Consider the following 230686-nt stretch of genomic DNA (forward strand, 5'->3'; position numbering starts at 1 on the left):
GCCCACGATAAAGAGTGTCACTTGAACGGCCGGTTTCGCAGGCGTCGGGGCCGCTTAGGGGCGGGAACTGACGCTCACTAACGACAGAATTCGGCCAGAAGCGGACCGTTACTTTCCGATAGGAAAGGGGGCACACGATCCCTCCCTTTTTGTTACAGTCACGTGTCTTTGCTATCTGAAAAATAGATGAATGAGTGAAGACAATGCGGGAGTATTTGTAGCATTGATCGAAATGATTAATTAAGGGGAAAGCGTGCGTCGTCTCTCAATTTTCATTATCTTTCTCACCCTGAATCTCGGCTCAATTGGCAGTGTCCTTGCAGATCCGCTTGACGGCTACATGCAAGCAAGCCAGCAGTTTGATGAATGGATGGAAAAATACAGTGCAATGCCCCGCCTGTCTGACGAACGGGCGGCCACGTTCCTTGCGCCCCTTTCTGATAGTCGCCGCTTTCTTGACGGAAATACGTTTGGCGAGGCACAGATTCCTGTGCTGATGGATCTGTGCGGCCAGGCGAACCGCAAAGCCAAGAATTACCTGCTATTTGATCTGGACAAGGTCGTCGAGGAAAGCATGCCGCTTGATGCCGCACAACAGGCCATTTTCGGGAAGATGCTGCGGAACTCACTGACTTACCAAGACGAATTGGCATTGCTGCAGCCGTTTGAGATTCGATGCATGGCGAAGTTGGTGCCGTTAGTAACGCGGATGCTCGAGCATATGAAGCCGGAGGAAATCACCCCCGTTCGACGCCAAGGCATCGAGATGGTGCGCAAAGGGATGGACTCCTTTTTTCTTGCAACACTGTCCTCTGCAAGCGACCCCTCGCTAAATGATCGCTACCGAACGAATATGCTCATGGCAGCAGCAGAAACCGCTCCCCAGATCGTCACCGCAATGAAGCCGGAAGAACGAGAGAAACTCAAGTTGGCTGCCGAAACGGTAGTCAACACCGCACCGGAAAATCTAAAAGACTACATAGAGAGAATCGCAGACACTTTCGCGCAACCAAATTGCGAAGGATTGTGCCGGTATTGACTGGAACGAGTGCTTCCTAAGTGCAGTGATCGTTCAGGGACGAGGAGCGCGCGTCACGTCAGACGAAAATCGGCCAAGAAGGGACGCTCGACGTCGACACCAAGATCATCGGATGATTAGCGCGTGGGTGACTCATTTCCATTGGTAAGCTGCTGCTCGCACGAACCGCGCTCGGACCTCCTCTGGCAGCCATGAAAACCGATGGTTTAGCCAGCTATCACAAGTGTCGCAGCACTCCGAAATGTCCGTTTTCTGCCAGTTGTCAGAGCGACACGCCTCCATCCAGATCTGCCCGAATAGTGCTCGGCCCTCAGAATCATCTGCGAGTTGCTTTAACACAGCGGAAGCGAATGTCCATGGCTTTTCCCAATCGCGAAACGCAATCGCAGCCTTAATGAGTTCCGATTTGGCCATGATGAGAAAACGAACCATAAATCGTCGACGATATCACGACGGGCGTCTGCACTCAGGGGACTGAAAGACCGTTTTATGTCGAAAACAGCCTTGCATAAATGGCCGAAGTCGGCCAGTCGCGGACACTCGATCGCCGGGGGAACGTCACCGCGAAGCGGACGTTCGCGATAGCTCGCTCCACGTGCTATAAGCGCTCGGGCTCGGCACACGAGCACACGACATCTTCCTTATCCGGCACACGGTTTTCCTAGGCAGTCCACTGGGCGCCGTCACAGCGCAAGAAGCGCCACAGGACGAATGGCACGGCCGTGGTTATTCCATGCCCGGAGGGAGCAACGCCGTTTTGCGCCGCGCGATGCGTAACAACGCGTCCAACTCTGATGAGTGTTGCGCATTCCTGTAGGCGAGGCCGAATCCGATCCAGAATTCCCTTTCCTTGAGCGGCCTGAAAGTCGCACCGGCGCGCCGCACCTTCGTCATCGACTTCGGTATGAAGCCGATGCCTCGTCCGTTCGCCACTTCGGCCAGCAGGAGGTGGTGATCCGCGGGCTCCGTCAGTCTGCGGCTCGGCGCATGCCCGAGCTTCGCGAACACTTCCTCGTAGTGATCGAAGAATCCGGGATTTGTTCGGCGCTGCGGCCAGAACAGGGGTTGGTCATTCAACTGCGCGATCGACAGGACTTTGTGTCGCGCGAGCGGATGCCGTGCGGGAATTACAGCGACCAGCGGCTCTTTGTGCAGCGGTTCAACCACCAGCTCCCCTGTTGTGCTTGGCAGCCCGATCAAGGCGACATCGAGCGCGCCACGCTGCAGGCGCCGGATAAGCTCGACGGAAATGGCGGCAACGAAAACCAGCGCCCCGTCAGGAACCGCTTTCTTGAAGGCAGGCTCGAGGGACGGAAAGACCTCCGGGTCGAAGACCTTGGTATAACCGACCTTGAGCTGCCGGGGCGTTCCCTTTGAATGCCGTCGTGCGGTTTCGACCGCCTTTGCGGCCTGGAGCAGCGTCTTCCTGGCCCCCTTCAGGAATTCGCTGCCCGCTGTCGTAAGTTCCGCGCCCGCCGAATCGCGATTGAGCAATGTCACGCCGAGTTCGCTCTCGAGCTGTTTGATCTGGCGGCTTAGAGGCGGTTGTGACATGTGCAGTCGTTCAGCCGCGGCGCGGAAGGTGCCTTCCTCCGCCACTGCGACGAAGCACTCCAATTGGCGCAGATCGATTCGTATCCTCATGCAGAAAAGGTATCACGAATTTGGTCTTGGCCCATTGCATCTTCCTGCCCGTATGCTCCGTTCCACTGACTTCGAGAAGGAGCAAATCAGACATGGATACGTGCAAGCGCAAGGACTTTCAGCAGAGGGGCATCGCAGCCGAAACGCTGACAGCGGCCGAAGGCAAAACACAGATGAATGGATCTACGGATCAGACAGGCATGACGGCCCTCTTGGGCGCTTCCGCTTCCGGAACCAGTACGGAACGTTATTCTCGGGGTATAGAGGTGCTGAAGCGGATCGGTGGCGCGGGCTACGATATCCCAGTCCACCGTCTGGCGCAGGTTGCCCCGGATTTGGCACGATTCACGGTTGAATTTGCCTACGGAGACATCCTGTCGCGGCCGGGGCTGGATCTGCGCCTTCGCCAGATCGCCACCGTCGCCGCGCTGCTGGCCCATGGCAGCGTGCAGCCGCAACTGAAATATCACATGACCGGCTTCCTCAATGCCGGTGGCGAGCCAGCAGAATTGGTCGAAATGCTGTTCCAGGCGATTGCTATCCTTGGGTTTCCGGTCTCGATCGACGCCGTGGGCATCGTTCGCGAGATCTTTCGGGAGCGCGGTCTAGTTTTCGATCCGATAGCCCCAGCGTCCGACGATGGCACTGCGCGATATCAGCGGGGCCTCGAAGTGCTCGACGCCTTGATGGCCAATCCGGAGGAGTACATGGAAAAACTGGAAAGCACTTCACCCGAACTCGCTCGGTGGTCGGTCGAGTTTGCCTTCGGTGATATCTTCGTTCGCGAAGGACTCCATCCAAAGGCAAGACAGATCGCGATCATCTCGATGCTCGCGGCAGCCGGCAATCGTAGCGATCTGCTCCGCCTTCATATCGAAGCCGGGCTCAAGTCGGGCCTGTCCCGCACCGAGATCACCGAAGCCCTGATGCAACTGGCTGTCTACGCCGGGTTCCCGAGCGCTCTCAATGCCTTTGGAGTTGCGAACGCCGTCTTCACGAAGCCGGAGCAAAAAGAGAAAGAAGGGGCTGGCGGCCGGGTAAGCGCGAATGCAATCGTCTCTGAAACTCGCAATGCTCGCAGCGAACGCGGATTGACGACTCTCGCCAAGACTTCTGCCCAGGCGGGTGAGGCCGTGGTCAACAGCTTTAACGACCTAGCCCCAGATATCGGCCGCGCGATCGTCGAGCACTCCTACGGCGACATCTTCAGCCGTGCCGGGCTCGACGTGAAAACGCGCGAGCTTGCCGCATGCTCGGCGCTCGCCGCTGTGGGAAGCAAAGCGACGGAGACGCCGCTGCGGGTCCATGCGAATGCGGCGCTGACGGCGGGCGCGACGCAGGCGGAAATCGTCGAAACGCTGCTAAACCTTCTTCCCTATCGCGGATATCCCGCAATCGAGGAAAGCATGCGTGTCGTCAGCGAGGAATTCAGAAAGCGCAGCGATTCTGACGTAGGCGCGCTAATTTCCTGAATGTCGGCTTTGCTCCGATTCGACGTCCGGTTCTGGGAGCGGTCTACGTCGGCTTGGGGTCGGAACCGGACGCCAGCGATCGGCCAATTTGAGACGTTCGACGCTGGCATCCATATCATGGACAATGCTCCGCAGTTTTTTGCCCGCATCCCCGACCGTCAAGGTTTCGATAGTTTAGGGGTCAGGAAAAATGCCACAGACGATCTATTGTTGGCACTTCAGGATAGATGTATCGATGCTCGCCGAAGACGAGTGGGAAATTAGCAGTACCGGATGGGCTGGTGCTGCGGACTATTTTCCCAATTCAGTTCCACCGAGCTGAGTGCGCTGCGGCAGTCCCGCGCACCGTGGATTGGAGAGTTGTGCTTCTTGGAATGCAAGCCATATTTTTGGGGGCACTGGTCGGCTAACGGGACGCCTGGTTCAGGACTATGTCGCCACTGCCCGCCCGATCGACAGAATTGGCCCTGTCGGACGGTCGATCGGGGAGCCCTGGGGCGGCTCGAGGGTGATCTCAAACAACTGATTGGGCAGAAGCGGCGGGAGGTTCTCGAGCGACACCTCGACCGGTACGCCCGCCTTTAACAGCCCCAACGAAACTGGACCGGACCATCCATCGGCCTTTGTCCACAGTTGCAGCGTCTTGTTTGCCTCCATCGGCGCTTGTTGTTTCAGTGGGATCAAGCGCAACTTTTTGTCGGTGCCTACCTGCAACAACCAGCCCGGACTCTTATCCTGGGGAGAGGCGAGCACGACGACGAAGCGCGGCGGTGACGGCGGTGTGCCCAGCTTCACCACTAGCGCAATCGAAAGAAACAGGGCGGCGCAGGCGACGGCACCGGACGTGAATCGCCAAAAGCGGATGTCGTCCCAGCAGCGACGCCATACTGAACGCTGTACGCCAGAAAGCGTTCGGTTCAAGCGCTGCCAGAGTTGCGCTGACGGTTCGAGCGGCGCCACGTTATCGGCCAACGGTTGCAAGCGGGCCTCCCATTGGGCGACCTTCGCGGCCAGGATCGGCTCGTGCCGCAGCCTTGACGCCACGGCTTGTCGTTGCTCCCAAGACAGGGTGCCGATGACATATTCGCCAGCGAGGTCGTCGAGCGCGATGAGTTCCTCTGGGGTCATTCCATGCACTCACGAAGGGATTGGAGGCCACGGCGTACCCACGCTTTCACAGTCCCAAGGGGTGACCTAAGACGCTCTGCAATTTCGCTATGCGAGCAGCCATCAAGATACGCGTAAAGAATGCTGGCGCGCCGGGGACCATCCAATCGATCCAGACACCCGGCCAGACGGCCTCGCATCAAGGGGTCGGCGCCCAATGAGAACGACGTCGGGAGCGACGACGTGTCGGCGTGCATATGGGCATCAAGCGTCTCCTCATCCGCATCGACTTCCTTGCTTCGGCGACGGACGGTGTTGAGTGCCTGGTGCCGGACAATGCTGAAGAGCCACCCGCGGCCAGAGCCGCGGGTGGCGTCGAACGTTGCGGCTTGAGTCCAGATACTGACGAACGCATCGTGCAACACGTCTTCGGCCAACTGCCGGTCGCGTACGATGCGTTGCGCAACGCCAAGCAGATAGCCCGCGTCGCGCTCATAGAGTTGCCGCAATGCCTTGGCGTCTTGCCTGCGGCACGCTGCAATCAATGATTCGTAGTCAAACTCATCCGTACTGTCGTGCACAGGCACCCCTCGGAAGCGATAGGCGGCATGTTGGTACATGCCGCCGAGGATCGACTACGCTTTCCGGAACATGCCTTTCGCCTCAGGTCTTGTCAAGATGCCTTCCAGAAAATGTAGTCGGCCTGATACTTGACGGTTTGTTTCGCACCCTTCGACGCCATGCTGCATGGCGAGGTCGGCGCCGTGCCGCCTTGCGTCGCCAGTCGCTGAATGTACGTCACCCCTTGCATCGCACCGGTACCCGTCGCGGGATTTGCCTTGACCAATTGCAGCGGGATGTTGCCGGAGCCTGCGGGCGACACTGCCACCTGTGTCGCCGTCACCTTGGAGCCGTCCATGGACTCCCAGGTCGCGGGCGGACCATAGTATTTCCCGACCACGCTGCCCGACCGGTCGCTCAACGTGGCGTCAGGTCCCACAAAGGTCCATTCGAACTGGCCCGCAGCGTCTTTCTTTTCCCGGCACTCGTAAAGAATTTCCCCTTTACCCGACGTCTGCATGGCGACCCGATGGCCTTCGGGAACCTTCACGGCGTCCGCAACCGGCGCCGACGGGGCATTCATTTGCATACCTCCCGCGCAAGCGCCGAGAACGGCAGGGGCAAGTACGCTGACAAAAACGAAGCGCTTCATGACATGACTCCTGTGTAGGTTGAACGGGCAAGATGTCTCGATTTCGGGAACATCACCCTCTCTACACACGAGATGCCGATTTGGATGCGGTGAATCGAAAATATTTGATTCAGTCTGCTCTGCGGGCAATCGAATGCGGCGGCAGCTTCGATGGACGGCAGTGAGAAGGCGTCATGGCTGGCAGCTGGACAGACGCTCCCCCATGACGGATGGACGATTGATCAGGACTGGTTGAATCTTCTTGAGGCAAAGGACAACTCGGCGCTGCGACTTTGTGGCAGTGGGTTAAACGCAACGTGTAGTCTGAGCCTGAGAAAGAACCTCGAACAAGTCGAGCCGACATTCAGCGGGACTAGCCCAGGATCGCCGCTGGTAGACGTTCGCCAAAGTGCTCCCCAGCCCTCGCCTGCCAAACGACACTCCGGTCGATCTACTTTTTCTTTTCGGGGCGGGGCATGTCGCGACGCCGTCGGCACAGGGAACGAACCCAATGCCCCCTCCGTAAGATGTACTTACTGCAGATGTACTTACTGCGCCGCCCCCGGCGCGGGTGTCGCAGTGCCTGAGATTACCGGACACGACGTCGGTAATGCGCGCCCGAACAACACCGCGAGTCCGCACGCGGAAGTGAACATGCCAAGTCCGTCATGTCCGACGCCGGGCACTTCTACGACCTGCTGCGCGAGACCCTCCGGATGGCGCTTCTTCAGATAGGCGAAATACGCTAGCCCCCGCGCGAGCCGGTACGGGCCCTGCGCCATTCCCGCACATGAGCGGTCAATGAAGTGTGTGTATGGATTCGTGTCGGCCTGCCCGAGCAGGTACACGACATCGCGCGCGACATAATGCGCTTCGAGGTTGCGCACATCCTGCGACGCCACGTAGGGTGGTGCAGACTTCAGGCCGTACTTCCATTGCGTCGCACGCGGGCACGTGCCGTCAGCAATTGCCTGCGCGTTCGGCCGCTCATCGTCGAAATACAAATAGCTCGATGGATTCGCAACCACGTAACGCACCACGATGCCAGCACGCGCGAGTGCATCGCCTTCGCGCCCCGTCACGGCGTAACGCTGCAACAACTGCGCACCGGCCGAGTGTCCCATCATGACGACTGTCGACAACGACGGATACAAGCGACGGTCGGCGAAATGTGCAAGCAACGCGTCGAGTGCCTCGAACGAGCTGATCGGCCCCGGCTTACGTGCAGGCTCCCCGCCCTTCCATCCTTCCTGCGACCACGCTAGCGTCGATGGCGGCAACGAAAACGCCCGTGTATCAGCGGACGTCAGAAACTGCGGCGCAACGACCATCGTGTCCTTACGGGCCTCAGCGGACTTCTCGACAACCTGTAGCCCTGAAGCGTAATAGACATCGGCATTGCGCAATGTACCGTGCATCACGATGAACACACGCGTCACGTCAGGTACCGGCTGATTCAGCGGATGGTCCGCGTAGACAGGCAGCAAAGCGCTGCCGTGCGGTGTGTCGACGGCAATGCGCTGATCGGCAACCGCTTTGACCGGCGCTTCAAAACGGGCCCGCTCGTCTGACGTGGCTGCCTGAACCGAATGGGCGCAGCTCAACACACCGATCAGAACGCTGGCCCCGCTCGCCCTCATGAACGGAACGGAGCGCTTCAATACGCTACGGATCGACGTCGTCAACGACGAACGAAATGGTGCGAAGGCAACAGTAATGGGCGGCATGATGGCAGTGGATAACATCACATGAATACATTCATCGATCGGGCGGGTCACCACGAAACGCCTCTCGTTGATCTTGTAGCGAATGTCCGTCTGCAGAGTATCGCGCACTCGAAGTCGGATCAAAATGACAGATTCGGACAAGCCCCACCCTTTCGGTCGACATCGAAGCATCCGTGCTTGCGATAATCGAGATGGCTCCCCGCCACTCGTTCGACGCATAAAACATGCCGGTCATCTTCTTCAAAAGGCGATCCGCTCTCAGTCGCCTGCTCCGCTTTCTGTATCCGAAAAATCGCCGACGAACCAAGGCCGTACGGGACTTCGACCGCAAGACAGCCTACTACGATCCCAAGCCATTTCGTCGCCGCCGATAGCCCTGATGGCACAAGATTCAATCACTGCACCGTCCGGCTATGTCCTGCAAGCTTCGGCACCATCTGCGCATACACCGCCGGGTTGCCAGCGACGATTTCGCCGAGGCGCAGGAAATCGCCGCCGCCCGCGTAGTCGCCCACACGGCCACCGGCCTCAGTAATCAGCAGACTCCCGGCGGCCATGTCCCATGCGTTCACGCCCTGCTCGAAGAAGCCGTCGAGCCGTCCGGCGGCGACGTTCGCGAGATCCAGCGCGCATGCCCCCGGGCGTCGCAACCCAGCACACGCACCGCTCATCTCGACGAACAGCCGTGTGTAACGCTCTACGTCGTCCGTATCCCTGAACGGGAAGCCGGTGCCGATCAACCCATCGGCCAGTTGGTCTCGCGCCCCCACCCGAATCGGGCGCTCGTTCAGAAACGCCCCGCCGCCACGCGTCGCGGTGAACAGCTCGTTCGCGTTCGGGTCGTAGACCACCGCCTGAACCACCTCGCCCCGATACGCCAGCGCAATCGACACGCAGTAATACGGGAACCCATGGATAAAGTTCGTCGTGCCATCCAGCGGATCGATGATCCACTCGAAGTCGGAACCGCTGACCTCGCGCCCAGACTCTTCCGCCAGAATCGCGTGATCCGGATAGGCTCGCCGAAGCATGTCGATGATCGCCGCCTCCGACGCCCTGTCCACCTCCGTCACGAAATCGTTGTGCTGCTTCTTGCTGACGGTCAGCCTGCTGAGATCGCCCGAGGCGCGATGGATGATCTGGGCCGCGCCCAGCGCAGCATGGATCGCGACATTAAGCATGGGATGCATGGAACGAAATCCTGATGAAGAACGGCGACAACAGCCGCCCAAGGAATAAAACGAAACACAAACGCGTGACGCCGCATCACACCTTCATAGAACGCGGTGCATCGTCGCCATCGGACGCGCCGCGCCGCCAACGCGCGTTGCGCGCCACCAGCTCACGCACCAGCGCCCAATCCGCGTGCTCGCAAAAGTCGAGCATCATCGTGCCGCACGGCCCATCGAACGTGGCGAGCCGCGCGCTCAGCATGTCATTGATGCCGCGTTGATCACGCCTGACACCGCCACACGCCACGCGATACGGATTCGCGCCCATGCCGGTCCCGCTACAAAAGTTGACCACCCAGCGCTCAGCCGCAAATGCATCGCGGCGAGCCAGCAGTGCATCGATCCTCTGCCACTTGAAATCGATGGACGCTTCCACCGGTACACGGTATTCATCCTGAATCGTGAACGACGCACCTGCGTGCTCGATGTCGAACGTCGCGTTATCCGGCCACGCCGTGAGATCGATCCCCATCGGCGCAATCGACATCGGCGCACGCGCAAAGCGCCGCCACAATACAATCGCCCCGCGCACATCCCCCAGTCGAGGAATCGTGTCGGCCAGATACCAGCGGACATGCGCCGCATAGCGCTGGACGTACGACGCAAAGGTCTGCGCGAAGCTCTGCGAGCAGTGCCGGTCGCCACACTCGTCCTTCACCGACATCACGATGCACTCGCCCGGATGGCGCACAAAAAACGCCGCACACGTCGCGATGACGTCGTCGAACATCAGCCCCAACGCAATGCGCTGATGATTGATGTGAAACACATCGTCCTCGTGACGACAGCGAATATCGAGCACCCGCACGCCGTGCGCCAGCTGAACAGCCAGACTTACACGCTGCGTACGGGCGAGCGCGTCGTCCACGGTGTAGGCGCACGTGTCGTGACTGCCAGGCAACGTGAGGCAGTTAAGTGGGATGTCGTCACGCAGATCCGTCATCCAGGCGGTCTTCGCGACACGTGTTACCGTTGCATCTTGTTCGTTCGTCATCTTCTTGCCCTTTTCGTCGTGCACGCTGCGCGAAGCAAGCTTTGCGTCCCCTTACTCGCCACGCCATGCCGAAGAAACAAACGTCCTGGGTCACCGCCGCCGACGTCGCCCGCCACGCGGGCGTGTCGCGCTCCGCCGTCTCGCGCGCGTTCTCGCCGACCGCCAGCATCGCCCCGCAGACCCGGGAACGCGTCATGGAAGCCGCACGCTCGCTCGGCTATCAGGTCAACCTGATCGCCCGCGAAATGATCATGCAGCGCAGCAGCATGGTCGGCGTCGTCACCGCGGGCTTCGAGAACCCATTCCGCGCGAAACTCCTCGCGCAAATCATTGCTGCCCTCGGCCGTCACAAACTCACCCCCATCGTGGTGAACGCGGAAGATCCCGTGCAAATCCAGCAGTCGCTCGACATGCTGCTGAGCTACCGGATCGGCGGCATCATCATGACGTCAGCCTCTCCCCCGCTCGGACTCGCCCGCCAATACCTCGAAGGCGAGATTCCCGTGGTGATGATCAACCGCGCGTCGAACCTGCCCGGCGCAGACGTGGCAGTGAGCGACAACGCCGAAGGCGCCGCACTCGCGGCCCGGCTCCTGATCGACGCCGGCGCGACACGCCTCGCCTTTGTCGGCCCGACCAAACCCAGTTACAACGGTCGCGCCCGCTGCGCCGGCTTCCTTCGTGCGACACAACACATCGCCAAGGAAGACCCGGCACTCGCCCACGCAGTCGAAACCCACAGCACACCTGGCGACACCTACGAATGCGGCGTCGCGGCGGCACACGCCCTGCTCTCGCCACAACACCGACCAGAGCAAGCCCCACGCCCCGATGGCGTGTTCTGCTCGTCCGATTTGCTCGCGCTCGGTTTCATCGACACGGCGCGTCTGCACTTCGGCATGCGCGTGCCGCAGGACATCCGTGTCGTCGGCTTCGACGACATCCCCGCCGCGAACTACGACAACTATCAGCTCACGACCATCGCTCAGGACACGCATGCGCTGTCGGACACCGCCATCGGACTGCTCATCGACCGCATGAACGCTTTCTCGGGTGCCTCGCGAACGCGTATCGTCCCGGTCACGAGCGTCGTGCGCAGAACTTGCGCCTGACGACCCCGACCCTGTCCGTCATTTGAGTCCGCCGGAGAATCCGTGCAGCAAATAGCGTTGCACGTATCCGGCGACGGCTAACGTCGGCAGCGACGCGATCATGCCCACGCTCATCAGATCGCCCCAATCGATGCCGTTCTCCGTGACATAGCCCGCCACTGCGAGCGGCAACGTGAACTTGCTCGGCGACGAGACGAACAGCAGCGCAAGCAGAAACTCGTTCCAGGCGGCGATCAGCACGAAGATCGCCGTCGCAACCAATCCCGGGGCACACAGCGGCAACATGATGTCCACCAGACGACGGAACAGCCCGGCGCCATCGATGCACGCCGCTTCGTCGTAATCGACGGGAATCTCACGCACGAACGACAGCAGCATCCAGATCGACAACGGCAGCGTGTACACCTGATAGGCGAGCATCAGCCCGAGCACCGAGTCGAGCAGATGCAACGTCTTCGCCAGCGAAAACAGCGGCACGGCGACAGTAATCGGCGGCATCAGCTTGACCGCCAGGACAAGCATCAGGAACACCACGTCGAGCCGCCCCGGGAAGCGCAAACGCACGAGTGCGTAGGCCGCCGGAAATGCCAGCGTCAGCGACAGCAGTGTCGTGCCACAGCTCACCAGCAGGGAATTGAGCACCTGACGGCCGATGCCGCTCTCCCATACGGTCAGGAAGTGCTGCAAGGTCGGTGCCTGCGGCCACAACGCGAGCGGATGATCGAGACGCTCCAGCGTCGGCGTGAACGCCGCACCCAGCATCCAGACACACGGCAGCAGCAACATCGCCAGCGCAGCGATGCGCAACGCCCAGAGCAGCGTTTGCTGCCCAGACCGGCGGAACATGGGGGACGACGTGCCTGCACTTATCGCACTCATCGCGCCCCCCGCTTACGAATCGACATCCAGACATTGACCGAGACGAGTATGGATGCGACCAGCAACATCAGCACTGACGCCGCACTCGCGGGCCCCACACTGAAAAAGCGAAATCCGGTGTCGTAGACATAGGTCGACAGTGTCTGCGTCGCGTTGCCGGGACCACCTCCGGTGAGCGCATAGACCTTGTCGAACAGTTTGAACGTGTCGATCGAGCGCAGCAGCATGGCCAGCACGAACTGCGGCACAAGCAGCGGCAGCGTGATGTCGCGCAGACATTGCCACTCGCTCGCGCCGTCGGTGCGCGCCGCTTCGAACAACTCCGGATCGATGGACTGAATACCCGCGAGCACGATCAGGAACGCCATGGGCGTCCATTGCCAGACGTCCACAAGAATCAGCGACCAGATCGCCAGCCCCGGATCGGACAACCATTGCACACCCGGCAAACCGAACTTCGCGAGCAGCGCGTTCAGGAACCCGCCGAAATTCAGCCAGTTGCGCCAGATGGCCGAGCACACCAGCGTGGAGAGCATCATCGGCAGGATCAACAGCGGCATGACGAAGCGCCGCCCGCGAAACGCTCGGGAGAACAGCAACGCCAATGCTGCGCCGAGCACCACCTCGCACACCGACGCCACGACCGTGAAGTGCACCGTGTTGATGAAGCTCGCGGCGAAGTTGTCGTCGGCGAGCACCGCCCGATAGTTCGTCAGCCCGGTGAACGCCCGGTGCCCCGACGCGTAGTCAACCTGGAAGAACGAATCGAACAGCACCTGCAATACCGGATACAACGCCAGCACCGCGATAACAAGGAATGCCGGGCCCACCAGCCAGATCAGGGGCCACCAGCGACGTGCAGCACGCATGGAATCGTCGGGACGTTAGTTGGCAACGGCTGTCAGCACCGGCGCGATCTTCTGGGACGCCTGACGCAGCGCAGCTTCCGGCGTGAGTTGCCCCGTAATTACGAGTTGCAGGGCGTCGCCCAGCAAGCTCTCGATCTGCTCCCAGTTCTTCACGCGCGGACGCGCGCGTCCGGCTTCAAGCGCTTTCAACTGATCCGGATACCAGCGGAATTGCTTCACGAGCGCGGGATCCTCGAACACGCTCTTGCGCGTGGGCGGAATGCCCATCACGGCCAACCGCGTCTGCGTATCGCGCGACGTCAGATACGCCAGGAATTCCTGTGCGAGCGCGCCGTGCTGCGCGTCCTTCGGAATGGCCACCTGCCAGATACCGAGCATCGGTGCCGGCCCCCTGACCTGCCCCGGCGGCGCCTGCAAGGCGACCTCGCCGACCACGCGCGACTGCTTCGGATCGTCCAGCGCAGGCACCCACGCAGGCCACACTTCGATGGCTTGCGCCGCCGCGCCCTTCTGCAAGGCATCGCGCACTTCGGCCGCGCCATAGACCGCAACATCCTTCGGAGCATGCGCCTTGAGCGCGACGAACATCTTCAATGCGGCGAGCGCCTGCGGCGAATCGATGACGGCGCGGCCGTTCGCATCGATCACGTCGCCACCGTACGCCCACAGAATTGGCAGGAACCCCGTGACCACCGGATTGCCCTTGGTGCCGCGAAACACCACGCCGGATACGGTGGCGTCGGTGCCGGTCGTCTGGGCGATCTTCAGCACGTCGTCCCAGTTGCGCGGTGCTTGCAGCTTGTGCTTCGCGAGCAGATCGCGACGATACGCAAACATCTCGACGTTACCGACGACCGGCAACGCGTACAGATTGCCGTTCGGCCCACGGCCGAGCGCCACGGTCGATGCCACCATGTCGGCATCGACCAGCGTCGCAGGCAGCGGCTTGAGCCAGCCATTGGCCATGAATTCGGGCGACCAGGTGTCGTCCATCATCACGAGATCGTAGGCGCCCGTGCCCTCGCGCATCGACAGCTTCAGCTTCTGATAAAGGTTCGCGTTCGGCAACTTCAGCAGCTCGATGTCTGCGGACGGATGCGACTTCTTGAAGCCAGCGACGGCTTCGGCGAGGCCCTTGCCGTAGATATCGTCACGCCCGGCGATCACGAGATCGGCCGCGCTCACGCTCGTCGCCACGACGAACAGGCCAACGGCGGCGGCAACGGCGGCTGACAAAGCGCGCAGACGGATAGACAGTTTCATGCGATCTCTCACTGGGTTGACGATGGCATCGAGCTTTGTTTGCACACGTGTGCAAACTCATCACTGAAAAATGCCACTTGCATGGCATGACCGTCATTCTGGCGAGGGATCGTTAAAGAATTGTGGCAAGCGAGCGGCCCGGCCTCGCTAAAGTTTCCGGCTCACGTGCCGAAGAAAGATTTCATGCCCCGAAAATTTGAGCATTGATGTCGCACCATCAGCGGTTGCGACGAAATGCACGACCCGGGGTGCGCACGGGGAAAGGCAGCGGTATGCCTTGTAAGTCAGATGTCGAGGAGAAAAAACTATATGTTGGTGAAAGTAGTGCTGGGCACACTTGCCGGTGTGGTGATGATGCACGCGGCGCATGCCGAAGACGCAGGGGACTGGATCACGGCAGCGGAAACATCGAAGTTTGTCTGGCAGGGAAAGCGCGGCAGCGGAACGATGACCAATGTCGATGGCAAGAAAAACAACGGCTACAAGTACCTCTATCAAAAGAAGAATAAGACCAACAACACTTACGACTACGGTCAGGCCGTGGTGTTGCTCGAATCGTGCCGCAAAGGTTACGGATTCGTGTACTACAACGGCATGGAAGGCCAGTACGTGAGCAAGGATCAGTTCGTGCGCTTCGGCCCGACGGTCGCAGACAATATCGGCACGTTGGCCTGTCTGAGCTGGGACAACGAGACAGGTCAGATCTCGCTGGCCGAGAAGAAAGACGCGTGGGAGTTCATCGCCTCGGTCAAGGATTCGGGTAACAAGGTTTATCTGAAGAACGATACGGCACGCAAGCGTACGTACAAGGGCAAGCCGTCCGTGTCGATACTGTCGCGCTTCGACAATCTGCGTGAAAACACTTTCGATTACAACGAAGTCATCATTGCCTCGTCGGATTGCGAACGCGGGTACGGAACCCTGTACCAATTGAATTTCGACGGCAGCGTTTCCGACAAGTGGGATATCGCGCTGAATGGCAAGTCGGTCGCATCGGCGATCGGCGATGCAGTTTGTGGCAAGCGATGAGCCATTGATTCGTTAGCGGCGAATAAAAAATGGGCGCTTCATCGCGCCCATTTTCGTTGGATCACACTGCGTCACGCATCCGGACGCGCGCCCTTCACCACCGCCGCCGCATGTCCGGCAGCGTCGCCATGACGACGCCCTGCCATCTCGCTGCTGCCCGGATCACCCGCAGGCAGACGGTGATTTTCGATGTCCTGCACGACCTGAATCGCCGTGGCGTCGATGCCGTCGGTCAGCAGCTTCGGATCGAGGCCGATGCCCAGCACCATCACGGCCATCGCGCCGAGCAGTGCGAACTCGCGACGGCTCACGTCCTTGAGCGACGCCACACGGGCATTGCCCACACGACCGAAGATCACGCGCTTGTACATCCACAGCGTGTAAGCCGCGCTCAGTACCAGCGTGAGCGACGCGAGCGCGCCGATCCAGAAGTTCGCCTTGATCGCAGCCATCAGTACGAGAAACTCGCCGACGAAGCCCGACGTGCCCGGCATGCCGACGTTCGCCATCGAGAAGAGCATGGCGAAGGTCGCAAAGCGCGGCATCGTGGCGGCCACCCCACCATAGGCATCGATGGACGAGCTACCGGTGCGGTCATAGAGCATGCCCGTGCACAGCAGCATGGCGCCCGACACGATGCCGTACGAAATCATCTGCATCACGGCGCCATCGGTCCCCATCTCGGAGAAGAGGAACAGGCCCAGCGTCACCAGCCCCATGTGCGCCACCGCCGAGTACGCCAGCAGCTTGCGCAGATCGGTCTGCACCAGCGCCACAAGGCTCGCGTAGATCACCGCGACCAGCGAGAGCACTACCATGAGCGGGGCGAGGAAATGGCTGGCGTCCGGCAACAGCGGCAAGTTAAAGCGCAGTAGCCCGTATCCGCCCAGCTTCAGCATGCCGAGCATGACGGCCGCACCGGTCGGTCCGTCGAGGTGCACCTCGGGCAGCCACGTGTGGACCGGCCACATCGGCACCTTGACCGAGAATGCCCCGAGAAAGCCGATGAACAGCATCACCTGTATCGCGAGCGGCAGATGCAGTGCCTGCCAGCGTGCAATGCCGAAGCTCTGCGTCTGCATGTACAGATAGAGCATCGAGACCAGCATCATCAGCGAACCGGTCAGCGAAAAGAAGAAGAACTTCACCGCTGCGCGCGTGCTGTTAGCCCGGCCGTAGACACCGATCAGCAAGTACAGCGGCAGCAGCGTGGCTTCGAAGAACACGAAGAAGAGCATGCCGTCCTGCGCCGTGAACACGCCCTGCATCAGACCGGAGAGCACGAGGAAGCTGCCGAAATACGCACTCATGCGCGTGGTCACGGCACGCCACGACGCGAGCACGACGATGATCGTCGTCACACCGGTCAGCGCCACGAGCCACAGCGAGATGCCATCGATGCCCACATGCCACGACGCATCGAACGAGTCTATCCAACGGAAGCGCTCGACGAATTGCAAACTGGAAACACTGGTCCGGAATCCGCGCACGAGCGGCACGAGCGGCGCAGCCGAGATGACGGCGGCGACGAGCGACGCCCAGCGAACGGTATTGGGGAATCGATCCTGGCCGAGCAGCATGACGAGCGCGCCAGCCACAATGGGAAGCCAGATCAGAAGGGACAGGATGGGGAACATTGGGGGGTCCTGGTGTGCCGCAACAAAAAACGAGCGCAAATGCGCTACGTTGACGGCGCCAGGGACGAACCTACCCCGCGCGCATCGCGAGACGCGAAACGCACAAATCAAGGCTGTTCAATGCCTGCGGGAGGGGACGCCGGGCGCAGGGGCGTCAACGAAGGTGGCAAGCATACGCGTCCGAAATAAATTTTGCATCGCAGCAAATTTTACAAATGATTGCGGACGCTTTGTCCGACCGGTCGGTCGGCAATTGTCACGTCGACGAGAACACCGCGCGACAATGAGCCGCAGTCGGGATGCGCACGCGCATGACAAAGTCAATCGATGCGCGCGCCGGTTTCGTCAATAACGCATTGTGAAATTTGAGGACAGTGCGGCGCGTTGCTCAGGCCTTCGGACGTCGCAGATCGAACATCGGACCGATCTCGGCATAATCGCCGAGATAGCCTGCGCGCATGACCGGATGCGCTTTGGCCGTATCGAAGAGACCGTCTTCGCGCAGGAACTCGCGGCGGATGTGCACGCCGACCACCTGCCCCAGCGCAAGCCAGTTGTTCATCGGTTTGCCGTCCAGATCGTGCATGCGCACGATTTGCAGCAGCTTGCATTCGAGCGACGCGGGCGACTCTGCCACGTGCGGCACGTCGACATTGACGCCAGGCGCTTTGGTCAGGCCCGCCAGTTCGAATTCGTCGACCTCATGTGGCACGGGGGCGGACGTCCGGTTCATTTGCTCGACGAGCGACTTGCTCGTCAGATTCCAGACGAACTCGCGCGTGGCTTCGATGTTCGCGAGGGAGTCCTTGTAGCCTTCGCTACAGAAACCGATGATGGCCGGGAACGAGGCGAAGGCGCCGAAGAAGCTGTACGGCGCGAGATTGACGCGGCCTTGCGCGTCACGGCTCGAAATCCAGCCGATCACGCGCGGCGCGACAATCGCCTTGAACGGATCGTGAGACAGGCCGTGGCCTTTGGCCGGGTCGTAGAAGTGAACGTCGTCGGGATGGGACATAGAGGTCAGTCATCAGCTGTGTTGCGGGATTGCGTCGATGCTATCGCACTCTGCGAGGTTGCGTCGGTCGACCGTTAGGCCCATTACCCATTGGCCCCATTAGACCCGTTAGACCCGTTAGACCGCTACACAGACGCGCCACGCCCAAGTCGCGCAATCAGCTCGCCATGCGACGGCCACTGCGCGGCGAGCGCCACCGGGTCGGCCATCTCGAAGTCTTCGAAGGCGAAACCCGGCGCAACGGTGCATCCGACCAGTGCAAAATTTGTCGACGGAGCGGGCTGCGCGGCGAACCAGTGACCAGCAGGCACCACATGCTGCAACTGCTCGCCGTTCTCGACATCGTGCCCGAGACATGTTGTCGTCAGGTGTCCAGAGGGATCGATCTCGTGAATCCAGAGCGTGCCGCCGAGATGAAAGTGCCAGACTTCGTCGCTGCGGATGCGATGAAACGCGGAAAAATCGTTCGCTTCGAGCAAATAGAGAATCGCAGTGGAAAGGCTGCGTGGACCGGAGAAACCGCCCGGCAGCGCGTCGGCGGCGACCATTCCGGTGGCGCGGTACGTCTCGCGATAATGCCCGCCCTCGGGGTGTGGCATCAGCCCCAGCGAGGCGACGAGATCAGCGGCAGACGGCATATCGGACTCCTTGTAGGTCAATCTGGGGGGAAGACAACGGAGGCACGCGCGCATCGATTCATCAGACGAAACAACAATTCCGCCCATCAAAACACGCATCGACATCGCGCAGCTCCGACACCTTAGCCGAAAATGCGCGTCAATCAAGGGTTCCGGACATGGCAGCGGGGGAATCGGCGAGATTTATCGATTTGTGCGACGATTCCCCTGTTGCGTCGCGCAAGGCGACGCGTTTTTCATTGCACGCGCCGCTTTGGCGCCGTCACATCATGCCTGCCACTCTCAAGATTGACTTTGTCTCCGATGTTGCCTGCCCGTGGTGCGCCATCGGTCTTGCTTCATTGAAGACGGCGCTCGCCCGTCTGGGCAACGAGGTCGAAGCCGACCTGCACTTCAGCCCGTTCGAATTGAACCCCGACATGCCGGTCGAGGGCGTGCCGCTTGCCGACTACATGTCGCGCAAGTACGGTCTCTCGCCCGAGCAGATGGCGCAGAACCGGGCGAACATCAGCGCCCGTGCTGCCGCCGAAGGTTTCCCGATGCGCATGGATCTGCGCACGCACGCTTACAACACGTTCGACGCGCATCGACTGCTGCACTGGGCGCAGACGGTTGGCAACGACAAGCAGCTCGCCCTCAAGGAAGCCCTGTTCCGCGCGTACTTCGTCGATGGCAAGCGCACGAGCGATCCCGAAGTGCTCGTCGACGCCGTCCAACAGGCCGGTCTCGACACGACTCGCGCGCGCGAGATTCTGTCGACGAACGAGTATGCCGATCAGGTGCGTGCGCTGGAGCGCCACTATCAGAATCTCGGTATCAGTTCGGTACCGGCGATCATCTTCAACAACCGACATCTCGTGAGCGGCGGTCAGCCACCGGAAGTCTTCGAGCAAGCCATCCGTCAAATTCTGACCGAGGGCTGATCCGTCATGTCGTCGCTGCCTCCGACCGCCGACACATCGGCGGCAAGCGCGCCGCCCGCCCCTGCCGCGGCGCAATTGCACGAACCTCCCGCCGCCGGACGCGGACTCGCCATGACGGCGATTCTGCTCGCTGTCTCGCTCGCCAGTCTCGATACCGCCATTGCCAACACGGCCTTGCCGCAGATGGCGCTCGATCTGAATACGACGCCGTCCGCCTCGGTCTGGATCGTCAACGCCTACCAACTGGCGATGGTCGCAACGCTGCTGCCCTTCGCATCGCTGGGTGAGCGCGTCGGCCACAAACGCGTGTTCATGTGTGGCGTGGCGGTGTTTTTGGCGGCGTCCTTGCTGTGCGCGCTCTCGCCGTCGCTCGGCTTCCTTGCGGGTGCGCGTGTACTGCAAGGCGTAGGGGCTGCGGCGGTGATGAGCGTGAACATTGCGCTGATCCGCTTCCTGTATCCGGCGGCACAGTTGGGACGCGGTGTCGGGCTGAATGCGTTGATCGTCGGCATCTCTTTCGCCATCGGGCCGACGGTCGCGTCGCTCGTGCTGGCATTCGCGAGCTGGCCGTGGCTGTTCCTCATCAACGTGCCGACGGGATTGCTGGCGCTGGCATTCTCGCGTCGCAACCTGCCCGATACGCCGCGCAGCGAGCACAAGCCGGACATGATTGCAGCATTGCTCAACGTGCTGACGTTCTCGCTGCTGATCTTTGCGCTTAGCCAAAGTGCGCAACAGGCCGACTGGCACCTGACGCTGGGCTGCTTCATCGGCGCGCTCGTCTTCGGCTGGGCGCTGATCCGACGCGAACGCGGCCATCGTGCGCCGATGCTGCCGGTCGATCTGATGCGTCTGCCAGCATTCGCGTTGTCGACGCTCACAGCCATCTGCGCATTCGCGACGCAAGGGTTGGGACTGGTCTCACTGCCCTTCTACTTCGAGAACGTGCTGCATCGCAGCCCTATCGAGACGGGCTTCCTGATGACGCCGTGGCCGTTCTTCGTGGCCGCGATTGCGCCGGTGGCCGGACGTCTGTCGGACAAGTATCCGCCGGGTGCATTGGGTGCGATCGGTCTGGCGATGCTGAGTGCAGGCATGGCCTTGCTGGCGATCATGCCCGAGCATGCACAACTGTGGGATATCGGCTGGCGTATGGCCTTGTGCGGGCTGGGCTTCGGCTTCTTCCAGTCGCCGAACCTGAAAGCGTTCATGCATAGCGCACCGCCGGAGCGCAGTGGCGGCGCGAGCGGGATGGTCGGGACGTCGCGCCTGCTGGGTCAGGCGACGGGTGCTGCACTCGTAGCACTCGCGCTAGGCTTGTTCGGCACGCACGGCTCGACGTGGGCGCTGGCATGGGGTGCAGCGTTTTCTGCGGCAGGATGCCTCGCCAGCGGTATGCGACTTGTCGGAAAGCGCGCACACTGACGGGCGTCAGATGCCTGCAAGTGACCTGTCGGCACCTACTCCACCGTCACCGATTTAGCCAGATTCCTCGGCTTGTCCACATCCGTCCCACGCGCCACGGCGGCGTGATATGCGAGCAATTGCATCGGGATGGTGTGGAGAATCGGTGACAGCAAGCCATAGTGTTCGGTGAGACGAATCACCTCGATGTCCGTGCCTGGCGATAATCCGCAATCGCTGTCGGCAAAAACGTAGAGCTTGCCGTTGCGCGCGCTCACTTCGTGCATATTCGATTTCAGCTTCTCCAGCAGACGATCGTTCGGCGCGACCGCGACCACCGGCATCTCGTCGCTGACCAATGCGAGTGGCCCGTGCTTGAGTTCCCCGGCCGGATACGCCTCCGCGTGAATGTACGAGATCTCCTTCATCTTCAGCGCACCTTCCATCGCTACCGGGAAATGCAGGCCGCGCCCGAGAAAGAGAATGTCCTGACGCCGCGTCAGTTGCTCCGCCCACGCGATGATCTGCGGCTCCAGCGCCAACACCTTCGCAATCGCATCCGGCAGGTGACGCAATGCCTTCAGATGCTGCTGTTCGTCCTCGTCCGACAACCGGTTGCGGCTCTGCGCCAGCGTCAGCGCCAGAATGAACAGCGACACCAGTTGCGTCGTGAATGCCTTGGTCGACGCCACACCGATCTCCACGCCCGCCCGCGTGAAGAAGGTCAGCGCACACTCGCGCGCCAGTGCGCTCGTCGCCACGTTGCAGATCGCCAGCGTGTGCAACATCCCGCGTTGCTTGGCGACGTGGACCGCGCCAAGCACGTCCGCCGTCTCCCCGCTCTGTGAGACCGCAACGACCAGCGTCTTCGGATTCGCCACGCTGTCGCGGTAGCGATACTCGCTCGCGATCTCCACATTCACCGGCACCTGCGCGAGACTCTCGATCCAGTACTTCGCCGTGAGCGCCGCGTGGTAGCTACCGCCGCAAGCGAGCAACAACACCGAGTCCACCGCGTTGAACACGCGCCACGCGTTATCGCCAAACAACTCCGGCATGATCGACGTGACGTCCAGCAGCGTATCGGCCACTGCGCGCGGCTGCTCGAAGATCTCCTTCTGCATGTAATAGCGATACGGCCCGAGATCCGCTGCACCGCTGTGCGCCGCCACCCGGTTCACCGCGCGCTCCACGCGTTGCCCCTGAGCATCCACCACCCAGTAGCGGTGCAGTTGCACGTCCGCGACGTCGCCATTCTCCAGATAGACGATCCGGTCGGTCACGTTGGCCAGCGCAATCGCGTCGGACGCGATGAAGTTCTCGCCGTCACCCACACCGAGAATCAAGGGCATGCCGTCACGCGCGCCGACGAGACGATGCGGCTCGTCGCGACAGATCACCGCGATCGCGTAGCTGCCACGCAGTCGGGCTGCCGCCGACTTCACCGCTTCGAACAAGTCGCCGTCGTACAGATGGTCGATCAGATGCGCGATGACCTCGCTATCCGTCTGGCTCGCGAAGACATAGCCTTGCTTCTCTAGCGACGCGCGCAACTCCTCGTGGTTCTCGATGATGCCGTTGTGCGAGAGCGCGATACGCGGCGTCTCGGCATTCGGCGAGAAGTGCGGATGTGCGTTGTCTGTGACCGGCTTGCCGTGCGTTGCCCAACGCGTGTGAGCAATGCCGGTGTAACCCGTCAAGCCAAGACGACCGACCTCCTCCTGGAGATTCGCCACGCGCTCGACACTGCGCGCACGCACCAGATCACGCGCGCGGTACAGCGCGACGCCGCACGAGTCGTACCCGCGATACTCCAAACGCTTCAGACCGTCGACCAGGTTGGGAACAATGTCCCGCTGCGCGACCGCGCCGATGATTCCACACATAACGCTTCTCCGAAATGATTCGTTGCCAGCCAGTGAAGCGATAGTAGAGTTGGCACACTGAAATTAATCATCAATATTATGAAGTTAGTGAAATTTAAATTCACAACGATTGCGATGTGAAATAATATTTCACACTATTAGCATCTGCTCAGAGACCTCATGCCAGGCATCACCCTCGACGATCTGGACTTACGAATCCTCGGCGCGCTACAACGGGACGCATCGATCTCGAACCTCGAACTGTCGCGACGGGTGCACGCCTCCGCCCCAACCTGCTTGCGACGCGTGCGCGCGCTGCGGGAGGCGGGCGTCATCGCCCGTCAGATCGCCATCGTCGACGCCGCGAAGCTCGGCCCGACCCTGACGGCCGTCGTCGAAGTGAGTCTCGACCGACAGACCGCCGAGGATTACGACACCTTCGAGACCTACATCTGCGACGAACCGTCCGTCACGCAGTGCTATCGCGTCTCGCCGGGGCCTGACTTCGTCGTCATTGCCGAAGTCCGCGATATGGCCGCCTATGACGAACTCGCCCGGCGGCTTTTCAAAAGCTCGGCCAACATTCGCAATGTGCGCACCTTCTTTTCCACGCGTTGCGCGAAATTCGAAGCGAACGCACCTGTCACGCCAGCCCATCCGAACCCTTCCCGTTAAATGAAAATGTTCATTTGAACATTCGACATCGTCATTTGAATGTCACTCTCGGCTGTCAAAGTGGCGCCCATTCCAGAACGAATGCGCACATCACGACTGCCCGATGGACCTTTCAGACCGTCAAACCCGCATCGTCGCCCTTTTCCGCCAGCACGGCGAATTGAGTGTCGACGCCCTCGCCGAGCACTTCAGCGTCGCCACGCAGACGATTCGTCGCGACGTGAACGCGCTATGCGACGCGAATGTGCTGCGCCGCTATCACGGCGGTGCGCGTCTGATGACGCCGGGGGCCAACCAGCCCTACGAAGTGCGGCGAGTGCGCAACCTCGAAGGCAAGGTGCGCATCGGTCACGCCGCTGCTGAACGCATTCCGGACGGCGCAACCGTTCTGCTCGGCATCGGCACCACGCCGGAACAGGTGGCCGTAGCGCTCGTGCATCGCAAACGTCTGTGCGTCATCACGAACAATCTGCGTGCCGCGCTGGTGCTGGCGAGCAACTCCGAACATCGCGTGGTCGTTCCCGGCGGCGAACTGCGCTCGCCCAACCCCGAGATTCTGGGCGACGAAGCCGACCGTCTGTTTCGCGCCTATCGTGCCGACGTAGGCGTGTACAGCGTGGGCGGCATCGACGACGACGGCACACTCCTCGATTACGACCGCGTTGAAGCAGCCTCACGCGAAGCGCTGCGCGATGCCAGTCGCTATCGCATTCTCGTTGCGGACGCGTACAAGTTCACCCGCAAGCCCAGCGTACGCGGCGGGCAACTCGACGAGCAGGATCTCGTCATTACAGATGCCCCGCTGCCTGCCCCGCTGAACCATCGCGTTGGCGGGGACTCGCCCGAAATTCTCGTCGTTTGATCAGACCGTTTCGAACGCTCCGACACGCATCGCTCACTCACTCGCCCTCGCCAGAGACCGCACACCATGTCATCCGCTTCGTTTCGCGCTTCCACCGTTCGCCTCGCTGCCATTAGCGTGGCCGCCTTCGCCTGCGTCTTCGGTGCGCTTTCGTCGTCTGCCGCCAGCGCCGCCCCGTTGATCGTCGCGCATCGTGGCGGTACGGGCGACGCCCCCGAAAACACCGTGCAAGCCTTCAACAACGCGCTGCAAAACGGCGCGCAGGCGCTCTGGATGACGGTGCAGGTCACGCGCGACGGTGTGCCCGTGATGTACCGTCCGGCCGATGTCTCGGCACTCACGGATGGTCGCGGCAAGCTGGCCGATCTCGACTACGCCGACGTGAAGAAGCTGAACGCTGGCTACGCCTTCTCCCGCAAGGACGCCAACGGCCAGACCGTCTACCCTTTTCGCGACCACCCGCTGCCGATTCCCACGCTGCGCGAAGCGCTGGCCGCCATGCCCGCCAACGTGCCCGTGCTGCTCGACATGAAGCAGACGCCCGCCGCGCCGCTGGTCGAGGCCGTCATCAAGGTGCTCGACGACACGAACGCCTGGCCGCGCGTGCGCCTCTACTCGACGGAAGCGGAGGCGACTGACCGCATGCGCACCCGTCGCCCGCAAGCACAACTGTTCGAGTCGCGCGACGCCACACGCAACCGTTTGGTTGCCGCCGCCCTCGCGGGCCAGTGCGCCGCGCCGCCCGCCCCGGGCACGTGGGCGGGCATCGAATTTCATCGTCAGGTAGAAGTGGTGGAGCGCTTCACGCTCGGTGAAGGCGTGTCGAAGATCGTCGCGAACTGGTGGACACCGGCCGCCGTGCAGTGCTTCAAGTCGCGTGGCGACGTGCACCTCGTCGCATTCGGCGTCGAGACGCCGCAGGACTTCGAAGCCGCATCGCAACTGGGCTTCGACGCCGTGATGACGGACTCCCCTGCACGTTTGCGCGCCGCGCTGGCGAATCAGGGGAAAGACGTCGCGAAGTAATACGCGCTCTTACGGCAGAACAACGTAATCATGTAGCGCCCGGGACGCGCGTCGGTATCTGACGCGCCCCCCAACCTCCCGCTGATCCTTCGTTCTGCGCATGCGGAAAGTCTAGTTTCATATTTTTAGTATTCCTAATTTCTAACGTGACGCGAAATCCCGGGAAACGACACCGGGACGCGCCTCGCCCTTTAGCCTTACCTCGCTCAGGAAACACGCCATGAAGGTTTTCGTCCACTCGCCCCTCGCCCGTGCCGTCGCACTGGTCATCGGCTGCGGTGCCGCTACGCTCGCGCACGCCCAGTCCAACATTACGCTTTACGGCATTGTCGACGGCGGCGTCGGCTACGCCAGCAATGTCGCCAGCGTGACGCGCGCGGGTGCTGCAGGCCGCCCGGCCACCATGACCGGCGCGTCGAACTACGCGTTCCAGAGCGGAACGTGGCAAGGCAGCCGCTGGGGCATGCAGGGCACGGAAGATCTCGGTGGTGGCCTGAAGGCGTTGTTCCGTCTCGAGAACGGTTTCAACCTCGGCAATGGCACCGCCAGTCAGGGTGGCGCGGAGTTCGGCCGTCATGCGTATGTCGGCTTGCAGGACAAGGCGTACGGCACCGTTACGCTTGGCCGTCAGTACGATCCGCTGATCGATCTCGTCGGCTCCGTCGGCGGCACCGCACTACTCTCGGGCGTTGCCGCACACCCGGGCGACGTCGACAACCTCGACCACAGCTCGCGCGTGAACAACAGTGTCAAGTACCGCTCGCCGACGTGGGGCGGCTTCACATTCGGGGCGATGTACGGCTTCGGCGGGCAGCCCGGCACGATGGGGCGTCAGAACACCTGGGGCCTCGCCGGACAGTACGCGAACGGCCCGCTCACGTGGGGCGTCGGCTTCTCGCACGCCAACAACGACAAGGCGAGCGCCACGGACACGACCATCGGTAGCTGGGCCGGCTCGTCCGAGTCCGCTTTCGCGTCGTCGATCAATGCAGGCTACGCCAGCGCCAAGGCACGCGACGTGATCGCCACGTCGATGACCTACCAGATCGGCGACGCAACGCTGGGCGCGAATTACAGCCACACCGAATACTCGGCGGGCACGTACTCGCGCTTCACGCGCACGGCGAAGTTCGACACGGTCGGCGTGCTGGGGATGTATCGTTTCACGACCGCCTTCCGTCTGGGCGGCGGCTACAGCTTCACGAAGGTGAATGCCCCGGCGGCAAACGTTTCAGGCGCGAAGTACCACCAGTTCAATCTGGCGGCGTTCTATAACCTGTCGAAGCGCACGGAGTTGTATGCGCTCGCGGGCTACCAGAAGGCCTCGGGCAGCACGCTCGACGCCTTCGGCAACGTGATCGACGCGACGGCCTCGGTTGGCGACGCCGCGAACGGCATGTCGTCCGCTACCAACTCGCAGACGGTGGTGCGACTGGGCGTCAGCCACGTATTCTGACGCGGGGAGCGATACGAACAACGGCCCTGCCGGGCCGTTGTTGCCGCTGCCACCCTCGGACGTCGAATTAAGTCGGACTACGCCGCCTGTGCAGGCAGCGCCGGGACAATCTCTACGCGCGGACGCGGCAACGTCGTGACCGCGTGCATCTGCGCACGCAGCCAGTCGCGCGGACTGCTGCCTGTCTTGCGACGGAAGGCGCGCGCGAGCGCCGACGCGCTGTCGTACCCGACCTCCTCCGCCACGCGCGCGATCGGCTGACCGTCACGCAGACGCTTTTGCGCCAGACCAATGCGCCAGTCCAGCAGATAGTCCGCAGGCGACTGACCAACCACTTCACGAAACTGCGCCGCGAAGTTCGCGCGCGACATGTTGGCCGTGCTCGCCAGCGACTCGACCGTCCACGCTTCGCCGGGTTGATTGTGAATGACGTTCAGTGCGCGCGCGAGACGCGGATCGCCCAGCCCGGCCAGCATGCCGAAGCTCACCAGACGATGCTCAAGCACGTGGCGTAGCAACTGAATCACGAGCAACTCGAACAGGCGGTCCATGACGGCCAGACGTCCGCAGTTCTGCCCGAACGCTTCTGCGAAAAGCCAGTTCAGTGTGAGTTCGAGCGTGGAGAGCGATTTCGTCGGTAAGACGAGAAACTCGGGCAATGCGGCGACCAACGGATTGTTGTGGCCACCGTCGAACGATAACGACCCGCACACCAGTTCCGTGCGGTCCGCCTCGCCCGAGAGCAATTGATGATGGTTGCGGCGCGGGAAGAAAATCAGCGACGGCTCGGCGATCTGTTGTCGCGAACCGTCCTCCATCACGAGCGCGACTTCACCCGAACGGAGCAAATGCAGGTGGCCGCCGTCGTGGGCGTCGACACCGTAACTGGCGAGGCCGCAGAGGCCGCCGCTATGAAACACACCGGCGCGAACGCCGAAATTCGAAATCAGGGTGGAGAGCCGGTCCATGGCGCACTCATCTAAATAACCCGGTGCGCCGATTATGGAGGATTTACGCAACCCTTGCTTGGACCGCTCTTCGCCCCTCTCGTTGCTGCTCTCCTTGCCCTTGTTCCGGCTTGGCAGATGCTCAACACGCGCATTCACATCACGCGCGATCAGGCGCGGTTATCGGCGGCAGCAGCGACCGGCGCGGTCGTCCCGATTTCCGAACGCACTTCAGCGCGCGAGCGGCCGACTGACGCACCTTGCTGCAGCAGCGACGGATACGTTTGCAGCGATTGATCCAGCTGGCCCGATGCACGTGCTACACGCAACTCTTCGAGCACTTGGGCACGGCTCACACCCTGCGAAGCAACGGGCTGACCGGCGTCGGCCGTTTGGGTCTCGGCAAAAGCCGAAGCGGAAGCCAGCGATGCGGTGGCGATAAGGGCGGCGGCGAAAATACGAGCGTTCATGATCAAACTCCTTTCGGTCGGCAGCGTTTGCCGTATGTCGTTTTCCCTTGTGCTTCCGTCCGAATCACCGGAGGAGCGCTAGCGGGCATGACTGAAGATTACGAAAGGACAGCGCGGCTTGCACGGCAGGACGTCTGCAAGATGCGACCATTCGTCCAGTTCTGACGAACGTGATTGGTACGCGCTATGACGTCGATAGCGAACGCTGATCGGATGGCCGAAAAAGGGGGGATTGCGGCGGTTTTGCGAGCGCCCGACGCCCGCTTACGCCCCGGCAGTACGCCGCTTCACTTTGATGTCGGCAACCGGGATTACGGCAGCTGCCGCATCCCCAAGAAGACGACGCAACACATTCGGCTGGTCGACGAGATCTGCCAGCGTGTAGCGGTCGAGCACCGCGAAATAGGAACGCAGCGCCTCGCCCAGCACGCCGCGCAGATGGCACGCCGACGTGATGACACAAGCGTTATCGCCCTGATGGAAGCACTCCACCATTGCGAAATCGGGCTCCATCGCACGCACCACTTCCCCGAGTCCGATGCGCTCCGGCGCGCGGCCCAGACGAATCCCACCCGAGCGTCCGCGCACGGTATGCAAAAAACCGAGCTGGCCGAGCTTCTGCACGATCTTCACGAGGTGATTCTTGGGAATGTCGAAGGCGTCCGCCACGGACTGCACGTGCACAAGCTCGTCGGGATGAACCGCGACATAGATCAGGGTGCGCAGACTGTAATCGGTATGGTCGGTAAGTCGCATCGACGGCGGACGTAGGCGAAAAGCGGATGGGAAGCGGGAACGAATCAGGCGGCGCACGGCGCGCCGCCTCTGATGATTTTGCGAGTCAGTTTAACATGGCCCCGGCATACATCTTATGTCCCGCGCATGCCGTACGCCACCCGATTTTTTCAGAATATTCGGGCGCGTACGGCGCGAGAATTCCCCTTTCGCGAGAGGGACTTACCATCAAGCGCTTACCAACGCATCGTCAGCCCGCCCATCCACGAATAGTCGTAGGTCTGCGGGTTCAGACCGCGTCGGTAGCCGACGTCGAGATCCATCCACGACGTCGGGCTATAGATGGCCCCGAGAATCATGAAGGCCGGGTTCGTCTTCTGCGCAAAATCGGGGTTTTGCGACGTGCCGACGTCCAGAATCAGTTGCGTCGACGGCAACACGCGATACAGCACCGCAGCAGACGCCTTCCACACCCCCTGCCGCTGCCCCTGACGGTTCGCCTGATAGGCACCGCCAGCGTTGGCCAGGAAGGTCCAGTCGTCGATCTGATACTGGGCGAGCAGCGTCGCACCGGCATTGACCCGGCCCGTGCCCAGTCCGCGCTGATCGTTGCCCGTCGGAAAGCTCAGATACGGCTTGAGACCGATGCTGAACGCGCCGTCGTCATACATGCGCCACTTGGCCCCCGTCTCCACGTCTCCAACGCCACTGCCTGCGCTCTCGGAGCGGTTCTGGATATTCGTATAAGGCACGTTGACGTACAGATCGAGCGCCTCGCCGATACCGCGCGTGAGCGTGCTGTTCCAGAGCGTCTGACGGCCGATGTCCTCCTGCTTCGACGTGACTTCGCCGTTCGTCTCGAACTGCCAGTTGACGTCGCCCTGCGTGCCCGTGTCGTCGGAGGTCAGAGGGTGTGCTGCGAATGCGCTGAGCGGGCAGAACAGCGCGAGATACATCAGTTGCTTCTTCATGAGTCGTTCTCTTTTTCGTGTGCCGTCCCGGGCGGCACGCCAACGCGTGCGCCAGAACGAAAGTGTGTGGAGGCAGCGCCCCCGCCCCAGCGGGGCGGGTGGCATTGCAACTGCAATGTGTGAGGCAAGCTTTCAGGCTTCGCTCATGAATCAGAACCAGCGGCCGAAGCGGCGGATGTAGACCGTCTTCACCATCTGCGCCAGCGCGATGTACCCAAGCATCGTTGCCACGAGCCAGTAGAAGTACGAGAACGGCAGGCTAACGAAGCCGAGCGCCCCGGCGAACGGCGAGTACGGCAGCCAGCAAGCGATCGCAATAGCAACGGACGTCGAGAGCATGATCGGCAGCGCCGGCGTGCTTTGCAGGAACGGAATCTTCTGCGTGCGCAGCAAGTGCACGACCAGCGTCTGCGAGACGAGACCTTCGATGAACCATCCCGAATTCATGATGACCTGACCGGCGTCGCCACCATGGGCGTGATACAGCGCACCAGCACCGAAGACCGTCCACATCAGCGCATAGGTCGTGATGTCGAACACCGAAGAGGTCGGCCCGATCCACAGCATGAAGCGGCGGATGTTGCTGGCGTCCCACTTGCGGGGCTTCTTCAGGAACTCCGGATCCATGCGGTCCCACGGCAGGAACATCTGCGAGATGTCGTAAATCAGGTTCTGGATAAGCAACTGCATCGCCAGCATCGGCTCCCACGGCAGGAACGCGCTCGCCACCAGCACCGAGAACACGTTGCCGAAGTTCGAGCTGGCCGTCATGTTCAGATACTTGAGGATGTTGCCGAACGTCTCGCGGCCCTTGATCACGCCCGCTTCGAGAACCATCAGGCTCTTTTCCAGCAGGATGATGTCGGCGGTTTCCTTGGCGATGTCCGCGCCGGTGTCCACCGAGATGCCCACGTCGGCATCGCGCAGCGCGGGCGCATCGTTGATGCCGTCGCCGAGGAAGCCCACCGTGTGGCCGTTGGCCTGCAACGCCTTGACCACACGCGCCTTGTGCAGCGGGGCGAGCTTGGCGAACACGGTCGTGCGTCCCACGACTTCGCGCAGCGTGGCGTCGTCCATCGGCTCGATGTCGGTGCCGAGCAGCGGCGTGCCCGGCTCCAGCCCGACCTGACGGCACACCTTGATCGTGACGATGGGGTTGTCGCCCGTGAGCACCTTGACCGTCACGCCATGCTCGCGCAGCGCGGCAATCGCCGGGGCGGCGGAATCCTTGGGCGGATCGAGGAAGGTGAGGAAACCGCATACCGTCAGCTCACGTTCGTCGGACGTCTTGTACTGCGTCTTCGTCTCGCCCGCCGGAATGTCGCGCGTGGCCACGACCAGCACGCGGAAGCCGTCTTCGTTGTAAGCCTCGGCGCGCGCAATCAGCATGGCGCGCGCCGTGTTGTCGAGCGCACGCACACCCTGCGGAGTCTTCACGTGCGTGGCGACCGACAGCATTTCTTCGACGGCCCCCTTGGTGATCATCTGATGCTCACCACGATCGTTCGCGACCACGACGGACAGACGGCGACGCACGAAATCGAACGGCAGTTCGTCGATCTTGGCAAACGCGCGCGGCTGCACCGATTCGCCGATCTCGTTGGCGCGACGGATGATCGCCACGTCGATCAGATTGCGTTGTCCGCTCTGGTGATAGCTGTTGAGCCACCCCAGGCGCAGCACGTCTTCCTGCTCGTCGCCCGCCACATCCAGATGCTGCTCGAGAATGATGCGATCCTGCGTGAGCGTGCCGGTCTTGTCGGTGCACAGCACGTCCATCGCACCGAAGTTCTGCACCGAGTTCAGGCGCTTGACCACCACCTTGCGGCGCGACATCGCCAAAGCACCGCGTGCGAGGTTGGCGCTCACGATCATCGGCAGCATTTCGGGCGTGAGACCCACGGCCACCGCCAGGGCAAACGTCAAGGCACTGACCCAGTCGCCTTTGGTCAGGCCGTTGATCATGAAGACGATCGGCACCATCACCAGCATGAAGCGGATCAGCAGCCAGCTCACGCTGTTCACGCCACGGTCGAAGCTCGTCTCCACACGCTTGTGGCTGACGACGTTTTTCGCCAGCGCGCCGAAATACGTGTCGCCACCGGTGGCGACGACCACGCCCACGGCCGTGCCGCTCACGACGTTCGTCCCCATGAAGCAGACGTTGGACAGGTCGAGCAGGTTGGCATTGGCCCCACCCGCTGCGATGGACGCCGACTTCTGAGCGACAGCGCCGAGCGTGTCGTACTTCTCGACGGGGAGCGCCTCGCCGGTGAGCACCGCCTGGCTGATGAACAGGTCGCGCGATTCGATCAGCCGCAGGTCGGCCGGGATCATGTCCCCTGCCTGAAGCGTCACGATGTCGCCCACGACCAACTCGCGCATGGCGACCTCGTGACGCTCAGACTTGCCCGACGCCGACAGACGGCGACGCACGCTGGCGGTGGTACGCACCATCGCCTTGAGCTTCTCGGCAGCCTGCAGCGACCGGAACTCGGAGAAGAAGCGCAACAGGCCACTGATCGTCACCATCGTCGACAGGATGATGATGCCCTTGTAATCCTGATCGCCCGGATCGGCGAAGTAGACGTCGGTGAAGAAGCTGATCGTGACGAGCGCGAGCAGCACGAAGACAAACGGATTATTGAAGGCGCTGACGAGCTGGCGCGTCCAGTGCGGCGGCTTGTCGTGGGCGATTTCGTTGGGGCCGTAGCGCGTCTGGCGCTGGCCGACGTCGGCGAGCGGCAGGCCGCTGACATCGGTGCCGAGCGTGTGCAGGACCTGGTGCAGCGGTTCGGTCGCGAGACGTGCGACGACTTCGGGGCCCGAGAGCGGCAGGTCGGACGCTTTGGCGTTGTCGACGAAGCCGCGCTGCTTATGGCGGGAGCGGTGGTTATTTGTCATGACGATTTCCTGGCGCGACTGACGCTTGCCCTGATAGACAGTGCGGCCGGCCGGTCTCGTCAGTCGCTACCGAAGATCATCTCTGCGGAAAAAAGCGCGAACGTACCCAGCCGCGCCGCGCAGCGCGCGGTCGGTGAAAGCAAAAATACGTGTATGGGGTTCTGGCATCGGATCGCCCGCCGGGAAGCCATACGTCAAAGGTACGGTCCCGACGGGCCACATTCGACTACTTCCGTCTTCCATTTCGGACTCCTTATGTTCGTTGATTCGGTACGCGGAAGAACGCGCGTTGCGTCATCCGGCAGTGATGGGTTGAACTGGTCAGCCGCGCGGCACTAGGCGTGCGCGGGCATGTCCGTGGTAGCCGCGCGACGCGAGGCGTCGTCGGACCAGAACACGCGGCGCACGCTGTGCTCGCCCGACAGTCGCATGACGAGCGACGTGAGCGAAGCACGCGAACCCTGCGGGCAGTCGAGCGTGACAGTGGCGGACGCCTCGTCGCGGTCGCTCCAGCGGGTGATGCTGACGTGCGTGGCGCGCAGGCCGAGTGCGGTGAGATCGATGAACATCTGCTTGCGCAAGGCCCCGAGGGCCTCGGCCAGGCAAACGATGGTCAGATGCGACACCGGTGTGGTGCGCGTCGGTTGGCTCTGAAAAGCCTGGAAGGTTTGAAAAGCTCGCATGATTTCCTCGCATGGCTGCGAAGTGTCCATACCGCATGTGAGCGCGCGGCACGAACGGTCGGCTCGCGAGAATGCATCGTCGCCGCGCACGGCACAAAACGCACGCGCAAGACGACAACGCCCATCACAGGCACGACAGTGGAAACTTTTGCGGGTATGACGCCGGAAACATGCGCTCAGGGCGAGCGTTCAAGTGGCGCGAGACACCGCATCCTGCATGAGGACGCGGCACAGGGAAGGCTGTGGATCCTCAGGCAATCAATCGATCAAAGATCGAGGACTACTGGCATCGGAATTCACGGACTAACCCCTTAAATTGAAGACAGGGCGGATGGTAACTGAGGCCAAATTGGAGCGTCAAGCAATAAATGCTGCATCGCAAACATCTTCGGAATTCTCCTTAATACAACACCGACACTGACCGCTCATGCCCATCCCACGGCCCTGAGCGACGATGCCCCGAATTCGGCACTCCGACGTATCGTCTACGCCAAAAGCACTTCCGATTGACAGGGATATTTCCCATAAGTTATTAATAATGATTATCATTACCAAATCATTGGTATTCGTCTCACCTGCTGCATGACCGTTGTCGGCGTTCGCGCCGGTCCTGAGCGTCGTGAGTAGACCGAGCATCAGGCTGGATCATGCAAACCCAGGGCACCCTCCCCTCTACCGTCGAGATGTTGTACTGCCATCACCATTCGTGGCTGAGGGGGTGGTTGCATCGACGTCTGGGCAGTGCCGAACAAGCGGCGGACATCGCGCACGACACCTTCGTGCGATTGCTCGGCAGCGAGCGGGGCCCCGCCGCGTTCGACGAACCGCGCGCGTATCTCACGACCGTTGCACAGAATCTCGTCTCGAATCACTGGCGACGTCAGAAGCTCGAACGCGCATATCTCGATGCACTCGCACAGGTGCCGCGCGAAGTTGAATGGTCGCCCGAAACGCGCGCCATCATGCTTGAGACGCTACTGGAACTGGATCGACTCCTGGACGGCCTGCCGACCGTCGTGCGGCAGGCGTTTCTGTATTCGCAGCTCGACGGAAAAACGCACGCCCAGATCGCGGCCACGCTCGGCATCTCGATTCCGACGGTCAAGCGCTATCTCGCGAAAGCCTTGCAGCGCTGCTATTTCGCCGACTTGTCTTTTCTCGACTGATGCCGACACGTCAATCACGGCCGTCCCGGCAACCCGACACCGCCATGCCTGCCATTCGCTCAAGCTGGTACGACGCCACCACCGACGCCGCCAATCTACCGGCAGACGTGGCCGAGCGCGCAGTCGAGTGGCTGATTGAATTGCAAGGTGATGAGGTCTCGCCGCAGACCGTCGCCAACTGGCACGCATGGCGCGGCGCACACCCCGATCACGAACGTGCGTGGCAGCGAATCGAGTCCGTCAAAGGCAGGCTCGCACCGCTCGCCGCCCCGGTGGAAGCGGGCGTCGCACAGGCCGCGCTGGCGCCCCCCGCATCGCCTCAGCGCCGCCGCGCAGTGAAGTCGCTGGCGGTGCTGCTCTTCGCTGGCACGGGCACGTGGGGTGTCTTGCATTCGTCGCCGTGGCGACACTGGTCGGCTGACGTACAAACCGCCGTGGGCGAGCGTCGCGAGTTGCAACTGGATGACGGCACACAACTCGTGCTCAACACCGATAGCGCCATCGACATCGTCTATCGCGACGACGAACGTCGCGTGAGGCTGATCGGCGGCGAAGTGCTGATCACGACCGCGCCGGACAACCGTGCGCCGCCCCGCCCGTTTCTCGTCGAAACCTCGCAGGGCACGGCACGCGCGCTCGGTACGCGATACACCGTGCGTCAGTTCGACGACGGCACGCATGTCAGCGTATTCAAGGGCGCCGTGGAGATTCGTCCGCGCGCCGCGTCCGACAAGTCGCTGATCGTGCAGGCCGGGCACCACGCGCGCTACACAACGCGCAGCATCTCCGGAGCTACAGAAACGCCCGCAGACGACGCGACGTGGGCCGAAGGCTTCATCGTTGCGCGCAGCATGCGGCTCGCCGATTTCGTAGACGAGTTGGCGCGATACAGCAACGCGTCGCTCTCATGCGCCCCCAGCGTCGCCAACTTGCGCGTGTCGGGCACGTTTCCGCTCGACGACGTCGGCAAAGTACTCGACACACTCGGCACCACGCTCGCGGTGCGCACCGAGGCGGTTACCCGCTTCTGGGGCACTCGGGAAATCCGGCTCGTTCCGGCCTGAAGCAACGATCGGGCAAAGATCGGGCGACCGAATCCAGCCGCATTCCAGCCGCACTCATGCGGCTCAACAAATTTTTTAAAAAAGGTGATCCGTTTCTGTTTTTCGCGGGTCATGGAAGTCGAGCACCACCGCTCTACTTCCACACGAAAGGTCAGATCATGGGTCACGTCCGTGGGCAGCAACAGCGCCCCAGCCAACCAAATCGGGTCCATCGCCGCACGCGGATGGCCTGCGCACTGGGCCGCATCGCCCTTGGCGCAGCCGTTGCCGCACCCACGGGCGCGGTCCTTGCAGTCGTCCTCACGCCGCTCGCGGCGCAGGCCCAGAACGCGGCCGCGCCGGGGGCGCGCGCCTTCGACATTCCCGCGGGCTCGCTCGAAGACGCGCTGAGCCGCTTCGGCCGCGACGCGGGCATCATGCTGTCGTTCAAGCCCGAAGTCACGGCCGGACGTCACACCAACGGCCTGAAAGGCACCTACACGCCGCGTAACGGCCTCGACGCCCTCGTCGCAGGCACCGGCGTGGAAGTCGTCCCGCAATCGAACGGCAGTTTTCTGATCGCGCCTGCAAGCAGCGCAGCGAGCACGGACGGCGCAGTCGCCCTGCCGACGACCCACGTCACCGCTACGTACGACAACGGTCTGCAACCGGCCTACGCGGGCGGCCAGATCGCGCGCGGCGGCAGCCTCGGCATGCTCGGCTCGGCCGACGCCATGGACGTGCCGTTCAGTACGATGAACTACACCGGGCAGATGGTGCGCGACCAGCAGGCGCGCACGCTCGCCGACGTCGTCGTCAATGAATCGTCGGTGCGTATGCTGACCTCCAGCGGCGGCTTCGGCGAGGACTTCCAGATTCGCGGCTACACCGTCTCCAGCAGCGACGTGGGCCTGAACGGCCTGTATGGCATGGCGTCCGCAAGCCGGGTGCCTGCGGCCATTGTCGAGCGCATCGAAGTCCTCAAAGGTCCGGGCACGCTGATGAACGGCATCGGGCCGAGTGGCAGTATCGGTGGCGCGATCAACGTGGTGACCAAGCGCGCCACGAGCGAACCGATCACGCGCCTGACGACCACGTTCCAAAGCAAATCGCAACTCGGCGTCGAAGCCGACGTGGGGCGTCGCTTCGGCGAAAACCAGGAATGGGGCGTGCGTCTGAACGGCGTGTTCCGTGGCGGCAACACCACGCTCGACAACGGCCGGCAGAACATCGGCTTCGGCTCGGTCGGTCTCGACTACACCACGCAACGTCTGCGCTGGACGCTCGACGCCTACACGCAACACGAAGGCGACGACAACTTCCGTCCGCAGATCGGCTTCCAGTCCTCCGTCAAGAAAATTCCGGACGCCCCCTCGGGCTACCGCAACTTCTACCCCGGCAGCGAGCTGCATCTGCACGACTCGGCCGTGACCACGCGCCTCGAATACGACGTGCTGCGCAACGTGACGGTCTGGGGCGCTGTGGGCTATCACTACGCCACGGCCTATCAGACGTTCCCGAGCGGCCCCGCCGACGCACTCGGCAACTTCACCGTCATGAATTCGTATTACGACTCATACACACGCTCGCGCACGGGCGAAGTGGGCGCGCGCGTGAACTTCAGGACATTCGACGTCGGCCACACACTGACGGTGCAGGCGTCGCGTCTGGAGCAGGACTCGGGCAATGCCTATGTGCCTGGCTCGACGTTGGTCGCCTCGAATATCTACAATCCGTCGCCGCTGCCGGGCATCGGCGCGGCGCGCACCGAAGCCAGGAAGGCGTCGGAGTCGGCGCTGACCAGTATCGCCGTGACCGACACCCTGTCGCTCTTCAACGACCGCGTACTGCTCACCGGCGGCCTGCGTCACCAGCGCGTTGCGCTCGACAACTACAGCACCGCCACCGGCGCGCTGACCGGAACGTACAACCAGAGCGCCGTCTCGCCGCTCGCGGGCATCGTCGTCAAGCCGCTCCAGAACGTGTCGGTGTACGCGAACTTCACCTCGGGTCTGTCGCGTGGCGGCACTGCGCCCGTCGGCACCGTCAACGCCGGACAAGTGTTCCCGCCTTACAAGTCGAAGCAGTACGAAGCCGGTGTAAAGACCGACTGGGGGCCGGTGACGACGACGGTGTCGGTGTTCCAGGTGCAGCGCCCGAACGCCGTGACGGATCCGTCGACCAACCTCTACAGCTTCGACGGCGAACAGCGGAATCGCGGCATCGAACTGTCGGCGTACGGCGAAGTGGTCAAGGGTCTGCGCCTGATGGCCAGCGCCACGTTCTACGACGCCAAGCTCACCAAGACCGCTGGCGGCACCAACGACGGCAACGATGCGAACGGCGTGCCCAAGCGTGCGTTCAACCTCGGCGTCGACTGGGACACGCCGTGGGTGCCGGGCCTCTCGCTCAACGGTCGCATCATCAATACGTCGCGCATGTACTTCAACGCCGCCAACACGCTCGAATTGCCTGCGTGGACACGCTATGACATCGGCGCACGTTATCGCACGCGTGTCGCGGGCAAGTCGGTCGTGTTCCGCGCCAACATCGAGAACCTGTTCAACTCGAACTACTGGCTCATGAGCGGCACCTACGTCACCGTGGCCGCGCCGCGCACGTTCCTGCTCTCCGCGCAAATCGACTTCTGAAGACGAACGAGATGTCGATGAGCCGCCCCCATTCGCCCTATTCCTTCCGTTCCGCCACCTCTCCAAGGAGACCGCAATGAAGACGACCGCCACCCACCGTTTGAAGCGACTGCCCCAGTTGACCAGGCTCACCGCCGGTGCCCTCATCGCCTTCGCCGGTGCCGCTCAGGCGCACCAGATCTGGATCGAGCAGCCAGCCGGTCAGAACGCCGTGATCCGCTTCGGCGAATTCGGCGAAAACCTGCGTGAAACGTCGCCGGGCCTGCTCGACAAGTTCGTCGCCCCCACCGGCACGCTCAGCTCCGCGCAGGGCGAGAAGACGGCCGCCGCCACCAGGACGGCCAACGGCTTCGCGCTCCCGTTCAAGGCAAACGCCGGTGAATCGCTGATCGCCGAAGAGGCGAAGTACCCGCTTTTCACGTCGAAGCGTGACGGTCAGGAAGTCACGAACTGGTATCGCCCTGCGGCGCGTCTGGCGTCCGACTTCTCGAAGCAGAAGCCGCAACTGACGCTCGACCTCGTGCCCGCAGGCAAGCAGGGTGAGTTCCAGCTGTTCTTCCAGGGCAAGCCGCTGCCCAAGGCGAAGGTCTCACTCGTCACGCAATCGGGTTGGGCCAAGGAAGCGCACACGAACGAGCAGGGACTCGTGACGTTCGATATGCCGTGGAAGGGTGTGTATGTGGCCGAAGTCAGTCACAAGGACATGACGCCGGGTGAGCGCCCGGGTGCCAAGGGTGTCGAGCGCTATCAGGGCGTGAGCTACGTGACGACGACGACCATCATGCAAGCCGATGGCCTCGAACCGCTCCCGGCGGGCCCCGCTGCCACGCCCAACAAGTAAGCGACACGCATCATGGCTCAGGCTCGTCGTGCCCCGTCCGGCAAGGTCGGTAACGCTGGACTCTCCGAACGCATCGTCAACGTCGGCGCGCTCATCTCACGCATCGTGGCGGCCATCGGCGGCGGTTACGCCGTGGCTGCCCTCGCGAGCGTTGCCGCACTCGCACTGCCGATGAACAAGGCGCAGGCGATCATCACCGGCGAGTTGGCGAGCTTCGCCATCTATGCCGGTGCGGTCGTCTGGGTGTTTGCCGTGCGCAGTGCGTGGCGCGCCTGGGCCGGTCTGCTGATCGTTGCGGCACCGCTCGCGCTGGTCGCGTGGGCGGTGGCGTCCGGTCACATGACGAGCCTAGCAATGGGAGGTGCGGCATGACGTTCACGCCTGCAAATAAAGCGAGGCCTCAGGCACGCGGCATCCGTCAGACGATGTCGGACCTGCACACGTGGTCCGGCCTGCTGGTCGGCTGGCTGCTGTACGCCATGTTCCTCACGGGCACCGTGAGTTACTTCAAAGACGAACTGTCGCAATGGATGCGCCCCGAAGTGCCGCATCGGCAGTCGTTGCCCGATCCCGCCATGGTCGCTCAGAACGTCGGCGATCAACTCGTGACGCTCGCTGCGGGCAGCCCGCAGTGGAGCATTTATCTGCCCACCGAGCGCAATCCGGTCGCGGGTGTCTTCTGGCGCAATCCGCCTGCGCCCAAAGGCACTGGCAAAGGTGAGACAAACGCCCCGCGCCGCACCTTCGAAGAAGCGACGTTCGACCCGTCGACCGGTCAGACGCTCAAAGCGCGCGAGACGCTCGGCGGCGACTTCTTCTACCGGTTCCACTTTCAGTTTCACCCGCTGCCTGTCCTGTGGGGACGCTGGCTCGCGGGCTTCTGCGCGATGTTCATGCTGGTGGCCATCGTCAGCGGCGTGATCACGCACAAGAAAATCTTCGTCGATTTCTTCACTTTCCGATGGGGCAAGGGGCAGCGCTCGTGGCTCGACGCACACAATGCGCTCTCGGTCTTCGGCCTGCCTTTCCATCTGATGATCACCTACACCGGCCTCGTCACTTTGATGGCGATGTACATGCCGTGGGGCGCGCAAACGGCAATCAAGACGCCAATGGAACGCGCGCAACTCAGCGCGCAGTTGAGCGCCTTCCCGCCGCCCGGCAAGGCCACGGGCGAGAAAGCCCCGCTTGCCCCTCTCGCCCCGATGGTGCGCGAGGCGCAAGCCCGCTGGGGCGCGAACGACGTCGGCCGCGTGACCGTCACCCATGCGGGCGACGCCGCTGCACGTGTGGCCGTCACACGCGGCGAAAGCACGCGTGTCTCGATGAGCCCGCAGTACCTGCTGTTCGACGGCGCGACCGGCAAGCTGATCGACGTTCACGACGGTGTCGGCCCGGCCGCAGAAACGCGCGGCGTCATGTACGCCCTGCACCTCGGACGCTTCAGCGATCTGCATCTGCGCTGGCTGTACTTCCTCGTCAGTCTGGGCGGCACGGCGATGGTCGGCTCTGGGTTGGTGATGTGGACGGTCAAACGTCGCAGCAAGCTTCCCGACCCGGCACGTCCCCATTTCGGCTTTCACGTGGTCGAGCGTCTGAACATCGCAGCGATTGCGGGGCTCTCGATTGCCATGACGGCGTTCCTCTGGGGCAACCGCCTCATTCCGGCAGATGCGCTCAAACGCAGCGTCACCGAAGTCGATGTGTTCTATTGGGTATGGGCGGCGACGCTGTTGTACGCGCTGGTGCGCCCTGCCAAACGGGCGTGGGTGGAATTGCTGTGGTTCGGCGCTGCCGTGCTCGCGCTGCTACCGGTGCTTAACGCGGTCACGACGTCGCGCGGCCTCTGGCATAGCCTGACGACCGGCGACTGGGTGTATGCAGGCGTGGATCTGATGCTCTGGGCCTTCGCAGCGCTGCATGCGTGGCTCGCGATCCGCACCGCACGGCACAAGCCGAAGACGAAGCCTGTGCGCCCCACGGCATCGGCCCACGCGCCGGTCAATGCACCGGTCAGTGCGTCGATCAATGCCCCGTTGAACGAGGACCGCGCATGAGTCATTTCGTCACTTTCGCGCTCTGCCTCGCAGGCTTTGCGGCGCTGGCGCTGTCGACGGAGCGTCAGCAGGAGACGTTCTTCAAGACCGTTTCACCGACGCGCACGCGCAATGGCCGGATCGTCGGATGGGCGGCACTGGCCGTGGCGCTCGGCGCAACGGTCATGCATCAGGGATGGGGATTCGGACTGGTGAACTACAGCGGACAGACCAGCATGGCTGCGGGTCTGGTGTACCTGACGCTCATTCTGGCCCAGCGCCGCCAGTCTCGCTAGGAGACTGGCCGACCGATTCGGAGAATCGTCGGGAGATCGTCAGACGACGATCACTCGTTCTCTTCGAAGTAGTGCCCGAACTTGACCTGCTTGGTGCGGATATAGCGTTCGTTCTCTTCGCGCAACGGAATGTCGAGCGCCACACGCTCGCTCACGGGGATGCCGTGCTTGATGAGCGTGTCGAACTTCTTCGGATTGTTGCTCATGAGGCGCACCGAACCCACACCGAGAATGCGCAGGATGGCGGCGGCGGAGTCGTATTCGCGCGCATCGTCGGGCAGACCGAGATCGAGGTTGGCTTCGACGGTATCACGCCCCTGCTCTTGCAGCAGATACGCACGAATCTTGTTGCTCAGACCGATGCCGCGCCCTTCATGGCCGCGCAGATACAGCATCACACCGCGCCCTTCCTCGGCGATCTTGCGCATACCGGCGTCCAGCTGCTCGCCGCAATCGCAGCGATAGGAGCCGAAGACGTCCCCCGTCAGACATTCCGAGTGCAGACGCACCAGTGGCGGCAGCGCGCCCCCTTGGTCCGACACGTCGCCCATCACCAGCGCGAGATGCTCGTTGGCGCTGTCTTTGACGCGAAACGCGTGGGAAGTGAAGGTGCCGTAGCGAGTGGGCAGCGTTGCCGTAGCGACAAGCTCGACGCATTCGCCAGCGTCGCAATTGAGCGTGGCAGAGGCAGTACCAGGGGACTTCATGTTGACGTTCGAACGGGCTGAAATTGGAGTTGCGTGCCACCGGACAACGATGGCGTGTGCCCGGAGTTTAACGCCATTTCCGAATTTCAGCCGACAGCGCCATGCAACAGACTGTTGCGCGACGCTGTCCAATCGGCCGGACACGGCGCCGACAGGGGCTGCCGATACCTTCCCGCCAGCCCCGCACGGTCGCTTCCCGCGGCGATCAGTAGTCGGCGCGCAGCGTGAGCATCACGTTACGTCGGTCGCCATAGGTGCCGAAGAATGTCGACGGCACGCGCTCGTAGTAATCGCGATTGAACACGTTGTTCACGTTCAACTGCGCTTCCAGACGGCGATTGAAGCGGAACGCCACCATCGCGTCCCACACCGCGTAACCGCCCTGCGCCGAACCCGCCGTGCGATACGTCGAACTCTGGATGCGCACGCCACCGCCCACGCGCAGACCGTCGAGCCAGCCACCGAGCAGGTTCGGCGAGAACTTATACGTCGTGTACAGCTTGAACAGATGCTGCGGCTCTTCGCCATCGAGCGTCTGACCGCCGAGCGACGGATCGTTGTCGTAGCGCGTATTGAGCAGCGTGTAGCCCGCATAGACGTTCCAGTGGGTCGTCAGTTGGCCGGTCAACTCCGCTTCCCAGCCCTGACTACGCGCCGCCCCCGCCGCGACGGAGCCCAGCGGGTGGAACGGGTCGGCCACTGCGCGGTTGGTGTCCGTCATGCGGAAGGCCGCGACGTTCGCCGTCAGGCGACCATCGAGGAATTCGCCCTTCACGCCGAGTTCGTACTGTTGCCCGTCACGCGGCGGCAAGCCCTGCCCGTCGAACGTGGTCGCCGTTTGCGGCGAGAAGATCTTCGCGTAGTTGAAGTACGCGTTGATCTGCTTCGTCAGCGCCAGAACCACGCCGCCGTACGGAATGAACTTGTGGTTCGCGCTCGACGAAGTGCTCCACGGCGTTGCCGTCGGGAGCGTGTTCTGCGCTTGCTGCTGATACCACGCTTCACGTCCGCCCAGCACGACGGTCAGCGGGTCGAGCACGCGCACGCGCGCCTGTGCGTAGACGCCGAACTGCTGCGTATTCAGGTTATCGCCCGAGGTGAGCGCCAGCGGCGGCTGGATCGAGGGCGGCGAGAAGATATTGAACACGCCCATCGTCTGGCCGCCCGAGAGGCTGCGCTGCTGCGAGAGCTGATAGTTCATGCCGACCATCCACTCATGCTTGCGGCCGAACGCTTCCACCGGACCGGAGACGTGCGAGTCGACACCCAGCATGTTCTGCTCGACGCGCTGAATCTGCGCGAAGTACCGGGCGTTGTAGGTGACCGGATCGATCCCCGGTCCGAGGTAGGCGTAGCGGCTGTTGTTCAGGATGTGGCGATAGTTGACGGTCGTCGACGACACGATCCCGCCATCGAAGCGGTGATCGAGCCGCGCGTTGACCTCCTGCATCGACGTCCACGTATGGTTCCAGTCGGGCGCGAAATTGCTGTTGTTCGGGGCGTTCAGGAACCCGCGATTGAGCAGCAACGACTGGCCGTAGTCGAACCCGTTGAGCGAGTTGACCTGATACGAGCCCGAGAGCGACAGCAGCGTACGCGGCGTGATGTCGAACTCCAGCGCGCCATATGCAAGGAAGTTGCTGTTGTTGGTGCGTGTCACCGAGGCGTTGCTCGTATCGCCGGTCAGCACGGCGCGCCCGCGTATCGTGCCGCTCTGATTAAGCGGTCCGGTCACGTCGATCATCTGACGGTAATGCGCCCACGAGCCGAAGCCCGTTTCGCTGCGCAGCGCAAACGTATCGCCCGGACGCTTGCGCACCAGATTCACGGTGCCGCCCGGCTCACCCGTACCGTCGAGCAAGCCCGCCGGACCACGAAACACTTCCACGCGGTCGTACATCGACAGATCGAACTGCGGCTGGTACTGGATACCGTTCAGGATCGACACGCCATCGAACTCTACGCCAACGGGATAGCCGCGCGCATTGAAGTAATACGAGCCGTCGCCGTACTTCAGCGCGGAAATGCCGGTGGTGTATTTCAACGCGTCGGTGACGGACTGCATGCCCTGATCGTCCATGCGCTGACGCGTGACCACCGACACCGAGTTCGGAATGTCCTTCAACGCCTGAGGGATCTTGCCGATGGTCGTCATGCTTGATCCGTACGAGCCGGAACCTTCGGTTTGCACGATATCGCGCTGACCGGTGACGTTCGCCGCCGGAAGCGCAGCAGCGGGTGCAGTTGCGTTGGCATCCGTCGCGGGTGCGGCGGCCGTCTGGGCATGGACCTCTGCGGCGCTCAGCATCAACATGGCGACGGCAGCCGACGTCAGTGCAAAGTGAAACTTCGGCAACTTCTGCGACTGTACTGCGCTCGGTGCGTCAGACATGCGGCCCCGTGCGGCTTGCGTCCGGCGAGAATTCTGATTCGTTTGCATCGTTGACAACACTTCCCCTTGTTGCCGGGCTCTACCGGCGATCCAAAATTAACGTTCGTATGCTTTGTGCGGCACTTGTGTCGTGCTCGTCGCGGTCCTGCCTTACCGTCCAATTCCCGCTACACTGGCGGAAATATCGCAAATGAGACTCATTACTAAATTTGCGTATGATCCGGCACAACACATTGATAGCTATGGAGAATATCGGGTTCGAAAAAGGTAAGGACGACAATAAATGTCGATTTTTTGACAATCGCCATCCAATTGGCTACATCCTGACGCGAGACCCGCATTACCCCCATGAGTGACTTCCTGCGCAAGCGATTTCCCAATGCCGTACGGCCCTTACCGCGCGATGTCTTTGCGCAGGTCACGCCCTTTCGTCATGGCGAACGGCTGATCTGGCATCGCCATCGACACGGCCAACTGGTGTTCCCGGTGCGCGGCATCGTGCGCGTGCTCACGCCGTCCGCCATCTGGACGTTGCCCCCTCGCGCGCACTCTGGCTGCCGTCGGACATCGAGCACGAACTGCATGCAGTCGGCGACGGGCAGATGGGCAACATCTACATGGAGCCGCGTGCGTTCCCGTGGGACTGGACCAGTCCCACGGTCATCCTCGTCACACCACTGATTCGAGAACTCGCGGTGACCGTTAGCCGCGACGGCGATACCTACGGCCCCACGAGCCGTGCGGCGCTCTCGGTGCCGCCGCTGATGGGTGTGCTGCATGACGCGGCCCCCGTGCCCGAACGGGGCGTGCCGGTGCCAAGGGACGAGCGGTTACAAGCGATCTGCGAGCACCTGATGAACGAGCCTGCCAGCAAGCTGACGCTCGACTTCTGGGGGGAACAGTTCGGAGTCAGCGGACGCACACTCGCGCGTCAGTTCCAGACGGAGACGGGTATGACGTTCGTGACCTGGCGTCAGCATCTGCGCGTGTCCGAAGCGATTTCGACGCTTGCACAAGGCGCATCCGTCGCGGCGACGGCCGACGCCTTCGGCTACGCCAGCCCCAGTGCCTTCATCGCCATGTTCAAGCAGGTCACGGGGCGCTCCCCGCAACGCTATCTCGCGGACGCCTGACCCGGACTCTGGCGTCCGCCTCCGGCGCACTCGGCGCGCCTCATCCAGCGCCTATCATTCAGCGCGCATAGCTCACCGGCATCCCGCCATCGGGATTCGGCAAGACGCCCATCGGCACGCCGTAGATCGTCTGCAACGTGTCGGGCGACATCAGTTCCGCAGGCGTGCCACGCGCAATCGGCATGCCCTGCTTGAGCGCGAGCAGTGTGTCGCAAAAGCGCGCGGCCATGTTGACGTCATGGAGCACGATCACCACGCCAAGGCCATGCGCGTCGGCCAGTTCGCGCACGAGTTTGAGGACATCCAGTTGATGCGCCACATCGAGCGCCGAGGTCGGTTCGTCCAGCAGCAGACACTGCGCCTGCTGGGCCACGAGCATGGCCAGCCACACGCGCTGACGCTCCCCGCCCGAGAGTGACTCCACGAGACGGTCGGCAAAGCCGAGCACGTCCGTCTGCGCCATCGCGTTTTGTACGGCCTCGTGATCATGGGCGTCGAAGCGTCCGAGCGCACCGTGCCACGGGTAACGACCGAGCGCGACCAGTTCGGACACTGTCATTCCGGCAGCGGCGGGCGGCTGCTGGGGCAGATACGCCACACGCCGCGCAAACTCGCGTGCGCCCCACGACGTCAGCGCCCGTCCCTCAAACGCAATGTTGCCGCTCACCGGCTGAAGCTGACGCGCGAGCAGCTTGATCAGGCTCGACTTGCCCGAGCCGTTGTGGCCAATCAGCCCGTGCACCTGTCCGGCTGCGAGTTCCAGCGTCAGCGGTGCGAGCAGCGTGCGCCCTTCCACCGCGAACGAAACGTCTTGCAAAGCGAACATCGGGATATCAGTCATGAGCATTCGGTGAAGCAGGTTCGTTGGAGGCCTGGGCCTCGATGTCGGCTTGCGGTTCGCGTGATTGACGCAGTTGACCGTAGTCGAGACGAATCAGGCGGTCCGCCAGATCGAAATAGCGGTCGTCGTGGGTAATGACCAGCACGCTCTTGCCGCGTGCCCTGAGCGCGGGCAGCATCTGGCGGTAGAACACGTCCTTGAACAGCGGGTCCTGATCCGCCGCCCATTCGTCGAAGACGTAGAACGGCCGGTCTTCCAGATACGCCACCAGCAATGCGAGACGTTTGCGCTGTCCCTGCGACAGATCGAGCGTGGAGAAGCGTCCGTCCGAGATCGTCACCTTGTGGTCGAGTTGCAGCGACTTGAGCAGCGTTTGCGCCTGCGCGTCGAGCCCCTCCGGCGGCAAGCCGAGCAGATGTTCGAACAGGAAAAAGTCGCTGAACACCACGGAGAACAGTTGACGGTAGTGGTCACGCTCGGCGTCGCCCACCGGCACGCCGTCGACCACGATACGACCCTGTTCCGGGGCATACAGGCCGACGATCAGCTTGGCCAGCGTGGTCTTACCGCTCCCGTTGCCGCCGACCAGATAGACGAGTTCGCCGGGACGGAACGTGAGCGTCACCGGTCCCAGCGTGAACACTTCGTTTTCCTGCTCGCGGAAATAGCGATGCGTGACGCCTTCGAGCACGATCTCGTGAAATGCCGACGCCTCGCGCTTGCCCGGCGCAGGTAGCCGTTCGCGCGGCAGTTCGTTCTCGACCTGTGCGATACGCTCTAACGCGACGCGTGCGCTGCCCAGCGACGGCATCGCCGAGAGCACGCCCTCGATCGGCATGATCATGTACAGGAACACGAGCGCGTAGCCGGACACCACCTGCGGTGGCAGGTCGACGTGACGCAGCACCACGAATAGCGTCAGGCCAATGAAAGCGAACAGAATGAAGCTGCCCCAACTGGCCGCCGCCGCGTACAGCACGTAACCGCGCGTGCGCTGTACACGTACCGCCTCGACATTGCTTGCGAGACGGTCTTCGATGAAGGCGTCGCGCCGGGCACGATGCAGCTTGAGCTCCTTCGCACCGTCGAACAATGCGCGGAAGTCCTTCACCAGTGCTTCCTCACGCTTGCGCGAGCTACGCAGATGCAGCAGCGCGCGCTGGTTGGCAAAACGAAATCCCGCTGCGCCGATGAAGATCGTCACCACGGCGAACAGCAGAATCTGCCACGACAGATAGCCGAGATACACGAGGCATCCGGCGATCACCGCGCCCTGCATCGCCAGCACCGGCAGGTTCACGAACAGGACGACGATGGTATCGAGATCCTGCGTGAGCACGGCAATCGCGCGGGCAATGCCGTGCTTCTCAAGACTCGCGTAGGGGGCAGCACCGATGCGACGCACAACCTGCATGCGCAACGTCGCCTTCGCGCGCTGACCGAGCGACATGAAGAGCGTTTGCGACAGCGCGCGCGTGACCAGCACGATCACGCCAAGGCCGAGAAATTGCATGCCGAGCGTGCCCAGATGGTCGCGCGGCGCCGTCAGCGCACGATTGATCAGCGCGACGAGACCGGCGTTGCCGAAACCGCTGATCAGACTACCGGCGAACGCAATGGCCAACGGCCATCGAGACGCACGTACCAATTGCCAGAACAAGGGCATAAGAGATCTCTGTTTTTATGGGGATGTCGGGAATGTCACGCCACCTGTCGACGCAGGTGCCAGAGCAGATACGGCGCGGCGATCAGCATCGCCAGCACACCCGCCGGGAGTTGTTGCGGGAAGAGCAGATTGCGTCCGAGCCAGTCAGCGGCGATCATCAGCAACGCACCGGACACGGCCGACGCGACGGCCTGCGAGCGCGCCTTGCCGAACCCGGCCATGCGTGCCAGATGCGGTGCGAGCAGACCGACGAACGACAGCGGACCGACGACAAGCGTCGCCACGGCGCTGAGCGTCGCGGCCAGACACCACATCCACAGGCGCGCACGCCGCACGTTCACGCCTACGGCGCTCGCCGTTGCGTCGCCCATCGGCAGCAGATCCAGCCAGCGCGATGCCAGGCAAGTCAGCAACAGCCCCACCAACGAGGCGACGACAGCGCCCAAGGCAATGCCGGGACCGACGATGTACGTGAGGCCAAGCGTCAGCGAGCGCAGCAGGAAGGCATTCGCCGTGCCGCTCGCGCTCCCGATGGCCACCAGCGATTGCGCCATGCCGGAGATCGCCACACCCGCGAGCAACATCCGCGTTGGCGAGAAACCGCCTTTGCGCGAGAGCGTGAGCATGACCGCGAGACTGAGCGCAGCGCCTGCGAACGCTGCAACGAACAGTGTCGACGCCGACGCTCCGACCATCGCGAACGTCACGATCAGCACACCCAGCATCGCGCCGCCACTCACGCCCAGCAGTTCGGGACTGGCCATCGGATTGCCGCTGATCCGTTGCAACAGCGTGCCCGCCAGCGCCAGTGCGACACCCGCCGCAGCCGACGCCAGCATGCGCGGCAACCGCCATTGCGAGATCGATACCCATGACGCGTTCGTCGCCCACTCCCAGCCGTCGAACGAACGCCCGAGATGCTGCGTCACCCAGACGAGCGCGACCCCGAACACAAGCGCCAACGCGAGCCATCGGAACGGACGACGCGCGCGCGCGGGCGGCACGGCATCGGCGCTCGCCACTTCTCCGGCTCGGGTGCGGCGCAGGAGCCACAGCAACAGCGGTCCGCCAAACAGCGCAGCGGCAGCACCCGTCGGCAACGACGCACCGTCGAACAGCGGCAGCCACTGCACGAGCTGGTCGGTCAGCATCAGCATGAGAGCACCGATGAACGGCGCCCAGACCAGTTGGTCGCGCAGACGTCGTGCACCGGCGAGACGCACCAGTTGCGGTCCGGCCAGACCGACGAAGCCGATGATGCCGACGACACTGATGATGCAGGCCGAGAGCGCCACGGCCACCACCAGTCCGGCGGTGCGAATCCATGCGACACGCGCGCCGAGCTGAGTCATGCTGCGGTCGTCGAGCGTGAACAGCGTCAACGGTCTGAGCAGCAATGCCGCGGCAACGACGGCCACGATCACGCGGGGCAACAGCCATCCGAAGTCGTGCCATCCGTTTTGCACGAGCGACCCTGCCCCCCATGCGAAGACACCGACAAGCGCGCGTTCGTGCGCCATCGACACCATGATCGACAGGCCGCTGCAATACAGGTTGACGATCATGCCCGCGAGAATCACGGGGATGGGGGCGAAGCGGCTGCGCCACGTCAGTGCCATCACCACAGCGATGGCCGCCGCCGAGCCGAACAACGCGACGCCTGAGCGCCAAGCGAAGGCCACCGCAGGCAGCCAGATCGTGGCCGCCGACAGCGCGAGTGAAGCGCCCGACGCCACGCCGAGCGTCAGCGGCTCGGCGAGCGGATTGCGCAGCACCTTCTGAAACATCACGCCCGCGAGCGCAAGCCCGGCACCGGCCAGCACCGACATCGCCAGTCGCGGCAGCCACGCGTAGTTCACGAGCAGGCCCGACATCGCAGCAGCCGAAGCGGATGCATTCGGGTCCAGCGTCGGATGTGTGATGGCGTGCCAGACGGCGGCGAAGAACGTGCCGCTGTCGACGCCCGCCGGGCGCAGCGACAGCAATGTGACGACGGCCAGCACCAGCGCGGGCACGCCGACAATCGTCGCCAGACGCCAGAGATGACGCACCTCGACGGCCGTCGTGGCCCCGTGCGGCCTGCCCGCCGTCATCGGTTGAAGCGGATTTCCCATGCTCATGCCGCCCCTCCCGTCAGGGCGACGCTCAACGCGTCGGCCAGCTTCACCGCCGTGGGCGTGCCCCCCGTGGGCAACATGACCGGCAACTGGCCGACACGTGCGCCACGCACGAACGGCAGCGCCTGCCACAGCGGGCTTTGCCCGAGCATGCCCAGCAATCCGGGGCGCGCCCCGATCAACATCGCGCGCGCCGAGGCATCCCCCCTGAGCTGCGTGTAATCGATCTGCGCCATGCCCTCCGTATCGCTCGGACGTCGCCAGGCGTTGGTCAGCCCCACAGCGGCGAGCGTCCCGCCGAACACACTCTCACGGCCAAAGACGTTCGTCAGACGCGTGTCGATGGGGCTCATCAGATACACCGGGCGTTGTGTGACGCCGTGCTTCGTCAGGCGGTCCCGAACCTCACCGAGATGCGCGTCGGTCGTAGCCAGCAAGTGCGACGTTTGCGTTGGACGCCCCAGCGCATCGCCCAGTGCCCGCGCACGACGCAACGCGAGCTGGTAGCCGTCTTCATGCGGATGGGGCGATGGCGCGACGAACAGCGGCGCAATACGCGCAAGCGAATCGGCGAGCGCAGCGTGCGCGGGCGTGATGACGATCAGGTCGGGACGCAGCGCCTGCACCACTTCGAAATTCGGTTGAAAGAGGAGACCGACGTCGACGACGTCGTCGGGCATAGCGGGCGTGCCCGAGAGCAGGCGATACCAGAACGGACGCGCCGCACCCACGGGCGTCACGCCCAACGCCAGCACCTGCGCCGCCAGCCCCCAGTCGAGTACCACCACGCGCGGCATGCGGCCCGAAGGCGTGGAAGCCCCCACAGACGGAGCCGCAACAGGCGACGCAAGCACGCCCGCCGCCCCCATGAACGGTGCCATCGCACCAACGCCAAACGCCGCCAGAAGGCGGCGTCGTGCGGCAAACGATTGTCGTTGCATCACCATTGATATCGGGCTGTCCCCAAAACGGTTCGCGTCGCGCCCCAGTAGCACAGCGACGACGATGTGCAATACGAGATGTATTCGCGGTTGAAGAGGTTGCTGACGTTCACGGCGAAGCGCCATTGCTGCCAGTCGTAGTGCACGGCGGCATCCACCAGTGTCCGGCTCGGCACTTCGAACGTGTTAGCGGGACGTCTCGCCCGCGTCCGCCGCCATCGCGGCGTGCGGCCCGAATACCGCTGCGGCGAGCACTGCCGCCATGACCGTCATTCGTCGCCCACCGTCCGAATGGGTCGCCTTCCCCGTGTGATGTCGTTTCACTTTACGTCCGTTTCCCGCGTCAGAGCCATTCCAATGGAATGAAACAAAATAAATGAGACGCATTACCATTATCACTTGTATCTGCCACCTGAACCCCGATGACAGTTGGTAGAATACCGGGGATGCTTTTGCTGTGAATCGCAAAAAATGTTGAGAAAAGGACAATTTTTGTCTTTTTCTCTATGCTTTGGCGTGTCGGGTCCACCTCACAAGGGGTTGCGGGACAAACGGCACGTCATCTGACCGAGTGGATCGGTCCGGTTGGGAAGTCGTCATGAAGGAATTGCTGCTGCGCCGCTATCCGGAAACGCGCCGTCATTTGCCGCGCGACGTCACGCTTGGGGGCATGGAATGTGAGGATGGTGAGCGCCAGCCGTGGCATCAGCATCAACACGGTCACGTGGTGATGGCACTGCGCGGTGTGGTGCGCGTGCTCACGCCTGCGCACACGTGGACACTGCCCGCGTCGCGCGCGCTCTGGCTGCCGCCGAATACGCCGCATGAACTGCATGCGGTCGGACGTATGCAGTTCTGCACGATCAGCATCGAGCCGGGCACGGTGTCGTGGCTGTGGCCGAACGCACTCGTGCTGACCGTCGGCCCGCTTCTGCGCGAACTGGCTGTCGACATGTTGTCCGACGGTTTCCACTACGCACCCGACAGTCGCACCGCCCTCTCCATCCCTTTGCTCCTGCGATTGCTTCGCGAGGCGGCTGCGCCCGGCGAGCACGGCCTGCCGCTGCCCAGTTCCGCGAAGCTGCTGGCGATTTGCGAGCACATGATGATGGCCCCCGCGACCGATTACTCGCTGGAACGCTGGGGAGAAGAACTGGGGGCGAGCGGCAAGACGCTCGCACGCCGCTTCAAAGACGAGACGGGGATGACCTTCGGGCGCTGGTGTCAGCATATGCGGGCGTCCGAGGCGATCACGCGACTGGCGCTCGGGGCGTCGGTCGGCGACGTAGCGCTCGCGCTCGGCTATCAAAGCCCGAGCGCTTTCATCGTGATGTTCAAGCGGCTGTTCGGCCGTGCGCCGCAACAGTATCTGGCGGTGGCCGAACGCTAACGGGAATCAACGCCGGATCAGGCAACACCCAGTGGCGTGGCGCGCGACGCAAACGTATCGCGAATCGACGCGATGGCGGCGATGGTTTCGTCGATATCCTCGTCGCCGATATGGCGATGCGTGACGAGCCGCAGCATCGACGTGCCGCTCGCGCGCGCCAGAATGCCGTACTCCGCCAGCGCAGCCTCCCACGCACGCGGGTTCGCCTCGCGTTGCTCGCCGACACGCAAGCGCACGATGTTGCTCGTAGACGGCACCGCGTCGACCAGTTGCGGATCGATCTGCGCGAGCCCGTCCCACAGACGTTGCGCACGCGCGTTGTCATCGGCCAGTCGCGCAACCATCGTCTCCATCGCCACTTTCCCCGCCGCGGCCATAATGCCCGCCTGACGCAATCCACCGCCCGTCATGCGACGGAACGTGCGCGCCTGCTCGATCATGGCATGCGAGCCGACGAGCATCGCGCCCATCGGTGCGGAAAGCCCTTTCGAGAGGCAGAACGTCAGGCTATCGCAGTGCGCGGTGATCTGAGCGACGTCGACCCCCAGCGCCGCCGCCGCATTGAACACTCGCGCACCGTCCATATGGACCGGCACGCCCGCACGCGACGCGAGCGCGTGAACGTCCGCCAGATACGACAACGACGGTACATAACCACCGGAGTGGTTGTGCGTGGACTCGACCGCGACCATCGCCGTCGGTTGCCCATAGCGCGAAAAGCCGGGACGCAACGCCCCGGCCAGTTGATCGAGATCCATCTCACCGTGTACCGAGCCAATGAGCACCGGGTACAAATGCGCGAGCCGCGACATGCCGCCCGCCTCCGACTTCGCCATGTGCGCCTGCGCGTCGAGCACCGCTTCACCGCCACGCGTGGCGTGGCACAGCGAAGCGATCAGATTGCCCATCGTGCCGGAGACGACGAACATCGCCTCCTCTTTGCCGGTGACGACCGCCGCGAGATGCTCCAGCGCGCGCACGGTCGGATCGCCTTCGAGGGTGTCGTCACCCAGCGACGCGGTTTGCATCGCCTCCCACATCAGTGCGGTGGGCCGGGTGACGGTATCGCTTCGCAGATCGACGAAGCGTTCGGTATTGCCTGAGGTCATGCAAACTCCTGACCGTGGGCATGGCCGCCCGCCCGCGTGGCTTCCGACTCGGCGGCGAGCGCCGCTTGCACGGCCTCGGGCGATTCATACGGAATACCGGCGAGCTTCATGACGAGCTTGATGGCCACGGTGTTGCTGAAAACGTTGATCGCAGTACGGCCCATATCGAGGAAAGCATCGACACCGGCGATGATCGCGAGTGCTTCGATGGGCACGCCGATAGTCGTGAGCACCATCGCAATCGCCACCAGACCGCCCGAGGGCACGTTCGCGCTGCCCTTGCTGGCAAGCGTGGTGACGAGCACGATCGAGAGCAGCGTCGGCATGTCGAGCGGCACGTGGTAGGCATCGGCAAGGAAGCCGACGGCCAGCGCGAAGTACATGATCGAGCCATCGCGATTGAACGCGTAGCCCAGTGGCAGCACAACCGAGGCGATGGCCTTGGGCACCCCCATCGCGATGAGCTTTTCCATGTGCAACGGCAGGGTGGCTTCGGACGAGCGCGTGGCGAACGCGAGAATCACCGGCTCACTGATGGCGCGCGTCGTCGCCCACGGCTTTTCGCCAATCGCCTTGAGCAGAATCCAGAACAGCACCAGCAGCACGCCAAGGCCGAGGTACATCGTGCCGACGAGTTTCACGAGCGCGAGAATCGTGCCGATGCCCTGCGTCGCGAACAGCCACGAGATGATCGCGAAAATCGCCAGCGGCGAGAGCGAGATGATCCAGTCGGTGAGCTTGAACACTGCGCCCATGAGCGCGTCGAGCACGCCGACGAGCGGCTTCGCACGCGCGCCGATAGACGACAGTGCCAGTCCGAGCAGCACGGCAAAGACCAGCACCGGCAGCAGATTGCTGCCGCTCATCGCTGCGAAGATGTTCGACGGAATCATCTCCAGGAAGAACTTGGTCCAGTCCACCGAGGCGGCAATCGGCTTTGCCGACGCGTGCGCCGCCGCGAGATTCGCGCCGAGCCCGGGGTGGAAGATCGCGTTCAGGCCGAGTCCGATCACGATCGAGACGAGCGTCGCGATGAAGAAGTAGATCAGGCTGATGGCTGAGACACGGCCGAGGGCACGCGCGTTGTGGCCCATCTGATAGATGCCGAGCGTGATCGCCGTGAAGACGAGGGGCACGACGATCATCTTCACGGCTTGCACGAACGCGGTGCCCACAGGCATGAGCTTCGTGGCGAGCGCCGGGGCGACCATGCCGCAGCCGATGCCCAGCGCCAGACCGATCAGCATCTGAATGGGTAACGGAAGGAGGCGCTTCTTCTTGCTGGCAGTGCTTGACGACATGACGACTATCTCCGGAAATTACGTGGCGTTGCGGCTCATCTGGGCGGACACGGAATCACGTGTCGCGAGGTATTCAGCGCTTGCGGCCTTTGCTTGCGGGTGGCGCAGCGGGTGCCACCGCCGACAGCGCGGCAGGCACCGTGGACGGCGCCGCAGGAGGAACGAGGGCCTGCAAGCGGGCCTGCATGGCGTGCGTAAGGTGGTCCCATACATGACGCTGAGCCTCCTCGGGACGCCCGGCGGCGATGGCATTGAAGATCGCGAGGTGTTCGCGAACGGCGGTGCGGGTACGCTCGGCGTCGTAATGCGGAATGCGTTGCAGCGCCAGACCGTTCTGGGTGCGCAACGCGTGATAGGTCTCGGTGAGCCGGACGTTGTCGGCCGCAGCGAACATCGCTTCGTGGAACTGCCAGCCAACACGCTGGGTAATGTCGACGTCGAGTTCAATGCCGTCGTCCCCCTGTGCGTCGAGCGCACGCAGGCGCACCGCGACTTCTTCGAGCGCGGGCGTCACGCCCTTTTGCGCCGCAAGCCATGCGGCCATGCCTTCGAGGGCGAGGCGCACTTCGTGGATTTCGCTCAGATCCCGCACCGACAACTGACGCACGAAGGTGCCTCGCATCGGCACGATCTCCAGCAGGCCGTCGTTGGCGAGCGCGCGAATCGCTTCGCGCACGGGCGTGCGGCTGATGCCGAAACGCTCCGAGAGCGCGCGCTCGGACAGCGCCTCGCCCGCGCGGATTTCGCCGGAAACGATGAGGTTGCGAATGGCGCTGTAAGCCGATTCGCTCAGGGCCGGGGTGCGTTGGGTCTGGTTCATGACTGGTATACCAGCAAAAAACAATTTGCCGGTCAATGACAAAAACGGCGAGAGGGGTGTGTTTGCGGGTAAACGATGAGGCGAAGCTGGGCGCTTCGCCTCCGGCTAGACCATTGCCTCAGTTATCGAGGAAATGCGTAATCGCGAAGTTGAACATCTTCGGGTCCTGAATGAACGCGAAGTGGCTGACGCCCGGCAGGATCATCAACTGTGCGCCAGGGATCGTATGCGCCATGTAGATGTTGTGTTCGAGTTTGATGCCTTCGTCGTGCTCACCGTCGAGGATCAGCACCTTCGATTTGATCGTCTTCAGTTGGGCGTCGGTCCAGTTCGGCTGTCCTTCCCACATTTTGCCGATCTGGTTCAGGAAGGCCTCGTACTCCTTCGGTGTGGACGAGAGCTTCGCGTAGTCGTTGGCCGCACGCTTGATGAACTCTGCGAACACCGGGTTCTTGTCGAAGTCCGGCTTCAGGCCGTCCGTGTTGGTGTTCACGCCGAACGCCACGATCTTGCCCACACGGTCCGGATAGCGGATCGCGAGGTCGATGCCCTGAATCGCGCCATCGCTCCAACCCACGACGTCGGCTTTTTTGATGTGGAGTTGATCAAGCAGCGCGATGACGTCGTCGGCCATCAGGTCATAACCGTAAGGACGGTCGTCACGCGTGCTGCGTCCGTGCCCGCGCGTGTCGACGGCGATCACGAGGTGGTGCGCCTTGAGCGCTTCGACCTGTTTGGCGAGATAGTCCGAGTTCGCCAGACCACCGTGCAGCAGCAGCACCGGGCTACCCTTGCCGACCTCGGCGTTGTACAGGCGAATGCCGTTTACATTGGCGAAGCCGGTGCGGTCGAATTTGGCCGGAGCCGGGGTCGGCGGCAACGTCTGCCACAACTCGGCTGCCATGGATGGCGCAGCTTGCAGGGCTGCCACTAAGCCCAGCATGGCCATTAGCGGTTTGAACGACGACTTGATGATGTTCATGGTGATGAAGAGGGGGTGAGATGACCGGTCACTGTATCCCGATTCCTGCTTGCGAAGACGTAAGGAAAGGCCGCGCACGGACGCCTGACATTCAACGCGGCGTTGCGATGGCAATTGAGAGTTGAGCATTCGTCCGAAAACGCTCACGCAAGTCTGAACCGACCACGTGCCGGGTGTTACGATGCCCCTCTATCCGTCCCGTGTGTCCTGGCATGATCGACCTTCACGTACTGCCCTTCTTTCTCGCCACCGTGCTCATCATGGTGGCGATTCCCGGTCCGACGACCATCTACATTTCGACGACGAGCGCCAGTCAGGGCTTTCGCTTCGGCCTCGCGTCTTGCTTCGGCGTGATGCTCGCCACGCTAGTGCACGTGAGCTTCGCCGCGGCCGGTCTCACGGCGCTGCTGCTGGCGTCACCGTGGCTGTTCAATGCCATCAAGTTGCTGGGTGCGGGCTACCTGGTGTATCTGGGCATCAAGGTCATTCGCAGCAAGCCGTCGGCGGCAGGGACGACTGCCACACCGCAGTCACAATCCCGTGCGCTCGGCGAGACGATCAAAAAGGGCTTCCTCGTCAATCTGCTCAATCCGAAGACGGGCCTCTTCATCGCGGCGTTTCTGCCGCAGTTCGTCACGCCATCGCTCGGTCATGTGCCGCTGCAGATCGTCACGCTGGGTCTGTTGCTGGTCCTCGTGGGGGGTGTGAGCGACACGACCTACGCTGCCCTCGCGCGCACCATCGGCCGCGCACTCGCCAACCGCAGCAAGAAGCCCGGGATCGGCAAGTACATCGCGAGCCTGCTGTACATGGGGCTGGGTATCGCGGCGCTGGCGACGTCGAACGGCACGTCGAAGTAGACGCATCGCATGCGGCGATAGGGCCGAAAGCGCTTGTCCATCGCCGCGGGCCCCACATGGTCAGCATGTGGAGATCTGCGACGTCGCGCTACGCTTTGAGTGCGATGCGCGCCAGTGCCTCGAAGACGTCTCGTCCGGCACCGTAGGCCGGGTCGAATTGCAGCGCATCGCGCGCGCATTTCGCCGTGATCTCGGGTGCGATGTCCAGAGACGGTCCCATCATGCTCGTCGCCAGTTGAATCTCGCAGGCGCGGTTCAGCGTCCAGAGATAGGTGAATGCTTCCGGAATGCTGCCGCCCCACGAGAGCAAACCGTGGTTTCTCAGAATCACCGCTTGCCTGTCACCGATGCTACGAAGCAAGCGCGGCCCTTCGTCGGCATGCACCGTCACGCCTTCGAAATCGTGATACGCCACACGTTCCTGCAATTGCGCGCTATAGAAATTGTCGCTGCGCAGACCCGCAGCGGAACATGCGACGGCAACACCCGCTGTGGTGTGCGTGTGCATCACGCAGTGCGCCCCCGGCAACCCCTGATGCAGCGCCGCGTGCACGGTGAATCCAGCCGGATTGATCGGGTAGTCGCTGCCGCCAAGAATATTGCCCTGCCCGTCCACTTTGACGAGATTCAGCGGCGTCACTTCCGAATAATGCAGACCGAACGGGTTGATCAGGAACGCCGCCGGACTCGCGTGCGCCACGCGAAGCGTAATGTGGTTGTAGATCAGCTCAGTCCAGCCGAGATAGTCGAAAATGCGGTAGCAGGCGGCCAGTTCGCATCGCGCCGCCCATTCGGCGTCGCTCATGCCGTCCGGTCGCGTCAGCGATGCAAAGGCGGAATGTGGGGAATATTCGTTTTTCATGATTTTGCGTGTCTCCTGATCACCCAAAGGAGTCTACGCGGCCCCACTGCCCGCTTCGCGATTTCTGCTTAGGAATTCGTTAAGGGCGCTTACGAATGCGCAAATCCGGCGCGTCGATGCACATCTCGGATCACCGTGTCAGTGTCCGATACCAATCATCGACCCAGCGAATGAGGAAGGTGTGGAAACCGGCCGCTGCGGGAGATAGCTCGCGTTCCTTGGCGTGATAGAGACAGATCTGCCGGATCGTTTCCGGTTTTCCGGTGCGCCGCATGACCAGGTCCTGACTGCGGGCAAAGTCCTGCACATAGTCCGGCGCGAGTGTCACCGACAGTCCGGCACGCGCCATGCCGAATGCCGTGGTGACGTTCTCGACGATCTCGACGGGAAATACGCGGTTGTCCTCAGGCTGATCGCTGAGCATGCGCGCGACGCTGTACTCGTGATCGCGTCCGGTGGCGACGATGGCCGTTTCCCGCAACACCTCCCACGGTACGACGTCGTACCGCGCGAGCGCGTGCCGGGGCGAACACCAGACGACCCACGGACTTTCGAACAACGGCGTTGCACTCACGCGATCGCTCAGTGGCTGATTCGGACCAAGCGCAATATCGATTTCCCCGTCGGCAACCGAAGACACGAGATGCTCGACTTCAACGTCCGTTGGTCGAATCGTCACCTTCGGATGGAGTTCGCGATATGCCGCGATGGCGTCGGGCAACACGGCCGCGCAAAGTACCAATGGCGCTCCCACGCGGATGACACCGGATGCACGGTCCCGGATGTTTTTCGCGGACCGCTCTGCCGCGTGGAGCTGCGTCATGGCGGCGGTGGCAGCAGGCAGAAAGTCCGCGCCTGCGACGGTCAGCGTGACGCGGCGAGTCGTCCGGTCAAAGAGCCGAAAGCCGACTTCGCGCTCCAGCTCGCCGAGCAACTGACTCACCGCAGACGGTGTCAGGCACACCCGATCCGCCGCACGCGCGATGCTCCCACAGTCCACGATCGCGAGAAACGTTTCCAATTGACGCGCATTTAGTCGGCTTAGCGGCATAAGAGAAATCGATATCTAAGAATCCTTACTGACAAATGCCGCAAACCAGACCGCAAGACGCAACGGAAAATGGCGGAAAGCAGCCGGAGTCGAACCGACCTGGGAGCGTCTGACGCCCCCAACCGGGTTTGAAGCCCGGCCGCATCACCGGATACGGATGCCTTCCTTCAGACGAAGCAATTTCACTTGCTCGATGATGAGGTTGACGTCCGCGCACCGCGCGAAACCGTCACCTTTGATGCCGCGACCGGCAAACTTCGCTACGCCGCGCCCCACGCCACCCCGGGTCGCCGCACATGCCGGTCACCAACGCGGCGAGTATATCCCGCACGGTCGAAGAACTCCAGAATCTGAATCGCGCGCTTGCGTCCCAGACCCGTCGCATCCCGAAACGCTCCAGCCTCGACCCGACCGTCGCCCTCCGCAACGATGTCCGCGAGCGCCTGCACACACGCGTCGTCATAGAACAGGTCCTTCACGATTTGATGCACCCTCCCCTGACGCGCAAGCTTGCGCAACACGGCACGCACGCGCTCCTCAGGCACGTTCAGGTCGCGCCCCATATCGCGCACCCACGGCGGATCGAACCGGCCCTGCGCCACCTTCGGCAACAACGCCTCGGCCAACGCCGTCTCCTCGGCCGTCATTTCGACGCGATGGGTCGGCAGATGCCACCACGCCCCCGTACGCGTCACCGCACCTTCGCTCAGCAACGCCTGCACGACGATGCGCCAGCGGCTGGCCTCCAGCGACGGCCACGTCATGCGCCCAAGCCGCGCCGCATCGAGCCCCGGCTCGTCGGGCATGCGTGCGTGATAGTCGCCAAGCGACGCCACTACTCGGGCACGCATCGCCTCCCATGCTTGCGGTGAGAAGGCCAGCGATTCGCCCTCACCACCCGACAGCACAACGGCGTCCGACGGCCACGACCATTGCGACGCAGGCAAACCGGTAATCGCCACAACCTGCTGGCTCGTCAGCCCGTACGGTGCCTGCGTCAACAATGCACTCAGACCGTTGCCATCGAGGTACTGCGCTACGGCATCCAGCCACGCCAGACGCCCCGCCGAACGACGCTTGCGCTCAGGTGCCGCAGGATCGAGCACGCGTCCGCCGCCAACGGTTGCCGTCGCCTGCGGATTGCGCACGATGAAGCGATCGCCCGGCATCGTGCACACGGGCGTATCGAAGACCAGTTGCACACGCATCGACGCGCCAGGGGCGAGCGTGTCGCCCCCCAACAGGACGGTGCGTGCCTGCACATGTGTCGTTCCTAAATGCACATGCAACGGAAACCATTGCGTGAGGGGCGCGCTGCCGTCCAGCCAATGCATGTCGACGTCCACATGTGTGGAGGGCGACGACAATCCCGACGCGACGATCCAGTCGCCACGCTTAAGCTGATCACGCTCGATGCCCGCCAGATTCAGCGCACATCGCTCGCCCGCGCGGCCCGCCTTGTCCGCTTCTACCGGCCGGTTCTGCGCATGGATGCTGCGCACTCGCACCGGCAAGCCCTGCGGCATGACCGTGAGGTTGTCGCCCACGCGCACCATGCCAGCGAACGCGGTGCCCGTCACGACCGTGCCGTGCCCTGCCAACGTAAAGACGCGGTCGACGGCCAGACGGAACAACGCATCGTCGCGACGCATCGCATTGCCCGACGCACGCAACGCGTCGGCCGCCTGCGTCAGATGCTCACGCAGCGTCGCCACACCGGCGTCGCCCGGCGTGGTCGCCGATACGGGCACCACGTCGGCCTGCGCGAGCGGCGTATTCGCGAGCCATTGCGAGATCTCTTGCGTCACGGCGTCCAGACGCGCGCCGTCCACACGATCGGCCTTCGACAAGGCCACTACACCGCGCTTCACACCGAGCATCGTCAGAATCGCCAGATGCTCGCGCGTTTGCGGCATGATGCCGTCGTCGGCGGCAATCACCAGCAACGCGAAGTCGATGCCAACCGCCCCCGCCGCCATCGTATGAATCAGTTTCTCGTGCCCGGGAACGTCGATGAAGCCCAGCACCTCGCCATCCGGCAACGGTGTGTAGGCATACCCAAGTTCGATGGAAATGCCGCGCGCCTTCTCTTCCTTGAGACGATCGGTGTCGACACCGGTCAGTGCGCGAACGAGGCTCGTCTTGCCGTGGTCGATGTGACCCGCGGTGCCTACGATCATGCGCGCAACTCCTCAAACTGACGCGAAAGACGCATTTCGTCATGCGCCTCGAGGCAGCGCAGGTCGAGCCAGAGTGTCTGATCGGCAATGCGTCCGATCACCGGATAAGGCAAGCCTCGCAGCGCCGCCTCGAGCTTTGCGAGCGCACGGCCGCTGCCACGCTTGCCGCCGCCCGCAGGGGCAATCGCCAACCCGTAGCTCGGCAACTGCTCGACGGGCAAGGCACCGCTGCCGATCTGGCTGACCATCGGCGCGGCGATCACGGTGTAGGCCTCGCCCAGCGACTTCGTCAGCACCGGCACCAGCCGCTCCGCCTGTGCCGCCATCTCGGCGCGCGTGCGCGTGAGGAGACGCAACGTCGTCAACCGTTCGGGCAGATGGTCAGGATCGCGATACAGACGCAGCACCGGCTCCAGCGCCGCGAGCGTCAGCTTGCCAACGCGAAGCGCGCGTTTTAACGGATGCTTCTTGATCTTTGCGATGAGGTCCTTACGGCCGACAATCATGCCCGCCTGCGGCCCGCCAAGCAGCTTGTCGCCGGAGAACGTGACGAGATCGGCACCGGCCGCAATCGTCTCCTGCACGGTTGTCTCGTGCGGCAATCCCCAGCGCTCCAACGGCGTGAGCGTGCCGCTGCCGAGATCGACGGCCACCGGCACGCCGTGCGGCTTCGCGATCTCCACGACTTCCGACACATCGACGCTCTTGGTAAAGCCCGTCACCTCGTAGTTACTGCAATGCACCTTCATCAGGAGCGCCGTCTTCTCGCTGATGGCATTGCGATAGTCGGCCGCATGCGTGCGGTTCGTCGTGCCGATCTCGACGAGCTTCGCCCCCGCATGCGTCATGATGTCCGGGATGCGAAACGCTCCGCCGATTTCCACCAGTTCTCCGCGCGACACCACCACTTCACGACGCTTCGCCAGCGTCGCCAGCATCAGCAGCACGGCCGCCGCGTTGTTATTGACGACCGTGGCCGCTTCGCCGCCGGTCAGTTCGCAGAGTAACGGGGAGATGAGGTCGTCGCGATCGCCACGCCCGCCCGTCGCCAGATCGAATTCGAGATTGGCCGGTGTCGTGAGCGCCTGCACGACCGATTCGACGGCCGCCTCGGGCAGCAACGCGCGCCCAAGATTCGTATGCAGCACAGTGCCGGTGAAATTGAAGACGGGACGCAGCGTCGCGCGATTGCGCTCGGTCAATCCCGTCTTGATGCGCTCGCCGAATGCCGACGGACTCAACGCGTCGTGCGAGAGCGTGCCCGCAAGCGCTGCTGCACGGCATTCGTCGAGATCGCGACGCAACGCCGCCGTCACCTGAGTGCGTCCAAAGTCGGCCACGGCGGTCTGCAACTCGGACATTCCCAACAGGCGGTCGAGCGACGGCAGATCCGCCGCGCCGGCGCGCATGCGACCCTCGTCGGCCACTGGCATTGCCCCGCTTGCGTCTTTCATCAGGCTTCCTCGGCGTTTTGCCAGAGCAACGGATTGCCGTTGGCGCGCGCGTATCCCGCCTCGCCCATCAGCACGTCGAGCGCAAGGCTTGCGAGATCGTCCGCGACCGGCTCCACGAACGGGTCCTTGTCCTGATAGAAGATCTTGCGGTAGCTATGACAGTCGTCGCACGACTCCGCCCGGATGGGCGACGATGCAACGCGCTTGCCCGCTTCGTCGAGCATCGGCCGCCCATCTTTGCCCTTGAGGAGTCCGCCGTCGGCTGCGGCCACGTCTTCGCCCGAGGCAGCGGCATCGCCCGCCGTGTCGACGACGTGATACGCCACGTGCTCGCTCGCTTCGCAATGCGTGCACTTCACCCGCACCATGTGCCATTCGGTCGAGCACAGGCCACAGGCCAGATAGCGATAGCCCTCGTGCGCGCCGCCAATGCGAACCACGCTCGCCACCGGCAACGTGCCGCACACCGGGCACACATTGGGCACGTCGAGCATCGGCACTTCGCCTGCGTCGAATGTGCTGGCCACGCCTGTCCAGAGCACTTGCAGCGCCGCCATCAGGAACGGCGCGCTCGCCGCATCCACGCCCTTTCCGTGCCCCGCAAGCAACGCCTGCGCGCCCGCTTCGAGCGACGCCGGATCGGCCGCGCGCACGCGATCGATCACCGTCTTTACCGCCGGGGACACGCCGGGCTGCGACGCCACCGCGTCGAGCAACGGCGTGAGCAGCGGCTGCCAGCGACCGGCATCGTAGCCGCCGCTCGCAGGGACGAGCGGCATGCAGTGCTGCTGTGCCTGTTCGATCGATTCGGGGGACGGACGCTCGGCCTGGAAATTGTCGAGCACGCGTTGCTGCGCGTCGACCAGTGCGGCCATCAGTCGCAGGTAATCGCCCAGCGGATGGCCGTCGGCCAGTTGGCGCAGGCGTGCCGCACGGGCCGAAAAGACTTCGGCGCGTTGCGGCATGCGCAGACGGGGGATGGAGGTGCGATCGAGGGACTCGATCTGTCCGGGTTCGAGAATGCGTTGCAAGGTGGCCGGCCTCGTAAGAGCGTCCGACCACCAGCAGGGCCGGACTTATTTGTTGAGTTGCTTGTACCAGGCGCGATGGTGTTTCCACGCCCAGCCGCGGGTGACGGTGCCGCGCGTCATGGCTTGCACGGAACCCTTGATCCAGATCGCCGCGTAGATGTGCGTAATGATGCCGCAAATCAACACGAATGCACACACCGCGTGTACGTCGGAGGCGAGACGGATCACCCAGATCGGGAAGTAGAACGCGAAGTACGCGCGCCAGATCACGATACCCGAGAGCAACAGGCCGATCATGCACAACACCATCACGTAGAACAGCAGCTTCTGCCCGGCGTTGTAACGGCCGACTTCCGGCAGATTCTCTTCGCGATTGTTGAGCACGTCGCCGATGTTCTTCATCCACTCGGTGTCGCGCTGTTCGAACTTGTTGTAGCGTGCAAGCCGCATGGCGAGCCACACAAAAGCCACGAACATCACCAGACCGACGAACGGGTGCAGAATCCGCGTCCACGGTCCACCACCGAACAGATTGGTGAGCCAGAACATCGACGGATGAAACAACGCCAGCCCGGACAGCGCGAGCAGAATGAACGTGCCCGCGACGATCCAGTGGTTGATGCGTTCCGCCGCGTTGTAGCGCTCGATCAGTTCGTCCTTGCCGTGCTTGTGATCACTCGAATCAATCGACATGGTCAGACCTCCTCGTGCGTGACAACGCCCTTCTGGCCGTCGGGACCGTCGCCCTTGCGGGATGCATCGTACCGGCGGGCTTCCTCTTCATCTTCCTCGGTCGTTTCGTTCGGACCGGTCTTGATGTAGTGGAAGAAACCGGCAATTGCCGTGAACGCCATCGCAGCCACGCCCAGCGGTTTGGCGATGCCCTTCCAGAACGTCACCATCGGACTGATGCGCGGGTTGTCCGGCAGACCGTGATACAGCGACGGCTTGTCGGCATGATGCAGCACGTACATCACGTGCGTGCCACCCACGCCCGCCGGATCGTACAGCCCGGCGTTGTCGAAGCCCCGCGACTTCAGGTCTTCGATACGCTCGGCCGCCTGATCCTTCATAGCGTCCTTGGTGCCGAACATGATCGCCCCCGTCGGGCACGTCTTCACGCAGGCCGGCTCCAGCCCCACCGACACGCGGTCGGAGCAAAGCGTGCACTTGTACGCCTTGTGATCCTTCTGCGAGATGCGCGGGATGTTGAACGGGCACCCGGTAATGCAGTACCCGCAGCCGATACAGGCCTCTTCGTGGAAGTCGACGATGCCGTTCGCGTATTGCACGATTGCGCCCGGCGACGGGCACGCCTTCAGGCAGCCCGGGTCCTCGCAATGCATGCAGCCATCCTTGCGGATGAGCCATTCGAGGTCGCCCTTCGGGTTCTCGTACTCGGTAAAACGCATGAGCGTCCAGGAGTCCGCCGTCAGGTCTGCCGGGTTGTCGTACACGCCGACGTTGGTCCCGACCTCGTCGCGCAGGTCGTTCCACTCCATGCACGCCGTCTGGCAGGCCTTGCAGCCGATGCACTTCGAGACGTCGATGAGTTTGGCGACGTCGCCCGTGTGCGCTTCACGCACCGAGGGCGACGGCAAGGTCGTTGCCGAGCGCCGTTTGATATCCAGTGATTGCAATGCCATGGCGCCTCCTTATGCCTTCTCGACCTTCACGAGGAACGACTTCACCTCGGGTGTCTGCGAATTCGCATCGCCCACAATCGGCGTCAGCGTATTCGCGAGGAACCCGGGCTTGGTCAACCCCTTGAAGCCCCAGTGAATCGGAATCCCCACATGGTGAACCGTCTTGCCGTCGATCTTCAGCGCACGCAGGCGCTTCGTAACGACCGCCTTGGCCTTGATGTAGCCCCGGTTGGACGACACCTTGACCATGTCACCCGCGACGACCCCGACTTCCTTCGCCAGCGCTTCGCCGATTTCGACGAACTGCTCGGGCTGGATGATCGAGTTCAGCAACGCGTGCTTGGTCCAGTAGTGGAAATGCTCGGTCAGGCGATAAGTCGTTGCCACATGCGGGAAGTGCTCGGCCGTACCCATCGTCGCCAGATCGTCCGGGAACACCCGGGCACCCGGATTTCGCGTGGCCTTCGGTTGCTTCGGATGGAACGGGTTGTAGCCCAGCGGCGTCTCGAACGGCTCGTAATGCTCAGGGAACGGGCCCTCTGCCATGGCGCCCTTGGCGAAGAAACGCGCTACGCCCTCGGGGTTCATGATGAACGGACTCATGCCACCGGCCGGATCCTCGTCGACCTTGAAGTCCGGCACGTCGGCACCGGTCCACGCCTTACCGTTCCAGTAGACCAGCTTGCGCTTCGGGTTGAACGGCTTGCCTGCGAGGTCGGCCGACGCACGGTTGTACAAAATGCGACGGTTCGCCGGCCACGCCCACGCCCAGTTCAGCGTCTGACCGATGCCGGTCGGGTCGCTGTTGTCGCGTCGTGCCATCTGGTTGCCTGCCTGCGTCCATGCGCCCGCGAAGATCCAGCAACCCGACGAAGTACTGCCATCGTCCTTGAGTTCGGCAAACCCGGACAACTGCTCGCCGGCCTTGCGCGTGACCTTGGTCGGATCCTTCGGATCGACGATGTCCTTGAGCGCCCGGCCGTTGTACTCCTTGGCGAGTTCTTCGGGCGACGGGCTCTCCGGCTGGGCGTACGGCCATGACAGGTTGACGATCGGGTCGGGATACTTACCGCCCTCTGTCTTGTACATCTCGCGAAGGCGCAGGAACAGCGCCGACATGATTTCGATGTCGGTACGCGCCTCGCCTGGCGGCTCGCCCCCTTCCAGTGCCATTGCAGCCAGCGCCCGGAGTTGACCAGTGCGCCGTCCTCTTCGGCGAAGCAGGTCGTCGGCAAGCGGAACACTTCCGTCTGAATCTTGCTGGAGTCGACGTTGTTGTGCTCGCCGAAATTCCGCCAGAACTCCGACGTCTCCGTCGCGAGCGGGTCCATGACGACGAGGAACTTGAGTTGGGCGAGCGCCTTGTCCCACTTGACTTTGGCCGGCGTCGCCGCGATGGGGTTGAAACCCTGCGCGATGTAGCCGGTCATCTTGCCCTTGCTCATCAGTTCCTGCACTTGCAGCATGTCGTACGGCTTGTCGAGCTTGGGCAGATAGTCGTAGCCCCAGTTGTTCTCGGCCGTGGCGGCATCGCCCCACCATGCCTTCATCAGGCTCACGTAGAACTTCGGATAGTTCTGCCAGTAGCTGAGCTGGTTCGGACGCAACGGCTTTTGCGTGCGCGCCGTCAGATATTGCTCGACGGTCTGCTCCGCCTGCTTGGGCAGCGACATATAGCCCGGCAGCAGATCGGTCATCAGCCCCAGATCGGTCAGCCCCTGGATGTTCGAGTGACCGCGCAGCGCGTTCATGCCGCCGCCCACCGCCCCGATATTGCCCAGCAGCAACTGCACCATGGCACCGGTACGAATGATCTGCGAGCCGATCGAGTGCTGCGTCCAGCCGAGCGCATACAGGATCGTCATGGTGCGCGTCGGGGTGGAGCACTCGGCGATCTGCTTGTAGATGTACTCGACCTTGTCGGCCGGCGTGCCGCACACGCGCTCCACCATATCGATGGTGTAACGCGAGTAGTGCTGCTTCATCAACTGGAACACCGTACGCGGGTGTTGCAGCGTCGGGTCGGTGAGAACGTAACCGTCCGCGCCCTTCTGGTAATCCCAGGAGGACTTGTCGTAGGTGTGTTTCTCGTCGTTGTAGCCCGAATAGATGCCGTCTTCGAACGAGAACTCGTCTTTCACCAGGAAGGTGAAGTCGGTGTAGTTCTTGACGTACTCGTGCTGGATCTTGTCGTTCGTGAGCAGGTAGTTGATCAACCCGCCGAGGAACGCAATGTCCGTGCCGGTACGGATCGGGGCGTAATAGTCCGCGACCGATGCCGAACGGTTAAAGCGCGGGTCGACGACGATCAGGCGCGCCTTGTTGTGCGCCTTCGCCTCGGTCACCCATTTGAAACCGCACGGGTGTGCCTCGGCTGCGTTGCCGCCCATGATGAGTACCAGATCCGCGTTCTTGATGTCGACCCAATGGTTCGTCATCGCTCCACGGCCAAACGTCGGGGCAAGACCTGCCACCGTCGGGCCGTGTCAGACACGTGCCTGGTTATCGAATCCCAGCATCCCGGTACTGCGGATGACTTTGTGCGTGATGTACCCGACTTCGTTGCTCGACGCCGACGCGGCCAGCATGCCGGTGGTGAGCCAACGGTTGACCGTGAGACCGTCGTCCGTCTTTTCGACGAAGTTGGCGTCGCGGTCGGCCTTCATCAGCTTGGCGATGCGATCGAGCGCGTCGTCCCACGAAATGCGTTCCCACTTGTCGGACCCCGGCTTGCGGTACTCCGGATGCGTGAGACGGTTCGGGCTGTGGATGAAGTCGATGAGACTGGCGCCCTTCGGGCACAACGTGCCGCGGTTGACCGGGTGGTCGGGATCGCCTTCGATGTGAAAGATGCTCTTCTTAGCATTCTTCGCACCGTCGCCGTAGCTGTACATGAGCAACCCGCAGGCCACAGAACAGTACGGACAGGTATTACGGGTCTCGGTCGCTCGCGCGAGCTTGAACTGACGGACTTCCGCCAGCGCCGCGTCGGGCGCGAACCCGAGCATTGCCAGGCTGGACCCTGCCAGCGTTGCGCCACTCACTTTGAGGAACTGGCGCCTGGACATATTAAGCATGGGGGAATTCTCCTCAAATTTTGGGTAACTTTGCGGGAGTGTGTTGAGTATAGAGCAAACAAGTAATGATTTCCGTGACTTAGCACAAACCATGCCGCATATTGCGTTGAGCGCCATCGCGGCTGATTTCATGGGAACTTCCTTGACATTTTGGTATTCTGAGCGTCACTCTGGTCACCGTCCCCGGTAATGGACACATTGCCCCCTGAAGATGACGTGACGAACCTGATCGCATGTCCGAACTGCGACACGCTCCACCGTCGCATGGACCTGCCGCCGAGCGAGACCGCTCGCTGCGTGCGTTGCCACTCGGTTCTTTACCGCTCCCCCGACCTGCGTCTGTCGCGCGTGCTTGCGCTCACCCTGACGTGCCTGATCGTGTTCGCCATCGCCAACGCGTTCCCCATCGTCGAGATCGAGGTGCAGGGCATCTATACCGAGACGACACTCGTGGGTGCCGCGTGGGCGCTGTATCGCGAGGGCATGTGGCTCGTCGCGCTGCTCGTGTTCGCCACGACCGTACTGTTTCCCCTGTCGCAACTGCTCGCGCTGATCCATTTGGTCACACCGCTCTCGCTTGGCCGACGGCCCTATGCGGTGTTTCAGGTGATGCGCGCCATCGAGTTTTGCCGCCCCTGGGGCATGATCGAGGTGTTCATGCTCGGGGTACTGGTTTCGCTGGTCAAACTCTCGGCCATGGCGAGCGTGCTGCCGGGCATTGCACTGTGGGCCTTCGGCGCGCTGACGATGTTGCTCGCGCTGGTGCTGTCGTACGATCTGCGCAATCTGTGGATCGTGATCGACCGCACGCCTGACCCGGCGGTGGAAGCGCTGAAGGCGCAAAAGGCCACCGACGCCCGGACGGTGACGCGATGAAATACCTCTCGGCCAAAGCGGCGGGACTGGTCGCCTGCCACGTCTGCGGGCGTCTGTCGCGCGAAGTGCAAACCGTCGAAAAGGAGCGTTGCCCGCGATGCGGCACGGTGCTTCATCAGCGCAAGGTCGACAGCCTCACGCGCACCTGGGCCTTGCTCATCGCGGCGGCGATCCTGTACATTCCCGCCAATGTTCTGCCCATGATGCAGACGCGCTCGCTGCTAGGAAACTCCAGCGACACGATCATGAGCGGCGTGATCTATTTCTGGACGAGCGGCGAGTACGATCTGGCCATCGTCGTCTTCACAGCGAGCATTCTCGTCCCGATGCTCAAGCTCATTGCCCTATCGCTGCTGTGCTTTACCGCGCAGCGCGGCACCCGCTGGAAACCGCACCAACGCACCAAGCTGTATCACATGGTCGAGTTCATTGGACGCTGGTCCATGCTCGACGTCTTCGTCGTCGCGCTGATGGTGGCGCTCGTGAACATTCAGTCGCTGGCCGTGATTCAGGCCGGTCCGGGCATCGTGGCTTTCGGCTCCGTGGTCGTGCTCACGATGGTGGCCTCCATGCAGTTCGACCCTCGCCTGATCTGGGATCAGATCCGCGACGACGATACCGAACAGGACGATCATGACTGACCCGAAAGACTCGCAAGACCCGAAAGCCGTGCCACCACCCGGGGCAGACAATCTGCCGACCCCGGCTATCGAACCGCGCAAGCGCTGGGCGCCCTCGCTCGTCTGGCTGATTCCGCTGGTCGCCGCCGTGATCGGGCTGTCGCTGGTGGCTAAAGTGCTCATCGAGCGCGGGCCGAGCGTGACCATCGACTTCAAGTCGGCCGAGGGACTCGAAGCGGGCAAGACCAAGGTCAAGTACAAGGAAGTCGATATCGGCACGGTCAAGAGCATCGAACTGTCGGAAGACCTCTCGCATGTGCGCGTCACCGTCGATCTCACCAAGAACGCGAAGAAGTTCGCCGTGAAGGATTCGCGCTGGTGGGTCGTGCGCCCACGTGTGGCCGGTGGCAGCGTCTCCGGTCTGTCGACGCTCCTCTCCGGCGCCTACATCGGTGCTGACGCAGGTAAGGCCAAGGACTCGGCGAGCCACTTTGTCGGATTGGAGGTGCCGCCGGTCGTCTCAAGCGGCCAGCCGGGCAAGCAGTTCGTGCTACACGCCAGCGATATCGGCTCGCTCGACATCGGCTCGCCGATTTACTATCGCCGCATTCAGGTCGGTCAGGTCGAAGCGTTCGCGCTCGATTCGGACGGCAAGGGCGTGACGCTGCGCGTATTCGTGCAGGCCCCCTACGACCAGTACGTCGGGTCCAATACACGCTTCTGGCACGCCAGCGGCATCGATTTGCGACTCGATTCGAGCGGATTCCAGGTCAATACGCAGTCGCTCGCGTCGGTCGTCATCGGCGGCATCGCCTTCCAGGCCCCGAACGACTCGGGCGCTGGCGTCATGGCCAAGGCCGGGCAGGAATTCCGTCTGGCCGCCGACGAAGCCACCGCCATGAAGGCTCCCGACACGCACCCGGTGCGGGTCGTGTTCCGCTTCCAGCAGTCGCTGCGCGGGCTGGTCGTCGGTGCGCCGGTCGACTTCCGGGGTATCACGCTGGGTGAAGTGACGTCGATCGGCGTGGAGTTCGATCAGGCTACCAAGCAGATCAACATGCCGGTGACCGTCGATGTCTACCCGGATCGCCTGCGCCGTCGCGATCCGAAGAACAGCGTGCCACCGACGGAACTGAACAGTCACCGGATTCTCGACGCACTTGTGCAGCGCGGCCTGCGCGGCCAGTTGCGCACCGGCAATCTGCTGACCGGCCAGCTGTACGTGGCGCTCGACTTCTTCCCGAACGCGAAGCCCGCCAAGGCCGAGATGGTCGACGACATGCTGGCCATGCCGACGGTCCCCAACACGCTCGACCAGTTGCAGCTTCAGATTGCCGATATTGCCAGCAAGCTCGACAAGATTCCGTTCGACAGCATCGGACAGAATCTGGACTCGACGCTGCGCAAGCTCGACAAGACGATGGATAGCGCACAAGGGCTGTTCCGTCAGCTCGACGGCGAGATCGCGCCGGAAGCCAAGGCCACGCTGGGCGAAGCGAAGAAGAGCTTCGGTGCGGCCGAGCGCACGCTCTCCGAAGACGCGCCGGTGCAGCAGGACGTCCGTCAGGCCATGCAGGAACTGACGAAGACGCTGCGCTCCCTCAATACCCTCGCCGACTACTTGCAGCAACATCCCGAAGCGCTGCTGCGCGGCAAACCGAAGGACCCGCAACCATGACGAGGCCGACCGACATGACCCGTAGCCCGCGCCAGCGTGCAATACCGATGGACGGCGACATTGCGGTCCTGCCCGCGATAGCCCGGAAAGCAGGACTCGCCGCTGTGGCAGCCCTCGCGCTGGCGCTTGCTGGCTGTGCCTCGCCGTCGTCCACGTTCTATACGCTCACTGACGCGGGTGCCGGGGCAGGTGGCACCGCCGCGAACGCCACCACGGGCGCAGCAGCGCCGGCAACGCCGTACGCTTTGGAGGTGTCGCCCGTGGCCGTGCCCGAACAGGTCGACCGGCCGCAGATCGTCGTCACCCGTGGTGGCGGACGCGTCGACATTCTCGAGGAATCCCGCTGGGCTGCCCCGCTCAAGACCGAGCTGACGTCGACGATCTCCCGCGACCTGACGCAACGTCTGGGCGCGATGGACGTCTATGGCTTGCCGCGCGCCGACGGGCTTGCGGTCTATCGCGTGTCGACGTCCGTCCAACGGTTCGAATCGACGCCGGGCGAACAAGCGGCGCTCACGGCCGTCTGGAGCGTGCGAAAAGTGCCGGGCGATATCGTGCTGACGTGCCGCTTCTCGGGGACGGAGCCCGCTGCGTCGGGCATCGCCGACGTCGTCGCGGCACAGCGTAAGCTCGTTGACCGTCTGGCCGACGGCATCGGCAACGCCATCGCCACCAGCGCACAGGGCACGACGCCCCGCTGCCAGAACTAAGCCCGAACGCAACCGGCACCGGGTATTTGATTAACGAAATGCCTGCCGGATGCCCAGCGCGATCATGAGCCCGCCACAGGTCAGATCGATCCACGCCTTGGCGCGGCGATACGCGGTTGCAATCGACGCGTGCGACAGCACGAGCGCGACGGCCCCGTACCAACTCGTCGCCGACGCACCGACCGTTGCCAGCATGGCGAAGAACGTCAGCGTGGACACGTGGGTGGGCACCGCCGAAGAAAACACCGCCGCATAAAAGGCGATGGACTTCGGGTTAGCGATATTGGTCGCGATACCTTGCAGGAACGCACCGCGAAACAGAGGCGACTTCGGTGGATGACGCTCAGTCGAAGGAGTCGCCCGCGCCGACATGATGAGCCGCACCCCGAACCAGACCAGGTAGGCCGCGCCAACCAGCCTGACGCCGACAGCGAGCCACGGGAAAACCGCGAACACCGCGCTAAGACCCAACATGGCGCACGTCGCCCAGAACAGATTGACCGTCACGATGCCAGCAACGAGCGCGAGCGCATCGCGGCGCCTGCCGGTGACCGCCTTGTGGGTGATAGCGACGAAGTTTGGCCCGGGGATGACAACCGCAGCCACGTAGACACAAAAGACCGTCACAACAGCAGACCAATCAACCATTTGTCGCCCCCGTGGGTTGTAGTTGTGCAACACGCACACCCGCTTGCACAGTCGGCATTCTGCGGCAATTCGCGGATGACCGCGTCCGACAGCAAAAATTACGCATAGATACCGATCATTACGGATTGCGCAATCGATTACGTGATGTTTAAGATGTTCGAGACCCGCCGCACACGTCCTCCGGCAGAGATGGGCGGCGGCGGGTCGTCATAACTCGAACATTGGAGACAAGCCATGCCCAGCATTACCGGCCTTAGCGGTCACTTGCGCCGTACGATTGCCGTCGCCGCGTCGTTTGCCGTTGGATCCCTTATTGCCCTTTCCTCCCCGGTGCAGGCCGCCACGATCTCCGACGGCGTCGTGAAGATCGGCGTGCTCACCGACCTCTCGGGCGTGTCGAGCGACAACGCGGGCAAGGGCAGCGTGCTCGCCGCCACCATGGCCATCGACGACTTCTCGCACGATCGCAAAGTCCTCGGCGCGCCCATCGAACTGGTGTCCGCCGACTCGCAGGGCAAGACGGACACCGGCGCGACCATCGCCCGCGAATGGTACGACCGGGGCAAAGTCGACATGATCACCGACCTCACGTTCTCGAACGTGGCGCTGGCCGTCGACCGGATTGCCGACGAAAAGAAGAAGATCGCGCTCGTGACCGGTGCGGGGTCATCCGCCATCAGCAACGAGCAATGCACGGCACATAGCGTGCAGTGGATGTACGACACGTATGCGCTCGCGAACTCGACCTCGCAAGCCTTACTGCGTCGCGGACTGAAGTCGTGGTACTTCATCACCGCCGACTACGCGTTCGGGCAGGCGCTGGAGAAAGACGCGAGCGAGATCCTGACGCGTCAGGGCGGCAAGGTCGTCGGCTCGGTGAAGCATCCGGTGAACTCGCCGGACCTGTCGTCCTATCTGCTGCGCGCCCAGACGTCCGGCGCGCAGGTGATCGCGCTGGCCAATTCCGGCACCGACACGCTCAACACCGTCAAACAGGCCTCGCAGTTCAACATCATTCAGGGCGGCAAACAGGTATTCACGCCGCTGCTCTCGCTCATCACCGAAATCCACGGCATGGGCCTGAAGAACGCGCAGGGCATGATCCTCACGAACGGCTTCTATTGGGATCAGGACGACCGCTCGCGCGCCTTTGCGCAACGCTTCTACGCGCAGCACAAGAAGATGCCGACGATGATGCAGGCCGCCGTGTATTCGGCGGTGCTCAATTATCTGAAGGCGGTTCAGGCGGCAGGCACCGACGAAGCGGACGCCGTAATGGCCAAGCTCAAGTCGATGAAGATCGACGACCCGGTGATTCGCAACGGCCAGATTCGCGCCGACGGCAAGCTCGTGCACGACATGCTGCTGGTGCAGGTGAAGACGCCCGCCGAATCGAAATCGGAATGGGATCTGTACAAGATTCTGGAGACGATTCCGGCCGACAAGGCGTTCGCCCCGCTGGCCGATTCGAAGTGCGCGCTGGTGAAGAAGTAAGTCGCGGCTGAGTATCCGCCAGCGTGATGTGGCGGCTTGACGCTCAGCGCTTGAGATCGGTGGCAGACGCGGTCTGCGTCTGACCACCGTCGTGCGATGGTCCCGCCGCAGGATCCTCGACGCGACGGAACACGAGCGCCGAGGCCAGCGTAATCAGTCCGACGCACACGAACGTCATGCGAAAGCCAGCGACGGTGCCGCCCACCCCCATCTCACCTGCCTGCCCGGCCAGATGGCCGAACAGCGCCAGCAACTGGCCGCCGATGGTCACGCCCAGCCCGAGGGCAAGCATCTGCGCCATCGAGAACAGCCCGTTGCCCGCACTCGCGCGACGCGTGCCGAGATCCTTCAGCGTCACACTGTTCATGGCCGCGAACTGCATCGAATTCGCCCCGCCGAACACCGCCAGTTGCGCGAGCCCCAGCCAGATCGGCCAGCCCGGCCCGAACAGCGCGAAGCTCGCAATCGAGCCGCCCACGACCGCCGTATTCACCATCAGAAAACGCGTATAGCCGAAGCGCACCACGAGCGGCGTGACCATACGCTTGACGACAATCCCCGCGAGGGCCACCGGCAGCATCATCAACCCGGAAGCCAGCGGGCTGTAACCCATCGCCACCTGAAGCAGCAGCGGCAACAGGAACGGCACGGCACTGCTGCCGATGCGCGCGACCAGATTGCCCAGCAAGCCGAGACTGAAGCTGCGTGTCTCGAACAGTTCCAGCGGGAACAACGGCGCAGCGCGACGGCGGGCGTACGGCCAGTAACCGAGCGTCGTCGCAACGCAAAGCAGCGCGAGGACAGCAGACGGCGCCCATCCGGCCTCCGAGAACGGATGATCCAACGCGAGCGTGAACGACACCATCGCCACCGACAGCAAGGCGAACCCACACCAGTCGAAACCGGTATCGATGACTTCGTCCTTCGTGGGACGCGGCAGGTAATGACGCACGGCGAGGCTACCGATCAGGCCGATGGGCACATTGATGAGGAAGATCCAGTGCCACGACGCCACCTGCACCAGCCAGCCGCCCAGCACCGGACCGATCATCGGGCCGACCTGCCCCGCAATCGACACAAAGGCGAGCGCCGCCAGATACTCCCCGGCCGGGAATGTGCGCAGCACGGCAAGACGTCCGATGGGCAGCAGCATCGAGCCGCCCGCGCCTTGCAGCACTCGCGCGACCACGAGTTGCGGCAGCGTGTGCGCCATCGCACAGGCAATCGAGCCGAGCACGAACAGCAGAATCGCCACGAAGTACACGCGTCGCGTGCCGAAGCGGTCGGCCAGCCATCCCGACGCGGGCGTCAGCATGGCCATCGTAAGCGAGTAGGAGACGACCACCGGCTGCATGCGCAGCGGGTTCTCGCCAAGACTCGCGGCCATGGCAGGCAGCGCCGTATTGACGATGGTCGTATCGAGCGCCTGCATGAAAAAGCCCGCCGCGACAATCCATAGCAGGGCGGTGAGCGTCTTGTCTTGCTTCATGCGGCACGGGGACGAGGCGCAGCGGTCAGCCGGGCCTCGGAGATGAATTAAGCGAGAGCAGAATTTTAGCGCGCTTCGGGCGCGCGGATCGTTGCACGTTTTGCAGCAATCGATCCGCGCGGCGCATTACTGCGATAAGGACGATGTATAGCGCGAAGATGTACAGCGGGACGATGCACAGCGATCAGGCCAACGAAAGCGGCGATCCGTTTTTCAGGCGGTCGTGTTGACGTTGTTGCCGGTGGGCTTGGCCGGGCCCATCAGCGCGAGGATCTGTGCCTGAATCGACATGGCCTGAGAGGACAGCAGGTTCATTTGCTGCAGCTTGTCTTCGGGCGGGAGACGGTCGTTCGCGCGCACGGCATCCAGTTGCTTCATCACCTTCGCGAGCATTTCCTTCAGCTTCTTGATGGTCTGCGAAACGATCTCGTTGCCGGAACCCGCGCCGTCCGTCTCGCTCATTGCCTGCCCCTGCTGCTTGGCGCTTTGGTTGACTGAGCGCAGGTCCACCAGCGTTTTGTCGCCCAGACGGCTCACGCCGTTGTTCTCGGCGGCGTCGGTGGACGTGGCATCGGTGTTGGCGACGGTCGGTTGGGCCGCGTCGTCTGCACCGGCCGACTTCGTCGAGGCCGCCTGATTGACGGTGCCCGTCGCGGCTGCCGTCCTGGCTGCCGCCTGCGCCTTATCCGCCTGCTGTTGCTGGATATGCGACTGCCAGATCTCGAGCATGCTGGACGTCGCGTTGCCCTTGGTCGGAATAATGGTCGTCATGGAGCGAGGGGTCTCCGTGGAATGGGGGAAATGAAAGAAAGTAAGGATTCGAAAGTATTACGGCATATTTCACGAAACACTTTAATTCCTGACATCCCACCTACATTCCGTCCCTCGCATCGCTGCCATGAGATTCAAACAAGATAGCCGGAGATGCCGTCCCACAGCAGCTTGACCGCCGTGACGACCAGCAGTGCGTAGCAAGCCCGGTAAATCTGACGTTGATCCAGACGCGCGTGCAATCGCCAGCCCGAGAACACGCCCACAGGAATGGCGAAGAGGCAAATCCCCATGAGCGCCCAAACCGACTGTGTCGGACGAACCAGCAGGAGCCACGGCACCGCTTTCGTCGCATTGCCGACGGTGAAGAACAGGCTGGTGGTTCCGGCATACACCTCCTTGCTCAGACCCAGCGGCAGCAGATACATCGCAAGCGGCGGTCCACCGGAGTGCGCAACCATCGTCGTCACCCCAGACGCCACGCCAGCCGTAATCGCCTTCGGCGTCGACCGTTCGCGCACCACCTGCTTCGCACCCGTGATCAGCCAGAGCCCCACGAACGCCAATGTGATAAGCGCCATCACGATGGAGATGGCGCGATGGTCAAGCACCCGGAACAGTAAGTAGCCCATCGCAATCCCCGCGAGCAACCCGGGCACCAGCCGCGCCAGGTCGGGGCGCGACCACGTCGACGGCTTCCAATAGCGCAGTGCAAACAGATCCATCGCGATAAACAATGGCGCGAGCAAGCCACCCGCGCTCACCGGGTCCATCACACACGACAGAAGCGGAATGCCGACGATAGAGAAGCCACCGCCGAAGGCACCCTTCATAAACGAAATCAGGAACACGGCGACGAACGCCACGACGACGGTTGCAAGCGTCAGTTCCGGAACGAACGAGGACAACGCCATCATGCCCTCCGCAGTAACGTCGACGCACCCGTCTTCGGCAACGTCGACAAAGCCGCGCAGCGCGCGAGGAAACACAGCATGGCAAACACGGAGTCTCTCCAAAATGACCAAACCTGCGGCGCGAAGGTTATCGCCGGGGACAGGTGCAATCAGAATGCTCCGATGTTAAATTCGGTGCAATTAAAACATTGTTCTCGGTGCAATATATGACGAAGGCTGAATATCTGACGCTTGCCGACCAGATTGCGACGGACATTGCGCAGGGTGTGCTCAGGCCCGGCGACCGGCTCCCGCCGCAGCGCGACTTTGCCGATCTGCACGGCATTGCTGCTTCGACGGCAAGCCGCGTTTACGCCGAATTGCTCCGGCGCGGCCTGGTCGTCGGCGAGGTCGGCCGGGGAACGTATGTATCCGGCGAAGCAAAACGGGGGGTCGCGGCACCGGGCGAGCCGCGCGGTGTTCGCATCGATCTGGAGTTCAATTTCCCGATTCTCCCGGTGCAATCGGCATTAATCGCGAAGAGTCTCGCCGGGCTGGAGCGGCCGCTCGACCTCGAACTGGCGTTGCGTCCTGCCACCAGTCACGGCACGTCTGCCGTGCGTAACACCGCGGCGGCCTTTCTCGCGACAGGACCGTGGACGCCATCCCCGGATCAACTCGTCTTCACCGGTGCCGGACGGCAAAGCATCGCCGCAGCACTCGCCGCCGTCGTGCCACCGGGCGCACGCTGCGGCGTCGAGATGCTCACTTATCCGTTTATCAAAGGCATTGCGGCGCGATTGGGCATCGCATTGGTGCCGCTGGCGATGGATGAGTCCGGCGTGCGTCCCGAGGCGGTGCAGCGCGCGCATCGTGAGGGCAATCTCTCGGCGATCTACCTTCAGCCGACGATTCAAAGTCCGCTGGGAATGACGATGCCTTCGATGCGGCGCGCCGAGCTGCTGCGCATCGTCGAAAAACTGAACATCACGGTGATCGAAGACAATGTCTATGGCTTTCTCGACGACGCAATGCCGCTTGCCGCAGATGCGCCCGACCATTGCATCGTGGTCGACAGTCTGTCGAAGAAGGTCGCGCCGGGGCTTAATCTGGGATTTCTCGTGACGCCACCGCGACTGCGGGACAGCGTGATGGCCGCCGTGCGCTCAGGGGGATGGACCGCGTCGGGCTACGCCTTCGCCGCCGCGCAACGCATGATGAGCGACGGCACCGTCGATACGCTCGTGCAACTCAAACGACAAGACGCACGCGCTCGCCAGCAAATCGCTGCTGACTGCCTCGCGCAGTTCGACGTGCGCACCAGCGGCAAGAGCTATCACCTCTGGCTGACGCTTCCCGCGCACTGGCGCTCGCAGATGCTGGTGGCCGCGGCCGCCCGACATGACATCGGGCTGACGCCGTCGACCACGTTTGCCGTTTCACACGGTCATGCGCCCAACGCCGTGCGACTCGCGCTGGCGGGACCGTCCCTCGAATTGCTCGACACAGGATTGCGCACGCTCGCCGACATTCTGAACGCGAAGGAAGACGATTTCGACCTGACGGAATGAGGCATCAGGCTCTGACCGCCTTATCCGCCCGGTATCCCACATGCTCGTAGCGCGCTTCGTCGTCGGTCTCTCGCGCATCGGCGTCGTCGACCCGGTCGTCGTCAGCGAGGGCATCCAGACGAATCGCCGCATGCACGAGCGCGATATGCGAAAACGCCTGCGGGAAGTTGCCGACCTGACGCTCATGCGTGGTGTCGTACTCCTCGGCCAGCAGACCGACGTCGTTGCGCAACGACAGCAACCGCTCGAACAACGCCCGGGCATCGCGATGACGCCCGATCATCACGAGGCAATCGACCATCCAGAAGCTGCACGCGAGGAACGCGCCCTCGCCTGCCGGTAACCCGTCGTCCACGCGACTCGTGCGGTAACGCTGCACCAGCCCGTCGCGCATCAGCTCGCGCTCGACCGCCTCGATGGTGCCGATCACGCGCGGATCTTCGGGGGGCAAGAACCCCACGAGCGGAATCATCAGCACGCTTGCGTCCATCTCCGACGAGCCGTACGCCTGCATGAACGCATTGCGCTGCTTGTCGAAGCCGTTGGCGCAAACATCGGCGTGAATCTCCTTGCACAGCCGACGCCAGTGGTCCACCGGCCCCGGCAAACCGAAACGCTCGGCCGACTTGATCGCGCGATCGAATGCGACCCACGCCATCACCTTCGAATACGTGAAGTGCTGACGGCCACCCCGCACTTCCCAAATGCCCTCGTCCGGCTCGCGCCACACGGTTTCGAGATGCGCAACAAGCTTCGTCTGCACCTCCCAGGTGGCGTCGACCGGCGGCAATCCACCGAGACGGGACTGATGCAGCGCGTCCATCACTTCACCGTAGACGTCCAACTGCAACTGGCCCACCGCACCGTTGCCGACCCGCACCGGCTTCGCGCCTTCGTAGCCCGGCAACCAGTCGACTTCCCATTCCGGCAGACGCCGCTCGCCGGACAAGCCGTACATGATCTGCACTTGCGACGGCGCGCCCGCCACCGCACGCACGAGCCAGTGACTCCAGTCGTTCGCCTCGGTGTAATAACCGCCGAGCATGAGCGCCTGCAACGTGAGCGTGGCGTCGCGCAGCCAGCAATAGCGATAGTCCCAGTTACGCTCCCCGCCCAATTGTTCCGGCAGCGATGTCGTAGGTGCCGCAACCACGCCGCCCGTCGGCACGAAGGTGAGCGCCTTGAGCACGATGAGGGAGCGACGAATCGCAGACGACCATCGTCCGTCGAGCTGACAGCGATTGGCCCAGGTGCGCCAGTAGCGTTCGGTGTCCGTGAGCGCGGCCAGCGGATCGATCTCGCGGGGATCGGCGTGATGCGACGGCACGCGCGAGAGCACGAACGGCACCGTCTCGCCCGCCTTCACCTCGAAGCGCGCGCGCAGGCTACCCGGCACATCCTGAATCTCGACGGGCGTGCGCATGACGACCTTATCCGGCCCGGCGATAAGACGCATGCCAGGGCCGGTCGGGTCATCGGCATCGAGCGGACGCGACCACGGCACCGATGCGCCGTAGTCGAAGCGCAGGATCAGCTCCATCGACATCGTCACGGTGCCGTGCACGCCCTTCACCAGACGCACCAGATCGGCCGCACCATCGCGCAACGGCATGAAGTCGATCACGGCGACGCAGCCTTCCACCGTCTCGAAACGCGTCTCGAGAATCAGCGTGTCGTCGTGGTAACGGCGTGTGGAAGTGGCGCGCGGATCTTCGGGAGCGATTCGCCAGCGACCATGCTCGGGGCCGCCGAGCAACGCGGCGAAGCACGCCGGGGAATCGAAGTACGGCCAGCAGAGCCAGTCGATGGAGCCGTCGCGCGCGACCAGCGCGGCGCTTCGGCAGTCGCCAATCATTGCGTAATCTTCAATACGTGCCGGCATGCTCACCTCGCGAACAGGAGAGAACCAACGCCCCCGATGCCGTCACCGTGCGCGACGTCGTCGCCTGTGACCGGGGGAGCGCAAGCGTATGAGGTCCAATGGTACGCGTCTCGCGGACGTAGGACCACCTTGCGGGCGGTGCAATGGGCGAATTGCCAGGGATTCTGCCAAGGGTCATGCCTTCCCTCCTTACGACGTTGCGTCGGGTCGGATTGATCGGGGCGGGCGACCGCTCCACTTCGCGCGCGTCGTCGCGAAATGAAAATGTCGTCGGCCAGTTCAAAAACCGACCGACGACCGGGAAGGAAGTTCGCTGAAATTGCCGCTCGGTGACGTTTCGCGGGTCAACTCGCGGAGAATCCGCATCGCGGCAACGAGACTTACATCATGCCGTCACCGTGGCGCCCTCTTCCAGTGCATGCACCGCTCCTTGCGCGATCAGCTCGCGTACATGAGCGGCGTCGAATCCATATTCGGCCAACACTTCGGACGTGTGTTCACCCAGACGCGGTGCAGGTCCGCCAGTGCACTTCGGCGTCTCCGAGAATCGAATCGGCAGGCCGATGCTGCGCGTGGGGCCATCGAGCGGATGCTGCGTTTGCACCACCATCTCGCGCGCCACGATCTGCGGATGCGACACGGCTTCGGATATTGCCAGCACCGGCCCGACCGGCAGACCGACCGCATCGAGTCGTTCCACCCAGCGCTGCGTCGTATCACGCATGAGGTAGACGGTGAGGCGCTCGACGAGTTCGTCGCGATGGGCGGTACGTCCCGCATTGGTGGCGAAGCGCGGATCCCCTGCGATTTCCGGCGCGTCGAGCACTTGCAGCAAACGCTCGTAATTGGCCTGATTCGCGGCACCGATGTTGATCCAGCCGTCCTGCGTGCGAAACGCCTGATACGGCGTGCTCGTCGGATTAGCGGAGCCGAACTTCGGCGGATTCTCGCCGATGGCGAAGAAGTTCGCAGCGGCCCAGTACATCTGCTGAAATCCCGCTTCGAGCAGCGATGTATCCACGATCTGCCCTTGCCCGGTGCGCAAACGATGTGCGTAGGCGGCCGAGATGCCGAGCGCCGCCAGAATGCCTGCGTTGATGTCGGCAATCGGCGAACCGGCCTTGATCGGCGCTTGCCCCGGTTCACCCGTCACACTCATCAACCCCGACAGGCCCTGCGCGATCAGATCGAATCCGCCTTTGTCGGCGTAAGGCCCCGTGCGTCCGTAGCCCGAGATGGAACAGTAGATCAGCCCCGGGTTGGCTTCGCGCAACGTGTCATAGCCGAGGCCCAGCTTTTCCATCGTGCCCTTGCGATAGTTCTCGGTGACGACGTCGGCACTCGCGAGCATCTTGCGCAACACAGCCTTGCCGCCATCGGTCTTGAGATTGAGCGCGATACCGCGCTTGTTGCGGTTGAGCATCATGAACGACGCCGACTCGCCGTGCGAGAGGATCGGCGCGAATCGGCGTGCATCGTCGCCATCCATCTTTTCTACCTTGACGACGTCGGCGCCCATGTCCGCGAGCATCATCCCGCACACCGGGCCGGACATGATGTGCGACAGCTCGATCACCTTGACGCCCTGCAACGGGCCGCTTTTATTTGCCATGTCGGCTTGCTTGTCGGTCATCTCAGCGGCCCTCGAATACCGGCATCGTCTTCGCAAGGAACGCGCGATAGCCCGCCTGAAAATCGGCAGTGCCGAAGCACGCGAACCCTTCGTCGATCTGCGCGGGCGTGAGAGGCTTGCCGCTCACCAACTCACGCACGAAGCGCTTGTGCCAGCGCGCGACGAGCGGCGCACCGGCGGCGATGCGATCGGCCGTCGCGAGCGCTTCGCGAGTGACGTCGCTATCCGCCACCACACGCGTGACAGCCCCGATGCGCAGCGCTTCCTGCGCGTCGAAAATGCGGCCTTCGAGCAGAATCTCCAGCGCCTTGGTCGGACCGAGCAGGCGCACGAGGCCGGACAGTTCCGCGTGCGCCATCACCAGACCGAGCTTGTTGATCGGCGCGCCGAAGCGACTCGACTCGCCGCAAATGCGGATGTCGCACGACGCGGCAATCTCCATGCCGCCCCCCACGCAGATGCCATGAATCATGGCGACGAGCGGCACCGGGCAGTTCGTCAGCGCATCGAGCGTGCGATGCATGAGCGCGCCATACGTTCGCGCCTGCTCCACGTTGGCGCGATCGGTCTCGAACTCGGCGATGTCGTTGCCCGGTGCGAAGGCCTTTTCACCTGCGCCGCGCAACACGATGCAGCGCACGTCAGGCGACTCGGACAACGTCAGAATCGTGTCGCCCAACGCCTGCCACATCGGCTTGGTCAGCGCATTGAGCTTTTCGGGACGGTTGAGCGTGACCAGCGCAATCGCGCCGTGTCGCTCGGTCAGAACGGTCGATGTCACATTGCCTCCTGGAGTCGCCGACATGTGTGTGACGTCGGCGGATAACGATTTTTGGTATACCAATTTTTCGTTAACGATAGGAGCAGACACCTTCGATTGACAAGTATCAATCGAAAAAATCAGGGTTAACGTTGAAAAGCAGGCGATTGCGGATTGACGCTTTCGGTCATCGACATCAAAATTGGCATTCCAATTTCAATATCCCCGCACATGAGCACCACCGCTTCGCTGAACGCCGCCGCGTACGACGCCCTCAAGGCACGCATCGTGCGTGGTGACCTGCGCCCCGGCGCACCGTTGTCCGAGCGCGCGTTGTGCGACGAGCTCGCGGTGTCGCGCACGCCACTGCGCGAGGCGCTCAAGCGGCTGGCCAACGAAGGACTGGTGGAAATCTCCGAGACACGGCGGGCACGTGTGGCGCGGGTGAGCGTCGATGAAGTCGTGAACCTGCTGGCGGTGATGGCAGTGTTGGAAGGGCTCTCGGGAGAGCAGGCGTGCGAGAAGGCCTCGGAGGCCGACCTCGACGAACTCACCCGGCTACAAGACGAGATGGAGTCAGCGTACGCACGCACCGATCACGCCGCCTACTTCGCACTCAATCAGCAGATCCACCTCAGCATTCTGCGCATGGCGGACAACGGACCGCTGGCCGAGTACTTCCACAATCTCAACGCGCGCTTACGCCATGTACGGGAGCGTCTGACGCCAACGCCCGAGCGGTGGCGCCAGGCCGTGGACGAGCATGCGGAGATGCTGGCGTTGCTGCGCCGACGCGATGCAAAGCGACTGCGCACCTTGATGGAAGCGCACTTGCGCAGCAAGACGGACGCCTATGTGGCAGCCATGCTTAACGAAGGGCTCGTGAGCATGAGTCGCGCCGCCTGAGAGAAGATCAGGCCGCCACGCGCTTGTTGGCAAGCACCGCGGCACACTTCGCCATCAGGTGCACGCGCAGCAGTCGGCCGAGCGTGGCGCCGTCGCGCTGACGCAAAGCATGCAGTATCTCGACGTGCTCTTCGATAGCCCGATCCCACTTCCCCGCATGCAGGTTGGAGCGAAAGCGCAGCGCCTGAAGCCGGTGATTGACCGACTGATACATCTGCGTGAGCGCTGGATTACGCGCCGCGGCGTTGATTCGGTCGTGAATGCGCTGATTGCAGTCGAAGTAGCCCGATAGATCGCCATTGGCATGGCAGGCGTCCATCGCACTATGGAGCTCCTGAATCTCCTCGATCTCCGCTTGCGTGATGCGCTGACACGCCAGCTCACCGGCCAGCGCTTCCAGACCGCTCAGGAGTTCGAAGGCATCGGAAATATCGCTCGCGGACAACGTCACGACGCGCGCCCCGCGATTCGGCAGCAGATCGATCAGACGCTCGACGGCGAGCATCTTCAGCGCCTCGCGCAACGGCGTGCGCGACACGCCCAGTTGCTCGCACAGCGCACGTTCGTTCAGGTGAGAGCCGGGCGGCAGAACGCCCTCGGTAATCATCTTGCGCAGCCTGTCCATCACAGCAAGATGCAGCGCCTGACGGCTGATCGGTTGACTCCCGCCCGTGTCTGGCGGATGAATAGCGGGGTCGCGTACGGCGTTCAATGTCACGGAGTGCATAAGCTTGCCCTGGTCATTCGTTTTAGGAAGAAAGACAGCGACTGCCTGCAAAGCACCTTCTTGGACGACGGCATACCCGACCGAAGCCCCGCCACACGAAATATTTCGGCTTGCGATGAAATATTACGAAATATTACGAAGCCCGATTCTCGCAGATCGATGCAGTTTTGACTACGTTATGTGGTGTTTTCACTGAGTACGCGACATGTTTGCGCCGCACCGCAACATGCCCGGATTTTGGATACGATGTGGACAACTGTCGTTGGCAATTGACTGACGCAGCGCCCTTCCCTCTGGAGATTTGCAAGATGTTCGAGACCCAACCCGCCGTCGAGTCGCTGGCTCGCCTGCTCGCCGACACGCGCCGTGGCGACACGCCTATCGATTCGCCTGCCCCGGCGCTGTTGCCGGTCGACGCCAACGCCGCCTACGCCGTGCAACTGCGCACCCTCGATCTGCTCGGCGATACGATTGCGGCATGGAAAGTAGGCGCGAAAACCCCGACGGACCTGCCCAACTGCGCGCCGATTCCGGCGTCGGTGGTCAGCAATACTGGCGGTGCACTGGCGTTGAACGACTTCTTCCGCCCCGGGCTCGAACTGGAAATCGCCTTCCGTCTTTCGCGCGACATCAAGCCGGGCCGCTATGAAGAACGCGAAGCCATGATGTTCGTGGACGACATGCTAGCCACCATCGAAATCACCGACAGCCGTTTCGCGGAGAAGGGACTCGACAGCCGCTATGCGCTGGCCGACCTTCAGAACAACGGGGCGCTCGTGATCGGCAGCGGTCGCGGATACGAGGCAGGTTTCGATTACTCGCGCCCGAAAGCCGTGTTCTCGCTCGACGGTCGCGACATCACGCCCGCCAAGGTCTTCAACACGGGCGGCGACCCGCGCACGCTCCTCACGTGGCTCGTCAATCACAACGGCAAGCGCGGCATCACGATGCGCGCGGGCGCGATCGTGACCTGCGGCTCGTACGTCGGCATGATTCCCGCCACCGGTCCGGGTGAACTGCGCGGCGTGATCGACGGCGTCGGCGAAGTCGCCGTGACGTTGAAGTAAGGAAAACGGCGCGTCCGAGGCGGGGACCTTCGCGACGCGCCTGCCCTCGCCAGACAACCGGATGCGCGGCCAGCTCAGTGCTTTGCGGCGCGTCCGTCCACCCCGGCCAGCATCTTCGGCGCGAGCAATGCGATAGGCACAATGCACAGCAACCCCGCACCGAGCGCGAATGGCAGGCTGATGCCATGTGCGATGGCACCGATCAGCACCGGGCCGACCAGCAGCCCGAGGTAAGCGAGCTTGGCCATGACGGCAATCGCTTCCGCGCTGGCCATCCCGGCACCACGCGCCACTTCGCCCGACGCCGCAAACATCACCGGCATCACGTTCGACAAGCCGAGGCCCGCGAGCGCAAAGCCCGCCACCACGGCTGCCGGTTCACGCCAGAACAGCGCGAGCAGCACGCCACCGACACACAACAAACTGCTCACGCGCAGCAAACGCGCGCCGCCCATGCGGGCACGTACGGGATCGCCGCCGAATCGACCGACGGCCATGCCGACGGAAAACGCAGCATAGCCCGCGCCGATCCACGCGCCCTGCGCCAGCACCACTTCGCGCATGTACACGGCGGTCCAGTCGTACATTGCGCCCTCCACCACCAGACCGAGGAACGCGAGGATACCGAAGCCCGTCAGTTTGCGATGCAGCTTGCGACGCGACACCTCGTCCAGCGCGGGCGGCGGCGTGTGCTTGTGCGGCCCTTCGCCACCCTCGCCACCCTCGCTCCCCTCGCCTGCGCCCGCTTGCAGCACCGGGGCTTCGCCCGGCATCATGTCTCGCTGCATGAAGCGCGCGCCGACGACGATCACCACCGCGCAGCCGAGCGCCGCCAGTCCGATATGCCACTGCGGCGAGCCGTGATGCGCGAGCCACGCGCCGCCCACGAGCGCACCGGCCATGCCGCCCAGACTGAAGCAACCGTGCAGCGACGCCATGATCGGCCTGCGATAACGCGCTTCGAGCGTTGCGGCCTGCGCATTCACGGCAACGTCGTATGTCGCGTTCGCCGCGCCGTAGAGCGCCAGCCAGCCTACGAGGCCCCAATAACTGGGCATCGACAGAATGAATGCGCTCGTAAGCGCCAGCGCGATGCCGGAATGCAAGCTCGCGCGCTGACTGCCCGCGCGCCCGACCCAGCGCGCCATGCGCGACATGGTGACGATTGCGCCGCCCGCCACGGCGAACATCGCCACCGACAGGCTCGCGTCGTTCAGGGCGAACATCGCCTTGACGGTGGGCACATGCACGCCCCACGTCGCATACAGGAATCCGCTGCAAAACAGCAATGCCATCGTTGCCGCGCGCGCAGGCCAAAAGCCCGTGCGCGGCTTCGCGATTTCAGAAGTCATGGGAATTGAAGAAGTGCGGGAATTCAGGGGTGACAAGGCAGAGAACACCGCCTGGTCGTCATGAACGTTTTGATGCGGCCGACGAGCGTCCGGCGTTGCGGATCTCGCAATCGATGTTGAGAATTCTAACGCACTCTATGTGACAGCACAGTGCACTTTCGGCAACGTCGTCACGAATCCCGCTCAATGGGTGTGCGTGCACGCCGTCGATGCGACGGCGAAAAAAGCTGGCCGCCGCGCCACACCGGTCAAGTATGCGGGCGGCAGCCAGCAGGGGAAATCGATGCCCGGATGCTTCGTTCACCGATCCAGTGAATGCCTCGCGGTCAGTGGACTACGCGTCGATGGCATTGCGGTGCCGTTCGGGCAAGCGATTCCGCTACTGTCGGCGGACGAGGCAGCGCTGACAAGGCAATCTCCCACGTTGTGAGAAGACGACGCGCGCATTCGTCGGCGAACGCACGCCATGCGTCGGTGCGCGCACGACCGCGCACAACTTATCCACCGTTTTTGTTCACAAGGCTGTGGACAACGAACGGAGACAACGTGCCAAGCACTTGATCGGTATGGGGATTTCGACGCAGGCGATCAGTCGGCGGCACCCGCAGGCAAAAGACGCGCAGGCACCGCCGATTTATCCACAGATTTTGTGTTCAAGTCTGTGGACAAGTCCTTGATGAGAGGACCCAAGTGGTTGATTCGACTCAGAGATTCATTCCGCAGCCAGCGTCGAAGCAGCGCTGATCTGCTCCGGCGTCAGTGCGAATCCCTTGTTCCGCTCGCGCACCACGCGATGAATCAACTCCCACACCGTATGTGCGACGGGCGAGAGCGAGCGGTTCTTGCGGCGCACGAGCACGATGTTGCGCTCGAAGGCTGGCAGCAGCGGACGCACGGCGAGTGTGGAATTCTCCGGCAGTGGCAACGCCAGCGGCGGCAGCACGCTCACACCCAGCCCTTCCTGCACCATGCGGAAGATTGTGCTGACATGCCCCAACTCCTGCGTGATGGTCCCCTGCACTTTCTGCGTGGTGAGTGCACGGTCGATCAGCGGACGGCTACCCGAACTCTGGTTGAGCAGCACGAGGTTCTCGCCCGACAACTCCGACCAGTGCACAGCGCCTTGCGATGCCAGCGGATGATCATTGCGGCACACGAGACAGAACGGTTCGCTCATCAGATGCTCGGTCGTCAGATCGTCGGCCCCTTGCGGCGCCACCACGATGCCGAAGTCCACGTCGCCCGCACGCACGCTGTCGAGCACGGCGCGTTGCATCTGGTCGACGAGTGCGAGCGCGATGTCCGGATAGGTGGCTTGCGAAGCGAGCAACACACGCGGCATGAGCGTCGCGGAGATGGTCGGCGCTGCGCCAATGCGTACACGACCGGTGGTGCGCGCCTCCGCCCCGTGGGTCTGGAGCAACGCGATTTCGAGTTCGTCCAGCACCCGATCGAGGTTGCCCGCGAGCGTGACCCCCGCGTCGGTGAGCGCGACTTCCCGCGTCGTGCGGTCGACGAGGCGCAGGCCGAGTTGTCCTTCGAGTTCGTTGATGCAGCGGCTGATGGCCGGTTGTGTCAGGCCGATCTCGGCACCCGCGCGGCTGAAGTTCTTGCTGCGCGCTACGACCATGAAGACCTTGAGTTGTCTCAGCGATACGTTCATAAAGCCTGCCCGTAAGTATTCGAACTAGCCACAAATGACTCAGGCGCGCCGCCCACGGCGGCGCGCCCCCGTACGTGCTTCGATCAGGCTGCTGCCTTGACCATTTCCTCGATCACTTTCTTCGCATCGCCGAAGACCATCATGGTCTTATCGAGATAGAAAAGATCGTTATCCAGCCCGGCATAACCGGCGGCCATCGAGCGCTTGTTGACGATGATCGTCTTGGCCTTGTAAGCCTCGATGATCGGCATCCCGGCAATCGGCGATTGCGGATCGTTCTTCGCGGCGGGGTTCACCACGTCGTTCGCACCGAGCACGAGCACCACGTCCGTCTGACCGAATTCGCCGTTGATTTCGTCCATCTCCAGCACCTGGTCGTACGGCACTTCGGCTTCGGCCAGCAGCACGTTCATGTGACCCGGCATACGGCCCGCGACCGGGTGAATCGCATAACGCACGCTCACGCCCTTCTCGATCAGCTTGTCCGTCAGTTCCTTGAGGGCATGCTGGGCGCGTGCCACGGCCAGGCCGTAACCCGGCACGATCACCAGCGATTCGGCATTGCTCATGAGGAACGCTGCGTCGTCGGGCGAGCCGGACTTCACCGGACGCTGCTGTTGTTCGCCCGCCGCCGCCCCCGCGCCCGGCGTCGCACCGAAGCCACCGAGAATCACGTTGAAGAACGAGCGGTTCATCGCCTTGCACATGATGTACGACAGAATCGCGCCGGACGAGCCGACCAGCGAGCCCGCGATAATCAGCATCGGGTTGTTCAGCGAGAAGCCGATGCCTGCGGCCGCCCAGCCCGAGTACGAGTTCAGCATCGAGACCACGACCGGCATATCCGCACCGCCAATCGGGATGATGATGAGCACGCCGAGTACGAAGGCGATGGCGGTCATGATGACGAACGGCGTCCAGCTCAGCGTCGTGAAGAACGCAATGCCGAAGCCGAGCATCGCAATCGCGAGCGCCAGGTTCACGAAGTGCTGGCCCTTGAACACGACCGGCGCGCCCTGGAACAGACGGAACTTGTACTTGCCCGAGAGCTTGCCGAACGCAATGACCGACCCCGAGAACGTGATCGCGCCGACGAACGTGCCGATGAACAGCTCGATACGGTTGCCCGGCGGCAGCGCCTCGCCTGCGGCGACGATGCCGAACGCAGCGGGTTCCGCCACAGCAGCCACAGCGATACAGACAGCCGCCAGACCGATCAGCGAGTGCATGGCGGCCACGAGTTCCGGCATCTTCGTCATCTCGACCTTGCGGGCGACGTAGGCACCGATGCCGCCACCGACAACGAGACCTGCGAGGATCAGCCCCAGACCGGAGAAGTTGCCGCCCGAGAGCTTGCGCAACTCGAAAATCAGCGCCACGGTCGTCACGGCTGCGATCGTCATGCCGATCATGCCGAAGGCGTTGCCGCGACGCGCCATGCGCGGATTCGACAAGCCCTTGAGCGCCTGAATGAAACAGATCGACGCGACCAGATACAACAGCGTCACAAGATTCATGCTCATGTCAGTGCGCTCCCTTTGCTGCCGATTCGTCGTTGGCCGCCTTCGCAGGGGCCTTATCCTTTTTCTTGAACATCTCCAGCATGCGCTGCGTGACGAGGAAGCCCCCGAACACGTTCACCGCTGCGAGCGCCACCGCCACAACACCCATCGTCTTGCCGAGGTTGCCTTCGGTGAGGCCTGCGGCCAGCATGGCCCCCACGATCACAATGGCCGAGATCGCGTTGGTCACCGCCATGAGCGGCGTGTGCAATGCCGGTGTGACGTTCCACACCACGTGATAGCCGACGTACACCGCCAGCACGAAGATGATCAGGTTGATCACCGTGTGATTAATCAATTCCATGGCAGAGCCTCCCCTTATGCCGCACGCAGCACTTGACCGTCGCGGCACATCAGGCACGCACTGACGATGTCGTCGTTGGTATCGATGACGAACTGACCTTCCTTGTCGATGACGAGCTTCAGGAAGTCGAGCACGTTACGGGCATAAAGCGCGGAAGCATCCGCAGCCACCATACCGGCAAGGTTGGTGTAGCCCGCGATGGTGACGCCGTGGACTTTGACGACTTCGTCGGCGACCGACAGCGGGCAGTTGCCGCCGCCGTTGGCACCGCGTCCGGCGGCCAGATCGATGATCACCGAGCCGGGCTTCATGGCCTTGACGGTGTCTTCGCTGATGAGCGTCGGGGCAGCGCGGCCCGGGATCAGGGCGGTGGAGATGACAATGTCGGCCTGCGTCAGACGCGTGTGCACCAGTTGTGCCTGACGAGCGAGCCATGCTGCGGGCATCGGACGCGCATAGCCACCCACGCCCTTGGCGATCTCGCGTTCTTCGTCGGTCTCGAACGGCACGTCGATGAATTTCGCGCCGAGCGATTCGATCTGCTCACGCACCGCCGGACGCACGTCTGACGCTTCGATCACTGCGCCCAGACGCTTGGCCGTCGCGATGGCTTGCAAGCCCGCAACGCCAGCGCCGAGCACGACCAGACGCGCAGCCTTCACCGTACCGGCCGCCGTCATCAGCATCGGCATGAAGCGCTGATAGAGGTTCGCGGCGAGCATCACGGCCTTGTAGCCTGCGATGTTGGCCTGCGAGGAGAGCACGTCCATGCTTTGCGCACGCGTGGTGCGCGGCGCGGCTTCGAGCGCGAAGCCGATGATGCCGGCCGCCGCCATTCGCGCATTGTTCTCGGCATCGAACGGATTGAGCATGCCGACGACTACCGCGCCACGACGCATCTGTGCGATCTCGGCCACCGACGGCGCACGGACCTTCAGCACCATCTCGGCACCGAACGCCTCGGCAGCGCTGCCGGTCGACGCGCCCGCTGCGACATACGCCGCATCCGGTACGCTCGCCGCCTCGCCTGCGCTCTGCTCCACGGTGACGCGATGTCCTGCGCTCACCAGCTTCTTCACCGTTTCCGGTGTGGCCGCGACGCGGGATTCGCCGTCGGCCGTCTCCTTTGGAATGCCAATATGCATAGTTATTGTCTCGGGGTCTGAGCCCCTGTCGTGTTGTGAAACTCAGGCCGCAGCCATATCTCTATTGCGCGGCGCCTGCATCGAACGACCTTCGTTGGCCGCTTCGAAGCAACGCACCTTGGTGCAGTGAATCAGATCGCACAGGAATTCCGGCTCGTAAGCGCGCAACAAGTGCGGCTGATGTCCGTCGAGGTAAGCCCCGATCATCGTCAGTTCGGCCATGCGCAACGCTTGCGCCGAAGCGCCTTCGAGATAGGCCAGCGGCAGATCCTGATTGCCGGTGGTGTGGAGCAAACGGGTGTAGGTGTGGTTGTCCCAATACCAGTCCAGACCCAGTTCGACGAATGCGTTGTTGAACGCATGCAGATGAGCGTTGGCAACCGGTGCCAGAGCGGCGGGTTTGATATGCGATTCGATGACCGACATGATGGCGTCTCCCAAAATAGTGATCGTCCAAACCCGCGTGCTTCTCTGGCGTGACGCGTCCTCCAACACCTTGCTGTCACACCGCCTTCATGCGGGCTGCCATTGCAGATTACGCAGCCCGACATATAAAAGACAGTTAAAGTTAATTATGCAAACCATCAACGATTACTTATACTTCCCGAAGCACATCATGCTCGTCATGCACATCGATCAAACATGAAACACGCCACACTCCGTCAGTTGAAAGTCTTCGAAGCCGTGGCGCGCCATTTGAGCTTTTCGCGCGCCGCCGAAGAACTTCACCTCACGCAACCGGCCGTCTCGACGCAAGTCAAGCAACTTGAGACACACGCCGGATTGCCGCTCTTCGAGCAGTTGGGCAAGAAGATTTTCCTGACGCCGGCAGGTGCGGAGATGCTGCATTACAGCCGCGCAATCATCGCCCTCTTTCGCGAAACCGAAGAGGCGATGGACCACCTCAAAGGCATTACCGGCGGCAAGCTCAACGTGGCCGTCATCAGCGCGGGCGACTACTTCTTCCCGCGTCTGCTGGCGGCGTTCACCGCTCGCTATCCCGGCGTCACGCTCAACCTCACGGTGCATAACCGCGAGGAACTGCTGCACCAGCTCACCGAAAACCTGACCGATCTGGCGGTGATGGTGCGTCCGCCTCACGAGATCGACACGATCAACGAAGCCTTCGCGCCGCACCCTTACATCATCGTGGCCCCGCCCGGTCATGCGCTGGCCGGTCAGAAACAGATTCCGTTCTCCCGACTGACGCAAGAACCGTTCATCAGCCGGGAGCGCGGCTCCGACACCTGGAACTCCTTGCAGGACGCCTTCGGTCATCGCACACAGCAACTGAAAATTGCGATGGAAATATCCAGCACGGAAACCATCAAGCAGGCGGTGATTGCGGGCATGGGGATCAGCTTCCTGTCCGCGCACACCGTCGGCATGGAGTTGCAGACGGGGCAGTTGACGGTGCTCGACGTGCAGGGCTTTCCGGCATGGCAAAGCTGGTACGTCGTGCATCGCCGTAGCAAACGGCTGCCGCCGGTCGCACTCGCCTTCCGTCAGTTCCTGCTCTCGGAAGGCGCAGCGCTGATCGACGGGATGATGGCCTACAAAAGCACGGTGCCGCCGCCCTCAGGCAGCGACACGAGATAGGCCACCAACGCCCTCATTGCTCCCATGCCCTGGCAGATCGCGAAGATCTGCCGAATGAAAAAGGGCGATCGGCTCAGGCCATTGCCACCCCGGCCGACCACCGTGAAATCGCTTGCGAGGTGCCGGTCAGCCGCCCATGCGGTTGGCCAGCGTGCCGAGTCCGTCGATGCTCACTTCCACCAGCGCGCCCTCTTTCATCGAGCCCACGCCAATCGAGGTGCCCACCGCGATCACATCGCCGGGCAGCAGCGTCATGTCCTGGGACAGACGCGCAACGAGCTGCCACGGATTGAAGATCATGTCGGCAAGCGGGTAGCGCTGGCGCTCCGTGCCGTCGAGCGTCGTGACCAGTTCGGCCTCGCGCCAGTCGAAGTCCTCGGCAATGAACGGGCCGAGGCAGCCGAACGTGTCGAAGCCCTTGGCGCGTGTCCACTGTGCAAAGTTGCCGTCCTGCTCGATGATTTCAGCGGCCGTCACGTCGTTGACCAGCGTATAGCCGAGGATGTAGTCGCGTGCGGCTTCTTCGCTGACGTTGCTCGCCGCCTTGCCGATGACGATGCCCAGCTCGCCCTCGAAGACGATCTTCCCCGCATACGACGCCGGGCGACGAATCACCGCGTCGGGACCGTTGAGCGTGGTCGCAGGCTTGATGAGGAAGAGCGGATGCGAAGGCGCCGCTTTGCCGAGCTTCGCGCCGAGCGCGTGATAGTTGTTCCAGAGCGCCACGATTTTCGACGGCTCGCACGGGCACAGCAGATCGACCGCGTCGCGCGCAATCGTCGCGCCGGTGGCGACCGGCTGATCGTAGAGATCGCCGCGATGTTCGAGAATCTGATCGCCCTGCAGCAGGCCAAAGCCAGTGCGGCCGTGTGCGGTCTTGAAACGGGTCCAGAGCTTCATGCGTTTGCCATTCCTGTAGCGGCCCGGCAGCACGGCAACGTTCGCCATGTGCGCGCCGGGCGCGATGTCTTGAAGTCATTCACATCTGCCTCTTGCAGACACTGGGGCGCCTGCTACATGCATTGCGCCCGTTCAAATTCGTCAGACCGCCCCGACCTCGCGTAGCGCCGCGATCTGTTGCGGGCTGTAGCCGAATTCGCCGAGCACGTCGTCCGTGTGTTCGCCCAGCAGCGGCGAACGCTCCACATGCGTGGGGCTGTCGGAGAGCTTGATCGGGTTGCCGACGGTGAGGTACTTGCCGCGCTTCGGGTGGTCGACTTCGACGATGGTGCCGGTCTCGCGCAGCGACATGTCTTCGGCGATTTCCTTCATCGACAGAATCGGACCGCACGGAATGTCGTACTCGTTGAGAATGCCCATGACCTCGAACTTGCTCTTCGTCATGGTCCATTGCTCGACGGTGTCGAAGATCTCGCGCAGACGCGGCAGACGCGCTCGCGGCGTGGCGTAATCGGGATGCTCGACCCACTCGGGCTTGCCGATCACCTTGCAGATCGAACCCCACACGGGTGCCTGCGTAATGAAGTAGATGTACGCGTTCGGATCCGTTTCCCAGCCCTGGCACTTGAGAATCCAGCCCGGCTGACCGCCACCCGAGGCATTGCCCGCGCGCGGCACCGCATCGCCGAACTGACCGTTCGGGAACTGCGGATACTCTTCCATCACGCGCGCGCGCTCAAGGCGCTGCTGGTCGCGCAGCTTCACGCGGCACAGGTTCAGCACGCCGTCCTGCATGGCGGCCAGCACGCGCTGGCCCTGCCCGGTCATGGTGCGCTGATACAGCGCCGTCACAATGCCCAGCGCCAGATGCAGGCCCGTGCCCGAATCGCCGATCTGCGCGCCCGTGACCATGGGCGGGCCGTCGTCGAAACCGGTGGTGGAGGCCGCGCCGCCCACGCACTGCGCCACGTTCTCATAGACCTTGCAGTCCTGATACGGACCGGGGCCGAAGCCCTTCACAGAGGCCACGATCATGCGCGGGTTCAGCGAATGAATGTGCTCCCAGGTGAAACCCATGCGATCGAGTGCACCGGGTGCGAAGTTCTCCACAAGCACGTCGCAGTCGCGAATCATGCGCTCGAGCACCGCCTTGCCTTCCGGATGCTTCGTATCGAGCGTGATCGAACGCTTATTGCTGTTGAGCATCGTGAAGTAGAGGCTGTCCGCGTCAGGAATGTCGCGCAGCTGATCGCGCGTCACATCACCGTGCCCCGCGCGTTCGATCTTGATAACGTCCGCGCCGAACCAAGCCAGCAATTGCGTACACGTTGGCCCGGACTGCACATGCGTGAAGTCGAGAATGCGCACACCTTCGAGTGCCTTTCCCATGGTTTGTCTCCTCCTGATGCGACGGCGTTTATGTAATGGGTGCGCGAGAGTCCCCCGATAGCCGTTCTGAAAGCAGCCTTACACGTGGGTCTCACCGGATCTGACGACGGCTGTCGCCTCTTCGGGCGCCATCCCATTCGTCGATCGAATCTTGTGATATACGGTATTTCATACACGATATTTTATCAACGGCTTTTTGTTGCCGATGCGATTTGCTGTGTCGCCGCATTTCCTCATTAAGATCGCGCAAATCCCCATAAATAAAGGGTCTCCGCATTGCAACATCGCTCGACTTTTCCTCCCGGAATACGGGTTTACAGGCATGTGTCACAGAGATGAATCGAGGCAAGGGACAAGGTGAATGTGCATCGCGCCCCTTTAAATATATTGAATACAAAATACTTATTAGGTGATGCCCTCGCCTTTTCACTGTCGCTGAAAACAAAAAAGCACCGGTGCGCATCGCGCATCGGTGCTTCGTTCGCAGCTTGGGGAGGTCCGGCGCAGACGTTATGCCAACGACGCCCCTGCAATTGTCAGTCCATCAACCTGCCGTGGCGGCGAGTTTGGCTTCGAGTTCGGTCACGCGCTTGCGCAACTGACGGTCTTCCTGAAAGCGTGCGGTCTCATCGCGTATGACGGCGACGATGCCAGTCACTTCGCCGCCCTCGCCATGCAGCAGCGCGACGGTGAAGGCAATCGACATGGCGCGGCCGTCCTTGTGCGCGGCGGGCACTTTGAGCAGATCGCTGCCGTACTTGGTCTGGCCGGTCTCCATCGTCTTGGCATAGCCTTCGTTGTGACGTGCCCGCAGCCGGTCCGGAATGATGATGTCCAACGGCTGACCGACCGCCTCTTCTGCCGAGAAACCGAACATCTTTTGCGCACCGGAATTCCAGAGCGTGATGATGTTTTGCGGGTCGGCCACGACGATGGCGTCGCCCACCACTTCTACCAACTGCCCGACGTCGACAGATGCGCTCATGATGTCTCCAATAACCTTGTGGGGGAATGCGATTGACATGACTACCAAACATGCCAATAAAGTACATCAATTAGAGGACAACACGGTCCCGAAAATAAAAATGGGTGCCGACTCCGCAGGGAGCCGCACCCATGAACACCTTGCCTGCTTGCGAGATGCCCGCACCGCCGCCGCCCGAAGGCGGCGACGGCACATGCGACATCACGATGTTGCGTGACGGCCTTAGACCGAGCGCGACGTGTGCAGGTTAGCGATCTGGTCCTTGCTGTAGCCCAGCTCGGCCAGGATCTCGTCGGTGTGCTCACCCAGCAGCGGCGACCCCGTGATTTCCGGCTTCAGACCCGAGAACTTGATCGGGCTGCCGACCGTCAGGTACGAACCACGTTCCTTGTGCGGCACTTCCACGATCGTGCCCGATGCGCGCAGCGACGGATCGTTGGCGATTTCCTTCATCGAGAGCACCGGGGCGCAAGGAATGTCGAACTTGCGCAGGATGTCGACCGCTTCGTACTTCGTCTTGTCGGCCAGCCAGGCTTCGATGGTCGCGAAGATGTCGAAGATGTGCGGTTGACGGGCTTGTGCCGTGGCGTAGTTCGGATCGCTGATCCACTCCGGCTTGCCCAGCGCGCGGCAGATCGGCTCCCAGGCGTGACCCTGAATCGTGAAGTAGATGTAAGCGTTCGGGTCGGTTTCCCAGCCCTTGCACTTGAGCACCCAACCCGGCTGACCGCCACCGCCGGCGTTACCGCCACGCGGCACGACATCGCTGAACTCGCCGTGCGGGTACTGCGGATACTCTTCGAGGTAGCCGACACGGTCCAGACGTTGCTGGTCGCGCAGCTTCACGCGGCACAGGTTGATGACCGAATCCTGCATCGAGACAGCGACCTTCTGGCCACGGCCCGTCTGACCACGGCCGATGATGGCCGTCAGAATACCGATCGCGAGGTGCATGCCGGTGTTGCTGTCGCCCAGCGCTGCGGCCGACACCGTGGGGGGGCCGTCCCAGAAACCCGTCGTCGACGCTGCGCCGCCTGCGCACTGCGCCACGTTCTCATACACCTTCAGGTCGTCGTAGTGGTGACCGTCCGAGAAGCCCTTCACCGAGGCCATGATCAGCTTCGGGTTGAGTTCATTCAGACGTTCCCACGAGAAGCCCATGCGGTCGAGGGCGCCCGGGCCGAAGTTCTCCACCAGCACGTCGGATTCACGCACCAGCTTTTCGAGCACTTCCTTGCCTTCTTGCGTCTTCGTGTCCAGCGTCAACGAGCGCTTGTTGCTGTTGAGCATCGTGAAGTACAAGGCATCGGCGTCGGGGATGTCGCGCAGTTGGCTACGCGTGACGTCGCCCGAACCCGGGCGCTCCACCTTGATCACGTCAGCGCCGAACCAGGCCAGCAGCTGGGTACAAGCCGGGCCGGCCTGCACGTGCGTGAAGTCGATGATCTTGATTCCTTCGAGGGGTTTGCTCATGTCATGTCTCCTTGATTGACTCGGCTCTTACTTTTTCATCGCCGCGCTTTGCGGATTCAGGTTCGTCAGACGACCGCTCTCGGTGCCTGCGGATTCATCGATCACGGCGTTGATCAGGACCGGCTTGCCCGAAGCAATGGACTCTTCGAGGGCCTTCGTCAGCTCAGCCGGCGTGGTCACGTTGTAACCAATGCCGCCGAACGCTTCGATCATCTTGTCGTAGCGCGCGCCCTTGACGAACACCGTCGGGGCCACGTCCTTGCCGCCCGTCGGGTTGACGTCGGTGCCGCGATACACACCGTTGTTGTTGAAGATGATGGTGGTGATGGGCAGCTCGTAACGGCAGATGGTTTCGAGCTCCATGCCGCTGAAGCCAAAGGCGCTATCACCTTCGATGGCCACGACCGGCAGGCCGCTCGTAACTGCTGCGCCGATGGCGAAGCCCATACCGATACCCATCACGCCCCACGTACCGGAGTCGAAGCGCTTGCGCGGCTGGTACTGGTCGATGATGCTGCGCGCGTAGTCCAGCGTGTTCGCGCCTTCGTTGACGAGGTTGATGTCCGGATGCTTCTTGAGCACGTCGCGGATCGCGCCGAGTGCGCTGTGGAAGTTCATCGGCGACGGGTTCTGCGCAAGCGTGGCCGCCATCTTCGTCAGGTTCTTGTTCTTGCGCTCGGCGATAGCGCCGGTCCACTCGGCGGACGGCTTGCCGAAGTTGGCATCCACACCGGCGAGCAGTGCCTTCACGCACGAACCAATGTCACCGATCACCGGAGCGGCAATCGCGACGTTGCTGTCGATTTCCGTCGGCGAGATGTCGATCTGCACGAACTTCTTCGGTGCGGCACCCCAGGTCTTGCCCTTGCCGTGTGCGAGCAGCCAGTTCAGGCGTGCGCCGATCAGCACGACGACGTCGGCTTCTTGCAGCACGAACGAACGTGCAGCGGCAGCCGATTGCTCGTGCGTGTCGGGCAGCAGGCCCTTGGCCATCGACATCGGCAGGTACGGAATGCCCGTCTTTTCGACGAGTGCACGGATGTCTTCGTCGGCCTGAGCGTACGAAGCGCCCTTGCCCAGCAGAATCAGCGGACGCTTGGCGCCCTTGATCACGTCGAGTGCGCGCTGGACAGCATCCTGCGCCGGGATCTGACGCGGTGCGGCGTCGATCACGCGAATCAGCGAATCCTTAGCCTTCTGTGCGTCGATGGTCTGCGACAGCAGCTTGGCCGGCAGATCCAGATAGACGCCGCCGGGGCGACCCGACACGGCTGCGCGGATCGCGCGGGCAAGGCCCACGCCGATGTCTTCGGCGTGCAGCACGCGGTAAGCCGCTTTGCAATACGGCTTGGCCGCATTGAGCTGATCCATTTCTTCATAGTCGCCCTGTTGCAGGTCGACGATTTCACGCTCGCTCGAACCGCTGATGAGAATCATCGGGAAGCAGTTCGTGGTGGCGTTGGCGAGTGCCGTCAGGCCGTTCAGGAAGCCAGGTGCCGACACCGTCAGGCAGATGCCCGGCTTTTGCGTCATGTAGCCGGCGATCGCAGCGGCGTGGCCAGCGTGCTGTTCGTGACGGAAGCCGATGAAGCGCAGGCCTTCGGCTTGCGCCAGGCGGGCCAGATCGGTGATGGGAATCCCCACCAGACCGAAGATGGTGTCGATGTCGTTCGCTTTCAGAGCATCGATAACCAGATGGAAGCCATCGGTCGTTGCTCCCTCGGACACGATGTTCGCGTGTCGGCTGTTGTCTTCGAGCGTCTCGTTTTCCGCCTTGCCGACTGGCACGGTCATCGCAATGGACATAATTCTCTCCTCCAATTTTTCCGGTTTCAGTGTTGCGTCGTCTTGTCTGACGATTAGTGGGTATTCCTGTACTGCTTCTCTACTTGCTCACCCGGCCGTGCAACCGAACCCGCGAGGGCCCGGGTTGCACGCCGGTTAAACATGTTGCTAATCAAGCCAGCCAATCTGCCTCTAATTAGTACTGCTCAACGTCTAGATGACGTATCGAACTTGCTTTACGTGGTGCTGCGGCTCAGGTCCGCGGCTTTCACGACCGGCTCGCTCGACTCTGCCTTGTAGTCGCTGGCGTAACGCTGTGCCAGACGGGCACGCATCGGCTTCAAGACAAACAAGGCAAGGAAGGCGGCGAAGGCGTTCATGCCACAGGCGACCATGAAGACAGCCTGCCAGCTACCCGTCATCGAGGTGATGACACTGGAGAACGGCACCAGCAAGGCGGCGGTCCCCTTCGCGGTGTACAACATCCCCGCATTGGTCGCGGCATACTTCGAGCCATACGTATCGGCGCAGGTTGCCGGGAACAAGCTGTAGATCTCACCCCAGGCGAAGAACACCAGGCCGGTCAGCAGCACGAAGGCCACCGGATGCTGGCCGTACTTTGCCAGTGCGTAGATCCCCACGGCTTCCATCGCGAAAGCGATGAACATCGTGTTCTCGCGTCCGATCTTGTCCGATATCCAGCCAAACACCGGACGCGTCACCCCGTTGAGCACACGGTCGATGGCCAGTGCGAAGGTGAGTGCGGGCAGTGTGAGACCGAGAAGCGAGACAGGCGCCTGATCCAGACCGTAGTCCTTGGCGATCGGGCCGAGCTGTGCCGTTGCCATCAGACCGCCGGCGGCCATCAGCACGAACATCAGATACATCAGCCAGAACACCGGGGAGCGCATGACTTCCGTCGGCTTGGCGTTGTAGCGCATTGCGCCCGGCGCCAGCTTCTTGAGCGCTTCGATCGATGCGGGCGGACTGGCGAGCGCCAGACCCAGCACCAGCACGATGATCCCCTGCCCCAGCCCGAAGGTCAGGAAGGTGTTCTCATAGCCGCTGGACTTGATCATGTTAGCGATCGGTACCACGGTCAGCGCCGAGCCGGCGCCGAAACCGGCGGCGGTAATACCTGCGGCAAGACCACGACGGTCCGGGAACCACTTCAGTGCGTTACCCACGCAGGTGCCATACACCGCACCGGCGCCGACCCCGCCCACCGCCGCTGCGAAATACAGCATCGGCAGCGAGGACGCATAGGCATTGAGCACCCATGCGATACCGCACAACAGACCACCACCGACCACTACCGGGCGCGGGCCGAACTTGTCGACCAGATACCCTTCGATCGGCACCAGCCAGGTTTCCGTCACGACGAAAATCGTGAACGCCACCTGAATGGCCGTACGGCCCCAGTGATACTTTTCATCGATCGGGTTGACGAACAGCGTCCACCCATATTGCAAGTTGGCGATCATCGCCATGCAAATCACGCCGAACACGAGCTGAACCCACGGGCTCGCGAACACGGATTGCTTACCGTGTTGATTTGTCGTCTCCACTTGTACCTCCTCCATCGGTTTTCAGTTGTTTGGCAGCTTCACAACAACAACACCTTCCGGATGGGGTCTGTGCCCCCTGGGTATGCTTTACGAGGTCTATGCCTCGTCGACTTGTCTCTGATGCTCACGGGAGTCCATTGCGTTTCCCGTAAATATACCGAACGAAATATACGATATATCAGATATAAGTCAACACTAATTTATCGCGGTCCTCGTTTTCCACCTCGCGTGCCGAAGTCGTTTTCGTCCATTGCATCGAAAACAACTACGGCACGCGAGGCACTGTCCTAAGTGGCGGCTAGATACAGTAACGCAACTGTAGGACGGAGCGGCGCAACAACGCAATGCGAAAACACTAAGGAGTTAACCTGATCCTGGAACCTTACCCAACAAGGCGCTCAGCCCTTTTATATCGGGCTCCTTGCGATTTTTTAAAACGGGCACAAGGCGATATTTTTGCTAATTTTCCTCACAATAAGACATTCCCCTCCTCCCACCTCACCCTCTGTAACACACCGTAATAATTCGCTCGCACGCAGTCTCCGGACATTTCACAAGTGCAGTTCATGACCGCAAAGCTCACACATGCGGAAGCCCTTTTTTCAGGCCTGTGCGGGGAAACCATGAGGGCAAAAGGGCGAGGAAGGCTTGGCGCTATTCTTCTTGTGATATACGATATACAACATTTGGTATTAGAAGAATCAGAAGAATAAAGCGGCCAGTACCAGGCCCGGGTTTCGATTGACCTTTGGAGGGAGAGACTTCATGAAGATTTGCATCTATGGCGCTGGTGCCATCGGTGGCTATCTCGGCGTGCAACTCGCGCGCGCCGGAGCCGATGTCAGTCTGGTGGCACGTGGACCGCACCTCGCGGCCATGCGCGAGCACGGACTCAAGCTGCTCATCGACGGCGAAGAGCGCGTCGCCCACTTGCGTTGCACCGACGATGCGCGCGAACTCGGGCATCAGGATTACGTGATCATCGCCCTGAAAGCGCACTCGGTACCGTCGGTACTCGACGCGATGCAGCCGCTGATCGGCCCGAACACGGCCGTCGTCACGGCCGTGAATGGCATTCCCTACTGGTACTTCTATAAGCACGGCGGCGCGCTCGAAGGCACGACGCTGGAGAGCATCGACCCGGGTGGCCGCCAGTGGCGCGAACTTGGCCCGGAGCGCGCGATCGGCTGCGTGGTTTATCCGGCCACGGAAGTGGTCGCGCCGGGTGTCATTCAACACGTCTACGGCAACAAGTTCCCGTTGGGCGAAGCCAGCGGCGAGCGGACCGAGCGCGTCGAGAAGCTCTCGCAGATCATGATCGCCGGTGGACTCGACGCCCCGATCCGCGAAAACATCCGCGATGAAATCTGGCTCAAGCTCTGGGGCAACCTCTGCTTCAACCCGATTTCAGCGCTCACCCACGGCACGCTCGACATTATCGCCAGCGATCCGGGTACGCGTGCCATTGCGCGCGCCATGATGCTCGAAGCGAAAGCCATCGGCGACAAGTTCGGTGTGCACTTCCGAGTGGACGTCGAACGTCGCATTAACGGGGCCGGCGCGGTGGGCGCACACAAGACGTCGATGCTGCAGGATCTGGAGCGCGACCGCGCGATGGAGATCGACCCGCTCGTCTCCGTCGTTCAGGAGATGGGACGCCTGGCCAACGTGCCGACGCCCACGCTCGATGTCGTGCTCGCACTGATCAAGCAACGTGAATTCATGACGAAGCCGGATGCCGTGGCGGCCGCGCAGGAACGTCTGGCTAAAGCGGCATAAACCAGCGGCATAACCCAGCGGCATAACGCGCAATCGTTGTTTGTTTGAAACACCCGATCGCAGGGCACTTTGGCGTGCCCTGCCCGAATCGGCACTGACTATATATAGAGAGGGCGATGCGACGGGTCTGAAAATCTCGTCGTCAGCCCCACCCCGCAAGTGCTCACCCGTGCCGCCACCGGACCTCCGGTCGCGGCCGATTTTTTGCCGGAAACCTCGGCGCTGTATGGCCGATGCAGGGAATAACGGCTGTGGTTTCGCGGCAACGCAATAACGTCCATTTGACCCACCCTAAAGCAACACCCGAATCACTGAAAACTGCGTGCGCCACTGGCGTCCCGAAATCCACACCATTGCAAGCGAGACGGACATCCGAGGAGGTTCATCGCCATCATCGACCCCACAAGCACTATCGGAAAAAGAGACAAATCCGAGACGTGTGAGAGCAGTGAGACCTAAAGAACGTCCCGAAAAACGATAAATTTTGATATTCGGTATGTGGTATATCTTGAGACTTGTTGCGGCGCGACATACAATGCAAAGCAAGTTCTCCCCCACATTACGACCCGTCAACCTTTATCTGGAGTCTCACCATGTTAGTCGCTGCCCTTACGCTTCTCGCCCTGGCTTCTGCCCTCGCCGCCGGTGTTGCAATGGTTCATCTGTTCGTCGCCCTGCCCGCCAAACTGCTCGAAAAGGCTGAAACCAACGGCCGTTTCGCCTACCTGGCAGAAACCACGCAGGCAAACGAATCGGGTAAACTCGTCACGAAGCCGGCAACCATCGTTGGGCAGCAAGCATTGCGCCTCTGAAGGGGCCGTAATACCTAGGAGACTATTGCATGTCCCTGATCACCCCAACTCCGGTGCGCGTGACGCCACTCGCACTGGAGCCGATCGACACCACCACGAGTTTTCGTAATCAGGCGTATGCGCTTTTGAAAAAAGCCATCGCCGATGCCGATATTTATAACCAGAAGGACGAAATTCGCCTGGACGAGCGTCAGCTCATCCAGGTGCTTGGCGTTTCGCGCACACCGATTCGCGAAGCCATGACCTTGCTGGAACAGGAAGGTTTTCTGCGCACGGTGCCGCGCCGGGGCATCTTCATCATCCGCAAGACCAAGCGTGAAATCGTGGAAATGATTCAGATGTGGGCCGCCCTGGAAGGGATGTCTGCACGGCTGGCCACGCTGAATGCGAGCGACGAAGAGATCGCCAAGTTGCGTCATTTGTTCGACGAGTTCGTGAATGCACCGCCGACGGATCATATTGAAGAGTATTCGGACGCGAACATCGACTTCCACCAGGCGCTGATCAATCTTGGCGGATCGCAAGCGATTGCCAACACGATCAAGAACCTGTTCATTCACGTGCGCGCCATCCGCAAGGTGACGATTGCTCAGAACGACCGGGCAGCCCGCTCGATTGTCGATCACCTGAAGATCATCACCGCGCTCGAAAAGCGCGATACGGAACTCGCCGAGAAGCTCGCGCGCGACCACACCCTCGGTCTGGCCGCGTTCGTCGAAGAGCACTGCGACTTCCTCGAATGAACGCCTGACCCACGTTTGACGTCTCCACGACGCGCTCACCGCGCGTCTGCGAAAAAGCCAGTGATATGGAAGTGTCACTGGCTTTTTTCTACCTCCCCGCCCGCCTGTCACGCCCATCGGCATTGCCTTTCCGGATTCGGGTAAACGATCCCGCGAAACCGCTTGCCTCGGTATTGCACGTATACCGTATATGATATATCGTGTTTCACATACTGACCGAAGGTTGACGAAGTAAGCAACGGGCGAGAGGCCGAGCCCGTGCGGCATATGGTGGGGGCTATGTGTCGCACGCTCATCCGGCGTCACGCTGATCGACTAGACCCGAGAAGCATCGTCGTATGTGACCAATGGGTCTCTCGCCCCGGGGCAGGACAAGAACATATAACCACCCTCAGGCGCACCGTTCCCCACAGTGCGCCAAACAGGAGACATCAGCCATGCGCGAGGCTTATTCCATCGCGACGGTGCAAGCGATTCTGGACCATCATGCAGCTCAGGAAGGCCCCCTTCTGCCGATCCTCCATGATGTTCAGGAAGCTTTCGGCTACGTTCCCCCGGATGCCGTGTCCGTCATTGCCAACGCCCTCAACCTGTCACGCGCCGAAGTGCATGGCGTGATCACGTTCTATCACCATTTCCGCACCACCCCGCCGCCGCGACACGTCATTCAGATCTGTCGCGCTGAGGCATGTCAGAGCATGGGCGCCGATGCGCTCGTGGCGCACGCAGAACGCGCGCTGGGTTGCGCGATGCACAGCCACAGCGGTGACGTCGCGCTCGAACCGGTCTTCTGTCTGGGCCAGTGCGCTACGTCCCCCGCGATCACCATCGACGACAAGCTGCACGCGCGCGTCACCCCCGAGAAATTCGACCGTCTGGTCGCCCGCGCCAAGGAAGCCGTATGAGCCAGTCCACCACGTCCGCCAAGACGGCTGTGCGCCTCTATCTGCCGCGTGACTCTGCCGCACTCGCCCTCGGTGCCGACGAAGTCGCCGACGCCATCGCCACTGAGGCCGCTAAACGCGGCATCGAGATCGAGCTGGTCCGCAATGGCACGCGCGGCATGCTCTGGCTCGAACCGTTGCTCGAAGTCGTCACCCCGGCGGGGCGCGTCGCCTACGGGCCTGTCGAAGTCGAGGACGTCGCCGCCCTGTTCGATGCGAACGTCACCGCAGGCGGCGATCATCCGCTCGCCCTCGGTCTGACCGAAGAGATTCCCTATTTCAAGAAGCAGGAACGTCTGACGTTCGCACGCGTGGGCATCACCGACCCTGTCTCGGTCGACGACTACGTCGCGCACGACGGCTATCGCGGCCTGCGCAACGCCCTCGCGCTGGACGCCGCGACCATCGTCGCGCAAGTGACCGAATCGGGCCTGCGCGGACGCGGTGGCGCAGCGTTCCCGACCGGCATCAAGTGGAAGACAGTTCTGAATACGCCCGCCGCGCAGAAGTACATCGTCTGCAACGCCGACGAAGGCGACTCGGGCACGTTCGCCGACCGCATGCTGATGGAAGGCGACCCGCTCGTGCTCGTCGAAGGTATGACGATTGCTGGCATCGCCGTGGGCGCCACACGCGGCTACATCTACGTGCGCAGCGAGTATCCGCATTCGATCGACGTGCTCAACGAAGCCATCGACAACGCGAACAAAGCGGGCTATCTCGGCGAGAACATTCTCGGCTCGGGTCACGCGTTCCACCTCGAAGTGCGCAAGGCCGCCGGGGCTTACGTCTGCGGCGAAGAAACGGCGCTGCTCGAAAGCCTCGAAGGTAAGCGTGGCGTGGTGCGTGCGAAACCGCCGCTGCCCGCCATTGAAGGTCTCTTCGGCTTGCCGACGGTCATCAACAACGTGATCTCGCTCGCTTCCGTGCCGATCATCATGGACCGTGGCGCGGAGTTCTATAAGAACTTCGGCATGGGACGCTCGCGCGGCACCCTGCCGATCCAACTCGCGGGCAACATCAAGTACGGCGGCCTCATCGAGAAGGCCTTCGGCGTGACGCTGCGCGAGATTCTGTACGACTACGGTGGCGGCGCCATCACCGGCCGCCCGCTGCGCGCGGTGCAGGTCGGTGGCCCGCTCGGCTCGTACCTGCCGGAATCGCAGTGGGACACCCCGCTCGACTACGAAGCGTTCGCCGCGCACTGGGCCGTGCTGGGTCACGGCGGCATCGTGGCGCACGACGACACGGTCGATCTCGCCAAGCTCGCCCGTTACGCGATGGAGTTCTGCACCATCGAATCGTGCGGCAAGTGCACGCCGTGCCGCATCGGTTCGACGCGTGGCGTCGAAGTGATGGACAAGATCATCGACGGTCGCGATCGTCCCAAGCAAATCAAGCTGCTGCGCGACCTGTGCGACACGATGCTCAACGGCTCGCTGTGCGCCATGGGCGGCATGACGCCCTACCCCGTGCTGTCTGCGCTGAATCATTTCCCAGAAGACTTCGGCGCGGCCGAATCGTCGAACTTGCCGACCAAGGCCGCCTAGGAGACCCCCGATCATGATGGATCCGATGTTTGAGAAGGATTACGGCACCCCGCGCCGCGAATCGACGAAGGAAGTCACGCTGGAGATCGACGGCGAACAGGTCACCGTGCCTGCGGGCACGTCGATCATGCGCGCGGCGTCCGAGGGCGGCGTGAACGTACCCAAGCTGTGCGCGACCGACTCGCTGGAGCCGTTCGGCTCGTGCCGTCTGTGTCTGGTGGAAATCGAAGGCCGTCGCGGCTTCCCGGCGTCGTGCACCACGCCGGTCGAACCCGGCATGAAGGTCCGCACGCAGTCGCCGAAGCTGCAAGAGTTGCGCAAGGGCGTGATGGAGCTGTACATCTCCGATCACCCGCTGGACTGCCTGACGTGCGCCGCCAACGGCGACTGCGAGTTGCAGGACATGGCCGGGGTGACGGGCCTGCGCGAAGTGCGTTACGGCTTCGACGGCGCGAACCACTTCGACAGCGAGAAGGACGAGTCGAACCCGTATTTCACTTACGACGCCTCGAAGTGCATCGTCTGCAACCGCTGCGTGCGCGCCTGTGAAGAAACGCAGGGCACGTTTGCGCTGACGATCTCGGGACGCGGCTTCGAAGCACGCGTGTCGGCGGGGCAGGATCAGGCGTTCATGGATTCGGAATGCGTGTCATGCGGCGCCTGCGTGGCTGCCTGCCCGACCGCAACGCTGCAAGAAAAGTCGGTCATCCATCTCGGTCAGGCCGAGCACGCCAAGATCACGACCTGCGCCTATTGCGGCGTAGGCTGCTCGTTCAAGGCCGAGATGAAGGGCAACGAAGTCGTGCGCATGGTGCCGCACAAGGACGGTCAGGCCAACGAAGGTCACGCCTGCGTAAAGGGTCGCTTCGCCTGGGGCTACGCCACGCACAAGGATCGTATCCTCACGCCGAAGATCCGCAAGAAAATCACCGATCCCTGGCAGGAAGTGTCGTGGGACGAGGCGCTCGACTACGCGGCGTCGGAGTTCAAGCGCATTCAGGCCAAGTACGGCCGCGACTCCATCGGCGGCCTGGTGTCCTCGCGCTGCACGAACGAAGAAGACTATCTCGTGCAGAAGCTGGTGCGCGCCGCGTTCGGCAATAACAACGTCGATACCTGCGCCCGCGTGTGCCACTCGCCGACCGGCTATGGTCTGAAGGCGACGCTCGGCGAATCGGCCGGTACGCAGACGTTCAAGTCGGTCGAGCATTCGGACGTCATTCTCGTGATGGGTGCGAACCCGACCGACGGTCACCCGGTGTTCGGCTCGCGTATGAAGAAGCGTCTGCGCGAAGGCGCGAAGCTGATCGTGATCGACCCGCGTCGTATCGATCTGGTCAAGAGCCCGCACATCAAGGCCGACTATCACTTGCAACTGCGTCCGGGCACGAACGTCGCCATGGTCAACGCACTGGCGCACGTGATCGTCACCGAAGGCCTGATGGCCGACGAATTCATCGCCGAGCGTTGCGAAGATCGCGCTTTCCAGCAATGGCGCGACTTCATCTCCCGTGCCGAGAATTCGCCGGAAGCGACCGAAGCCCACACGGGTGTGCCCGCACACCTCGTGCGCGGCGCTGCCCGTATGTACGCGACCGGCGGCAACGCTGCGATCTACTACGGTCTGGGCGTGACCGAACACGCACAAGGCTCGACGACGGTCATCGGCATCGCTAACCTTTCGATGCTTACCGGCAACATCGGCCGCGAAGGCGTGGGCGTGAACCCGCTGCGCGGCCAGAACAACGTGCAGGGCTCCTGCGACATGGGCGCGTTCCCGCACGAACTGCCGGGCTATCGCCACGTGTCGGATTCGAGCGCCCGTGCATTGTTCGAAGCCGAATGGGGCGTCGAGCTGCAAGCCGAGCCGGGCCTGCGCATTCCGAACATGTTCGACGCGGCGCTCGCGGGCACTTTCATGGGCCTGTACTGCCAGGGCGAAGACATCGTCCAGTCGGACCCGAACACGCAACACGTCACGCATGCGCTGGAGCAGATGGAGTGCATCGTGGTGCAGGATATCTTCCTGAACGAAACCGCGAAGTACGCGCACGTGCTGCTGCCGGGCTCGTCGTTCCTGGAGAAGGACGGCACGTTCACCAACGCCGAGCGTCGTATCTCGCGCGTGCGTCAGGTCATGCCGCCGCGCGCCGGTTACGCCGACTGGGAAGTGACGATCCAGCTGGCGAAGCGTCTGGGCTACGAGATGAACTACTCGCACCCGTCGGAAATCATGGACGAAATCGCACGTCTCACGCCGACGTTCACCGGCGTGAGCTACGAGAAGCTCGACCGTATGGGCAGCGTGCAGTGGCCGTGTAACGAAGAAGCGCCGGACGGCACGCCCGTCATGCACATCGACGAGTTCGTCCGCGGTAAGGGCAAGTTCCTCATCACGCAATACGTGCCGACGGACGAAAAGGTCACGCGCCGCTTCCCGCTCATCCTCACGACCGGGCGGATTCTGTCGCAGTACAACGTCGGCGCGCAGACGCGTCGCACGGACAACAACAACTGGCACAGCGAAGATCGTCTGGAGCTTCATCCGCACGATGCCGAAGAGCGTGGCATCAAGGACGGCGACTGGGTGGGCATTCAGAGCCGGGCGGGCGAGACGGTGCTGCGCGCCATTGTCAGCGACCGCATGCAGCCGGGCGTGGTGTACACGACGTTCCACTTCCCGGAGTCGGGCGCGAACGTGATCACCACCGACAACTCGGACTGGGCGACGAACTGCCCCGAGTACAAGGTGACGGCGGTGCAGGTCACGCCGGTGGCGCAACCGTCGGAATGGCAGCGTCAGTACTCGGACTTCAACCGTCAGCAGGAAGCGTTCCTCGGACACGACCAGACGACGGCGGCCAGCGCGAGCTGAGTCGGCAATCAGGCACGCGACGGCGCCGGTCGAACGACCGCACCGCCGTGTGCCGCCACGGACAATCCGCGTCCATCGTCGGCACGCGCACAGTGTCGACGAGCTTCGCCGTCTATTGCCAAGAGACGGCGCGGCGGACGCGAGATTGGCCAAGCGAACCGGTGCAACGCATCGACACAGAACGATCACAGGGGACAAGACAGATCATGGACACCGACAATCTGGTCAAGATGGCCAATCAGATCGGGGATTTCTTCGAGACGATGCCCGATCGCGGCGAAGCGCTCGAGAACATCGCCGGCCATCTGCGTCGCTTCTGGGCGCCGCGCATGCGCATGACGATTCTGGAGCATCTGGAGACGACGGACGGGCATGGCATGCGCGAGATCGTCGTGGCCGCCATCACCACGCATCGCGCCGAACTCTGGCCGCGCGGCTGACATTCATCAAGACTGATCGGCAGGACCCGAGGTCCGGCCATGACATCCGGCGCACTCGTGGAAACGATTGCGCCTGATTTCGTTGGCAGACGCCAATGCCACTTCAAGCCCCCAGCTTGATAAGCACCGCACCGCCGACGACCAGACTGCATGCCACGATACGCCGCGCGTTGAGCTTCTCCCGCATGAACAGCCAGCCCAATAGCACCGCAAAGATGGCGCTCGATTCGCGCAACGCCGACACGACACCCATCGGCAGAAATTGCAGCGCGAAGACCACCATGCCGTAGGCACATTGCGCGACCACGCCGGCCCCCAGCGCTTCCGCCACCCGGCGGCGCGGCGCGAGGAACATGCCGCGCCATCCGCCCCGACACTTCCACACCGCCCCGACCAGCGGCACGCTCGCGAACAGGTACGCCCAGGCGATGTACGCGAACCCGTTCCCGCCACTGCTGTTCGTCAGGCGAATGCCGAAGCCATCCACAATCGTATAGGCCGCAATGAACACGCCGGTGAGCAAGGCGGCAGGCACGCTGTCGCCGGACAGACGCCGCCCACGCAACGCGAGCGTCAGAATGCCGATACAGATGCACGCGATGCCGACCACCGCAATCCAGCGCGGAAGTTCGCCCGCGAGCAGTAGCGCCGCCCCCGAGATCAGCAGCGGCGAGATACCACGCGCAATCGGATAAATCTGTCCGAACTCGCCCACGCGATAAGCGCGGATGAGCGCCGCCGTGTACGCCACCTGCGCGCAGGCCGAAAGCACGATGAGCGGCCAGACCTCGACAGGCGGTATCGGCAGCACCGCAATGCCAACGGCGGCGGTGAGCAACTGCGGCACGGCCATCATGCCGACTTGCCAGAGACGATCGGGACTCGCGTGAAGGAAGGCGTTCCAGGTGGCGTGCATCAGTGCCGAGAGCAGCACGAGGAGCACGATGGGGGTGGTGGTCATGTCAATCGGACGCAGCAGCGGCGTGTCGGAAATGGGATGACAAGGGCTTAAGCGTGGCACGCCGTCGGCAAGCGTGTCCGCGAACAAAAGTTGTCCACACCCTTTGTGGATAACCCACTGGATAACCTGACATCGACTTCTGAGTCGCCCCGTGAACAGGGGCTGTCAAGAGCCTTGCTCAAAAAACGATCAGAGAAGGAACAAATATTCGGCTTGACGGTCTGCCCCCTCCCTGCTCAACGGCCCGCCTCCTCGTTTGCCGACACATGAGACGACATCTCGGCATCCTTCTCAGTTTGGGTCGGCGGGCGCGCTGCGCTTTCAGGCGTCGGGAGCAGGCGACTGCGGCGTAGCACGCAACGCCGCCATCACCTGGCTCTGGCCCATGCCCGCTTCCGGCGACTTCTGCAGTGCCAGCAGATAGCGCTCGCCGAACTCGTCTTCTGCGCCGCCGGTACGACGGAACAGTCGCGCGGCTTCGTCGGCCAGCGCAATGCCCGCTTCAGCCAGTGGCGGCTCCTGTTCCTGCCATTCGTCGAGTGCAACGATCAGGCGCGAGACAGGATCGAGCCAGCGGAACCAGGGGTCTTCGGTGAACAACTGGACGAAGCGGCCAGTCGGCACCGCGCCGAAAACCCCTTCGTATTGCTGACGGTCGTAGTCGATCAGCACCTTGTGCTGGGCAAGCAGTGCGGCGCGCAACGCCTTCAGGGCAGCGATCTGGGCGGCACTGGCCGGTGTGGTTTCGGTCGGTTCGGTCATCTCTGGCACCGGGTTACGTCAGAAAGGATAGGAAACAGAATTGGAAAGCGTCTGACATGCACTTTAGGACTTAGCCCATAGCCAACAGACGTCTGGATCACGATACTACACGGGTCTCGCAAACACCTCGCGAGACCAGGCTTTCACTTCCCCGTGGGAGGCCTGCTTCCTCACCCGCCAACCCGGCGGGTTTTTTTTGTCCGGACGCTTCATCCGCGCACTTCGTTTATCATCGGCGGCGCCCCGACTTCCCCACTTCACGAGGCTCACGTTTCGATATGACCCTTCCCCTGCGTCCCAAGACCATTGGCGTGATGGGGTCCGGCAAACAGCCGTGGCCCGAACTTGCCGTGCCGCTCGGCCGTGCGCTGGCACTCGCGGGGTTTCACTTGCTTACCGGTGGTGGACAGGGGGCGATGACGAGCGTGAGCGAAGCGTTCTGCGCCGTGCCGCAGCGTATCGGTCGTAGCATCGGCATCGTGCCGACGGAGGCGGTCGGTGGCATGGATGATGGTGACGATGGGCAGACGGGCGTGCCCGCTACTTTCCGCGCAATGCCCGGCTATCCGAACCCGTTCGTCGAAGTGCCGATTCTCAGCCCGCTGCCGCGCCATCTGCCCGACGCGCCGCCCGGAACCCTTTCACGCAATCACATCAACGTGTTGTCCAGCGACGCCATCGTCGCCCTGCCCGGCAATCACGGCACGCGCAACGAAGTCGGGCTCGCCGTGCACTACGGCAAGCCCGTGATTCTGTTCGGGGAGAGCGAGCACTTCGCGGACATGCCCGCGTCGCTCGTGAGAACGGTATCGCTCGATACCGTGATGGACTTCGTCAGAACGGTACGGTGAGCTTCGCGTCGATGGACTGGAAGCGGTAGGACCAGCCTGGAGGGCCGCTCGCTGCGGGCATCCAAGGTGCGTTCAACCGCTGCATCACCGACAAGTCGAGCTTCGACGTCCCCAGATAATGGGTGTGACTCAGCCCCACCTCGGCGTAACTGTCGTAGGTGTGGATCGCGTTCGGATCTTCGGTGCGACTGCGGTTGTAGCGCAGCTCGACGCCGGTCGTCCCGTTGGACGTCACATCGAACGCGCGGCGCACGCGCCATTGGAGCGTCTGCGTCTGCGTGGTGCCTGTCGCAATCTGATCGGTGGCGGCGTTGGTGGAGCCCGTGATACCCACCGTCCAGTCGGCATCGATGGGCAACGAATAGTTGGCCGTCAGATCGCGATTAGTCGTGTCACGCCGTGCATTCTGCAAATCCTGGCTGAGCTTCGTGTCGAGCTTGCCGTACATCCCCAGCGGGTTGTTCATCAGCAGATTGGCGGTGCCCTGCATCTTGCCGGTGGTCGTCATGCCGCTGTTGTTCATACCGACGTTGAACTGGTACGGACGATCGTTCAACACCTGAAGCCTGATAGCACCCTCGCCCGGCGTTCGGCTGCGGGTGGCGACGAAAGGCAACTGGTCGTCGCGCACCACGAGTCCGCGGCGCATCAGCATGCGGATGTTGCGGTTCGCCAGACTTTCGTGACGCGGCATGCCGCGCAGGCACGACGCACGTGCGAGGAACGCGTTGGGCGGTGCGACGTCGGGCAATGGCTGCGGCTCGGTGGCAGCAGTCGCGCCCGAGGCCACGGCATCGATATCGACGGCATGGATCGCGGTGCCGTCCGCGCTCAACTCGGGTGCGACGGCGAACTCGCCTGCGGCCAGTGGCGGCGAAGGCGGCGTCGGGGAGACGACCGGCGTCGCATCCACCGTCTCAGTGGTCTCGGCAGATGCGGCAGACGCGGCGCTACCGTCTGCCTCGACGGTTTGCGATGAATCGGAAGACGAGGATGGATCGGCGGCGGGTGTGACCGTGCTGGCCGTTGCAGCGGCAGCCGCATCGGCCGCTCGCTTTGAGGCCTCCCGATCGACGGCCGCAGCGACCGCATTCGGATCGTCGCCTGCGAACAGTGCAATGGGATCGGTGGACACACCCGGGTCCTGCACCACTGGCGGCGCAGGTGGTGGTGGGGGCGGCACGAAATACTGAGGCGCCAGTCCGCGGTCCCACAGTCCGTAGGACACCGCATTCTGCTCAGTGAAACACGGCGGATTGGGATCCGAGAAGAGAGATTGTGCGTGCGCGCCTACCGGTATTCCGGCACTCAGACACGCGGCCAGCAGGAGGCGACTCCGCACGACCGGCTTTACTGACATTCGACACCTGAAAATCCCACCCCGCACCGTTGCCGTCCGCAAGCGTCGTGCACCGCGTTCGACATGAGGGGGTGATGTAGCGACAAGGGGCTATTTTACGTCGATCGGATGACGCTCTGCCAGTCACGAACCACCCAAAATCCCGGGGAACTCTTTCATGGGATTGCCACTCTTATCGCGTGACTTCCCCTGTAGTGATTTTTGCCCGCCTCGTGCGGGCGTTTTATTTTGCGATTCCACATCGCAAAAAAAGCCCGGGAAGTGGGTTCCCGGGCAATGGTCGATCGCCATGGAGGGGCGACCGAGGGGGGGCCAGCCGATGCCGCGCCCCGGTCAGGGCGCAGCACCGTCGTCGTCACTGCAATTACTTCTTCTTCCCGCCTTTTCCGCCCGCGAGGAAGCGCTCGTTGTACTCGTCCATGAGCTTGCGCACCGTCGCACCGATCTGGATGTAGTCCGGTTCGTTGAGGTTCGCGAGCGACACCCGACCCGAGGGGTGCAACGTACCGAAGCCGCGCCCCGGCAACAGCACGACACCGCTTTCCTTGGCCAGACGGAACAGCACCTCCGACGGATCGATGTTCTTCATGAACCAGTCCACGAACGCCTTGCCGTAGATCTTGGTGCCCAACACCTCGAGATCGAGGATGTTGTAGTAGTCGACGGCCGTCGGCCCGGTTTCTTCCGAGATCCCGGCTGCGCGATACATCACGGCCTTGCGGCGGCGGATGATGCGCTTCACGGCGTGCTTGTAGGCATCCGGCTCGTCCATCAGGCAGAACAGCGAGAAGAGCGCCATCTGCACCTGCTGCGGCGTGGACAGGCCCGCCGTGTGGTTGAGCGCCACAGCGCGGCTGTCGGCTACGAGACGGTCGATGAACTTGAGCTTTTCCGGCTCCGTCGTGATCGACGAATAGCGTGCATTGAGTCCTTCACGCTGCGCCTTGGGCAGTTTGGCAATCTTGTCGTCGAAGACATTCTTCTCGTGCGTGGCAATCGCGCCGAGACGCCAGCCCGTCGCCCCGAAATACTTCGAGTACGAATACACGAGGATGGTGTTGTACGGCGCAATCGCGAACAACGAGCGGAAGTCGTCGGCAAACGTGCCATAGACGTCGTCGGTCAGGATGATCAGGTCCGGGCGCTTCTTGACGATGCCAGCGAGATGTTCGAGCGAGGCGTCGTCGAGCTTCACCGACGGCGGATTGCTCGGATTCACAAGGAAGAACGCCTTGATCTTCGGATCGAGCAGCTTGTCGAGTTCCTTCTTCGAGTACTGCCAGCCCAGATCCGGATCGGCATTCAGATTCACTTCGTGAAGCTGGTAGTCGGCCAGTTCCGGGATTTCGATATAGGGCGTGAAGATCGGCATGCCCAGCGCGATCGAATCGCCCGCTTGCAGCAGATGGTTCGTCTTGAGCGTGTTGAACAGATACGTCATGGCTGCGGTGCCGCCTTCGACCGCGAACAGGTCGAAGTTGCCCACGAACGGATGACGTCCGACCATTTCGCGACGCAGGTACTTCGCCGAGATCTTCTCGGTATTGCGCAGCATGCGGTCCGGCACCGGATAGTTACAGCCGAGAATGCCGTGCACCATCTCCGTGAGGAAATCCTCTACGACGAGCCCCATCTGATCACGCACGTACGAGATCGATTTTTCGAGGAACTTCACGCCCGGCGCGTGCTGGTTCTCACGGGCGAAGTCTTGCCAGCGGGCTTCCACGCCCTTGCCCGGTGGAATGCCGCCCACGCCTTCCGGCATGTACGTGAACTGGCGCTCGGCTTCGGACAGCGCGAACAGTCCCAGTTGGAAGAAGCCATGGCGCGGTTCGAGCGCCAGGAAGTTCGGATTGCCGCGACCGGCGTTGAGCATCGAGCGCTGTGCGCCATTTTCCTGAGCGAGTTCGATCAGCGTGTCCTTGAATTCGAACGGGCTGAGTTTGGCGAGTGCGTCGAGTTCCTTCGATTTCATAGCAGTTTCTCCATGAACAACCACTTACAACCCATAGCGACGTCGTCTTGCGGGGGCAGCGACGGACGATCGGGACGAATGCATCAATCAGATAAAAGCAATAAGGGACGGTCGCAGCCTCAGGTCAGCGACACCACCAGCGGTCCGAGCAGCGTGAGCAGCACGTTGGCGATGGCGTAGGTGATGGCGAACGGCACGGTCGGCACGTTGCTCTCGGCCTTGTCCAGAATTTCACCGAATGCCGGGTTCGCACTGCGCGAGCCGGACAGCGCGCCGGCCAGAATCGCGACGTTGTCGTAGCGCAGCACATAGCGTCCGAACAGATACGTGAGCAGCAACGGCACGATGGTGACGATGACCCCGGCGACGAAGATCGAGATACCGCTTTGCTGCAACGTCTGCCAGGCTTGCGCACCGGCGGAGAGCCCCACGCAGGTCACAAACGTCGCAAGTCCCAACTCCTTGAGCAGCGAGCTTGCCGCAAGCGGCATCGCGCCGAATGTCGGATGCTTGCCGCGCAGCCAGCCGAAGACCAGACCCGCGAGCAGCGCACCGCCGCCGCTGCCCAGCGTGAGCGGAATGCCACCGACCTTGACCACGATGTAGCCGATCAGCAAACCGACGACGATGCCGATACCCATGTACACGTAGTCGGTCTTCACCGAGTACGCGACCGGATAACCGGCTTCCTTGGCAGCACGTTGCACGTCGCTGTCGGCACCGTACAGCGTCACCACGTCACCGTGATAAATGATGGTGTCGTCGAGAATCGGCACGGGCTGGCCCATGCGCATGATCTTCGCGATGTACACGCCATGCTTGACGTCGCGCTCCACACCGGCCTTGAGTTCGCCGAGCGTCTTGCCGTTACCGCCCTTGCGCGCGAACACGACTTCCTGCATGCGCAAAGGGATGTCGAGATCGGCTGACGGACGTTGTTCGTCGCCGAGCAGACGCCAGGCCTCCGTGGCTGCTTCACGTCGACCGATGAGCATGACGTCGTCACCCGCTTCGAGCACGAGATCGTCGGTCGCGATGATGATCTTGCCGTTGCGGCGCAGCCGTTCGATGGTCACGCCATCGGTCAGTTGCTTCTCGATCTCGATGACGCGCTTACCCGCACCGGTCGTCACACGATAGACGCGGCCCACGAGCGCCGGCAGCGAGTCGACCTGATCGGCGGAGAGGACCGCGCGGCCACCGGCCATTTCGAGTTCGGCCTTCTTGGAGTCTTCCTTGAGCGTGCGGCCCATGAGCTTCGGCACGAGCGACGCGCACACGATGATCGCGCCCAGACTGCCGAAGATGTACGTCACCGCGTAGCCGATGGCGACTTCGGATTGCAGGCGCTTCACTTCGTCCGCCGGGAGGCCGAGACGCGAAATGGCGTCGCCCGCCGTACCGATGATGGCGGACTGCGTGAGACCACCGCCCGCCACACCGGCCGCGAGACCCTTGTCGAAGCCGAAGATCTTCGCGCAGATCAGCACCGTCACCAGACCCGACGCAGCCAGAAACACGGCCATGCCGATCTCACGCAGCGTTTTGCGCGAGAGCGAACTGAAGAACTGCGGACCGCTTTCGTAACCCACGGCGTAGATGAACAGCGCGAACATGATGCTCTTCACGCCCGCGTCGACCGAAATACCGATTTGCGAGACGACCACGGCCACCAGCAGAGAGCCACCCACCCCCCCTAGCTGGAACGAACCGAATTTGATCGCCCCGATGGCGTACCCGAGGGCCAGCGACAGGAAAATCGCGACCTCCGGGACATGATTAAGAATCGTATGCACCAGTTCCACGGCAGAACCTCCGTCAAATAGATGAATGCGGCCGCTGGCGGGGGAGCCAGCGCCGACTCGCTAACGCGAAAACTGATGGGCGACGAAAACCACCGCCGGTCCCATAAGCGGCAGCAGCACGTTCGACAGGGCGTACGTCACCGTGTACCCCACGACCGGCAATGCGCTGTTCGCGGTTTGCACCACTGCGCTGATGGCAGGCGTGCTTGCCTGCTGGCCTGCGATGGCGCCGATCAGAATCGGGCCATCGATGCGCAGCAACTTGTGGCCCACCCACAGCGACACGAGCGCCGGAATGAGCGAAACGCAGATTCCCACGACCGGCAACGCCATACCGTGTTCGCGCAGCAGCACCGCCGCCTGCGGCCCGGCCGACAGGCCGACGCACACCACGAACACCGCCAGCCCGAGGTCTTTGAGCAATTCGTAAGCCGCCGGCGGGAACGTGCCCCACGTCGGCCGACGCGACAGCAGCCACCCGCTGGCCAGCCCCGAGACCAGCGCACCACCGCCCGAGCCGAGCGTCATTGGCGCGCCGCCGATGTGCACCGACAAGTGCCCGATGCAAAGGCCCACGATCAACGCAAGCCCCAGGAAGATCAGGCTTGTCTTGTTGCCGTACGGCACGGATTTGCCCATCACGGCACCCGCGCGTTCGACGTCTTCCTGCAAGCCTTGCAGCGTCACCACGTCGCCACGCTGCAGCGGAATCTTGTTGAGCGACGGCAACTGCATGCCCATGCGTTTGACGGATTTGACGAACACGCCGTGGCGCAGCTCGACCGGCGCTTCGCGACGCAGATCGGCTACGGTGCGCCCTTCGGCTTCCTTGTTCGTCATGATGAAATCGCGCTCCACGAGCACGATATCGCCCGTCTCGGTGCCCGCAACTTCCGGGCCGATGAGCGCGTGCGCTTCGAGCATGGCGTCGCGACGGCCAACAAGCAGCAGCTCATCGCTCACCTCCAGCGTGAGGTTTTGTGCGACGGCCACTTGCGTCGCGGCGCGGCGTACCCGCTCGACAGCGACACGGCCGTCCAGCGAGGCTTCGAGCGCGGCAATGGTAAGTCCGGGATGCGCCACGCGATAGCTGCGCCCAACCAGATCGGGCGCGGCCGGTGCGCCGAGTTCGTCGCCGTTCTCGTCCTCCATTTCCTTGGCGAGACGTGCGCTGTCGGCTTTCAGATCGATACCGAGCAAACGCGGGGCGATCAGATTGGTGAACAGGACGATGGTAATGAGGCCGAACACGTAGGTCAGCGTATAAGCCGTGACGACGTTGGCCTGCCAGGCCTTGAAGGCTTCGGGATCGAGGCCGAGGCGTCCCAGCGCTTCGATGGCGGTGCCGACCATCGCCGACTCCGTTGCCGCACCGGCTGCCAGGCCACCCGCCGTGCCCGGATCGAGACTGAGGAATTTCACGGCCAGCATCACGATGCCGAACACGAACACCACTTCGATGATGGAGAGAACGCCGAAGCGCAGGCCGCGCAGGTTCAAGTTTTCAACGAACTGCGGACCGGCGGAAAAGCCCATCGCAAAGATGAATAGCGCAAAGGCGAAATCCTTGAGCGAGCCTTCGACCATGCAGCCGGTCTGTCCCACGAGCAATGCGACAAGCAGCGCACCGCACACACCACCGAGCTGAATAGGGCCGAACTTGATTCGCCCGAGCAGTTGGCCCAGGACGACGCAGACGAACACGGTGATCAACGGCACAGCATCGAACAGCGGAACTGAACACTGCATACAGGCTCCTGCCACATGTCGCACTTCGGCGACGGGCTACCGCACTTGGCGGCATACGTCCGGCATACGAGACTTCAGAGAACGACAGATTGTCGCGGCATCAGCCACGGCAATCGGGAGACTGCAGACCATGCTTCGGTCGTACGTTTTGCACCTATGCGGGAACCGCCAGGTAGTTATGTAGGGAAGGCGCACACGGCGCACTTATCACTTGCGCAAATCACGCGATCGTCGCGCAATCAGGTAGCACAAATAATTAAAATTACGCTATCTGCGACTGTTCCGCATTTCGAGGCGACGCGGTGTGGGCATAGTGTTGTTCAACGTTCCGGACGTGTCAACAGGTTTTGCGTAAGGTCTCCACCTTGTGCGCGTCAAGCCCACAATTTCACCCACTATGTCGGAATCCTGACCAATAGTCGACGAACGTCGGCCACTCGGGCGGCACGTCGACGCCGCCCGCGAAACTGCGTGATCGCGCCGTCGGGACTGAGGAAAATCGCAGAGAGGATAGATGAAAATTTTTCAAGTTTCGCGACAGGATGCCGCAGGGGGATACGGCTGCCGAAGCGCCCGAAAGCCGTCGCCATCGCGTGATGGATGGCGCATGACGTCGTAGGACGATGGACGAGGGCGTGACTCGTTACTTCGGTGCGCGGATTTCGTGGATGGTGCCCGGCCCCCAGCCGGTGGCGTCCCACTTGCCGTCGCGCAGCGTCCATTCATGGACACCGGTCTCTTCCCAATGCGGCGGGGTGTAGCGCATGCCGGGGCGCTTGGCTTCCATGTGGCCGTCCACCCAGTCGTAGCGGCCGTCCTTCCATTGCCAGTAGCCCGGCACCCAGAACTCGCCCTTGGGGGCGGCGTGCGGATCTTCGAAGCGCGGCGGCGGCGGGCCGCGTTGCAGCGTCACGTCGGCCAACGCAGGCAGGCTTGCCAGACACAGTGCGACCACAAGCGCATGGCGGCGACGTGCGGCGAGAAAGGTCATGACGGACGTCACAGGCGTGGCGGGTGCGATGATCGAAAGCGACGAAGACGACATTGCGCAGACTTTCAGTGAAGACAGAGAAGTGACACATTGTACCGTCCGCTTACCCGCATCATCGGCCCAGAGCGCGCGCGATGCGTGTCATATCGTCACGAAACCTTATAATCGGCGCACTCACAACCTGCCGCCCCGTGCGGATTCCGACGGCGCCGCCATGAACGGCTGCCGCAACGCTCACTCATGAACCCTGCCCCTGCGGCCGCCGGTCACCGGCAATTGCTTCGTCTGGCGGTGCCGATCGTGCTCGCCAATCTCACCCAGCCCCTGCTCTCGGCCGTGGACACTGCCGTGGCCGGTCATTTGCCAGGCCCGGCTTATCTGGGCGGTGTCGCCCTCGGCGGGCTGCTGCTCAACCTGATCTTCTGGGGATTCTCGTTCCTGCGCATGGGCACGACCGGTCTCGCGGCGCAGGCCTTCGGCGCGCGAGATGCGCAACGGCTGCGCGACACACTCGCCCGTGCGCTGGCGCTGGCCTTCTGCATCGGTGCGGTGTTGCTCGTATTGCGCGTGCCGCTGGTGTCGCTGGGCGTCTCGTGGCTCGGCGGCAGCGGGCAAGTGCAGGCGCTGGCACGGGAGTACGCCAGCATCCGTATCCTCGCCGCGCCCTTCGCGCTCGGCAATTACGTGGTGCTGGGCTATTTGCTTGCGTGTCAGCGCGTGCGTCAGGGTCTGGCAGTGCAAGTGTTCATCAATGTGGTGAACATCGTCGCCGTGCTCGCTTTCGTTAGCGGCTTCGGCTGGGGTGTGGCGGGCATTGCCTGGGCGACGGCGCTGGCCGATCTGCTCGGATTCGCGCTGGGCGCGTGGCTGCTCTGGCTTGCGCGCACGCCCAATCTGCCGCCGCTGCGGGTGGCCACGCTCATCGAGCGCGCAGCGCTCTGGCGTCTGCTGCGCCTGAATCTCGACATCTTCCTGCGCACGCTGTTTCTGCAACTCGCGTTCGCGTGGTTTGCACGCGTGGGAGCGCGTCTGGGCGACACCACGCTTGCCGCCAACGCCCTGCTGCTGAACTTTCAGACGTTCATGGCTTACGGCCTCGACGGCTTCGCGCATGCCGCCGAAGCACTCGTAGGCGCCTACATCGGGGCGCGGCAACGGCAGGCGCTCTTGCATGCAATCCGACTCTCGCTGGGATGGGCGCTCGGATGCGCCGTGGCGTTCGCGCTCGTCTACGCGATGGCGGGCGGCGTCATCATCGACGCGCTCACCGATCAGGCGACACTACGCGAAACCGCACGCGAATTCCTGCCGTGGGCGATCCTCTCGCCCATCGTCGCCGTCTGGTGTTTTCAGCTGGATGGTGTCTTCATCGGCGCGACGCGTACGCGCGAATTGCTCACGTCGTCGCTGATCGGCCTGCTGGTGTTTGGCACCGTCATGCCCTTCACGCTCGCGGCGTGGGGTAATCACGGCTTGTGGGTCGCCCTGATGGCGTTCCTTGCCACACGCGGCATCGTCCTTGGCATGTTGCTGCCCCGCATCTGGCGCGGCATGCCCCGTCAGGCCGCTTGATTCAGACGATCTGAGGGGACGGGCCTGCACGCCCCGTCCATTCACGACGAGGCCTGCAGCGGCCTCAGCCCCGAATACAAGCCAGCGCCGCCGCGTGCAGTTCGGCGTTGGCGGCCGCCAGCACCTGTCCTTGCGAAGTGAGCGTGAGCGGCTTGCCCTCCCAATCGGTAATGACGCCACCGGCCGCCTCGACCACCGGCGCGACCGCCAGATAGTCGTACGTCTGCAAGCCCGCCTCCATCACCAGTTCGATGTGCCCGCTCGCGAGCAGCCCGTAGGCGTAACAATCGCCACCGAAACGGCGACGGCTGACCGCCTTCGTCAGGCGTTCGAATTGGGCATACTCCGCGGCATCGAAAATGTCGGGAGACGTGGCATAGACGGTCGCGTCAGCCAGCGTCGTGACCGGGCTCGTCGCGCACAGCTCGCCACCGAAGCGCGCTTCGCGCACGCCCGCAGCGGCGTCGTTCACCCCCACCCAGCGCTCGCCCGTGGCAGGCATATCGATCACACCGACAACCGGGTTGCCGTTTTGCAGCAGCGCGAGCAACGTGCCCCACAGCGGATGCCCCGTGATGAAGCTGCGCGTGCCGTCGATCGGGTCGACCGACCAGACGAACTCGGCGTCCACGCCGGTTTTGCCGAATTCCTCGCCCCAGATGCCGTGCGACGGGTAACGCTCGGCGATCTTCTCGCGCAGCGCCGTTTCGACTTCGCGGTCGGCAATCGTGACGGGGCTTTCGTCGGCCTTGTCGTCGACCGCAAGACGACGGCGGAACCAGCCCATCGACAGCGGGCGGACGGCGTCGGCAAGCGAGGCGGCGAACGCCGCATATTCGGCAACAGCGGGAACGGACGACATGCACGAATCTCCTGCAAAGGTGCCGCACGGTGCGGCAATGGTGAAATCACTCGGTGAATCGCGATGATACGCGTTCGGTGGTGACGCGACGACGACATTGGGCGCACCAATATACCTCGCGTGCCGTGCGCAGGGAGTGCCCAATACTGGTGCAAATTTGCTATGCTCGCGGCCTGATTTGCCCCCTCTCACAGGACTCCCATGCTTTCCGGTCGCGGCGTGATGCTTTCCGTATCGGCGTCGGTCATGTTTTCCGTCATGCCCGCGCTCGTGGCGCAATTGTCGCCCCTCTCGGGACTGGACGTCTTCGCATGGCGCATCCTGCTCACCCTGCCCGGCACGCTGGTCATCGTCACGGCGCTGCGCCGCTGGGAAATCGTCGGCAGCACGTTCTCGCACGTCTTTCACCGCCCCGCGCTGCTCGGCGCGGTCCTGTTGTGCGCTGCGATGCTGGCCGTTCAGCTCTGGCTGTTCGTCTGGGCGCCGCTGCAACAGCGCATGCTCGACGCCTCGCTCGGTTACTTCTTGTTGCCGCTCACGATGGTGCTGGCGGGTCGCACCGTCTACAAGGAGCGCCTGAGCCCCTTGCAGACAGCCGCTGTCGTGTTCGCCGCGCTCGGGGTCGCGCATGAACTGTGGGCGACGCGGGCGCTGTCCTGGGTGACGGCCGTCATCATGTTCGGCTACCCGCCCTACTTCCTGCTGCGCCGCCGCCTGCATCTGGACGCCCTGAGCGGCTTCATTCTGGAGATGCTCGCGATGGCGCCGGTCGCCGTCTTCCTGATCTGGCACGCGTGGGCGCAAAATGCGCCGGTGCTCGCCGAGCCGCGCTTCTGGTTCTGGCTGCCTGCGCTGGGGCTGCTCAGCGCGAGCGCGCTCGCCAGCACGTTCGCCGCCGCACGCGTGTTGCCTATCGGGCTTTACGGCATTCTTGGCTACGTAGAGCCGGTGCTGCTGTTCGCCGTCTCGATCACGCTGTTGGGTGAGCCCTTCACCGAGCGCGGGCTATGGACGTACGTGCCGATCTGGATCGGCGTGGCGCTCATCGTGTTCGACAGCGTGCGCACGCTGCGCCGCCAGCGGTTGCGCCGTCCCGCAGAAGAGACTGCACCGCTGTAAGGCTCGCGGTGGGGCTGACTGCGAGGTTGGCTGTGGGTTGTTGGGCACTACGTCATGCAAGGCAACATCGGCGCGTTATACTCGCGCAAGCTTGTACGACAACGACTATGAAAAATCTCGCCAGAACCGCCATTCTGCTTTCCTCGGGGCTTCTCACGGTGACGCTGTCCGCCTGCGGCACGTCTGCACCGCTGTTCACTTCCGACGGACGCGCCACGCAGCAAATTCAGTGCTCCGCCACCAATTCGGGCGACTGCGACCAGCGCGCCCGCACACAGTGCGCGCAAAAGGGATACGACATCCTCACGCGCGACGTGAACGGTGGCGTCGCCAATCTCGTGATCGCCTGTCACCCGAGCTAAGCGCACCTCTTACAACGCACCTCTCACTCACGTTTCGACTGCTGGCACCGCACCTCAACCAGGCGCGCGCCGGCTGTTGGCATTCCGATGGGTTATTGCGCGCGGTCAAAGTCCCTCCCCGAGGCTGGGATGACTTTCAGGGCACGCGGTGCGAGAATGGTATGCGTTTTCCCGATTGCCGCACGCATTTTCAGCCCCAAGAGGACACCATCATGTACGAACGCATTCTGGTTTCGATCGACGGCAGCACGCCCTCGAACCGCGCCATCGACGAAGCGGTCAAACTCGTTGCACTCAGCCAGGGCAAGATTCGCCTGGTCTCGGTCGTGCCGTCCCTCGCCAACGCCTACGCCGCCGGTGCCTACAGCGGCTTCGTGCCCCTGGAGAGCCAGGAGTCGTTCGAAAAGGAAACGGACGAGATTCTGGCCAATGCAAAGGCCGAACTGCAAAAGCGCGGTGTCGATGCCGAGACGAAGCGGATCACGCTCGAAGCGGGCACCGACGAGATCGCCGACGCCGTGCTGCGTGAAGCGCAAGAATGGAACGCCGATGTCATCGTGCTCGGCACGCACGGACGTCGCGGCATCAACCGTCTGCTGCTGGGCAGCGTAGCCGAAACGCTGCTGCGCATCACCACGGTACCGGTGCTGCTGGTCAAGGCCGCCGACAAATAACTTCGAAAACGCTTCGCCCCTCTGCCTGACGTCCGCCCTTCCAGCTCGTTGAACGCAGTCCGAAAAGGTCGCTACGTCAGGCGAAGATAAGTCAGACGGCAAAACGGCACGCGCCCCCGCGTGCCGTTTTGCTTTCAGCGAATCCCTGCGCGCATGAACGACTGCACGAACTGACGCTGAAACAGCAGGAATGCGATGAACAGCGGTGCAGCGGTCATAAGCGTCGCAGCGGTAATCAACGACCAGTCGATGCCCTGATCGGTCGCCGCGAAGACCTGCAAACCGACGGTCAGCGGACGCGTCTCCACCGAGTTCGTCACGATCAGCGGCCACAGGAAGTTGTTCCAGTGGTGACTGATCGACACGAGCGCATACGCCACATACACCGGTCGCGCGAGCGGCACGTACACGCGCCACAGCACCTGCCACGCGTTAGCGCCCTCCACGCGGGCCGCATCGTCCAGCTCGCGCGGCACCGTCTTGAACGCTTGCCGCAACAGGAAGATGCCGAATGCCGACGCGAAGTACGGCAGCGCAATGCCCAGAATCGTGTCGCGCAGCCCCATCCATGCGATGGTGCGGTAGTTCTCGACGATCAACACGTCCGGCATGACCATCAATTGCAGCAGCACGATCATGAACGCCACTTCGCTGCCCCGGAACGTGAAGCGTGCGAACGCGTAGGCCGCAAGCGTGGCGAGTACGATTTGCGCCACGAGAATCACCGTTACCAGCACGAACGTATTGATGAGATAGCGTCCGAACGGCGCGGCCTGCCACGCGTGAACGAAGTTCTCCAGCGTGAGCGGCGCGTCGAGCACGAAGCGCGTGGCATAGGCCGACGGATGAATCGCGCTCCAGACACCATAGAGCAGCGGCAGCAGCCACAGCAAGCCGAGCAGCCATGCGCCGGTCACGTCGAGGAGGTTGGCGCGTCCCGTTGCGCAGAAGGCAGGAAGCGACGCAGACGCTTTGCCCGCACCGGCGGATGCGTTCGACGTCCCCGTGGCAGAAGAGGGATTGGCAGAAGTCGTCATTGGTAATGCGTACGTGAGTCGAGCAGACGGAATTTCACGAAAGCGACGATGGCGAGCAGCGTGAGCAGCACCACCGTGAGCGCTGCCGCGTACGATGTATCCCAGAAACTGAAAGCCACCTGGTAGATGTAGTACAGGAGCAATTGTGTGGCGTTGTCGGGACCACCGCGCGTCATTACCACCACGTGATCGACCAGTCGGAACGCATTGATGACCGCATTGATCGCCACGAACACGGTCGTGGGCATCAGCAATGGCCATTGCACGCGACGGAAGAACTGCCAGCGCGACGCCCCTTCGAGCGCCGCCGCTTCGGCGAGCGTCGGCGAGATCTGCTGCAACGCGGCCAGATAGAAGATCATGAAGAAACCGGCCTCTTTCCAGATCGTCACGATCATGAGCGCGGGCAGCGCGGTGCCTGGCTGTCCGAGCCAGTTGTGATCGCCCCAACCGAACGCCTGCGAGATCTGCGCGATGAGACCGTACTGCGGCGTGTAGAAGAAGAGCCAGATGTTCGCCACGGCGATCATCGGCAAGATCGCTGGCGTAAAGTACGCCAGACGTAGCAGCGCGCGCCCGGGTACCTGACGATGCACCCACAGCGCCATGACGATCGACAGCACGATCGCCACGGGCACCGTGATCAGTGCGAACAGCAGGTTATTGCGCAGCGCCTGCCAGAAGACGGGATCGTCGACGAGCGCCTGATAGTTCTCGGCACCGACATACACGGACGATACGCCGGCACGCGCGGTCGAGAACACGCTATGCCATAGCGTCGCAACGGCAGGATAGTGAGTGAAGGCGACCAGCAGCACCAGCGCCGGTAACAACAGCAGCCAGGGCACCCATGAGGCGGAAGAACGGTTCATCGTCGGTCCATCGGTTCAACACCCGGGGCCGGGCCCCGGGCTTCTACAGACTAATGCACTGCAGCAGCTTCAACACAACCATCAGCGAGCATACGGACGCAGGATACGATCCGCTTCACGCTGCGCATCGTCCAACGCCTGCTGGGGCGACTTGGTGCCCGTGAGCGCAGCTTGCAGGCCGTCGCTCAGCGCCTTCGTCACGCGCTGGTTGTCGTGCGTCGAGAACTCGGCAACGCTCACGCCGAGCTGATCGCGCGCCACGGCTGCGGCGGGCACCTTCTGCACGTACGCCTTCATGGCCGGGGTTTCCCACGCGGCCGGCGTCACGGCGACGTAACCCGTGTCGATACCGAACTGCGCGGCACGCTCAGGCGTGGTGGCCCACTTGATGAACGTCATGGCCGCCTGCTTTTCTTCCGGCGTCGACTTCTTGAAGACGTAGAAGTTGCCGCCGCCCGTCGGGCTACCGCCACGCACCTTCGTCGGCATCTTGCCCACGCCGAACGGGAACGAAGCGTTGGTGCGGATATTGGTCAGGTTGCCGGTCGTCGTGTAGATGATCGCGGTCTTCTTCTCGAGGAAGTCCTTCGGCGTGGTACCCCACTCGATTGCGCCGGTGGGCATGACCTTGTATTTGGTCGTGAGGTCGACCCAGTATTGCAGCGACTGCACGGCTTGCGGCGCGTTGAGGAACGTCTTCGTGCCGGCCGGATTCATCAGCTCGATGCCCGCCGGCGTGGTGAATGCCTGGAACAGCCAGTAGGCAAAGCCGACGGACGGCACCTTGATGCCCCACTGCGTCACGTTGCCCGAAGCATCGCGCTTGGTCAGCTTCTGCGCGTAGCTCACGAGTTCGTCCCAGTTCGCCGGGGCGCGGTCCGGATCGAGACCCGCTTCGCGGAAGGCATCCTTGTTCCAGTACATGACGATGGTCGAGCGCTGGAACGGCACGCCCCAGGTGTGACCGTTGATGCGTGAGTTCAGCATCAGCGCCGGGTAGAAGCTGTCGAGCCACTGCTTGTCGGCGGGTGTGTTGGCAATGCTGTCGATGGGCACGACGGCGTCTTCGTCGATCAGCGTGAAGACGTCGGCGGCGGCGAGCACAGCCAGTTGCGGCGGCGTACCGGCCTTCGCAGCGGTCAGGGCTTTGACCACCGAATCCTGATACGAACCGGCGTATACGGGTTTGATCTTGATGGACGGATGGTCCTTCTCGAAGTCCGCCACCAGATCGTTGATGATCTTCGTGACCGGGCCGCCCACGGCGACCGGGTAATAGAACTGGAGCTCAACGGGCTTCTGTTGCGCGATGGCGTGGCTCGTCAGACCGCTCAATGCCAGCGTGGCCAGACTGGCCGCAAACGTTTTCAGAATCGTGCGTCGCATGTTCCTGGGTTCCCCATGAAAGCGTAGTGGTGATGTGACTGGTAGTGAAGTTTTGCCGCCCGGCCGTGTTTCCGGCCGTGTTTCCGGCCGTGTAATCCGGCCGATGCTGGCCCCCGCCCTGATTCAGGCGTGTTGTTCCGGCGTCAACGCCCTGGCCTCCATGGTTTGCGGGGCTTGTGGCGACATGGCGTCCGGCGTCTGCGCCGCGACGGGCGATGCAGGCAACGACGTCGACGGCGCGATCCGTGGGCTCACGTTCAGCGTTGCATCGCTCACGCGCTCGCCAGAGGTCGCGTCGAACACATGCTGATCGGCGGCATCCCACTGCAAGCCGATCGCGTCACCGGGCAGGAACGGCCGATGGCCCGGCACGCGCGTGGCGATCTCGCCCGCGTCGCCGAGCGCACACGCGACAAGCGTGTCCGCGCCCAGATACTCGACTGCGCTTACCGTCGCGAGCACCGCACCCACAGCGGTCGGCGCGACGGCGCGAACGTGTTCCGGACGCAGTCCGAGCAGCGCGGCGTCGCGCGAACCGGCCGGCGCGAGCGCAGGGCCGGTTTGTCCGGCGGGCACGAGCGCATCGCCATGACGCACCAGCTTGAGCAGATGCATCGGCGGCGTGCCGATGAAGCTCGCGGCAAAACGCGTCGACGGCGTGGCGTACAGCGTGTGCGGTGCACCGTGCTGTTCGATCCGGCCGTGACGCAGCAGCACGACCTGATCGGCCATGCTCATCGCTTCGGTCTGATCGTGAGTGACGTAGATGAGCGTCATGCCGAGCTGCTGTTGCAGCGCGCGGATTTCACGACGCATTTCCTGACGCAGCTGCGCGTCGAGATTCGAGAGCGGTTCGTCCATCAGACACACAGACGTCTGCGCGATGACCGCACGCCCCAGCGCCACACGCTGCTGCTGGCCGCCCGAGAGCTGCGACGGCTTACGGTCCAGATACGGCTCCAGCCCGAGCAACGACGCCACGCGGGCGAGGCGTTGCGGGTAATCGCGCGTCGGCTCGCGACGCACGCGCAGGCCAAACAGCAGGTTTTCGCGCACGGAAAGATGCGGGAACAGCGCGTAGGACTGGAACACCATCGAGAGCTTGCGACGCGCTGGCGGCAGTGCCGTAACGTCGTCGCCGCCGAGCAGGATTCGGCCGCTCGTCGGCGTATCGAGACCGGCGATCATGCGCAACAGTGTCGACTTGCCGCAACCCGACGGGCCGAGCAGAACGACCAGCGAGCCCGCGTCGGCCGAGAAACTCACATCCTGGAGCGCGTGTGTGTCGCCCCACTGCTTGCTGACGGATTCGATGACGAGCGATGACATGAGCGGATATGCGCTGGCCGCGCAAAGGCGGCTGGATCGGAAAAACCCGACCTTAACCGGCTATCGATGGCAGTTTGATGACATCGTGTGCACCCGTCCCGGCGCGGCTCTCGCGGGACAGGAATGTCAGGCATCCGATCAGCCTGGCGAAGGCATGTGCAGGCCCGATGCTTCTCTCGTCGCGTGAAAATTCAGCTATCCAAAAGAACGTCGCACACGCTTGCGAAAGCGTGTGCGACTTCATGAACTGCGGGGATGTCGGGCGTCGGGAGACGACGCCCGTGAGATGACGCTCAGGCTGCGGCCTGACGGCGCTTGGCGCGCAACAGCGCCTTGGAGATGATGCGGGTCTCGGACGTCGCGGCACCGGTGCGACGCGCCACCGCGTCGCGGAAGAAACGACGCGTCTCGTCGGCGACGGTCTCGCGCTCGTTGTCCATCGTGAGGATGTGATAGCTCTCGCCAAGCAGGCATTTCTGCTTCACTTCCGACGACACGCCGTTGTACACGATGCGCGCGTTGTGCGGGCTGGCCGTGTCGTCATCCACAGCATGGACGATGAGGCAATCCGCCGTTACACGATCGAGACGGTTGCGCACGTGAGAGGCAAGCCGTCGCGCGTTATACAGATGTTCGATGGGCAGCGACGCCGAGCCGATTTCCGACGCGTCGTGCAGCGACATGGATTTCTCGACACGCGCACGCAGCCGCTCGTTCTTGAGCCCGAACGGTGCTTTTTCGTAGTAGCGGTAGCGATTGCCGAACGGCAAGTGATACAGCAAATCCAGCAGCGGATACGCGAGCGGAATCGTCCAGCCGTCGTACACGAGCGTGACGGCCAGCACCGAGATCGCCGTGACGTCCGGCTCCTCTTCGGCCACGGCCAGACTGAGCGTCGCGCCCATGCTCAGCCCGCAAAGCGAGACGGTTTCGTGCGTGTCGCGCAACTCGCGATACTTCGCGCGCGCGGCAGCGATCCACTCGCGCCAGTGCGTGCACGGAGAGCCGAGGCCGTAGCCTTCGATATGGGGCACCGACACGGTGTACCCGTCGCGATGCAACGCCTTGGCGACCGGACGCATTTCGAGCGGTGTGCTCGAGAGTCCCGGCAACAGCAGCACGGCGTGTGCGCCGCCCTTGTAGAAAATGTCTTCTTGAAACATGGTCAAACCCCGTCGGAGACGACAGGCGTCTCCGAAACTTCACTAACTTCGCGCCGGTCAGGTGTGCCGGTCTTCGGTTCACTCTTATTGCTGGTCGTGCTATCTGAACGGTTGGCCGTGGATGCCTGCGACAGCGTATGAAGTGACGTCACCGGGCGCACCGTCGGCCCCGAGTGCAATCGCAGAATCACATAAGTCCCCACATGCGCGCGGAAATGCTGAAGCTCGCAGTGGATCAGGTCGTAGCCACCGTCGCGCGTACGCACGCGCAAGTTGTAAGCACCGTGCGGCGGCGGCTCGACGTCGAGCGAGAAAAGACCTGCCATGCGCTTCGCGTCGTCCGGATGCAGCAGTGCGCGCAGTCCCTCGCGCTTGGCGACCTCCGGCGTCACGCCCGTCTCGCGCCGGAAGTGCTCATCGATGAAGACGTAATGCGAGGCCGGGTTCGCCAGATAAAAGATCGAGTCCAGGTGCTTCGTCAGGTACGTCATCAGGGCGTTGCCCAGTTGCACCGAATCGGTCAGCACCATGCGCTCGTTCTCGGCGCGCAACAGCATTTCGTATCGCGTCTGCGCCACCTCGGCGATCAGCTCGGCGCGATATTGCGCGCGACGCAGCCGCTCGATCAGCGCCACGGCAAGCGGCGTGATCATCAGGAAGCCGGTGACGATAAGCACATCGCGACGATCCAGTTGGGCAACGTCGCGAAACGGCGGCACGAAGAAAAAATCGAAAATGGGGATGCTGATGACCATCGCCATGATCGCGGGCCCCAGACCCCAGACGAACTCGACGATGATGGCCGCGCAAACAAAAAAGAGGCCTGGCATCGAGTGATCGAGCACCGGATGCAGGAGGCTGCGAACAAGGAACGCAGCGAGTACCACCATTAACGCACCGACATACCGCTTGGCGCCGGGCTCCGCCCAACGTCGGGCGTTTCTGATATCCATGATTCACCGCCGACGTTTGTCGACGCTCAATAATCCGAGGTTGTGCTCTAAAGGGCGGCACACCTGTTACAAAATATTACGGATTATCGCACGTCCGCTCTTGACGTTCGGGGGCATCAAACCCTAATTCAGTCGCGCCTTAACAACATGGAAATGTCCGATCCAGCACTGGCGCGGCTGCGCGGCCAGTGCCGGTTCGGTTGACAGGGAAAAACCGGTGACAAAACTCGACAAAACCCTGCAAATCAAAAGGATACGGGGCCTTTTGGGGGACGTTTTCTGCGGATTTCGATGCCTTCAGCGCAGCATGGAAGACATGGCCGAGAGGCAATTGAGCATGCGAACGGCCGCCTCCACGGTGGGCGCTTCGAACTGCAATGTCACGCCGTCGACGCGCTCCAGCGTCGGCCATTGACAGAAGAGATCGGCCAGCGCCGTGGTCTGTGTTTGCAGACGCACTTCAACCGGCGTTTCCACCTTGAAGGTATGCCACTTGCGCGAGTCGGCCAGCGACACTTTCGCGGCCTCGCGAATCAGGTCGCACGACTGTGCCGGGTTGAGCGTCATGCCGCTACCCTGCCCCCACGCCGACTTCGTCTGCACAAAATGGGCGGACGGGAAAATCGGTTGCGTTTCCTCGACGAACACGTCGTCGCCGCTGGCCATGACCACCGGCACGCCGCGCTCGCCTGCAAGCGCGCCGTAGATCATCGCTTCGCCCGCTTCCACGCCGCCCAGCCACACGCGCGCGAAGGCGAAGCTGTTGATGGTGTGGGCCAGAATGCCAGCGCTCTGCGCCTTGCCGTGAAAACCGATCATGAACATCGCGTCGCACCCGGCTTCCACGCCAGCGGCCATGCTCAGATAACGCGGCTTGCCCATCACCAGACGGGCGCGCGGGTCGAGTTCATCCGGCAGCAGATTGCGGAAGCTCCCATGCGAGTCGTTGACCATCACTTCGGTCGCGCCGCCCGCGAATGCGCCTTCGACGGCGGCATTGGCCTCGCGCGTCATCCAGCGACGGGCAAGTTCGTATTCGCCATTTCCGGCGCGGGTCTGTTCGGCATGAAAGACGCCTGCAACGCCTTCGATGTCGGTGGAGATCAGGATTCGCATAGTGTCATCAATATCTCAGCAATGTCTCGGCAGTGTCATCGATGGGGTTTCCCGGGCTCGCCGGACTGCGCCGGGCTGTATTCAAAGCGTTGCCCAATCGGGCAGTACGTCGGCCAGCGCGCGGCGCACGTGACCATCACGTCCAAGAACCGACTCGGCGGCGAACAACGCGTGCAGGATGGCCTGCTCGGTGGCGTCGGCCGTCGCCTGGAAAATCGGATCGAGTAACGCATCGGGCACCAGCGCTGCGGGCGCGACACGCCCGAGTGCGTCGTGCGGCACCGTGTAACCGGTGGTGAAGGCAAGTGCGACGTCCCCGCTGCCGTGACCGTAGACGGAGCCGGTGCGAGCCAACCCCGCGCCGGTGCGGGTCGCGACGCGGCGCAACTGGCGTGCGTCGAGCGGCGCATCGGTGGCGACGAGCATGATGATCGAGCCACGCTCGGGCGCCGCGCTTTGCTCAGGCTGGGCAAGGCGTTCGTCGAGCACCGGGCCGACGTGGCGCCCGTCAATCGTCAGCTGCGAGGGGCGTCCGAAGTTCGACAGCACCAGCACGCCGACGGTAAACGTCGCCCCTGCCGTCTCCACCACGCGCGACGCAGAACCAATCCCGCCCTTGAGGCCGAAGCTGGACATGCCTCGCCCGGCCCCCACCGCGCCCTGTGCGAACACCGGCGACGCATTCGCCAGTGCCTGTGCGTAGTGCGCGTCCGAAACGGCGAACGCCTGCATATCGTTCAGGTAACCGTCGTTGCACTCGAACACGGTCGGGTTCAGCGACGGACCGCCGCGCCCGATGTCGGGGTTCGCAGCAATGGCAGCGCGCAGTTGCCCCAGAACGACCTGACTGACGGAGAAGGTGTTGGTGAGCGCCAGCGGCGCTTCGATCACGCCAAGCTCCTCGATCTGCATGAGACCGACGCTCTTGCCGAAGCCATTGATCACAGCGGCGGCGGCAGGAATCTTGTTGCGGAACGGGTCCCACCGGACGTGGGGGGCGGAGGCGTCGGGCGCGCCGCCCCTGCCGTTCGTATCGACGGCAGAGGCCGGTGTCGGGCACACGACGGTGACACCGGTCTGCACCGGACCGTCCTCAAGCGTGACGTGTCCGACGAACACGCCGGGCACATCGGTGATCGCATCGCGCGCCCCGGCGGGCAGTTGCCCCACGTGAGGCGCGCCGAACAAGGCTTCGCGAAATTCTGACGGGGGCATGGCTTCGCGCTCCTGCGGGAATATCAGTGCCGGTCGAGCTTCGGATCGAGCGCGTCGCGCAGACCGTCGCCCAGCAAGTTGAAGGCAAGCACGGTCAGGAAGATGGCCAGGCTCGGAAAGATGGCGATATGCGGGGCGTTGACCATGTCGGCGCGCGCTTCGTTGAGCATTGCGCCCCACTCCGGCGTCGGCGGCTGTGCGCCCAGACCGAGGAACGACAGGCTCGCAGCCGTGATGATCGACGTGCCGATACGCATCGAGAAGTACACGACGATGGACGACACCGTTCCGGGGAGAATGTGCCGCATGATGATCGTCCAGTCGGACGCCCCGATGGAGCGCGCCGCTTCGATGTACGTCAGATGCTTGAGCACCAGCGTGTTACCGCGCACGAGGCGGGCGAACGCCGGAATCGAGAAGATGGCCACCGCCACGATCACGTTGATCATGCCGTTACCCAGCACGGCCACCACGCCGATGGCCAGCAGAATGCCCGGGAAGGCGAACAGCACGTCGGAGATACGCATGACGATGCGATCCCACCAACCTTCGTAATAACCGGCCAGCAGGCCGAGCACCGTGCCGATGATCGCGCCGAGCGCGACCGAGCCGAAGCCCGCAGCGAGCGAGATTCGCGAACCGGCGAGCACACGGCTGAAGATGTCGCGGCCGAGCGAGTCGACGCCGAACCAGTGCTTGGCAGACGGTCCCGCATTCAGCGCGTCGTAGTCGAAGAAGTTCTCCGGGTCGAACGGCACCAGATGCGGCGCGAGAATCGCGACGACGACCAGCACCAGCACGAAGGCCCCGGCGACCATGGCGATATGTTGTTTCTTGAACTTGCGCCAGAATTCGCGCCACGGCGTGCGTACGCGGGTGTTGCTGGCGGTCGCCGCGTTCGCGGCCGTTGTCGGTTGGCTTGCGCTCATTGTGCTTGCCTCACTTGTAGCGAATGGTCGGGTTGATGACGGCGTACAGCACGTCGACCACGAGGTTGATCAGAATGAACTCAAGCGAGAACAGCAGCACCAGCGCCTGAATCACCGGGTAGTCGCGCATCTCGACTGAGTCGATCAGAAGGCGTCCCAGTCCGGGCCAGTTGAACACCACCTCGACGACGATCGAGCCGCCGAGCAGAAAACCGAACTGCAACCCCATCATCGTGACGACGGGGATCATGGCGTTACGCAGCGCGTGCTTGAACACGACGCGCATTTCATTGAGGCCCTTCGCACGCGCGGTACGCACGAAGTCTTCATGCAGCACCTCGACGAAGGCCGAGCGCGTGAAGCGTGCCATCACGGCGGCCACGGCCGCGCCCAACGTAATCGAGGGCAGTATGTAGCTCTTCCACGAGTCGGCCCCGATGGTCGGCAACCAGCCGAGCTGCACCGAGAAAATCTGCATCAGCAGCATGCCCAGCGCGAATGCCGGGAACGAGATACCGGAGACGGCAAAGGTCATGCCCAGCCGATCCGGCCAGCGATTACGCCACACCGCCGAGGCCACACCCAGCCCCATACCGATCACCACCGACCACACCATGCTCACCAGCGTGAGCCACAGCGTCGGCAGGAAGCGGCTGGATATCTCTTGCGAGACCGGCTGCTTGCTGCGCATCGACAGACCGAAATCGCCGCGCACGGCGTTCGTGATGAAGGACGTGAACTGCGTAAGCAGCGGCTTATCGAGGCCGAGATCCTGACGCACCAGCGCCACGGTCGCCTCGTCCGCCTGCGGACCGGCGGCCAGACGCGCCGGATCGCCCGGCAGCATGTGCACGAAGGCGAACACCAGCACGGCCACGATCAGCAGCGTGGGGATCAGGCCGAGCAGGCGTTTGAGAAAGTAATTGAGCATCGCAGTCTTGCCGAACGTCTTGCCGAAACCATGTCTTGCGGTAGACCGCGCCGCCAGCGTCGAAGCTGCTTGGCTGGGCCGGGCGGCGCGGGGAACATCACACTCGCATCGCTCGCGCGAAGCCCCGGAACGCCGGGGCCCACACGCGCCACGCGATTACTTCATCGAGATGTCGGTGAAGTTGAACGAACCGTCAGGCATCGTGTACACGCCGGTCAGGTTCTTGTTACGTGCGTACAGCAGCTTTTCCGTCACGAGGAACGCCCAGGGCGCGTCGTTCCAGATCTTTTGTTGTGCGTCCGTGTACAGCTTCGTCTTCTCGGCACGGTCCGTCGTGAGCAGCGCCTTGTTGAAGTCCGCATCGACCGCATCGTTCTTGTAGTACGCCGTGTTGAACAGCTTCGGCGGGAACGATTCCGAGCCCAGCAGCGGGCGCAGCGCCCAGTCGGCTTCACCCGTCGACGACGACCAGCCCACGTAGTACATGCGCACCGGCGCCTTGTCAGGATCCGGTGCGGACTCGACCAGCTCGACACGCTGACCGGCTTCGAGCGCGCGCACTTGCGCCTTGATGCCGACCTGCGCCAGTTGCTGCTGCACGAACTGGATCACCTTCTGCGCCGTCGTGTACGTGTAGGCGGACCACAGCACGGTCTCGAAGCCGTTCGGATAACCGGCTTCCTTGAGCAGTTCCTTGGCCTTGGCCGGGTTGTACGGCCACGGGCCGGTCTTGGCCGCGTAGTCGACGCCGTTCGGCACCACACCGTCGGCCGGCGTGGCATAGCCTGAGAAGGCCACCTTCACCAGCGCTTCCTTGTTGATAGCGTAGTTGATGGCCTGACGCACACGCACGTCGTCAAACGGCTTTTGCTTCGTGTTGAAGCTCACGTAGCGCTGGATGATCGACGGACCGGCGATCACGTCCACCTTGCCGCCCGACTTCAGACCTTCGGCCTGCTCATACGGCACCGGGAAGGCAAAACCGGCTTCGCCCGTCTGCATCACAGCCGCGCGCGTGTTGTTGTCCACCACCGGCTTGAAGGTGATCGTGTCGACCTTCGGATAGCCCTTCTTCCAGTAGCCGTCGAACTTCTTCACCTTCACGTAATCGGTGCGGTTCCATTCGACGAATTCGAACGGGCCGGTGCCGACCGGGTGCGAAGCGATGTCCTTACCGTACTTCTTGAGCGCTTCGGGCGAGATGATCACGGCCGACGGGTGTGCCAGCGTGTTGATGAACGGCGAGAACGGCTCCTTGAGCGTGAACTTCACCGTGTGCGCATCGACGGCTTCCGTCTTCGCGATTTCCTTGTACAGGTTGTAGCGCTTGAGCTTGTTTTCCGGGTTCGTCACGCGGTCGAAGTTCGCCTTCACGGCGGCGGCGTCGAAGGTCGTGCCGTCCTGGAACTTCACACCCGACTTGAGCTTGATCGTGTAGACGAGACCGTCCGGCGAGACCGTGTAGCTATCGGCCAGCACGTTGATGAGTTTCATGTCCTTGTCGAAACCGAACATGCCCTCGTAGAACGACTTGGCGACGGCTTGCGACAGCGTGTCGTTCGCATCGTAAGGATCCATCGTCGTGAAGGTCGATTGCACGGCCATCACGACATCCTTGGCGGCGAACGCAGGGGTTGCACCGAATACGGCGGACGCAACAGCGACGGACGCGAGCGCGGTTTTCCAGCGAGCGCCCAACAAAACGTTTTTCGACATCTGTCTTTCTCCTTCTGGTCTGACGGGGTCGCCCCGGGCGAGTCGCAGGACTGCGCCACTTGGCGGGCATTATGGTGACAACATGAACTGCAAAAGGTACTGCCTGAAACTACCGGGAGCGAAGCCATCGCCCCCGGGGAAAACGGGTTCGGCTTACGACGTGCGCACCATGCGAATCAGTAGGCACCCGCCACGCGATGGCGCGCGACAAAGTGCCCCGCGCCGACTTCGACCAGCGGCTGCACTTGCGGCTCGTCGCCCAGCGCGCGGATCGGGCTCGGAATCTCTTCCGTGAGCAGTTCGCGTTTGGCGTGACGACGCGCAGGATCGGCAATCGGCACTGCCGACATCAGCTTCTTCGTATATGGGTGTTGCGGGTTTTCGAAGATCGCGCGACGCGGGCCGATTTCGACGATCTGGCCGAGGAACATCACCGCCACGCGGTGGCTGATGCGCTCCACGACCGCCATGTCGTGCGAGATGAAAAGGAACGCAATGCCGAACTCCTTTTGCAGGTCGAGCATCAGGTTGATGATCTGGGCCTGCACGGAGACGTCAAGCGCCGAGACGGATTCGTCGGCGATCACGACCTTGGGTTTGAGCGCCAGTGCACGCGCGATGGCGATACGCTGACGCTGACCGCCCGAGAATTCATGCGGATAACGCTGGGCGTACTCGGCGGGCAGACCTACGCGCTCCAGCAATTCCGCCACGCGCTTTTCGGCTTCGGCACCGCTCGCCACACCATGCACCAGCAGCGGTTCCATGATCGAGAAGCCCACCGTCAGACGCGGATCGAGCGAGGCGAACGGGTCCTGGAAGATGAACTGGATATCGCGGCGCAGCGTCTGCAAGGCGCGGCCTGCGAGATCGTGAATCGGCTTGCCGCCGAACTCGATGGAGCCGCCCTGACTCGCGACCAGACGCAGCAGCGCACGGCCGGTCGTCGACTTGCCGCACCCCGATTCGCCCACGAGGCCCAGCGTTTCGCCGGGATACAGATCGAAACTCACTCGCTCGACCGCGTGCACACGTTGCTTCACGCGGCCGAAGAAGCCCGACGGCACGTCGAAGCGCGCCACGAGATCCTTCACGCGCAGGATCGGACCGGCATCGGTCTTGACCGTCGGTTGCGGCGTTTCGGCTGCGGGCTTGGCGTCGGGCGGTGCGTCGTAGCGCAGCAGCGGGAAGCGTGCGGGCAGATCGGTGCCTTGCATCGAACCGAGACGCGGCACGGCCGAGAGCAACGCCTGCGTGTAGCGCTCGCGCGGCGCGGCGAAGATCTCCGCCGACTTGCCTTCTTCGACCTTGTCACCGCGGTGCATGACCAGCACGCGATCGGCCACCTCGGCCACCACCCCCATGTCGTGCGTGATGAACACCACGCCCATGTGCATCTCGTCCTGCAACGCGCGAATCAGTTGCAGGATCTGCGCCTGAATGGTCACGTCGAGGGCGGTGGTCGGTTCGTCCGCGATCAGCAAACCCGGCTTGCACGAGAGCGCCATCGCGATCATCACCCGTTGACGCATACCCCCCGAGAGCTGGTGCGGGAAACGGCCGAGCACCCGGCGCGCTTCGGGGATGCGGACGAGTTCGAGCATGCGCAGGGCTTCGGCACGCGCGGCGGCGGCATCTTTGCCCTGGTGCAGGCGAATCGACTCGGCGATCTGCTCGCCGACCGGGAACACCGGATTGAGCGACGTCATCGGCTCCTGGAAGATCATCGCCATGTCGGCACCCCGGATGCTGCGCATGGTGTGACCGCTTGCACGCGTGAGGTCGACCAGCTTGCCGTTGCGGCGGCGCATGATCATCGTGCCCTGCGTGATGCGTCCGCCGCCGTTTTCCACGAGACGCATGGCGGCCAGCGACGTCACGGACTTGCCGGAGCCGGATTCGCCGACGATGGCGAGCGTCTCGCCCCGGTCGACATGGAAGGACAGGTCGCGCACGGCCGTGACCACGCGCTCGGAGGTCGCGAACTGCACGGAGATGCCGCTCACGTCGAGCACACGCTCGTCGGGCAACGAAATGGTTGGGGTTGTCTTACGCTCAGCCACGCCTGTCCTCGCTAATCTTCACTTGCCGAATCTGTTGCCAAGGGCGTTGCCGTCTCCGGTCCCGCCCTGTCCGGCCCGCCGTCCTGAGACGTCAGGCGATATTCATGGACGTTATTCGTGAATGGCCGTCACCGGCGTCTCGCCGACACGGGCCACGCCGCGATACATCCCTTCCGTGTTGAACGGCAGCGCCACGTTGCCCTGTGCGTCCACGGCAATCAGACCGCCTCGACCGTCCACGCGCGGCAGGCGCTCGCGAATGACGCGCTCGGCGGCATCGGCCAGTGACAGGCCCGCATAGGCCATCAGCGCCCCCACTTCGTAACACGCGACGGCGCGAATGAACGCCTCGCCAGTGCCCGTCGCCGAAACGGCGGCCGTGGCGTCGTTTGCGTAACAGCCCGCGCCGATCAGCGGCGAATCGCCCACACGGCCAATGGCCTTGTTCGTCATGCCGCCGGTCGAGGTCGCCGCCGCCACATGGCCGTGCATGTCACAGGCGACTGCGCCGACCGTGCCGAACTTCGTGTCCGGATCGATGGGCTCTTTCTTGAGTGGCATGTCGTGATCGAGCGACACGGCAGCACTCGCCAGCGCGCGCTGCAACTGGGCGTAGCGCGCCTCGGTAAAGAAGTACTCGGGATCGACCAGTTCTGCCCCGTTCGCCGCAGCGAAGGCTTCTGCCCCCTCGCCCACGAGCAGCACGTGCGGGCTGCGCTCCAGCACCGAGCGGGCAGCCAGAATCGGGTTGCGCACACGGTGAACGCAGGCGATGGCGCCGGCGTCGAGCGTCGTGCCGTTCATGATCGCAGCGTCGAGTTCGTGGGTGCCTTCATGGGTGAAGACTGCACCACGTCCGGCATTGAAGCGCGGGCAATCTTCGAGGTGCTGCACGGCTACGGTGACCGCGTCGAGCGCCGAGCCACCCGCCGCCAGGACGGCCTGACCGGCGCGCAGCACGTCGGCCAGAGCCTCGTGATATGCCTTGAGTTCTTCGGGCGACGTGTCGCGGCTGATCGTTCCGGCACCGCCGTGAATGGCGATGACGGCGCGTTGGGCGTGGCTCATGATGCGTTGTCCTTTCTGTCCAGACTGACGGGCGTCGCGCTGGACGCAGTGCTGGCATGACTCGAATGTCGGGGTGCGGTCTGATGGACGGGATTCGGTGCGCCCTGCGTGCTGGGCGTCGCCGCAGCGGCGGCGTTCGACAGCGACTTCACGGCGACGGTGGCAGTGGTGGCAGCGGTGGCCGTAGCGGCAGTGGTCGCGACGCGTCCCACGACAGGCGACGGCGCTCTGGCCACCGCTCTTGCCACATTGGCGGGCGCGTTCGACGGACTCTGTGACGCCGAGTCGATCCACGGTAGCAGGAAATCTGTCAGCTCGGTGGCTCGGTCCACGGCGTGTTTCGCGCGTTGCGCGACGGCGTCGCAAATGGCATCGATCATCGCCAGCACGCTCGCTTCGGAGTTGCTGGACAGACGCGGCTTGCTACGCACGAAGAGGACGATATCGCCCAGCGGTGCCAGCGGCGACGTCGGACTGTCCGTGAGCACCATCACCGACACACCGCGCCCGCGCAGGCGACGGCACAGTGTCACGGTATCTGAGACGTAGCGCGGGAAGCCGAGCGCGATCACCAGATCGCCCTCGCGCAATTTGAAGAGCTGACGCGCGGCATGCGTCGATCCGCCTGCGCCGACGACCGACTGCACATTTTCACAATAAGGATCGAGACCGTGATGCAGCAGACCGGCGAGATAACCGCTCGCCCCTAGTCCCAGCACGTAAATACGGTGCGCTTGCAGAATCGACTCGATGGCGCGCTCACACGTACCTGCGTCGAGCGCGCGACGGGTCCAGTCCAGATTCTCGATGGCCTGCGCAAGCGATGCTGCCATCACGTCCGCGCTGTCGCTCGCCTGGGCCTTGCTCGTGCGAAGGCTTTCGATGGGGGCCAGCGTCGCCTCGTAGCCGCGAACCATGGCCGCACGGCATTGCGGGTAGCCGTCGAAGCCGAGCGCGCGCGCGAAACGATTGACGGTCGCGAGCGACACGCCAACGGCGTCGGCAAATTCGTCGATGCGCATGGTCGCGGCCCGAAACGTATTGTCGAGCACGAACGCCGCCATGCGCTGCTGCGCGGGCGTCAGTTCGGGCATGGCTCGCACGATGCGCTCAGTGAGCGGCAAGTCGGCGGGCAACGAATCGGCGTCGATCATGAAAATGAATTGCATCCATCCTTCGGAGTGAAGGAAAGTATATTTTCATCGACACCCCGTCAAAAGAAAAAAAATAGTTCAAATGCAGCCAATCGAGCTTCCAACGCTGATGTATTTCCTCTTCTCAGCCCGCAAACCCTGTCAAAACAAGGGGGCACGACCTCCGTCATACGTAAAAAGCGGGCATACTAGGGGAAACCCGAATGCACGAACTTGCCGGCGGCTTTGCAATCCGACGCTGAAGTACGGTTTCACTGCGCACGGCGCTTGAGCGTCGCGCAGCGTCACTCAGATATCGCTTCGATATCACTCAATCGTCAGGTAACAGATTCACAGGACAGTCACTGGACCGCCTGGGGAGGCCAGGTCGGAGGCGAGTCGTAACGTGCGGTAAACATGGCGTAGTCACGGGCTTACATTCGCCCGTTACTGTGATCGAACGAATCGTGCCGATGTCGTTGACGAGGGTGGTGAACGCCTGGGACGCGGGATCGGATCGGTTGGATCGGGCGGATCTGTTGGGACGATCGGGCTGGACGAGAGGATGTCGCGGGGCCGATCGGGTCGGTCGAGTCAGTCGGCCCTTTCGATTCGGGCATCCGGCCAATCACAGATTCACAGCGTCGCAACATCGATTACGCCGACGTGAAAGCTATACGCCTCAAGGAGCATGACCATGCTGAGTCCGCATGAAATCGCTACGCTGTTGCTGGCGGCCGCATCCCTGGGCCCCATCGATGCCGATGCGCTCGAACCACCCGACCTCGCCGCGCTGGAGCAAGCGCGCCTGGTGCATGTGGCGGTGGATGAGGGACAAACGAAAGTGAGCGTGACCGAAGACGGCCACAGAGTGTTGCGTCGTCTTGGATTGGAACGGGTGCCGCAGGCAGCCGCATCGCTGCCTGCGCACACGAACGCGGATGCGTCAGAGCATCGCGAAGAACAGGCTTAAGCGCGCCAGGACGATCAGCAGAATCTGCATCAGCAGGAACAGCGCCAGCGGCGAGAGATCGAAGCCGCCGACCATCGGAATGACGCGGCGAAGCGGGCGCAGCAGCGGATCAAGCAAGTGCTGGAGAATCGGCATCGCCGTGGCACGCGGATTGACCCACGACAGCACGGCCATCAGCAGCGTGAGCCACATCACCAGATTCGCGCCCCACTTGGCGACGAGCACCAGCGCCACCAGCAAGCCACGCGGGAACACCGTGACCGGCGACACCCCCACCACAGCCGTGATCAGCACCAGATAAAGGATCGCCGCGATCCACGCGCCGATCACGCACGCCCAGTCGATCCCCCCAACGCCCGGCACGACACGCCGCAGCGGCAACACGATCCAGTTGGTGAACTGGAACACGCCTTGAGAGAGCGGATTGCGCGGCGGCAACCGCGTCGCCTGCATCCACACACGCAAAAGCAATAAAGCGCCGAATAGCGAGAAAACAAGGTCTAGCAGCAGACGGGCGATTTCGACGAGCATCTGGACTCCAACGGATTGTGCGGTCCCCCGCAAAACCGGCATTGTCGCATGCGTTTGCCCGAGTTCAATCCCTGCCTAACGCATTCAGTGGATGCTGCCCGTCCGGCCACGGTGAAACGAAGAAGGCATCCACCTCGGTCGTCGGCACGTCGTCCAATGTGGCGAAGCGCCAACGGGGTTGCTTGTCCTTGTCGATCAACAGCGCACGGACGCCCTCGACGAAATCGCCGGACGCGAATGCGTGATAGCCGAGCACCAGTTCCGTCCGGAATGCGTCAGCCAGATCGAGACGTCGTCCCTTCTGCAATTGGCGGTCGGTGACGCACAGACTGAGCGGCGAGCGTTGGCGAAGCAACGCCAGTGTCTCCGCCGACCAAGGGTTGTCGGTGTCGGCCGTGAGCGACGCCACGATGCCCGGCACGTCAAGGGCACTGAAATGCCTGTCGAGCGCCGCTCTCGCGCCAGCAAGCGACGCGGCGTCAGACGACGTACGCCCCAGCGGCAAAATGGCGGCGCGCAGACGCGCGAGTAACGCGTCGTTGCCGGAATCTGAGGCGTTCGGGTCGTCCTTGGCCCATTCGAACTTCAGCAGCACCTCGCGCAGTTGCGCCAGGGCATCGCCTTCGAGCCAGACATCGGCGAGTCCACAGTAGAGCGTATCGGCCGCCGCAATGGTCGCACCGGTCAGGCCGAGATAGCGCGCAAGCGTCGGCGCGAGATGCCCGAGGAACCAACTCGCGCCGACGTCCGGGAACAACCCGATGGCCGTCTCCGGCATCGCGAGCTTTGTTCTGTCGGTCACAATGCGCAGCGCCGCCCCCTGCGCGACTCCCATGCCACCGCCCATGACGATGCCGTCGAGCAAGGCGATATATGGCTTCGGATATCGGTGAATCAGATAGTCGAGCTGGTACTCGTCGACGAAGAACGCCTGATGCGCGTCAGCATTGCTCACCCGGCTGTCGTATAGCGCGCGGACATCGCCGCCAGCGCAGAACGCCTTCTCCCCCGCCCCTTCGATCAGCACCGCACGCACCGTGGTGTCGTCTTTCCACGCCATCAGCTGTCGCCACATGGCGCCCACCATACCGTGGGTGATGGCGTTCAGCGCCTTCGGCCGGTTGAGCGTGATCACACCGAACCCGTTGATCACGTCGAACAACACTTCGTCTTGCGCCTCGACAGCGCCATCGTGCAGATTCACTTGCCCTCCTCCTCAATCCAGTGCGCGGGCGATCACCTGCCGCTGAACTTCGCTGGTGCCTTCGTAGATTTGCGTGATGCGGGCATCGCGATAGAAGCGCTCGACCGGATAATCCTCCAGATACCCATAGCCGCCGTGAATCTGAATGGCATGCGTGCACACCCACTCAGCCAGTTCCGATGCGAAGAGCTTTGCCTGCGACGCCTCCGTCAGGCAGGGCAAGCCCTGAGTGCGCAGGGCCGCAGCGTGCAGGATCAGGAAGCGCGCCGCGTTGATGCGTGTCGTCATGTCGGCCAGCATGTTGGCAATACTCTGATGCTCGCGAATCGGCTTGCCAAATTGCTGACGCTCGTTCGCATATTGCAGCGCCGCCTCGAACGCGGCGCGCGCCACGCCCAGCGCCAGCGCCGCGATCCCAATGCGCCCGCCCTCAAGGTTTGACAACGCGATCTTCAGCCCCTGCCCCGGCTCGCCCAGCATGGCGTCCTCGCCGACCTCGCAGTCGACCAGCGTGATCGGGCAGGTGTCCGACGCGCGAATGCCCAGCTTGTGCTCGGGACGCCCGACCTCGAATCCCTTCGTATCGGTCGGCACGATGAAGGCCGAGATGCCACGCTTACCCGCCGCCGGATCGGTGACCGCGAACACGATGGCCACTGCCGCGCGCTTGCCGTTCGTCACGAACTGCTTGTTGCCGTTGAGCACCCACTTGTCGCCCCGACGCTCGGCACGCGTCTTCAGATTGCTCGCGTCCGACCCGGCTTGCGGCTCGGTGAGACAGAACGCCCCGATCTTGCGGCCTGCTGCCAGATCCGGCAGCCAGCGCTCGCGCTGGGCGTCGTTACCGAACTTCAGGATCGGCGCACAGCCGACCGAGTTGTGCACGGACATCATTGTGGCCGTGGAAGCGCAACCCGCCGCAATTTCCTCCATCGCCAGCGCGTACGCCGTGTAATCGGTGTACGACCCGCCGTACTGCTCCGGCACCATCATGCCGAGCAGGCCAAGCTCGCCCATCTGCGCAACCATCGCGTCGGGTAACGCACATTCCCGGTCCCATTGGGCTGCATTCGGCGCAAGTTGCTCACTGGAAAACGCACGCGCCATATCGCGAATCATGCGTTGATCTTCGGTATAGAAATCCATGCTCTGTCTCCTGCGCCGTGACGTTATCGGAACGTTATCGGAACGTAACCGGTGAAAATCGCGTTTAAGAATCGTCGAGGTCTTTCGCCTGTCAATAGGTCCAGTGTAGGGATCGCGCCCCGTTGGCACCATAGCCAAAAACGGCAAATTGGATGAGCGGAATTGCCATCGGAATCGTCTGTATTGGGCTCAGGACAAACCCTCATGGCCGCAAGGATTCGCCGCAAGCCCTGTCGGACAACGACCAGGGTACGCCTGACGCGAGGCGATATCCCCTGTTTGCGGAGTGGATAAATCCCTCACGAACTCTGACCCGATTGGACATTGCCTGCCGCCGACGCCACCCATTACGATGAATTTCCCCTTGCCCGCGAGCGTCGCCCCCGAGAACAGACGGTGCCGCGGGCGGTCGGCGAAGCGCTTAGAGGTCACTGCATCGTATGCGCGCTTGCCGACCGGCATCGGACTTCAGGAGACAACCCATGACTGCGGATTACGCTCAAGCCTATGAGGCGTTCGACCTCGACGCCACCGTGCGCGCCACGCTGGACGGCAACCTCGACGCGATGAATGCCTGTGTCGAATGTTGCGACCGTCACGCCCTTCCCGGGCGCATCGCCTTGTTCTGGGAAGGCAAGGACGGCACGAGCCAGACCTGGACGTTCAAGTTGCTGCAAACCCTGTCGGCGCGCTTCGCCAACTTCCTGCGCGAACAGGGTGTGCAGCCTGGCGACCGCGTTAGCGGCCTGCTGCCTCGCACGCCGGAATTACTCGTCACAATTCTCGGCACGTGGCGCGCAGGCGCGGTGTATCAGCCGCTCTTCACGGCGTTCGGGCCGAAGGCGATCGAACACCGTCTGCAGAGCGCGCAAAGTAAGCTCGTCATTACCGACGCGACCAACCGGGCGAAGCTCGACGAAGTCGCCAACTGCCCGCCGGTCGCAACGGTCGGCGGCCCTCGCGGTCAGGGTGTACGACGTGGCGACTTCAGTTTCTGGCACGAGGTGGAGCACCACGACGAGGTGTTCGAACCGGTCATGCGCCGGGGCGACGATCCGTTCATGATGATGTTCACCTCGGGCACGACGGGCGCGGCCAAGCCGGTGATGGTGCCGCTGCGCGCGATCATGGCGTTCATGGGCTATATGCGTGACGCCGTCGATCTACGTCCGACCGACACCTTCTGGAACATTGCGGACCCGGGATGGGCGTACGGGCTGTATTACGCTGTCACGGGACCGCTCGCGATGGGGATTCCCACGACGTTCTACGATGGGCCATTCACCGTAGAGAGCACGTACCGGATCATCAACAAACTCGGTGTCACCAACCTTGCGGGGTCACCGACAGCGTTCCGTCTGCTCATCGCCGGTGGCGAGAAGGCCGCGGCTCCGGTCAAAGGCCGACTGCGCGCCGTGTCGAGCGCCGGTGAGCCGCTGAACCCGGAAGTCATTCGTTGGTTCGCCGAGCATCTCGGTGTGACCATTCATGATCATTACGGCCAGACGGAACTGGGCATGGTGGTCTGCAACCATCACGCACTCGCGCACCCGGTGCAAGCAGGTACAGCGGGCTTTGCCTCACCGGGGCATCGTGTTGTAGTACTGGACGACGAAGGTCGGGAGTGCCCCGTCGGCCAGCCGGGCGTGCTCGCTCTGGACCGCAAGCAATCGCCGCTGATGTGGTTCGGCGGCTACTGGGAGCGGGAGACGCCAGCGTTCATGGGCGATTACTACCTTTCCGGCGACACCGTCGAGCGCAACGCCGACGGCAGCATCAGCTTCGTCGGACGTAACGACGACGTCATCACCTCGGCGGGCTATCGCATCGGTCCGTTCGACGTGGAAAGCGCGCTGATCGAACATCCGGCTGTGGTCGAAACGGCCGTAGTCGGCAAGCCGGACCCCGAGCGCACGGAGCTGGTCAAGGCATTCGTCGTGCTGCACGCCCAGTTCGCGCCGTCGGACGCCCTCGCCCGCGAATTGCAGGAGCACGTTCGCCACCGGCTGTCGACGCACGCGTACCCGCGCGAAGTCGAATTCGTGACCGAACTGCCCAAGACGCCGAGCGGCAAGCTTCAGCGCTTCATTTTGCGCAATCAGGAAATCGCTAAAGCCGCGCAAGCGTCGGCCAATGTGGCCTGAACGCCACCTCTTACTTATTCGGAATTTGCTATGCAAATCAAGGATCGTGTCTTTCTCGTCACCGGCGCATCGTCGGGGCTCGGTGCAGCAACCGCCCGCATGTTCGTCGACGCAGGCGCCAAAGTCGTGCTCGGCGACATCAACGCCGAAGCCGGCGCCAAGCAGGCCGAAGCGCTCGGCGAGGCCGCGCGCTTCGTCACGACCGACATCACGCGCGAAGACGATGTGCAGCGCCTCGTCGACACGGCGAAAAGTGCCTTCGGCACGCTCAACGGTGTGGTCAACTGCGCGGGCATGGTCATTGGCGAGCGCATTCTCGGCAAGCAGGGGCCGCACCGGCTCGAGAGCTTCGCGCGCGTCATCAATGTGAACCTGATCGGCACATTCAATGTGCTGCGTATTGCGGCTGCGACGATGGCCGAGAGCGAAGCGGATACCGAAGGCGAACGCGGCGTCGTCGTGAACACGGCATCGGTCGCAGCGTTCGACGGGCAGATCGGTCAGGCGGCATATGCGGCGTCCAAGGGAGGGGTTGCCGCGCTGACCTTGCCCGCCGCGCGTGAGCTGGCGCGACTGGGCGTACGTGTCGTGACCGTCGCGCCGGGGATTTTCGAAACGCCGATGATGGCTGGCATGACGCCCGAGGTGCAGGCTGCGCTCGGTGCGTCGGTACCTTTTCCGCCGCGCCTGGGACGTCCATCGGAGTACGCCGCACTGGTGCGACACATCGTTGAGAACACGATGATCAACGGTGAGGTCATTCGTCTTGACGGCGCATTGCGCATGGCACCGAAGTAAGCCGAAGGGAGTCTCGACGTCTCACTCCGCCATCGAAAAGCTAAGTCCACCCGCCACGCCAAATCTACGATTTCGGAATACTCCGATCAGCGTTTCGGACGGCGACGGAAGCGCCGACAGGGGCCGCACTGCTAGAATTCCTGCGTCCCCCTGCTACGGCATTCCGCCGGCACCGATTCGCGACGCATGGAAAAAGGCAGCATTTCGATTCATTTTGTGATCAACGCATTGGCGCACGTCGAACGACTCGGCGGCGATCCGATGGCGTTGCTGCGGGCCGCAGACATCGCCCCGTCGTTGCTCGCGCATCCACAGGGGCGTGTCTCGGCGGATCGATACGCGCATCTGTGGCGGCTGATCAGTCTCGCACTGGACGACGAGTTCTTCGGACAGGATTCGCGGCGCATGAAGGTCGGCAGTTTTGCGATGCTGTGTCACAGCGTCGTCGCCTGCCACACGCTGGAGCAGGCGTTGCAGCGTGCCTGCCGCTTCATGGGGCTGTTGCTCGACGATCTCGAAATGCATCTGGTGCGCGACGGCGCCCTTGCCCGGCTCGAAGTCCATGAGCGGCCGGATGCGAAAGCGCCGCGCATCTTCGGACACGAGACGCTGCTGATCCTCTTCTACGCACTCACCTGCTGGCTGATCGCGCGGCGCGTAACGTTGGGAACGGCGTACTTCGCCTTTGACGAACCGGTCTACAGCGATGAGTACCGAACCATGTATTCGGCGCGGCTGGTTTTCGGTGCTCCGCATACCGCGATCGAATTCGACGCTGTCTGTCTGGACTTGCCGGTCGTGCAAAACGAAGTCACGGTGAAGGATTTTCTGAGGGCCGCGCCGGGCAACATCATCCTCAAGTACAAGAACACCAAGGGGATGGTGGCGCGGGTCCGGCGGCGACTGAAAGCCATGCCGACGGATAGCTGGCCGGCGTTCGAAGCGTTGGCTGGCGAGTTTCATACAACGCCGTCGACGTTGCGCCGACGGTTGGAAGACGAGGGGCAGTCGTACCAGTCGATCAAGGATCAGCTGCGACGCGATCTTGCGATTCACGCGCTTTGCCACACGTCCAAGCCGATGCTGGAGATTGCGCTGTCATTGGGCTTCGCCGATCCCAGCGCATTCTTCCGGGCATTCCGGAAATGGACCGGCGCGCGTCCGGGAGATTACCGGCGTCAGGCGGTGGAAGCCTGACGTGGCCTAAACCGTTCGATCCCGGTTCGCTACCCCATCAGGCGGTGCTGTCCGTCATCCGCCAGGTGGACGACGGTAGCGATCTCAGGCCGTGCGGGCCTTCCCGGTCACCGCAGCACTTTGCCCCTCCTTGCCGTCATCGTCATCGTCGTCCAGTTCGATGCGTTTGACTTCGCCGAGCAGCAGCAGGTAGCACAGCACGCCAGCGATGGCGAAGATGCTGATGAGGCCGAGTGCCCAGCCGAACGAGCCCGTCGCTTTGACGATGAAGCCAATTGCGATGGGCGTGATGATGCCCGAGAGGTTACCGGCGAAGTTCACCGCACCACCCGTGATGCCGACCATGCCCTTCGGAGCGATGTCTGCTACGAGCGACCACGACGCCGACGCCACGCCCTGCGCGAAGAACGCGAACGACATGATGGCGATGACGAGCCAGTTGGCGTCCGTGAGAACCGTGAGCGACATCGTCGGCACCAGCAGCAGACCGGTGACGATGGGCGTCTTTCGCGCCGTGCCGACCGCCACGCCTCGACGCAGCAGCCAGTCCGAGAGCAGACCACCGCACACCACACCGATGGACGCCGCCACGAACGGCACCGACGTCATGCCGCCCGCCTTGAGCACCGTCATGTGACGTTCGGTAATCAGGTACGTCGGGAACCACGTCAGGAAGAAGTACAGCGACGAGAGCGACGCGAACTTGCCCACGCAGATCGCGATGATCTGGCGATTGCGAAACAGCGCCATCAGCTTGCGCCACGGGAATTTCTGCGCCGTTGCAGGTTCCGCCGATTTCACTTCGACCAGCGCCCCACCGCTACGAATATGTTCGAGTTCTGCGGCGTTGACCCACGAGCACTTGTCCGGATCGCGATATCCGACGAACCAGACACCAGCCCACACAATGCCCAGCAGCCCAGTCGCATAGAATATCTCGCGCCAGCCCCACGTATGAGCAATCCAGAACAGCACCGGGGTGAGGGCCGCCATGCCGATGTACTGCCCGACGAGGTAGACGCTCGTGGCCACACCTCGTTCACGTTGTGCGAACCAGATCGAGACCACGCGATTGTTCACCGGAAACGTCGGCGCTTCGGCAATGCCCACGCCCAGACGCATACCGAAGAGCGTGGCGAAGCGCGACGTGAAACCTTGCATGAACGTCAGCACCGACCAACTGAGAATGGCCACGCCGTAGATCGCACGTGTGCCGAAACGGTCGATGACCCAACCGCCGGGAATGTTGGCGATCACATACGTCCATGCGTACGCCGAAAAAATGAAGCCGAGTTCGACCGGTCCGAGACCAAACTCCTGCTTGAGCATTGGGGCGGCGACCGACAGATTGGCGCGGTCGACGTAATTAATGACCGTGCCGACGAAGACCAGAAAGAGCATCCAGTAGCGCACGCGCGAGGGGCGCTGGGAGGATGCGGGGGGCAGAGAACCTGACATGTTGAATCTCGCGAATCTCGAAATAGGCGGCAACGTTATACGGACGCCGCAGAAAACCCTGCAATCACCAACATCGTCGGTATCGAACGAATTCGACGCCGACGATACCGAGACTTAGACGCTTCCTCAGAAGCTGTGATACATCCCGACGCGCACCAGCATCTGATCGTGATTGCTCGATGCGCCGATCGGATACGACGCGGCGTGGTTATTCCCCGTCGCGCCGATGTACGTCACTTGCGCCTGCAACTGCGTACGCTTCGAGAACGAATACAGGTCGCCCGCTTCGATCTGGTTGTAGTGCGTGTGGTTGAACGACGAGTACGAATAACCCAGCGTCAGCGCGTTCGCTTCCGTGACGCGGTATTCCGTGCCCACGTCGTAGTTGAACATGTTGCCCGAGCCGCCCGGCGCGCGAACTTCGCTGCGCGTGTAGAGGGCGTGCACGTTCCAGCGCGACGAAATGCGGTACGAAGCGCCGATACCGGTGTTGTTCACGGCGTCCGACTGGAACAACTTCGTGGCGGAGAGGGCCGACTGACCGAAGATCGACGAAATGCCGAGACGTGACGAGAAATCGAACGTCCGCTTGTTGATGCTGACGTAAGTTGCAGCCATCGACAGCGCGCCGTTGTCGTACTTCACGTAGGCACCGGCCGTGCGTCCCTGGGCGTTGCCGCCAGCGAAGCCATACATCAGACCGCCCGTCAGTCCGTGGAAGCTCGTGCTGTTCCACTTCACGGCGTTATCGATCTGTGATGAATTCGCCAGATTGTCGAGGTTGCCGGGGTGATAGGCGTACAGATTGTGCTGCCAGAAGCCGTTCGAGAAGCGGATCGAGACGTCTTGCATGAAGTCTGTCTGGTGCCCGATCGATACCGTACCGAAACGATCGCTGGCGAGTCCGACCCATGCCTGACGATTCCACTCGACGCCGCTATTGATCAGCGCACCGGAGCTTGTATTGAAGCCCTGTTCGAGTTGGAAGACAGCGGCGAGACCGCCCCCGAGATCCTCACGTCCTTTAATGCCGAAACGGTCGGGTTGACCGATACCGGCGTCCATTTTGAACAGACGTCCGCCGCCCTGATTGCTCACATAAGTGAGGCCGTCGTCGACCGTCCCGTAAATCTGCAACGAATTGCCAGCGGCATGTGCCGCGCCAACGCATGCCAAAAGGCAGGCTGCGCCGATACTGCGTCTCTTCACCATCCACTCCTGTTTGCCTCTGATGCCCGGGGCTGTTGACGCCCTTTGCCAGCACGCTCGACGTCATTCCCAACGTCCCGACCGCCGCACCAAAATTGTCTTACCTATGAAACAATGATTAATAGGTGAGACAATTATGTCGAAGTGGTTACTGTGAGACAAGCAGAAAATAAGTAAGCATTTATTGATGTTGTGCAAATGCTAATGACAAAGGTGACGCGCGTCTGCGGGAAAAAATAGGGGAATGGCACGACTGGGGCCGTTTAGGCGTGGCCGATCGGCAGAAGGCGAGACGAGCGCAACAAAGTGCGCAACGAGGTGGGGCGGAGAAAAGTGGGGGGCGCAGGAGTGGCGGCGATCGCCGGCCCCCTGACGCAGTGACTTAAAGGTAGTGGAACGGAGTCAGGGGGCCGGTGATTGGCGCTGCCCGGAGGGTATATAGAGCGGCGAGGATTTGGGACCGCGGGGGGTGGTAACGGTCGACGTTAAATCACGGATGCCCGCTCAGAGGCACAACGCCGGAACGTTCCGAACGGTAATTCAGCTTATGCGAGAGTTCATCGGCAGCGGAAACCACCTTCTCGACGATGCCGTTCTCGAGCAAGTCGGCTTCGACACGTGCCTGCGGGATAGTCACGCTGATAACGGCGGCGATTTGCCCGCGATGATTACGCACCGGCGCGGCGATCGTCGAAATGTTCTGTTCGAAGAAGGCTTGGCTCATGCTGTAGCCGCGAGCGATGTCTTCCTGCACCACGCGGTGGAGCGCTTCGACCGTAGTGGGCGTATGCGCCGTATAAGCTTCGAGCTTGCGTTCGGGATAGAGCTGCTTGAGCGACGGCAACGAATAGTCGCCGAGCAGAATGTGCCCGACGGCGGTCGCGTGAGCGGGCAGACGCGTACCGACGCGCACCGTACCGAACACCAGTTCGCGGCTGGCCGCCTTCGCAACGAACACTGCGTCGCGCTGATCGAGAATCAGGATGTGACTGGAGAAGCCCGTTGCGTCGCGCAGCTTCTCGATAACCGGTGTCCCGAGATCCGTCAGCTCCAGCGAGTTCAGATACTCAAACCCGAGGCGCAGCACTGCCACACCGAGCCGGTAATGACGGTCGTCGCCCGCCTTCTCGATAAAGCCTTCGGCTTCCAGCGTCTGCAACAGACGGAACACCGTCGAGCGAGGAATGTCCAGCCGGCGGGCAAGGTCCGCCCCTGCCAGCACCGGCTCGCGCGCCGAAAAAGTCATGAGGATCCGCAGACCGCGCTCCAGGCCCGGGACCGAATATTTGTTATCGCTGTCGTTGCTCATGCCGTTTGCGCACAATGGCGCCGACCGGTGTGCGGCGGTTCCGCGCAGCCGATAGACGATATTCATGGAAGGCGCACATTATAGGCTACGGTCCGGCCACCCGACCATGACGGAAGACCATGAGTCGACCGGGCCACTTTCTCACTGTGCGAGACGGAGTTGCGCCGATGGCATCGCGACGGTTGCGCTTGGTTGCGCCCGTTCTCGAGACACCATGCCCTATGCAAGCGCAGGCTGGCACTCATCCAGGGCAAGCGGGGCGGGCTTTCGGCCGATTTGGGGTCAGACACCCTCGTCCGACGGCATGCACCGCAATGGGGGTAATTCCGAAGCGCGTCGACTCGCGGTTTTTGTCATGATTGCGGCTGCAAGCTTGACAAGCTGGCGCATGTGGAGCGAGACACCGTGGCCCGAGCCGAGAACAATAAACGATCCGGACTGGCCAAAAGGCACGTATTCCTTTTCTCCTGACGCTTTTGCGATTGCCTATCCCAATAGCCACCCAGGAGCTGCGCCCACCTGCCAAGTGGGCGTTTTTTTGCTGGTCAAACGCTCCCTTCGCAGTGTGGTTCGACCCGCCCGCGGCGTTCTTCAAAAGAGAACCCGATGTCCTGGCATGCTTGTTGCTTGTATTTCCAGCATCGGGGATCGACGCCGCCTTGGCCGAGTTTTGACGATAAGTACGCACCAAACTGCACCGGTTCGTACCAGATCGCGAAACCCGGACTCGCCCCCTGCGGCGCCTCCGTTTGTTTTGGGTCGAGGTGTTATGTTTAATGAACTGAGCGACGTTGAATGGCACGCCCTGCGTGATCTGATTTGCGACCGACCGGTCCGTACGGAACGACGCGGCCGCCCTCAAGTCGAGCAGCGCACGCTGACCAATGCTGTCTTGTGGGTGCTGTTCACTGGCGAGAGCTGGTCCAAGCTGCCCATGCAGTACCCCTCCGTGCCGACCTGCCGTCGCAAACTGAACGAATGGCGCGAATCGGGCATGCTCGATACGATTCTGAAACGCCTGCAACAATCGGGCCGCGATATCAGCGCCTGTGCAGGCCAGATCAGCAAACCTGCTCGCAGCACGCCGTGCGGCGACACCGATCGCCTACGTGGCGTGTTCTGGACGAACCCCGCTTCGTGGAAGCCGCCGGTCGCCGTGCGGTAATGGATGTCGAGTGGCGCTGATGGGGCGGCGAGATGTGACCGGGCGGTCCATCTCGCGATTTGCCGCCTGACTTTTTCAGCCGACTTTTTCGCCTGACGTCTCCCGTCAGGAAAGCGCGGCGCGCACTGCTTCGGCAATCGCCAGCGACGCCGTCAGGCCCGGCGATTCGATGCCGAACAGATTGACGAGTCCCGCCACGCCATGCACCGCAGGCCCATCGATCCTGAAGTCCGCTGCCGGCTCGCCCGGTCCGCTGATCTTCGGTCGAATTCCCGCATAGCCCGGTTGTAACGCGCCATCCGCCAGCGTCGGCCAATAACGTCGCACTGCCGCGTAGAAGCCATCGCCATCGGACGGATTCACCGTGTAATCGATCTCGTCCACCCACTGCACGTTCGGGCCGAAACGCGCCTGACCGCCGAGGTCGAGCGTCAGGTGAACGCCTAGTCCGCCCGGCTCGGGTACCGGATAAATCAGATGGGTGAACGGCGCACGCTGCGCACAGGTGAAGTAGCTGCCCTTCGCGTAGTACCGCTGCGGAATGTGTTCCGACGCCAGCCCGTCGAAGCGGCGAGCGATATCGACAGCGTGCAGGCCCGCGCTATTGACGACCGTGTTGGCAAGCAATGTCGACGTGACGCCTTCGGTCTCGACATCGAGTTCGATGCCCTCGGCACGCCCCACGCGCGCGCCTGTCACGCGCGCCTCGAAAGCCAGCATCGCCCCCGCGTTCTCCGCGTCGCCCTGTAAAGCGAGCATGAGCCCATGACTGTCGACGATGCCCGTCGACGGTGAGAGCAATGCACCAAACGTGTGCAGCGCCGGCTCTCGTTGCGCTACTTCCGCCGCGCTTAGCCACTGAAGATCGTCGACCCCGCTCGCGCGGGCGTTGGCAGCGATCGCTTCGAGCTCAGCGACCTGATGGTCAGTCGTCGCGACGATCAGTTTGCCGCAGCGACGATGCTCCACGCCGTGCGAGGCGCAAAATTCGTACAGACGGTGTTTGCCTTCGACACACAGCGTCGCCTTGCGCGACCCGGGCGGATAGTAGATGCCGCCGTGGATGACTTCGCTGTTACGCGAACTCGTGCCGGTGCCGATGGCGCGCTCGGACTCCAGCACGACGACTTCGCGTCCGGCCATGGCCATCGTTCGCGCGACGGCCAGTCCCACCACGCCCGCGCCGATCACGACGCAATCGACTTTGTCCATCGCTGTTCCCTGTTTGCCGTTCGAGATTTCCGATTCGGATGAAGACGTACTTGCACACGTCTTCATCCGAATCGGCTGCGGGATCGATTCCCGCAGCCGAACGCGTTACAGCGCGGCCGTCAGTTCCGGCACGACGGTGAACAGGTCGCCCACCAGACCGTAGTCCGCCACCGAGAAGATCGGTGCTTCCGGATCCTTGTTGATCGCCACGATCACCTTCGAATCCTTCATGCCCGCCAAGTGCTGGATCGCACCCGAGATACCCACAGCCACATACAGCTGGGGCGCGACGATCTTGCCCGTCTGACCGACCTGATAGTCGTTCGGCACGTAACCGGCATCGACCGCTGCGCGCGATGCGCCCAGCGCTGCACCCAGCTTGTCCGCCAGCGGCTCCAGCACCTTCGTGTAGTTCTCGCCGCTACCCAGGCCCCGACCACCCGAGACGATGATCTTCGCCGAGGTCAGTTCCGGACGGTCCAGCTTCGTCACTTCACGGCCCACAAACTGCGACACACCGGCGTCCGGCGTGGCTGCCACGCTTTCCACTGCGGCGCTGCCACCGGTCGCCGCCGCCGGGTCGAAGCCCGTCGAGCGCACCGTGATCACCTTCACCTTATCGGCGCTTTGCACCGTCGCAATCGCATTACCTGCGTAGATCGGGCGCTCGAACGTGTCCGCGCTGTCGACCTTCGTGATGTCCGAAATCTGCGCCACGTCGAGCAACGCCGCGACGCGCGGGGCGATGTTCTTGCCGTACGCCGTGGCCGGGGCCAGGATGTGCGAGTAGTTGCCCGCAATCGACACCACTTCGTCGGCGATGTTCTCAGCCAGACCGTCGCCGAAGTACGCCGCGTCGGCGAGCAGCACCTTCTTCACGCCAGCGATCTGCGCAGCCGCGTCAGCCGCTGCCTTCGCGTTGCTGCCTGCGACCAGCACGTGCACGTCGTCGCCGCATTGCAGCGCTGCCGTCACTGTATTGAGGGTGGCCGATTTGATGGTTTGGTTGTCGTGTTCTGCAATGACCAGAATGCTCATCTCGTCGTCTCCCTTAGATAACCTTGGCTTCGGTCTTGAGCTTGTCGACGAGCGCTGCCACGTCCGCCACCTTCACCCCTGCGCTGCGCTTGGGCGGCTCCGCCACCTTCAGCGTCTTCAGACGCGGGCTCACATCCACGCCCAGATCCGCAGGCTTCACGGTCTCCAGCGGCTTCTTCTTCGCCTTCATGATGTTGGGCAGCGTCACGTAACGCGGCTCGTTCAGGCGCAGGTCCGTCGTGATCACCGCCGGCAGCGACAGCGACACGGTCTCAAGACCCCCGTCCACTTCGCGCGTCACTTGTGCACGGTTATCCGCCACCGACACCTTCGAGGCGAACGTCGCCTGCGGCAACTTGGCGAGTGCCGCGAGCATCTGACCCGTTTGGTTGGAATCGTCGTCGATCGCTTGCTTGCCGAGGATCACCAGTTGCGGTTGCTCCTTGTCCACCAGCGCCTTGAGCAGCTTGGCCACAGCCAGCGGCTGCAACTCTTCGTCAGACTCGATCAGGATCGCGCGATCCGCACCGATCGCCAGCGCCGTGCGCAGCGTCTCCTGCGACTGGGCCACGCCCGCCGACACCGCGATCACTTCCGTCGCCACGCCCGCTTCCTTCAGACGCACCGCCTCTTCCACTGCGATTTCGTCGAACGGATTCATCGACATCTTCACGTTCGCAATGTCGACGCCACTGCCGTCGCTCTTCACGCGAACCTTTACGTTGTAATCCACTACCCGTTTGACCGGTACCAGGATCTTCATGCGGAACTCCCTTGAATCAAAAAAACCGGACGGCCTGCCGATACCACGGCAACGGCCGTCCTCGAACATACGAAAACTGTCTTGCGAATTCTGCCAACTGAGCTGCCAACTGCGCTGCTAACTGACTCGCGAACTTACTCGATCTCGCGCCCTTTCGTCTCAGGCAACATGAACGCGGTGATCAGCACGACGAGGTACGCGCCACCGGCAAACATCCCAATCGCCGAGCCAAGACCGCTCGTCTTGGCGAGATAGCCCACCAGACTCGGGAACAGCGCCCCGATGCCGCGCCCGAAGTTATACGCGAAGCCCTGCGCATTCGCACGCACCGCCGACGGAAACAGTTCCGTCAGATACGCGCCCATGCCGCTGAAAATGCCCGACGCTGCAAATCCCAGCGGGAATCCGAGAATCAGCATCTGGTCGTTGCTCAACTGAATCTGCGTGTAGACGTAAATGCTCACGCCCGAGAGCACGGCAAAAATCAGCAGGTTCGCGCGACGCCCCAGACGGTCGGTCAGATACGCCCCCGTCAGATAGCCGATGAACGAACCGAGAATGATCACCAGCAGATAGCCGCCCGTGCCGATCACCGACAGGTGGCGCTCCGTCTTCAGGAACGTGGGCAACCACGTCGTCACGGCATAGTACCCGCCCTGCACGCCCGTGCACAGCAGCGCCGAGAGTGCCGTTGTCTTGATCAGTGCCGGCGAGAAGATCGCCCACGCCGACGTGCGCTTTTCTGCGGCATCTTCGCGCTTGCGCGTGCGCTGGAACAGTTCGGGCTCAGGCACGTTCTTCCGGATGAAAAGCACGAACAATGCCGGAATCACACCGATCCAGAACAGCACGCGCCACGCATACTCTTCCGGCAGAAACGAGAACGACGCCGTATAACAAAGCGCCGCCACCGCCCAGCCGATGGACCAGCCGCTTTGCACCGTTCCCACGGCGCGGCCGCGATACTCGGTGCGCACGATCTCACCCATGAGCACCGAACCCACGGCCCACTCACCGCCGAAGCCCAGGCCCTGCAACGCGCGCAGCACGAAAATCTGTTCGAAGTTCTGTGCGAAGCCGATCAGCACCGTGCACACGGAGAACCACAGAATCGTCACTTGCAGAATGCGCACCCGTCCGTAACGGTCTGCCAGCACCCCGGCAAGCCAGCCACCAATCGCCGAGAACAGCAGCGTCACGGTCGCCAGCATGCCGGCCTGACCCTTGTCGATGCTGAACACGGTGATCAGCGTCGAGATCACGAAGGTGAACACCATGAAGTCGAGCGCATCGAGCGCCCACCCGCCGAACGCGGCAATAAACGTGTGCCGCTCGGTCTTGTTCATCTGGCGATACCAATCCATCTTGTCTCCTCCTGAACCTCTTAGGCTGCATGAGCGCTAGGCGCGCCGGGAATGGTTAATGCAATCAACTAGGCAATCAAATCGGCAATCAAATCGAAAATCAGATCGTTTTCGGAAAGCCGTACAGACGTGCCGGGTTGTCCACCAGAATGCGCCGACGTGTCTCGGCGTCGGGCGCCCACTGCGGCAGCAGATTACGCAACGCACCGGTGTTCGGCATGCGCGTGAGCGACACGTGCGGCCAGTCGCTGCCCCACACCATGCGATCGGGGGCATCGTCGATGAGTGCCTGTGCGAACGGCGTCACGTCGTCGAACGTCGGGAAACGCTCGCTGATCCGGTACGCGCCCGAGAGCTTCACCCAGTAACCGTGGTCGCGCACCAGCGAACGCAGCGCCGAGAATCCCGGCGAATTCAGCCCTTGCGCCACGGGCGTATGGCCCATGTGATCCACGATGCCGGGCACTGGCAGCGACGTCATGCGCGGCATGAGTTCAGGCAGCGCATTCACGTCCATCAGGAACTGCATATGCCAGCCCAGATCCTTGATGCGATGCGCGAGCGTTTCCATCGCCGTGAAGCCGATGCCGCCCCCGAACAGTACGTTGATGCGCAGTCCGCGCACCCCCGCTGCGTGCATCGCTTCCAGCTCTGCATCGGTGACGTCCGGCGACACCACCGCAATGCCGCGAAGGCGATCCGGATGACGGCGCAGCGTTTCGAGCATGTACCGGTTGTCGGTGCCGTAGACGCTGATCTGCACCAGCACGCCATAGGTCATACCCGTCGCATCGAGCATCGCGAGGTACTTGTCCTCGGGCGCGGGCGGCGGCGTGTAGCTGCGCTCGGGCACCATCGGGTACGCATCGCTTGCGGCGACCACGTGTGCGTGTGTGTCGACAGCGCCAAACGGCACTTCGAACGTGGGCGGATCGATCTCCGGCAGCGGGCCCAGACACAGCGGCGCACCGGCGGCGGAAGTTGCGGTCATGTCGACTCCTCAGGGAAAACGTCATCGGACGCCGATGTCCGGCGTGCGCGATGCGGAAAACCTTTACAGCAGCTTGCCCGGATTCATGATGCCGGCCGGATCGAACACGGCCTTGATCTCACGCATCAGGCGCAGTTCGAGCGGTGATTTGTACTTGGCGAAGTAGTCGCGCTTGAGCTGTCCGATACCGTGCTCGGCGCTGATACTGCCGCCGAAGCGCGCGACTTCGTCGAGCACTTCGGCAGTGATCGCCTCACCGTGCCTGGCCATGAAATCCGCCGCTTCGCCCGCCGGACGCGAGAGGTTGTAGTGCAGATTGCCGTCGCCGAAATGGCCGAAGATGAACGGACGCACTTGCGGACAAACACGTCTTACCCGCGCCTCGGCGCTGGTCATGAACTCAGGAATCGATTCGATGGGCAGCGAGACGTCGTGCTTCAGGTGCGGGCCGTCGGCACGTTGCGCCTCGGAGATTTCCTCGCGCAGCTTCCACATCTCTTCGACCTGGCCCAGCGTGGACGACACCACGGCGTCGGCACACAGATCGCGCTCGATAGCGGCCTCGATCACCCGTTCGAGCAATGCTCCGAGGGCCTGTTCGTCGGCCGTGTCGGCCAGTTCGACCAGCACATAGCCCGGGTGACGTTCACCAAACGGCGCTCGCACACCCGGTACATGCGCCATCACCAGATCGACGCACTCGCCGGTGAAGAACTCGAACGCCTGCATGCGAGGGCCGCATTCGGCGAACAGCAGCTCGTAAAGTTCGAGCGCCTGACGCGGCGACGTCACGGCGGCGATGACCACCTGACGCACCGGCGTGGGAGCGTACAGACGCAGCGCCGCCGCCGTAATCACGCCGAGCGTGCCTTCCGAGCCGATGAGCAACTGCTTGAGGTCGTAACCGGTATTGTCCTTACGCAGCGTACGAAGACCGTGAAGGATCTCGCCGTTCGGCAACACGGCTTCCACACCGAGCACCAGATCGCGCGTCATGCCATAGCGCACCACGTTCACGCCACCGGCGTTCGTCGCGAGATTGCCGCCCAGCTGGCACGACCCTTCGGCCGCGAGACTCAACGGCAGCAGACGATTCGCGTCGCGCGCGGTGCGTTGCAGGTCTTCGAGAATGCACCCCGCTTCGGCCACGAGCGTATTGGCGATGGTGTCGAGGCTGCGCACCGCGTTCATGCGGTCGAGACTCAGCACCACGTTTTGCTCGGACTTGTCCGGGGTCGCGCCACCACACAGTCCGGTGTTGCCGCCGCGCGGTACGACCGGGGTACCCGTGCTCTGGCACAGCGACAGAATTTTGGCGACATCCTGCGTCGAGCGCGGACGCACGACGGCCTGCGCGTGCCCTCGATACATGCCACGCCAGTCGGCGAGCCACGGCGCGACGTCTTCAGTAGAAGTGAAAACGCTGTCGGCGCCGACGGCGTCGATCAGACGTTGAGCGAAAGCGGTGATGGTCATAAGGTCACGCGTCGGGGGTTACGGTGTGGGGGATAGCATCTGACGATATGGCTCGGCCGCTCGCAGATCAATGGCGCTTCGGCGCAACCGCGCCGGTAATGATGTCGCGCCCGGGGAGCGTCAGGCCAAGACGCCCCGAAGCACGCAACAGATGCGAGAGCGACGCCTCACGCGCGCGCATCGGATCGCGCGCCTTGATGGCGTCGAACACGGCGACGTGCTCTTGATGCACCTGCGCCGCGAGGCCCTCGTGGCGCAACGTGTTCGTGCGCGCGGCCTGCACGACCTGCCGGATCTGCAGATTCAGGTACTGCAACAGGTCGGCGTAATAGCGGTTGTGCGTCGCGCGCGCGATGGCGGCATGAAACGCGGTATCGAACTCGACGCCGTTCTCCGGGTGATACAGATGCGTTTCGAGGTTGCCGAGAATCGCTTCGAGTTGCCGGAGGTCCTCGTCGGTATGCCGAACGGCGGCGAGCGCGGCGGCCGTGCTCTCCAGATCCAGACGCAATTCGTAGACGCTCGCGAGATCGGCCGCATCCTGCCCGACGGGCACCTGAAAGCCGCTTTGCGGCGTACGCGCCTTCACCGTCACGCCTGCACCCTGACGACTGTCGATCAAACCCTGCGCACGCAGACGCTCCGTCACTTCGCGGATCACCGCCGGACTCACGCCATACGATTCGGAGAGTTGCTTGCCGGTCGGCAGCCGGGCGCCGACGGGATAGACGCCCTGTCGGATCGCTTCCTGTAATTGCTGTGCGACCTGCTCGGTCAGGGTTCTGGGCTTGGTGGTCATCCGTTACTGTGGCCTGATGCTTTTCTGGTTTGCATGTTATCTGAAAACTTTTATTGCCTCATATCGCGTAAACCCTAGTCGTCCCGCTAAAAAGAAAAAGCGGTGATGGAGACTGGCTCCATCACCGCTTTGTCGACTGCGCCCCGATTGGACCGGACGCAGAACCGGTCCTGCCTTAGAAGCCGATCAGCGCTTCCGTCACGTGGCCGACGTTCGGCGGCGCGGCGAAGCAATCGCTCACAAGCGCGCGCCATTGCTGGAAAGCTTCCGAGTTACGGAAATGGACGGTATGGTCTTCGAGCGTTTCCCAGGTCACGACGAGGCTGTAATGCGTCGGTTGCTCGATGGACTTGAGCAGACGCATGCCGTGGCAGCCTTTCGATCCCTTGAACAGCGGCGCGGCCTTGGCGACACCTTGTTCGAACTCGGCTTCCTTGCCGGGCTTCACTTCGATCTGGGCGATTTCAAAAATCATGGGGTTCCTCAGAGATGGGTCCGTGGTTTTGCTGATGGATTCTATACCGCGTGCCGGTGACACGCATCGCGTGTGACGTCCCCTCGCCTTTCACGGCTTTTCCACAATCCGCCATGTCCGCATGCACGAAGAACGCCCGCGACGTCGGTTTGCGGCACCACGACCGTGCACCCCGAAGCACCGAATGTCACATCACCAGATAAAACTCGCCTAAATATCAAGGCACTAGTTATTTCTGGCATCGCTCTTGCGTATCTTCATTTCTTCCCACGTTTGCACCAAAAGAGCACATTCATGCCCAATTCCAATACACCCGGCGACGTGCTGTTCCTGCTGCTCGGCGCGATCCTGGTGCTTGCCATGCACGCCGGTTTCGCGTTTCTCGAGCTCGGCACCGTCCGCAAGAAGAATCAGGTCAATGCCCTGGTCAAGATCCTCACGGACTTTGCCGTCTCGGGACTCGCGTATTTCTTCATCGGTTATCCGCTCGCCTATGGGGTCGACTTCTGGTCGAGCGCCACGGTGCTGTCCGAGCACAACGGCTACGCGCTGATCAAGTTCTTCTTCCTGCTGACGTTCGCGGCGGCCATCCCGGCCATCGTGTCGGGCGGTATTGCCGAGCGCGCCAAGTTTCATCCGCAGTCGGTGGCCACGTTCTTCCTCGTGGGCGTGATCTACCCCTTCTTCGAAGGCATCGCGTGGAATGGGCATCTGGGCATTCAGGACTGGCTCACCCAGACGCTCGGCGCACCCTTCCACGATTTCGCGGGTTCGGTGGTCGTGCATGCGGTGGGTGGATGGATTGGTCTTGCGGCGGTGTTGCATCTGGGCGCGCGACGCGGGCGCTACAACGGTCAGGGTCAGGTGGCCGCGCATCCGCCGTCGTCGATTCCGTTCCTCGCCCTCGGCGCATGGATTCTGATCGTCGGCTGGTTCGGCTTTAACGTGATGAGCGCGCAGCGCGTCGGTGGCATCTCGGGGCTCGTTGCCGTGAACTCGCTCATGGCGATGGTCGGCGGCACACTGGTCGCCATGTGGGTGGGACGCGACGACCCCGGCTTCATCCACAATGGACCGCTTGCGGGCCTCGTTGCGGTGTGTGCCGGGTCGGACGTGATGCACCCGCTCGGCGCGCTGGTCGTGGGCGCGGTTGCGGGCGGTCTGTTCGTGTGGCTGTTCACGGTGACGCAGAACCGTCTGCGTATCGACGACGTACTCGGCGTGTGGCCGCTGCACGGCGTGTGCGGCATCTGGGGCGGACTGGCGGCTGGCATCTTCGGACAGAAGGCGCTCGGCGGACTCGGCGGTGTGAGCTTCGTCGCGCAGATGGTCGGCACGGTGATGGGTGTAGCGATCGCCTTCGCCGGTGGCTACCTCGTGTATGGCGTCATCAAACGCGTCTCAGGCTTGCGGCTCGACGACGAACAGGAGTACTACGGCGCGGACCTCTCGATCCACAAGATCACGGCCACACCGGAGCGGGAAACGAATTGGTAGGCGGTAACGCTTGATCGAATCCCCGTACGCGACGCGGCGCCCCAAGAGGTCCGTCGCGTCCCATGCATTCCTTCATGGCGCTGCCCGCCGGGCCGGTCTTTCCGGGCGCTTTGCGCCACTCGGTTGACGGCAAGCTCGACACGCCCTCGCGGGATCGGCGCCTATTAAGACGAGTTGCTTCGCACTCGGACGGGAGAACTCAGCAACCGGCCTCAGGCGGAGGATCTGGCGCAGGAATCGCTGCTGCGAGTGCCTGAGATGGAAACGCCGCCGGAGCAGGCCCGCGCGTTTCCGTTGTCGGCAGCTAACGGCTGAGCGATTGAGGCCTTCACCCGGGCTGCCGGTCGACCTCGCAAACGGAGCCGACGGCAATCGCCCCCGGCCCCGTCCATCGGATTACCCTCCCGCATCGGTGATGCGGCCTCAGTGACTCTGCGCCGCCACGGGTTGCATCCGCTTACGCTCGGCGTCGCTCAGGCTACGCCACAGCGCGGGATCGACCTTGCCGCCCATGCCGAGAATCTGCACCGGGCTTGCTGCATCGTAACGATAGCCCGCACCGTAGCGCGCTGCATCGCCGTTCGCCGCCGACGGCTTGCCTTGCGCCTCGCCCTCCGAACCCTGCACCGACGCGCCCAGCATCCGCACCGTGAAGATCGATGACTGTCCTGCGCGTTGGCTGGCCCGGTCGCGCGACACGGCGTCCTGCGCCGCCGCAGCGGCTTGTGCGGCCGTCGCGCTCGCGTTCGTCAACGCCCCCACATTCACCGCCGCGATGGTCGGAATGCCCACCGACTTACCCTGCACCTGAATGTTGTCGGCGTTCAGCACGCGTAGCGCCGCGATGTTGACGTTGCCGGACACGCGAATGCCCGCTTCGCCCGCATCGATCGTGCCGAGCGGCGCGATCAGGTCGATGTCGCCCGGCGGAATCTCCGGAATCGGATTGAGCGTTGCGATACCGGCTCCGGTGTTCGGCGTCGTCGGCGACAGCGAAACCATGCCCATCTCGTCGTACACACGACGCTGCGGCGTGTAGACCACCGTCGACTTCGAACCGCGCCCGGCGTTGATGTCGCCTTGCGCCGACCACGCCAGCACATTGCCGCCGAACGTCGTGAAGATACGGCTCTGGCCCAACAGGATGCTGTCTCGCGAATACAGATCCACGTTACCGCGCCCCTGCGTGAGGACACCCGACCCTTCTCCCGGCACGAAGCCACCGTCCACGCCGATCAGCGTGCGCCCGCCCGGGGTGAGTATGCTCACGCCGCCGCCGAAGTCGGTGTGAATACCAGCGTCCTTGACCTCGTAGTGCGCCACGTCGTACTGCGGGCTGCCGCGCGCAATCCACTGCGCCTCCGTCAGATACTTCACCCCCGGCAAGGGGCGCGTCGTCGACTGATCGCGATAGAGGTTCTCAAGGTAATACGTCGCGCTGCTGTACATCGTCAGGCTGCCGTCGTACGAGCGCGCCGTGCCGCTTTCGTCGTGCGAGGGGAAAAGCGTGGCGATGGCTTCGCGGCCGCGCAGATAGCTTCCCGCGCGCGGACCGTTCGCGTCGTTGTACTCGCGCCCGGATGCACGCAACTCTGCGAAATACACGTCCCGCAGGTACGCTCGCTGCTGCTCGGGCGGCAAGCCGTCGAAGAACTTCGCAGCATCCATCGACGCCGCATCGAAATGCAGCCCGAGGCCGTTGCGTGCGCCAAAGCGCGTGCTCAACCAGTTCACGAGATGCAACTGACTCTGCTGCGCGAACTCAGTGCGCAAGTCACGCCTGGCGACGCCGCCCGCCGCCCCTGCCGACCGGGTGGCGGCATCCAGTTCCGCCTGCTTGGTGACAAGGAAGGCGTCGGCGCCAGCCGCATCGCCCTGATAACCGAACTCCTGACGCAACCATCCGGGGAGCGTCAGCTCGCCACCGTAGACGACCACCGCCTTGCCCGGTTGACCCGCGAACGGTCGGCCAGCGTCCGCGAGATTGGCGGCGTCGAGGTAGCGTGCGGCGAAGCGTTTGAAATCTACGCCATCGAGGCCCTTCGTGCCCACGCCCGCAGCCACGGCAATCGCGGCGCCGTTGCTGCGATCCCCCGGTTTGACGTTGGCCAGCGCGCCCAGACTGCGCAACTCCGCGCGGTCGCCCATCAGGACATCGCGTCCCGCGGTAACTTCCAGCGCGCCCGGACCCGCGACGTAGAACGTGCTGTAGCGAATATCACGCCCGGCCGACACAATGGAAATGTCGTCGGCGAAGTTGTGCACGATCAGATTGCCTTTCGACACGACGGCCCCTGCCGGCTTCGGTTGTCCCGGATTGTTAACCGGGTCAAGGTAATCCGGCTGCGTCGTCCAGCCTGCGAAGTCGCCGCTGGTCGCCACCGCACCTGTGAGCGGCGTGCCGGAATCCACGATGTCGCGCCCTGCACGAATGACGACCGCGCCGTTGCCTTCGTACCAGGTCGGCTGTGTGCCCTGTCGCGGCTGGATCGATCCACGATAATCGATCGCTCCCGTCTGCAAGCCGACGATGTCCCCCGTGACCGAGTAGAAGCGTCCTGGCGACACGCGGTCGTAGACGTATCCTGAGACGGTCGCAGGCGTCAGGCTGAACAGCGGAAACGTGTTCGCAGCCTCAGGACCGTAAAACTCGAAGATCGACGGCGCAAGCGCATCCTGACGCACATTCGTGAGATAGGCGCGTCCCCAGACCATGGTGCGGGTCCCTCCTGCGAACGCGGGCGACTGCGGCGTGGGCAATGCGCTCGGGTCCGCCGCAGAGCGGCTCATCTGGAAGCCGGAACCGTAGATCGAACGCGCCGCGAGCATCTCCAGTGCGCCACCGTCACTGGGCACCGCGAACAGCGAACTGACAGGTGTCGGCGCCAGCAACATCGGCCAGAAACCTGAGGACGGCCCGCCGTCCTGCGCAGTAATGCCGGTGGCCGAATATCCGTTGTAGACATTGCCGCCGCCCGTCGCCACCCGAAGCACGGATGGCAGGACGAAACGACCGTCGCTGGGCGAGTAATTCGTGGTGTCGCGCTGCGCGTCGGCGATAGCCGTGAGCGGTGCGACGTTGCCACCCGCGCTCAGCAGATCGATCGCCGTCGACGGCGTCCATAGCGTGAACCAGCTATAGCCTTCGCCGCTGTAATTCACGCCGTGGTACGAGAACGGCGTGCCGTTGGTGCGTTGCGACGTGCGCGTTGCATCGCCGTAGCCACCAATCACCAGATCGCCACGTGTCTCGATGCGCGCAGCGGAATCGCCCAGCACGAGCGTAGGGCCGCCCGTGGCGTGTGCGAACTCCGCGACGAAAGGATCGATGGCACGCGACTCTCGCAGGTCCGGCGCACCGAACCACGTGTCGACCCCGCCGAGTGCACCCGCCGCGATGCGGGTCGCACCGCGCAGGTTGGTAAACGTGCCGTTCAGGCCGATGTTGCCGTTTCTCCATGCCGAGGTATCGGTGACGACACTGCCGACTGACGTCAGGGCGCGTACCTCACGAACCGGATTCAGTCCACCGCCGATGCGAATGTCGAGGTCGCCGCCACCCGTCAGTTCGATCTGGGTACCATCCGCAGAGATGCGACCGGTGCTGGCCACTGCGAGGTTCAACCCTTCACTGCGCGACGTGGCAGAGGTGCCAAAACCTCCTCCCGGTCCCATGCGCGACTCCAGCATGCCGACGTTGCCGCTCGCTTCGAGCACCAGATTGCCCCCGCCGAGAGTGCCGATACCCGTGAAGCCGAGCAGGAAAGGGGACGTCGAGTACGACGAATAGCCCTCCGACGGACCCGTGGCGTAGGTGCCGAAGTTGATCCACCACGCGCTCGGCACACCGCCCTGCGCGATCGCCGAGCCTGAACCCTGACGCCAGACCCAGTTGCCGACGATGGACGTATCGTTCCCTTCACGGGGCTGTCCGAATGGAAGCGAGCGCTGATAGTTGTTGCGCACGCCCACAGTATCGCCGCGGATATCGCCCTGCGCGCGCACGAGCACGTTACCCCCATGCTCCGGGTACCACGCCGAGTAGAGACTCTGCGCACCGCCATCGACGAATTTTTCAAGCGTGCCGCCCTTCTCGCCGAGGACGTTCGCGTCCTTCACTTTGGCGCGCGCCATGTTGTATTGGCTCGCAACGTTGCGCGATTGCGTGCCCGCCGTGTAGACGCCATAGAGCGAATTCATCGTCAGGTTGCCGCCAGCGAGCAGATCGAGATCGCCGGTGCCGGTACGCAGCACGCTGAAGATCGGCTCGCGCGCAGGCTTGACCTCGACGACATAATCAGGCGGTGTTCCCGGCGTCACGAGCTTGAAATAGTCACCCCAACCGTTCCACATCGCAACATCGTCTTCGGTGAAGATCGCCCAGTCGGCCAGTTCCTGCGGCGTGACGATCTCGCCCGGCGCGTTGCCGTCTGCGCCCCAGCGATACACGCCGAGCGAACCGGTGCCCGGCACGATGTTACGCTCCTCACCCATGCCGTAGTGCGTGTCCGAGAGCACAAGATGACCGTCGCTTGCGAACGGGCGCAGTGCGCGCGGGTCGGCCGCCGTGGTATCCGCACCGGCGACCAGCCGCATCGACCATGACGCCGATCCCGGCGCGAGCATGGGTGCCAGCGCCAGCGTCTGGCCTTGCGCGCCGGTGGTATCCGCCGGACGCAAGTTGACCGATATCGCGCCTCCCGGCAGCTTCACGTCGGTCTCCGCCGGAATGATCGCGCCCTTGCGCAACGCGATATTGCTCGCGAGCACGAAAGACACCGGCATGACAGCGCCCGAGGGCCACGTCATCGCGCGTACCGGTGCGACGGATGGCAGCACGATACCGGCGTCGAGTTGCGCGCCGCTGCGCAGCGTGATCGCCGACGACAGCACCGCACCGGCGGCGTACACGACGTTGCCCGATGCATCGCGCACGGCACCGGCGAGTACCGTCCCGGCGGGCAGCGTAAGGTCTGCCGACAACGTGACGCGCGTCGGCAGACGTGTGCCTGCTGGCAGCGTGACGGCCGCCACAGGGATGTCGTAGTTAAGCGCGCGCTCGGCAGGGAATACCGTGCCCTTGACGAGCGTGACGAGTCCCCCCGCAGGCACGACGGCGTCGCCACCCCAGCCTGCCGTGCCACTGGTCAGAATCCAGCCCTTGTCGTCCGGCGAACTGGTCAGTTTTGTCGTGTCGAAGCCATCCGTCACGCTGCCATAGATGTTCAGATTGCCGCCTGCGCGAATCGTCAACGCGCCCGCCTCGCCACTGCCGTATACGCCAGTCTTCTGTGTGTTCGGATTCAGGCTGACGTAGCGATACTTCGACAAGTCGATGTCGCCGTCGATATGGATGTCGCCGTTGGGTGTCGCACTCACGATCTCGACACCGGGGCGCAGATGGAAAGCATCCGTATAGCGACGCAACCCGGCCAGACGCGTCAGCAATGCCTGATTCGCGACGGCATTGTTCATGAACGTCTCGCTCTGCGCGTGCAACGTGTCGAGATAGTCCTTATCGACGATCTGATACTGGCGTCCATCGACCGACACGTCGGTGCCCGGGCGTGCATTGGCGTCGCGCTGCATGCCATTGACGGTAATCGAGCGTGCCCCATCGATGACGATGTGGCCGCCCGCATCGATGGCGATGTCGTTGCCCGTCGCGTTGCCCGCGCCGTTCGACCCCAATCGCCTGGCGCTGATCTCGACAGTGCCCACGACAACCGACGCGCCGCGCGCGTCGCCGGTCCCGGCACGCACGTCCATGCGTGCACCGTCGGCGAGCACCACGCGGCCATCGTTGCCGTTGATCTCGATAACGGCCCGGTTGGACGCTTCGATTGGCTTGCCGTAGCTGTCCACGCGCAGCGTGGTGCTGTGTGCATCGAGCACGGCGTTGCCGCCGATGCCCACACCGTCGCGCGCCGACAGGCGAATGACACCGGCCTGCTCGCCGCTCGCGTCCACCCAGCCGAGCACATCGAGACGTCCGCCGTCGACCGACAGCGTCACCTCACGCGCCTTGAGTTCGTTGGTGACAACGAGATCGCCCTGTTTGATCTGGAAACTGCGGCTGCCGAACACGCCACCCTGGCCGAGCCGCGCATTGAGTCCTGCGAAGTCATCGATGCGCTGTGCACGCACGTCGAGGCCACCGGCCGCAAACGGCACCCACGTGCCCCCTGCGTCATATTTACCGCTCGCACCGCCGAGCAACTGACCGGCAAGCGACACCGATCCGGCAGTACCGCCCAGCGCCACCACCGACAGCTTGCCTGCCCGGTTCTCCTTTGCCGACAGGTCGATGCGCGAGGCCGCTGCCTGACGGACGTTACCGTCCACGCTGGAGAGAATGACGTCACCGCCCCAGCTGAATTTGCTGACGTCGAAGAAATCGAGCTTGCGTCCGGCGAGGTCGAGCTGTGCGCCGTCGGCGAGCGTGACGTCGCCTTGCGCCGAGACCGTGAGCTTGCCGCTGGGCAGCACGATGTTCGTATCGACGCGCGCCGCACCGCCCGCGCTCAACCCGACTTCCGCACCCAGCGCCGATACCAGCAATCCGTTGTCGAGTACCGGTTTCTGACGGGCGCTGGCGTTGCCCACGCTCAGATTGCCGCCCGCGACGAACCGGTTCACAGACCCCGCAGCGCCCGTGAGCATCGGCGTATCGATCACCAGATCGCCGCCGCTGTAATCGTAGTTCTGCGTCTGCGGGTTCCAGCCGCCCTGCGCGCGGTAGACCGAGAACGATCCCTTGTGGTTTGCCGTTACACGCTCGGCGGCATTGAGTTCGACCATAGAGAAGCCGACGGCCACGCGGTTCATGTCATGGTTGACGTCGGGCAATGTGCCAGGTCCGTCTCCGAATTCGATATTGCGTGCCTCGATGACCAATCGTCCACTGCCAGTGCCCGCGCCGCCAGCCGTCACGGCACCGGTCGGCGCGCGCGCCCCGGACCACACCAGATGATCCGTACGAATCCGGGCGACGGCGTCGCTGGCGCCGTAGCCGAAGATCGCGGGCGTGCCGAGCACTAGCGTATCGATGGTCGATTTGCCGGTCACGGCATCGATGGTGGACAGATCCACCGAATTGAAAAAGTTGATCGAGTCGCGCGCGATCAGCGACAGGTTCTCTAGCGCAGGTGCGCCGTACGCCGTATCGCCCTTCATGAGACGCGTGAGCACCTGCTGGTTGAGTGTCAGGCCGTCGGCGAGGCGGCCGACGGCCCTCAGGGCATTGAGCGTCGATTGATCCGCGACGTTGACGCGCCCGACCGCCAGCGAGAGATTGCGCGTTCCGTAGCGAACAGCATCGGTGATGGTGAAACGCTTGTCCGTCGCCACTGCAATCGTGCCCTCCGACAACAGCAGCGTCTCGCCCGAACAGATCGCTGTCGATGCGCATGCCCCCAGGTCAATGTAACCCGCCCCGGACGTTTCTGTGCCCGCCGAGGGTGGCCGCACCGCCAGACGGCCGTTCGACACGGCCAGCACCCCCGCGGCCCCCGGAGAGTAGACGTATCCCAACGTCGAATCCCACATCGGCATCCCGTATCCGAGCGTACTGATGCCACTGCCCTGCTCGATTCGAATACCGCCAGTCGCGGAACTCGTCACCAGGAACACGTCACTGCCGCGCAGCACCGCGCCACCGCGCAGTTCGATGTCGCCCACGGACGTGCTGCCGAAGGTCGCGCTAGTCGCCGAGCGGATCGAGCCAGTTGCGTCGAACGCCACCGACGGCAATGCGCCGATCCCGACGCGTGCCGCACCGACCGCGTTGATGTCGCGCGCGCCCACCGAAACCAAGCGGCGGTTCGGGGATGACGGCGTTGCGCCGGGGCCGAGAATCTCCAGCTTCCCGCTACCCGCGAGCCCTACGAGCAGGCTCGAACCGTACCCCCCCGTCGACGGGGCAACCCGTGCCGTGCCGTCGAACGTGAACGCAGGACCGTCGCCGATCTTGCCTTCGTAGGTGCCATCGAGGAAACGGAAGTCGAGGCGTTTCGCATCGGCTTCGATGAGCGCGCGAGGCACGCCCTCGCGCTTGGCCAGCGCCCGCGCGAAATCCGAATAGCTCATCTCGTTGTACTGCGAGTACGTGCGCAATACGTCGGCCGACGTCAGCACCGCCTGTGTCGGCGACGCCTGACGAATGCCCGTGTTGTTCACGCTCAACTGCACAGGCAGCGTGAGCGAACCGTTGCGCATCGCCACCGGCGCCTGCCCCGCCTGCGTGCTCGCCTGCGTCTGCAACTCAACGCGGTACGCCCCAGGCATCAGCGCGAATGTCGACGGCAACAGCGTGTAGGTGCCCGCAGGCAAGCCCGGCACGCCGTCGCCAATCGTGATCTGCTGTCCCACGCCCGGCGCACCGGCACCGACATCCTTGAGCACCGGGGCGTAGGCTGCCTGCGCGCCCGGTACGATGGCGTAGACGAGGTTCGACGACCCGCTCGGCAGGCGGAAGGTCGCCTTGCCGCCCGACTGCACAACCTGCATCAGCGGTGCGAGGCGCGCATCGACCGAACCGCCGCGTCCCGTCAGAAACGCCGCGCCGAGAATCCGGCCACCGCCGGAGAGATCGACGACAGCGCCGGGCTGCACGTCGATGGCATGACTGTTGATGACGATCGAGGGCCCGTTGCCTGCCGCCCCGTAGAGGGCGTCGGCACCGGCGTTCAGATAGCTCAGGCCGTCGAGCGTGCCGCCGTACGGCATCGTGAGCCCGTTGGCGCTCACTGACGTCTCGCTGCCGGGCAGCAGTTGCAGTCGCGAGTTGATCTCGTAAGCGAGTTGCGAGCCGACGTTGATCTGTCCCATCGGTGCACGCAGGACACCCCCTTGCCGGATCGTGGGCGCCATCAGGGATAACGTGCCAAAGAGCGAGAACGGCTGAGCAGGCGAGCCGTCGCCCGCGCGTTCGATCCGCAGCACGCGATCCGTGTCGAGACGCGTTTCCACGCAGCAATCGCCCATAAAGCTGCGCTGTCCAACCACGATTCTGGCGATGGCATCCGTCGTCGGGTAGATCTGCGCGGCGGCCAGCGTCAGGTCGCCAGCCGAGTAAAACGCCGTCTTGTCCTTAAGACGCAGGTCGCCTGCGCTACGTAACGCCACGTCGCCGAACGCCAGACGTTCTACGCGCAATGGCGTGCCCGCGTTGGTGACGATGGTCCCTGCCGTGCCGAACTGGAGCATGCCCGCCAGGTCGATCAGCGCGGCGTCGATCTCGAATTTCGCACCTGACGCGAGCCGCGCCGCGCCCAGTGTGCCTGTGCCAGAGCCGGTGTTCTTCGAGCCGATGATGGCGTTCGGCATGATGAAGTTGTCTTCCTGACGGCGTGTCGCACCGTCGAGCAGGACGTAGGGCGCGCTCAGCCGCACTTGCGTCGTATCCGGCGCGCTCCTGGCCAGACCGAGCGCGTTCGTCGTCAGACGCAGACTCTGCCCCAGTGACAGGTTCACGTTCCCGTCGAAGTCGATCATGCCGTTCGCGAGCAGCGACAGGTTGTCGAAGCCGCCCGACGTCACACGGTCGACGCCGATGCGAGCGGTGCCCAACGTAAGACCGTTCTGAGCAGCACCCGGCAGGCTCATCTGACCGGCACGCAGGTCTTTGGACAGCACACTTTCGCCTTGTGTCTGCGTGACGATCAGCTCGCGCGGCACGCGAACCGCGTCGTCGACGTTCGCGCCGACCAGCGTCACGCGGTCGACCTTCCCGTAGACCGGTGTCTCCAGTACGACATTCAGCGTGCCACCCGCAGCGCCTGCCCCGCCTGAGGCTGCCTTCATGTCGCCGTCGAGATACAGCCCACGGCCGGACGCGAGCGAGATCACGCCGCCGTTGCTGCTCACGCGGGTGCGCCCCTGCCCGGGGACGTCGATATCGGCGGCGGTGCCCGATGCGTCGAGCGTCGCGCCCGGGCGCACGATCACAAAGGCGTCGGCCGCGTCGACCTGCGTCGCACCCGGCGTGTACTTCGCGCCGATCTGAATCGTCCCGCCCGCCAGTACCTTGCCGGTCGCCGCCCCGGACGCCGACTGCGCCGTGAAGGGTCGCGCGGCCACATCGATCACGGCGTCGCCGCCGATCCAGATCGAGCGCGGCGTGAGCACACCCTCCGGCAGATTTCGCGCGTCGCCCGTTCCGAAATCGCCTGCGAGCAGGCTCACCGTACCCGACGACGCGCGAAGTCCGCCGAGCATCGTCATCTGGTCATTGGACGTGAGCGTGATGCTGCGCCCCGGATCGACCTCGATCAGTGCGCCGTTGCCGACGCTTATCGGCCCACGTTTGGCTTGCGAACCCGCCGTGAGGGCAAAGTCGGCGCCGCCACGCTGCGAGACTGCGCCCGAGACAGCGTTGCTTTGCCAGACGGGCGGTAGCCAGGCGCTCAGCACACGCGACGGATCGCTGCCGCTGAGGGCGTCGCGCGCGGCCTGCATGTCTACGTTGAGCACCGGCATGTGGACGTCGAGGCGCGCATTGTCCGAGATCACCGCCCCCATTTGGCCCGTCACGTCGTATCGGGAGAAGCCAGTGGAGAAATAGCCCGGCGCGACGACGGTCGGTGACGCCACTTTCACCGCTTCGCCGGGCGTGAAGCCAATGGGCAGGAACGCGCCACGGTCGAGCACCATATCGACAGTCGTCGGCACGCCCGCTTTGGCTACAACATCGAAGGGCACGACAGGCATGCCGTTCGGGAACACGTTTGCCGGCAGTACGTAGTTGGTTGCGAGCGTGCCTGACGAACGCGAGAGCTTGCGTCCCGCCGGGACGACCTGCCCCGAGGAGAAAGAGAAATTGAGTTCGTCGTAGACGGTGTACACCGTGCCGCCTGCGCCGCTCGGTACGGTCCATGGGGCGGCGAGAACCGTCAGTTGCGTCATGCTGAACGCGAGCTGCGCCTGAATCGGCTGACCGGGCTTCGCGCGCGAAATGCTCAGCTTGTAATCGATGGGCAGCACCGTGCCCGCTTTGATCGTGTAATCCTGTAGCAACGTCAGCCCGACGGGCATCGTCTCGCCGGGTGCAAGCCATCCGTCCTGCGCAAGACCCTTGCCACCGATGATGACGCCAGTGCCCGTGTCCAGCTTCAACGTGCCGCCGCCGCTCACGCCATTGGCGCGCAGCGCGCCGTCGAGCCGCAATGTTCCGGTGCGCGTGCCGACGTTGTCGTACTGACTGGCCAGCAGCGAGACATTGCCGCCCTTGCCGCCGCGAACAGTGCCGTTCGAGAGCAACGCAGCGCCTGACGACACGTCGATGGCCGATCCAGCCGTCAGGCGCACGTCGCCCGTGCTCGACAACACCACGTTGCCACCATTCACGAACGGCATGCCACGCAAGCCATCCTCGCCATCGTCGGCGCGACTCCACAGACCACGAGCGTCGAGCGTGACACCGTTCGCCACCTTCACGTACTGCTCGCTGCCGACGCTCGCCGGGTCGGCAATGGGGATGTCCAGCCAGGTGCCGGTCGAGTTGTCCGCCACGCGTGTCAGGATGTTGCCCGCATTGATCGCCCCACCGCGCGCCGTCAGATCTGCACCGATGTCGACGCGTGTCGCATGCAGCCCGATGTCGCCACCGTCCGCCACTTGCAGGTGACGTGTCACGGCGACGCTCTCGCTCGCCAGCAGTTTGACGCCGCCAAAGTGTTGGCGATTCAACCAACCGGCGTCGAGCGAGAGTTTGCCAGCGCGTTGCGTATCGAACGCCGACCCGAGTCCAATGGAGGCCACCAGTGCCTGCACATCGCCCACGTCGATGGTGCGTACCACCGCAGACGGACTGTCGCGCAATGTGAGTGCGGTGTCGTCGTAATACGGCGTGAGCTTGCCGACGATCAGTTGCCCGCTACGCGGTGCAGCGAGTTGCGATTGCAGATAGCCGTCGTACACGCCCCGGTCGGCGGCCTGCGTCTGACGCGGTCCCTGATAGACCGTTGTGTCCACATCACCTTCGAGTACCGCCGATACCCCCGCGATGATCAGACGTCCCGCATCGCGGCCTACCGTGTACCCGTTCTCCAACCGCTGTCCGGGCGCAATAAAGGGCGTTTCATAGGCTTCGGTCGTCCCCTTGCCCCAGCGCGCATGCGTAACCTCAAAGCCGCGATACACGCCGAGCATGCGCAGATCGCCCGGCGCATTGTCGACGCGATACATCTGCCCGTCTTCGCCGCGCAGCCAGCTCTGACGGATCATGCCGGTCTGCACGTCAAGCGTGCCGCCCGCCAGATTGATGAGCGAACCGGCGCGCGTCACGACTTGCGCGCCGCCCAGTTGCACCGTGCCCCCCTGCGCTGCCCATTCGCCGACGCTGTGTTGTGCGGTGTTCAGATAGCCGCTGACTTCGAGCAGGCCGCCCGGGGTATACCAACGGTCCGTCGTATAGCCTTGCGTGCCTGCTGGCACTCGTACCAGATAGCGGCGGTCGATGAAGACGGTCAGGTTGTTGAGTCGCTGCGTGTCGCGATTGGTCGGTGCGTCGCGTTGCTCGTTGCCCTGAATGTTGACTTCGAGATTGTTCGCGCTCATCGCGACTTGTACGCCAACGGCGCCCGACACGTCGAGCCTGGCGCGCTCCATCGCGAGCATGCGCCGGGTGGCGGCGACATTGATCTGCCCGCCGGTGGCGAGCGTGAGCGTGTCGCTGTCGAGCAAAACATCGCCCGACGAGACGATCTGCACGAGTGACTGATCGCGACGGTTGTACAACCCGGATTCCGCCACCTTCGCCGTGTCGGCAAGTAACGTGGAGCGCTGCACGTCGAGCGCCGTGTCTCCGGACGTATCGAGCACGATGGCATTCAGTGCTCCCGGTGCCACGCGCACCAGCGCATTCGTGTCGCCGCTCGCCGTCAAGTGAATCGTGCCGCGCGTGTTGACGGACGTCGTGGTGACCAGCACGCCGCTTTGCTCGACCTGACGCCCCACCAGCGAGATGTCGCCCAGCGGGGCCTGAATCAAACCGCTGTTGCTCACGCGTCCGGCCGTCGATCCCGCGAGGAGGCTCGGCGTGACTTCGTTGCCACGTGTGCTGGAGTTCGGATTGCCGTCCGTGCCCATGCCGCGACGGATGACGAACGCGTCACCGCCTGCGATCACGGTCTGGCCCGAGGGCGTGACGATCGTGCCCCGGTTATGCGCTTCGCGACCCAGCAGCAGCACGTAACCGCCGCCTTCCGTCACCGATTGCGGCTTGCGCGTGTTGATGCGCGCCCCCGCATCGACGACCACATTGGCCGTCGCCCCGGTGTGCGAGAACCCCGAGCCGGTGACGTTCAGGTCATTGGCGAATGTCGGCACCGTCGCACCTGCGAGCGCCGTACCGTAGATGCCGCGATTGAACTGATCGTTCGTCATGCCCACGGCAGCGGCCACCAGATTGCGCGTATCGACCTGCGCCGTGCCCGTGAACTGAATGCCGTTGCGATTGACGATCACGACCGTGCCATCCGCCTTGATCTGTCCTTGAATCTGGCTGGGGCGCGCATTCGGATCGTTCACGCGGTTAAGCACCGCCCAGCCCGGCTGCTGCGCGAACTCCACCGTCGTACGACGCCCGACGTTAAACGTCTCCCAGTTCAGAATGGCCTTCTCGCCCGTCTGCTCGAGCTTGACGTTGGTGTTGCCTGCGGTGTCGCGCGATTGCGCGATGTCCTTCTTCGCATTGATCCAGCCCGCAGTGAGACTGTTCGTGTCGACCTTCAGGCCACCTTCGGCAAGCCCATCGGGAATCGTTTCGGGAGACGCGGCAGCGGCCTGACGCGCCGCCGTCTGCGCGGCCTGCATCGCGGCGATGCCTTGCGCTGCGGTCGCGAGATTGGCGATGGAGTTCTGCAACGCCTGATTGGCGCGTTGCTGCTGCTCGCCCGGGTTTTGCAGTGACGAGACGGGCATGCCGTTGGGCAAGCGTCCCGTTTGCGCCGCCGTGCTCTGCGCAGCGCCGCGTGCGGCAAACCATGCACTGCTGAACGCCTGTTGCGCGTGGGCTTCGCTCCAGAAGCTGCCGGTGGCGAGCACCAGTGCGACGGCGTGCGTCATTGGCGAGAGGCGCAAACGTCGCGCGCCTGCTGTCGAATGTCGTGACTGAACCGTCTTGCCCGTCTGTGCGCGTGTGACCATCTGGAACTCTCGCCTCATTCTGCGCCACCCCCGCAACGCCACATTCCCGATGCGTGCGAATCGGCTTTTCCCGTAGATTTGTGCGTACTACGACCCGAGTGACGGTGTCGCAGAAACGTCGTGACGAGCTAAGACGAACCCGGAGAATGGAGTCCGCAAAAATTTTTGCAGACGACTACGGCAGCGCGTTTTCGACGGCATGCGAAGCGCACCGGCCACATAGCCGAGGCGCTTCACCTCAAGGGAGACAACCGGGTCAGGTGAGAACGAGCAGGCCGCCCGGCAACTGGCGGGCGTGCAGATCGAAGCTGTATTGCAGCTGGGCGATGGCGCGATCGAGCGATGCGATGTAAAAGCTGCCGCTCACGGGCTGGTTGCGCACCTTGTCGTTCATCAGCACGATGCGGCCCGGACGATACCGATTGATCTCGTCGAGCACGACCGCGAGACGCGTCTGACGAAACACCAGTTCGCCATTGCGCCATGCGGACACATTGGCGGCATCCGCCAGCGTCACACCGGCGAGTTGGTGGCGGTCGTACGCCGTCTGCTGCGCCGCGTGCAGCACGCGCTGCCCCATCGGGTGATCGACACGCACCGCACCGGACAGGCAGGTAACGCACACGCGGCCGTCGAGATACCGCACCTCGAACCGTCCCGACGTGGACGAACTCGTGCCGCCTGCAGCCGCCACGACAAACGCGTTGCCCGTACCGTTCCCCCGGCCACCGGGCAGATCTACGGCCGCTTCGCCGCTCAGCAGTTCAATGCCGGGTACGCTGGCGGACACCTCCGTACGAATGCGGGTCTGGGTGTTGAGCGTGACGTCAACTTGCCCAGCCAACCGGATGGCACGCTGTTCGCCGGTCGCGGTGCTATAGTCCGCCTCCCATTGATCGGGGGACGGCCACAGCCCGGCGGGGGGATGAACGATAGCGGCCACCGCCAACGCGGCGCCACCCGCGACCATCGTGCCGAGAAAGGCGCGGCGGCCCGTGCGAACGGCGACCCGTACCGGTGGTGTGCGTCGTCCGAGTGTCTGGCCGAGCGCCGCCGCTGCGGGACTGTAACTGTCCCACTGCGCGCGGGCGGCATTGAACGCCGCCTTGTGCGCGGGGCTTGCGTCGAGCCAATGTCTGAATCGCTCGGCGTCCCATTGCCTGACGGTGTCCGACTTGAGCAGGCGCAACCAGACCCAGGCTTGCCGATGCAGCTCGTCCGGGGTGTTGGCGTGGTCGTCAGGAATGGAAGTCATGTCTGTCTTGTTATTCGATGGTGCGCAGCGCCGGGGCACGCACCGTCGTGTCGAAGCCCCACCGATGAGGCCCGCACGCGGTTTTGCCACGTCCGCCAGTAGGTAGACGGATGGCGAGCGCGGAATCCGCAAACTTTTCGCGGATCGAATTCTTACGCTGCATTACGTGTCGCGCTCCAGTTTGCGCGCCAGATAGTCGTGCGCATGCTTGAGTTCATACTCCACGGTACGTTTGGAGCACCCCAAACGCTGCGCGACATCCGACTGAAGCAGGTTCTCAAAGTGCACGAGCACGAAGATCTCCCGACGGCGCTCGGGCATGCGCTCCAGCCACTGCATCATCGACTGCATCTCCATGCGCGCCTGCACCGTCTGTGCCGGACCGGGTGCGGGGTCGGCCAGTTCGATGAGCGCGTCCACTTCGTCGAGCGGTAAGGCGCGGCTATTGCGGCGCAATGTGTCCACCGCAATGTTGATCGCCATGCGCACCAGATAGCTGCCGGGACTGCGCACCGACGTGGGCAGGGCGTGGGCCGCTTCGCTGGCTTCACCGGGTTCCCCAGGGTGGCTCGCGTCATCCGACGGCGGTGCCGGTTCGGCGTTCACCCGCAGCCATGCGTCATGCAAGGCGTCGCTGGCCAGATCGCTGCTGCCGAGCAGATGCGTCACCCGACGCTTGAGCGCGCCGTAGTGGCGGATCAGATATTCGGAGAGGGCCGGTTGAGAATCGTGCGCCATGCCTAGCGTTCCCGGCGTGCAGTCATGCATGGGGTCGTCGCACCGGTCGCGCGCGCCGTGTTCGGTATGATCAACAGCGTGAGCGGTTGATGCAGGTCGGCGGGCGGTGCGATGTCCAATACAACACGCTGCAAGCTGGCGAGGATGGCGCGGTCGCGCCGTGCGTCGCCCGTGCGACTCAACAGCTCGACGTTTTCAAGCGCACCGCCCGGCCTGACACCAAAGCGCAGCAGTGCCCGATACGCGCCGGGCGCGGTGTCGGCACTCGCGCACAGGGCCGACATCACGCGCGCCTGAACAAACGCCGGATAGCCCGCAAGGTTGCCAAGCCCTCCGCGCTCGGCCGCCCCCGAAGTTGCACCATCGGCTGCGCGCAACACGAACGCCGGTCCGGTATCGCTGGCAATGCGTTGCGCCACGAGCCCCGTACTTTCCAGCAATTGTGCGAGCGCCGTTTGCGCCGTCAGAAACCCATGAACCGGAGATGACTCCAGCCCGTCGACCAGTTCGCTTCTATATAGCGTGGGCAACCGGGTGACGCGGGCGAACTCGCGCAAGGCGTCGGACAGGGGTTGTGCGGGGATATCGAAGGACAGAAAGGCGTCGCCGCTGCGTAGCGCAGGCTGCGCGATGGCGAGCGTACCGCCGCAAAACACGAAGCCGGCAAGCGCGAACGCGCGCAGCGGCGCGAAGCTGCCTGTCATGTCGTCAAGAGTGGCGTTGGCTGGGAAGGCTGGATCTGCTGAACCTGCGCGACGTGAGTTGGCGCGCGTCGCCTTCGGGTGAGCACAGAACCTGAATCGGCTTGAAAGTTACCGTTCGCGCATGACAGACGCATGACAGTTAGCAGTGCTGCGCTTAGCCATTGGCGTCTGGTCGTATGAGATTAAAACGGTCATTTGAAATAAATAAGCTAAGCCGTGACGGTTCGTCACTCGCATGACACAAATACGGGCGCGCGATATACACTGTGCGCTAAGTAGTGCGACGTACTTTGCGTATCAACGTAGTTTGCGGCGAGGGCAGTTGCATTGCCTTGCGCCGCTAGGTCCTTCCGACGTTTTTTCGAGAAACCGACGATGAATAAACCAGCTGCGCGCATTACCGCCCTCCTGGCAAGCCTCTTGCTTGTTCCGCCGCTGCCTGCGGTCGCTGCGGTCTACAGCAACGGCACCGCCACCAGCACCTTTACCGTCACGCTGCTCATTCAGGCCGGTTGTTCGATCACGTCCACGCCGATGAACTTCGGGCAGGTCTCCAACCTGTCGACTGCACCGACGGCGACGACGACCCTGACGGTGACGTGCACGAATACCACGCCCTACAACGTCGGCCTGAGCGCAGGCACCACCACGGGTTCGACGACCTCCGCACGGTTGCTGGCAGGGACTAGCGGCAATACGGCGACGGTCGGGTTCGGGCTCTTTCAGGACACGCTGCACACCGTCAACTGGGGCACGGCGCAGGGCACCGATACGGTGGGCGGCACCGGTACCGGCACTGCACAAAACCTGACCGTCTACGGTCAAGTCCCGACATCGGCTGGCGCGATTCCCCGGCCCGATACGTATTCGACGACGATCACCGCGACCGTTTACTTCTAGCGGGGCGCCAACGATGACACTTTTCCGCCTCGGGGCGGAGCGACGCGCCATGACCGGCGCGGCGGGATATGTTCGCCACATTGCTTTGCGCTCCCCTCTTATCCTCGTTCTTGCCGCGACGCTCGTCAGTCTGCCCGCTGCGGCCGCCACGCTTCAGATTTCCCCCGTCAATGCCGAATTCGCAGCCAAACAGAACGCCATCGGCATGACGTTGAGCAATCCGGGAGACACCATCGTCTACGGGCAGGTCCGCATCTACACATGGACGCAGGCGGATGGCGAGGACAAGCTCACGCCGACCGACGCCATTGCGGCCAGCCCGCCGATCCTGCGCATCGAACCGGGCAGTTCACAGATCATCCGGCTCGTGCGGGTGACGAACACGCCGCCCGCCACCGAACAAAGTTTTCGCCTGCTCGTCGACGAACTGCCTGAACCCGGCCAGCCCGCGCAGAGCGGCATCACCATTAATATGCGCTATTCGATTCCCGTGTTCGTCGCACCGCCGACCGCGCCCGCGAAGCCCGACCTGCGATTCACGCTCAAACGTATCGACGGTGCGTGGCACCTCGAAGCCGACAACCTCGGCGGCACTCGCGCGCAGATCGGGGCGAGCAGTCTCGTCGACGCCGCGGGGAAGACGCACCCGCTGACCAGCGGTCTGCTCGGCTATGCGCTCGCAGGGCAACGACGTGCGTTCAAGGTGTCGTGGCCGGTCGGCAAACCGCCTGCCTCGCCGCTCACCCTCGACGCCGCGATCAACACGGTGCCCACACGCTTCGTCGTCAATATCGATGGCGGCGGGTGAGCGCGCGCGTCTCCGTGCGAACGCCCTCACCTCTGCGCCCGCCTTATCCTTCGCGCCGCCCATCCCGCGCAGCGCGCGGAAAAAAAGCCCGCCTCGGCAACGACAGGCGGTCATATGGCTGGCGAGGATGGCGAGTGCGTTCGCGGGTGCGCTCACGCCTGTGCCGGACGCAGCCGCCGCCGAAGCCACGCCCGCCGATTACTATCTCGATGTCTCCGTCAACGGTGCGGCGACCGGCGCCATCGCCCACTTCATCCTGCGCGACGGACGCTTCAGCGCCGCAGCCGATGACCTGCAATCGCTCGGTATCGACGTCAGTCAGCTCAGCGTCTCGGGCGACGCACAGGTCCCGCTCGACAGGATCGGTGGCGTGCAATACCGCTACGACGCTGCGCGGCAGAGCATCGACATCGACGTGCCCGATGCACTGCGCGTACCGTTCCAGATCGGCCGTGTCGCACCGCGCGCGGCGAACGCCATGACATCGCGCGGCTTCGTGTTCAACTACGACGCGCTGATCGAGCGCGACCGGACGACGCGCGCCTCCAGCTGGACCGAGTTCCGATACTTTCATCCGGGCGGCGTGTTCAGTCAGACGGGCGTGTTCGACACGTATTCGGGGAGTCAGGCCTATCTGCGCTACGACACGTTCTGGCGTCACGACAATCCTGTGGAGATGACGAGTCTGCAACTAGGCGACACGATCTCCGGTTCGCTGGCGTGGTCGCGCTCGATTCGCATGGCGGGTGTGCAGTGGCGCAAGAACTTTGCCCTGCGGCCCGACCTCGTCACGTTCCCCGTGCCCACGCTCGGCGGCTCGGCGGCAGTCCCTTCGTCCGTCGACGTCTATCTCGACGGCATACGGCGCTTTGGCGGCAGTGTGCCCGCCGGTACGTTCGTGATTCGGGAAACGCCGGGGCTGATCGGCAATCTCCAGGCGACGGTTGTCACGCGCGATGCGCTCGGGCGCGAGAGCGTCCTCAACGTGCCGCTATACATCGACACCCGCATGTTGGCGGCGGGATTGTCGAGTTATTCGTTCGAAGCAGGCGTGCCGCGCGCCGATTACGGATTCCGTTCGTGGGGCTACGAGCATCGCGTGGCCGCCTCTGCAGCGTACCGCTATGGCGTGTCCGACCGGCTGACGACCGAATATCACGCAGAAGGCTCGTCAGGACTGGTGAACGCGGGCGTGGGTGCGCTGGTGTCGATGTCCGGCTATGGGGTTGTGAGCGGGTCGCTGTCCGGCGCTACAGGCAAGCGCAACGGCGCGCAGATCGGCGTGGGCTACCAATACCTGTCGCGCGGCTTCTCGTTCGATTCACTGTTTCAGCGGACCATCGGCGATTTCCGCGATCTCGCCACGCTCGGCGGCTCGGGCGTGCCAACGGCCATGGACCGTGTCACCATTTCCACGCCGTTCTGGGAAAACCGAACGCTGTCGTTGAGCTACATCGGCATGCGCGGGCCCGACTTCCCGACGTCGCGCGTGCTGTCGGCCAACGTCTCCTGGCCGGTGCGTGTCTTAGGCTCGCTTAACGTCGGGGCTTTTCAGGACCTGGCGAATCGGCGCAGCTACGGGGTGTTCGCAATGCTCAGCTTTACCCTCGGTCCGAATACCGTCGGGTCGGTGTCGCTGGCCAGACAACAAGGCGCGACGCAGGCCCTCGCCGGGGCCACGCGCACGCCGGACTACGGCGGCGGATGGGGATGGAATGTGCTGGGCGGCGTGAACGACAGCGTGCGCATCGGTCAGGCGCAGGCGCAGTATCTGGGGCGATACGGACAGGCGTCGGCACAGGCGCAGACGTACGATGGGCAGACACGTGTCGGACTCGGACTGTCGGGGGCGGTCGTCGCCATGGATGGCGGCCTGTATCCGGCACGACGCATCTACGACAGCTTCGCGCTGGTCAAGACAGACGACGACGCCAGCGTGCCCGTGCTGCGCGAACAACTCCCGGTCGGACGCACCAACGGCATGGGCAATCTCGTCATCCCCGATCTCAACGGGTATCAGATCAACCGTCTCAGCGTCGACCCGACGGAGCTGCCCGCCGACATGCGCATCTCGCCCGCCGCGCGCACGGTCATTCCCGAATCCGGGGCCGGGGTGCTCGTTGCGTTCCCCGTGCATCGCTATCGCGCCGCGCTCATCACGCTGGTCACGCCGGACGGCGCACCGTTGCAGGTCGGTGCAAGCGTCACCCATCGTGAGACGGGCGCGCAGACGATTGTCGGCTACGACGGTCAGACGTTCGTCGACGCCCTGCAACCCGATAATTCGCTTGTGATTTCGCAGGACAGCGGCACATGCGTCGTGACGTTTGCCTACGATCCGGTCGTGCAGGGCGCGATGGCGCGTATCGGACCACTGGTCTGCGCGCCGCAGGGCAAACCCGCCTCAGCGAGACCGCCGGGGAGAAATCGATGAAACGCTTCGTCCTGCTCTCGATCCTTTTTGTGATGGGCTTGTTTGCCGCCCCCACGGTGCAGGCACAGACCTGCTCGCTGGGTGCGCCGACCATCGCCCTGCCCGCCTTCAGCCCGATCACAGGCACTGCACTGACGACGACTGGCACTGTCAAGGTCACTTGCACCTGGGGCGCGATCAATCTGGTGCCGAACGTGAAGATCTGCGTGACCTTTTCGGGGACGACACCGCGCACGCTGGCGAATGGCAGCAACACGATTGCGTACAACATGTACACCGACAGCGGATACGCAACGCCGTGGGGATCTACGGCCGCCACCGCCCTCTCGACCACGTTCAGCAACTCGATCCTTGGTGGCACGGACAGCAAGAACATCGACATTTACACGCAGATCGCGGCGAACCAGACCACCGTGCCGAGTACCAACAACGGCGACACCCTCTACTCTGCGACGTACGCGGCAAGCACCGTTACGCTGTCCTATCAGTTCTATTTGCTGGTCGCCCCCGCGTGCGGCACATCGGGCTTTTCGAACGGCACCACGAACGGGTTTACCGTGAATGTCACGGTCATCAACAGGTGCACGATCAACGCGACAGGCCTCACATTCGGACCGTCGACCACGCTGAGCAATACATTGACTGCACAAGGCTCGCTTTCCGTGCAATGCACGAACAACGACGCGTATCAGATTCTCCTGAGCAGCGGCGTAAGCGGGCAAGTGGGGGCGCGTACGCTGAAGGGCCAGAACTTTGGCGCAACGATTCCGTATCAGCTCTATACCAATTCGAACTATGCCACCGCGTGGGGCGACGGCACGGGCGGCACATCGACCTATCTCGGCACCGGCACGGGGCTCGTGGTACCGATCACGATCTACGGCCGCATTCTTCCGCAGCCGTCCACCCCGGCACCGGACACCTATCAGGACTCCATCACGGCAACGATTCAGTTCTGAGGACGGCGAGCCGGTGGCGATGGCGATGACATTGTGCGCATCGCCATCACTTCAACCGCTTAGAGCCATGTCGACGCCAAGTCGACGTGTGTCTCGCCCGCGTGTGGCGACGCACCTGCCCCCCGCTCGCTGACGGCGGTCTCCCCGTCGCGGCGACACGACGACGCACCCACGACCCGCTCCAGTAGCGCCGCGCTCCAGTGCTGATACAGCAGCAACAGGCGATACGCGGCGCGCGCCGGAGTCGCACCACCGCTTTCCCATCCGTCGCCTGTCCAACGCCGGCCCCACGGATTCTCTGCGGGACTCAGGCTTAGGTAGTTCAGGCCGTCGACGCACGACGCATGACACGGCACGTCGAACTCGCTGCACGCCACCGTGATCTGGCTGGCCGACAAGTCTCGTTCAGACGCGAGTAAGCACTCGCATAAAGTTGGATGTGATGCAATCTTCGCCAGCAATGGCGTGTCGCAGTGCCGGGCCAGTTGTGTCACATGCGCGGCACGGCGACGTACCGTAGCCACGTCGTCTGATGCGACGTCCGCCAATCGTGTGGACAGCGCCTCCCAACGCTGCGTGAGCGTTCGGGCGTCGATCGTGAACGATTCGGTCCGCGCCCACGTGCCCAGCAGACTCGTCACCGCGCGGCAGGAATCGAGCATCAGCCCGGCCACGCGCAGGATGCCGCGATACTCGTCGGTCGTGGATGATGACCCGGAGAACCACGATGGCACCCACAGACCCAAACGCGCGGGCGGCACCGCCGAGTTGGCGAACGTGAAGAGTGTGGCGACGTCGCGCGCACGCGTCAGGTTGCTCAGCGTGCCACGCCACGATGTCGGCGGACTCGCCGGTAGCAACACGCACGCTTCGAGCAAGCGGCAACCGGCATCCATGCGTTTGAGGATTTCGTCCACCGCGTGATGACGGATCAGCGTCGGGGAACCGAGCGACTGTGTGAGTGCCCCCTTCACCCCTTCGAAGGCCAGCAGCGACCAGTCGGCCCACGGCACGCCAAATGGCGTGTTGGCCGTCGTGATGTCACGAGCGGCGTGCTGCGACGTGTCATCATCGGCGTCTCGCTCTCGATACAGGCACGCGGCAATCACGGCGAGCAACGACAGATTGCCCACGAGCGACATGGCATCACGTGCTGCGCGAAAGTGCCATCCTCTGCGCCCGGTCGCGGCGACGCTCTCCAGCCAGGCAGTGATGTCGGCACCGGTGCGTTCGATGTTCGCGTCAGCCGCAGCAGAGACATCATCATCGTTAGCCTCGTGAGTGGGCGCCAACATCGCATCGACCTGCTGCGTGCTCTGCGCGAGACGCGCGTCGCGTGCGTGCGCCAGATAGAACTCCTTGCGATAGAAGTGCTGACACGGTCCGGTCGTCAGCCAGAGTCCGGCCCACGCGTGCGCAAACGCCTTTGACAGGTGTGGATCGACGCGACGCGTTGCGGAGTGCCCGCTAACGTGTCCATGCAGCTGCGCGTTCAGCCGTTCATGACGCGCCGCGTTCGACGCCCGCGTGAGCCGCGTGCCAAAGTCGGCCCGTTCGGCACGACGGTGCGCCGCGTCCTCGCGCATGCCCGCTGGCGCGATCCCCGCTTCGGCGCGCTCGCTCATTCCCCAACCCGCCCCCCAATCCGGCCCCCGCCCGCTAACCCCGGAACACTGCTGGTACCACATCGCATCCCCCTGCCAGAACGTCGCCGGTCACCCCGGCAAACCGTCGACTATAGGCAGACGACAACGAACGCGCGGCGTCCTGTCGGACGGATACGCGGGAAAGCCCCGGAGTTTCGGCGATGTCACGCGTCGTACGATGCCCGCCATCGACACCCCAGCGAGCACCCACTTACGCAGTTTGCGCATGTCAGGCGGGACAAGCTGACCGCGTCCCCTCTCGCCAAGTGCCAATGCGGCGCGGTAGACTTTCGCCACACTGACGTCTGCGGTCGTCCCGGGCACTCCGGCGAGCGCCCACTTCGCTGAATCGATATGTCTACCAATACACCTGCTCAACCGTCCGTCGCCTCGACTTCGGTGCCTGCCTCGTCTCCCGTGCCTGCTTCGACCGCGCAGGGGCTCCCGCTTGTTGCGCTGACGCCCGACGAGATCCCGCTGGGCGAAGCCCTGCCGTGGGCCATCGTCGACCGCAATGGCGAGCCGCTGCTGGCCGAAGGCGACATCGTGCCGACGCAAGCTGGCCGCGACTGGCTGTTCTCGTCGTTCGCACCGCATCGCGTGGCTACGCTCGGGGAGGACGACGCGGCAGCCATCGCCCCCACCGATGCGGCGCCGACGACGCAAGTGCCCACTGACAACGCAGCCACGGCCAGCGGCGCAGCGTCACCGCAGTTCGGACTGACCGACATCAATCTGCGCCCCGGCGACTGGCTGCAAATTCAGTTGCCGCCCGGTGCGGGATCGCAACGGGTGCGCACGCGCGTGATCGGCCATGCGCCGAATCAGATGCTGTTCGTCACAGCCCCCACGGGTCGCGCCGCCCCGCCAACGCTACAAGCCAGCGAGCGCCTCGAATTGTGGACGTTCTCCGGCGAAGACATCTATCACTTCGTTTGCACGGTCGAGCGCGTCGAGCGCACGCCGTTCGATTACGTGGTGCTGTCGGCACCGGCACAAATCCGTCGTAAGGTACTGCGCCGCTCGCAACGGGTGCCCGCCAAACTGGTCGTTTCCGTGAGCGCAGGCGAGGACCGGCATCTGGCACTGCTTCAGGACGTGAGCGCCGAAGGCGTTTCGCTGCTCGCAGACACACCGCTGGGTGCGCCCGGCGACAGCGTGCAACTGGCGTTCCGCGTGCGCGTGGGTGACATCGATATGCCCATTGAAGCGACCGGTACGATTCGCGGCGTGCAGCAGGGCGACGACGGTCATCTGCACGGCATCGAACTGCCGGTGCTCGAACCTTCGCATTATGTAGCGCTCAAGTGCTACGTGTACGAGCGCCTGCTGGCGCTCGGAGGCGCGTGATGGCCAAGCCGAAGGCACCGGAGGCCGAACGCCCGCGCACGCTCGCCAGTCAGACACTCTTTCGCGGTCTCGACATCGTGGAAGCGGTCGCCGCAGGCATCGACACCGTGCCCGCGCTCTCGGCGCACACCGGCATTACACCGTCGACCACGCATCGCATTGCGTCGGCACTGGTGCATGCGGGGTATTTGCGTTTCGAGCCGCGTCGCGGTTATCGGCTAGGCAACAAGCTCATCGAACTGGGCTTTCTCGCCTATCGACAGATCGATTTGCCGCGTGTTGCACGACCGACGCTTGAAGGACTCGCCAGCGAGACGCAGGACACGGTGCACCTCGCGGTCGCCGACGGCTGGGAAGTCATGTACCTCGACAAGCTACCCGGCCAGCGTGCAGTAGAAATCAGCTCGCGTATCGGCGGACGCAAGCCGATTTGCGTCACGGGCGTCGGTAAGGCGTTGTTGCTCGATCAGGACGAGGCCGAGTGGCAAGCACAGCTAGAGCACTATCAATCGAAGGTGCCGTCGCATCCGGTCGATACTGCGGCATGGCTCGCGCGTATGCACGACTATGCACGTCTGGGTTATGCCTTCGATCTCGAAGACGACACACCGCAAATCCGTTGTGTCGCCGCCCCTGTCTACGACGCGAGCCAGCGCATCGTCGCGGCCATCAGCGTGTCGAGCACGACCAAGTACATGAGCCGTGAGCGCATGCAGGAACTCGTGCCGAGTGTGAAGAACGCTGCGGCGCAGATCAGCCGTCAGTTGGGCTGGTCGGGGAATACGCGTGGATAAGAGCGAGGATAAGCTCGACTAAAAGCTCGCCGATAAGCGCGGGCATAAAAAAACCGGCCCCGTCTGACGAGGGGCCGGCATTGGCACGGAGATGCCACAAACGAATTACGCGGCGCGACGCTTGATCAAGTCGAGCGCGACGTCGACGATCATGTCTTCCTGACCGCCTACCATCCGACGCTGGCCCAGTTCCACCAGAATGTCGACGGTCTTCAGGTCATAATGCGACGCTGCGGCTTCCGCGTGACGCAGGAAGCTCGAATACACGCCGGCGTAGCCGAGTGCCAGCGTCTCGCGATCCACGCGCACGGCGCGGTCCTGCAACGGACGCACGATGTCGTCAGCCGCATCCATCAGCGTGTACAGATCGCAACCGTGGTTCCAGCCCAGACGCGACGCCGCCGCGATGAACACTTCCAGCGGCGCATTCCCTGCTCCCGCCCCCATGCCCGCCAGACTCGCGTCGATGCGGTCGCAACCCTCTTCCACCGCAACGATGGAGTTCGCCACGCCGAGGCTCAGGTTGTGGTGCGCGTGCATGCCGGTCAGCGTTTCGGGCTTGAGCACGTCCTTGAATGCGCGGAAACGATCACGCACGTCGCTCATGCCGAGCGCGCCGCCCGAGTCCACCACGTAGATGCACTCCGCACCGTACGACTCCATCAGCTTGGCCTGCTCGGCCAGATGCTGCGGCGTGGTCATGTGGCTCATCATCAGGAAGCCGACAGTGTCCATGCCCAGTTCGCGCGCGTAGGCAATGTGCTGACGGGAGACGTCTGCCTCCGTGCAGTGCGTGGCGATACGCACCACGCGCGCACCGGCGTCATAGGCTTCGCGCAGATCGTGCACGGTGCCCACGCCCGGCAGCAACAGCGTCGCGACCTTGGCGTGCGTGACGGTCTCGGCCACGGCGGCGATCCATTCGAGATCGGTGTGCGCGCCGAAGCCATAGTTGAAGCTCGACCCGGCGAGGCCGTCGCCGTGGGCCACTTCGATGGAATCGACCTTGGCCTTGTCGAGCGCTGCGGCAATCGCCTTCACGTTGGCGATGCTGTACTGGTGACGAATCGCGTGGCTACCATCGCGCAGCGTCACGTCAGAGATATAGAGCTTTTTCTGGGTCATGATGAGGTGTGTCTCCTGATAGCGCGTGCGACGTTCAGGCCGCGAGCGCCAGGCGGGTGGCGGCGATGCGATCGGCACAGGCCAGCGCGGCGCTGGTCATGATGTCGAGGTTGCCCGCGTAGGCCGGCAGATAGTGCGCGGCGCCTTCCACTTCGAGGAATACCGAGGTCTTCAGACCCGTGAGCTTGCCCAGCCCCGGCACGTTGAGCGGACGCGAAGCGTCGAACAGCTCGAACTGCACCTTCTGCTTGAGACGGTAGCCCGGCACGTAAGCGTGCACCTTGTCGACCATTGCCTGAATGCTGGCTTCGATGGCCGCCTGATCGCCCGGCTCCGACAGCACGAACACCGTGTCGCGCATGATGAGCGGCGGCTCGGCCGGATTCAGCACGATGATCGCCTTGCCGCGCGACGCGCCGCCCAACACTTCAATCGCCTTGGATGTCGTTTCCGTGAACTCGTCGATGTTGGCGCGCGTGCCCGGTCCGGCTGACTTGCTGGAGATCGAAGCCACGATTTCCGCATAGTGGACCTTTGCCACCTGCGAGATTGCCGCGACCATCGGGATCGTGGCCTGACCGCCGCACGTCACCATGTTGATGTTACGGGCGTCCAGATGCGCGTCGAGGTTGATCGACGGAATCACGTACGGGCCAATCGCCGCCGGCGTCAGATCGATCACCTGCACGCCGCGCGCTTGCAGCAACTCGTTGTGATGCGCGTGCGCTTTCGCCGATGTCGCGTCGAATGCGATGCGAATGTCCTCGAAGCCGGGCATGGCCAGCAGGCCGTCGATGCCGCCTGCGGTCACGGGTACGCCAAGGCGCTCAGCGCGCGCCAGACCGTCCGAGGCCGGGTCGATACCGACCATCGCGCCCATTTCCAGATGCTCACTGTTGCGCATCACCTTGATCATCAGGTCGGTGCCGATATTGCCCGAGCCAATGATCGCTACTTTCTGTTTGCGTCGTTCCGTCACTGTCGTCTCCTGAACGTGTCCGTCCACCGGTATGAGGCGAATCGTAATTCCGCTCGAACCAAAATGTCAATATGTAAACATTGATCTCATATTTTGAGATTTGATGCGTCGATGGCTTATCCACATTTTTTGTTCACAAGCCCGTTGATAACTTGCGGAAAAGCATCGCAAGTGACTGATCCGACAGGGAAGATTTCCCGCGCGCGAAAGTTGTGCCACTTGCTGTAAAACAAGGCGTGGCGCGGGTTTCAAGCCCACTTCGTTATCCACAGAATCTGTTTGCAAGCCAGTGGACAACTCGCGGATAGCTTGCTCAAGTGCTTGATCGGAAGGAAAAAAAATGTCGCGCGCAATTGCTGCGCCGTGACGTGAGCGCGCCGGGAAATTTCCCATGCCGAATGCGACGTCTTCGGGTCCCAGGCATGCGTCGTCGCGTTATCCACAGAAAATGTTCACAACCCGGTGAATAACGCGTCGATATCCGCGTTATCTCGTTGACGTAAAAGGTTTTCTTTCTCGCGCAGCAGGTTCGATCAACACCTGCTTGCGCGATCGGCAGTCGTGTGAGATTCGATGAAAAGGCGTGAGAGGACGAACTTTCGCGTTTTCGGCCCTGTCTAGAGAATAGTTTCCAGGGAACACCGGACTCACGCTCCGGTGACGCACGCGACTTCGATTCGCGGCCGCCCCAGACGCTCACTCGACGCCGACGCTCGCGACCGGCACGTTTTTTCGCAACACATTCACTCAACCATGACTACGACCCCCAAGTCACCGGGCGGCTCGCGCCATCGATTTCACTCGCACCGCTTGCCCCACTTCCCCGGACGTTTCACCACCGCACGCTCGGCCTGAGTTCGCGTCTTCATTCACTGCCTGGTTCGCTCGCCTCGCAGCCGTCGCGTTCGCTGCAGGCGACGCGCTTTGCCCGCGTCTTTTCAATGTCGTCGCTCTGCGTCGCGTCTGCGGTCGCCTCGCTCATGCCACTCACCGCGCATGCCGACGATTCCCCCGGCGTCATCTCGACGTGGACGGGCGCCATTGCCGATGAGTTTCGGGAGATCGCCACCGAAGGGGCGAGCGAGCTGTACGTACCTCTGCACACCCATCATCTGCGGTTCGCATACACGCGCGAGAAGATCGCGCAGTACAACGAGAACCCGTGGGGCCTGGGCTATGGACGCGTACTCTCCGACGGCAAGAACGGTTCGCGCATGCTGTACGCGATGGCCTTCAAGGACTCGCACAACGACTGGTCGCCGATGGCGGGATATGGACGAATCTGGAACGTCGCGAACGCGGGGCCTGTGCGATTCGGGCTGGGCTATACCGTCTTCCTGATGTCGCGCTCCGACACGCTCGGGGGTGTGCCCTTTCCCGCCGCGCTGCCGCTGGCCGAAGTAGGCATCGGACGCGCCGCCGTCGCCACTGCCTACGTTCCCGGCGGCAAAGGCAACGGCAACGTGCTGTTCATCTTCGGACGCTACACGTTCGGCAAACCGGGCTGATTTTCAGCCGCCCCATCTCCCGATACGTTCAACTCAGGCATGGTGCGCGCGCACCATGCCCCGAAGCCTGCGATGTAGCAGTACGCCAGTGCAGGCACCAGAAACGACAACACGATCCCGACGCCATCGGCCAGAGCGCCTTGCAGATAAGGCAGGATCGCGCCACCCACAATGGCCATGCAAATCAGGCCGCCGCCCTCGCTCACGCGCGCACCAAGCCCGCCAACCGATAACGAGAAGATCGTCGGGAACATGATGGCGTTGCCCAGACCGCATGCGAGCAGCAACCACATGGCAATCGCCCCCGGCAGCGTCAGCGACGCGAGGATCAGCATCAGGTTGTAGAGCGCGCACAGACCGAGCAGCTTGCCCGGCGACACCTTGCGCAGCAGCCACGCACCAGCGAAGCGCCCCACCATCGCCCCGCCCCAATAGAACGCCAGATAGCGGCTCGCATGGGCGTGATCGACGATGCCCGTCCCCGTATGCGTCAGATAGACGATCAGAAAACTTCCGATACTCACTTCCGCGCCGACATAAAGAAATAGCGCCACGATGCCGTAACGCAAGGGACGGTGCGATAACAGGCTGCGAACGTTACCGAACAACCCGGGCGACGCGGCGGTGTCCGCACGTTGCTCCGGCAACGTCAGACGCCACAGCACAACACCGCCGAGCGCCAGCACTGTCGCAAGCAAGCCATACGGGGCGCGTACGCTGTCCACTGCGTGACCGGTCGCCCCCGAAACCTGCGGCGCGAGTATCCAGAGCGCCGCGAGTGGGGGGCCAACGGTCGTGCCCAGTGAGTTGAACGCCTGCACCAGCGTGAGGCGGCTGGCTGCTTCGCCACGCGAGCCGAGTGTCTCGACGTAGGCGTTCACGGCGACCTGAAGCAACGTGATGCCGCTCGCGAGCACAAAGAGCGCTGCGAGAAAGCACGTGTACGAGACGAGCGCCGCCGCCGGGAAAAACAGGGCGCAGCCGAGGCCCGCCAGCCAGAGCGACGTGGCCAGCGCGCGCCGGTAGCCCACACGCGCGGTGTACTGCCCCGCCGGGTAAGACACCACGAAGTACGCTGCAAAAAAGCTCGATTGGATGAGCGCCGCATCCCGGTACGTCAGATCGAAGGCTGCCTTGAAATGCGGCACCAGAATATCGTTGAGCGACGTAATGAGCCCCATTGCGAAGAAGAGCGCCGCCAGCATCGCGAGCACGCGATTCGCGCAAGGCATGGGGGAAACAGAGGAAGAAGCAGAGAAAGCAGAATCGGAAACAGGTAAAGACGTTCGGGAAGCGGGAGCAGAATCGCCGGGGTCACGCGTGCGGTCGACAGGCATACAGGGTCTCCAGTGGACAACGGCAGAGCACGTTGAAAACACCATGAAGGGGGCCGGTCTGCGCAGTGTAGACCGCACTATTGATGCCGGGATACGAGAGGAATCCGAATTTTGCGTGACGCCACGATGTTGCGCGGCCCCTCGTCATTCATCGAACAGGGCCCTTTCTTGCTTGTTTTTCGCCGCTTTCGGCTATTGTCAGCCGACGTCTTTTGATTGACTATCCGCAGCATAGGATATGCCGCGACATTGGGGAAACAACATGCGGGGTTTGAAGTTTTTTGGATTGGCGACGGGTTGGCTCGTCGCGGGCGCACTCGGCATGGCCGGTCACGCTCAGGCGCAGACCACCGGCACCTCGCGTGCGCCGGTCGCCGCGTGTAATTGCGCGCAGATCATCGCCGACTGTTCGGCGTCGGTATCGGTACTTCCGACGCGCGCCCTCAATGGCGTATTTTCCGCCGACGTCACGCTGATGACGGACGCGCCCTCCTGCGCCAAGGTCGATTACCAGCTCGACGACACGCCGTACGTCACGATTCTGCGAGACGGCACGCAAGGCAGTCAGCGTCTGTACGCTACGCGAGCGCTAACCCGCAACAGTCTTTCGCACATATCGTGCCACGTGTGTGCGGCTGCCGCAGCGCCCGTGCCGAACGACGGCCTGAGCGCCGACATGGCACGCGTCGACGGCGCATCGGGTACGTTCAGCGTTGCGCCCGCACCAGCCGCCCCGGCCGGCTCAGTGCCTGTGGCCCCCGCTGCACCGGCAGTGAGCACCTATGCGCCGTCGGCGAGCGCCGCGCAAAACGCGAGCATCGCCGCGACGACGCCGCAGGACACGCCGCTACCGAGCACCATCGGCGACACCGCAGGACTGAACGCCGTGAACGCTGCAGGCACATCCGAATCTCCGGAAGTCGCGCGCGATGTGGCGGCGATCAATGCCCCCGTACCTGCGGGTACGACGCTTGTGACGCCACCGATTCCGCCGGGCACCGTCGTCGTGCAGACCAGTGCACCGGCGCCGTTGCGCCTGGTAAATCCCTCGGGACGCTGGCGCGGTCTGTGCACGAACGCACCGCCGTGGTGGGGACTTTTCGGCAAGCCGATGACGCGTCTGATGGCGCTTGCACTTAATGGTTCGCAAGTGACGGGCAGCGTCGACGATGTCGAACCCAATGTTCACACCACGGTGCAGGGCACGCTCGCGGGCGATCGTCTGCAACTCGCAGGCAGTTACGGCGCGAAGCACGACATCACTTTCGGCCCCGACGGCACCACACTCACCGACGCCTGGTGCAACGACGACGGGCGCTGCGAAACCTGCGAAATGCAGCGTTTCTGAGGGTTTCGGGACCATTGAGCCTTCGCGCGAAGCGGCGTTTGCATCGAAGCATCCGGCAAACGCCGCGCAAAAATCACGTAAAAATTCGCGTTGGAAAATGCGCTGAAAGACGGGCAAAAACCGGACAAGCGATTCGCCGTCGCGAGAAGAAATTCCCGGCACGTGAAAGCAGCGAATCGAAATGTCGCGATTTTCGCCGCTCAGCCTTGTGCGGCAAGCGCGCAACATAATGCGCGCACTACTCGCACAAAGCGATTTCTTAGGTAGAATCGTCGGCGCAGCAAGACGTATCATTCGGGTGGCCGTTCTCCGACGGCACTTTCTTATTCTCATCGATTGGATCGATATGGCAACGGCAAAGAAAGCAGCAGCAAAGAAGGCCCCTGCGGCGAAGAAGGCTCCGGTAGCAAAGAAGGCTCCGGCAGCGAAAAAGGCAGCAGCACCGAAGGCAGCCCCGAAGGCTGCACCGAAGGCAGCCGCTAAGGTTTCGCCGATCAAGGAAGCACTCAACAAGACCCAGCTCGCAGCACACATCGCCGAAACCTCGGCTGTCGCCGTCAAGGACGTCAAGGCTGTGCTCGCCGCTCTCGAAACCACCATCGTCAGCGCACTGCACAAGAAGGGCGCAGGCGAATTCACGCTGCACGGCCTGTTCAAGGTCACGTCGCAACAAATCGCTGCCAAGGCGAAGCGTTTCGGCAAGGACCCGTTCACGGGTGAAGAGCGTTGGTTCCCGGCAAAGCCGGCTTCGGTGCGCGTGAAGGTTCGCCCGCTGAAGAAGGTGAAGGACGCCGCTCAGTAAATCTTGCCATCGCGTTGCCGTGAGCTTCACGGCGGTGCGAATCGACAGGATCTGACAGTAGTCCCGGAAGACGGTGCCGATACTTCGGCACCGTTTTTTTTGCCCTGACGACTGACTTCGTCGTCCTCAGCAATGCGCGCAGCATGCGTCGGCCCTCTTGCGCGAAGGGTTTTCTCTGGGGTTTTTGCTGAGTGGACGCATCCGGAACCGACCGCTAACATCGCTCGGGACACGACGCGTCGCGACACGGCACCGCACGCCCCCTCGCTCGCCGACAGCGTCCTCGCGAACTCAGGAGATCCGTTCATGACCCGCAAGTTTTCGCGTCACCCGGAAAGTCCACGGCCACCACTATCGCGTTCATCGCATCCGGCCGATCACCCAAATTCTTCCAGCGCTGCCAACGTCAGGTCGCGCCGCAATTTCCTCACCACACTCGGCGTCGCTGCGATGCCAGCCGGTTTTGTCGGCTCGCTGGGCGGCACGCTCGGCAGTGTGCTCACGGGCACCGCCTCGTTTTTCGTGACACCCGCGCACGCGCAAACCGTGGCCGACATCAAGAAGAAAGGCACGATCAACGTCGGCATGCTGATCGACTTTCCGCCGTATGGCACGACCAACGCGCAGGCACAGCCCGATGGCTACGACGCCGACGTGGCCAAGTTGCTCGCCCACGATCTCGGCGTGAAGGTGAATATCGTGCCGGTGACAGGGCCGAACCGTATTCCGTATCTGCTCTCGGGAAAAGTGGACGTGCTCGTCGCATCGCTCGCGATCACGCCCGAGCGTGCCAAACAAGTGCAGTTCTCGAAACCGTACGCGGCCGCGACGATCCTGCTGCTCGGCAAAAAAGGCACCTCGATCAAGTCCGCCGCCGATCTGAAAGGGCTGCGAGTGAGCGTGGCGCGCGCGAGTACGCAAGACACTGCCGTCACGAAGACAGCGCCGCCGGGCACCGAGATCCGCCGCTTCGACGATGACGCCGCTGCCATGCAAGCGCTGCTCTCCGGTCAGGTCGATGCCATCGGTTGCTCGGTGACGGTCGCAAACGTCATCAACACGCGTGCGCCAGACCAATTCGAGCCGAAGTTCAATTTGCTGCAACAGGCGATGGGCATCGCACTGCGTCCGAATCAGCCGGAACTGCTCGCCAGCGTCAACGACTTCGTCACGCGCAATACCGCCAACGGCGAACTGAACAAGCTCTATCGGAAGTGGCTTCAGACAGATTTGCCGCCCTTGCAGTAAGTCCCGCTTCGCCGACTCGACCACTTTCATCGCCCGTCGCCCGACACCCTGGCGACGGGCGGTGCGCCCCCTCCGCCCGCCCCCACTGTCGAAATAGCTATTTCGATATAGTTTTCGTGCAGTGCCGACGCCCAGTGCGCTGATGAAAAATCGACTGAATCCTTATCCCACAAGGCTTTTGAGCACTCCCCTCGCGCATCGCCGAAAAAATAATTTTGCTTTCGATGCAATTTAGATATATCGTAAACATGTCTTAACTACATCGATAAGGAGTCGCATCATGCGTGGATCACGTGGCGATTTCATGGGCCGAGGCCCTATGGACCTGGACAGAATGGATTTTGGCGACGAACGACGCGGTGGGCGTCATGGACGGCGCGGCGGTGGTGACGGATTTGGCGCACGTGAGGGGGAAGGCCGTGGTGAGCGCTCGGAGCGCGGCGGTCGTGGGGGACGTGGCGGTGGCCGTCTGTTCAGCCACGGCGGTCTGCGTCTCGTGCTGCTGCACCTGATTTCGCAGCAACCGCGTCACGGGTACGAACTGATCAAAGCCATCGAAGAAAGCGTGAACGGCACCTACAGCCCCAGCGCGGGCGTGGTCTACCCGACGCTCACGTTGCTTGAAGAAATGGGCTACATCCGGGTGCAGGAAAACACCGGCGACAGTCAGCGCAAGTCGTATGAGATCACCGACACCGGCCGCGAATATCTGGCCGAGAACGAGGACTCCGTCACCGAACTGCTGGCACGACTGGCCACCCGTCGCGAGCGCTCGGAGGACATGCCTCCCCAAGTCATGCGCGCGCTGCACAACTTCAAATATGCCGTGCATTTGCGTCTGGGCGCCGAGCCGCTCACGACCGAACAGGCCAACGCGTTTGCCGCGATTCTCGACGCGGCCGCACAACAACTGGAGCGACTCTGATGCAAGACAACGCTGCACCGAACGTCACCCTTGATCGCACGCCGCAGCGCTTGCGCCATGAACTCCGATTCCGTCTGCTGGAAGTGCGCAGCGTCGAAGCACTCACGCCGCACATGGTGCGCGTGACGCTCGGTGGCGACGATCTGGAAGGTTTCAACAGCCCGGGCTTCGACGATCACGTCAAACTGTTCTTCCCGAACCCGGAAACCGGCGAACTGGCCGTGCCGCAGATCGGCCCCGAAGGCATGGCGAAGCCCGCGCCGGGCGATGCGCCGCGTCTCATGCGCGATTACACGCCGCGTCAGTACGACGCCGTATCGAAAACGCTCGTGATCGATTTCGCGATGCACGAATCGGGCCCGGCCACGCAATGGGCGCGCTCCGCCAAACCGGGTGACAAGCTCGGTGTCGGTGGCCCGCGTGGCTCGTTCGTCATTCCGATGAACTTCGATGGTTACGTGCTGATTGGCGACGACACGGCGCTGCCCGCGATCTCACGGCGTCTGGCCGAGTTGCCCGCTGGCGCCTTGGTTTTCGTCTTCGCGGAAATCGACGGCCCGGCCGACCGCCTGCGCTTCACGAGCGAAGCCGACGTCGTCGTGGAATGGATCTATCGCGAGGGTGCCCCTGCCGGTCAGAGCACTGCACTGATCGACGCCCTTGAGGTCGCCAGCCTGCCCGCAGGCGATCTGCATGTGTGGGTGGCGGCCGAAGCAGGCGTGGCGAAAGCAGTACGTCGTCACTTGGTCGAAGCGCGCGGGCTCAATCCGAAATGGGTGAAGGCCGCGGCCTACTGGCGGCGCGGCGACGCGGCCGTCCACGAAAATCTGGACGACTGACGTCACGCTGGTTGTCCGACCCTACGCCCCCCACGCGCACCGTTAGTTGCGGACTCCCGCTGGTTCCTTTGGAGAAATTCCCTGCCGTCTTTCGGAATTGCCTGATAGAAATGCCAGGAACAAATTCCGACTATGAAAACGCGCCCGGGGATGTCGAATTTCGGCACCCGGAGGGCGGTTCACCCATAGGGGGTACGACGACATGGAGCAACGCAAACGACACGACGGTTTCGAACGTTGGGCGGCGGGCGCGACGGCGCGTCAGGCCGGACGGGACGACGCCCGCTGGCGTGTCTTTCGCGCGCCGGAGCAGGCGGACTTTCACGGGTTCGTCGTCTGGTGCTACACGCAGGGCGTGTTTCTTGGGCAGGAATTCGATCGGCGCACCGACACCATCACGCACTGTTATGTGCGCAATGGCGCATGGGCCGTGCAGTTCGATTCGTTCAGCGAAGCCTGCGAACGCGCCTTCGACATTCACGCGCCCACGCTGATTCTCTATGCGCCGGAGCGCAACGGCAGTGTCTTCGTCACCAGCACGGAGCAATAGGCTGTCCCCGGCGTAATGCGTCATGCGCATCCCGCGCTGAACGCTCAGAACTCACATTACGCCCGGTCAACCCGTACTGCGCTGAAACGACACCGGCCAGCCGAATCGCTGACCGGTTTTTTTTACGCGTAGTTGCGGATGTCGTCGATTTCGGTCTGACCGAAGTCGTCGCGTTCGGTCAGCGCCAGAATGCGACGGGCGACGTCTTCCGGCGACGACAGCTTGCCGCTCGCCTTGAGATCCTGAAAACGTGCCAACGCAGGGAAGCTTTCGACGCTGCTGCTGCGAATCGTCTCCTGCATGCCTGTGTCCACGACGCCCGGGGCCAGCGAAATCGCCTGGACGCCGTGCTCGCGATGCTCCGCATTGACCACGCGCGTATACATATCTAGCGCGGCCTTCGTAGAACAGTAGACAGCCCACCCGGCATTCGGATTGCGGCCCGCGCCCGAGGAGATGTTCACGATCTGGCGCTTGGCCGTCAGCCCTTGCGTGCTGGCGAGAAAGCGCGACGTCAGCAACATGACCGACGTTACGTTCAGCGCGAACGCCGCCCCGATGGCCGCCGGGTCATTGAGCGCCGCCGAGTTGGCGACCGGGTGCACCGTACCGGCATTATTAATTAGCAGGTACCGTCCGGCGTCGCGTGGCAGCGAAGCGAAGATGCGCTCGGCCGTCTGGGCGGCAGCAGCGGTGTCGGCGAGATCGACCGCGATCTGTTCGAGCTTGACGCCCTTTTCGGTGGCCAGCGCGGCGAGTTCGTCGTCCGTGCGACGTGCCAGCGTCACGAGTTGGGTGCCGGGCGCGAGCAAACCGCGCGCGAGCGATGCGCCGAGACCACGGGAAGCACCGGTAAGAATGGCAATCGTTTGGGACATTGGGAGAAGTGCGGTCGGAAGACACCGCAAAATAGCGACGGGATCGCCATTATCCGCGCATCGCCTGAATGCCGCTATACCGAACAAAAGTCGTTTTTTACGGCAAAACGGCCGGGATTACCGCGATCCGGCGCAACACGGTGCGTCAAAAGGACGCCGGATGGCTCTAAAGCGAAATACAGTATTGCGGAATATAATCGCGAACTCGGAACGCCCATCGCCTAACGTAGTAATTAGGGGTATTTGCAGACCCTTCGGAACACTCAGCCCGCACTGCAGCGCAAGGTTTATCGCGCGTCAATGCCCTGAATTGCCAAGGTTGTCGCGGTAGGTACAGGTGTTTTAAGTGCACTGCACATTACCGCTTTATGGGTATATATTCCCCCCTCATGGAAACGATACCGAAAATCATTTCGGCGCCTGCTGCTGCGCCGGCCACAAGCGAAACCGCACGTCCCGTGCCGCCGCGCCCGCGTCAGTACGACGCCCGCCTCGCGCGCTGGCTGGTCACGCCGCTCGTGAATACAGCGGTTACGCCGAATCACCTCACGACGGTTCGTCTGATCGTGGGCCTCGCTTGCGCCTGGGCGTTCGCCAGGGGCGGCTATGCGATGGCCAATCTCGGCGCGCTGCTGCTTGTGCTCTCGAACTTCATCGACCACACGGATGGCGAGCTTGCCCGTATCAGCGGCAAGACCAGCCGGATCGGTCACTTTTACGACCTCGCGTCCGACGCTTTCGTCACGGTGCTGTTGTTTGGCGGCATCGGCATGGGTGTCGACGCGATGGCCCCCGGTCACTTCCCGCTGCCCGTCCCGCTGTCGGCCTCGGCGCTCGGCTGGATCGCTGGCTTCGCCGTCGCGCTGATCTTCTTTCTGCGCATGCGTATCGAGGAGCGTGTGGGCAAGGCCGGGACCAAGCAGGCCTCCGTCGGTGGCTTCGAAACCGAAGACGTGCTGTATCTGATGCCGCTCGTCACGCTGTTCGACGGCACACGCGGCTTCCTGATCGCCGCCGCCATCGGAGCACCGCTCTTCGCACTGCTGGTCGTGGCCGATTACGTGCGCGTGATGCGCCGTCCGCTGCCGGTGAAGGCTGACGAATCAGCTAGCGCAGCATCCGCCTCGGCCGCACCGATGGCCCCGATCGCCCCATTGGCGCCCGCCGCGTTTGCCGCAGACGCAGAGATCGAGCACGCCCTCGATGCCGTGGACCTCGACGGCGTCACGCGTGAGTTCAAGTCGCAGGACGCCTTCGTCTATATGGAGAAGTTCCTGCCGCAATCGGTCACGGAGCAACTGATCGCCGCCGCGCGCGCCGTCACGCCCAACGTCAACCGCAACTATTTGCCCGGCCACAAGCAGGGCGGCAGCGTGAGCCGTCATACGCTCGACGAGCTGGCCCCGTTCGTGGCCGAGCTGTACCGCTCGCCTGCCCTGATCGGCTTCCTTGAGCGTCTGGCGGGCGAGAAGCTCCTGCCGTCGCCGCAGGAAGATCCGCACGCGTATGCGCTGTATTACTACACGCGTCCGGGCGATCACATCGGCTGGCACTATGACACCTCCTACTACAAGGGTCGCCGCTACACGCTGCTGCTCGGCGTAGTGGACCAATCGAGCTGCAAGCTCGAATACCGTCTGCACACGCGCAATCCGGGCGTGACGCAAGTCGACGGCGCTGTGGCGTATCCGCCGGGCGCGCTGGTGTTCTTCGACGGGGACAAGCTGCATCACCGGATCACGCCGCTCGGCGATAACGAAGAGCGTATTTCGCTCACGTTCGAGTATGTGACCGACCCGCGCATGGGCGCCTGGCAGCGCTTCATCTCCAATATGAAGGACGCTGTTGCCTACTTTGGTTTCCGGCAAGTGTTTCGTCAGATTTTTGGACGGACGAAACGCTAAATGAACCGGACCGCCATCGTCTCACTCACCCTCGGTTTCGCCCTTTTCGTCGCCCTGCTGATCTGGCAGGGCACGGGATCGGTGATGTCCACGCTGGCCGCCGCTGGCTGGGGCCTGCTGCCTATCGCCGCCTTCCACCTCGTGCCGCTGGTGCTCGACGCCGCCGCCATTCAGGTGCTGGTATCGAAGTCGTGCACGCTCGGCCGCGCCACGCTCACGCGCTGGGTCGGCGAATCGGTCAACAGCCTGCTGCCCGCCGGGCAGATCGGCGGTCCGATCGCGATGGTGCGTCAAATGAAACAACGCGGCATGGCCGGTCGCGAAGCGGCTGCCGCCATTACCGTCAGCACCACGCTGCAAGCCGTGGCGCAAATCGTGTTTGCCCTGCTGGGACTGGCCGTGTTCGGCATCAGCGCCACGCAGAGCACCAGCGACAGCCTGTGGCTGCCGATGTTGCTCGCGACGGCACTCGTCTCAGCCCTCCTCTACGCGTTCTATGTCGCTCAGCGTCGCGGCATCTTCGGCTGGGCGTTCCGCATGCTCTCGAAGATGTCGTCCAAGCGCGACTGGTCGTCGTTGCTCGACCGTGCGGATGCCGTCGACGAAATCGTGCAGCGCATGTACGGTCATCGCCGTCAGGTGCTCGCCAGCTTTCTGCTCAGCCTTGTGGGCTGGATCGTCGGCACCGTCGAAGTCTGGCTGATTCTGCAATTCATCGGGCATCCGGTGAGCTGGGTCGACGCGCTGCTGCTTGAAAGTCTCGGGCAGGCGATTCGCGGTGCTGCCTTCTTCGTGCCGGGTTCGCTCGGCGTGCAGGAAGGCGGTTACCTGCTGCTCGCCCCGCTCGTGGGTCTGCCGGCCGACGCCGCGCTGGCCCTGTCGCTGGCCAAACGTACGCGCGAGCTGCTGCTCGGCGTACCTGGCCTCGTCTATCTGCATTTCTCCGAACGTGGCTGGCGTCGTCAGCGCGCTGCGCAGCAAAGCGTGCCGCTGCCCACCGCCACGGATACTGCACCGCTCTAAAGAAGGATATCGACCATGCGGGCCATTATTCTCGCAGCAGGCATGGGCCTGCGTTTGCTCCAGCCCGAAGACAAGCAGTCGCCCAAGTGCCTGCTGAAGTTCGACGGCATGTCGCTGCTGGAGCGTCACCTTCGCATGCTGGCAGCGGCCGGCATTACGGACGTCGTGCTCGCGCTCGGGTTCCATCACGAGCAAGTGAGCGAGGAACTGGAGCGTCTGAACTGGACGCCGCGTCCCAAGATTTACCTCAACCCGGAATTCAATCTGGGCAGCGTGCTCACGCTGCACACCACGGCCGAAGCCATGACCGCCGGTGGCGATGTGCTCGTCATGGATGCGGACGTGCTCTACGACCAACGCATTTTCAACGCGCTCGTGGCGGGTAAGACGGCCAACCGTCTGCTCATCGACCGCGACTTCGAAGTCGGCGACGAGCCGGTCAAGCTGTGCCTGCGCGACGGCGTGCCGGTCGAGCTGCGCAAGCAGGTCATGGTCGGCCTCGAATACGATACCGTCGGCGAGTCCGTCGGTTTCTTCCGTTTCAACGAAGCGACGGCAACGCGTCTGGCGGAAATCACGCGCGATTACGTCGAATCGGGCCGCGCCAAGATGCCGCACGAAGAAGCCGTGCGCGATCTGCTGCTGGAGCGCGGCGCGCAATTCGAAACCGCCGACGTCACGGGCTTCCCGTGGATCGAAATCGACTACCCTGAAGATGTGAAGCGCGCCGCCGATCAGGTGCTGCCGCAACTCGAACCGCTCACGATGGTGTCCGAATGAACGCTCCCGACGCATTTACCCTTCCGCCGACGGCCACGCGTGCAGCACAACTGCGCGCCATGCTGCTCAGCAATCAGCTCGAATTCCTGATGGAAGCCCACAACGGCATTTCCGCGCGTATCGTGCGCGAAGCCGGATTCAAGGGCATCTGGGCGTCCGGTCTGACCATTTCGGCGCAGTTCGGCGTTCGCGACAACAACGAAGCCAGCTGGACGCAGGTTGTCGACAACCTCGAATTCATGGCAGACGCCAGCGATCTGCCGATCCTGCTCGACGGCGACACCGGTTACGGCAACTTCAACAACATGCGACGTCTCGTGCGCAAGCTCGAACAGCGTGGCATCGCTGGCGTGTGCATCGAAGACAAGGTCTTCCCGAAGACCAACAGCTTCATCGGCGGCGAACGTCAGCCGCTGGCCGACATCGACGAGTTCTGCGGCAAGATCAAGGCCGGTAAGGACTCGCAGGCCGACGACGATTTCTCCATCGTGGCGCGGGTCGAAGCGCTGATTGCAGGCTGGGGCATGGAAGAGGCCCTGCGTCGTGCCGAGGCCTACCATCAGGCCGGGGCGGACGCCATCCTGATCCACAGCAAGCTCAAGCGCGCCGATGAAATCGTGCAATTCGCGCGTGAGTGGGGCAACCGCTGCCCGCTGGTGATCGTGCCGACGAAGTACTACAGCACGCCGACCGACGTGTTCCGCGAAGCCGGGATCAGCCTCGTGATCTGGGCGAACCATCTGCTGCGCGCCGCGACCTCGGCCATGCAGTCGGTGGCCGCTGAGATTCACCGCAACGAAACGCTCATCAACGTCGAAGACCGCGTGGCCACCGTGGACGAGATTTTCCGTCTGCAAGACGCCGACGAGTACACACAGGCCGAAGACCGCTACCTGTCCGCCGCCAATGCACCGCGCTCGGCCATCGTGCTGGCCGCCAGCCGCGGCAAGAACCTGGAAAGCGTGACGACCGACCGTCCGAAGGTCATGCTGCCAGTCGCGGGCAAGCCGCTGCTGCGCTGGCTGGTCGACGGCTTCAAGAAGCAGAACGTGAACGACATTACGGTCGTGGGCGGCTATCGTGCCGACGCGATCGACACCGCCGGGATCACGCTCGCCGTCAACGAACGTCACGCCGAGACGGGCGAACTGGCTTCGCTCGCCCGCGTTGCCAACGCCTTCACGCAAGACACCGTGGTGTCATACGGCGACCTGCTGTTCCGCAGCTACATCGTGCGCGATCTGGTCGAGAGCGCTGCGGACTTCACCGTCGTGGTCGACTCCACGGCGGCGGCCACTGCCAACGCGGCTAACGCCAGCGTGCGCGACTTCGCGTATTGCTCGGCAGGTGACGACCGTGGCCTGTTCGGTCAGCAAGTGCTGCTCGAAAAGATCAGCGGCGACGCCTCGGACGCGGGCCGCACGCCCAACGGCCGCTGGATCGGTCTGCTCGGTGTGCGTGGCGACGAAGGCCGCGCGCAACTCCAACGCGTTTTCGCCGCGCTTCAGACGCGCGCCGATTTCGACCAGCTCGGCATGCCCGAACTAATCAATGCGCTGGCCGCCGATGGCGCCAAGATCGAGGTGCAATACGTGCACGGCCACTGGCGCGGTGTGAACGACATGGAAGAATTCCGCCGCGCGGCCGATTTCGCCCATGGTCAGACGCCGTTCAGCGGCACCGCTCCGGAGACGCAAGGTGATTGAGGCAGGTCAGTTCGTCGAAGCCGCGCGCAAGCACGGCTTCACCTGGTACACCGGTGTGCCGTGTTCGTTCCTCACGCCGTTCATCAATTACGTGCTGCAAGACCCGACGCTGCACTACCTGTCGGCGGCCAACGAGGGCGACGCGGTCGCCATCGCAGCAGGCGCGACGCTCGGTGAAGGCCGTGGCGCGCGCTCGGTCACGATGATGCAGAACTCGGGCCTCGGCAACGCCGTCAGCCCGCTCACGTCGCTCACCTGGACGTTCCGCCTGCCACAGTTGCTGATCGTGACGTGGCGCGGCCAACCGGGCATTACCGATGAGCCGCAACACGCGCTCATGGGCCCGATCACGCCGGCCATGCTCGACCTGATGGAAGTGCCCTGGGAGTTGTTCCCGACCGAGCCCGATGCGATTGCACCGGCGCTGGAGCGCGCGGTGCGTCATATGGACGAGACCGGCCGCCCCTATGCGCTGGTGATGCAAAAGGGCAGCGTGGCGCCGTTCCCGCTGCAACCGTCGGAGCGTCCCGCACGTCCGGCACAACCGGCACCGGTGTCGGTCATGCGCGGTGTTGCGCCGTCGGACATGCCGACGCGTCGCGACGCCCTCGCCCGCGTCATCGCACACACGCCGCTCGAAGGCACCGTCGTGCTGGCATCGACCGGCTTCTGCGGGCGCGAACTCTACGCCCTCGACGACCGTGCCAACCAGCTCTATATGGTCGGCTCGATGGGATGTGTGACGACGCTGGCGCTGGGTCTCGCGCTCGCGCGGCCGGACCTGCGCGTGGTCGCGCTCGACGGCGACGGTGCGGCACTCATGCGCATGGGCGCATTTGCGACACTGGGCGCTTACGGCCCGTCGAACCTTATCCATCTGCTGCTCGATAACGCCTCGCACGACTCGACCGGCGCACAGGCGACGGTCTCGCCGACGGTGTCGTTCGCCGGTGTCGCCGCGGCCAGCGGCTACGCGCTGGCGCTCGAGGGCGATACGCTCGACGTCATCGAGCAGTTGTTCGACGGTCGTAGCCATAGCCTGAACGACGGCCCGCGCTTCGCATGTCTGACGACGCGCCCTGGCACGCCGGACGGCCTGCCGCGTCCGAAGGTGACGCCGGAAGCCGTGAAGTCGCGACTGATGGACCATATTGCACAACGCGCACAGGCTTCGGCCTGAGCGATCCCCCTTTACGATATCTGCCGAGGAAGCTTCGCCATGCTGTTACTGAATCCGGGCCCCGTTACCCTGACCGAGCGTGTTCGCAAGAGTCTGCTGCAACCCGATCTGTGCCACCGCGAGCCTGAATTCTTCGACTTGCAGGACGAAGCCCGCGCACGTCTGACGGCCGTCTACGGCCTCGACCCGGCCGAGTGGACGCCGGTGCTGATGACCGGTTCGGGCACGGCGGCCGTCGAGAGCATGACGGCTGGCCTCGTGCCGGAAGGCGGCCGCCTGCTGATCGTCGAGAACGGCGTGTATGGCGAGCGCATCTCGCAGATCGCGAAGCAATATCGCATCGATCACGACGTCATCCATTTCGAATGGATGCAAGCGCCGGAGCTGGCGCAGATCGTCGCCAAGCTGGACGCCGCAGGCGAGCGTCCGTACACGAATGTCGCGATCATTCACCACGAGACGACCACCGGCCGTCTGAACGATCTGACGGGCATCTCGCGTGTGTGCCGTGAGCGCGGTATCGACCTGCTGGTCGACGGCGTGAGCAGCTTCGCTGCCGAAGCCATCGACTTCAACGACTCCGCCATCGTCGCCGTCGCCGCGACCGCGAACAAGTGCGTGCACGGCGTGCCGGGCGTGTCGTTCGTGCTCGTGCGCAAGGCAGCCCTCGCGAAGGCGTTCGCCCGCACCTACTATCTGGATATCGCGCGCCTCGCCAAGCTGCAGGCCGAGCGCAATACGCCGTTCACGCCGTCCGTGCAGGCTTACTACGCGCTCGTCGAAGCCCTGCGCGAACTGGACGATGCGGGCGGTTGGAAAAAGCGTCACGCGCACTACGGCGCACTCGCCGAGCAAGCGCGCGCCGGTCTGGCCGCGCTGGGGATCGACAGCGTGCTGCCTCCGGGCGAATCGTCGGTAGTGCTGCGCGCCTACAAGCTGCCAGCTGGCGTCGACTATCCGCGTCTGCACGACTGGCTCAAAGCCGACGGCTTCGTCATTTACGCCGGTCAGGGCGGTCTGTCGAAGGAACTGTTCCGTATCTCGACGATGGGCAACCTCACGGCTGCCGACATCGATCGCCTGCTGGCCTCCTTCGCCCGACTGGTGAAGTAAGCCGGGGACGGACGTTCAGCCATGACAGACCTGCTAGCCAGCCTCCGCTCCCCTGCCGAACTGCGCGCGCTCTCGCGCCCCGAATTGCGCCGCGTGGCCGACGAACTGCGCGCCTGCGTGCTCGAGAACGTCTCGCGCACCGGCGGGCACCTGTCGTCGAATCTGGGCACCGTCGAGCTGACGATCGCCCTGCACTATGTCTTCGATACGCCGAACGACCGGATCGTGTGGGACGTGGGTCATCAGACCTACCCGCACAAGATCCTGACGGGTCGACGCGAAGCCATGCCGACGCTGCGTCAGTGGCAAGGGCTGTCGGGCTTTCCGAAGCGCGACGAATCGCCGTACGACACGTTCGGTACGGCGCATTCGAGCACGTCGATTTCGGCAGCGCTGGGCATGGCGCTGGCCAGCAAGGTCAAGGGTGAAAAGCGTCACGCCATTGCCGTGATTGGCGATGGCGCGATGACTGCGGGCGAAGCGTTCGAAGCGCTGAACAATGCCGGTGTGTACGACGATCTGCCGTTTCTCGTCGTGCTCAACGACAACGATATGTCGATCTCGCCGCCGGTCGGCGCGCTCAATCAGTACCTCACGCGCCTGATGTCCGGTCAGTTTTACTCGGCGGGTAAGGAAAGCGTGCGCAATCTGCTGCGCAACGCGCCCGCGCCGATGCGCGAACTCGCTCACAAGCTCGAAGAACACGCCAAGGCCATCGTCTCGCCCACAGGCACGATGTTCGAGGAATTCGGCTTCAACTATCTCGGTCCCATCGACGGCCACGATCTCGACGCGCTGATCCCGGCGCTCGAGAACATCAAGGCGCTCAAGGGGCCGCAGTTCCTGCATGTGGTCACACGCAAAGGCCGTGGCTACAAGCTGGCCGAAGCCGATCCCGTGCTGTACCACGGGCCGGGCAAGTTCAATCCGAGCGAAGGCATTCGTCCGGCCGCACCGGGCACCGTTTCGGCCAAAACCTACACGCAGGTGTTCGGGGAATGGCTGTGCGATGCGGCAGCGGCAGACAAGCGCGTTGTCGGCGTGACGCCAGCCATGCGCGAAGGCTCCGGTCTTGTCGAATTCGAGAAGCGTTTTCCGGACCGCTATTACGACGTCGGCATTGCCGAGCAGCACGCCGTCACGTTTGCGGGCGGGCTGGCGACGGAAGGTCTGCGGCCGGTCGTCGCGATCTACTCGACGTTCCTGCAACGCGGCTACGACCAGTTGATTCATGACGTCGCCTTGCAAAATCTGCCGGTCCTCTTCGCTATCGACCGTGGCGGTCTGGTGGGTGCGGACGGTGCGACCCACGCGGGTGCGTACGACATCGCCTATCTGCGCTGCATCCCGAATATGGTGGTAATGGCCCCGGCCGACGAGAACGAATGCCGTCAGATGTTGCAGACGGCACTTGGCATCGATGGGCCGAGCGCGGTGCGCTATCCGCGCGGCACCGGCCCCGGCGTGAAGACCGAAGCGGGTTTGTCGACGCTGCCGGTCGGCCGTGCGCAGGTGCGCCGTCAGAGCGCCGCCCCCGCAGGCAAGCGTGTTGCGATCCTGGCCTTCGGGTCGATGGTCGCGTTGGCCGAAAACGTGGCGCAAGCCTTCGACGCCAGCGTGGTCAACATGCGCTTTGTCAAACCGCTGGACGAAGCGACGGTACTGGAGATGGCGCGAACGCACGACCTCGTGGTGACGCTCGAAGAAGCTGCGGTGATGGGCGGTGCAGGCACGGCCTGCGTGGAAGCACTCAATGCCAACGGCGTGTTGGTGCCTGTGCTTCAACTGGGTCTGCCCGACACGTACATCGATCAGGGCACGCCCGCGCAGCAACTGGCCTCCGTTGGCCTCGATGTGCCGGGCATCACGGCCTCGATTCGTCGCGCGATGGCTGAGCGTCTCGGTGGGTCGGTCGAGGCGGTGTAGTGCGCATTTGACGGCGTACACGAGCATCCACCGCTCAATCGTCGCACCTGAGACACTAAGAAAAACGGCACCTTTCGGTGCCGTTTCTCATTGTCTTTCAGCTGTCGCGTGGTCAGGGCTGCTTCGGCGGCACGGCTTTCTCGCGCGGCTTACCCATTAGCACCGGCTGGAAGAACACAGCGCCGATGAGCGTACACACCAGCGACAGCGCCAGCAGCTTGCCCATGCTCGACGTGCCCGGGTGGTGCGACAGCCAGAGGCTGCCGAACGCGATGCCCGTGGTCGCCGCAGACAGCACGATTGCCTGCGTAAGACCGGACGCCAGCAAGCGGTACTGCCCGTGACGCCATGCGATCACGTAGTAGATCTTGAACGCCACACCGACCCCCAGCAGCAACGGCAGCGCAATGATGTTTGCAAAGTTCAGCGGCAACCCGATCAGCACCGTCACCTCGAGCGTGACCGCCGCCGAGACCAGCAGCGGGACCAGCGTGCGCAGCACGTCACCGAAGCTGCGCAGCGCCAGCCACAGCAGCACCGTGATCGACAGCAGCGCCCACGCGCCTGCCTCGATAAACGCGCGAATGATCGTGTTGGCCGAACGCAGAATCGAGATCGGGCCGCCGACGGCGTCCGGCGTCGTACGCAGCACGGCCTCGGTGAACTTGCGCAGCATCACGTCGTCGCTCGGGTCCGCGCCCTTCTCCACGCGCGGCGAGATGTTGACGAGAGCACGTCCGTCAGCAGCCACCCATTGGGACGCGATGTCCTTCGGCAGCGATTCACGCGTCACCAACTTCGGCTGCAGGGCATCGCGCAGTTGACCGAGCGCCAACTTCAGCGGGTCGGCAATCGCGCGATCCGCACGGTCACGCGTTGCCGGATCAGCCGCGGCAAGCTTGCGCATCGCCGCCGCCAGCCGCTGTGCTTCCTTCGCACCCTCGCCCGGGTAATCGAGTGCGGCGTCTTCCAACTGGCCTGCGGCCGTCTTGAGCGCCGAGACGCGCGTGGCATCCGGCACAGCGGCCAGCGGCGTTTGCGTGAGCACCGGCAGCAGCGACTTCGCCGCCGTACCAATCATCGCCAGCTTGGCGGGCTGGTCGGACGGCAGGAACGTGGTGAGCGTTACCACGCGACCGATCTCCGGCACGGCGCGCAGCTTCGCGGCTTCGGCGTCGGCATCCGCGAGGTTCGGCGCGAGCAACTGCACATCGTTGACACCTGCTTCCGGAGAATTCGAAAGATCGATGAGCGTCGCCATCGACTCCGTATGCGGATCTTTCAGATGCAGCGGATTGAAGTCGAAATGCAGATGCGCGAGCAACGGCAATCCGGCAATGACCAGTGCGAGCGTGCCGTAAAGCAACGGCTTGCGGTGCTTCTCGGTGAAATCATCCACCGGCCCGAGGCTGCGGAACCCGGGCGGGCTCGGCTCGCCCTTGGGTTTGAACACGCTGATGAGCGCAGGCAGCAACGTAATCGCCGACGGGAAGGCAACGCACAGAATGCCGACACCCGCGATCAGGCCCAGTTCGGACACGCCGCGATAGTCCGTCGGCAGGAACGAGAAGAAGCTTGCCGCCGTGGCCGCTGCGGCCAGCGTGAGCGGCATCGCAATCTGCTTGCCTGCGCCACTCAATGCGCCGCGCAGGACTTCGTCGCCCGATTTGCCTTCGTCGTGCTCCAGACGATGGCGCTCTTCCCGATAGCGCACGCCGAACTGAATGCCGAAGTCCACACCGATGCCGACGAACAGCACCGCGAACGCCACGGAAATCATGTTGAGCGCGCCGACCATCATCAGACCGAGCGCAAACGTGACGGCCAGCCCGGCGAGCAAGGTGATGAAGACCGCGAGAATCATCTTGCCCGAGCGCACGGCCAGCCACAGCACCACGAGCACGGCAAGCAGCGTGATGACGGCGTTCGGCCCTGCGTCCTGACGCACCGAAGCGAACTCTTCGTCCGACAGCGGACGCGGGCCGGTGAGACGCACCGTCGCGCCGTAGCGCTCGCCAAGCTTGAGGTCGGCGACGGCATCGCGAATACGCGTGGCCGCGTTGGCCCCCGCTTCGAGCGCGCCGTAATCCAGTACCGGCTGCACCTGCACGTAGCTGCGTGCGACGGTATCGGGCGCGACCAGCGCGCGCCATGACATGGCGGCCGGACGATTGGCGAGCACGGCCTCCGAGGCGTCTGCCGCGTTGCCCAGCAGGCGCGACATATCGGAAAGCTTCACCTGACCGGTCAGCAACGGCGTCTGCAACGTCACCGACAGCAGGTTCGACAGACCGGCAAGGCTAGGATCCTGCGCAAGACGGTTGAGTAACGGTTTGGCGTCTTCAAGCTTGCCGGTGAGCGACTTGACGTCGTCCGTCGACGCGAACAGCAAAGCATTGTGCGCGAAGAAGTCGCCCGCGCCGGGACGACTCACCGCGCGGAACACGTCCGTCTCGCTTTCCAGCTTGGCCGCCAATTCGGCCGCAGCCTTGTCGGCGAACTCGGCGGCGGGTGCCTGCACGACGGCCAGCGTCAGATCGGTCTTCTGCGGGAACGCGCGGTCGATTTCACGACCGCGTTCGGCGGCCGGGGTATTCAGATCGATCAGGCTGGAGACGTCGGTGTTGATCGCGAAATGCTTGGCGACGTACACGCAACTGGCCACCACGAGCAGCAGCGAAGCGAAGATGACCGGGTACGCGTGCTTCGCCGAAAAACGGACGATGCGCACGACGAGCGAAGTCAGCATGAAGCGGTTCCGGAAGAAAGTGGAAGTCTCACTGTGACGTCCCACGCATTGCCCGACGCCACCCAACACGTAACGAAAGGTTAAACATTGGCGGGAATCAGGAACCAATTGCGGAGAAGTTCCGTCGATCAGCCAGAGAATGCGCAGTGAACAGTGAATTTACAAAATCGCAGCAGTATACAGGGGCCGCGTGTGCGTCACGTGCACTACACTACGGCCTACCCCCGAATCCAACCTATTCAGACAAGCTGGCATGAATAAATTCCTGATGACGGTGGCTGCCGTCGCATTGAGCGGTATCGGCAGCGTAGCGACCGTATCCAGTGCCTGGGCGCAAGCAAGCGCCAATCCGAACGACATGGTGAAGACGGCCGTCGAGACGGTCGTCAAGGGCGTGAAGGCCGATCCGGCGGCGAAGACCGGTGACGTCACCGCCACGGCGCGCGTCGTCGCCCGCGACTTCCTGCCGTATGCCGACTTTCTGCGCACCACGCGCTTTGCCGTCGGCCCGAAGGCGTTCGACACCGCCACCCCCACCCAACAACAGCAGGTCTTCGAACAGTTCCAGCAACTGCTCGTGAACACCTTTGCGCTGCAACTCTCGCAAGTGCGCGGCAACGACCTGACGTTCAAGTTCGATCCGGCGAAACTCACCGCGAACAGCAGTGACGTCGTGGTGGGCGCGACCGTCAGCGGCACGGGCGACAACCTGTCGGTCGCTTACCGTCTTACTAAGACCGACAAGGGCTGGAAGATCTACGACATCAACATGATGGGCGAAAACGTGGCCAACGCCTGGCTCATCCAGTTGTACCAGCCGCAGTTCAAGGCGCGCATCGCCCAAGGCGGCATCGACAGCCTGATCGCCTACCTGCGCGAGAAGAACGAGCGTTTCGGCAAGTAAAATCAACGACTTAGAGAAGCCTTCGGCTTCCGGCCGTACGCATTGAAATACCGTTCTCCGAAGTTTCCGGGGAATGGCGGCAGGATCGGCGCAGAACTCATCCAGATCAGCGCCGATTCGTCAACATTTATGCAACACTTGCCGACGCCTTCCTACCGGGGGTCGTCAGCAATATTTGGCGGCCGCGGTTACAATCGTCGCTTGTCAAACGACCGGACGGCGGTCCCCCCGCGGGTGCGTACGATTTGCCATCGAAACTGGCCTCGTACCCTCCATCGCGCCTTGATCCCAGGCGCATGGAAACCTGATAGAAACCGCCATCCCGGCCGACCTGAGCCGGAGAGCTGAATGCAAGTCTTACTTGCCCAACCCCGCGGGTTTTGTGCGGGTGTCATACGTGCCATCGAGATCGTAGAACGTGCGCTGGAAAAATACGGTGCACCGGTCTACGTTCGCCATGAGATCGTCCATAACAAACACGTGGTCGATTCGCTCAAGGCGAAGGGTGCGCGCTTTATCGCCGAGTTGTCCGAAGCCCCTGCGGGCGCTGTCACCATTTTCAGCGCCCATGGCGTCGCACGCGTCGTCGAGCAGGAAGCGGAGATTCGCGGCCTGAAGGTGCTCAATGCCACCTGCCCGCTCGTCACCAAGGTGCACATTCAAGGCAAGAACTACGTGTCTGCCGGCCGCGAAGTCATTCTGATCGGTCACGCCGGACACCCGGAAGTCGAGGGGACGATGGGCCAGATCGACGGTCCGGTTCACCTCGTGCAGACCGAGGACGATGTCGATGCCCTGCCGCTCGCCATCGACACACCGGTCTCGTACGTGACGCAGACCACGCTGTCGGTCGACGAGACTCGCGGTATCATTGCTGCGCTGCAACGTCGCTTTACCAATATCGTCGGCCCGAACACCAAAGACATCTGCTACGCCACGCAAAATCGCCAGACCGCCGTGCGCGAGCTGTGCGAGCGTGTGGACGTGCTGCTCGTGGTCGGGGCGACGAATAGCTCGAACTCGAACCGCCTGCGCGAAATCGGCTCCGAAATGGGGCTGCCGAGCTATCTCGTGGCCGACGGCTCCGAGGTAAATCCGGAATGGGTGCGCGGCAAAGCCCGCATCGGTATTACCGCAGGGGCGTCCGCGCCCGAGCGCATGGTCGAAGACGTGATCGACGCGCTGCGTCGCATCGACACGGTCGAAGTGACTCTCATGGACGGCATCGAGGAAACTATCCAGTTCCGCTTGCCGTCGGAATTGACCAAAGACGAGCCGGTCGCCGCACGCCACGCGGTCGCTGGCTAACGCTATACGAACAGGAGCCGAACTTGGCCATCCCCTTCCTGCAACAGGCGTATGTTGGCGCCTATCTGATGAAGCAACGCTTCAAGGGCAACAAGCGCTACCCGCTGGTGCTGATGCTCGAACCGCTCTTCCGCTGCAACCTGGCCTGCTCGGGCTGCGGCAAGATCGACTATCCGGATCCCATCCTGAACCAGCGCGTCTCACTCAAGGACTCCCTTGACGCCGTGGACGAGTGCGGCGCACCGGTCGTCTCGATCGCCGGCGGCGAGCCGCTGCTGCACAAAGAGATGCCGGAGATCGTCAAGGGCATCATCGCGCGCAAGAAGTTCGTGTACCTGTGCACGAACGCCCTGCTGCTCGAAAAGAAGATCGACGACTACGAGCCGAGCCCGTTCTTCGTGTGGTCGATCCACCTCGACGGCGACCGTGAAATGCACGACGCCGCGGTGTCGCAGGAAGGCGTGTACGACCGCGCCGTGGCCGCCATCAAGCTGGCGAAGTCGCGCGGTTTCCGTGTGAACATCAACTGCACGCTGTTCAACAACGCCGATCCGGAAAAGGTCGCCAAGTTCTTCGATTCGACGAAGGATCTGGGCCTTGACGGCATCACCGTGTCGCCGGGCTACGCTTACGAGCGCGCTCCGGACCAGCAGCACTTCCTGAACCGTTCGAAGACCAAGCAACTGTTCCGCGACATTCTCAAGCGCGGCAACGGCGGCAAGAACTGGACGTTCAGCCAGTCGAGCCTGTTCCTGGACTTCCTCGCCGGCAACCGTTCGTACCACTGCACGCCGTGGGGCAACCCGACGCGTACGGTGTTCGGCTGGCAGCGTCCGTGCTACCTGCTCGGCGAAGGCTATGCCAAGACGTACACGGAACTGATGAACACCACCGACTGGGACAAGTACGGTGTGGGCAACTACGAGAAGTGCGCGGACTGCATGGTGCACAGCGGCTTTGAAGCGACGGCCGTGAACGAAACCATCTCGCACCCGCTGCGTGCTCTGGGTGTCGCGCTCAAGGGCGTGCGTACCGAAGGCAAGATGGCGGATGACATCTCGTTCGCCAAGCAGCGTCCGGCCGAGTTCGTGTTCTCGAAACACGTCGAGATCAAGCTCGACGAACTGCGCCGGGCCAAGGCGTAAATGCCGTCGCGAGTGCTGGTCACCGGCGCCTCCGGGTTCGTCGGTTCTGCGGTAGCACGTACGGCGCTCGCGCGCGGTCATGAGGTTCGCCTGCTGGTGCGTGGCACCAGCCCCCGGGCGAACCTCGCCGACCTGCCTGTCGAGGTCGTGGAAGGCGATATGCGCGACGCGGCATCGATGCAGCGCGCGCTGACCGGCGTGGACGCTCTGCTCCACGTGGCCGCCGACTACCGCCTCTGGGCGAAAGATCCCAACGACATCATGCGGGCCAATATCGACGGCACGCGCACGGTGATGGAAGCCGCGCTGCGTGCAGGCGTCGAACGTGTGGTGTACACCAGCAGCGTTGCTACGCTGCGTGTGCACGACGCCACCGGCCCTGTCGACGAAACCTCCCCGAACGACGAAGCCACGACCATCGGCGTGTACAAACGCAGCAAGGTCGCGGCCGAACGTCTGGTCGAGCGCATGATTGCGAATGACGGCCTGCCCGCCGTGATCGTCAATCCGTCCACGCCCATCGGGCCGCGCGACATCAAGCCCACGCCCACCGGGCGCATCATCGTCGAAGCCGCGCAAGGCAAAATTCCGGCGTTCGTCGATACGGGACTCAATCTCGTGCACGTTGACGACTGCGCCGAAGGCCACTTGCTGGCGCTCGAACGTGGGCGCATCGGCGAGCGCTACATCCTCGGCGGCGACGACGTGCTGCTGCGCGACATGCTCGCGAGCATCGCCGGTATGGTCGGACGCAAAGCACCGAAGGTCGCCCTGCCGCGCTGGCCGCTGTACCCGCTCGCGATGGCCGCACAAGGTGTGGCGCGCTTCACCGGCAAGGAGCCGTTCGTGACGGTCGACGGCCTGAAGATGTCGCGTTATCACATGTTCTTCTCTTCGGAGAAGGCCAAACGCGAGCTGGGCTACACCGCCCGCGCGTATCCCGAAGGCCTGCGCGACGCGCTCGCCTGGTTTGGTTCTGCCGGATATCTCTCATGACTGTTTTGGCCTGGATCGCCGCGTTGTCGCTGGCCATCTGGATCTACCTGCTGATCTCGCAAGGCGATTTCTGGCGTGCGCGTGAGCGCGACGATCTCAACGAAGACCGTCTGCCCGAACCGGCTGTGTGGCCTGCCGTAGCCGTCGTCATCCCGGCGCGCAATGAGGCCGAATCGATCGGCCAGGTGGTCGAGTCGCTTTGCCGTCAGGATTACGCGGGACGCCTGCGCATCGTCGTCGTCGACGATCAGAGCAGTGACGGTACTGCGGACCTCGCGCGCGAAGCCGCAGCCCGCGCCGCCGCCGACGGCCTGACGCGTCGCGTGGATGTCCTCTCGGGTCAACCACTGCCCGGCGGCTGGACCGGCAAGATGTGGGCCGTGCGTCAGGGCGTAGCGTTCGCGAGCGATCCGGCGACCAACGACGACGGCATCCGCCCCGAATACCTGCTGCACACCGACGCCGACATCGCGCATTCGCCCGACAACGTGCGCCGTCTGGTAACGCGCGCGACGGGCGATAACCGCGTGCTCGTCTCGCTCATGGCGAAGCTGCGTTGCACGGCATGGTTCGAGCGCACGCTGATTCCGGCGTTCGTGCTGTTCTTCCAGATGCTGTACCCGTTCGCCTGGGTCAACGACCCGAAGAAGAAGATGGCGGCCGCCGCCGGTGGCTGCATGCTGATCCATCGACCGTCGCTCGAAGCCGGTGGCGGCATCGAAGCGATTCGCGACGAGATCATCGACGACTGCGCGATGGGGCGCATGCTCAAGAAGCAAGGTCCGATCTGGCTGGGACTGACGGAGCGCGCCGTGAGCGTGCGTCCGTACGACAACCTCGGCGAGATTCGCAAGATGGTGTCGCGCACGGCTTACGCGCAGTTGCAGTACTCGCCGGTGCTGCTGGCAGGCACAATCGTGTCGTTGCTGCTGACGTTCATCGTGCCGCCACTCATGACGATCTTCGGTTCGGGCATTGGTCAGTGGCTGGGGCTCTTTGCGTGGATCGCGATGACGATTTCGTATCTGCCGATGCTGCGCTTCTACCGTCAGCCGTCGAGCTTCGGTCCGATGCTGCCGCTCGTCGCCGCGCTCTACACCGTCTTCACGTTCGACTCCGCGCTGCAACACTGGCGTGGTCGTGGCGGCATGTGGAAGGGCCGCGCGCAGGCGCGCGGACAACAGTCGTCGGACGTTTGAGTCGTTGACAAGTAGCGTCTGTCGACAAAAAAATGCCAGCCTGTCTGAGAAGACACGCTGGCATTTTTGTTGGGGGCTGCGGTTTGTCGGAACAGGCCATGCAAAGCACCAGGCGAGTTGGCGAGATGCCTCAGATCCCGGCCGCCCTCGCCCCGAACCCCTCACCGAGCTTTAGCGCAACGATCTGCCGTCCATACTGCATCGCCTTCTTCGCACGGCCTGCGTCCTGTCCCACGCGAAGCAACGCTGGCAACTGAAGCGGATTCCCCGCGAGCGAGCGCAGCACCCCGAGGATGTCCGTCGAGCCATCGGCCCGCATACCGGCGAGCGCCGCCGGGGGCAACGAGCGTTCTGCCGGATCGATCACCACACGGGCCACGACGAACGGCAACCCGTGCGCTTGTGCCACGCGCGCGACGATATGCGACTCCATGTCGGCCGCCGCCGCCCCGCTCTCGCGAAACAGCGCCGCTTTGTCTCGCGCCGTCACAACCGGTGCCGTCACCCCGGCGAGATCGGCCCGTAGCGCGGCAGGCATCGCGCGACGCAGCGCATCGGCCCACGGGATCGACGTGACGGACTCACGCGCCTGCTGCGGCATGTCCAGCACCTTATGCGCGATGATCCACTGCCCGGGCTTCACGCCGGGAATCAGGCCACCCGCCGTGCCGAAGCTCACCAGCCCGCGCGCGCCTTCTTTGGCGATGGCAGCCTCCAGCGCCGCCGCGAGCGTGGCGTTCTGTGCGCAGACCACACGCACGCCTTCCCCCTGGCGATGCGGGCCTCGAACGGCATACCGGTCACGACGATGATGGGCTGGCTCATGCACTTCCTTATGCGATGGGGATGACAACAATACGAATCGCCCCGACGATCAACGCAAAAACGGTCGATGTCGGGGCGACGATACCTGAAGCAGGCGCGGTGCGTCGATGTGACGTGCTTACATCCCGCAAGGCACCGGGCAATCGTTGCGCACCGTCAGATTACGGAAGCGTGCGAGCGCCCACAGCGGGAAGAACTTGCGATAGCCGTGGTAGCGGAGATAGAACACGCGCGGGAAACCGGTCGCCGTGTAGAGTTCTTCGTCCCACAGCCCTTCGTCGTTCTGCGTGTTCAGCAGATAGTCGACGCCGCGCTTGACCGCCGGGTGATCAGCCTTGCCCGCCGCCATCAGACCGAGCAGGGCCCAGGCCGTTTGCGACGACGTACTCGGCGCGGCTTCATAGCCCTTGTATTCGAGCTTGTAGCTGTCGCCGTCCTCGCCCCAGCCGCCGTCGGCGTTCTGGATCGAGAGAAGCCACTGCGCAGCACGGGCCATCGCCGGGTGCTCCGGCAGAATACCTGCCGCAGCCAGACCACACATCGCCGACCACGTGCCGTAGACGAAATTCATGCCCCAGCGGCCGTACCAGCTACCGTCGGCTTCCTGATCGTCCAGGATGTACTTCAGCGCAAGATCGGCCGACGCGCGGCGCTCGGGCGACTGCGGCAGTTGCGCGAGCATCGACAGACAGCGTGCCGAGACGTCCACCGTCGGCGGATCGAGCAGCGCGCCGTGATCCGAGAACGGAATGTTGTTCAGGTACAGATGCGTGTTTTCCGGCTCGAATGCGCCCCAGCCGCCGTTGCTGCTCTGCATGCCGATGACCCACTCGGTGCCGCGATCGATCGCATGACGCATCGGACGCGCGCTCGCATCGACCTTGTCGTTCTCGAAAGTGCCAGCGAGCTTCTCGTAGCGATCCATGGCCATCGCGACCACCGCCGTGTCGTCCACATCCGGATAATGCGGATTCGCGAACTGGAACGCCCAGCCGCCCGGACGCACGTTCGGACGACGCGAGATCCAGTCGCCGCGCACGTCGAGAATCTGCAACGGGATGAGCCATTCCAGCCCCTTGCCCGCCAGTTCGATAGCGCGCTTGTCGCCGGTTTCCAGCAACGCATGGGCCGACAGCGCGGTGTCCCACACCGGCGACAGACACGGCTGCACGTACGTCTCGTGATCGGCTGGCGTCACCAGCTTCTCGACCGACTTGCGGGCAATCGCGCGACTCGGATGATCTTCGGGATAGCCGAGCACGTCGTACATCATGACGGCGTTGGCCATCGCCGGATAAATCGCACCGAGGCCGTCCTCGCCGTTCAGACGCTCTTCCACGAACTCGACCGCACGCTTGACCGACTTCTCGCGCAGCTTCTTCGGGAAGAACGGATCGAGCGCACGCAGCACGTGATCGACACCCGAGAAGAACGTGAACCAGAAACGGCTCTGATGCGGTGCGCGCTTGGGCGGACCGACATCCTTCGGGCTGCCGATGAACAGTTCGTCGATGGTCACGCCCTTCGGGTTGCGCGCAAGCGGACGCTTGGCCTGCAACACGAGCAACGGCACGATCACCGTACGCGCCCAGTACGAGACCTTCGACAAATGGAAAGGGAACCACTGCGGCAGCAGCATGATTTCGACGGGCATCATCGGCACCGCCTTCCATTCGAGCACGCCGTAGAGCGCCAGCAAAATGCGCGTGAAGACGTTCGAATTCTGTGCGCCGCCACGCGAAATGATGGCTTCGCGCGCGCGCACCATATGCGGTGCATCGATCGGCTCGCCGATCATCTTGAGCGCGAAATACGCCTTCACGCTCGCGCTCATGTCGAATTTGCCGTTGTGGAACAGCGGCCAGCCGCCGTGCTCTCCCTGAATGCGACGCAGATACGCGGCAACCTTCGCTTCGAGGTCGGCGTCGACCTTCTCGCCCAGATGGTGACGCAGCAGCACATACTCCGCCGGAATCGTCGCATCGGCTTCCAGTTCGAACAGCCAGTGACCGTCTTCCTGTTGCAGATCGAGCAGCGCCGTGATCGAGCGGTCGATACCGGTTTCCAGCGTCTGCGTCGCCATCGCCGTACTCACCTTTTGAGCGAGTTCGGTGTGCAGTTTAAGGTCCACGGCCGTGGCAGCGGCCGTGCGTCGCGCTTCCTTTTCGGAAGCATCGCGTATCGTATCCATGACGTTCTTGCCTATTCAAAGGCGATAGAGCGGCGCGCGTTAAGCGCCGGTTAAACATTGACAGTCGCGGTGACGATTGCAATCGGTCAGGCGCGGTGCAGCAGATCTGCCGCCAGATTCCCGCTGCGCAGCGCACCCTCGATGGTCGCGGGCAGGCCGGTAGCCGTCCAGTCGCCAGCCAGCAGCAGATTGCGCCAGCGCGTCTTCGCACCGGGGCGACGCTTGTCCTGCGCGGGCGTCGCCGCAAACGTGGCGCGCTTCTCGCGCACCAGTTGCCACACCGGTATCGGTGTGGACGAAATCTTGCAAGCCTTGGCGACCTCTTCCCAGATGCGAAGCGCGAGCGATTCGCGCGACTCGTCGAGCAGATGGTCGGCCCCGCTGATCGTGACCGAGAGACGGCCATCGAACGCGAAAATCCAGTCGCTCACACCGTTCACCACACCGATCATCGGCGGGCAGCCCGGTGGCGGTGGCACCTGGTAATGCGCATTGACGATGGCCCGGTACTCGTCCGGCGTCGTCAACGACGGCACCAGCGACGCCGCCACGTTCGGCGGTACCGCGAGCACCACGGCATCGTCGGCGGCCAGCGGCTCAGGCCCGTCGCCGAAATCGATCGCTTCGACGCGGCTGCCGTCGGCGGCAAAGTGCAATTCGCGTACACGGTGCTGCATCATCACCTGCGCGCCCTTGGCTTCCAGATACGCCAGCGCTGGTGTCACGAACGAGACGTCCAACCCGTCCGTAGCGATCAGCGGATGGCAGGACTTGCCGCCCGGCACCAGCGTCTCGCGCAGCACCGCCCCGGCCATCTGTGCCGAGCCCTCCGCCGGATCGGCGTTGAGCACCGCGAGGAACAGCGGATGAATCAGCCGCTTGTAAAGCATCGGCGGGCAATTCATGGCGTCGGTCATGGTGGCGTCCGGCCCCGCGCGCAGCAGCGGCGCGAGCGACAGATAGTCCGACCACTTCGTGCCGGGCACGCGCGCGTGCTTGTCGAAGATCCACCACGGCAGGCGCCCTTCGGAGAGCCGCACCGTCCAGCGTTCGTCGCTTTCGAGATCGACGAACGCGAACTCGGCGCGATCCGGACCGGTCAGCGTGTGTTCGGAACCGATGGTGCGCGTGAACTCGCGCATCGTCGTGTTGCCCGAGAGCACCAGATGGTTGCCGTTGTCGATCACAGCGTTCAGTTGCTTGTCGAAGTACGAACGGCAACGTCCACCGGCCTGCGGTGCGGCTTCGTGCAGCACCACGGCAACGCCGCGCGTGGCGAGTCTGACGGCGGCGGCCAGCCCCGCCAGGCCAGCGCCAATGACGTGAACGGTACCCGGCATCAGAAAACCATCTGCCGCACGAGCATCAGAATGAGACGCCAGCGCGGCACACGCACGCGCTCGCGGGGCACGGCGAAGCCGCGCGCAATGAGTTTGTCGAGAATCGCGCCGTACGCTTTCGCCATGACGGCCGGTGCCACCACGACACGTCGCGGATGGCGCGCCATGATCGTGCGGGCGCGGGCGTAATGCTCACGCGCCTGTGCGACGAGCGGCGCACAGGCCTTATCGAGACGGGCCGCGACGACCATGTCGGGCGTCGCACCGACGATACCGGCGTCCGCCAGCGTTTCGCGCGGCAGATAGACGCGGCCAATGCCTGCATCTTCGTCGATATCGCGCAGAATATTCGTCAACTGGAGCGCACGGCCGAGGTGATACGACAGATCGATGCCGTCCTGCTCGGGCATGCCGAACACCTTGACCGACAGACGGCCGACAGCGCTCGCCACACGGTCGCAATACAGGTCGAGCGTGGGCAGATCGGGGGCGACGATGGGACCGCAGGCGTCCATTTCCATGCCGTCGATGACCGCGAGGAAGTCTTCGTGCTTCAGACCGAATTGCTTGACGACGCGCGCGAGGTTGTTCAGCGAAGGCGTCGGACGGCCGTCGTAAAGATCGGCCAGATCGCGCCGCCACACGGCCAGACGCGCCATCCGGTTCGCCGACGTGTCGTCGCCGTCGTCGGCGATATCGTCCACGGCACGGCAAAAGGCGTAGATCTCGAACATGCCTTCACGTTGCGCGGGCGGCAAAATGCGCATGGCAGCGTAAAAACTGCTGCCCGACGCCACGCGTGCACTGCTTTGCTCTGGCGAAATTTCGATCGGTTCGGCGACGCTCACGAGGCTCCTCGTCGTACAGGGGAACAGGGTGACACTGCTATAAGACCCAGAGAAATCTGGCAAAGGGTGAAGTATACCGGGGATTGGCACGACTTTCCCGACAGGATGAGGGGCGATGACATAGAATCTCGGGGCATTGCGCGCCGCCCCGGGGTTTTGTCCTTCGAAACCAACCGTCGATGCGGCATGGCCCTCATTCGCTTCCCATTCGCCTCACACGCATCACCCGATGACTTCCGACGCCAAGATCGAGCATTACGAGAACTTCCCGGTTGCCAGTGTCCTGCTGCCGCGCGAAATGCGCGCGCCGGTGGGCGTGATCTACAACTTCGCCCGCACGGCCGACGACATCGCCGACGAAGGGGACGCCACCGACGCACAGCGCCACGCCGGTCTGGCCGCCTATCAGGCCGAACTCGACAAGATTGCCGCCGGACAGCCGACGTCGCCCGACATGCCGCTGTTCGCTGCCCTGGCCCGCGTGATCGCCGAGCACCGCCTGTCGGTACAACCGTTCTCCGATCTGCTCTCAGCCTTCGATCAGGACATCGAGACCAAGCGCTACGCCACCTTTGCCGACCTGCGCGACTACACGCGCCGCTCTGCCGATCCCGTCGGTCGCATCATGCTCGGCCTGTTCAAGCTCGACACCCCGGAGAACATCGCCTGCTCCGACGACATCTGTTCGGCGCTGCAACTGATCAACTTCTGGCAGGACGTGGAGGTCGACTGGCGCAAGGCACGCGTGTATCTGCCGCAGGACGACATGGCCCGCTTTGGCGTCACCGACGCCGACATCGGCGCGCACCAGTACGACGACAAGTTCCGCGCGCTGATGCGCTACGAAGTCGACTTCGCCCGCAAGATGATGCTGCGTGGCGCACCGCTGGCGAACCGCGTGCCGGGTCGCTTCGGGCTGGAACTGTGCTGCGTGGTGCATGGGGGTCTGCGCATTCTCGACATGATCGAAGCCGTCGATTACGACGTCTTCCGTCACCGCCCTCAACTGGGCAAGAGCGACGGCATCCGTGTCTTCCTGCGCGGCCTTGGCATGAAGCTGAGCGGCAGGCCGCCTAAGGCCTGAACGCGCAGGCACCTCAGCGACGTGGCACCATCGAATACCTCGGTGCTGGCGCTTCTCTACCCTCCACGCCTACCTTAACGTGATGGGATAGCGCGGTCTGCCTGCCGGGCGCGTCGAAGGTCGCATTCAGATCCCCGGCCGCAGAACGCCCGTCCATCCCTCACGGAGTCCGGGCACGTGAACCTGCCGGCCAGTCTTCAACGTCTCGCCTCGAACCGTTCGCCGGTGCGCTCGCACGCCGGGGTGCTGTTCGCCATCGTCATCGTGACCTGGGGCGTGAACTGGCCGGTCAGCAAGGCACTTCTCGCCCACGTCTCGCCGTGGTGGAGCACCGCGCTTCGCTCGGCCATCGGCATGGCGACGCTGTTCGTCATCTGCGCGCTGAGCCGTCGTCTCGTACTTCCGCGCCAGGGCGATTTGCCGGTGATCCTGAGCGTCGGTCTGCTGCACATGACAGCATTCTCACTGCTCGTCGCGCTGAGCCTGCAATACGTCAGCGCCGGACGCTCCGCCGTACTCGCCTACACCACGCCACTCTGGGTGATGCCCGCCGCGCGCCTGTGGCTGGGCGAGGCACTCACCCCGCGACGCCTGCTCGGGCTGGCGTGCGGCCTGCTCGGTCTGCTGGTGATGTTCAACCCCATCGCCTTCGACTGGCACGACCACAACGCCGTTTTCGGCAATGCCCTCGTGCTGCTGTCCGCGTTCGTGTGGGCAATCGCCATCGTGCATATGCGTGCGCACCGATGGGTCAATGGCCCGTTCGAACTGAGCCCGTGGCAGTTGCTGCTGGCAAGCGTCATGCTGTGCTCGCTGGCGTTCGTCGTCGACGGTGCACCGCGCGTGACCGGCTGGGCCGGATTCTCGGCCTTGCTGACGTACGGCGGCGTGGTCGGCGGGGGCATTGCATACTGGCTGGCGGGCACGGTCACGCGTCAGTTGCCTGCTGGCGTCACATCGCTCGGCTTGCTTGGCGTGCCCGTGGTCGGCACGCTGGCGTCGGCGCTGATCCTTCGCGAGTCGCTCGGGCTGGACGTCTGGATCGCGCTCGCGCTGATCGTCGGCGGCATCGCGCTGGGCACGGTGCCGCGTACTGCGACGCCATGCCGCACCGAAGACCCTGCCTGAGCGCACCCGCGCTTGACCCATCGCAAGAACCGTTCGCGAAGCGAATGCCAGACTGCCGGAACTGCTGCGCCGCATGCCTTCGTGCGCCAGCACTTTTCGACGAACGGATCTGACATGAACGAGCAATGGCTGACGCTGGCCGGCCGCCGGCTGGTGCCGGTGGTGCAAGGCGGCATGGGTATCGGCATCTCCGCGCACCGGTTGGCGGGCACCGTGGCGAAGCACAACGGCATGGGGACGATTGCGAGCATCGACCTGCGCCACCATCACCCCGATCTGCTCGCTCAGGTGGACGGCACACGTGACAAGACCGCCATCGAAGCCGTCAACCTGATCGCCCTCGACCGCGAAATCCGCGCAGCCAAGGCGATTGCCGATGGCAATGGTCTTGTGGCGGTCAACGTCATGAAGGCGGTGAGCGCGCATGCATCGCTCGTGCGTCAGGCATGCGAGAGCGGCGCGGACGCCATCGTCATGGGTGCCGGTCTCCCGCTCGATCTGCCCGAACTCACCGCCGCGCATCCGCACGTCGCGCTGATCCCGATTCTGTCGGACTCGCGTGGCGTCAGTCTTGTGCTGCGCAAGTGGATGAAGAAGGGCCGTCTGCCGGACGCCATCGTCATCGAGCACCCGGCGCACGCGGGCGGCCACCTCGGCGCGTCGCGCATCGAGGATCTGGGCGACGCACGCTTCTCGTTCGACCGCGTGTTGACGGAATGCCGCGAGATCTACGCATCGCTAGGCATCGAATGGACGCAGGTGCCGCTGATCGTGGCGGGCGGCATCCATCGTCACGAACAGGTACGGCACTGGCTCGCGCAAGGCGCAGCGGGCGTGCAGCTTGGGACGGCCTTCGCCGTGACCCAGGAATCCGACGCACATCCCGACTTCAAGCAAGTGCTGGCGAGTGCGCGCCCGGAAGACATCGCCGAGTTCACCAGCGTCGCAGGATTACCCGCGCGGGCGGTACTGACGCCGTGGTTGAAAAAGTATCTCTCACGCGAGACGGCCCTGCAAGCAAAGGCGAAAGCGCGTCAGTGTCTGGAGGGATTCGATTGCTTGCAGGCGTGCGGCTTACGCGATGGCGTTGCGCGCATCGGTCAGTTCTGTATCGACCTGAAGCTCGCGCAGGCCGTGCGTGGCGACGTGGCGCGCGGTCTCTTCTTCCGTGGCCGCGACCCGCTGCCGTTCGGCGAACGTATTCGTCCCGTGGCGGACCTGATGCGCTACTTGCTCACGGGCGAGCGTCCCACAGACGCGGACGCCGCACCGGCCGCCGGATAGGCCTACTCAGCAGGGGCCGACGGCTTCGAGACCGGCGCGGACACCGGGGGCTGTGTCGCAGACGAAGTGGGCGGCGCAGTGGGTGGCGAGGTGAGCGGCGCAGACAACACCCCGGACGC

At 63.3% G+C, this 230686-nt stretch carries 186 protein-coding genes, 1 tRNA gene and 2 pseudogenes (1 of these 189 cut by a window edge); 78 read left to right on the forward strand and 111 right to left on the reverse strand.

The annotated features are described in order from the left end of the window. Window positions 1-253 precede the first annotated feature (253 nt). Window positions 254-1039 carry a hypothetical protein gene (locus tag NA29_RS16010; RefSeq protein ID WP_039399535.1) on the forward strand — a complete coding sequence of 262 codons (786 nt, stop codon included), beginning with the start codon at window positions 254-256 and terminating at the stop codon, window positions 1037-1039. A gap of 726 nt (window positions 1040-1765) precedes the next feature. Here NA29_RS16010 and NA29_RS16020 read toward each other — a convergent pair. Further along, window positions 1766-2683: a LysR family transcriptional regulator gene (locus NA29_RS16020; protein WP_039399536.1), complete on the reverse strand. Its 918-nt coding sequence runs from the start codon at window positions 2681-2683 to the stop codon at window positions 1766-1768. A 92-nt stretch (window positions 2684-2775) separates the two neighbouring features. On the opposite strand from NA29_RS16020, the gene NA29_RS16025 reads away from it, so the two are divergent. Continuing rightward, entirely contained in the window at window positions 2776-4155 is a 1380-nt protein-coding gene (locus tag NA29_RS16025; RefSeq protein WP_224786839.1) for a carboxymuconolactone decarboxylase family protein, read from the forward strand. Between the two features lie 429 nt (window positions 4156-4584). On the opposite strand, the gene NA29_RS16035 is transcribed toward NA29_RS16025, so the two are convergent. The 6 genes from NA29_RS16035 to NA29_RS16060 form a co-directional block, all read right to left on the reverse strand. Continuing rightward, complete coding sequence (locus NA29_RS16035; RefSeq protein WP_039399537.1) at window positions 4585-5283, reverse strand: anti-sigma factor; 699 nt, start codon at window positions 5281-5283, stop codon at window positions 4585-4587. Beyond that, window positions 5280-5882, reverse strand: coding sequence for a sigma-70 family RNA polymerase sigma factor (locus NA29_RS16040; protein WP_052252986.1), 603 nt, complete (start codon window positions 5880-5882; stop codon window positions 5280-5282). Before NA29_RS16040 ends, NA29_RS16035 begins: the two co-directional genes overlap by 4 nt. 53 nt (window positions 5883-5935) lie before the next feature. Then, window positions 5936-6406 (reverse strand): DUF3455 domain-containing protein, encoded by a 471-nt coding sequence (locus NA29_RS16045; protein WP_371328939.1) that lies wholly within the window; start codon window positions 6404-6406, stop codon window positions 5936-5938. Window positions 6407-7002: 596 nt separating this feature from the next. Further along, window positions 7003-8094: an alpha/beta fold hydrolase gene (locus NA29_RS16050; RefSeq protein ID WP_150777480.1), complete on the reverse strand. Its 1092-nt coding sequence runs from the start codon at window positions 8092-8094 to the stop codon at window positions 7003-7005. Between the two features lie 482 nt (window positions 8095-8576). Beyond that, a complete protein-coding gene (locus NA29_RS16055; RefSeq protein ID WP_039399539.1) occupies window positions 8577-9371 on the reverse strand; it encodes an inositol monophosphatase family protein in 795 nt (264 codons plus the stop codon). A 76-nt stretch (window positions 9372-9447) separates the two neighbouring features. After that, window positions 9448-10407 carry a phosphatidylinositol-specific phospholipase C gene (locus NA29_RS16060; protein WP_052253279.1) on the reverse strand — a complete coding sequence of 320 codons (960 nt, stop codon included), beginning with the start codon at window positions 10405-10407 and terminating at the stop codon, window positions 9448-9450. A gap of 65 nt (window positions 10408-10472) precedes the next feature. Between NA29_RS16060 and NA29_RS16065 the strand changes: the two genes are divergently transcribed. Continuing rightward, window positions 10473-11519 carry a LacI family DNA-binding transcriptional regulator gene (locus tag NA29_RS16065; protein WP_039399544.1) on the forward strand — a complete coding sequence of 349 codons (1047 nt, stop codon included), beginning with the start codon at window positions 10473-10475 and terminating at the stop codon, window positions 11517-11519. Between the two features lie 18 nt (window positions 11520-11537). Here the strand turns inward: NA29_RS16065 and NA29_RS16070 are convergent, their stop codons facing one another. Genes NA29_RS16070 through NA29_RS16080 form a run of 3 tightly spaced genes read right to left on the reverse strand, consistent with a single transcriptional unit; the run spans window position 11538 to window position 14530 of the window. After that, window positions 11538-12398, reverse strand: coding sequence for a carbohydrate ABC transporter permease (locus NA29_RS16070; protein ID WP_039399554.1), 861 nt, complete (start codon window positions 12396-12398; stop codon window positions 11538-11540). After that, complete coding sequence (locus NA29_RS16075) at window positions 12395-13267, reverse strand: carbohydrate ABC transporter permease (RefSeq protein ID WP_039399555.1); 873 nt, start codon at window positions 13265-13267, stop codon at window positions 12395-12397. The genes NA29_RS16070 and NA29_RS16075 overlap by 4 nt, the downstream gene beginning before the upstream one ends. A gap of 15 nt (window positions 13268-13282) precedes the next feature. Beyond that, the gene (locus NA29_RS16080) at window positions 13283-14530 is read right to left on the reverse strand and encodes an ABC transporter substrate-binding protein (protein ID WP_039399556.1); all 1248 of its coding nucleotides are present in this window, start codon (window positions 14528-14530) and stop codon (window positions 13283-13285) included. Between the two features lie 309 nt (window positions 14531-14839). On the opposite strand from NA29_RS16080, the gene NA29_RS16085 reads away from it, so the two are divergent. After that, a complete protein-coding gene (locus tag NA29_RS16085; RefSeq protein WP_039399557.1) occupies window positions 14840-15559 on the forward strand; it encodes a hypothetical protein in 720 nt (239 codons plus the stop codon). 71 nt (window positions 15560-15630) lie between these two features. On the opposite strand, the gene NA29_RS16090 is transcribed toward NA29_RS16085, so the two are convergent. From NA29_RS16090 to NA29_RS16100, 3 genes are all read right to left on the reverse strand, one after another. After that, window positions 15631-17196: a complex I subunit 4 family protein gene (locus tag NA29_RS16090; RefSeq protein WP_039399558.1), complete on the reverse strand. Its 1566-nt coding sequence runs from the start codon at window positions 17194-17196 to the stop codon at window positions 15631-15633. Between the two features lie 388 nt (window positions 17197-17584). Next, the gene (locus NA29_RS16095; protein WP_039399559.1) at window positions 17585-18211 is read right to left on the reverse strand and encodes a flavin reductase family protein; all 627 of its coding nucleotides are present in this window, start codon (window positions 18209-18211) and stop codon (window positions 17585-17587) included. A gap of 125 nt (window positions 18212-18336) precedes the next feature. Further along, entirely contained in the window at window positions 18337-18849 is a 513-nt protein-coding gene (locus NA29_RS16100; RefSeq protein ID WP_039399560.1) for a cupin domain-containing protein, read from the reverse strand. A gap of 269 nt (window positions 18850-19118) precedes the next feature. On the opposite strand from NA29_RS16100, the gene NA29_RS16105 reads away from it, so the two are divergent. Together NA29_RS16105 and NA29_RS16110 are read left to right on the forward strand one after the other, a co-directional pair. Next, window positions 19119-19772 carry a DsbA family oxidoreductase gene (locus tag NA29_RS16105; protein WP_039403758.1) on the forward strand — a complete coding sequence of 218 codons (654 nt, stop codon included), beginning with the start codon at window positions 19119-19121 and terminating at the stop codon, window positions 19770-19772. A gap of 6 nt (window positions 19773-19778) precedes the next feature. After that, window positions 19779-21197, forward strand: a complete 1419-nt coding sequence (locus NA29_RS16110; RefSeq protein ID WP_039399568.1) for an MFS transporter — start codon at window positions 19779-19781, stop codon at window positions 21195-21197. Between the two features lie 35 nt (window positions 21198-21232). On the opposite strand, the gene glmS is transcribed toward NA29_RS16110, so the two are convergent. Next, window positions 21233-23062 carry a glutamine--fructose-6-phosphate transaminase (isomerizing) gene (gene glmS, locus NA29_RS16115; protein WP_039399570.1) on the reverse strand — a complete coding sequence of 610 codons (1830 nt, stop codon included), beginning with the start codon at window positions 23060-23062 and terminating at the stop codon, window positions 21233-21235. 159 nt (window positions 23063-23221) lie between these two features. Between glmS and NA29_RS16120 the strand changes: the two genes are divergently transcribed. From NA29_RS16120 to NA29_RS16135, 4 genes are all read left to right on the forward strand, one after another. After that, window positions 23222-23716 (forward strand): Lrp/AsnC family transcriptional regulator, encoded by a 495-nt coding sequence (locus NA29_RS16120; protein WP_039399572.1) that lies wholly within the window; start codon window positions 23222-23224, stop codon window positions 23714-23716. Window positions 23717-23819: 103 nt separating this feature from the next. Continuing rightward, complete coding sequence (locus tag NA29_RS16125; protein WP_039399574.1) at window positions 23820-24578, forward strand: DeoR/GlpR family DNA-binding transcription regulator; 759 nt, start codon at window positions 23820-23822, stop codon at window positions 24576-24578. A gap of 66 nt (window positions 24579-24644) precedes the next feature. Then, a complete protein-coding gene (locus tag NA29_RS16130) occupies window positions 24645-25604 on the forward strand; it encodes a glycerophosphodiester phosphodiesterase family protein (protein WP_072633310.1) in 960 nt (319 codons plus the stop codon). A gap of 220 nt (window positions 25605-25824) precedes the next feature. Beyond that, complete coding sequence (locus NA29_RS16135) at window positions 25825-27060, forward strand: porin (protein WP_039399575.1); 1236 nt, start codon at window positions 25825-25827, stop codon at window positions 27058-27060. A gap of 77 nt (window positions 27061-27137) precedes the next feature. Here NA29_RS16135 and NA29_RS16140 read toward each other — a convergent pair whose 3' ends face one another. The 6 genes from NA29_RS16140 to NA29_RS16165 form a co-directional block, all read right to left on the reverse strand. Next, a complete protein-coding gene (locus NA29_RS16140) occupies window positions 27138-28028 on the reverse strand; it encodes an AraC family transcriptional regulator (protein WP_072633311.1) in 891 nt (296 codons plus the stop codon). 149 nt (window positions 28029-28177) lie between these two features. Next, window positions 28178-28477: a DUF4148 domain-containing protein gene (locus NA29_RS16145; RefSeq protein ID WP_039399576.1), complete on the reverse strand. Its 300-nt coding sequence runs from the start codon at window positions 28475-28477 to the stop codon at window positions 28178-28180. Between the two features lie 264 nt (window positions 28478-28741). Then, on the reverse strand, window positions 28742-29233 hold the full coding sequence (locus NA29_RS16150) for an Rrf2 family transcriptional regulator (protein WP_039399577.1): 492 nt from the start codon (window positions 29231-29233) through the stop codon (window positions 28742-28744). Between the two features lie 215 nt (window positions 29234-29448). Next, window positions 29449-30183 carry a transporter family protein gene (locus NA29_RS16155; RefSeq protein ID WP_039399578.1) on the reverse strand — a complete coding sequence of 245 codons (735 nt, stop codon included), beginning with the start codon at window positions 30181-30183 and terminating at the stop codon, window positions 29449-29451. Window positions 30184-30333: 150 nt separating this feature from the next. Continuing rightward, window positions 30334-33087, reverse strand: coding sequence for a magnesium-translocating P-type ATPase (mgtA, locus tag NA29_RS16160; protein ID WP_052252988.1), 2754 nt, complete (start codon window positions 33085-33087; stop codon window positions 30334-30336). Between the two features lie 335 nt (window positions 33088-33422). After that, a complete protein-coding gene (locus tag NA29_RS16165; protein WP_150777409.1) occupies window positions 33423-33770 on the reverse strand; it encodes a hypothetical protein in 348 nt (115 codons plus the stop codon). A gap of 647 nt (window positions 33771-34417) precedes the next feature. Here NA29_RS16165 and NA29_RS16170 point away from each other — a divergent pair. The 7 genes from NA29_RS16170 to NA29_RS16200 all read left to right on the forward strand — a co-directional run bounded on the left by NA29_RS16170 (window position 34418) and on the right by NA29_RS16200 (window position 41803). Then, on the forward strand, window positions 34418-34936 hold the full coding sequence (locus NA29_RS16170) for a sigma-70 family RNA polymerase sigma factor (RefSeq protein ID WP_039399580.1): 519 nt from the start codon (window positions 34418-34420) through the stop codon (window positions 34934-34936). Between the two features lie 44 nt (window positions 34937-34980). Further along, window positions 34981-36000 (forward strand): FecR domain-containing protein, encoded by a 1020-nt coding sequence (locus tag NA29_RS16175; protein ID WP_039399581.1) that lies wholly within the window; start codon window positions 34981-34983, stop codon window positions 35998-36000. 224 nt (window positions 36001-36224) lie between these two features. Then, window positions 36225-38630, forward strand: coding sequence for a TonB-dependent receptor (locus NA29_RS16180; protein WP_095178461.1), 2406 nt, complete (start codon window positions 36225-36227; stop codon window positions 38628-38630). Between the two features lie 76 nt (window positions 38631-38706). Next, the gene (locus NA29_RS16185) at window positions 38707-39471 is read left to right on the forward strand and encodes a DUF4198 domain-containing protein (RefSeq protein ID WP_084103816.1); all 765 of its coding nucleotides are present in this window, start codon (window positions 38707-38709) and stop codon (window positions 39469-39471) included. Between the two features lie 12 nt (window positions 39472-39483). After that, window positions 39484-39843: a DUF3649 domain-containing protein gene (locus NA29_RS16190; RefSeq protein WP_084103818.1), complete on the forward strand. Its 360-nt coding sequence runs from the start codon at window positions 39484-39486 to the stop codon at window positions 39841-39843. Further along, window positions 39840-41528 (forward strand): PepSY-associated TM helix domain-containing protein, encoded by a 1689-nt coding sequence (locus tag NA29_RS16195; RefSeq protein ID WP_039399582.1) that lies wholly within the window; start codon window positions 39840-39842, stop codon window positions 41526-41528. The genes NA29_RS16190 and NA29_RS16195 overlap by 4 nt, the downstream gene beginning before the upstream one ends. Beyond that, window positions 41525-41803 (forward strand): DUF3325 domain-containing protein, encoded by a 279-nt coding sequence (locus NA29_RS16200; protein WP_039399583.1) that lies wholly within the window; start codon window positions 41525-41527, stop codon window positions 41801-41803. Before NA29_RS16195 ends, NA29_RS16200 begins: the two co-directional genes overlap by 4 nt. A gap of 50 nt (window positions 41804-41853) precedes the next feature. Here the strand turns inward: NA29_RS16200 and ribA are convergent, their stop codons facing one another. Beyond that, on the reverse strand, window positions 41854-42510 hold the full coding sequence (gene ribA / locus NA29_RS16205) for a GTP cyclohydrolase II (RefSeq protein WP_039399584.1): 657 nt from the start codon (window positions 42508-42510) through the stop codon (window positions 41854-41856). Window positions 42511-42715: 205 nt separating this feature from the next. Continuing rightward, complete coding sequence (locus tag NA29_RS16210) at window positions 42716-44902, reverse strand: TonB-dependent siderophore receptor (RefSeq protein ID WP_052252990.1); 2187 nt, start codon at window positions 44900-44902, stop codon at window positions 42716-42718. A 602-nt stretch (window positions 44903-45504) separates the two neighbouring features. Here NA29_RS16210 and NA29_RS16215 point away from each other — a divergent pair. Continuing rightward, window positions 45505-46035 (forward strand): helix-turn-helix domain-containing protein, encoded by a 531-nt coding sequence (locus NA29_RS16215; RefSeq protein ID WP_257125702.1) that lies wholly within the window; start codon window positions 45505-45507, stop codon window positions 46033-46035. A gap of 58 nt (window positions 46036-46093) precedes the next feature. Here the strand turns inward: NA29_RS16215 and NA29_RS16220 are convergent, their stop codons facing one another. The 5 genes from NA29_RS16220 to NA29_RS16240 are packed head-to-tail and all read right to left on the reverse strand — an operon-like array spanning window position 46094 to window position 51776. After that, on the reverse strand, window positions 46094-46876 hold the full coding sequence (locus NA29_RS16220) for an ATP-binding cassette domain-containing protein (protein WP_052253281.1): 783 nt from the start codon (window positions 46874-46876) through the stop codon (window positions 46094-46096). After that, a complete protein-coding gene (locus NA29_RS16225) occupies window positions 46869-48542 on the reverse strand; it encodes a cyclic peptide export ABC transporter (RefSeq protein WP_039399589.1) in 1674 nt (557 codons plus the stop codon). Before NA29_RS16225 ends, NA29_RS16220 begins: the two co-directional genes overlap by 8 nt. A gap of 35 nt (window positions 48543-48577) precedes the next feature. Continuing rightward, entirely contained in the window at window positions 48578-50662 is a 2085-nt protein-coding gene (fhuB, locus tag NA29_RS16230; RefSeq protein WP_095178462.1) for a Fe(3+)-hydroxamate ABC transporter permease FhuB, read from the reverse strand. Next, window positions 50659-51600 (reverse strand): ABC transporter substrate-binding protein, encoded by a 942-nt coding sequence (locus tag NA29_RS16235; RefSeq protein ID WP_039403788.1) that lies wholly within the window; start codon window positions 51598-51600, stop codon window positions 50659-50661. The genes fhuB and NA29_RS16235 overlap by 4 nt, the downstream gene beginning before the upstream one ends. Beyond that, window positions 51600-51776 carry a TonB-dependent receptor gene (locus NA29_RS16240; protein ID WP_084103822.1) on the reverse strand — a complete coding sequence of 59 codons (177 nt, stop codon included), beginning with the start codon at window positions 51774-51776 and terminating at the stop codon, window positions 51600-51602. The genes NA29_RS16235 and NA29_RS16240 overlap by 1 nt, the downstream gene beginning before the upstream one ends. A gap of 422 nt (window positions 51777-52198) precedes the next feature. Here NA29_RS16240 and NA29_RS16245 point away from each other — a divergent pair, with 422 nt between their 5' ends. After that, complete coding sequence (locus NA29_RS16245) at window positions 52199-52990, forward strand: AraC family transcriptional regulator (RefSeq protein ID WP_039399591.1); 792 nt, start codon at window positions 52199-52201, stop codon at window positions 52988-52990. A gap of 17 nt (window positions 52991-53007) precedes the next feature. On the opposite strand, the gene NA29_RS16250 is transcribed toward NA29_RS16245, so the two are convergent. The 4 genes from NA29_RS16250 to NA29_RS16265 form a co-directional block, all read right to left on the reverse strand. Further along, window positions 53008-54099 carry a threonine aldolase family protein gene (locus tag NA29_RS16250; RefSeq protein ID WP_039399593.1) on the reverse strand — a complete coding sequence of 364 codons (1092 nt, stop codon included), beginning with the start codon at window positions 54097-54099 and terminating at the stop codon, window positions 53008-53010. Then, window positions 54096-55400 (reverse strand): dicarboxylate/amino acid:cation symporter, encoded by a 1305-nt coding sequence (locus NA29_RS16255; RefSeq protein ID WP_039399595.1) that lies wholly within the window; start codon window positions 55398-55400, stop codon window positions 54096-54098. Before NA29_RS16255 ends, NA29_RS16250 begins: the two co-directional genes overlap by 4 nt. 73 nt (window positions 55401-55473) lie before the next feature. Then, window positions 55474-56220: a GntR family transcriptional regulator gene (locus NA29_RS16260; protein WP_072633312.1), complete on the reverse strand. Its 747-nt coding sequence runs from the start codon at window positions 56218-56220 to the stop codon at window positions 55474-55476. Between the two features lie 118 nt (window positions 56221-56338). Beyond that, a complete protein-coding gene (locus tag NA29_RS16265) occupies window positions 56339-57202 on the reverse strand; it encodes an alpha/beta fold hydrolase (protein ID WP_039399596.1) in 864 nt (287 codons plus the stop codon). A 212-nt stretch (window positions 57203-57414) separates the two neighbouring features. Here NA29_RS16265 and NA29_RS16270 point away from each other — a divergent pair, with 212 nt between their 5' ends. Continuing rightward, window positions 57415-58062 (forward strand): LysE family translocator, encoded by a 648-nt coding sequence (locus tag NA29_RS16270; RefSeq protein ID WP_039399597.1) that lies wholly within the window; start codon window positions 57415-57417, stop codon window positions 58060-58062. 88 nt (window positions 58063-58150) lie between these two features. On the opposite strand, the gene NA29_RS16275 is transcribed toward NA29_RS16270, so the two are convergent. The 9 genes and pseudogenes from NA29_RS16275 to fdnG all read right to left on the reverse strand — a co-directional run bounded on the left by NA29_RS16275 (window position 58151) and on the right by fdnG (window position 69363). Then, a complete protein-coding gene (locus NA29_RS16275) occupies window positions 58151-58924 on the reverse strand; it encodes a class II aldolase/adducin family protein (protein WP_072633453.1) in 774 nt (257 codons plus the stop codon). A 130-nt stretch (window positions 58925-59054) separates the two neighbouring features. Beyond that, window positions 59055-59945 (reverse strand): LysR family transcriptional regulator, encoded by an 891-nt coding sequence (locus NA29_RS16280; RefSeq protein WP_306592127.1) that lies wholly within the window; start codon window positions 59943-59945, stop codon window positions 59055-59057. Window positions 59946-60045: 100 nt separating this feature from the next. Continuing rightward, window positions 60046-60141: transfer RNA gene (locus tag NA29_RS16285), tRNA-Sec, on the reverse strand. A gap of 94 nt (window positions 60142-60235) precedes the next feature. Beyond that, a complete protein-coding gene (gene selB, locus NA29_RS16290; RefSeq protein WP_039399601.1) occupies window positions 60236-62155 on the reverse strand; it encodes a selenocysteine-specific translation elongation factor in 1920 nt (639 codons plus the stop codon). Beyond that, complete coding sequence (selA, locus tag NA29_RS16295; RefSeq protein WP_224786844.1) at window positions 62152-63609, reverse strand: L-seryl-tRNA(Sec) selenium transferase; 1458 nt, start codon at window positions 63607-63609, stop codon at window positions 62152-62154. The genes selB and selA overlap by 4 nt, the downstream gene beginning before the upstream one ends. Then, window positions 63609-64640 (reverse strand): formate dehydrogenase accessory protein FdhE, encoded by a 1032-nt coding sequence (gene fdhE / locus NA29_RS16300; RefSeq protein ID WP_084103824.1) that lies wholly within the window; start codon window positions 64638-64640, stop codon window positions 63609-63611. Before fdhE ends, selA begins: the two co-directional genes overlap by 1 nt. A gap of 45 nt (window positions 64641-64685) precedes the next feature. After that, window positions 64686-65333 (reverse strand): formate dehydrogenase subunit gamma, encoded by a 648-nt coding sequence (locus NA29_RS16305; RefSeq protein ID WP_039399605.1) that lies wholly within the window; start codon window positions 65331-65333, stop codon window positions 64686-64688. A 2-nt stretch (window positions 65334-65335) separates the two neighbouring features. Further along, window positions 65336-66286, reverse strand: a complete 951-nt coding sequence (gene fdxH, locus NA29_RS16310; protein WP_039399606.1) for a formate dehydrogenase subunit beta — start codon at window positions 66284-66286, stop codon at window positions 65336-65338. 9 nt (window positions 66287-66295) lie between these two features. After that, window positions 66296-69363, reverse strand: a pseudogene (gene fdnG, locus NA29_RS16315) (formate dehydrogenase-N subunit alpha). Window positions 69364-69579: 216 nt separating this feature from the next. On the opposite strand from fdnG, the gene NA29_RS16325 reads away from it, so the two are divergent. The 4 genes from NA29_RS16325 to NA29_RS16340 are packed head-to-tail and all read left to right on the forward strand — an operon-like array spanning window position 69580 to window position 73247. Beyond that, the gene (locus NA29_RS16325) at window positions 69580-70239 is read left to right on the forward strand and encodes a paraquat-inducible protein A (RefSeq protein ID WP_306592128.1); all 660 of its coding nucleotides are present in this window, start codon (window positions 69580-69582) and stop codon (window positions 70237-70239) included. After that, window positions 70236-70880, forward strand: coding sequence for a paraquat-inducible protein A (locus NA29_RS16330; RefSeq protein ID WP_039399609.1), 645 nt, complete (start codon window positions 70236-70238; stop codon window positions 70878-70880). Before NA29_RS16325 ends, NA29_RS16330 begins: the two co-directional genes overlap by 4 nt. Further along, complete coding sequence (locus tag NA29_RS16335) at window positions 70873-72537, forward strand: PqiB family protein (protein WP_039399611.1); 1665 nt, start codon at window positions 70873-70875, stop codon at window positions 72535-72537. The genes NA29_RS16330 and NA29_RS16335 overlap by 8 nt, the downstream gene beginning before the upstream one ends. Then, entirely contained in the window at window positions 72534-73247 is a 714-nt protein-coding gene (locus tag NA29_RS16340) for a PqiC family protein (RefSeq protein WP_084103826.1), read from the forward strand. The genes NA29_RS16335 and NA29_RS16340 overlap by 4 nt, the downstream gene beginning before the upstream one ends. A gap of 30 nt (window positions 73248-73277) precedes the next feature. Here NA29_RS16340 and NA29_RS16345 read toward each other — a convergent pair whose 3' ends face one another. Then, on the reverse strand, window positions 73278-73895 hold the full coding sequence (locus NA29_RS16345) for a LysE family translocator (RefSeq protein WP_039399613.1): 618 nt from the start codon (window positions 73893-73895) through the stop codon (window positions 73278-73280). A 234-nt stretch (window positions 73896-74129) separates the two neighbouring features. Here NA29_RS16345 and NA29_RS16350 point away from each other — a divergent pair, with 234 nt between their 5' ends. After that, window positions 74130-75389, forward strand: a complete 1260-nt coding sequence (locus NA29_RS16350; RefSeq protein WP_039399615.1) for an ABC transporter substrate-binding protein — start codon at window positions 74130-74132, stop codon at window positions 75387-75389. A gap of 43 nt (window positions 75390-75432) precedes the next feature. Here the strand turns inward: NA29_RS16350 and mdtD are convergent, their stop codons facing one another. The 3 genes from mdtD to NA29_RS16365 all read right to left on the reverse strand — a co-directional run bounded on the left by mdtD (window position 75433) and on the right by NA29_RS16365 (window position 78566). Continuing rightward, window positions 75433-76878: a multidrug transporter subunit MdtD gene (gene mdtD / locus NA29_RS16355; RefSeq protein WP_039399618.1), complete on the reverse strand. Its 1446-nt coding sequence runs from the start codon at window positions 76876-76878 to the stop codon at window positions 75433-75435. Between the two features lie 213 nt (window positions 76879-77091). Next, a complete protein-coding gene (locus NA29_RS16360) occupies window positions 77092-77649 on the reverse strand; it encodes a FlxA-like family protein (RefSeq protein WP_039399619.1) in 558 nt (185 codons plus the stop codon). 134 nt (window positions 77650-77783) lie between these two features. Further along, window positions 77784-78566 (reverse strand): sulfite exporter TauE/SafE family protein, encoded by a 783-nt coding sequence (locus tag NA29_RS16365; protein ID WP_095178552.1) that lies wholly within the window; start codon window positions 78564-78566, stop codon window positions 77784-77786. 203 nt (window positions 78567-78769) lie between these two features. Here NA29_RS16365 and NA29_RS16370 point away from each other — a divergent pair, with 203 nt between their 5' ends. Continuing rightward, window positions 78770-80113: an aminotransferase-like domain-containing protein gene (locus NA29_RS16370; RefSeq protein WP_039399620.1), complete on the forward strand. Its 1344-nt coding sequence runs from the start codon at window positions 78770-78772 to the stop codon at window positions 80111-80113. 4 nt (window positions 80114-80117) lie between these two features. Here the strand turns inward: NA29_RS16370 and NA29_RS16375 are convergent, their stop codons facing one another. From NA29_RS16375 to NA29_RS16385, 3 genes are all read right to left on the reverse strand, one after another. After that, window positions 80118-81995 (reverse strand): glycoside hydrolase family 15 protein, encoded by a 1878-nt coding sequence (locus NA29_RS16375; protein ID WP_039399621.1) that lies wholly within the window; start codon window positions 81993-81995, stop codon window positions 80118-80120. Between the two features lie 385 nt (window positions 81996-82380). Next, the gene (locus NA29_RS16380) at window positions 82381-83628 is read right to left on the reverse strand and encodes a CaiB/BaiF CoA transferase family protein (RefSeq protein ID WP_084103828.1); all 1248 of its coding nucleotides are present in this window, start codon (window positions 83626-83628) and stop codon (window positions 82381-82383) included. A gap of 1 nt (window position 83629) precedes the next feature. After that, entirely contained in the window at window positions 83630-84433 is an 804-nt protein-coding gene (locus NA29_RS16385; RefSeq protein ID WP_039399623.1) for an enoyl-CoA hydratase/isomerase family protein, read from the reverse strand. A gap of 186 nt (window positions 84434-84619) precedes the next feature. Between NA29_RS16385 and NA29_RS16390 the strand changes: the two genes are divergently transcribed. After that, window positions 84620-85294 (forward strand): GntR family transcriptional regulator, encoded by a 675-nt coding sequence (locus NA29_RS16390; protein ID WP_039399625.1) that lies wholly within the window; start codon window positions 84620-84622, stop codon window positions 85292-85294. 7 nt (window positions 85295-85301) lie between these two features. Here the strand turns inward: NA29_RS16390 and NA29_RS16395 are convergent, their stop codons facing one another. Continuing rightward, window positions 85302-86021 (reverse strand): GntR family transcriptional regulator, encoded by a 720-nt coding sequence (locus NA29_RS16395; protein ID WP_084103830.1) that lies wholly within the window; start codon window positions 86019-86021, stop codon window positions 85302-85304. A 308-nt stretch (window positions 86022-86329) separates the two neighbouring features. Here NA29_RS16395 and NA29_RS16400 point away from each other — a divergent pair, with 308 nt between their 5' ends. Then, window positions 86330-87088, forward strand: a complete 759-nt coding sequence (locus tag NA29_RS16400; protein ID WP_039399627.1) for a 2-keto-4-pentenoate hydratase — start codon at window positions 86330-86332, stop codon at window positions 87086-87088. A gap of 74 nt (window positions 87089-87162) precedes the next feature. Here the strand turns inward: NA29_RS16400 and NA29_RS16405 are convergent, their stop codons facing one another. From NA29_RS16405 to NA29_RS16430, 6 genes are all read right to left on the reverse strand, one after another. Continuing rightward, window positions 87163-88440: an MFS transporter gene (locus NA29_RS16405; RefSeq protein ID WP_039399629.1), complete on the reverse strand. Its 1278-nt coding sequence runs from the start codon at window positions 88438-88440 to the stop codon at window positions 87163-87165. A gap of 712 nt (window positions 88441-89152) precedes the next feature. Continuing rightward, complete coding sequence (locus tag NA29_RS16410) at window positions 89153-90103, reverse strand: LysR family transcriptional regulator (RefSeq protein WP_039399631.1); 951 nt, start codon at window positions 90101-90103, stop codon at window positions 89153-89155. Between the two features lie 83 nt (window positions 90104-90186). Further along, the gene (locus NA29_RS16415) at window positions 90187-91626 is read right to left on the reverse strand and encodes an NAD(P)(+) transhydrogenase (Re/Si-specific) subunit beta (RefSeq protein ID WP_039399632.1); all 1440 of its coding nucleotides are present in this window, start codon (window positions 91624-91626) and stop codon (window positions 90187-90189) included. A gap of 1 nt (window position 91627) precedes the next feature. Next, window positions 91628-91969: an NAD(P) transhydrogenase subunit alpha part 2 gene (locus NA29_RS16420; RefSeq protein WP_039399633.1), complete on the reverse strand. Its 342-nt coding sequence runs from the start codon at window positions 91967-91969 to the stop codon at window positions 91628-91630. A 14-nt stretch (window positions 91970-91983) separates the two neighbouring features. After that, entirely contained in the window at window positions 91984-93114 is a 1131-nt protein-coding gene (locus tag NA29_RS16425) for a Re/Si-specific NAD(P)(+) transhydrogenase subunit alpha (protein WP_039399634.1), read from the reverse strand. Window positions 93115-93156: 42 nt separating this feature from the next. Then, on the reverse strand, window positions 93157-93540 hold the full coding sequence (locus NA29_RS16430; RefSeq protein ID WP_052252994.1) for an HAD family hydrolase: 384 nt from the start codon (window positions 93538-93540) through the stop codon (window positions 93157-93159). Between the two features lie 216 nt (window positions 93541-93756). Between NA29_RS16430 and NA29_RS16440 the strand changes: the two genes are divergently transcribed. After that, window positions 93757-94713: a LysR family transcriptional regulator gene (locus tag NA29_RS16440; protein WP_052252995.1), complete on the forward strand. Its 957-nt coding sequence runs from the start codon at window positions 93757-93759 to the stop codon at window positions 94711-94713. 126 nt (window positions 94714-94839) lie between these two features. Here NA29_RS16440 and NA29_RS16445 read toward each other — a convergent pair whose 3' ends face one another. The 6 genes from NA29_RS16445 to oxlT all read right to left on the reverse strand — a co-directional run bounded on the left by NA29_RS16445 (window position 94840) and on the right by oxlT (window position 102828). Continuing rightward, complete coding sequence (locus tag NA29_RS16445) at window positions 94840-95613, reverse strand: fumarylacetoacetate hydrolase family protein (RefSeq protein WP_039403816.1); 774 nt, start codon at window positions 95611-95613, stop codon at window positions 94840-94842. A gap of 141 nt (window positions 95614-95754) precedes the next feature. Next, window positions 95755-97002 (reverse strand): formyl-CoA transferase, encoded by a 1248-nt coding sequence (gene frc, locus NA29_RS16450; RefSeq protein WP_039399638.1) that lies wholly within the window; start codon window positions 97000-97002, stop codon window positions 95755-95757. A 544-nt stretch (window positions 97003-97546) separates the two neighbouring features. Continuing rightward, on the reverse strand, window positions 97547-97987 hold the full coding sequence (locus tag NA29_RS16455) for a PAS domain-containing protein (protein ID WP_039399640.1): 441 nt from the start codon (window positions 97985-97987) through the stop codon (window positions 97547-97549). A 222-nt stretch (window positions 97988-98209) separates the two neighbouring features. Beyond that, window positions 98210-99460 (reverse strand): formyl-CoA transferase, encoded by a 1251-nt coding sequence (frc, locus tag NA29_RS16460; protein ID WP_039399642.1) that lies wholly within the window; start codon window positions 99458-99460, stop codon window positions 98210-98212. A 27-nt stretch (window positions 99461-99487) separates the two neighbouring features. Beyond that, complete coding sequence (oxc, locus tag NA29_RS16465) at window positions 99488-101266, reverse strand: oxalyl-CoA decarboxylase (protein WP_224786845.1); 1779 nt, start codon at window positions 101264-101266, stop codon at window positions 99488-99490. A gap of 215 nt (window positions 101267-101481) precedes the next feature. Then, window positions 101482-102828 carry an oxalate/formate MFS antiporter gene (gene oxlT, locus NA29_RS16470; RefSeq protein ID WP_052252996.1) on the reverse strand — a complete coding sequence of 449 codons (1347 nt, stop codon included), beginning with the start codon at window positions 102826-102828 and terminating at the stop codon, window positions 101482-101484. A 750-nt stretch (window positions 102829-103578) separates the two neighbouring features. On the opposite strand from oxlT, the gene NA29_RS16475 reads away from it, so the two are divergent. From NA29_RS16475 to NA29_RS16500, 7 genes are all read left to right on the forward strand, one after another. Next, window positions 103579-104592, forward strand: coding sequence for a 2-dehydropantoate 2-reductase (locus NA29_RS16475; RefSeq protein WP_039399644.1), 1014 nt, complete (start codon window positions 103579-103581; stop codon window positions 104590-104592). Between the two features lie 593 nt (window positions 104593-105185). Beyond that, on the forward strand, window positions 105186-105404 hold the full coding sequence (locus NA29_RS25810) for a hypothetical protein (protein ID WP_150660378.1): 219 nt from the start codon (window positions 105186-105188) through the stop codon (window positions 105402-105404). 29 nt (window positions 105405-105433) lie between these two features. After that, window positions 105434-106147, forward strand: coding sequence for a GntR family transcriptional regulator (locus NA29_RS16480; protein ID WP_039399646.1), 714 nt, complete (start codon window positions 105434-105436; stop codon window positions 106145-106147). 437 nt (window positions 106148-106584) lie between these two features. Then, window positions 106585-107052 (forward strand): formate dehydrogenase subunit gamma, encoded by a 468-nt coding sequence (locus tag NA29_RS16485; RefSeq protein ID WP_039399648.1) that lies wholly within the window; start codon window positions 106585-106587, stop codon window positions 107050-107052. Next, window positions 107049-108641, forward strand: a complete 1593-nt coding sequence (locus NA29_RS16490; protein ID WP_039399649.1) for a formate dehydrogenase beta subunit — start codon at window positions 107049-107051, stop codon at window positions 108639-108641. Before NA29_RS16485 ends, NA29_RS16490 begins: the two co-directional genes overlap by 4 nt. 13 nt (window positions 108642-108654) lie before the next feature. Further along, complete coding sequence (fdhF, locus tag NA29_RS16495) at window positions 108655-111516, forward strand: formate dehydrogenase subunit alpha (RefSeq protein WP_039399650.1); 2862 nt, start codon at window positions 108655-108657, stop codon at window positions 111514-111516. Between the two features lie 206 nt (window positions 111517-111722). Continuing rightward, window positions 111723-111956 (forward strand): formate dehydrogenase subunit delta, encoded by a 234-nt coding sequence (locus tag NA29_RS16500; protein WP_039399652.1) that lies wholly within the window; start codon window positions 111723-111725, stop codon window positions 111954-111956. A gap of 103 nt (window positions 111957-112059) precedes the next feature. On the opposite strand, the gene NA29_RS16505 is transcribed toward NA29_RS16500, so the two are convergent. Together NA29_RS16505 and NA29_RS16510 are read right to left on the reverse strand one after the other, a co-directional pair. Further along, window positions 112060-112917 (reverse strand): EamA family transporter, encoded by an 858-nt coding sequence (locus tag NA29_RS16505; RefSeq protein WP_039403820.1) that lies wholly within the window; start codon window positions 112915-112917, stop codon window positions 112060-112062. A 321-nt stretch (window positions 112918-113238) separates the two neighbouring features. Further along, window positions 113239-113679, reverse strand: coding sequence for a hypothetical protein (locus tag NA29_RS16510; RefSeq protein ID WP_052252997.1), 441 nt, complete (start codon window positions 113677-113679; stop codon window positions 113239-113241). A 278-nt stretch (window positions 113680-113957) separates the two neighbouring features. Here NA29_RS16510 and NA29_RS16515 point away from each other — a divergent pair, with 278 nt between their 5' ends. Further along, complete coding sequence (locus NA29_RS16515; protein WP_052252998.1) at window positions 113958-114530, forward strand: SLOG cluster 4 domain-containing protein; 573 nt, start codon at window positions 113958-113960, stop codon at window positions 114528-114530. On the opposite strand, the gene NA29_RS16520 is transcribed toward NA29_RS16515, so the two are convergent. The 5 genes from NA29_RS16520 to NA29_RS16540 all read right to left on the reverse strand — a co-directional run bounded on the left by NA29_RS16520 (window position 114514) and on the right by NA29_RS16540 (window position 122464). Beyond that, window positions 114514-115758: a ShlB/FhaC/HecB family hemolysin secretion/activation protein gene (locus NA29_RS16520; RefSeq protein WP_157127414.1), complete on the reverse strand. Its 1245-nt coding sequence runs from the start codon at window positions 115756-115758 to the stop codon at window positions 114514-114516. The genes NA29_RS16515 and NA29_RS16520 overlap by 17 nt on opposite strands. A 496-nt stretch (window positions 115759-116254) precedes the next feature. Continuing rightward, entirely contained in the window at window positions 116255-117865 is a 1611-nt protein-coding gene (locus NA29_RS16525) for a bifunctional aspartate transaminase/aspartate 4-decarboxylase (RefSeq protein WP_039399656.1), read from the reverse strand. A gap of 119 nt (window positions 117866-117984) precedes the next feature. After that, window positions 117985-119670 (reverse strand): aspartate-alanine antiporter, encoded by a 1686-nt coding sequence (gene aspT, locus NA29_RS16530; protein ID WP_039399658.1) that lies wholly within the window; start codon window positions 119668-119670, stop codon window positions 117985-117987. 60 nt (window positions 119671-119730) lie between these two features. Beyond that, the gene (gene aspT / locus NA29_RS16535; RefSeq protein WP_039399660.1) at window positions 119731-121419 is read right to left on the reverse strand and encodes an aspartate-alanine antiporter; all 1689 of its coding nucleotides are present in this window, start codon (window positions 121417-121419) and stop codon (window positions 119731-119733) included. Between the two features lie 643 nt (window positions 121420-122062). Beyond that, window positions 122063-122464: a YXWGXW repeat-containing protein gene (locus NA29_RS16540; protein ID WP_052252999.1), complete on the reverse strand. Its 402-nt coding sequence runs from the start codon at window positions 122462-122464 to the stop codon at window positions 122063-122065. Between the two features lie 186 nt (window positions 122465-122650). Between NA29_RS16540 and NA29_RS16545 the strand changes: the two genes are divergently transcribed. Then, a complete protein-coding gene (locus NA29_RS16545) occupies window positions 122651-123982 on the forward strand; it encodes an MATE family efflux transporter (RefSeq protein ID WP_039399662.1) in 1332 nt (443 codons plus the stop codon). Between the two features lie 64 nt (window positions 123983-124046). Here NA29_RS16545 and hisN read toward each other — a convergent pair whose 3' ends face one another. Next, window positions 124047-124844, reverse strand: a complete 798-nt coding sequence (gene hisN, locus NA29_RS16550; RefSeq protein ID WP_039399663.1) for a histidinol-phosphatase — start codon at window positions 124842-124844, stop codon at window positions 124047-124049. Between the two features lie 201 nt (window positions 124845-125045). On the opposite strand from hisN, the gene rarD reads away from it, so the two are divergent. From rarD to NA29_RS16565, 3 genes are all read left to right on the forward strand, one after another. Continuing rightward, window positions 125046-125963, forward strand: a complete 918-nt coding sequence (rarD, locus tag NA29_RS16555; RefSeq protein WP_039399665.1) for an EamA family transporter RarD — start codon at window positions 125046-125048, stop codon at window positions 125961-125963. A gap of 107 nt (window positions 125964-126070) precedes the next feature. Continuing rightward, window positions 126071-126325 (forward strand): hypothetical protein, encoded by a 255-nt coding sequence (locus tag NA29_RS16560; RefSeq protein ID WP_052253000.1) that lies wholly within the window; start codon window positions 126071-126073, stop codon window positions 126323-126325. 212 nt (window positions 126326-126537) lie between these two features. Further along, complete coding sequence (locus NA29_RS16565; protein WP_039403827.1) at window positions 126538-126999, forward strand: universal stress protein; 462 nt, start codon at window positions 126538-126540, stop codon at window positions 126997-126999. Window positions 127000-127133: 134 nt separating this feature from the next. Here NA29_RS16565 and NA29_RS16570 read toward each other — a convergent pair whose 3' ends face one another. The 4 genes from NA29_RS16570 to NA29_RS16585 form a co-directional block, all read right to left on the reverse strand. Further along, on the reverse strand, window positions 127134-128036 hold the full coding sequence (locus NA29_RS16570; RefSeq protein ID WP_224786846.1) for a carbohydrate ABC transporter permease: 903 nt from the start codon (window positions 128034-128036) through the stop codon (window positions 127134-127136). Continuing rightward, window positions 128033-128908 (reverse strand): carbohydrate ABC transporter permease, encoded by an 876-nt coding sequence (locus NA29_RS16575; RefSeq protein WP_039399667.1) that lies wholly within the window; start codon window positions 128906-128908, stop codon window positions 128033-128035. Before NA29_RS16575 ends, NA29_RS16570 begins: the two co-directional genes overlap by 4 nt. An 81-nt stretch (window positions 128909-128989) precedes the next feature. Then, window positions 128990-130294, reverse strand: a complete 1305-nt coding sequence (locus NA29_RS16580) for an ABC transporter substrate-binding protein (RefSeq protein ID WP_039399669.1) — start codon at window positions 130292-130294, stop codon at window positions 128990-128992. Window positions 130295-130417: 123 nt separating this feature from the next. Beyond that, entirely contained in the window at window positions 130418-131623 is a 1206-nt protein-coding gene (locus NA29_RS16585) for an ABC transporter ATP-binding protein (protein ID WP_084103835.1), read from the reverse strand. Here NA29_RS16585 and NA29_RS25815 point away from each other — a divergent pair. Continuing rightward, window positions 131622-131810 carry a hypothetical protein gene (locus NA29_RS25815; RefSeq protein ID WP_150777476.1) on the forward strand — a complete coding sequence of 63 codons (189 nt, stop codon included), beginning with the start codon at window positions 131622-131624 and terminating at the stop codon, window positions 131808-131810. The two genes, NA29_RS16585 and NA29_RS25815, sit on opposite strands and share 2 nt — an antisense overlap. Window positions 131811-131916: 106 nt before the next feature. Here the strand turns inward: NA29_RS25815 and NA29_RS16590 are convergent, their stop codons facing one another. From NA29_RS16590 to NA29_RS16635, 10 genes are all read right to left on the reverse strand, one after another. Then, window positions 131917-132786, reverse strand: coding sequence for an alpha/beta hydrolase (locus tag NA29_RS16590; RefSeq protein WP_039399670.1), 870 nt, complete (start codon window positions 132784-132786; stop codon window positions 131917-131919). A 2-nt stretch (window positions 132787-132788) separates the two neighbouring features. Beyond that, on the reverse strand, window positions 132789-133739 hold the full coding sequence (locus NA29_RS16595; RefSeq protein WP_084103837.1) for a DUF4118 domain-containing protein: 951 nt from the start codon (window positions 133737-133739) through the stop codon (window positions 132789-132791). Between the two features lie 297 nt (window positions 133740-134036). Then, window positions 134037-134855, reverse strand: a complete 819-nt coding sequence (locus NA29_RS16600) for a M55 family metallopeptidase (RefSeq protein ID WP_039399672.1) — start codon at window positions 134853-134855, stop codon at window positions 134037-134039. Between the two features lie 81 nt (window positions 134856-134936). Continuing rightward, on the reverse strand, window positions 134937-136070 hold the full coding sequence (locus NA29_RS16605) for a DmpA family aminopeptidase (RefSeq protein ID WP_052253002.1): 1134 nt from the start codon (window positions 136068-136070) through the stop codon (window positions 134937-134939). 23 nt (window positions 136071-136093) lie between these two features. Continuing rightward, the gene (gsiD, locus tag NA29_RS16610; RefSeq protein WP_039399674.1) at window positions 136094-136999 is read right to left on the reverse strand and encodes a glutathione ABC transporter permease GsiD; all 906 of its coding nucleotides are present in this window, start codon (window positions 136997-136999) and stop codon (window positions 136094-136096) included. Window positions 137000-137009: 10 nt separating this feature from the next. Continuing rightward, window positions 137010-137930 carry a glutathione ABC transporter permease GsiC gene (gene gsiC / locus NA29_RS16615; protein WP_039399676.1) on the reverse strand — a complete coding sequence of 307 codons (921 nt, stop codon included), beginning with the start codon at window positions 137928-137930 and terminating at the stop codon, window positions 137010-137012. A gap of 156 nt (window positions 137931-138086) precedes the next feature. Further along, entirely contained in the window at window positions 138087-139646 is a 1560-nt protein-coding gene (gsiB, locus tag NA29_RS16620; RefSeq protein ID WP_039399678.1) for a glutathione ABC transporter substrate-binding protein GsiB, read from the reverse strand. Between the two features lie 176 nt (window positions 139647-139822). Further along, the gene (locus tag NA29_RS16625; RefSeq protein WP_039399679.1) at window positions 139823-141709 is read right to left on the reverse strand and encodes a dipeptide ABC transporter ATP-binding protein; all 1887 of its coding nucleotides are present in this window, start codon (window positions 141707-141709) and stop codon (window positions 139823-139825) included. A 111-nt stretch (window positions 141710-141820) separates the two neighbouring features. Next, on the reverse strand, window positions 141821-142777 hold the full coding sequence (locus NA29_RS16630) for an isoaspartyl peptidase/L-asparaginase family protein (protein WP_039399681.1): 957 nt from the start codon (window positions 142775-142777) through the stop codon (window positions 141821-141823). Continuing rightward, window positions 142774-143946: a MurR/RpiR family transcriptional regulator gene (locus tag NA29_RS16635; RefSeq protein ID WP_224786847.1), complete on the reverse strand. Its 1173-nt coding sequence runs from the start codon at window positions 143944-143946 to the stop codon at window positions 142774-142776. The genes NA29_RS16630 and NA29_RS16635 overlap by 4 nt, the downstream gene beginning before the upstream one ends. Window positions 143947-144607: 661 nt before the next feature. On the opposite strand from NA29_RS16635, the gene NA29_RS16640 reads away from it, so the two are divergent. Further along, window positions 144608-144883 carry a hypothetical protein gene (locus NA29_RS16640; RefSeq protein ID WP_174555910.1) on the forward strand — a complete coding sequence of 92 codons (276 nt, stop codon included), beginning with the start codon at window positions 144608-144610 and terminating at the stop codon, window positions 144881-144883. Here the strand turns inward: NA29_RS16640 and NA29_RS16645 are convergent. The 3 genes from NA29_RS16645 to NA29_RS16655 all read right to left on the reverse strand — a co-directional run bounded on the left by NA29_RS16645 (window position 144857) and on the right by NA29_RS16655 (window position 147764). Further along, the gene (locus NA29_RS16645; protein WP_039399685.1) at window positions 144857-145414 is read right to left on the reverse strand and encodes a YggT family protein; all 558 of its coding nucleotides are present in this window, start codon (window positions 145412-145414) and stop codon (window positions 144857-144859) included. The genes NA29_RS16640 and NA29_RS16645 overlap by 27 nt on opposite strands. Window positions 145415-145478: 64 nt before the next feature. Continuing rightward, complete coding sequence (locus NA29_RS16650) at window positions 145479-146618, reverse strand: enoyl-CoA hydratase/isomerase family protein (RefSeq protein WP_039399686.1); 1140 nt, start codon at window positions 146616-146618, stop codon at window positions 145479-145481. A 12-nt stretch (window positions 146619-146630) separates the two neighbouring features. Further along, window positions 146631-147764, reverse strand: a complete 1134-nt coding sequence (locus NA29_RS16655; RefSeq protein WP_039399688.1) for an acyl-CoA dehydrogenase family protein — start codon at window positions 147762-147764, stop codon at window positions 146631-146633. Window positions 147765-148246: 482 nt separating this feature from the next. On the opposite strand from NA29_RS16655, the gene NA29_RS16660 reads away from it, so the two are divergent. The 3 genes from NA29_RS16660 (at window position 148247) to NA29_RS16670 (ending at window position 151903) form a co-directional block, all read left to right on the forward strand. Next, window positions 148247-149908 (forward strand): acyl-CoA synthetase, encoded by a 1662-nt coding sequence (locus tag NA29_RS16660; protein ID WP_039399690.1) that lies wholly within the window; start codon window positions 148247-148249, stop codon window positions 149906-149908. A gap of 30 nt (window positions 149909-149938) precedes the next feature. After that, window positions 149939-150706 (forward strand): 3-hydroxyacyl-CoA dehydrogenase, encoded by a 768-nt coding sequence (locus NA29_RS16665; RefSeq protein ID WP_039399692.1) that lies wholly within the window; start codon window positions 149939-149941, stop codon window positions 150704-150706. Window positions 150707-150892: 186 nt separating this feature from the next. Then, a complete protein-coding gene (locus tag NA29_RS16670; RefSeq protein ID WP_039399693.1) occupies window positions 150893-151903 on the forward strand; it encodes an AraC family transcriptional regulator in 1011 nt (336 codons plus the stop codon). An 84-nt stretch (window positions 151904-151987) separates the two neighbouring features. Here the strand turns inward: NA29_RS16670 and NA29_RS16675 are convergent, their stop codons facing one another. From NA29_RS16675 to NA29_RS16685, 3 genes are all read right to left on the reverse strand, one after another. Continuing rightward, on the reverse strand, window positions 151988-153361 hold the full coding sequence (locus tag NA29_RS16675; RefSeq protein WP_052253003.1) for an MFS transporter: 1374 nt from the start codon (window positions 153359-153361) through the stop codon (window positions 151988-151990). Between the two features lie 126 nt (window positions 153362-153487). Continuing rightward, window positions 153488-154573 (reverse strand): porin, encoded by a 1086-nt coding sequence (locus NA29_RS16680; RefSeq protein ID WP_039399694.1) that lies wholly within the window; start codon window positions 154571-154573, stop codon window positions 153488-153490. 487 nt (window positions 154574-155060) lie between these two features. Continuing rightward, window positions 155061-155879 carry an IclR family transcriptional regulator gene (locus NA29_RS16685; protein WP_039399695.1) on the reverse strand — a complete coding sequence of 273 codons (819 nt, stop codon included), beginning with the start codon at window positions 155877-155879 and terminating at the stop codon, window positions 155061-155063. Window positions 155880-156648: 769 nt separating this feature from the next. Between NA29_RS16685 and NA29_RS26050 the strand changes: the two genes are divergently transcribed. After that, window positions 156649-157044, forward strand: coding sequence for a transposase (locus NA29_RS26050; protein WP_039399697.1), 396 nt, complete (start codon window positions 156649-156651; stop codon window positions 157042-157044). 105 nt (window positions 157045-157149) lie between these two features. Here NA29_RS26050 and NA29_RS16695 read toward each other — a convergent pair whose 3' ends face one another. The 8 genes from NA29_RS16695 to NA29_RS16730 form a co-directional block, all read right to left on the reverse strand. After that, on the reverse strand, window positions 157150-158256 hold the full coding sequence (locus NA29_RS16695) for an NAD(P)/FAD-dependent oxidoreductase (RefSeq protein WP_039399698.1): 1107 nt from the start codon (window positions 158254-158256) through the stop codon (window positions 157150-157152). 105 nt (window positions 158257-158361) lie between these two features. Then, entirely contained in the window at window positions 158362-159294 is a 933-nt protein-coding gene (locus tag NA29_RS16700) for an electron transfer flavoprotein subunit alpha/FixB family protein (RefSeq protein ID WP_039399699.1), read from the reverse strand. Between the two features lie 13 nt (window positions 159295-159307). Continuing rightward, a complete protein-coding gene (locus tag NA29_RS16705) occupies window positions 159308-160057 on the reverse strand; it encodes an electron transfer flavoprotein subunit beta/FixA family protein (RefSeq protein WP_039399700.1) in 750 nt (249 codons plus the stop codon). Window positions 160058-160191: 134 nt separating this feature from the next. After that, a complete protein-coding gene (locus tag NA29_RS16710; protein WP_039399701.1) occupies window positions 160192-161421 on the reverse strand; it encodes an MFS transporter in 1230 nt (409 codons plus the stop codon). A 100-nt stretch (window positions 161422-161521) separates the two neighbouring features. Continuing rightward, window positions 161522-162412 (reverse strand): amidohydrolase family protein, encoded by an 891-nt coding sequence (locus tag NA29_RS16715; protein ID WP_039399703.1) that lies wholly within the window; start codon window positions 162410-162412, stop codon window positions 161522-161524. 63 nt (window positions 162413-162475) lie between these two features. After that, window positions 162476-163888, reverse strand: a complete 1413-nt coding sequence (locus NA29_RS16720) for an FAD-binding oxidoreductase (RefSeq protein WP_039399705.1) — start codon at window positions 163886-163888, stop codon at window positions 162476-162478. A 67-nt stretch (window positions 163889-163955) separates the two neighbouring features. Next, a complete protein-coding gene (locus NA29_RS16725) occupies window positions 163956-164687 on the reverse strand; it encodes a FadR/GntR family transcriptional regulator (RefSeq protein ID WP_039399707.1) in 732 nt (243 codons plus the stop codon). A 175-nt stretch (window positions 164688-164862) separates the two neighbouring features. Beyond that, the gene (locus NA29_RS16730) at window positions 164863-165162 is read right to left on the reverse strand and encodes an antibiotic biosynthesis monooxygenase family protein (RefSeq protein WP_039399708.1); all 300 of its coding nucleotides are present in this window, start codon (window positions 165160-165162) and stop codon (window positions 164863-164865) included. 294 nt (window positions 165163-165456) lie between these two features. On the opposite strand from NA29_RS16730, the gene NA29_RS16735 reads away from it, so the two are divergent. Then, on the forward strand, window positions 165457-166659 hold the full coding sequence (locus tag NA29_RS16735; protein ID WP_039399709.1) for an ammonium transporter: 1203 nt from the start codon (window positions 165457-165459) through the stop codon (window positions 166657-166659). Between the two features lie 174 nt (window positions 166660-166833). After that, window positions 166834-166974: a hypothetical protein gene (locus tag NA29_RS25825; protein WP_157127416.1), complete on the forward strand. Its 141-nt coding sequence runs from the start codon at window positions 166834-166836 to the stop codon at window positions 166972-166974. A 108-nt stretch (window positions 166975-167082) separates the two neighbouring features. Here the strand turns inward: NA29_RS25825 and NA29_RS16740 are convergent, their stop codons facing one another. From NA29_RS16740 to NA29_RS16755, 4 genes are all read right to left on the reverse strand, one after another. Continuing rightward, entirely contained in the window at window positions 167083-180807 is a 13725-nt protein-coding gene (locus NA29_RS16740; RefSeq protein WP_052253004.1) for a filamentous hemagglutinin family protein, read from the reverse strand. Between the two features lie 256 nt (window positions 180808-181063). Next, window positions 181064-182062 carry a FecR family protein gene (locus NA29_RS16745; protein WP_052253005.1) on the reverse strand — a complete coding sequence of 333 codons (999 nt, stop codon included), beginning with the start codon at window positions 182060-182062 and terminating at the stop codon, window positions 181064-181066. A 162-nt stretch (window positions 182063-182224) separates the two neighbouring features. Then, complete coding sequence (locus NA29_RS16750) at window positions 182225-182800, reverse strand: RNA polymerase sigma factor (RefSeq protein ID WP_039399710.1); 576 nt, start codon at window positions 182798-182800, stop codon at window positions 182225-182227. Between the two features lie 2 nt (window positions 182801-182802). Next, window positions 182803-183504 carry an STN domain-containing protein gene (locus NA29_RS16755; protein WP_052253006.1) on the reverse strand — a complete coding sequence of 234 codons (702 nt, stop codon included), beginning with the start codon at window positions 183502-183504 and terminating at the stop codon, window positions 182803-182805. Between the two features lie 375 nt (window positions 183505-183879). Here NA29_RS16755 and NA29_RS16760 point away from each other — a divergent pair, with 375 nt between their 5' ends. The 4 genes from NA29_RS16760 to NA29_RS16775 all read left to right on the forward strand — a co-directional run bounded on the left by NA29_RS16760 (window position 183880) and on the right by NA29_RS16775 (window position 188605). Beyond that, window positions 183880-184404 carry a spore coat protein U domain-containing protein gene (locus NA29_RS16760; RefSeq protein ID WP_039399711.1) on the forward strand — a complete coding sequence of 175 codons (525 nt, stop codon included), beginning with the start codon at window positions 183880-183882 and terminating at the stop codon, window positions 184402-184404. A 13-nt stretch (window positions 184405-184417) separates the two neighbouring features. Next, on the forward strand, window positions 184418-185212 hold the full coding sequence (locus NA29_RS16765) for a fimbrial biogenesis chaperone (protein ID WP_224786909.1): 795 nt from the start codon (window positions 184418-184420) through the stop codon (window positions 185210-185212). 127 nt (window positions 185213-185339) lie between these two features. After that, window positions 185340-187646 (forward strand): fimbria/pilus outer membrane usher protein, encoded by a 2307-nt coding sequence (locus tag NA29_RS16770; RefSeq protein WP_052253007.1) that lies wholly within the window; start codon window positions 185340-185342, stop codon window positions 187644-187646. Beyond that, on the forward strand, window positions 187643-188605 hold the full coding sequence (locus NA29_RS16775; RefSeq protein ID WP_039399712.1) for a Csu type fimbrial protein: 963 nt from the start codon (window positions 187643-187645) through the stop codon (window positions 188603-188605). The genes NA29_RS16770 and NA29_RS16775 overlap by 4 nt, the downstream gene beginning before the upstream one ends. A 59-nt stretch (window positions 188606-188664) precedes the next feature. On the opposite strand, the gene NA29_RS16780 is transcribed toward NA29_RS16775, so the two are convergent. Then, window positions 188665-190230 carry a hypothetical protein gene (locus NA29_RS16780; RefSeq protein WP_039399714.1) on the reverse strand — a complete coding sequence of 522 codons (1566 nt, stop codon included), beginning with the start codon at window positions 190228-190230 and terminating at the stop codon, window positions 188665-188667. Between the two features lie 375 nt (window positions 190231-190605). On the opposite strand from NA29_RS16780, the gene NA29_RS16785 reads away from it, so the two are divergent. Next, window positions 190606-191601, forward strand: coding sequence for a flagellar brake protein (locus NA29_RS16785; RefSeq protein ID WP_084103849.1), 996 nt, complete (start codon window positions 190606-190608; stop codon window positions 191599-191601). Beyond that, on the forward strand, window positions 191601-192395 hold the full coding sequence (locus NA29_RS16790) for an IclR family transcriptional regulator (protein WP_039399718.1): 795 nt from the start codon (window positions 191601-191603) through the stop codon (window positions 192393-192395). Before NA29_RS16785 ends, NA29_RS16790 begins: the two co-directional genes overlap by 1 nt. Window positions 192396-192500: 105 nt before the next feature. Here the strand turns inward: NA29_RS16790 and dmpG are convergent, their stop codons facing one another. Together dmpG and NA29_RS16800 are read right to left on the reverse strand one after the other, a co-directional pair. Further along, complete coding sequence (dmpG, locus tag NA29_RS16795; RefSeq protein WP_039403843.1) at window positions 192501-193520, reverse strand: 4-hydroxy-2-oxovalerate aldolase; 1020 nt, start codon at window positions 193518-193520, stop codon at window positions 192501-192503. Between the two features lie 34 nt (window positions 193521-193554). Beyond that, entirely contained in the window at window positions 193555-194436 is an 882-nt protein-coding gene (locus NA29_RS16800) for an acetaldehyde dehydrogenase (acetylating) (RefSeq protein ID WP_231965186.1), read from the reverse strand. Between the two features lie 1004 nt (window positions 194437-195440). On the opposite strand from NA29_RS16800, the gene pagP reads away from it, so the two are divergent. Beyond that, entirely contained in the window at window positions 195441-196007 is a 567-nt protein-coding gene (pagP, locus tag NA29_RS16805; RefSeq protein ID WP_039399719.1) for a lipid IV(A) palmitoyltransferase PagP, read from the forward strand. Here the strand turns inward: pagP and NA29_RS16810 are convergent. After that, window positions 195983-197239 (reverse strand): sugar MFS transporter, encoded by a 1257-nt coding sequence (locus NA29_RS16810; RefSeq protein ID WP_072633313.1) that lies wholly within the window; start codon window positions 197237-197239, stop codon window positions 195983-195985. The two genes, pagP and NA29_RS16810, sit on opposite strands and share 25 nt — an antisense overlap. Before the next feature lie 367 nt (window positions 197240-197606). On the opposite strand from NA29_RS16810, the gene NA29_RS16815 reads away from it, so the two are divergent. From NA29_RS16815 to NA29_RS16840, 6 genes are all read left to right on the forward strand, one after another. After that, window positions 197607-198692, forward strand: coding sequence for a hypothetical protein (locus NA29_RS16815; RefSeq protein ID WP_039399720.1), 1086 nt, complete (start codon window positions 197607-197609; stop codon window positions 198690-198692). A gap of 346 nt (window positions 198693-199038) precedes the next feature. Next, complete coding sequence (locus NA29_RS16820) at window positions 199039-199494, forward strand: HU family DNA-binding protein (RefSeq protein ID WP_039403847.1); 456 nt, start codon at window positions 199039-199041, stop codon at window positions 199492-199494. 450 nt (window positions 199495-199944) lie between these two features. Next, a complete protein-coding gene (locus NA29_RS16825) occupies window positions 199945-200742 on the forward strand; it encodes a transporter substrate-binding domain-containing protein (RefSeq protein ID WP_052253009.1) in 798 nt (265 codons plus the stop codon). A gap of 319 nt (window positions 200743-201061) precedes the next feature. Next, complete coding sequence (locus NA29_RS16830) at window positions 201062-201667, forward strand: PadR family transcriptional regulator (protein ID WP_167370902.1); 606 nt, start codon at window positions 201062-201064, stop codon at window positions 201665-201667. Continuing rightward, on the forward strand, window positions 201667-202506 hold the full coding sequence (locus NA29_RS16835; protein ID WP_039399722.1) for a siderophore-interacting protein: 840 nt from the start codon (window positions 201667-201669) through the stop codon (window positions 202504-202506). The genes NA29_RS16830 and NA29_RS16835 overlap by 1 nt, the downstream gene beginning before the upstream one ends. 202 nt (window positions 202507-202708) lie before the next feature. Next, on the forward strand, window positions 202709-203056 hold the full coding sequence (locus tag NA29_RS16840; protein ID WP_039399723.1) for a hypothetical protein: 348 nt from the start codon (window positions 202709-202711) through the stop codon (window positions 203054-203056). Window positions 203057-203178: 122 nt separating this feature from the next. On the opposite strand, the gene NA29_RS16845 is transcribed toward NA29_RS16840, so the two are convergent. Further along, complete coding sequence (locus tag NA29_RS16845) at window positions 203179-203934, reverse strand: SDR family oxidoreductase (RefSeq protein WP_039399725.1); 756 nt, start codon at window positions 203932-203934, stop codon at window positions 203179-203181. Window positions 203935-204323: 389 nt separating this feature from the next. Here NA29_RS16845 and NA29_RS26645 point away from each other — a divergent pair. The 8 genes and pseudogenes from NA29_RS26645 to dxs all read left to right on the forward strand — a co-directional run. Further along, window positions 204324-205025 (forward strand): annotated as a pseudogene (locus NA29_RS26645) (CDP-alcohol phosphatidyltransferase family protein); the annotation flags it as partial. After that, window positions 205017-205838 carry a HalD/BesD family halogenase gene (locus tag NA29_RS26370; RefSeq protein ID WP_039403849.1) on the forward strand — a complete coding sequence of 274 codons (822 nt, stop codon included), beginning with the start codon at window positions 205017-205019 and terminating at the stop codon, window positions 205836-205838. The pseudogene NA29_RS26645 and the gene NA29_RS26370, both read left to right, overlap by 9 nt. Further along, window positions 205839-206861 carry a flippase-like domain-containing protein gene (locus tag NA29_RS16860; RefSeq protein ID WP_039399728.1) on the forward strand — a complete coding sequence of 341 codons (1023 nt, stop codon included), beginning with the start codon at window positions 205839-205841 and terminating at the stop codon, window positions 206859-206861. A gap of 15 nt (window positions 206862-206876) precedes the next feature. After that, complete coding sequence (locus NA29_RS16865; RefSeq protein ID WP_039399729.1) at window positions 206877-207641, forward strand: phosphocholine cytidylyltransferase family protein; 765 nt, start codon at window positions 206877-206879, stop codon at window positions 207639-207641. Beyond that, a complete protein-coding gene (gene aepX, locus NA29_RS16870) occupies window positions 207638-209347 on the forward strand; it encodes a phosphoenolpyruvate mutase (protein ID WP_039399730.1) in 1710 nt (569 codons plus the stop codon). Before NA29_RS16865 ends, aepX begins: the two co-directional genes overlap by 4 nt. Beyond that, window positions 209340-210527, forward strand: coding sequence for a phosphonopyruvate decarboxylase (gene aepY / locus NA29_RS16875; RefSeq protein ID WP_039399731.1), 1188 nt, complete (start codon window positions 209340-209342; stop codon window positions 210525-210527). The genes aepX and aepY overlap by 8 nt, the downstream gene beginning before the upstream one ends. Window positions 210528-210566: 39 nt before the next feature. Next, complete coding sequence (locus tag NA29_RS16880; protein WP_039399732.1) at window positions 210567-211640, forward strand: 2-aminoethylphosphonate aminotransferase; 1074 nt, start codon at window positions 210567-210569, stop codon at window positions 211638-211640. 21 nt (window positions 211641-211661) lie between these two features. Further along, window positions 211662-213566, forward strand: a complete 1905-nt coding sequence (gene dxs / locus NA29_RS16885) for a 1-deoxy-D-xylulose-5-phosphate synthase (RefSeq protein WP_039399734.1) — start codon at window positions 211662-211664, stop codon at window positions 213564-213566. Between the two features lie 112 nt (window positions 213567-213678). Here dxs and hpnN read toward each other — a convergent pair whose 3' ends face one another. Then, entirely contained in the window at window positions 213679-216315 is a 2637-nt protein-coding gene (hpnN, locus tag NA29_RS16890) for a hopanoid transporter HpnN (protein WP_039399741.1), read from the reverse strand. Window positions 216316-216568: 253 nt separating this feature from the next. Between hpnN and NA29_RS16895 the strand changes: the two genes are divergently transcribed. From NA29_RS16895 to NA29_RS16915, 5 genes are all read left to right on the forward strand, one after another. After that, on the forward strand, window positions 216569-217219 hold the full coding sequence (locus NA29_RS16895) for an MlaC/ttg2D family ABC transporter substrate-binding protein (protein WP_039399743.1): 651 nt from the start codon (window positions 216569-216571) through the stop codon (window positions 217217-217219). 348 nt (window positions 217220-217567) lie between these two features. Beyond that, the gene (gene ispH, locus NA29_RS16900) at window positions 217568-218527 is read left to right on the forward strand and encodes a 4-hydroxy-3-methylbut-2-enyl diphosphate reductase (protein ID WP_039399745.1); all 960 of its coding nucleotides are present in this window, start codon (window positions 217568-217570) and stop codon (window positions 218525-218527) included. Between the two features lie 23 nt (window positions 218528-218550). Beyond that, a complete protein-coding gene (gene hpnH, locus NA29_RS16905; protein WP_039399747.1) occupies window positions 218551-219672 on the forward strand; it encodes an adenosyl-hopene transferase HpnH in 1122 nt (373 codons plus the stop codon). Further along, window positions 219673-220668 (forward strand): hopanoid-associated sugar epimerase, encoded by a 996-nt coding sequence (hpnA, locus tag NA29_RS16910; RefSeq protein ID WP_039399749.1) that lies wholly within the window; start codon window positions 219673-219675, stop codon window positions 220666-220668. It begins immediately after the preceding gene. Beyond that, window positions 220665-221867 carry a glycosyltransferase gene (locus tag NA29_RS16915; RefSeq protein WP_039399752.1) on the forward strand — a complete coding sequence of 401 codons (1203 nt, stop codon included), beginning with the start codon at window positions 220665-220667 and terminating at the stop codon, window positions 221865-221867. The genes hpnA and NA29_RS16915 overlap by 4 nt, the downstream gene beginning before the upstream one ends. 130 nt (window positions 221868-221997) lie before the next feature. Here NA29_RS16915 and NA29_RS16920 read toward each other — a convergent pair whose 3' ends face one another. The 4 genes from NA29_RS16920 to hpnD all read right to left on the reverse strand — a co-directional run bounded on the left by NA29_RS16920 (window position 221998) and on the right by hpnD (window position 227071). Further along, window positions 221998-222720: a phosphorylase family protein gene (locus NA29_RS16920; RefSeq protein ID WP_257125703.1), complete on the reverse strand. Its 723-nt coding sequence runs from the start codon at window positions 222718-222720 to the stop codon at window positions 221998-222000. Window positions 222721-222810: 90 nt separating this feature from the next. Then, window positions 222811-224775, reverse strand: coding sequence for a squalene--hopene cyclase (gene shc, locus NA29_RS16925; protein ID WP_052253286.1), 1965 nt, complete (start codon window positions 224773-224775; stop codon window positions 222811-222813). A gap of 194 nt (window positions 224776-224969) precedes the next feature. After that, window positions 224970-226223, reverse strand: a complete 1254-nt coding sequence (hpnE, locus tag NA29_RS16930) for a hydroxysqualene dehydroxylase HpnE (RefSeq protein ID WP_039399760.1) — start codon at window positions 226221-226223, stop codon at window positions 224970-224972. Beyond that, a complete protein-coding gene (gene hpnD, locus NA29_RS16935) occupies window positions 226223-227071 on the reverse strand; it encodes a presqualene diphosphate synthase HpnD (protein ID WP_084103853.1) in 849 nt (282 codons plus the stop codon). Before hpnD ends, hpnE begins: the two co-directional genes overlap by 1 nt. A gap of 229 nt (window positions 227072-227300) precedes the next feature. On the opposite strand from hpnD, the gene hpnC reads away from it, so the two are divergent. From hpnC to NA29_RS16950, 3 genes are all read left to right on the forward strand, one after another. Beyond that, complete coding sequence (gene hpnC / locus NA29_RS16940) at window positions 227301-228155, forward strand: squalene synthase HpnC (protein ID WP_039399762.1); 855 nt, start codon at window positions 227301-227303, stop codon at window positions 228153-228155. Window positions 228156-228332: 177 nt separating this feature from the next. After that, entirely contained in the window at window positions 228333-229283 is a 951-nt protein-coding gene (locus NA29_RS16945) for a DMT family transporter (protein WP_224786907.1), read from the forward strand. 114 nt (window positions 229284-229397) lie between these two features. Then, on the forward strand, window positions 229398-230567 hold the full coding sequence (locus tag NA29_RS16950; protein ID WP_039403853.1) for an NAD(P)H-dependent flavin oxidoreductase: 1170 nt from the start codon (window positions 229398-229400) through the stop codon (window positions 230565-230567). Window positions 230568-230569: 2 nt separating this feature from the next. Here NA29_RS16950 and NA29_RS16955 read toward each other — a convergent pair whose 3' ends face one another. After that, window positions 230570-230686, reverse strand: partial view of a hypothetical protein gene (locus tag NA29_RS16955; RefSeq protein WP_039399764.1) — the 3' portion only. 609 nt of this gene lie beyond the right edge of the window; only the last 117 of its 726 coding nucleotides appear in the window; its start codon lies beyond the right edge, outside the window; its stop codon occupies window positions 230570-230572.

It is taken from the genome of Pandoraea sputorum (assembly GCF_000814845.2).
Taxonomy (GTDB): domain Bacteria; phylum Pseudomonadota; class Gammaproteobacteria; order Burkholderiales; family Burkholderiaceae; genus Pandoraea; species Pandoraea sputorum.

Bases quoted from the DNA above. Each gene is read 5' to 3' on its own strand.
- NA29_RS16020 (WP_039399536.1), bottom strand. From the start codon at position 2,683: ATGAGGATACGAATCGATCTGCGCCAATTGGAGTGCTTCGTCGCAGTG.
- NA29_RS16025 (WP_224786839.1), top strand. From the start codon at position 2,776: ATGGATACGTGCAAGCGCAAGGACTTTCAGCAGAGGGGCATCGCAGCC.
- NA29_RS16035 (WP_039399537.1), bottom strand. From the start codon at position 5,283: ATGACCCCAGAGGAACTCATCGCGCTCGACGACCTCGCTGGCGAATAT.
- NA29_RS16040 (WP_052252986.1), bottom strand. From the start codon at position 5,882: ATGTACCAACATGCCGCCTATCGCTTCCGAGGGGTGCCTGTGCACGAC.
- NA29_RS16045 (WP_371328939.1), bottom strand. From the start codon at position 6,406: ATGAATGCCCCGTCGGCGCCGGTTGCGGACGCCGTGAAGGTTCCCGAA.
- NA29_RS16050 (WP_150777480.1), bottom strand. From the start codon at position 8,094: ATGAGGGCGAGCGGGGCCAGCGTTCTGATCGGTGTGTTGAGCTGCGCC.
- NA29_RS16055 (WP_039399539.1), bottom strand. From the start codon at position 9,371: ATGCATCCCATGCTTAATGTCGCGATCCATGCTGCGCTGGGCGCGGCC.
- NA29_RS16060 (WP_052253279.1), bottom strand. From the start codon at position 10,407: ATGACGAACGAACAAGATGCAACGGTAACACGTGTCGCGAAGACCGCC.
- NA29_RS16065 (WP_039399544.1), top strand. From the start codon at position 10,473: ATGCCGAAGAAACAAACGTCCTGGGTCACCGCCGCCGACGTCGCCCGC.
- NA29_RS16070 (WP_039399554.1), bottom strand. From the start codon at position 12,398: ATGAGTGCGATAAGTGCAGGCACGTCGTCCCCCATGTTCCGCCGGTCT.
- NA29_RS16075 (WP_039399555.1), bottom strand. From the start codon at position 13,267: ATGCGTGCTGCACGTCGCTGGTGGCCCCTGATCTGGCTGGTGGGCCCG.
- NA29_RS16080 (WP_039399556.1), bottom strand. From the start codon at position 14,530: ATGAAACTGTCTATCCGTCTGCGCGCTTTGTCAGCCGCCGTTGCCGCC.
- NA29_RS16085 (WP_039399557.1), top strand. From the start codon at position 14,840: ATGTTGGTGAAAGTAGTGCTGGGCACACTTGCCGGTGTGGTGATGATG.
- NA29_RS16090 (WP_039399558.1), bottom strand. From the start codon at position 17,196: ATGTTCCCCATCCTGTCCCTTCTGATCTGGCTTCCCATTGTGGCTGGC.
- NA29_RS16095 (WP_039399559.1), bottom strand. From the start codon at position 18,211: ATGTCCCATCCCGACGACGTTCACTTCTACGACCCGGCCAAAGGCCAC.
- NA29_RS16100 (WP_039399560.1), bottom strand. From the start codon at position 18,849: ATGCCGTCTGCCGCTGATCTCGTCGCCTCGCTGGGGCTGATGCCACAC.
- NA29_RS16105 (WP_039403758.1), top strand. From the start codon at position 19,119: ATGCCTGCCACTCTCAAGATTGACTTTGTCTCCGATGTTGCCTGCCCG.
- NA29_RS16110 (WP_039399568.1), top strand. From the start codon at position 19,779: ATGTCGTCGCTGCCTCCGACCGCCGACACATCGGCGGCAAGCGCGCCG.
- glmS (WP_039399570.1), bottom strand. From the start codon at position 23,062: ATGTGTGGAATCATCGGCGCGGTCGCGCAGCGGGACATTGTTCCCAAC.
- NA29_RS16120 (WP_039399572.1), top strand. From the start codon at position 23,222: ATGCCAGGCATCACCCTCGACGATCTGGACTTACGAATCCTCGGCGCG.
- NA29_RS16125 (WP_039399574.1), top strand. From the start codon at position 23,820: ATGGACCTTTCAGACCGTCAAACCCGCATCGTCGCCCTTTTCCGCCAG.
- NA29_RS16130 (WP_072633310.1), top strand. From the start codon at position 24,645: ATGTCATCCGCTTCGTTTCGCGCTTCCACCGTTCGCCTCGCTGCCATT.
- NA29_RS16135 (WP_039399575.1), top strand. From the start codon at position 25,825: ATGAAGGTTTTCGTCCACTCGCCCCTCGCCCGTGCCGTCGCACTGGTC.
- NA29_RS16140 (WP_072633311.1), bottom strand. From the start codon at position 28,028: ATGGACCGGCTCTCCACCCTGATTTCGAATTTCGGCGTTCGCGCCGGT.
- NA29_RS16145 (WP_039399576.1), bottom strand. From the start codon at position 28,477: ATGAACGCTCGTATTTTCGCCGCCGCCCTTATCGCCACCGCATCGCTG.
- NA29_RS16150 (WP_039399577.1), bottom strand. From the start codon at position 29,233: ATGCGACTTACCGACCATACCGATTACAGTCTGCGCACCCTGATCTAT.
- NA29_RS16155 (WP_039399578.1), bottom strand. From the start codon at position 30,183: ATGAAGAAGCAACTGATGTATCTCGCGCTGTTCTGCCCGCTCAGCGCA.
- mgtA (WP_052252988.1), bottom strand. From the start codon at position 33,087: ATGACAAATAACCACCGCTCCCGCCATAAGCAGCGCGGCTTCGTCGAC.
- NA29_RS16165 (WP_150777409.1), bottom strand. From the start codon at position 33,770: ATGCGAGCTTTTCAAACCTTCCAGGCTTTTCAGAGCCAACCGACGCGC.
- NA29_RS16170 (WP_039399580.1), top strand. From the start codon at position 34,418: ATGCAAACCCAGGGCACCCTCCCCTCTACCGTCGAGATGTTGTACTGC.
- NA29_RS16175 (WP_039399581.1), top strand. From the start codon at position 34,981: ATGCCTGCCATTCGCTCAAGCTGGTACGACGCCACCACCGACGCCGCC.
- NA29_RS16180 (WP_095178461.1), top strand. From the start codon at position 36,225: ATGGCCTGCGCACTGGGCCGCATCGCCCTTGGCGCAGCCGTTGCCGCA.
- NA29_RS16185 (WP_084103816.1), top strand. From the start codon at position 38,707: ATGAAGACGACCGCCACCCACCGTTTGAAGCGACTGCCCCAGTTGACC.
- NA29_RS16190 (WP_084103818.1), top strand. From the start codon at position 39,484: ATGGCTCAGGCTCGTCGTGCCCCGTCCGGCAAGGTCGGTAACGCTGGA.
- NA29_RS16195 (WP_039399582.1), top strand. From the start codon at position 39,840: ATGACGTTCACGCCTGCAAATAAAGCGAGGCCTCAGGCACGCGGCATC.
- NA29_RS16200 (WP_039399583.1), top strand. From the start codon at position 41,525: ATGAGTCATTTCGTCACTTTCGCGCTCTGCCTCGCAGGCTTTGCGGCG.
- ribA (WP_039399584.1), bottom strand. From the start codon at position 42,510: ATGAAGTCCCCTGGTACTGCCTCTGCCACGCTCAATTGCGACGCTGGC.
- NA29_RS16210 (WP_052252990.1), bottom strand. From the start codon at position 44,902: ATGTCTGACGCACCGAGCGCAGTACAGTCGCAGAAGTTGCCGAAGTTT.
- NA29_RS16215 (WP_257125702.1), top strand. From the start codon at position 45,505: ATGGGCAACATCTACATGGAGCCGCGTGCGTTCCCGTGGGACTGGACC.
- NA29_RS16220 (WP_052253281.1), bottom strand. From the start codon at position 46,876: ATGACTGATATCCCGATGTTCGCTTTGCAAGACGTTTCGTTCGCGGTG.
- NA29_RS16225 (WP_039399589.1), bottom strand. From the start codon at position 48,542: ATGCCCTTGTTCTGGCAATTGGTACGTGCGTCTCGATGGCCGTTGGCC.
- fhuB (WP_095178462.1), bottom strand. From the start codon at position 50,662: ATGAGCATGGGAAATCCGCTTCAACCGATGACGGCGGGCAGGCCGCAC.
- NA29_RS16235 (WP_039403788.1), bottom strand. From the start codon at position 51,600: ATGCAACGACAATCGTTTGCCGCACGACGCCGCCTTCTGGCGGCGTTT.
- NA29_RS16245 (WP_039399591.1), top strand. From the start codon at position 52,199: ATGAAGGAATTGCTGCTGCGCCGCTATCCGGAAACGCGCCGTCATTTG.
- NA29_RS16250 (WP_039399593.1), bottom strand. From the start codon at position 54,099: ATGACCTCAGGCAATACCGAACGCTTCGTCGATCTGCGAAGCGATACC.
- NA29_RS16255 (WP_039399595.1), bottom strand. From the start codon at position 55,400: ATGTCGTCAAGCACTGCCAGCAAGAAGAAGCGCCTCCTTCCGTTACCC.
- NA29_RS16260 (WP_072633312.1), bottom strand. From the start codon at position 56,220: ATGAACCAGACCCAACGCACCCCGGCCCTGAGCGAATCGGCTTACAGC.
- NA29_RS16265 (WP_039399596.1), bottom strand. From the start codon at position 57,202: ATGAACATCATCAAGTCGTCGTTCAAACCGCTAATGGCCATGCTGGGC.
- NA29_RS16270 (WP_039399597.1), top strand. From the start codon at position 57,415: ATGATCGACCTTCACGTACTGCCCTTCTTTCTCGCCACCGTGCTCATC.
- NA29_RS16275 (WP_072633453.1), bottom strand. From the start codon at position 58,924: ATGAAAAACGAATATTCCCCACATTCCGCCTTTGCATCGCTGACGCGA.
- selB (WP_039399601.1), bottom strand. From the start codon at position 62,155: ATGATCGTAGGCACCGCGGGTCACATCGACCACGGCAAGACGAGCCTC.
- selA (WP_224786844.1), bottom strand. From the start codon at position 63,609: ATGAAAGACGCAAGCGGGGCAATGCCAGTGGCCGACGAGGGTCGCATG.
- NA29_RS16305 (WP_039399605.1), bottom strand. From the start codon at position 65,333: ATGTCGATTGATTCGAGTGATCACAAGCACGGCAAGGACGAACTGATC.
- fdxH (WP_039399606.1), bottom strand. From the start codon at position 66,286: ATGGCATTGCAATCACTGGATATCAAACGGCGCTCGGCAACGACCTTG.
- NA29_RS16330 (WP_039399609.1), top strand. From the start codon at position 70,236: ATGAAATACCTCTCGGCCAAAGCGGCGGGACTGGTCGCCTGCCACGTC.
- NA29_RS16335 (WP_039399611.1), top strand. From the start codon at position 70,873: ATGACTGACCCGAAAGACTCGCAAGACCCGAAAGCCGTGCCACCACCC.
- NA29_RS16340 (WP_084103826.1), top strand. From the start codon at position 72,534: ATGACGAGGCCGACCGACATGACCCGTAGCCCGCGCCAGCGTGCAATA.
- NA29_RS16345 (WP_039399613.1), bottom strand. From the start codon at position 73,895: ATGGTTGATTGGTCTGCTGTTGTGACGGTCTTTTGTGTCTACGTGGCT.
- NA29_RS16350 (WP_039399615.1), top strand. From the start codon at position 74,130: ATGCCCAGCATTACCGGCCTTAGCGGTCACTTGCGCCGTACGATTGCC.
- mdtD (WP_039399618.1), bottom strand. From the start codon at position 76,878: ATGAAGCAAGACAAGACGCTCACCGCCCTGCTATGGATTGTCGCGGCG.
- NA29_RS16360 (WP_039399619.1), bottom strand. From the start codon at position 77,649: ATGACGACCATTATTCCGACCAAGGGCAACGCGACGTCCAGCATGCTC.
- NA29_RS16365 (WP_095178552.1), bottom strand. From the start codon at position 78,566: ATGATGGCGTTGTCCTCGTTCGTTCCGGAACTGACGCTTGCAACCGTC.
- NA29_RS16370 (WP_039399620.1), top strand. From the start codon at position 78,770: ATGACGAAGGCTGAATATCTGACGCTTGCCGACCAGATTGCGACGGAC.
- NA29_RS16375 (WP_039399621.1), bottom strand. From the start codon at position 81,995: ATGCCGGCACGTATTGAAGATTACGCAATGATTGGCGACTGCCGAAGC.
- NA29_RS16380 (WP_084103828.1), bottom strand. From the start codon at position 83,628: ATGACCGACAAGCAAGCCGACATGGCAAATAAAAGCGGCCCGTTGCAG.
- NA29_RS16385 (WP_039399623.1), bottom strand. From the start codon at position 84,433: ATGTCGGCGACTCCAGGAGGCAATGTGACATCGACCGTTCTGACCGAG.
- NA29_RS16390 (WP_039399625.1), top strand. From the start codon at position 84,620: ATGAGCACCACCGCTTCGCTGAACGCCGCCGCGTACGACGCCCTCAAG.
- NA29_RS16395 (WP_084103830.1), bottom strand. From the start codon at position 86,021: ATGCACTCCGTGACATTGAACGCCGTACGCGACCCCGCTATTCATCCG.
- NA29_RS16400 (WP_039399627.1), top strand. From the start codon at position 86,330: ATGTTCGAGACCCAACCCGCCGTCGAGTCGCTGGCTCGCCTGCTCGCC.
- NA29_RS16405 (WP_039399629.1), bottom strand. From the start codon at position 88,440: ATGACTTCTGAAATCGCGAAGCCGCGCACGGGCTTTTGGCCTGCGCGC.
- NA29_RS16410 (WP_039399631.1), bottom strand. From the start codon at position 90,103: ATGAACGTATCGCTGAGACAACTCAAGGTCTTCATGGTCGTAGCGCGC.
- NA29_RS16415 (WP_039399632.1), bottom strand. From the start codon at position 91,626: ATGAGCATGAATCTTGTGACGCTGTTGTATCTGGTCGCGTCGATCTGT.
- NA29_RS16420 (WP_039399633.1), bottom strand. From the start codon at position 91,969: ATGGAATTGATTAATCACACGGTGATCAACCTGATCATCTTCGTGCTG.
- NA29_RS16425 (WP_039399634.1), bottom strand. From the start codon at position 93,114: ATGCATATTGGCATTCCAAAGGAGACGGCCGACGGCGAATCCCGCGTC.
- NA29_RS16430 (WP_052252994.1), bottom strand. From the start codon at position 93,540: ATGTCGGTCATCGAATCGCATATCAAACCCGCCGCTCTGGCACCGGTT.
- NA29_RS16440 (WP_052252995.1), top strand. From the start codon at position 93,757: ATGAAACACGCCACACTCCGTCAGTTGAAAGTCTTCGAAGCCGTGGCG.
- NA29_RS16445 (WP_039403816.1), bottom strand. From the start codon at position 95,613: ATGAAGCTCTGGACCCGTTTCAAGACCGCACACGGCCGCACTGGCTTT.
- frc (WP_039399638.1), bottom strand. From the start codon at position 97,002: ATGGGAAAGGCACTCGAAGGTGTGCGCATTCTCGACTTCACGCATGTG.
- NA29_RS16455 (WP_039399640.1), bottom strand. From the start codon at position 97,987: ATGAGCGCATCTGTCGACGTCGGGCAGTTGGTAGAAGTGGTGGGCGAC.
- frc (WP_039399642.1), bottom strand. From the start codon at position 99,460: ATGAGCAAACCCCTCGAAGGAATCAAGATCATCGACTTCACGCACGTG.
- oxc (WP_224786845.1), bottom strand. From the start codon at position 101,266: ATGTCCATTGCGATGACCGTGCCAGTCGGCAAGGCGGAAAACGAGACG.
- oxlT (WP_052252996.1), bottom strand. From the start codon at position 102,828: ATGGAGGAGGTACAAGTGGAGACGACAAATCAACACGGTAAGCAATCC.
- NA29_RS16475 (WP_039399644.1), top strand. From the start codon at position 103,579: ATGAAGATTTGCATCTATGGCGCTGGTGCCATCGGTGGCTATCTCGGC.
- NA29_RS25810 (WP_150660378.1), top strand. From the start codon at position 105,186: ATGTTAGTCGCTGCCCTTACGCTTCTCGCCCTGGCTTCTGCCCTCGCC.
- NA29_RS16480 (WP_039399646.1), top strand. From the start codon at position 105,434: ATGTCCCTGATCACCCCAACTCCGGTGCGCGTGACGCCACTCGCACTG.
- NA29_RS16485 (WP_039399648.1), top strand. From the start codon at position 106,585: ATGCGCGAGGCTTATTCCATCGCGACGGTGCAAGCGATTCTGGACCAT.
- NA29_RS16490 (WP_039399649.1), top strand. From the start codon at position 107,049: ATGAGCCAGTCCACCACGTCCGCCAAGACGGCTGTGCGCCTCTATCTG.
- fdhF (WP_039399650.1), top strand. From the start codon at position 108,655: ATGATGGATCCGATGTTTGAGAAGGATTACGGCACCCCGCGCCGCGAA.
- NA29_RS16500 (WP_039399652.1), top strand. From the start codon at position 111,723: ATGGACACCGACAATCTGGTCAAGATGGCCAATCAGATCGGGGATTTC.
- NA29_RS16505 (WP_039403820.1), bottom strand. From the start codon at position 112,917: ATGACCACCACCCCCATCGTGCTCCTCGTGCTGCTCTCGGCACTGATG.
- NA29_RS16510 (WP_052252997.1), bottom strand. From the start codon at position 113,679: ATGACCGAACCGACCGAAACCACACCGGCCAGTGCCGCCCAGATCGCT.
- NA29_RS16515 (WP_052252998.1), top strand. From the start codon at position 113,958: ATGACCCTTCCCCTGCGTCCCAAGACCATTGGCGTGATGGGGTCCGGC.
- NA29_RS16525 (WP_039399656.1), bottom strand. From the start codon at position 117,865: ATGAAATCGAAGGAACTCGACGCACTCGCCAAACTCAGCCCGTTCGAA.
- aspT (WP_039399660.1), bottom strand. From the start codon at position 121,419: ATGCAGTGTTCAGTTCCGCTGTTCGATGCTGTGCCGTTGATCACCGTG.
- NA29_RS16540 (WP_052252999.1), bottom strand. From the start codon at position 122,464: ATGTCGTCTTCGTCGCTTTCGATCATCGCACCCGCCACGCCTGTGACG.
- NA29_RS16545 (WP_039399662.1), top strand. From the start codon at position 122,651: ATGAACCCTGCCCCTGCGGCCGCCGGTCACCGGCAATTGCTTCGTCTG.
- hisN (WP_039399663.1), bottom strand. From the start codon at position 124,844: ATGTCGTCCGTTCCCGCTGTTGCCGAATATGCGGCGTTCGCCGCCTCG.
- rarD (WP_039399665.1), top strand. From the start codon at position 125,046: ATGCTTTCCGGTCGCGGCGTGATGCTTTCCGTATCGGCGTCGGTCATG.
- NA29_RS16560 (WP_052253000.1), top strand. From the start codon at position 126,071: ATGAAAAATCTCGCCAGAACCGCCATTCTGCTTTCCTCGGGGCTTCTC.
- NA29_RS16565 (WP_039403827.1), top strand. From the start codon at position 126,538: ATGTACGAACGCATTCTGGTTTCGATCGACGGCAGCACGCCCTCGAAC.
- NA29_RS16570 (WP_224786846.1), bottom strand. From the start codon at position 128,036: ATGACGACTTCTGCCAATCCCTCTTCTGCCACGGGGACGTCGAACGCA.
- NA29_RS16575 (WP_039399667.1), bottom strand. From the start codon at position 128,908: ATGAACCGTTCTTCCGCCTCATGGGTGCCCTGGCTGCTGTTGTTACCG.
- NA29_RS16580 (WP_039399669.1), bottom strand. From the start codon at position 130,294: ATGCGACGCACGATTCTGAAAACGTTTGCGGCCAGTCTGGCCACGCTG.
- NA29_RS25815 (WP_150777476.1), top strand. From the start codon at position 131,622: ATGAGCGGATATGCGCTGGCCGCGCAAAGGCGGCTGGATCGGAAAAAC.
- NA29_RS16585 (WP_084103835.1), bottom strand. From the start codon at position 131,623: ATGTCATCGCTCGTCATCGAATCCGTCAGCAAGCAGTGGGGCGACACA.
- NA29_RS16590 (WP_039399670.1), bottom strand. From the start codon at position 132,786: ATGTTTCAAGAAGACATTTTCTACAAGGGCGGCGCACACGCCGTGCTG.
- NA29_RS16595 (WP_084103837.1), bottom strand. From the start codon at position 133,739: ATGGATATCAGAAACGCCCGACGTTGGGCGGAGCCCGGCGCCAAGCGG.
- NA29_RS16600 (WP_039399672.1), bottom strand. From the start codon at position 134,855: ATGCGAATCCTGATCTCCACCGACATCGAAGGCGTTGCAGGCGTCTTT.
- NA29_RS16605 (WP_052253002.1), bottom strand. From the start codon at position 136,070: ATGCCCCCGTCAGAATTTCGCGAAGCCTTGTTCGGCGCGCCTCACGTG.
- gsiD (WP_039399674.1), bottom strand. From the start codon at position 136,999: ATGAGCGCAAGCCAACCGACAACGGCCGCGAACGCGGCGACCGCCAGC.
- gsiC (WP_039399676.1), bottom strand. From the start codon at position 137,930: ATGCTCAATTACTTTCTCAAACGCCTGCTCGGCCTGATCCCCACGCTG.
- gsiB (WP_039399678.1), bottom strand. From the start codon at position 139,646: ATGTCGAAAAACGTTTTGTTGGGCGCTCGCTGGAAAACCGCGCTCGCG.
- NA29_RS16630 (WP_039399681.1), bottom strand. From the start codon at position 142,777: ATGAGCCACGCCCAACGCGCCGTCATCGCCATTCACGGCGGTGCCGGA.
- NA29_RS16635 (WP_224786847.1), bottom strand. From the start codon at position 143,946: ATGCAATTCATTTTCATGATCGACGCCGATTCGTTGCCCGCCGACTTG.
- NA29_RS16640 (WP_174555910.1), top strand. From the start codon at position 144,608: ATGCTGAGTCCGCATGAAATCGCTACGCTGTTGCTGGCGGCCGCATCC.
- NA29_RS16645 (WP_039399685.1), bottom strand. From the start codon at position 145,414: ATGCTCGTCGAAATCGCCCGTCTGCTGCTAGACCTTGTTTTCTCGCTA.
- NA29_RS16655 (WP_039399688.1), bottom strand. From the start codon at position 147,764: ATGGATTTCTATACCGAAGATCAACGCATGATTCGCGATATGGCGCGT.
- NA29_RS16660 (WP_039399690.1), top strand. From the start codon at position 148,247: ATGACTGCGGATTACGCTCAAGCCTATGAGGCGTTCGACCTCGACGCC.
- NA29_RS16665 (WP_039399692.1), top strand. From the start codon at position 149,939: ATGCAAATCAAGGATCGTGTCTTTCTCGTCACCGGCGCATCGTCGGGG.
- NA29_RS16670 (WP_039399693.1), top strand. From the start codon at position 150,893: ATGGAAAAAGGCAGCATTTCGATTCATTTTGTGATCAACGCATTGGCG.
- NA29_RS16675 (WP_052253003.1), bottom strand. From the start codon at position 153,361: ATGTCAGGTTCTCTGCCCCCCGCATCCTCCCAGCGCCCCTCGCGCGTG.
- NA29_RS16680 (WP_039399694.1), bottom strand. From the start codon at position 154,573: ATGGTGAAGAGACGCAGTATCGGCGCAGCCTGCCTTTTGGCATGCGTT.
- NA29_RS16685 (WP_039399695.1), bottom strand. From the start codon at position 155,879: ATGAGCAACGACAGCGATAACAAATATTCGGTCCCGGGCCTGGAGCGC.
- NA29_RS26050 (WP_039399697.1), top strand. From the start codon at position 156,649: ATGTTTAATGAACTGAGCGACGTTGAATGGCACGCCCTGCGTGATCTG.
- NA29_RS16695 (WP_039399698.1), bottom strand. From the start codon at position 158,256: ATGGACAAAGTCGATTGCGTCGTGATCGGCGCGGGCGTGGTGGGACTG.
- NA29_RS16700 (WP_039399699.1), bottom strand. From the start codon at position 159,294: ATGAGCATTCTGGTCATTGCAGAACACGACAACCAAACCATCAAATCG.
- NA29_RS16705 (WP_039399700.1), bottom strand. From the start codon at position 160,057: ATGAAGATCCTGGTACCGGTCAAACGGGTAGTGGATTACAACGTAAAG.
- NA29_RS16710 (WP_039399701.1), bottom strand. From the start codon at position 161,421: ATGGATTGGTATCGCCAGATGAACAAGACCGAGCGGCACACGTTTATT.
- NA29_RS16715 (WP_039399703.1), bottom strand. From the start codon at position 162,412: ATGACCGCAACTTCCGCCGCCGGTGCGCCGCTGTGTCTGGGCCCGCTG.
- NA29_RS16720 (WP_039399705.1), bottom strand. From the start codon at position 163,888: ATGACCATCACCGCTTTCGCTCAACGTCTGATCGACGCCGTCGGCGCC.
- NA29_RS16725 (WP_039399707.1), bottom strand. From the start codon at position 164,687: ATGACCACCAAGCCCAGAACCCTGACCGAGCAGGTCGCACAGCAATTA.
- NA29_RS16730 (WP_039399708.1), bottom strand. From the start codon at position 165,162: ATGATTTTTGAAATCGCCCAGATCGAAGTGAAGCCCGGCAAGGAAGCC.
- NA29_RS16735 (WP_039399709.1), top strand. From the start codon at position 165,457: ATGCCCAATTCCAATACACCCGGCGACGTGCTGTTCCTGCTGCTCGGC.
- NA29_RS16740 (WP_052253004.1), bottom strand. From the start codon at position 180,807: ATGGTCACACGCGCACAGACGGGCAAGACGGTTCAGTCACGACATTCG.
- NA29_RS16745 (WP_052253005.1), bottom strand. From the start codon at position 182,062: ATGACTTCCATTCCTGACGACCACGCCAACACCCCGGACGAGCTGCAT.
- NA29_RS16750 (WP_039399710.1), bottom strand. From the start codon at position 182,800: ATGGCGCACGATTCTCAACCGGCCCTCTCCGAATATCTGATCCGCCAC.
- NA29_RS16755 (WP_052253006.1), bottom strand. From the start codon at position 183,504: ATGACAGGCAGCTTCGCGCCGCTGCGCGCGTTCGCGCTTGCCGGCTTC.
- NA29_RS16760 (WP_039399711.1), top strand. From the start codon at position 183,880: ATGAATAAACCAGCTGCGCGCATTACCGCCCTCCTGGCAAGCCTCTTG.
- NA29_RS16765 (WP_224786909.1), top strand. From the start codon at position 184,418: ATGACACTTTTCCGCCTCGGGGCGGAGCGACGCGCCATGACCGGCGCG.
- NA29_RS16770 (WP_052253007.1), top strand. From the start codon at position 185,340: ATGGCGAGTGCGTTCGCGGGTGCGCTCACGCCTGTGCCGGACGCAGCC.
- NA29_RS16775 (WP_039399712.1), top strand. From the start codon at position 187,643: ATGAAACGCTTCGTCCTGCTCTCGATCCTTTTTGTGATGGGCTTGTTT.
- NA29_RS16780 (WP_039399714.1), bottom strand. From the start codon at position 190,230: ATGAGCGAGCGCGCCGAAGCGGGGATCGCGCCAGCGGGCATGCGCGAG.
- NA29_RS16785 (WP_084103849.1), top strand. From the start codon at position 190,606: ATGTCTACCAATACACCTGCTCAACCGTCCGTCGCCTCGACTTCGGTG.
- NA29_RS16790 (WP_039399718.1), top strand. From the start codon at position 191,601: ATGGCCAAGCCGAAGGCACCGGAGGCCGAACGCCCGCGCACGCTCGCC.
- dmpG (WP_039403843.1), bottom strand. From the start codon at position 193,520: ATGACCCAGAAAAAGCTCTATATCTCTGACGTGACGCTGCGCGATGGT.
- NA29_RS16800 (WP_231965186.1), bottom strand. From the start codon at position 194,436: ATGATCAAGGTGATGCGCAACAGTGAGCATCTGGAAATGGGCGCGATG.
- pagP (WP_039399719.1), top strand. From the start codon at position 195,441: ATGTCGTCGCTCTGCGTCGCGTCTGCGGTCGCCTCGCTCATGCCACTC.
- NA29_RS16810 (WP_072633313.1), bottom strand. From the start codon at position 197,239: ATGCCTTGCGCGAATCGCGTGCTCGCGATGCTGGCGGCGCTCTTCTTC.
- NA29_RS16815 (WP_039399720.1), top strand. From the start codon at position 197,607: ATGCGGGGTTTGAAGTTTTTTGGATTGGCGACGGGTTGGCTCGTCGCG.
- NA29_RS16820 (WP_039403847.1), top strand. From the start codon at position 199,039: ATGGCAACGGCAAAGAAAGCAGCAGCAAAGAAGGCCCCTGCGGCGAAG.
- NA29_RS16825 (WP_052253009.1), top strand. From the start codon at position 199,945: ATGCCAGCCGGTTTTGTCGGCTCGCTGGGCGGCACGCTCGGCAGTGTG.
- NA29_RS16830 (WP_167370902.1), top strand. From the start codon at position 201,062: ATGGACCTGGACAGAATGGATTTTGGCGACGAACGACGCGGTGGGCGT.
- NA29_RS16835 (WP_039399722.1), top strand. From the start codon at position 201,667: ATGCAAGACAACGCTGCACCGAACGTCACCCTTGATCGCACGCCGCAG.
- NA29_RS16840 (WP_039399723.1), top strand. From the start codon at position 202,709: ATGGAGCAACGCAAACGACACGACGGTTTCGAACGTTGGGCGGCGGGC.
- NA29_RS16845 (WP_039399725.1), bottom strand. From the start codon at position 203,934: ATGTCCCAAACGATTGCCATTCTTACCGGTGCTTCCCGTGGTCTCGGC.
- NA29_RS16860 (WP_039399728.1), top strand. From the start codon at position 205,839: ATGAACCGGACCGCCATCGTCTCACTCACCCTCGGTTTCGCCCTTTTC.
- NA29_RS16865 (WP_039399729.1), top strand. From the start codon at position 206,877: ATGCGGGCCATTATTCTCGCAGCAGGCATGGGCCTGCGTTTGCTCCAG.
- aepX (WP_039399730.1), top strand. From the start codon at position 207,638: ATGAACGCTCCCGACGCATTTACCCTTCCGCCGACGGCCACGCGTGCA.
- NA29_RS16880 (WP_039399732.1), top strand. From the start codon at position 210,567: ATGCTGTTACTGAATCCGGGCCCCGTTACCCTGACCGAGCGTGTTCGC.
- dxs (WP_039399734.1), top strand. From the start codon at position 211,662: ATGACAGACCTGCTAGCCAGCCTCCGCTCCCCTGCCGAACTGCGCGCG.
- hpnN (WP_039399741.1), bottom strand. From the start codon at position 216,315: ATGCTGACTTCGCTCGTCGTGCGCATCGTCCGTTTTTCGGCGAAGCAC.
- NA29_RS16895 (WP_039399743.1), top strand. From the start codon at position 216,569: ATGAATAAATTCCTGATGACGGTGGCTGCCGTCGCATTGAGCGGTATC.
- ispH (WP_039399745.1), top strand. From the start codon at position 217,568: ATGCAAGTCTTACTTGCCCAACCCCGCGGGTTTTGTGCGGGTGTCATA.
- hpnA (WP_039399749.1), top strand. From the start codon at position 219,673: ATGCCGTCGCGAGTGCTGGTCACCGGCGCCTCCGGGTTCGTCGGTTCT.
- NA29_RS16915 (WP_039399752.1), top strand. From the start codon at position 220,665: ATGACTGTTTTGGCCTGGATCGCCGCGTTGTCGCTGGCCATCTGGATC.
- shc (WP_052253286.1), bottom strand. From the start codon at position 224,775: ATGGCGACGCAGACGCTGGAAACCGGTATCGACCGCTCGATCACGGCG.
- hpnE (WP_039399760.1), bottom strand. From the start codon at position 226,223: ATGCCGGGTACCGTTCACGTCATTGGCGCTGGCCTGGCGGGGCTGGCC.
- hpnC (WP_039399762.1), top strand. From the start codon at position 227,301: ATGACTTCCGACGCCAAGATCGAGCATTACGAGAACTTCCCGGTTGCC.
- NA29_RS16950 (WP_039403853.1), top strand. From the start codon at position 229,398: ATGAACGAGCAATGGCTGACGCTGGCCGGCCGCCGGCTGGTGCCGGTG.